Genomic DNA, 195,858 nt, shown 5'->3' with positions numbered 1-195,858 from the left:
AAGGAAAAATCATGAAAACGATYAAGGGCCCCGGTCTGTTTCTTGCGCAGTTTGCCGGGGATGCGGCGCCGTTCAACTCGTTTGCGGCGATCACCAAGTGGGCTGCCGATTGCGGCTACAAGGGCGTGCAGGTGCCGACCTGGGATACCAGGCTGATCGATTTGCAGCAGGCGGCGACGTCAAAGGCCTATTGCGACGAGCTTGCCGGCATTGCCCGCGACAACGGCGTCGAGATCACCGAGCTGTCGACCCATCTGCAGGGCCARCTGGTYGCCACCCATCCGGCCTATGACGAGGTGTTYGACGGTTTTGCCGTGCCGGAMGTGCGCGGCAATCCTGGGGCACGGCAGCAATGGGCGGTCGAGCAGGTGAAGATGGCGCTGACGGCGTCGAAGAACCTCGGGCTTAATGCGATGGCGAGCTTCTCCGGCGCGCTTGCCTGGCCGTTCGTCTATCCCTGGCCGCAGCGGCCGGCCGGCCTGGTCGAGACCGCCTTCGACGAACTGGSGCGGCGCTGGAAACCGATCCTCGACCATGCCGAGGATTGCGGCGTCGACATCTGCTACGAGATCCATCCGGGCGAGGACCTGCACGACGGCATCACCTTCGAGATGTTTTTAGAGCGCACCGGCAACCATGGCCGCGCCAACATGCTCTACGACCCCTCGCACTATGTGCTGCAGTGCCTCGACTATCTCGACAACATCGACATCTACAAGGATCGCATCCGGATGTTCCACGTCAAGGATGCCGAGTTCAACCCGACCGGGCGGCAGGGCGTCTATGGCGGCTACCAGGGCTGGGTCAACCGGGCCGGGCGTTTCCGCTCGCTCGGCGACGGCCAGGTCGATTTCGGCGCGGTGTTTTCCAAGATGGCGGCCAATGATTTTACCGGCTGGGCAGTGGTCGAATGGGAGTGCTGCCTGAAGCATCCCGAAGACGGCGCGGGCGAAGGCGCCGAGTTCGTCAAGCACCACATCATCCGGGTGACCGAAAAGGCCTTCGACGATTTTGCCGACGGCGGTACCGACGAGGCCGCCAACCGGCGCCTGCTGGGGATTTGAGGCACGGTATAGAGCCAACGGTGGCGCCTGCCSGGCGATGGCCGCAGTGCGCCCCCGGCCGTAGCCCCTCACCCTAACCCTCTCCCGCAAGCGGGGAGAGGGGACGTGCCACACGGTGCTGCCGAGCGAGAGGAAACGCCGTCGCGATCGCCCTTCTGCCAGCTGCTGGAGGAGGGGATGTGAGCTGACGCTGGCGCTGCTGTCTTGGCTGGTGGTGCGAGCGGGTGCCGCATATTCCTTCTCCCCGCCCGGCGGGGAGAAGGTGCCGGCAGGCGGATGAGGGGCAGCCGCACGACGATGACAACGAGACGATAGAGCAGGTTCAGAACAGGGAGACAAAACGATGGCAATCGAGGGAACGAGCGAGAAGCGCGAGCGGCGGATCAGGCTCGGCATGGTCGGCGGCGGTTCGGGCGCCTTCATCGGCGCGGTGCACCGCATCGCCGCCCGGCTCGACGATCACTACGAACTGGTGGCCGGCGCCCTGTCGTCGACGCCGGACAAGGCCGAAAGCTCCGGCCGCGAGCTCGGGCTTGATCCGTCGCGGGTCTATTCCGACTTCAAGCAAATGGCGATCCGCGAGGCCAAGCTGAAGGACGGCATCGAGGCGGTGGCGATCGTCACCCCCAACCATGTGCACTATGCCGCCGCCAAGGAATTCCTGAAGCGCGGTATCCATGTGATCTGCGACAAGCCGCTGACCTCGACGCTTTCGGATGCGAAGAAGCTGAAGAAGGCGGCCGACGACAGCGAGGCGCTGTTCGTGCTCACCCACAACTACACCGGCTATCCGATGGTGCGCCAGGCGCGCGCGATGGTCGAAAATGGCGACATCGGCGCTATCCGGCTGGTGCAGATGGAATATCCGCAGGAYTGGCTGACGGAGAATATCGAGCAGTCGGGCCAGAAACAGGCGGCCTGGCGCACCGATCCGGCCCGCTCCGGCGCCGGCGGCTCGACCGGCGACATCGGCACCCATGCCTATAATCTCGGCGCCTTCGTCTCCGGGCTGGAACTCGAGGAACTTGCCGCCGACCTCGACAGCTTCGTTGCCGGCCGAAAGCTCGACGACAATGCCCATGTGATGATGCGCTTCAAGAAAAAGGACGGCGAGCGCGCCAAGGGGCTGCTCTGGTGCAGCCAGGTGGCGCCCGGCCACGAGAACGGCCTGATGGTGCGGGTCTACGGCACCAAGGGTGGGCTCGAATGGACGCAGAAGGACCCGAACTATCTCTGGTACACGCCGTTCGGCGAGCCGAAGCGGCTGCTCACCCGGGCTGGTGCCGGCTCCGGCCCGGCCGCCGCTCGCGTCAGCCGCATTCCTTCTGGCCACCCYGAAGGCTATCTCGAAGGGTTTGCCAATATCTACACCGAAGCGGCCCGGGCGATCTTCGCCAAACGAAAGGGCGAGGCGATCGATGCCGCCGTCACCTATCCGACAATCGACGACGGTATGAAGGGCATGGCCTTCGTCGATGCCTGCGTGCAGTCGTCAAAACGAAACGGCGCATGGGTAAAGGTGTAGTCGGAAAGCATGCCGGGGGGCGACGGTATGAAGGGCATGGCCTTCGTCGATGCCTGCGTGCAGTCGTCAAAACGAAACGGCGCATGGGTAAAGGTGTAGTCGGAAAGCATGCCGGGGGGCAGGGCGAGGGGTGCCTCGCCCTTTTTCGCGAGTTGACTTTTGCCGGTGTCGCTTTAGGCCCGCCCGCAACAAGAATGAAAATACACAAGGTGAGCGGCCGCCCGCCGGATGCGGGCCGCTGCAAAGGACGAGACAGGCTGATGATCGAAGCAAAAACCCTTGCCCAACGTTTCCCGGGCGATTTCGTGTTCGGAGTGGCGACGGCCTCCTTCCAGATCGAGGGAGCCACCAAGATGGACGGGCGCAAGCCATCGATCTGGGATGCCTTCTCCAACATGCCGGGCCGGGTCTTCGGCCGGCACAATGGCGATATCGCCTGCGATCACTACAACAGGCTCGACGATGATCTCGATCTGATCAAGAGCCTCGGCGTCGAGGCCTACCGGTTCTCGATCGCCTGGCCGCGCATCATTCCCGAAGGCACCGGCCCGATCAACGAGAAGGGCCTCGACTTCTACGACCGTCTCGTTGACGGCCTGAAGGCGCGTAACATCAAGGCCTTCGCCACGCTTTATCACTGGGACCTGCCGCTGGCGCTGATGGGCGACGGCGGCTGGACGGCGCGCACCACGGCCTACGCCTTCCAGCGTTATGCCAAGACTGTCATCGCTCGGCTCGGCGACCGGCTCGACGCGATCGCGACCTTCAACGAGCCCTGGTGCTCGGTGTGGCTCAGCCATCTCTACGGCATTCACGCGCCGGGCGAGCGCAACATGGACGCGGCGCTGCACGCGCTGCATTTCACCAACCTGGCACATGGCCTCGGCGTCGACGCCATCCGCTCGGAGCGGCCGAACCTGCCAGCCGGCATCGTTATCAACGCTCATTCGGTCTATCCCGGCAGCGACGCTGCTGCCGACAAGGCGGCCGCTGAGCGCGCCTTCGATTTCCACAACGGCGTCTTCTTCGGTCCGATCTTCAAGGGCGAGTATCCCGAAAGCTTCATGAGCGCGCTCGGCCATCGCATGCCCGATATCGAAGACGGCGACATGGAAACGATTTCGCGGCCGCTCGATTGGTGGGGCCTTAACTACTACACGCCAATGCGCGTCAGTGATGATGCTGCCGCCGGTGCCGAATATCCCGCGACGATCAACGCCAAGCCGGTCAGCGACGTGAAGACGGATATCGGCTGGGAGGTCTATGCGCCGGCGCTCGGCCAACTGGTGGAGACGCTTAACGCCCGCTACGACCTGCCCGATTGCTACATCACCGAGAATGGCGCCTGCTACAACATGGGCGTCGAAAATGGTGCGGTCGACGACCAGCCGCGGCTCGACTACATCGCCGAGCACCTGTCGGTGACGGCAGACCTGATTTCCAAGGGCTACCCCATGCGCGGCTACTTCGCCTGGAGCCTGATGGACAATTTCGAGTGGGCCGAAGGCTACAAGATGCGCTTCGGCATCGTGCATGTGGACTATGAGACGCAAGTGCGCACGATCAAGAAGAGCGGCCACTGGTACAAGTCATTGGCCGAAGAGTTTCCCGCGGGCAACCACATCTGATGGCTGGTGCCTTGCGCGCCCGTTGAGGCGTGCAGAGCTCAGGTTGATGGCAAACCACTGCGATAGCCTGGTTGACGGGCGAAACATGCTGTTCTCCTCATCCTCGCCCTTGTAGCGGGGATCCAGCGGCCCGACGTCTGTCGGGCCAACAGATCTTTCAACCCAAGGACTTGGGCTGGCTGGATTCCTGTGACAGGCACAGGAATGAGGGCGCTTTGGGAGTCAACAAGACACGTGAATGTCGAACAGGTCATATGGATGACTTTGTCATCAGTCTTGCGCGCCCATTGAGGCGCGCAAGACGTCCTGTCAATCGAAGCGCCCTGGGGCCGCTTTGCGCACCGGCAGCACCTCGAGGCTGCCGCGGTCGAGCTGGGCCAGGACTTCCTTGAAACCGAAACGCGGCTTCCATCCGAGCGCGCCGATGGCGGCACTCGGATCGTAGATACGGTCGATCGATGCCGGCAGCGACCAGCCGCGCTCGGCAAAGGCCTGAGCAAATTTGCTCGCCCGCTCCCGCAGAACCGAGGCTGCATCGCTTGCCAGATGACGGCAATCGGTCGGCAGGAAGGCCGGCTCGCCTGAAATGACGAACCGCTGAAAGGCAGGCCCGTCATTGTCGAGCGCCGCCACATGCGCGTCCGCCACATCGCGGACGTCGATGCCGCGGTGCAGCCGATACGCCGCCATGCGGTCGGCCTGCTCCGGAAAACATCTGGACATACGCAGGACACGGATATGCAGCGCCCGGTCGGCGGCGTTTTCCAACAAAGCCTCGGCGGCAAGCTTGGTGTGATGGTAGATCGTGTGCGGTTGCGGTGGCGTTTCCTCGGTGATCCAGGTGCAGGCACCCTCTTTCACCGCATGGCCGTACAGTGCCGTCGTGCTGGTGAAGACGATACGGCGGACGCCGGTGGCTTGAGCCGCGGCAATGACGAGATGGGTGCCCATCACATTGACGCGCTCGAATTCCGCGTCCGGGATCGTATCGACGTGTGGCGCATGCAGAGCAGCCGCATGGATGACGGCATCGGCCCCCTGCATGGCGCGTTCCAGGAGGACACCGTCGACAAAGTCACCTGTGATCTCCGTCGTCGCAAAAGGCGCGCGGTCGATGCCGATCACGTCGTGATCGGGCGTCAGAGCATTGTAGATCGCCCGGCCGATGCGCCCCGAACTTCCGGTCAAAACGATGCGCATCCGCTCTCCTGCCTTTCGACTCAGTCTTGTTGTGTTTCGTATCAGAGAACTGTGCTCAGTAAACTGTGAAGTCCGCCACAATCTCTGCATAGCCGTTGAAGCAACAACGCGCTGCGCAGTGCCATCATTCCGGTGCGTATTGCGAAGCTGTCCGTCTCAACCCCTTGATCCGCCAACGCCCCTTGTTCTATGCGTTAGCGACAGCGAATAGGCGTGCGGGGCGCCTGGGGGACTATCGATCATGGAAATCTTCACCTCTGCCGGGCTGCTGGCGCTTCTGCAGGTCATCGTCATCGACCTGGTTCTGGCCGGCGACAATGCCGTCGTCATCGGCCTTGCAGCCGCCGGTCTGCCGACCGAGCAGCGCCGCAAGGCGATCCTGGTCGGCATTCTTGCCGCCACGGTCCTTCGCATCGCGCTTGCCAGCGTCACGGTACAGCTTCTCGATATCATCGGGCTGCTGCTGGCCGGTGGCCTTCTGCTTCTCTGGGTCTGCTGGAAGATGTGGCGCGAGATCCGCGCCGGCGGGGCCGAAGATTTTGAGGGCGAGGGGGCCAATTCGGCGCCGCGAAAGACCTTCCTTCAGGCAGCCATCCAGATCGTCATTGCCGACGTCTCGATGTCGCTCGACAACGTGTTGGCGGTCGCCGGCGCTGCGCGCGAGCATCCGACGATCCTCGTCTTCGGCCTCATCCTTTCGATCGCGCTGATGGGCATTGCCGCCAGCTTCATCGCCCGGCTGCTCAACCGCTATCACTGGATCGCCTATGTCGGTCTCGCCATCATCCTCTATGTGGCACTCAACATGATCTATCGCGGCTCACTCGAAGTCTGGCCGCATCTGGCGCCGGTCGCTCACGCCATCGGCGTTTGACCGTCATCGGCAGATCGTGCGCATCGGCCCGCTTATCGGGCCGGTGCGCAGCAGGCTTCTTTCAGCGCCATTTGCGAAAGAGCGGTTTTTTCCGCAAACGTGAAGCAACCCGGAAAATCATACCTGTAAAAGCCGGGATCTATTGTCCATAAGGGCCGTAGATTATGTCGCATGTTCTTCCTGCGGCAACGACGTTGAACTCACCGGTTGGCTAATGCTAGAGAAGTGCTCCCTGTTCCGAATGCGTTGTCGAATGTCGGCCTGACAAGACGCGCCTTCCATCCCGCGCCCCGAGTCCGGGATTTTGAGTTTCGAGCATCCGAGAGCACCTATGTACCCGTCCATAACGATAACGCCTCTTTCGGGGGTATCCGAACGATGAGCGTTTCCGCCTATAAAGCACCGGCGCCCGGCGATGCCGCCGTCATCTTCGACGGCGTTTCAAAGCATTTCGCAGCGTCCGGCAAGAGCGGCGGCTTTACCGCGCTCGACAACGTCTCCCTTTCGGTCGGCCGCGGCTCGATCACCGGTATCATCGGCCGCTCCGGCGCCGGCAAGTCGACGCTGATCCGCCTGGTCAACGGGCTGGAGAAGCCGACGGGCGGCAAGGTGCTCGTCGACGGCGTCGATGTCGGCGCGCTCGACGAGGCGGGTCTTCGCACGTTGCGCCGCTCGGTCGGCATGATCTTCCAGCATTTCAATCTGCTGTCGTCGCGTACCGTGTTCGGCAATGTGGCGCTGCCGCTCGAAATCGCCGGCATGGACAAGGGAGCCATCGAAAAGCGCGTGCGCCCGCTGCTCGACCTTGTCGGGCTTGCCGACAAGCATGGCCGTTACCCCTCCGAGCTTTCCGGCGGCCAGAAGCAGCGGATCGGCATCGCCCGGGCGCTTGCGACCGAGCCGAAGCTGCTTTTGTCGGACGAAGCGACATCGGCGCTCGATCCCGAGACGACGCAATCGATCCTGGAACTGCTGAAGCGCATCAATGCCGATCTCGGCCTGACCGTGCTGCTCATCACCCACGAGATGGAAGTGGTGAAGGCGGTCACCTCCGATGTCGCCGTCATCGATCACGGCCGCATTGTCGAACGCGGCCACACCTTCGATGTCTTCACCCATCCGAAGCACGAGACGACACGGGCGATGCTCTCCGGCCTGCCGGGCTCGAAGCTGCCCGACGCAGTGTCCCGCGCGCTGAAGCCGCAGGCTGCCGTCGGCGACCGCGCCGTCGTGCGCCTGACCTTCTTTGGCGCGGCGGCAGAACGGCCGCTGATTTCGCAGCTGATCAAGTCGGTCGGCGCCGAGGTCAACATCATCGCCGGAACGATCGACGAGATCGGCGGCCGGCCCTACGGCTCGCTGGTCGTCGCCTATGGCGCGGATGCGGAAACCGCAGGCCGTGCCGAACGCTTCTTCACTGAAAACGGTCTGGTCACGGAGGTGCTCGGCTATGTCGCCTGATATCCTGTTAAAGATCTGGGGTGCCACGCTCGACACGCTCTACATGGTCGCGGCCGCCGGCCTGATCGGCTCACTGATCGGCTTGCCGATCGGCATATTCCTGGCGACCAGCGGCAAGGGCGAACTCTTTCCGGCACCGACGATCAACCGCATCGTCGGGCTGATCGTCAATGCGGCGCGCTCGACCCCGTTCATCATCCTGGTCGTTGCCATCATTCCCTTCACCCGGCTTCTCACCGGAACGTCGATCGGCACCAAGGCGGCGATCGTGCCGCTGACGATCGCGACCATTCCCTTCGTTGCACGTCTGGTGGAGGCGGCGATCCGCGAGATTGACAAGGGACTGATCGAGGCGGCCCGTGCCATGGGTGCCACGCCGATGCAGATCGTCTTCAAGGTTCTGCTCGCGGAGGCCCGCCCGGCGCTGACGATGGCGCTGACCATGACAGCCGTCAGCCTCATTGGTTACTCCGCCATGGTCGGCGCGGTCGGCGGCGGCGGGCTCGGCGATCTCGGCATCCGCTACGGTTACCAGCGCTTCATGCCCGACGTGATGCTCGTCGTCGTCATCGTGCTCATCGTGCTGGTGCAGCTGGTGCAGAGTGCCGGCGACGGACTGGCACGCCACTTCGACAGGCGTAGCCGCAAGAACTGATTTCCCAGGACATTCAAATCACCAACAAGGAGATACCCATGAAGAAGCTCATCATTGCTGCGGCAATCGCAGCCCTTACGGCCGGTACCGCACTGGCCGAAACCATCAAGGTTGGCGTGACGCCGGGCGAGCACGCCCAGATCATGGAGAAGGTGAAGGAAGTCGCGGCGCCCAAGGGCCTCGACATCGAGATCCTCGAATTCTCCGATTACGTCGTTCCGAACCAGGCGCTTGCCGACGGCGACCTCAACGCAAATTCGTTCCAGCACCAGCCTTACCTCGACAACCAGATCGCCGATCGCGGTTTCGATATCGTCAGCGTCGGCACCACCATCACCACGCCGATGGGCGTCTATTCGAGCAAGGTGAAGAGCCTCGACGAGCTGAAGGATGGCGCGACGATCGGCATCCCGAACGATCCGACCAATGGTGGCCGCGCGCTGCTCGTGCTCGCGTCCAAGGGTCTCATCAAGGTCAAGCCGGAAGTCGGCCTGAAGGTGACCCCATCCGACATCACAGAAAACCCGAAGAACATCACATTTGCCGAACTGGATGCGGCCCAGCTTCCGCGCTCGCTCGCCGATGTCGACGCAGCAGTGATCAACACCAACTACGCGCTCGAGGCCGACCTGCATCCGAAGGAAGACGCCATCGCCATCGAAGGCGAGAAGTCGCCCTACGCCAACGTCATTGCCGTGCGCACCGCCGACAAGGACGCGCCCTGGGTGAAGACGCTCGTCGAAGCCTACCACGACGAAAAGGTGAAGACCTTCATCAACGAGACCTTCAAGGGCGCGCTGATCCCGAGCTGGTAATTTCCAGCCCGTAGAAACCCGATATCGAACCGCGCGCCGTACCCCGGCGCGCGGTTTTCTTTTGAATGCTGGCTGCGGCGCGCTATCTCCTCTGCAATCACAGGAGGAGGCCGGCATGAAGGGTGGATGTCACTGCGGCGCCATACGGTATGAGGCGAAGCGGTCGCCGTCCTATTCCGGCTTTTGCCATTGTCGCGATTGCCAGCGGATCACCGGTACCGGGCATTGCTGCTACATGATTTTCGATCGTTCGGATGTGATTGCGACGGGGTCTTGTCGCGGCTACCAGACCATTGCTGCGAATGGCAACATTTCCATCCGCCATTTCTGCGAGACCTGCGGCAGCCAGGTTTTTGGAAGTGGCCTGCCGGATGATGGTCGACTGACGGTCTATGCCGGCACGCTTGACGATCTCTCCGAGTTCACGCCAACGGATGCGATCTTCACGCGCAGCCGGCCCAAATGGGATCGGGCGGCGATGGCCCTGCAGGAATGCGAGGCGCTGCCGGGCTAGAGGCGAGACAGCAAGATTTGCCCCTCGCTCTAACCCTCTCGCCGCATGCGGGGAGAGGGTACGTGGCCCGGGTGCAGGGTTGCCGGCGGTTCCGTTACGGAAAATACTGACTTGATGTGAATGGGCGGTTCTTTGGGATACGGATGGCGCGGCATCTCCCTTCGCCCCGCTTGCGGGGAGAAGGTGCCGGCAGGCGGATGCGGCGCGACTTCTTCGACAGCCGCTTCAGCTTCCGAGATGTTTCTCGCCGCGCTTTTTGGCAAGCGTGATCTGGCGTTGCCGCTGGCGGTAACGCTCGCGGTCCTCGTCGGTGCGGACTTCGTGGCAATGGATGCAGGACACGCCTTCCTCGTGGTGCGGGGAGGCGAGGTCGGCCGGGGTCAGCGGCTGGCGGCAGGCGTGGCAGAGCGTGTGCTCGCCCTCTTCAAGCCCGTGCGTGACCGACACGCGGTCGTCGAAGACGAAGCAGGCGCCTTCCCAGAGGCTTTCCTCCTGCGGCACCTCTTCGAGATACTTCAGGATGCCGCCCTTGAGGTGGAAGACCTCGTCGAAGCCCTGCTCCTTCATGAAGGCGGTCGCCTTCTCGCAGCGGATGCCGCCGGTGCAATACATGGCGATCTTCGGCTTGTTGTGCAGGCCGGCATTGTTGCGCACCCAGTCTGGAAACTCGCGGAAGGTCTTGGTCTGCGGATCGACCGCGCCCTTGAATATGCCGATCGCGGTCTCGTAGTCGTTGCGCGTGTCGATGACGATCGTTTCGGGATCGGAGATCAGCGCGTTCCAATCCTTGGGATCGACATAGGTGCCGACGATCTTGTTGGGGTCGATGTTGTTGACGCCCATGGTGACGATTTCCTTTTTCAGCCGCACCTTCATGCGCAGGAACGGCATCGAGGAAGCACGGCTTTCCTTGTGCTCCAGGCCCGAAAATTCCGGCTGCGAGCGCAGATAGGAAAGCACCGCCGTGATGCCGGCGTCGGTGCCGGCGATCGTGCCGTTGATGCCCTCATGGGCGAGAAGCAGGGTTCCCTTGACGCCATTCTCGTCGCAAACGGTCTGCAGCGGTTCGCGGAATTCGGCGAAACGCGGGAAGGCGACGAAATGATAGAGCGCTGCGACCATGAACTGGCCATGCGTCTCGGGGCGCGGGGTCGTTGAAATGTCGGTCATGGGGCGTGCAAATACAGCTTTCGCGCCGCAAGTGCAATCCGGACCTCCCCTCCAGGGGCCATCTGTCGCGGCCGGCGGCTAGCGACTGGCCTCCAGCCAAAGGAGCCGGATGGTCCGGCTCTCGACATCCGGCGCATCGAGAAAGACGTTGGCTGCGCGATCCAGCGCCTCTAAGCGCAGGCTTTCCTGGCGAGCGATGACAGCGGAGATCAGATGAGCCTGATCCTGGCTGTCGCCGGCAAGGCCTGGATCCTCGTTGACGAGCGAGGTCATGACGTCGAGGTCGTTGAGGTGGCCGAGAATTTCGACCAGCGCTTTGGCATCCAGGCGTTTTGCCTGCATCGCCGAGGGCCAGGCCTCACGCATCAAGGCAAGGTGCATGCGATAATCCTGCGCGCGCTTGCGCAACTCGTGGAAGGCGGCGGCCTCGGTGCTTGCCTGGCAGGCCTCAACGGCGCGGGCAGCGCGCTTCAACGTGCGCCGCCAGCCCTTCGCCAGCCGGTCGGCCGTCTTGCGGCGACGGTCGTCGAAGGAGACATGGGCAAGCGCCGCCATGGCCTGTTCGCAATTGACGATGGTGGCTGCGATCCTGTCCTCGATATCGGTTTGGCCGGCGGCAATCCGGTCGCGTCGCTCGGCCAGTCGCGAGCAGACGCGGTCGAGCGCCTTCTCCTCGTCGTCGCTACGGGCGCCCTCATGCAGATAGCGGGCATTTTCGACGAGCGCGGCGGCGTCCCTGACAGCCGAGAGATTGCGCGCCATGTTGCGAATGCGGGCATTCTCCTGTTTTTGAAACAGCGGCGCGTCGGAGGCGATGAGCCGATAGAGTGCACGCAGGCGCTTGAAACACTTGCGGGCGTCGTGGATTGCCTCGTGCACGCCATCAGGGCGCAGCCGCAGGACCTCGATCGCCTGCTCGAATTGTTCGGCGCCGACATTTTTGAAATCGTCGGTGAAGGCCCCGCCTGGGCGGAAGGCGTAGCTCATGCTTGTTCTTCCACAGGCCCGTTGGTGGCGAGCGCCTGGTTGGAATAGCGCCGGTCCCCGGTGATCTCCGGTCCCAGCCAGTCGGGAAGTGCGGGCAGATCGGTCTCCCGCTTCATCTCGACCTCGGCGACGACGAGCCCCTCAAGTGCGCCTTCGTAGACGTCGACCTCCCACACAAAGCCCTTGTGCGGCACCCGGTAGCGCCGTTTCTCGATAACGACGCCCACTGCCTGGGTCAGCATTTCGCTGGCGTCGTCCATCGGCAGATCATATTCGTATTCATTGCGGACCAGCGCCGACTTGCCGATCTTGATTGTCAGCCGCGCCCATTTGTTGCCGTGGATCCGCACGCGCACGGACCGGTCGTCCATAGTGACGACATAGGCCTGCCGGAGCTGGGTGCCCTTGTCGGCACGCTCCCGCCAACCGTCGGAGGCCACCAGGAACTTGCGCTCTATCTCCTTCGCCATGGGTATCCCGCATTTCGAGAGGGTCGATGTCATCAAACTATCGTTTTACGGGCAAGGCTCAAGCATCTCTTTGTTGTCGAAGTTATTTTCTTTTTTGCTTATGTATGAATGGTGAACCGGCTTGGTGTTCGGCCTCGACAAGCGGCAGCAGGCGGAGTATGCGGAACGCATATTCAATCGTTTTAAAAGGACGATCTGCATGAGTGCGAAAACCGACAAGCTTCTTTCCATCCTCAAACTGCAGCCGGTCGTCCCGGTTCTGGTGATCGACGATGTGGCGACCGCCGTGCCGCTGGCGCGGGCGCTCGTCGCCGGTGGACTGAAAGCGATCGAGATCACCTTGCGCACGCCCGCGGCGCTCGAAGCGATCCGCGCCGTTGCCAACGAGGTCGAGGGTGCGGTTGCCGGTGCCGGCACCATCCTCAATGCCGCCCAGTTCGAGGCGGCGATCGAAGCCGGTTCGCAGTTCATCGTCAGCCCGGGCACGACGCAGGAGCTGATCGACGTTGCCAACGACCACGACGCCCCGTTGCTCCCGGGTGCTGCGACCGCCAGCGAAGTCATGGGCCTGCGCGAAGAAGGCTACGACGTCATGAAGTTCTTCCCGGCGGAACAGGCCGGTGGCGCTGCCTATCTCAAGTCGCTGTCGTCGCCGCTTGCCGGCACCTTCTTCTGCCCGACCGGCGGCATCTCGCTTTCGAACGCCCGCGACTACCTGTCGCTGCCGAACGTCATCTGCGTCGGCGGCTCGTGGGTGGCGCCGAAGGATCTGGTGACGAAGGGCGACTGGGCCGGCATCACCAAGCTTGCGGCCGAGGCCTTTGCGCTCAAGGGCTGAGGCTCGCCCGATCGCTTGAGAATTTCGAGGCCGGGCGTCAGTCCGGCCTTTTTCGTGTGCCCGGCCATTTTCGTGCGCAACGCGAGTTTGTATTTCCAGTGCAACGTTCCTATGTCTCAATCGGTTTGATGGAGCGGGTGCAGGCGGCGCCCTGTTCCGCATGGTTTTTAATCCGCCTGGAACCGACAAGGAGCGAAACCCCATGTTCGACGCGAAGAAATTGCTGGACCAGTTTCTCGGATCGCAGGTGCCGGGAGCGGGTGGCTCGGTGCGCGACCGCGCCGGCCAGGTTACGCAACTCGCCAAGGACAATCCGCTGGCAACCGGTGCCATCGCCGCCGTTCTGCTCGGCACCAAGTCGGGCCGGCAGCTGACCGGCAATGCGGCCGTGCTCGGAGGGCTCGCAGCCATCGCCGGCCTCGGCTATCAGGCCTACAAGAACTATCAGTCCGGCAACGCGCCGGTCACCGATCCCACCGCCCAGAAGCAGCCTGAACTCTTGCCGCCGCCGACCGATTCCGGATTTGCCGCCGAGCCGGAAAAGATCAGCCACGACTTCGCGCTTATTCTCGTGCGCGCCATGATCGCCGCCTCGCGCGCCGACGGCCATATCGACGAGGTCGAGCGCCGCCACATCATGGATAAGCTTTCGGTGTCCGGTCTGTCGGCCGATGCGTCGGCGTTCCTCGAGGGCGAGCTGGCCAATCCGGTCGATATCGACGCCATCGTCAACGCTGCGAAGACCGAGGAAGAGCGCGTCGAGGTTTATACCGCGTCGCGCCTGACGATCGAGCCGGAAAGCCGCGCCGAGCGGGGCTATCTCGATCTGCTCGCCGGTCGCCTCGGCCTTCCCGATGCGCTGGTCGATCATATCGAAGCGACCGTGTCGTCGGCCAAGGTCCCGGCCTGATCATTTCGCTCATGGATTGATCACCAGTTTGAATTTGTGTCGGCCGCTTCTCTGCCCTATGCCGAAGTCGATAGCGCCGCGCGTCTTACCAGACGCGCAAAGGTCGCTATAGCACTTTGAATTGCTGCAGCCGGAGAGGTGGCCGATGCGTGATCTGAGCAACTGGAAGGGATGCCCGGCACCGAAGCCGGTGGCGATCGAGGGTCGCTATGTCCGGCTTGAACCCTATGACCGTGCGATGCACAGGCAGGACCTCTGGGATGGGCTCGGCGGTATGGGCATCAATCCGCTGCTCAAGTATTTCGCGCAGGCCGATTTCCGCGGCATCGACGATTTCGACACCTGGCTGACCACTGCCCAGGAAAAGGGCGGCTGGGTCACGGAAGTGTTCCGCGACAAGGCGAGCGGCAAGGTCGTCGGTATGGCGAACTACATGCGCGCCGATCCTGCCAATGGCGTCGTCGAGGTCGGGTCCGTTGCGCATGGTGCGGCGATGGCCCGTTCGCCGCTGTCGACCGAGGTGCATTACCTCATGGCCAAGCATGTCTTCGAGGATCTCGGCTATCGCCGCTACGAGTGGAAGTGCAACAGCGAGAATGAGCCAAGCCGGACGACGGCACTCCGCCTCGGCTTCAGTTTTGAAGGCATTTTCCGCCAGCATATGATATCCAAGGGCGGCAACCGCGACACGGCCTGGTTCTCGATGATCGACAGCGAATGGCCGCTGCTCAATGCCGCATTCGAAAACTGGCTGTCGCCTGATAATTTCGATGCCGATGGTCGTCAGAAGCGGCGGCTGGAAGATATTCGCGCGGACCTCGCGCCAAAGGAGTGAGCGTGAACGCGCCCGAGAAGACGAGAGAAAACCAAGCCCCTAAGGAAAAGTCGCCGGCGATCGCCGCGGCCGTCATTCTGGCCGTCGTCGGCGTCGGCTTCTTCGTGCTACCGTCGATCATGCTGAGGCTTGGCGATATCTCGGTGTGGCTCGCCGGCGCCTTTGGCGTCGTCTTCGTTCTCGGCTTCTTCCTGATCTTCTGGCTGCGCGCGCGGCATCAGCGCAAGCGCGGGCTGTGATGGTAAGGTCTAGGGGCCGACGTGCAGGGAGTTGCCTCGGAAGACCCGTCCACAGCGTGCCTGGTTCCTCAATAGCGTTTTTTCTTTCGCACACGCGTGAAGCCGATTTGATCGGGCGTTAGCTCTGGGTCGTCTTCAAGACGGTAGCCGAATGAGTACCACGCGTCAGAGACATTCCGCGCGCCGGATGGCGGCGCCCAATAGTGATCGACAACCCAGAACGAGTAGCCGCCTCCAACGTCGGTCGCCGCAATCCCGTGCGTTTCGGAAAGCCAGAGCCTGAAAGCGGTGGCTTCACCGGACCAGATGTATTTGATTGCCCAGCCGGCCCGTGCGAGGTTGGCGGCGATTTCCTCGAACTCAAGCGTGTCGAAATTCATCTACCGTGTCCGTGTGGCGGCTCCACGCACGACGTACGTTGACCTCCCCCGGGGTGGGGGAAAGGGGCGGGCTTGCGGAAGCGGCGCACGTCCTGGCGAACACATAGCTGCCTTATCCTTGCAGCGCGGCGCCCAGCAAGACCAGTCCCAAGATAATCACGAGCAGGGCGCCTGCGATCTCGATGCCGTTCGAGACGCGGGCGGCCGATGCGGCGCTTGACGCGTAGCGCACGGCGAAACCCTTTGCCGTGACGGCCAGCGTCGCCAGGATCGATACCGTGATGGCGGTGCCGATCGACATGGCGAAGACCGACAGGATGCCGCCGAGATAAAGGCCGTTGAGTAAGGCGAAGGACAGCACGATCAGTGCGCCCGAGCACGGACGCAGACCGACGGCGACGATCGCCGACCAGGCCTCGCTGATGGCGAAGCGATCGCCCTTGAGCATCGACGGATCCGGCGCATGCGCATGGCCGCAGGTGGAGCAGACTTCGCCGGCGCCATGGTCGTGGTGATGATGCGTGTGGTCATGGCGATGGTGGGCATGGTCGTGATGATCGTGTTCGTGCTCGACGTGAACATGCCCGCCGCCGGCCGTTGCCATGAGAGCCGTCGGACGCATCATCGAGCGCAGTTTGCGAAACAAGAGCCAGCCGCCGAAGGCTGCGATCAGGGCGTAGCTGGCAATTTCCAGAGAGCGCGTCGCGTCAGTCATGCTGATCGAGGATCCGCGCAAAAGAAGATAAACCGCGCCGACAAGCAGGATGGCGACGACCCCCTGCAGGATCGACGACATGAAGGAGAGCAGCACGCCGCGCTTCAGCTCAGTCTCGTTGGCGATCATGTAGGAGGAGATGACCGCCTTGCCATGGCCGGGGCCGGCGGCATGGAAGACGCCATAGGCAAAGGAAAGGCCAATCAGCGACCAGAGCTGCCAGGGGTTTTCGCGCATGCCCTTCAGCGAGCCTGTCAGCGTGCGGTAGAAGCCCTGCTGCTCTGCATTCACCCAGGCAAAGAAGCCGCCGAGAAAGCCGGTGGTCTGAAACGACGGTTCGGCAGTGCCGATGCCGAGCGGCGATTGCGCCGCGGCAAGGCCGGCCGACAGAGCGGTCAACACGAGCGTCGCGGCAATCAGGCGGCCGATCCTGCGGGTGTTCAGCATGTGATCTCTATCCTGGTTGCAAAGAGCTTCGACATGTCGGTGCCGGTCGGGTCGCTCCAGAAAGCATCGGTCAGCGTGTCCTTGTTCTCGGCAAGGACTTCGTCAGGATCAGGGCGGACGACCTTGTGTTCGCAGGCGGCGATCTTGTCGCCGACCACGGTCAGGTCGTCATCGGTCGGGAAATCCATGGCCGTGTACATGGTCGGGTCGTAGACGCCGAAGGAGAGCTTGCCCTTGAGCGGCATCGGCTCGGCCGGCTTGACCGCGAAGATCATCAGCAACTGGCCGTCCTTGTAGTCGACGGTGATGTGCTCAGGTTTGCTGACCTTGATGGATTTGCCGTTTTGCAGGGCCGTCGTGTAGTAGTTGTACTCCGACAGTGACTCCAGCACGGTCTGGCCGACTTCCGCCAGTTCGTCCGGGTCGAGCGTGGCGTTCGAGTTCTTGTCGAAGTCGAGAACGACACTTGCGGAAAATAGCTCGTCGAAACGCCAGACATTTCTCAGCTCGCTCACCTCACCCTTGTCGTCGGAGGCCACTTCCAGGCGGGCCTCGGCGAAGATGTGCGGATGGGCAAAGGCCAAAGTCGGCGCAAGCAGGATGGCAAGGCCGGCCACGACGAGGCGCTTAATTCTCATGAAACGGCAATCCTTTCAGTCAGGGCGCAGCAGTGCCTTCGAATCGTTCCCGCAATGTACTGGAAATGGGACGGATTTGGGACCTTGCCGCGTCAATGCGGCTTGCGGAACCAGGCGTGCAGGTAGTCGACGAGGGTGCGCACTTTGGCCGGCAGGTAGCGGCGGTGCGGATAGATCGCATAGATGCCGCGGTCCCTGGGCAGGAAATCGTCAAAGAGCGTGACGAGTTCGCCGGTGGCAACCTTGGGCCGTGCGATGAAATCGGGAACCAGCGCCACACCGATGCCGGAGACGGCAGCGCGCACCGAGGCAAGCGGACTGTTGACCTCGATCGGGCCACTGACGGGAACGGTGAAGGAGGAACCGTCAGGCTCGATGAAGCGCCAGTTGGAATAGGACTTTCCATTGGTGTCGAGAATGCAGGGGATCTTCGAAAGGTCGGTCGGATGTGCGATCGGCCCGACCTTCTCCACGAAGTCCGGAGCGGCACAGATCAGGACCTGGAAGTCGTCGAGCTTGCGCGCGATCAGCGTCGAATCCTCAAGTCGGGTGATACGGATGGCGACATCGAAGCCCTCTTCGACGAGGTCGACGAAGCGGTCGTCCGAAACGATCTCCAGCGACAGTTCCGGATGCTGCTTGCCGAAATCGACCAGCGACTGGCCGATCTCGGCGTCGACGAAAGTGCGGGGCGCGGTGATGCGCAGCCGGCCCTTGAGGTCGGAATTGTTGGCGCGCACGAGATCGGCGAGATTGTCGATTTCCTTCAGGATTTCCGACGCGGTGCGATAATAGGTGTGGCCGGCTTCCGTCATCGAGAATTGACGTGTCGTGCGGTTAAGCAGAAGCGCGCCGAGTTCGTCCTCAAGCTCGCGCACATATTTCGACAAGAGCGCCTTCGACCTGCCGACGCGGCGGGCGGCGGCCGAAAACCCTTCGGCGTCCACGACATCGATGAAGGCGCGGATGCGGGTGAGCGTGTCCATGGCCGGTGTTTCCTTCGTCTTTCCTGGTCGCGGGAGCCTTGATTCGCCGCGAATGCTTCTTTCACGTTTCTCTGTTCGGCGGCTGTCTTTGTGGCCGGTTCGGTCCGCTCTTCGAATTTTGACGACCGGATAGGCGAGGTCTTAAAATAAATCCAGTTCTTTCAAGCGTTTGTGGCGGTCACTGCGTCGCTGTCGATTGTTCAGTAAACGTGAACACTGACAGTGTTGCCGGTCTCGAAAAAAATTCAACAGCGGCCGCGAAAAAACTCTTGATTACGACAAGGTTTTTTCTTACCTACGCCCTTGCCCAAAGTCGCACGTGCCTGTGGGTGTCCGCCGACCCTCGATTAGGTGAGGGTATCGGTAAGGTACCTGGAACTAACCCCTCCAGTCGCTATTCCGGCCAACCGGGAAATGCGAGGACATCTTGAAGCAACGACGGTGCGGGCCTTTCTGGTGTCTGCCGGCTCTCCAACAGCCGGGGTTACTGAAGAGGCACACCTTCATTGCCGGAAGTGCGGTTGGGTTATCCCCTCCAATCCATGGCAGACAAAGCCGAATTGAAGCCTAGGCGGGCTTTGATTCACCGTTCGCGCATCGAGCGCATGCTTGGTTCCGGGGTCTCCACCGGCTGGTTCCAGAGCATTCGCGCGTATGCCCTTTGTCCTCCGCGAAAGCGGAGCATTTTGGATCAGGGGAATAAGGCCATGACCACGGCACGCATCATCGACTTCATCAACACCCGACGACCCGACGGCCCTTGCCTCGTTGTCGACCTCGACGTCGTGCGCAACAATTTCAAGGCCTTCCGCCACGCGATGCCGGACAGCTCGATCTATTACGCCGTCAAGGCAAACCCGGCGCCGGAAATCCTGCGCCTGCTCGCCGGCATGGGCTCCTCCTTCGATTGCGCGTCCGTCGCTGAAATCGAAATGGCGCTCGACGCCGGTGCGACCGCCCAGCGCATTTCCTATGGCAACACCATCAAGAAGGAGCGCGACATTGCCCGCGCGCACGCTCTCGGTGTGTCGCTCTTTGCCGTCGACAGCCATGAGGAAGTCGAGAAGGTTGCACGTGCCGCCCCTGGTGCCCGCGTGTTCTGCCGCGTCCTGACCGATGGCGAAGGCGCCGAATGGCCGCTGTCGCGCAAGTTCGGCTGCGTCCCGCAGATGGCTGTCGACGTGCTCGTCTACGCCCATCAGCATGGCCTCGTTTCCTACGGCGTCTCGTTCCATGTCGGTTCGCAGATGACGAAGCTCGACGCCTGGGATTCGGCTCTTGCCGATGCCAAGCGCGTCTTTGTGCAGCTGGCCAAGCAGGGCATCGAGCTCAAGATGGTCAACATGGGCGGTGGCTTCCCGACGAAGTACCTCAAGGACGTGCCGACCGCTGAAGCCTACGGCCAGGCGATCTTCGGCGCGCTGAAGAAGCACTTCGGCAACCACATCCCGGAAACGATCATCGAGCCGGGTCGCGGCATGGTCGGCAACGCCGGCGTGATCAAGGCGGAAGTCGTTCTCGTTTCGAAGAAGTCTGATAACGACAGCCACCGCTGGGTGTTCCTCGACATCGGCAAGTTCGGCGGTCTCGCCGAAACCATGGACGAGGCGATCCGCTACCCGATCCGCACGGCCCGTGACGGCGACGAAATGGAGCCCTGCGTGCTTGCCGGCCCGACCTGCGATTCGGCCGACGTGCTGTACGAGAAGAACATGTATCCGCTGCCGATCACGCTCTCGATCGGCGACGAGGTTCTGATCGAAGGCACCGGCGCCTACACCACGACCTACTCGGCCGTCGCCTTCAACGGCTTCGAGCCCTTGAAGTCCTACGTGATCTGATCCGGTTTGCTCCCGTCCTCGGGCGGGAGCGCCATTTCACAATTTCCTTAGATGCCGCCTGAAGCGGTTTTGATGACGGGAGGCCCGGATGGCCGCTGTTGTTGATGCCCTGCGCGCGTTTTTCGCGCCGTCCACATTCGTTATCGATAACGAAAACCCGGGTGACGTCGTTGCCCGCGAAAACCTGCTCGATCGGGCGATGGGGCCGGAGCGGCGTCGCAAGTCGTCGGAAAAGCTGCGCAGCGGCCGCGTGCCTGCCGAAGGCCTCGCCTTCGTCGCCCGCGATCTCGATGGTCACGTGATCGGCACCGTTCGCCTGTGGAATGTCGAGGCCGGCGTCAGCCGCGAAGGCCACAGCATTCCAGCCCTGCTGCTCGGTCCGCTGGCAGTCGATCCCGCCCATGAAGGCAAGGGCATCGGCGGCATGCTGATGCGTGCAGCGATCGAAGAGGCCAAGAACCGCGGTCACGGCGCGATCCTGCTGGTCGGGGATGCCGCCTATTACGAGCGTTTCGGCTTCTTCGCCGCGCGCACGCAGCATTTGGTCATGCCCGGTCCGTTCGAGCGCAACCGTTTCCTGGCGCTTGAGCTTCGGGATGCCTGGCTCGAGGGCGCTGCCGGCCTCATCGTCGCCAATGGCCGCAAGTTGGCGCTGCCGCCGGTCAGGCGCGCGGCCTGATCTCTTTCCGTCTCCAACCCTGCGGGGGCGGATTTTTCGCTGCTCCCCCATCCGCCTCATGCGAGGGGTGGGGGAGCAGGTCATAAAAACCCGAGATCACGCCTCCGTGGCAGACGGTCGCGCGTCGTAGCAGACGAAGGCAAGCTTGTTGCCATCGGGATCGCGCACATAGGCGGCGTAGAAGCCGTCTCCGTATTGCGGGCGAAAGCCCGGTTCGCCCTCGACACTGCCGCCCTGTTCCATCGCCGTTGCAAACAGCCGGTCGATGATCGCAGCGCTTGGCACGAGGAACGCGGTCATGGCGCCATTGCCGATGCCGGCGGGATTTCCGTCGAAGGGATAGCCGGTGAAGAAACGCGGCGCGCGGTCATCATCCTTGCGTCCCCAGGACGCCACCTGCTCGTCGCACCAGCAGCGCTCCTGACCGATCAACGCCATCAGCGGATCGTAGAACCGTTCGGCGCGTTTGAGATCGGTCGTTCCGACCATCGTATATCCGATCATGTCTTCTCCCTTGTCTTGGCTGGCATCGCTCATACCTGGCTAAGGAAGGACCGTCCGCGCGGCGACAGCCGATAGCCGACCGTCAGGCTTTCCGTCAGCCCTAGTTCCTTCAGTTTGCGGATGCGTGGCTTGAGCTTGAGTTTATCCATGCCGACCTGTTCAGCGATCTCGGCGGCGGTAATCCCGTCGCGCGAAGCAATCAGGCGGAGTGTCGCTTCGGCCCAGATCTGACCGGCGGCCTCGTCAAAGCGGGCGAGCCTGGCGGCAATCTTGGCCCAGTCGGATTTCGCAAGCGTCGCGTCATCGCGCAAGGACAGACGCGGATCGTCGCCCGCGCGGTGGAAGGCGATGCGGTAAAGCGTGCCATCGGGCCTGCCGTCGAGTTCGGCGAGCAATGCCTCACGCGTCGGGAACCCGGCGCGACGTGCGTCCTCTATGCTGATGTCTTCGGCCTCGGTGGTCTCGATCGCGTCGATCGACAATATGCCGGCCGCTGTGCGCAGGCTGCCGCCGGCCTTGACTGTTGGCCTGGTCCAGCGCCGAAAGGCCAGTGTCACGTCGCCCTTGGCGATCTGGTAGAGAATGGCCTTGCGGAACAGCATGTCAGTTTGTGGCGCGGCGATAGAAAGCGAGGGAACCGGCAAGGGCAAGCAGGGCGCCGCCACAGATACGCTCGAGCCAGACGGCCCCGGAATGCTTGAGAAAACGAGCCGCCTGGGAGCCGAGTAGCGCGTAACCGAGCATCACGGCAAAATCGACAGCGGCGAAGACCAGGGCAAGTACTGCGTATTGCGGCGCCTGCGGCAAGGCGAGGTCAATGAACTGCGGCAGGAAGGCCGAGAAGAAGAGATAACCCTTCGGGTTGGTGACGGCGACCAGAAAGCTCTTCAGAAAAATCGCAGGCGTCGCGACGTCGGCGGCGCCTTTGTCGATGGCGACATCGAGCGTTCCCTTCGACCGCAACAGCATGACGCCGAGAAAGGCGAGATAGGCGGCGCCGAGCCATTTGACGACCGTAAACCAGAATTCCGAGGCAGCGAGTAGCGCGCCGAGACCCAGCGCCACCGCGCCGATCAGCACGAAATCCGAGAGAACGGCGCCGATCATGCCCACAAGCGCACGCTTGATGCCGTAGCGCGAACCGTTGGTCAGCGCCAACAGCACGGTCGGGCCCGGCGTGGCGATACCGATGAAAGCGACAAAGGCGAATGCGAGGATGGTTGTACCGCCCATGGGACACTCCGGTGTGCAGGGCGAATCTGTCTCACACCTTTGGCGTCGGAGCAACCGCCAGAATGCGTTCAGAAAGATCCACCGAGCGCGCGACGACGAGATCGACGCGATGGTCCTTCTCGGGATCGGTCTCGCGCTGGAGGGAGTGGGGGTAATCGACTTCGAGTTGAGGCTTCCTCTCCGGCCCGAGCAGCAGCGATGCCGTCAGCGCCTGCGTTTTGCGCGGTAGAGATAGGCGCAATAGGTGCTGCGTCTCGTCTTGAGACGATGAGCTGATGACCCCCAGACATGTTATCCGCTCTTTTTCTTCGTCGGCAAGGCAAAACGCCGGATTTGACAGTTCAGGTCGCTGGCCCTAATGGACGCGGAGGGCAAGGGCCCCTGCCGTCCGCGAGCGTCATGCTTTGGTGAAGCCCTTCTTTCAGACACGGTCAGCCGAAACGGCATGCGAACCGGTGGCAATGCGGGCTCCCATCTCTGATAATGCATGCCGCAGCAGGAGACCCTGTCATGATGCGCGGATCAAACACGCTACCATCGCTCGATGCCCTCAAGGACCAGGCGAAACGCCTGCGATCGCGGCTATCCTGCGAAGGCGAGAATATCAACCACTCCCGTTCCCTCGAACTGGTCGCCGCCCAATATGGCTACCGCGATTGGAACACGCTTCACGCTGCCGCCGGCAATCGGCCGCCGTTCAATCCCTGGATGCTCGGCTCGCGGGTGAAGGGCCTTTATCTCGGTCAGCCCTTCGAAGGCGAAATCCTTTCAGTGCAGGCGCTGACGGCCCAGCCGGGGCGCTACCGGTTGACGATGAAATTCGACGAGCCGGTCGATGTCGTTACCTTCGAGAGTTTCTCCGCGTTTCGCCAGCGGGTGACCGCGACGGTCGACGAGACCGGGCGCACGATCGAGAAGACGTCCAACGGCCGCCCACAGTTGGAGCTGGAATGGTGAGCGGCCCTTGCTGCTGCCGTGCGATCATCACGGTTGCGACTTGCCGGCTGTTGGCTTTTCAGCAGACTTCCCCGAAGCCAAGTGCTTCGGGGACTTAATCACCGTAGCTTTTCGCGCGACGATACCCCACTGATGCACCAATCCGTTCATCGCATCCGTTGGCATCATCATTAGTTGCGAATGAGTTGCATTTGCATTATCAATGTAGTTGCGAACGGTTCGCAATAAGGCGAGCCGATCAAATCGGGCCTTGTGGCATCGCCTCTGCAATCCGGAGCGGACACGTGGAGCCGTATCGGGCGAGGGGCGACTTCTATGGACAATTCGGTGAGGCAAGATCTGCTGAAACGGCGCAGCCTGCTGATGGGTGGGCTGGCGGCCGCCGGCGGCACCGCGATCTGCGCCGGCGCGGCGCCGGCGCAGATCGCGTCCCACGGTGGCGGCCACCAGATGGCCGCGCGGGCGTCCGAAGGCATGGCGGCACCGATGCCGGCGATGGGGCACGGCGCCATGATGACGGTCGGCGACGTCGATAACACCGCCAACGGTTTCGATCCGACCGACATGCTGACCGACTGGGACACCGGCACCGTCTCGGTACTGCCGGATGGGCGAACGCTCCGGACCTTCGAGATGGCTGCCGAGGATCGCGACATCGAAATCGCGCCGGGCATCACCTTTCCGGCCTGGACCTATAACGGCCGCGTGCCTGGCCCGGCGCTTCGGGCCAAGGAGGGCGAGCGCCTGCGCATCGTCTTTCGCAACTACGCCTCACACCCGCATTCGATCCACTTTCACGGCATTCACGCGGCGCGGATGGATGGCGTACCGGGGGCCGGCATGGTCGATCCCGGCGATGAGTTCGTCTATGAATTCGACGCCAAGCCTTTCGGCTGCCATCTCTATCATTGCCATGCGATGCCGCTGCGTCGGCATATCCACAAGGGCATGTACGGCGCCTTCGTCATCGACCCGGACCCGGAGCGCCATCCGGATCAGATCGACGTCGCCCGCTCGCGGCTCATCGGCACGCCGGAGAACGCCGGCTGGCAGGAACTGGTGATGGTGATGAACGCCTTCGACACCAACTTCGATGCCGAAAACGAATTTTACGCGGTCAACACCGTCGCCCATGCCTTCATGAAGCGGCCCATCCGGATCGTGAAAAGCAAGCCGGTGCGCATCTACCTCATCAATGTCATCGAGTTCGATCCGATCAATTCGTTCCATCTGCACGCGAACTTCTTCGATTATTACGACCAGGGAACGACGTTGACGCCGACGCTTAGAACTGTCGACCTCATCACCCAGTGCCAGGCACAGCGCGGCATTCTGGAGTTCACCTTCGCCGAGCATGAACCCGGCCTCTACATGTTCCATCCGCACCAGACCGAGTTTACCGAACTGGGTTGGGTCGGCATGTTCGACGTCGTGGAGGCGCTGGCATGAACGAAACCCTGCCGAGGGCCGCTATCCGTGCGGCGAAAACCAATCTGGTTTGGCTGGCGCTGCCGCTCATCGCGTTGGCCATCGCCGTCGCCTGGATCCTGTCGGCCGATCCGCTGTCGGGCTTTCGCAACGGCGCGCCGCCGGTGGAAAACCTGACCTTCGAACGAACCGTGCTCGACGACAGCGGCCTTCGCCTCTTGGTTCGCGCCGGTGGATCGGAGCCGATGACGGTGGCGCAGGTTCAGGTGGATGACGCCTACTGGCAATTCACCCAGGATCCGCCTGGTCCGATCGCGCGGGGCAAGGCGGCATGGCTGAGCCTGCCCTTCCCATGGATGCTGGGCGAGGCGCATGCGCTGAAGGTGGTGACCAACACTGGCGCCACCTTCGCCCACGACATTGCCGTTGCCGTGCCGACGCCGCAGGCGACGGCAGGTCAATTGCGACTGCAGGCGCTGGTTGGCATCATCGTCGGCATCGTGCCGGTCGCCGTCGGCCTGATGTTCTACCCGCTGCTGCGTGGCGTCGGCCAGGCGGGCATGGCGTTTCTATTGTCGCTGACGATCGGCCTGCTCGCCTTCCTGCTGATCGATGCAAGTGCGGAAGCCCTGGAACTGGCGTCGCAGGCCGCGGCAATTTTCCAGGGGCCGGTCATGGTGGTGCTTGCGGGGCTTGGCAGCTTCCTGTTGCTGATGGCGATCGGCCGGCGCGGCGGCGTGCCGACCGGGCTGGCGCTTTCCACCTATATCGCGCTTGGCATCGGGCTGCACAATCTCGGCGAGGGGCTGGCGATCGGTGCTGCCTTTGCCGCAGGATCGGCCGGGCTCGGTACCTTCCTGGTGCTCGGCTTCGCCCTGCACAATGTGACCGAAGGCATCGGCATCGCCGCGCCGATCCTGAAACAGCGGCCCTCGCTATGGGTCTTTGTCGGCCTGACGCTGCTTGCCGGCGGGCCGGCGGTGATCGGCATGTGGCTCGGCAGCCTGGCAACGTCGGCGCAATGGTCGGCGCTGGCGCTGGCGATCGGGGCCGGCGCGATCCTGCAGGTGATCGTCGAGGTCAGCGCTTACCTGATGCGCCAGAGCGGAAAGCGGATCGAGGTCCTCCTGACGCCGCCCGTCATGAGCGGGCTCGTTGCCGGCGTCGCCTTCATGTACGTGACCGCGGCAGTGGTGAAAATCTGATTGTTTGTGGATCGCTGTCATGAGCGATTTGGCAGCCCCTCATCCCGCTGCCGCGACCTTCTCCCCGCAGGCGGGGAGAAGGGACTCGTGGCGCGGTTTCGTCCGGCCAGATATTTCGGCATTCTTTGACAGAGCGTATGCCACGTCCCCTCGCCCCGCTTGCGGGGAGAGGGTTAGGGTGAGGGGCAACTGCGCTAACGCCGTCGAAGAGCGTCGAGCGAATGTTATCCGGCGATATCGACGATGCCGCAGTCGCCCTCGGCCGAGCCGAAAACGAGCTGGCGCCCGTCCTTGCTCCAGGCCATGGCGGTGACCGCACCCTTGCCGGGACGGCGCAACAGCACTTCCTTGCTGTCGGCGAAACGGGCGGCGAGGATCATGCCGTCCTGATAGCCGATGGCGACGATGTCTTCGGCCGGATGACAGGCGACGGAAGTCACCATGATGTCGGCGCGGGTGCCGAGTTCCAGCGGCGCCTTGCCCATCGGTCCGTCTTTGCCCTGGAAGGGCCAGACGATGGCGGCCGGCGCGCCCGAAGATGCGAGCCACTTGCCCTTCGCGGACCAGGAGAGCGACTTCACCTTGGCCGGGTAGCCGGTCATGCGCATGTGGCGTGCCTCGCCGCCGGGCTTTGCGTCGAGCTTCCAGCCGTGCAGGGCATTTTCCTGCATCGTGGTCACGAGGAAACGGCCGTCGGGCGAGAAGGTGACGCCGGTATGGGCGCCCTTCCAGTCGAGATCAATCGGCTGGCCCGCGGTCGCGACCCAGTGCATCGACACGCCGTTGTAGCGGGCGGCGGCAACACGCAAGCCCTTCGGCGCAAAGGCGACGCCCTCGACCGTGCGCTCCTCGGCAAATTCTTTCGTCGTGCCGTCGGCCAGCCGCACATGGGTGGTCTTGCCATAGGCATAGCCGACGGCGCCCTGCGGGCCGGCTGCGACTTGGGCGATCCACTTGCGCGGCGCTTCGGCAACCAGCGTCGCGGTGCCGTCGGCAGCCGTGCGCATCACCTTGCCGTCCTCGCCGCCGGTCAGAAGCGTTTCGTTCGCCTCGTCGAGAACCAGAGACAGCAGGCCCTCGTGGACTTCCGTCGTCTTGTGGCCGTGGTCGAGGCGGTGGATGGCGCCGGTGGCTTCGGCGAAGAAAGGTATGCCCTTGAGAAAGGCCACGCCAACGACGTGGCCTTCGAGATCGAGCGGAGCGACTGTCGGCATCAGATTGTCATGGTCCCCTGGTTCGGCATGCTGTTGGAGCATGATGCCGAAAAGGACCGACGCCATGCTCTCCTTAATTTGATCTTAGAGCCGCATCGCGGCTTCCGGAATCAGGCTGAAGCTTCGCAGGCCTTGAACGTGCGCTCCAGCTTTTCGCGGTCGAGGTCGCGGCCGATGAAGACCAGGCGGCTTTCGCGCTTTTCGCCTTCCTTCCAGGCACGCTGATGGTCGCCCTCGATGATCATGTGCACGCCCTGCACGACATAACGCTCGGCGTCGCCGGCAAAGGCGATGATGCCCTTCAGGCGCAGGATGTTCGGGCCGTCCGTCTGGGTGATCTTCTGGATCCAGGGGAAGAAGCGATCAGCGTTCATCTCGCCGCCGCGCAGCGAGATCGATTGCACCGTCACATCATGGATCGGCGAGGGGGCGTGGTCATGGTGGTGATGGTCGTGATCATGATGGTGGTGATGATCATGGTCATGATGATCGTGGTGATCGTGGCCGCAATCCGGGCCGCAGGTGTGATCGTGCTCGTGATCGTCCTGGTCGAGGAAATGCGGGTCGTTTTCCAGCGCTCTCTCAAGGTTGAACGCGCCCTGGTCGAGAACCTTGGTGAGGTCGATCTCGGAGCGCTGCGTTCTGTAGATGCGGGCCGACGGATTTATGACGCGAACCGTCGCCTCGATCCGCTCCAGCTCTTCCGGGCTGACGAGGTCGGTCTTGTTGAGGAGCACGACGTCGGCAAAGGCGATCTGGTCTTCGGCCTCGCGGCTGTCCTTCAGCCGGAGCGGCAGGTGCTTGGCGTCTACCAGCGCGACGACGGCATCAAGCTCGGTCTTGGCGCGCACATCGTCGTCCATGAAGAAGGTCTGGGCGACCGGAACCGGATCGGCAAGACCGGTGGTTTCCACGATGATCGCATCGAAGCGACCGGGCCGGCGCATCAGGCCTTCCACCACGCGGATCAGGTCGCCGCGCACGGTGCAGCAGACGCAGCCGTTGTTCATCTCGTAGATTTCCTCGTCGGATTCGACGATCAGGTCGTTGTCGATGCCGATCTCGCCGAATTCGTTGACGATGACGGCGTATTTGCGCCCGTGGTTCTCGCTGAGGATGCGGTTCAACAGCGTCGTCTTGCCGGCGCCGAGATATCCGGTGAGCACGGTGACGGGAATCGGCTTCTGCGGGGATGTTTCGGTCATGGGAACCTCTGGGATCTCGGGATGCGGGGAGCGGGCATCCATGTCGCGTTTCATATAGGAGATGCGGCGGCGATGCGCAAATGGCGAAGCCGATTTTGGCCACGCCTTTGCCGCCTCCGGGACGGGCGAACCGGGCAGCGATAACGCTCCTTTCATCAAAATCAGGGAGAGTTCGCGTCCTACCGAAGGGGTGCATGCGTGAAGACGATTTCCATCAACGGCCGGTTCCTGACTCAGCCGCTCACCGGCGTGCAGCGCTTTGCCCGCGAGATCACCCGCGCGCTCGATGCCCGCATTGCCGCGGGCGACGTGCCGCCGGCGCTGAAGGATGTGCGCTGGCGGTTGCTGGCTCCAGCGTCCGCGCCGGATGATCTGCCACTGTCGGCGATATCGATCGAGCGTTTCGGCTCAGGCCCGGGCCATCTCTGGGAGCAGGGGCCGCTCTATTGGCGGACGCGGCGCGATACGCTGGTCGGCCTCGGGGGCAGCGGACCGGTGCTGCATTCCGACCAAGTGGTGGTGATCCACGACGTCACGCTCTTCCGTCATCCGGCTTCCTTCGGGCGCGGCTACCGGCTGTTCCACGGCGCGCTCGGCTACATCCTGACGCGTCGCGCGAAGATCGGCACCGTTTCCTATTTTTCGCGCGGTGAACTGGCGGATGTCTTTCGCGTTCCAGCATCGGGTATTGACGTGATCTACAACGCCACAGATCACTTTTCCGACCTTCAGCCGGACCGGGAGATCGTTGCGAAGCTGGGGCTTGCCGAGACCCCCTTCTTCCTTCTCGTCGGCACACTGAAGCCCAACAAGAACGTCGAGTTTGCGGTGCGTGCCTTCGAAGCCCTGGGTGCTACCGGCAGCAAGCTCGTGGTCGTCGGCGGTACGGATCCCAGCGTTTTTCGCGACATCGCCCCGACGTCGCGGGGCAACCTGATCTTTCCCGGGCGGCTGACGGACGCCGAGATCGCCGGGCTGCAGCGCCACGCCACCGCCTTCCTGTTCCCGAGCCTCTATGAAGGGTTCGGTATCCCGCCGCTCGAGGCGATGACACAAGGGTGCCCGGTGCTGGCCGCTGACATACCCCCGGTCAGGGAAGCCTGCGGCGAGGCGGCTCTCTATTTCGATCCGGCGAAGGCGGAAACCCTCGTCGAGGTTATGCGGAAGATATCCGCCGATGATGCGCTTCGGCGACAGCTGGGGCGTTCGGGGCATGAAAATGCAATGCGGTTCTCATGGAACGCAAGCGCGGTCATTCTGCTCAACCTGCTGGTCGCAGGGCAGGGCTGACTAGCTTGCTTATTCGGAACTGAACGCGCGATTAGAGTTCGAGTGTGCGCAGCGGATCTATCCTGCCGCGTAGGAGATCTACGAGGGCGATAAGGTTTCCCTTAAGGCGGCCCCGTCTGTCGACAAGCCCCTGAGATTTCAGACTGCCGACGATGTTTGCGGCGATGTTGGAGCTCAAAAGCTTCAATGCCCAGCCCAGACCGACCGTGCCTTTGCGGAAAAGGTAGAGCGGGTTTGCCACCTGTGAGTAACCGAAGCGCAAACCCGAAGTACGTCCCCGTTTGTTGCCGAGATGGACGCCGCGCAGGGTGGCGCTGCGCACAATGCGGCCGTGGCGGGCGAGGCGGCGGCAGAAGTCGACATCCTCCTGCCAGCCGTAAAGCGGCAGGTTTTCGTCGAAGCGGGTGGCGTCGGCTTCAATGGCCGACACGCGAAAAACCATATTGCAGCCATAGGCGTTGTAAACGGGTTCGAGGGTGGCCTGTCTGCCCGTTGCCCGATCGCGCGCAAGGATTTCCAACCCTTCCTTGACCGGGATGCCCGGGCCATGAATGCCATCGGCCAGCACCAGGCCGGTCGCCACGGCAATGTCGGCCCTCTTCTCGAAGAGGGTTTCGACTTCAGCCAGAAAATCGCACTGGGGCAGGAAATCATCGTCGAAAAACACGATGATATCGGCGGTCCCCGTGTGGTCGAGGATGGCGTTGCGCTGCGCACAGGAGCCCTTGCTGCCCGTGACCAGGGTGATCTCCGATGCGAGCGTGCTGACAAAGTCGAGATCGACGTCCTGCGGCGACGAGGGGCAGACGAGGATCGCGTCCGCCTGGCGATCCTGCCGGCTCAGGTGCAGCAGTGTTTCGGACAGCACTTCGCGGCGACCCGCCGTGGCTATTCCGACAATGATCTTCATGGTGTTCTTCGCCTCTCGGTTTGCCCAGATCTAAACCGAAAGAGGTTCAGTTTTCCTTATCGCGCCCGGTTCACTATCGCGCCCGAGATCACGCGGCGGTTGACGCGCGCATGCCGAGCCGCAGGCGATTGAGCGCCAAGAGGCAGCAGACCCCACCAATGACAATCCCGGCGGCAGTAGCGACGGTGGCGGACCGGTAAGACAGCACGAAGGCGACAATGGTGACTCCAAGGCCGGCAGCGGCGAGGAGAACCGGCGACCAGGTGAAGTCGAAGGGCAAGGTCGCCATCAGGCGCAGGCCGATCAAGGATGCGAATATGGCGCCGAGCGCGCCGCCTGCCATCAGTGTGGCGGCGCTTGGCGCCAAAAGGAACGCGCTGGCAAGCGCGAAGAGATTGAGAAGCGCGCAGTCGATGGCCGCGAGCGCGAAGATCGCGGTCAGGCGCTGCTTCAAGTGCAGCGGTGTCGGCAGCATGATCTGGGTCAGAACGCGCGCGAGCGAAAGGATAATGACGAACGGGGCCGTCGCGAGGAAGCCGGCCTGCAGGTCAGGGCTGATGACCAGCCATGTCGCCGGCACCAGAACGGCGAAGATGCCTGCCGCCATCATCAGCGCGAAGCTGGTGAGCAGCGCGTAGTATTGTCCGAGCTCACGGCGAAGCGCCAGGGTATCGCCGCCCTTGTCGTGAGCAGCGACGATTTCGGGATACTGGATCGCCTGGAGGGCGGAGACGATCAGCACGAACGGGCGCTGCAGCAGATCGAGCGCCAGCAGCGCACCGGCAGCGCCGCCGGGGCCGAGGACCGAGGTGAATATCGCCTTCAGCGCAAGCGGTGCAAACATCGAGGCGCTGGCGGCACCCGCCGAAACGCTGCCATAGACGAGGTGCTTTCGCACGCGCGCCATGTCGAGCGAGGCGGAAGACCGCGGGCCTGATCTGCGCGAAAGTAGGGTTGCGAGCAGAGCGTAGAGAGCATAACCGCCAAGCAGGCCGGTGACCGTCGACAGGAAGGTTGGCGATACGAGCGCGCCGATCAACGTTCCCGCCGCCAGGATGGTGGCGCGAGATCCCTGGAGTACCGAGAAGGCGCGAAAATCCTGGCGGAAGCGCAGCATGGTCAGGTGCAGGTCGCTGCCGCCTTGCGCAACGGCAACGAGGCCGCCGACCAGCGCCACCAGCGGCGAGACGCCGAAGGCGAGCGACGCGGCCGCAGCGACAAGGCAGAAAAGCGCGCAGGCCGCTGCCTCCGCAACGATCGTTCGCCGCTCCGCCGCTTCGATTTCCGCCGTCTGGCCGGGATAGAAGCGCATGCAGGAGAAACGCACCCATTCGAAAGCGGCGATCGCGCCGAATTGGCTGAGCGAGATGAACAGCGAATAGGCGGCATAGTCGACTGGGGCCAGCCAGTGGGCGACGACGATCAGCAGGCCGAAGGCGATCAGGGCCTGGTAGAAATAGGCGCCGAGCGCGATGATCTTCGCCATGGGGTTCCGGCCTAGCGCCGCCTGTCGTCGTTTGCTGCTGTCCATGCTGATAGCGCAAAAGCACAAACAAAGTGTTTTGTCGGCGCGCCCTGCCGGTCCTTCAGGCGAATTCGGTCATGTCGAAGTCGGCGACATCGGTCAAAAGCTCGATCACGCCCGTAACCGCGTGGGCCAGCAACTGTTCGCCGCGCGCCGCGGTTGCCACCGAGGCATTGCCGGCAACACCGTCACGGTTGAGGTCGGACATCTTCCAGCCGAAGGCATGCGGGCCATAGGCGCGCAAATGCCGGAAGCGTCCGGCGTAGTCGCTCTGGCGCGAGGGGAAGGCGCGGGCTTTCGCCATCTCGACCTTTTCGGGATGGAGCGCCAGCATCACCGACGTCTCGATCTCGCCGCCGTGAATGTCGATCGCCTTGTCTTCGGGCGCGATCCAGCCATCTGGCTGGCCGAAACGGGTCCAGCTGGTCGCCACCGCCAGCATGCCGAAACGCACTCGCGCCTCAGTCGCAACGATCGTCATCAGCGGCGAATTGCCGCCATGGGCGTTCAGCATCACGAATTTGCTGAGGCCGAGACCGTGCAGGTTTTCGGCGATCCCAAGCCAGCGACGCACGGCTTCGTCGTAGCCGAGCGACCGGCTGCCGGCCACATCCATATGCTCGATCGAATAGCCGACGGGTTCGGTCGGCAGGAAAGTAACGGGCAAGTTCGCGGGCAGGGCGGCGATGCAGCGTTCGACAATACCCTCGGCAATCAGCGTGTCCGTATCGAAGGGCAGATGCGGTCCATGCTGCTCATGGGCGCCGAGCGGCAGCACGGCGATCCAGTCGCGGCGGGCCTGTTGCGGAAGATCGGTCGGATTGTCCTGCCATCGGGCTTGGGGCATCGACATCTCTCTTCGATCCTTCACGTCAATTGTCGTAAAAATGTTATTTGAGTCATACAGTTCGTAATCGCAAGCTGTATTGCTATAAATGTCTGAGGCGGGATTCGGCAGGAGGTCCAATGGGCAAGAAGAACAAGGCCGAAAAGAAGGGCAAGAACGGCAAGAAGAAGGACGATCTTCTCGCCGAACCGCACGATCTTGCCTCGATCCTTGTCCAGGCGGCGCGTTCGATGCGCACGGTGATGTCGCGCAATCTGCTCGAAAGCGGTCTCTATGCCGGCCAGGACGGTGTGATGCTGGCGCTTGCCGAAATGGACGGGCTGACGGCGGGCGGGCTTGCCGCCAAGCTCGGCGTCAAGGCGCCGACGATGACGCGCACGATCGGTCGCATGGAAGCGCAAGGTTTCCTCGAGCGGCGCCCTGATGATGACGATGCGCGGCTGACCAAGGTCTATCTCACCGAACCGGGGCGCAACCGGCTGCAGACGATCGCCGAGGCCGGCCAGCATTCGGAAAACCTTGCGACGCGCGGACTGACCGACAAGCAGGTGCGCACGCTGATGAAGCTTTTGCGGGCTGTCGACAGCAACCTGCAGGCGGCACGCGCAGCCGACTGAGCCTTGTTTCGCGGCATATTGCGGCGGCGATTTAAACAGTTTAAATAGGATTTAAATTTGAGGGTAGGCAACTAGGCTTAAACAGGGGGCATCGTGGCGCAAAAAGTCAAGCTTTCGACGATCGCGGAAACACTCGGTCTTTCGACGGCAACAGTATCCCTGGCATTGCGTGACAGCCCATTGGTGGCGACCCTCACACGCGATAAGATCAAGGAGCAGGCCCGCGCACTCGGTTATATCTATAACCGCCGCGCTGCCAGCCTCAGAACCTCCCGGTCCGGCATCATCGGCGTCGTCGTGCACGACATCATGAACCCGTTCTACGGGGAAATCCTGAAGGCGATCGAAGCGGAGCTCGACCGCGACAAGCAGACCTTCATCCTCTCCAACCATTACGATTCGGTCGACAAGCAGCGCGATTTTATCGAAACGCTGCTGCAGCTCGGCGGCGACGGCGTCATCATGTCGCCGGCGATCGGCACGCCGCCGGAAGATATCCAGCTTGCCGAGGACAACGGCATGCCGGCGATCCTGATCGCCCGTTCGATTGAGGGGCTCGACGTGCCGATCTTCCGCGGCGACGACGCCTATGGCATCTCGCTGGCGACCAACCATCTGATCGGCCTTGGCCATCGCTGCATCGCCATGGTCGGCGGCACCGACCAGACCTCGACCGGTCGCGACCGCTATCAGGGTTATGTCAACGCGCTGCGCAAGGCCAACATCGAGGTCGATCCGGAATTGCGCATTCCCGGCCCGCGCTCCAAGCAGGGCGGCTTCGAGGCGGCTGTGCATCTGCTGTCGCTGCCGCAGAAGCCGACCGCAGTCGTCTGCTGGAACGATCTGGTGGCGATCGGCATGATGAACGGCATCGCGCGTGCGGGCCTTGTTCCAGGCGTCGATATCTCCGTCACCGGCTATGACGACCTCGAGGAGGCCTCGATCGCGACACCGGCGCTGACCACCGTCTGGAACGGCCAGGCCGATGTCGGCCGCAGTGCGGCACGCGCACTTCTCGACAAGCTTTCCGGCAGCCACGAACCCGACGGCATCCACCTGATCAAGCCGGAAATGCGCATCCGCCAGTCGACAGGCCCGTTGCGCGTCACCGCCTGAAGAAATCCCTAATGCATGTCGCGCAAAAGTGTGCAGCGGTTTTGCGAAGGCGACATGCACAAAAGCAAGAACCTAAAGTGCGGCAAGCGAATCCTGGAGATCGCGACGCGCTTTAATACCAGGAGTGCCCATGTCCGCGAGCCTTCCCCGCATCCTCGTGCCCGGAAAAATCAACGAACAGGTGCTGCTGCGGTTGCCCGAGATGTTCGAGATCGTGCGGCTGGACCGTGCGGACCCTGACCTTGTGACGGCAGACATGGCCGATATCAGGGGTATCGCCGTCTCTGGCCGCGTTCCCGCCGGTCTGATGGATGCGCTGCCCGGTCTTGAGATCGTTGCCAATTTCGGTGTCGGTTATGACGGGGTCGACGTGAAACATGCCGCCTCCAAGGGCATCGTCGTCACCAACACGCCTGACGTTCTGAGCGAAGAGGTCGCCGATACCGCCATCGGCCTGCTCATCAACACGCTGCGCCTGCTGCCGCAGGCGGAACAGTGGCTGCGCCAGGGGCGTTGGGTGCGGGATGGCGCCTTTGCGCTTTCGCCCTTGTCATTGCGGGGTCGCACGGTCGGGCTTTACGGCCTCGGACGCATCGGGCTTGCCATTGCCAAGCGGCTCGAAGCCTTCGGCGTCTCGGTCGCCTACCATACGCGCAGCCCACGCGATGGGCTTGCCTATGCCTATCACCCGACGCTCGAACGGCTTGCCGCCGCCGTCGATACGCTTGTTGTCATTGTTCCGGGAACGGAGGCGACACGAAAGACGGTCAACGCCGCGGTGCTTTCGGCACTGGGAAGCAATGGCGTCCTGATCAATGTCGGGCGCGGCTCGACGGTTGACGAGGCAGTGCTGGTCTCAGCACTTCAGGCCGGTGTGATTGCGGGGGCGGGGCTCGACGTTTTCGACAACGAACCGCATGTGCCCGATGCGCTGCTGGGGTTGCCGAATGTTTCGCTGTTGCCGCATGTGGCGTCGGCTTCGGTTGTTACCCGCAACGCCATGGCGGATCTGGTGGTCGATAACCTCATGGCCTGGTTTTCGACCGGCAAGGCACTGACGCCAGTGCCGGAAACGCCGTTCACGCGCCGAGCCGGTTAAAGCGTTGCCGGTTCAGACGGAGGTGCAGAAACGCTCCATCTCTTTGTTTTTGCGCATTTGCTGATGGAAAACCGCTTCGCACTTTTCCTGGAAATGCCCTAGGCGGCCATGCGCCGCGCCGCGTAGGCGCGCACGGCATCGCCGAAAGCCCTGAACAGGCTCGCCGACGGTGCGTCCGTCCGCACCCAGTATTCCGGATGCCATTGCACGCCGACGGCGAACGCCTTGGCGCCAATCACCGAGACCGCCTCGATGGTGCCATCGTCGGCAACGGCTTCGACGGCGAGGCGCGGCGCCGTTGCGCCGATGGCCTGGCGATGCAGGGAATTGACGCGAACGCGACCGGCACCCAGCACCGGCGCAAGACAGCTGCCTTCCTTGACGATCACGTCCTGGCGGATGCCGTAGGCGACATCCAGCTCGGAAACGTCGGGCTTGCGGTGATCCCAGACACCCGGCTGCTCCTGGATTTCGCTTGCGAGCGTGCCACCGAGGGCAACGTTGAGCTCCTGGATGCCGCGGCAGATGGCAAACAGCGGAACGCCGCGCTCGAGCGCGCGCCGGATCAACGGCAGGCTGGTGGCATCGCGGCCAGGATCGAAGGGGCCGTCGGTGTCCTTGGCCTCGCGGCCGTAGAGCGAGGGATGAACGTTGGATCGGGCGCCGCTTGCCAGCACGCCGTCGACGCGATCGAGGATCTCGTCGATATCGTTGCCGGTCTCAAGCGCCGGAATGAGGAAGGGCATGACGCCGGCGCCTTCGACGGCGGCACGGACATACTGGTTGGCAACGACATGCCAAACATTGCCGTCGAATTCGCGGAAATCGCAGGGGATGGCAACGACAGGTTTCGACATCATCAGGCTCCGTATCTCGCTTTGCAAAGCCTTGCCGCCAGATGTGGCTGAAAGTCAACTGCGAAGCGCGCAGATGTGATGGTGATACCGGCCGCAACTAGGCTCGTATGTGCATGGCAGGAATTGATGCGTTTTCTTCAGCTTTGGGTAACCACATCCTGAGTGAATCGGTGGATATGATGTTTGCCAAGCAGAATTGCCTTAAATACAATGTCAGAAAGCAAAACGTGATTTTGTCTATGCATGGTTGTAGAAGGCATCCGCCGGCCGTTGGTTTCGCAATACTAGGTTGAGTTTGGGAAAAACTCCCATGGGGCACCGTTTGAATGTTGCAATACAAGGCTTGGAGGCGGTGTTTTCACGAAATCTTTCGTTAAATCATCGCCTCTAAAAATCCGGAAAACCGGAGCTATGGGTTCATGACGCGCAATGAACGGGGCGCTCTCCCGACGGATGTCTATCTGTCGTCCGTGAGCTCGCTCTACGAACATCGCAGGACTCTGCTGATCGGCATGCTTTCGCATGTCGTGACTTTCGTGCTCGTCTATTTCAAGACCACCGACCCGCTCTATCTCTTCTGCACGGCCGCCATCGTTGTGCTCTGGGGGCTGCGCAACCTCGACATGGCGCGCTTTGATCGCCAGGATTTCTCCAACGCCGACCGAGCGATGGTCCGGAAATGGGAGAATCGCTACATTCTCGGCGGCGTCAGCGTGACGCTCACCTGTGGTATTGCCTGCGGCTACGCGATCGCCGTCAGCCGGGATTCCTTCTCGGAACTGGCCTGCATCTCCGTCACGCTCGCGTCGATGATCTCGCTGGTCGGGCGAAACTACGGCTCCGAACGGGCGGTGCTGCTTCTGTCCTCGTCCGCCTGCCTGCCGATCGTGATCGGGCTGATCACGCTTCAGGATGGTTTCATGCTCATCCTGGCGGTTCTGATCCTGCCATTCATCTTTTCGACCTGGATGATGGCCAACAATGTGCGCGCGTTTCTCTACGAGAACGTGCTGGCCGCCCGAGAAATCGCAACGATCGCCGGCCAGTTCGACGCAGCACTCAACAACATGACGCACGGGCTGCTGATGCTCGACCGCGACAACCGGATCGTCGTTGCCAACGAGCGCGCCTGCGCGCTGCTGATGCTGGGCGACAAGGCCGACCTGAGGGATCGGCTGCTGGATGACGTCGTGCGCCGCGGCGTCCGGCGCATGTCGCTCAGTGTCGAAGAGACGCGCGCGATCTCGCGGCAGCTCGACCTTCTGATCAAGGGCAAGAAGACTCAGGTTCTGGTGCCGGTCACCGACAACCTCTTTCTCGAGTTTTCCGCTGGGCGACACGAGAACGGTGAGGTCGTGCTGATATTCGAGGACGTGACCGCACGCGTCCAGGCCGACAGACAGATCCTTCAGATGGTGCGCTTCGACACGCTGACCGGCTTGCCGAGCCGCGATTACTTCGCCGAACTTGCCCACAGCGCTGTGGCGCTCGAAGGCAAGGAGGACGTCGAGGTCGGGCTGATGGTGCTCGACGTTGCCGAGTTCAAGCATGTCAACGACATGCGCGGCCACATCGTCGGCGACAGGCTATTGCAGGCGATTGCCGGGCGGCTGAAGACACTGGTCGGCAATACGGCGATCGCCGCGCGCCTGATGGGCGACGAATTCGTCGTCTTCTTCCCCAACAGGATGCATCGGCCGGATCTCGAAGAGCAGATGCGCGCGGTTCACGCCGGGTTGCGCGGTGCCTATATGGCGAATGGCTTTACCTTCAACGTGACCATGAGCGCCGGCGTCGTTCTCGTGCCGAGCAGCGCCTTCCGGCTGGAAGAACTCCAGATCAAGGCCGATCTTGCGCTGTCGGAAACCAAGGCACGCAACAAGGGCGGCTGCACCGTATTCGAAGAAGTGATGGATGCCCGCTATCTCGACCGCCAGAAACTGAAGAGCGATCTGCGCGATGCGATCAATGCTGGTGCCCTGACGCTTTCCTACCAGCCGATGTTCACGCCGAACGGCGCGCGTCTCGAATGCTGCGAGGCTTTGGCGCGCTGGACGCATCCCGAGCGCGGCCCGGTACCGCCGAATGTCTTCATCCAGCTTGCCGAGGAACTGGGGCTCGTCACCGAGATCACCCGCTTCGTGCTGGAGCAGGCGTGCAAGGATTGCATGGGCTGGCCCGGCGAGGTTTCCGTTTCGGTCAATCTGTCGGTGCTCGACCTGCGCAGCAACGACATCGTCACGGTGGTGGCGGATACGCTGCGGGCCACCGGGCTCGATGCTTCGCGGCTGCATCTCGAAGTCACAGAGAGCTGCCTGATGGATGAGCCGGCCAAGGTGCAGGCCATTCTCGGCGAGCTGCGTGACAGCGGCATAACGATCGCCATCGACGATTTCGGCACAGGCTATTCCAGCCTCAGCTACCTGGATGCGCTGCCGGTCAACATCATCAAGATCGATCGCTCTTTCGTGCGCAACATCCGCGAGGACTCGCGCCGCTTCAAGCTGCTGCGCGGCACAGCCAACCTCGGTCGTGCTCTCGGCCTGAAGATCGTCGTCGAGGGTGTGGAGACGGCGGATCAATTGCAGCTGATCAACGACTACCACTGCGCCGATCTGATACAGGGTTTTGTGTTCGCGGCCCCGATGCCGGCGTCCGCCATCGCGGCCTTCTGCAAGAATGGTGTCCAGAAACCGGTCACCACGCCGTCAAGCAAGCGTATCGCCTGACAACTCGCCACGTCGCCCGTCATTTCCTCCGCGATCCGCGTCCTCCATCCTCTTCCTTGCTCCGCCGCTTGTCCAAGATGGTGAGGTGGCGGGCTTAACCAATCGTTAACCATAAAACTTTACGAAATATTAAGGTTAACAATAGGTTAATCGTAATGTGTGCCATTTTGTTGTTGCTGCTGTGCCGACCGTCAATAGGTTAACGATCTGTTAACCATGAGGGTCAGGAAATGGGTGAAGGTCTTCACCGGGCGGAGCCTGGGAGTTTTTCTGAGAAGCTGATGCTTCTTCTCGATCGCGTCGAATACCGGCGGGTCGAGACGGGCGAGGACATGGAGGATATCGCCCGGCTCCGCTACAAGGCCTACAAGGCCGTCAATCTGATGGAACTCACCGGCTCGACCTTGATCGACGATCTCGATTTCGACAGTCACGCCTATGTCTTCGGTATCTATCTCGACGAGAACCTGGTCAGCACGGTGCGTGTTCATCACGTGACGCCTGAGCACAGGGCGAGCACGTCTGGGCTGATCTTCGGGCCCGAGATCGACGTCTTTCTCGACGCGGGCATGGTGCTGGTCGACCCCGGCCGGTTGGCTGTCGACCCCGATGTCACCGGCGACGAGATGCGCGCGCTTCCCTACCTGACGCTGCGCCCGGTGGCGATGGCATGCGAATACTTCACCGCCGACCGGTGCCTGACCGCCTGCCGGCCGCGGCATGCGGCGTTCTACAAGCGCATTTTTGCGTCGGAGACCGTTGTCGCCAAGCGCGAGAACCTCGGCGTCTACAATGCCGACGGTGCGCTGCTGGTTGCGCAGGTGAGGGGGCAGCGGCCCTCGATCCTCGATCGCTATCCGATCTTCGATTCGGAGCCGTTCGAGCGTCGCCTGATGTTCGCGGGCCGACAGGAAGTGCCGTTCGCGCCTTTGACGATTCTGCCGACGGCGCGGATCGCACAGAACGGTTCCGGCCGTTCCTATCGCACATCCGTATTCCGCTAGAGACGCACGCGGCATATCGCCCCAGGTGACCGGGCGCAGCGGCGGGTTTTCGTTGCGCCCGGGCCTGGCATTGTGTATGGGCAGCTAAAGGGCTTCCGTGCGGTTTTCCGCCAAAGCCGTTTCGTGGATCAAGGTTGAAGGGCGGCGAGGGCCAAGGGTCGGGCCGCAGCATTCTGGGAGAATTGGACGATGGCTGAGCATCATTCTGGACCGGTCGAAATGGGCGCTCCGATGGATTATGCGGAACACGAGAAGACCTACAATTTCTTCCTCAGTGCAACGAAATACCTCACGCTGTTCTGCGTGGCTCTGCTGATCGCCATGGCTGCCGCCTTCTTCACCACGATGGGCTTCTTCAGCTCGCTGGTGCTGTTCATCCTTATCAACGTCGCTGGTTTCTTCTTCCTTCGTTAATCGGCACTACTGACACGACTTGCCAGGGACAGGCCGGGTGGAGGCTTGCCCTTGGCTGCCGGACTCAAGGTCCGGATTGAAGCCGCATGACATCGACCGGGAGCGTCGATGGTCTTGCTTCGGCTGATGAAAGTTCGCAGCGCCTTGAAGCGTTCGTTGGAGAACGCGCGGCGCTTATCCTCACTGCGTGAGGGGGAGAGTGGAGGACAGGCTGAGCCTGTCTCCAGGGGAATGTGTGCTTTGCACATGGGAGGGCGCCTGCTCGCATGAGCGGCCGCTTTGCAGTCGGACAGGATGCCCGCATTCCAGCCTTGGCTCGATTGCGGCCAGGGAGGGGACTTGTGAGCGAAATTGTCTTTATTGCCAAGGAAACGGATCCGAACGAGGGTCGCGTTGCGGCATCGCCGGATAGCGTGAAGAAACTGAAAGGGCTGGGCTTCGACGTCGTCGTCGAGACCGGCGCCGGGTTTCTGTCGCGTATTCCGGATACAGAATATGAGAAGGCTGGTGCCAGGATCGGTGCTGTTGCCGATGCGAAGACGGCGGATGTCGTCCTTCGGGTTCGCCGGCCGAACAGCGCCGAAATCGCCGGCTATAAGTCCGGCGCCATCGTCATCGCCATCATGGATCCCTACGGCAACGAGGATGCGGTCGCCGAAATGGCCAAGGCCGGCCTTAGCGCCTTTGCGATGGAGCTGATGCCGCGCATCACCCGCGCGCAGTCGATGGACGTGCTGTCGAGCCAGGCAAACCTTGCCGGCTACCAGGCGGTGATCGATGCGGCCTGCGAATATGACCGGGCGCTGCCGATGATGATGACGGCGGCCGGCACGGTTCCCGCGGCGAAGGTCTTCGTCATGGGTGCCGGCGTTGCCGGCTTGCAGGCAATCGCGACGGCCCGCCGTCTCGGCGCCATGGTTTCGGCGACCGACGTGCGTCCCGCCGCCAAGGAGCAGGTGGCCTCGCTCGGCGCCAAGTTCATCGCCGTCGAGGACGAGGAATTCAAGGCGGCCGAAACCGCCGGCGGCTACGCCAAGGAAATGTCCAAAGAGTATCAGGCGAAACAGGCGGCACTCGTCGCCGAGCACATCGCCAAGCAGGACATCGTCATCACCACGGCGCTGATCCCGGGCCGGCCGGCGCCGCGCCTCGTCACGCGCGAAATGTTGAAGGCGATGAAGCCTGGTTCCATTGCGGTCGACCTCGCTGTCGAGCGCGGCGGCAACGTCGAAGGCGCCGAGGCCGGCAGGGTCGCCGATGTCGAGGGCGTCAAGGTCATTGGCCACCTCAACGTGCCCGGTCGGATCGCCGCATCGGCTTCCGGTCTCTACGCCAAGAACCTCGTGACCTTCCTCGAGACCATGGTCTCCAAGGAAACGAAGGCGCTGGCGCTCAACATGGAGGACGAGCTCGTCAAGGCGACGGCGCTCACCCATGGCGGCGCCATCGTCAATGCGAATTTCGAGCCGAAGAAGAAGGGGGATCTTTGATGGCGAACGAAGCATTGGAAAAAGCGCTCGATGCGCTCGACAAGGCGGTTGCCGCTGTCCAGCAGGCAGCGCTGAACCTTCCCGATGCCGCGGAAGCTGCCGGCGCGCTCGCGCACGGCGCCACCGGCGGCGCAATTGATCCGTTCGTCTTCCGACTGGCGATCTTCGTCCTGTCGATTTTCGTCGGCTACTATGTCGTCTGGTCGGTGACGCCGGCCCTGCACACGCCGTTGATGGCGGTCACCAACGCGATCTCTTCGGTCATCGTCGTTGGTGCACTGCTCGCCGTCGGCATCTCGGCCTCCGGGCTTGCGACCGGTTTCGGTTTCATCGCGCTCGTGCTCGCCTCGGTCAACATCTTTGGCGGCTTCCTGGTCACCCAGCGCATGCTCGCCATGTACAAGAAAAAAGACAAGTGAGGCCGGCCGATGAACGCTAACTTCGCAGCCTTCCTCTATCTCGTCTCGGGCGTGCTCTTCATCACGGCGCTCCGCGGCCTGTCGCACCCGGCCACCAGCCGCAAGGGCAACACCTACGGCATGGTCGGCATGGGCATTGCCATCGTCACCACGCTGCTGCTGGCCAAGCCCACCTTCGGCGGCTTCCTCTTGATCGTGCTCGGCCTTGCCATCGGCGGCGGTGCCGGCGCGGTCATCGCCCGCCGCATCGCCATGACGTCGATGCCGCAGCTTGTCGCCGCCTTCCATTCGCTCGTCGGTCTGGCGGCGGTGATGGTCGCGGCCGCGGCGATGTATGCGCCCGAGAGCTTCGGCATCGGCACGCTCGGTGACATCCACGCCCAGGCGCTGGTCGAAATGTCGCTCGGTGTCGCCATCGGCGCGGTCACCTTTACCGGTTCGGTCATCGCCTTCCTCAAGCTCGACGGACGCATGTCCGGCAAGCCGATCCTGTTGACCGGCCGTCACTTCGTCAACGCTGGCCTGGCGATCGCGCTCGTCGTCCTGGTGATCATGCTGGTCTTCACCCAGAGCACGACCGTGTTCTGGCTGATCGTCGCCCTGTCGCTGGCGCTCGGCGTGCTGATCATCATCCCGATCGGCGGCGCCGACATGCCGGTGGTCGTCTCGATGCTCAACTCCTATTCGGGTTGGGCCGCGGCCGGCATCGGCTTCACGCTCGGCAACCTGGCGCTGATCATCACCGGCGCGCTCGTCGGCTCGTCGGGTGCGATCCTGTCCTATATCATGTGCAAGGGAATGAACCGCTCGTTCATCTCGGTCATCCTCGGCGGCTTCGGCGGCGAGGCGGCGGCAGCCGCTGTTGACGATGGCGTCCAGCGCACCGTCAAGCAGGGCGCGGCCGACGACGCGGCATTCCTGATGGCCAATGCCTCCAAGGTGATCATCGTCCCGGGCTACGGCATGGCCGTCGCCCAGGCGCAGCATGCGCTGCGTGAACTCGGTGATCAGCTGAAGGCGGCGGGCGTCGACGTGAAATACGCCATCCATCCGGTTGCCGGCCGCATGCCCGGTCATATGAACGTGCTGCTCGCGGAAGCAAACGTGCCCTATGACGAGGTGTTCGAGCTCGAAGACATCAACTCGGAATTCGCCCAGGCGGATGTCGCCTATGTCATCGGCGCCAACGACGTGACCAACCCGGCAGCCCGCGACGACCCGTCGTCGCCGATCTACGGCATGCCGATCCTCGACGTCGACAAGGCCAAGACCTGCCTGTTCGTCAAGCGCTCGCTCGGCTCCGGTTACGCCGGCATCGACAACACGCTGTTCTACAAGGACGGCACCATGATGCTGCTCGGCGACGCCAAGAAGGTGACGGAAGACATCGTCAAGGCCATGAACCACTGAGGTTCCTTGCCATTCGGGTGAGCGACACAAAGGCGTCTATCCGTTGGGTCAAATGTTGGAAAAGAAAACGCCCGCCACATGGCGGGCGTTTTCGTTTGATGCGTCGAACTGCCGGCGAAGGTCGTCTTGCCGACTTTTCGTCATCTCGCCTTATCAGCTAGCCGGGGCGAGCGTCAGTTCGTCGACGCCGATCGCGATGTTCAGTCCTTCCTGGACCTGCACGTTAACTGGCTGCAGCATGAAGGCCTTGTTGGTACCGCCGCCGATCACCTTGGCGCCGCCGCCAACGGCAAGGCTCGCGTCGGCGCCGATGCCGTAATATTCACCGGCAAGCGCGTATTTGGTGATCGGAGTACCTGTCTTGGCCAGGACATCCCAGACCATCGTGCTCTTGCCGGTCTTGCCGATGTCGATGCCGATCTTGCGAATGGTGCCGGCATAGCTTGCGGCCGGCGCGCCGTTGGCGGGCCTGAAGGTGCACAGCAGGTTCTTTGTCGAGGTCAGAATCTGCCCCGTGCCGCCGTCGGAGCCGCAGACAAGGCGGCCGAGCGCGACATAATTCTGCGCTGCGGACGGGCCGGCGCAAAGGGCTGCCAGGGCCAGTGTCGCGATGAAGGTTTTCTTGATCATTGGCTCAGTCTCCGTTTTTCGTTCCTGGGCAAACGGATGGTGGCCGGGAAGGTTCCGTTCGTCATTGGAGGAGCAAATGGCTAATTCCTTAAATCGACATCGATTTATGGACAAAATTACGCAGCAGGTTCAGGGCGTTACGGCGTCCTTTACGCGTCATGCCGGACGCGCGGCGCAACGACGTGACGAAAAAACGAAAACGGCCGCGAACCGGTCGCGGGCGTTGAAACGGGAGAAGTGCTTTTCTCTCCTAAGAGGCTAAGCGGCTTTCACGCGGGCGAGACCTGCGCGCGCCGGCTCGTATTTCGGGTCGAGCTGCAGTGCGTGCGAGTAGGACTTCGCTGCCTTGGCCTTGTCGCCCTTGCGCTCGTAGACCAGCGCCTGGTTTGCCCAGGATTCGGCAACCTTGCCGTCGAGCGTGATCGCGGTGTTGAAGTCGGAGAAGGCATTGTCGTCATCGCCCTGGGCGACGTAGGAGATGCCGCGGCCGTTATAGGGCTCCGGCGAGCTCGGCGACAGCGAGATCGCCGTCGAGAAGTCTTCGATCGCCTGGCCGTGCTGGTTGCGGGCCTGGTAGATCAGGCCGCGATTGTGGTAGGCGCGCGGGTCGGTGGTGTCGAGCTGGATCGCCTTGTTGAAATCGTTGAAGGCGGAATCGAGCTGGCCGGCCTGGCGATAGAGATTGCCGCGGCCGATATAGGCGACGTCGTAGTTGGGGTTCAGCTGCAGCGCCATGTTGTAGTCGGCAAGTGCGGCCTGGGTGTTGCCCATGTTGCGGTGAACGAGCGCGCGGTTGGCATATGCCTGGTAGAAGCGCGGGTTGAGCTGGATCGCCTGATCGAAATCGGCCAGGGCGCGTCGGTATTCGCCTGCACGGCCATAGGCGGAGCCGCGGACGTTATAGCCCTCGGGGTCGCTCGGGTTGGAGGCGATCACGCTCGACAGCGATGCGATATTTCCCTGGGAGCCCTGTTCGCGCTCGACCTTGGCCATCGATTCCGGCCCTTCGGTCTGGCATGCCGACAGAAGCAGAGCCGATCCGAGGAGGAACAGGGCCGCAAGCTTCGGCTTGCGCTGGTGGCGGCGGCGCGCCTCTTGGGTGGTGAAACCGGCGACGTCCGCAGTCATGGCAGCAAGTGTCAAAGGTCGATCCCTCAATGCGACTAGGTCCGAAAGCCAACGGCTTCCCGTTCAAGGAGGCCGGCGAATTTCGCGGGGCCCCACAGCCGAGGCTACCAGGGCCTGCGGCAAACCGTCCGGCGTCAAGCGCCGCGACCGGCTACCGTTGCCGGCTGCATTGTCACGCTAGCCCGACGACGGAAAAGATGTCCATACCAAAAGAAAGGCGGCGGCGATATTTCGCCCCCGCCACGACTTAGATCGAAAAGTGTCGAAAAATCGACAAATTAACGGGCCACGAGGCCTTCGCGCTGTGCACGCTTGCGCGCCAGCTTGCGAACGCGGCGAACGGCTTCAGCCTTTTCGCGGGCGCGCTTCTGGGACGGCTTTTCGTAGAAATCACGCATCTTCATTTCGCGGAAAATGCCTTCGCGCTGCATCTTCTTCTTGAGAGCGCGGAGCGCCTGGTCAACATTGTTATCGCGGACAAGTACCTGCACGTGAAATCCCGTTCCTTTGGTTGTTTCGAGTTGTTGCCTCACGTCAGGTGTCGGAGGCAAAAAAAGCTACGTTCGCTGAGCCGAAAGCTCGACGATTGAAGGTGCGGATACCAGATCGTCAGCGGAAAGTCCAGCGAGGACATGAGGCTGTGCTGAAAAATCCGCAATGACGCCACGCTATGTGTATCATCGCGCCGCAGATGGTGTGATGCAGCGATGTCGCAACTCCGCGCAAGTCCGCCCGTTTGCGTCGCAAAAGAAACGTTGCGCAGGCGTCGGATTTGCGATTTCTAACGCCAACGAGAATGATCACCGGGGTTCATGGAGTAACAGGCGGATGCGCAAATATTCAGTTTTTGCCGTGGCGCGCGAGGCTTTGCGCGGCCACAAGGGATGGGGTCCGCAATGGGCCTCGCCCGAGCCCCGCAAGGACTATGATGTGATCATCATTGGCGGTGGTGGCCATGGGCTGGGCGCTGCCTACTATCTTGCCAAGGAGCATGGCATCACCAATGTCGCGGTGCTCGAAAAGGGTTGGATCGGCGGCGGCAACACCGGCCGCAACACGACGATCATCCGGTCCAACTATCTCTATGAAGAGAGCATGGACATCTACGAGCATTCGCTGAAGCTCTGGGAAAACCTGTCGCAGGACCTCAACTACAACGTCATGTATTCGCCGCGCGGCGTCATGATGCTCTCGCACAACATCCACGACCAGCAGTCGTTCAAGCGCCATATCAACGCCAACCGCCTCTATGGCATCGACAATGAGTGGCTGACGCCGGAACAGGCCAAGGCCTACTGCCCGCCGCTCGATATCGCCAAGAACGCCCGCTACCCGATCAACGGCGCAGCGCTGCAGCGTCGCGGCGGTACGGCTCGGCATGACGCGGTTGCCTGGGGCTATGCCCGCGGCGCGTCCGACCGTGGCGTGCACATCATCCAGAATTGCGAAGTGACCGGCATCCGCCGTGACGAGAACGGCCGGGTGACCGGCGTCGACACCAGTCGCGGTTTCATCGGCGCCAAGAAGATCGGCGTTTCTGCCGCCGGCCACTCGTCGGTGCTGATGGAAATGGCCGACGTGCGCGTGCCGCTGCAGAGCCAGCCGCTGCAGGCGCTGGTCTCCGAGCCGCTGAAGCCGATGTTCCCCTGCGTCGTCATGTCGAACTCGGTGCATGCCTATATCTCGCAGTCCGACAAGGGCGAGCTCGTCATCGGCGCCGGCACCGACCAGTACAATTCCTACTCCCAGACGGGCGGCCTGCAGATCATCACCCATACGCTGGATGCGATCTGTGAACTCTTCCCGATGTTCCGCCGCGTCAAGATGATGCGGCAGTGGGGCGGCATCGTCGACGTGACACAGGACCGTTCGCCGATCCAGGGTGTCACCCCGGTTCCGGGCCTGTTCCTCAATGCCGGCTGGGGTACGGGTGGCTTCAAGGCGACGCCGGGTTCGGCCAACCTCTTTGCGCACCTCATTGCGAGGGGCGAGCCGCATCGGCTGGCTGCCGGGCTGACGCTCGACCGTTTCCGCACCGGCCGACTGATCGACGAGGCGGCAGCTGCCGCCGTTGCGCACTGATTGCCAAGGATTTCGAGATGCTTTTGATCTATTGCCCCTATTGCGAAGAAGAGCGCTCCGAGCTCGAATTCCGCAATGCCGGTGACGCCCACATCGTCCGCCCTGCCAACATTGCCGAGATCAGCGACGAGGAGTTCGAGGAATTCTTCTTCCTCCGGCAGAACCCCAAGGGCCTGATCTTCGAACGCTGGCGCCATATCCACGGCTGCGGCCGCTTCTTCAATGCCGCGCGCGATACGGTCAGCGACCGGTTCTACACCACCTACAAGGCGGGCGAACCAAAGCCCGATGTTGCCGCCATTCTGAACAGCGAGCAGGACAAGGGAGCGGCACGATGAGCGGCACCAACCGTATTGCAGGTGCCGGCCGTCTGACGCCGGCGCGTACCGCCCGCTTCACCTTCGACGGACGCACGCTGACGGCGCTCGAAGGCGATACCGTCGCCTCGGCATTGCTTGCCAACGGCATCCATCTCGTCGGCCGCTCGTTCAAGTATCACCGTCCGCGCGGCATTCTTTCCGCCGGAGCCGAGGAGCCGAACGCGCTGCTCGATATTTCGCGCGATGCGGCCCGCCGCCAGCCGAACGTGCGCGCGACGGTGCAGGAAGTCTTCGATGGCATGAAGGTGGAATCGCAGAACCGCTGGCCGTCGCTCGCCTTCGACGTCGGCGGGTTCAACGACCTGCTGTCGCCGTTCTTTGCCGCCGGCTTCTACTATAAGACCTTCATGTGGCCGAAGGCTGCCTGGCACGCGATCTACGAACCCTTCATCCGCCGTGCGGCCGGTCTCGGCGTCGCGCCGACGGAAGCCGACCCGGACCATTATGCCAGTCGCTATGCCCATTGCGACGTGCTGGTGATCGGCGCCGGTGCTGCCGGCCTCTCCGCAGCGCTTGCAGCAGCCAAGGCCGGTGCCAAGGTGATCGTCTGCGACGAGCAGCCGGAAGTCGGTGGCGCGCTGCGCTATGAAGGCGGCACGACGATCGACGGCAAGGACGGCTGGGACTGGGCGCAGGCGACAGCCAGGGCGCTTGCCGCGATGGACAACGTCACGGTGCTCACGCGCACCACCGGCTTTGGCTACTACAACCACAATTTCGTCGGCCTCGTCGAAAGGGTGACGGACCATCTGTCCGTGCTCGACAAGGCATTGCCGCGCGAGCGCCTCTGGCAGGTGCGGGCGAAGAAGGTGATCCTCGCCAACGGCTCGATCGAACGCCACATGGTGTTTGCCAACAACGACCGCCCGGGCATCATGCTCGCTTCGGCCGGACGTACCTATCTCAACCATTACGGCGTTGCCGTCGGCTCCAAGGTCGGCGTCTACACCGCGCATGATTCCGCCTATGAGGCGGCCTTCGATCTCAAGCGCGCCGGCGTTGCCGTTCCTGCCATCGTCGACTGCCGCGACAATCCCGGCGAAGCGGTGCTTGCGGAAGCCCGTCGCCTCGGTATCGAGGTGCTGACCGGCCACTTCGTCGTCAATGCCGGCGGCAAGCTGCGCGTCTCCTCGATCAGCGTTGCCCGCAATGGCGGCGGGTCGGCGCGCAAGATCGCGGTCGATGCGCTGCTGGTTTCATCCGGCTGGACGCCGTCGGTGCACCTGTTCTCGCAGTCACGCGGCAAGGTGAAGTTCGATGCGGCAACGCAGCGCTTCCTGCCGGGCACCTATCTGCAGGATTGCCTGTCGATCGGCGCCTGCAACGGCACCGACGACCTGCAGGCAACGATCGACGAGGCGTTGGCAGCCGGCGAACTGACCGCACGCGCGGCAGGCGCCGAAGGTGGCGCCCAGGTGACGCTCCACGGCGACAATGCCTTCAGCTGGACCGGCGGCATGATCGGCGCTGCCGAAGGGGCCGGACCCGACACCACCGTCAAGGCCTTCATCGACTTCCAGCATGATGTCTGCGCCAAGGATATCCGGCTTGCGGTGCGCGAAGGCATGCATTCGATCGAGCATATCAAGCGCTTCACCACCAACGGCATGGCGTCAGACCAGGGCAAGCTGTCCAACATGCATGGCCTTGCCATTGCCGCCGAAGCGCTTGGCAAGGACATTCCGCAGGTGGGTCTGACGACCTTCCGCCAGCCCTACACGCCGGTAACCTTCGGCACGATCGTCAACCATTCGCGTGGAAGCCTGTTCGATCCTGCCCGCAAGACGCCTGTTCATGCCTGGGAAGAGGCGCATGGCGCCGAGTTCGAGGATGTCGGCAACTGGAAACGTGCCTGGTTCTACCCGAAGGCGGGCGAGAGCATGCATGAGGCGGTCGCGCGCGAATGCAAGACAGTACGCGAGGTCGCCGGCCTGTTCGACGCCTCGACGCTCGGCAAGATCGAGGTGGTCGGCCCGGATGCGGCCCAGTTCCTCAACCTGATGTACACCAACGCCTGGGACACGCTGAAGCCCGGCCGCTGCCGCTACGGCATCATGCTGCGCGACGACGGCTTCGTTTATGACGACGGCGTGGTCGGCAGGCTTGCCGAGGACCGCTTCCACGTGACGACCACCACCGGCGGTGCGCCGCGGGTGATGCACCATATGGAAGACTACCTGCAGACGGAGTTCCCGCACTTGAAGGTCTGGCTGACGTCGACGACGGAACAATGGGCCGTTATCGCCGTGCAGGGTCCGAAGGCGCGCGAGATCATCGCTCCGCTCGTCGAAGGCATCGATCTTTCCAACGAGGCTTTCCCGCATATGAGCGTGACCGAGGGCAAGATCTGCGGCGTGCCGACCCGGCTGTTCCGCATGTCGTTTACCGGCGAGCTCGGCTTCGAAGTCAACGTGCCGGCCGATTATGGCCAGGCGGTCTGGGAAGCGATCTGGGAGCGGGCCGAACCCATGGGCGCCTGCGCCTACGGCACCGAGACCATGCACGTGCTGCGCGCCGAGAAAGGCTACATCATCGTCGGCCAGGATACCGACGGGACGCTGACGCCCGACGATGCTGCCCTGTCCTGGGCAGTCTCGAAGAAGAAGGCCGATTTTGTCGGCATCCGCGGTCTCAAGCGCCCTGACCTCGTCAAGGATGGTCGTAAGCAGCTGGTCGGGCTCCTGACCAAGGATCCGAAGGTGGTGCTGGAGGAGGGCGCACAGATCGTCGCCGATCCGAACCAGCCGAAGCCGATGACGATGCTTGGCCATGTGACGTCGTCCTACTGGTCGGAAAATTGCGGCCGTTCGATCGCGCTCGCCGTCGTTGCTGGTGGCCGCGCACGCCTCGGTCAGACGCTGTACGTGCCGATGGCCGACAGGACGATCGCCGTCGAGGTGAGCGACATGGTGTTCTTTGACAAGGAAGGGGGTCGCCTCCATGGCTGATCTGGCAACTGCAACCCGCAAGGCTGCTCTTACTGCCCGCGGCGGTTTCGCCGAGGTGGTCCTGACGCCGGCACCCGCCGCTTCGCGCCTGTCGCTGCGCGCCGGTGCCGATGCGCTCTCCGGTCTTTCGGCGGCACTCGGCGTGACCTTGCCGGCACGGCCGAAGACCTCGGCTTTGAGCGGCAAACGCCATGCGCTCTGGCTCGGGCCGGACGAGTGGCTGGTGATCGACGAGAGCGAAGGTGACCTGATGGCCGCGGCCGCATCGAGCGGCACGCTGCACTCGGCGGTCGATGTCTCCCATCGCAACGTCGCCGTCATCGTCAGCGGTCCGGGCGCCGAAGTCGCGATCAACAGCGGCTGCCCGCAGGACCTGTCGCTGCCGATCTTCCCGGTAGGCGCCTGCTCGCGCACCATCCTCGGAAAGGTCGAGATCGTATTGCTGCGCCTCGCCGAGGACACGTTCCGCGTCGAATGCTGGCGGTCGTTTTCCCCCTATGTCTTCGGCATGCTGTCCGAAGGAGCGGCGGACGCTGGCCACTAAAGCTTTTCCAGGAAAACTGCGAAGCGCTCTTTCGTCAGGAAATGCGTACAACAAAGAAATATAGCGTTTTCAGGCGTTAAGCTGGAAACGCTCTCGGGCCGGCAAATTGCTGCGCGATCTTCGGGATGCGCAACGCCCTGTGGCCGGGTCCGCAATCCGACCTTGCCGCCGGCCTTCTCCGGCGGCTAAGCTGCCCCCGTTTGCAAGCGGGAGGACATCTTGAAGACACGGGCAGCAGGGCAGCAGTGCTCAGGCACGCACCGGTCGAGCGGCCCTATGCCAGGTCGCGACCGCTCTCGATCGAGACCGTCGACCTCGACACACCGGGACCCGACGAACTGCTGGTTCGCATCGGCGCTGCCGGTCTCTGCCACTCCGATCTTTCGGTGATCAACGGCGACAGGCCACGGCCCGTGCCGATGGCGCTCGGGCATGAGGCGGCAGGCACGGTGGAGGCCGTCGGCAGCGCAGTGCGCGATCTCAAGCCCGGCGATCGGGTGGTGATGAGCTTCATGCCGAGCTGCGGCGACTGCCAGCCTTGTGCGGAAGGGCGTCCGGCGCTCTGCATTCCAGGTGCCGAGGCGAATGGCAGGGGAACGCTGCTTTCCGGCGAGCGCCGGATTCGTTGCGACGCTGTTCCAGTCCATCATCACCTCGGCGTTTCCGGCTTTGCCGACTATGCGGTCGTCTCGCGCCATTCGGCAGTGAAGATCGAGGCGGACCTGCCGCTGGTCGAGGCGGCACTCTTCGGCTGCGCGGTGCTGACCGGCGTCGGTGCGATCGTCAATACCTGCCGCGTCCAGGCGGGCCAGTCGGCCGCCGTCGTCGGTCTCGGTGGCGTCGGGCTTGCCGCGGTGCTCGGAGCGGTCGCGTCGGGCGCGGAGCGGGTCGTCGCGATCGATCTCTCAAAGGACAAGCTGGCGCTGGCACGCTCGCTTGGCGCGACCGACACTTTTGTCGCCACCGATCCGGATGTGGGGGATGCGATCCGCGAGGCGACGTCAGGCGGTGTCGATCATGCGCTGGAGGCGGCCGGTTCGGTCAAGGCGTTCGAGCTTGCCTATCGCATCACCCGCCGCGGCGGAGCGACCGCGTCGGCCGGCCTTGCCCATCCCTCAAGCCAGATTGCCATCCCAGCCGTCAGCCTGGTCGCCGAAGAACGCACGCTTCGCGGCAGCTACATGGGAAGCTGCGTGCCGAGCCGCGATATTCCGCGCTTCATCGGGCTTTATCGGCGTGGCAAGCTGCCGGTCGACAGGCTGCTATCGAGCACCGGTCCGCTCGAGGAGATCAACGAGGCCTTCGACCTGCTCGACCAGGGCAAGGTCATCCGGCACGTGATTGCGTTTTGATCAGAGCCGCGCCGTAGAGGGTGAGCTTGGGCTGCCATCGCAGGATTTAGGCATCGGCAGGGCGGTCCTTCGGATCGAACTGGATGATCGTCTGCCAGGTGGCCGTCAGTGCCGGTTTGCGTTCACCCTCGATTTCGACCGTGACCTCATAGGTGATCATCAACATGCTGCTGCCACGGAAGCGCGCGTCTGCGATGGTGAAGTGCCCGCGCACGCGGGTGCCGCTCTTCACCGGTGCGATGAAGCGCACCTTCTCGAAGCCGTAGTTGATGCCCATCGTCTGTTCGCGGATTTTGGGCAGGCAGCTGTAATTCATCGCCGACAACAGCGACAGCGACAGGAAGCCGTGGGCGATCGTGCCGCCGAACGGCGTCTCGGCGGCGGCGCGCACCGGGTCGACATGGATATACTGATAATCGCCGGTTGCCTCGGCGAACTTGTCGATCGTGTCCTGCGTGACCGTGATCCAGTCGGAGACGCCGATCTCGGTGCCGACCAGCGGTCTGATTTCGGAAAGTGAAATATCCTTCAGCATATGGCTGTCCTGAAAGTGGCCCCCCAACGAATCTATAGGACGGTCGGGTGAGTTCTAGCAAGTGGTGGGAATAGTTCAGAAATTTTCGACGAAGAAGGAAACGGAGCGAGGAGGGACAAAGGTGGGTGGGAGTTCTGCAGAAAGCGCATCTTGCCACTGGCCGTCGAGGCTTTCGGGCAGATGGATCGGGTGCGGCGCGTGGCTGCGATTGACGACGACGGCAAGCCGCGTCGATCGCGTCTTCTTGCCGTCGCGTGTGGCAAGCACCATCGTCAGGTTGTCCGTTGCCGGGTGCTCCCAATCGGTCACCGCCATCGGGCGACCATCGAGGCGCAGCCATTCGACATCGTCCTTGCCGGTAAAGAATGTCGTCTCGCCGAACACACCGAAGCGCTTCCTCAGCGACGAAAGCGCTGCCGTATGGGCGACCAGCGTCTCATCCATCGCGCTCCAGTCGATCCAGGTGATGGCGTTGTCCTGGCAATAGGCATTGTTGTTGCCACGTTGGCTGCGTCCGCCTTCGTCGCCGGCGGTCAGCATGATCGTGCCGCGGGACGCAAACAGGGTGCCGAGAAGCGCCGCCACGTCATGCCGGCGCGCAACCGTGATCTCGGGGTCGGTTGTCGCGCCCTCGGCGCCGTTGTTCCAGGAATGGTTCTCGTTGTGGCCGTCACGGTTCTCTTCGCCGTTGGCCTCGTTATGCTTGCCGGCATAGGCAACGATGTCGGCAAGCGCAAAACCGTCATGGGCGGCGATGAAGTTGACCGTTCGGGTGCCGGTGTCGCCCCAGCGGGAAAACGTATCCGAAGAGCCCGCAAGCGCTGTCGCAAGCGCACCGATCACGTGCCGGTCGCCGCGCCAGTAGAGCCTGACGTCGTCGCGCGCCCGGTCGTTCCATTCCAGAAACGGAGCGGGAAAATTGCCGAGCTGGTAACCGCCGGGGCCGACATCCCAGGGCTCGGCGATCAGCACGCGGTCGGCAAGCACCGGATCGGCTTGGATTGCCTCAAACAGGGGAGCGTTCCGATGGAAACCGGTCATGTCGCGGCCGAGGACAGAGGCGAGATCGAAACGGAAGCCATCGACGCCGGCGGCCAGCACGAAGTGGCGCAGGCTGTCGAGGATCAGCGCCTGGACGACAGGGTGGTCGCAGGCGATCGTGTTGCCGCAGCCGGTGTCGTTGATGAGATCGCCCGGCCTGTCGGTGACGTGGCGATAATAGGCGAGGTTGTCGAGCCCTCGCATCGACAGCGTCGTGCCGAGCCGATCGCTTTCCCCGGAATGGTTGAAGACCAGATCGAGGATGACGCCGATGCCGGCCTTGCGCAGTGCCTCGACAGTCTGGCGAAGTTCCTTCAACCCGCCCGGCACCAGCCGTGGATCGAGCGCCATCGGCGCGATCGGATTGTAGCCCCAGCCATTGCTGAGCCCCAGTAGCGGCAGGTGACGTTCGTCGATCCAGGCGACGATCGGCATCAGTTCGACGGCGGAAACGCCGAGCCGCTTCAAATGGTCGATGATGACGGGCTCGGCGAGCGCTGCGACAGTGCCGCGTTTCGCCTCGGGAATGCCTTGATGCAGCGCTGTGAAGGGTTTGACGGCGATCTCGTAGATCAACCCGCCCGCCCTGAAGATCGGCGGCTTCGGCTTGGCTGTCTTGACGTCCCTGACGATTGCCTTAGGCACCAGATCGGCGGTGTCCTCGCCGAAGATGGTGAGCCTCGGATCGTGCCGGAAAGGCCGGTCGAGTTCGATGGCGTAGGGGTCGACGAGCAGCTTCGCTGGATCGAACCAGAGGCCGTGGTCGGGCGAATAGACCCCATCAGCGCGAAAACCGTAGCGGGTTCCCTTCGGCGCATCGGCAACCATCAGGCTATGCACATCGCCGTCGCGCAACATCGGCAGCTGACGCAATGCCTTGGCGCCCGCCTTGTCGAACAGGCAGAGGTCGATGCACGCAGCATTGCGCGACCAGACGGCAAACCGTGTACCGTCAGGGGTAAGCGTGGCGCCGAGGGGTAACAATGCATCGGTCGGCATTAATCAGTCACCCCTCGGGTTTTCTTGCTATATCAGTCTCTTGCGCGCCCCTGATGGGCGCTCCGTCAGGTGATCACGCTCGGCTCGGTGCGGCCGGTGCGGGTCTTGATGCCGGCGATCTCATCGGCAACGAGGATCAGGTCGGCGAGCGCCTCCTGGGTGTCGATATCATGGCGGGCCGGATCCGGCTCGAAACGCTCGATGTAGACACGCAGCGTTGCGCCTGATGTGCCGGTGCCCGACAGGCGGAAGACGACGCGCGATCCGCCCTCGAACAGGATGCGGATACCCTGGTTCTTGCTGACGGAATGGTCGACCGGATCGTGATAGGAAAAGTCGTCTGATGTCGCGACCTTGAGCGCGCCGAAGGATTTCCCGGGCAGGGTCGCGAGCTGGTCGCGGAGCGCTGCCACTAGGCCGTTGGCGGCATCGCTGTCCACTTCTTCGTAGTCGTGGCGCGAGTAGTAGTTGCGGCCGTAGGTCGCCCAGTGCTTGCGGGCGATGTCGAGCGCGCTTTCCTTGCGCACGGCAAGGATGTTGAGCCACAGGAGGACCGCCCAGAGGCCGTCTTTTTCGCGGACGTGGTTGGAGCCGGTGCCGGCACTTTCCTCGCCGCAGATCGTTGCCATGCCTTCATCGAGAAGGTTGCCGAAGAACTTCCAGCCGGTCGGCGTTTCGTAGAGGCCGATGCCGAGTTTTTCGGCGACACGGTCGGCGGCGCCGCTTGTCGGCATCGAACGGGCGATACCGGCAAGTCCCTTGGCATAGCCCGGCGCCAGATGGGCGTTGGCGGCCAGCATCGCCAGACTGTCGGACGGGGTGATGAAGATGCCGCGGCCGATGACGAGGTTGCGGTCGCCGTCGCCGTCGGAGGCTGCGCCGAAATCGGGGGCGTTGGGCGCCATCATTGTCTCGTAGAGCGCGCGGGCGTGTACGAGGTTCGGGTCCGGGTGATGGCCGCCGAAGTCCGGCAGCGGAATGAAGTTCATGACCGAGCCCTTCGGCGCGCCCAGACGCTTCTCGATGATCTCCTTGGCGTAAGGCCCGGTGACCGCGCTCATTGCATCGAAGACGACGCGGAAGCCGCCCGAGATCAGCTTGCGGATAGCGCCGAAGTCGAACAGGCTTTCCATCAGCGCGGCGTAGTCGGCCACCGGGTCGATGACGGTCACAGTCATGCCGTCGATCTCCTGCGAGCTCTCGGCATCGAGGTTGACGTCGGCGACATCCGAGATCTTGTAGGTGTCGATCACCTGGCTGCAGGCATAGATCGCGTCGGTGACCTTCTCCGGTGCCGGACCGCCATTGCCGATATTGTACTTGATGCCGAAGTCTTCGGTCGGGCCGCCGGGGTTGTGGCTGGCGGAGAGCACGATGCCGCCGAAGGCTTCGTATTTGCGGATGACGTTGGAGGCGGCCGGCGTCGACAGAATGCCGCCGCGGCCGACGAGTACGCGGCCGAAGCCGTTGGCGGCCGCCATCTTGATGGCGATCTGAATGACTTCGCGGTTGTAGAAGCGGCCGTCGCCGCCGATCACCAGGGTCTGACCGGCAAAGCCTTCGAGCGCGTCGAAGATCGACTGGATGAAGTTCTCGGCATAGTTCTTCTGCTGGAACACCGGAACCTTCTTGCGCAGGCCCGACGTGCCGGGTTTCTGATCGCCATAGGGTGTGGTGGTGACTGTTCTTATCATTCTGACTTAGCCTTTCCCGAGAAGACCGGAATATAGTGAGACGTAACGCTCGGCACTTCTGGCCCAGGAAACGTCCGATTTCATGCCCTGGGTCTGCAGACGCGCCCAGACTTTCGGTTCGTTGTATGCACGGAAGACGCGCCGGATCGCAAGACGCAACCCGTCGGCGGTGACCGGCGTGAACTGGAATCCGGTCGCCACCTTGGCTGACAACCCGGCTTCGTTCGCGTCGATGATGGTGTCGGCGAGGCCGCCGGTACGGGCAACCACCGGCACGCAACCGTAGCGCAGGCCGTAGAGTTGGGTCAGCCCGCAGGGCTCGAAGCGCGACGGAATGAGGATTGCGTCGGATCCCGCCTGCATCAGGTGCGACAGCGGTTCGTTATAGCCGGTAACCATGCCGACATGGCCGCGATGGCGCGAGGCGGCGGCGAGAAGCGCGCCTTCGAGCGCCGTGTCACCGGAGCCGAGAACGATGAGCTTGCCGCCCATCGCGACGATCTCGTCGGTGACTTCGGCGAGAAGGTCCATACCCTTTTGCCAGGTCAGCCGGCTGATGACGCAGAAGATCGGGCCGTTACCCTGTTCGAGCCCGAAGCGTTCCTCCAGCGCCCGGCGGTTGGCGGCGCGCTGCTTCAATGTCGTCGCGCTGAAATGCTGGGCGATAAAGGGGTCGCTGGCCGGATCCCAGACGTCGGCGTCGATGCCGTTGACGATGCCGGAGAGGTCGGAAACCCTGCTCTTGAGCAGGCCTTCAAAACCCATGCCGAAGTCCGGAGTCAGGATCTCCTGCGCATAGGATGGGCTGACGGTGGTGATCGCATTTGCGGTCTGCAGGCCACCTTTGAGGAAGCCGACATCGCCGTAATATTCGACGAACTGCGTCGAGAAGGCTTCGGGCGGAAGTGCCAACTCGGCGAAGATTTCCGGCCCAAATTGCCCCTGGAAGGCGATGTTGTGGATCGTCAACACTGTCGGCGTCGAGGCGGCGCGGCCAAAGCGCATATAGACCGGCGTCAGTGCCGTCTGCCAGTCGTGCACATGGACGATATCGGGCTTCCAGCCGGACACGACATCGCCGGCGGCGATTTCGGCCGCAGCCAGCGACAGGGCGGCGAAGCGGCGAAAGTTGTCGACATAATCGCGGCCGGTGGCGTCGACATAGGGGCCGCCGTCGCGCTCGTAGAGGGCAGGCAGATCGAGCACCAGCAGGTCGAGGCCGTCAAGATCGGCCGCGAGAACCGAGGCCGGGCTGCCGAACAGATTGGCAAAACTGCCGACCTTCTTTTTCTTCTTCAGTTTCTGCAGCACCGCGGGATAGCCGGGCACCAGGGTGCGGGTGCGGATGCCGTGCGGCGACAGTGCGGCCGGCAGGGCGCCGACGACATCGGCGAGCCCCCCGGTCTTGACCAGCGGATACACTTCGGACGCAACGGAGAGGATGTTCATCAGCGGCGGACCTACATTCCCAGTTTGTCGATCATTGTCTGGGTGATCAGGCAAACGCCGTTTTCCGAACGGCGGAAGCGCTTCGCATCCAGTTCCGGGTCTTCACCGACGACGAGGCCCTCCGGAATGACCACGCGGCTGTCGATCACCACGTTGCTGAGCAGCGCGCGGCGACCGATCTTCACATCGGGCAGTATGACGGCATTTTCCAGTCGCGAATATGAATTTACTCTGACGCCGGTGAAAAGCAGGCTGCGATTGAGGGCAGCGCCCGAGATGATGCAGTCGCCCGACACCAGCGACGAGGTCGCGGAGCCGCGGCGGTTCTCGTCGTCATGCACGAACTTTGCCGGCGGCTTGATCTCGGCGAAGGTCCAGATCGGCCAGGTGCTGTCGTAGATGTCGAGTTCGGGCGTTACATGCGTCAGGTCGATATTGGCCTGCCAATAGGCATCGATCGTGCCGACGTCGCGCCAGTAGGCTTCGCGTTCGAAGTCCGAGCGCACACAGGACTGGTTGAAGCGGTGGGCGACCGCCTTACCGTTGTCGACGATATACGGGATGATGTCCTTGCCGAAGTCGCGGCTCGACTTCGGATCGGCCGCGTCGCGGCGCAACAGATCCATCAGGAACTTGGTGTGGAACACGTAGATGCCCATCGAGGCGAGCGCCATCTCGGGATTGCCGGGAATGCCCGGCGGATCGGCCGGCTTCTCGACAAAGGCGATAATGCGATCCTTGTCGTCGACATGCATCACACCGAAGCCGGTCGCTTCCATGCGCGGCACTTCGAGGCAGCCGATGGTGACGTCGGCGCCGGAATCGACGTGCTGCTGCAGCATCAGTTCGTAGTCCATCTTGTAGATGTGGTCGCCCGCCAGGATGACCATGTATTCGACGCCGTGATCCTCGATGATGTCGATGTTCTGGTAGACCGCGTCGGCGGTGCCTTCGTACCACTGCGTTTCGGAAACGCGCTGGCTTGCCGGCAGGATATCGAAACTTTCGTTTCGCTCGGGGCGGAAGAAGTTCCAGCCGCGCTGCAGGTGGCGGATCAGCGAATGGGCCTTGTACTGCGTGGCGACGCCGATGCGACGGATGCCGGAGTTGAGGGCGTTCGAGAGTGCGAAGTCGATGATGCGGGCCTTGCCGCCGAAATAGACGGCCGGCTTTGCCCGTCGGTCGGTCAATTCCTTCAGGCGGCTGCCGCGGCCGCCAGCGAGAACATAGGCCATGGCATCACGGGCCAAGGGTTGCGTACGCTTTTCCACCATTTGTCCTCCCCAAAATCATTGTTCTTCGGGATCGTCACGGCGACCTTTGGCGACGCCTTGCGGCCCTCGAAATTTCTTCTTGCACTCCCGCCGTCCGGTTCACCCCGTCGGGCTGGAACACTCTGCAGCGCCGCGCGTCTTATTAGACTTAGACGCGCAAAGGTCGCTGTAGCACTTTGAATTGCTGCATGTTTTTATCCTTAAATCGAATAGGATTTAAGGAAACATGCAGCAGCATTTCCGATTTGAACCAAGTCGAAGAAACGCTCTATCCCTTTGTTTTTGCGCATTTCCTGACGGAAAACCGCTTCGCACTTCCTGGGTGCGTTCAGATGAACGCACAAAGGACGCTCTAGCACTTTGATTCTAGAGCATCTTATCCGCTTTCAGTGATTCCACTTGAAAGCGGGATGCTCTAGTCCTGCTCCAGCATCAGCGTTGCCAAAGGCGGCAAGGTGATGGTGGCTGCTATTGCTCCTGTCTGATCCTTTTGTGCCTGAACGGCGCCGCCGTTGCCCTTGCCACTCCCCCCATAGATTTCCGCATCGGTGTTCAATATTTCCTTCCAGCGACCCGCGACCGGAAGCGGGATCGTGTAGTTTTCCCGATAGACGGGCGTGAAATTGGTGATGACGGCGACGAGCTTTTCACCCGGCGCCTTGCGCAGCCACGCAAAGACCGAGTTGTCCCGGTCGTCTGCGAGCAGCCATTCGAATCCGTCGCCTTCGCAGTCGCGCGCATGCAGCGCCGGCTTCGAGCGATAGGTGCCGTTGAGATCGCGCACCAGTCGGCGCATGCCCTCATGCAGGTGATATTCCAGCAGGTTCCAGTCGAGCGCGCGCTCCTCCGACCATTCGCGCCACTGCGCAAACTCCTGCCCCATGAACAGGAGCTTCTTGCCGGGGTAGCCCCACATGAAGCCGTAGTAGGCGCGCAGGTTGGCGAACTTCTGCCAATCGTCGCCGGTCATCTTGGCAATGAGCGAACCTTTGCCGTGCACGACCTCGTCATGGGACAGCGGCAGCACGAAGTTTTCGCTGAAGGCGTAGAGCAGCCCGAACGTCAGGTCGTTGTGGTGGTGGCGACGGTGGATCGGCTCGCGCGACATGTATTGCAGCGTGTCGTGCATGAAGCCCATGTTCCACTTGAAGCCGAAGCCGAGACCGCCGGCATGGACCGGATGGGACACCTTGGGCCAGGACGTCGATTCCTCGGCGATCGTCAGGATGCCTTTGTGGACGCCGTAGATTTCGGTGTTCATCGTCTGAAGGAAGCGGACCGCCTCCAGGTTCTCGTTGCCGCCGTATTCGTTCGGCACCCATTCGCCGTGTTTGCGCGAATAGTCGAGGTAAAGCATCGAGGCGACGGCATCGACGCGCAGCCCGTCGACGTGGAATTTCTCCGCCCAATAGAGCGCGTTGTTGACGAGGAACGACAGCACTTCCTGCCGACCGAAATTGTAGATCGCCGTATTCCAGTCGGGGTGGAAACCCTGGCGCGGATCCTCATGCTCGTAGAGCGCGGTGCCGTCGAACCAGCGCAGCCCGTGCTCGTCGGTCGGGAAATGCGCGGGCACCCAGTCGAGGATGACGCCGAGGCCGACTTTGTGGCAGCCGTTGACGAAACGCGCAAACCCTTCCGGCTCGCCGAAGCGTGCCGTCGGCGCATAGAGGCCTGTCGTCTGGTAGCCCCAGGAGGGATCGTAGGGGAATTCGGAGATCGGCAGGAATTCGATATGGGTGAAACCCATGTCGACGCAGTAGGGGATCAGCCGGTCGGCGAGCTCATCCCAGGACAGCATGTCGCCATTGTCGCGGCGCTGCCACGAGCCGGCGTGGACCTCGTAGATCGAGATCGGCTGGCGGCGGGCGTCAGTCGATGCCCAATGGGCGCGGTGCGCCTCGTCTTCCCACACCTGTGCGATCTCAGGCGTCGTCACCGAGGCGGTGTTGGGCCGAAGCTCCGAACGGCGTGCGAAGGGATCCGCCTTCAGCGGCAGCAGCGTACCTTGGCGGTCAAGGATTTCGTATTTGTAGGCAAGGCCCGCCTCGACACCGGGGATGAAGATTTCCCAGATGCCGGTGTCGGTCCGCAGCCGCATGACATGGCGCCGCCCGTCCCAGCCGTTGAACTGGCCGACCACCGACACGCGCTTGGCGTTCGGGGCCCAGACGGCGAAATGGTAGCCTTGAGCGCCTTCATGGTCGGTCGGATGGGCGCCCATCTTGTCGAACAGCCGGAGATGCGAGCCCTCGCGGATGTAGTAGTCGTCCATCGGTCCGAGTACGGGGCCGAAGCTGTAGGGATCGACGACGATCCACTCGCCGCCATCGTTGCGGGCGCGATAACGCACCGGCTGGATCTTGCGCAGCGAGACCGGTCCCTCGAAGAAGCCGGCGTCGTCGCGCCGCTCGAGGGTTCCGAGTTCCTTGCCCGCCAGCGTTTCCGCAACGACGCTAGCGGCATCCGGGATGAAGCAGCGGGCGACGTAGTTTTTTCCCGCCGGATGCACGCCAAGAACGGCAAAGGGATCGTCGTGCGTGCCCGAAAGAATGGCCGCAATGGCCGGCATTGACAGCAGGGCTGCGGCTGCGGGTTCCGGGTCCTTGCCGGCCGAAGGGGTCATCCGGCTCTCCAAATTTCCCCGGCATATTGCCGGATGGTCCGATCGGACGAGAACCAGCCCATGCGCGCGGTGTTGCGTACGGCCTGCGAATACCACGCCGACGGCGTCGTCCACAGCTGGTCGATTTCACGCTGCGCCCGGGCATAGGCTTCGAAGTCGGCCGCGACCATGAACCAGTCGTGATTGTAGAGGCCATCGACGAGGCTGGTGAAGCGGTTGCGGTCATCGGGCGAAAACACACCCGAAGCGATCGCCTGCAACGCCTGCGACAGCTCGCGCGACCCTTCGATGATGGCGCGCGGATTGTGGCCTTCGGCGCGGGCGTTGGTGACTTCCTCGGCCGTCAGGCCGAAGATCTTGATGTTTTCCTCGCCGACCCAGTCGCGCATTTCGACATTGGCGCCGTCGAGCGTGCCGATCGTCAGCGCACCGTTCAGCGCAAACTTCATGTTGCCGGTGCCGGAGGCCTCCATGCCGGCCGTCGAGATCTGCTCGGACAGGTCGGCTGCGGGGACCATGATCTCGGCCAGCGAGACGTTGTAGTTCGGTACGAAGACGATCTTCAGAAGACCGCGCACCGCCGGGTCGTTGTTGACCACGCGGGCGACGTCGTTGGCCAGTTTGATGATCAGCTTGGCGTTGTGGTAGCTCGGCGCCGCCTTGCCCGCGAACAGCTTGACGCGCGGCACCCAGTCGAGCTCGGGATGCGAGCGGATCTGGTCGTAGAGCGCCACCGCCTCGATGATATTGAGGAGCTGGCGCTTGTACTCATGGATGCGCTTGATCTGGATGTCGAACATCGCCGACGGGTCGAGCCTGAGGCCGAGGCGGCTTTGCACAAGCTGCGCCAGCTTCACCTTGTTGGCGCGCTTGACCGCGGCAAAACGCTCCTGGAAATCCGGTTTGTCGGCGAAGGCATCGAGTGCCTGCAGCGCCTCGGTATTGTCCATGAATTCGTCGCCGATCGCCTCGCGGATCAGGCTGAACAGGCCGGGATTGCACTGCATCAGCCAGCGGCGGGGGGTGATGCCGTTGGTCTTGTTGTTGATGCGATCTGGATAGAGCCTGTGCAGGTCGGCAAAGACCGTTTCCTTCATCAGCTCGGTGTGCAGCGCCGACACGCCGTTGATCGAATGGGAGCCGACAAACGCAAGGTTGCCCATGCGCACCCGGCGGTCGCCGCTTTCGTCGATCAGCGAGATGTTGCGGATTTCCTGGTCGGTGGCGCCCTTCTGCTTGCGCGCCTCGATCAGGATCTTGGCGTTGATCGCATAGACGATCTGCATGTGGCGCGGTAGCAGACGTTCGAAGAGCGGCACGGGCCAGCTTTCGAGCGCTTCGGGCAAAAGCGTGTGGTTAGTGTAGGAAATGGTCCGGCGGGTGATCTCCCAGGCCTGTTCGAAATCTAGGCCGTGCAGATCCGTCAGCAGCCGGATCAGTTCGGCAATCGAGACCGCCGGATGCGTATCGTTGAGCTGGATCGCGACGGCATCGGGCAGCGAGGTGAAGTCGGGATACTGCTGCAGGTGGCGGCGCAGGATGTCCTGCAGAGACGCGGACGAGAAGAAATATTCCTGGCGCAGGCGAAGCTCCTGGCCGGCGGGCGTCGCGTCGGCGGGGTAGAGCACGCGGGTCAGGCTTTCGGCCTTGTTGCTTTCGCGCAGCGCGCCGATGTGGTCGCCGGCATTGAAGGCATCGAGCAGGATCGGGTCGATCGGCTGCGCCGTCCAGAGCCTGAGCGTATTGACGCGCTTGGCGCGCCAGCCGACGGCAGGCGTGTCGAAAGCGGTGGCGATCACACGCTCGGCCGGCTTCCACACGAAGCGCTGGATCTCCTCGTCGACATTGGCGGTTTCGACAACGCCGCCGAAGCCGATCTCATAGGAGCTTTCGCGCCGCTCGAACTCCCAGGGATTGCCATGGGCAAGCCAGGTCTCCGGCAGCTCTACCTGCCAGCCATCGGCCATCTGCTGGCGGAACAGGCCGTGCATGTAGCGGATGCCGTAGCCATAGGCTGGAACGTCCACCGTCGCCATCGATTCCATGAAACAGGCTGCAAGACGGCCGAGACCACCATTGCCGAGTGCTGCGTCGGGCTCGAGCAGGGCGATGACATCGATATCGACACCGAGCGAGGCGAGCGCATCGCGCATCTCCTCCATCAGGCCGATATTGGTCATGGCATCGCGCATCAGGCGGCCGATAAGGAACTCCAGCGACAGATAATAGACGCGCTTGGCACCGGTCGCGTAGGTCTGGCGGGTCGAATCCATCCACTTGTCGGTGATGCGGTCGCGCACCACGAGGATAGCCGCGGTCAGCCAGTCATGCGGCTTGGCGACCTTCGGATCCTTACCGATACGATACTTCAGGCGTTCGAGAATTTCGACGGCAAGCTGATCGGGTTCGGAAGAACGAAGTGCGGGCTGCGGCAGTTCGTTGGCGGAAATCTTGTTCATCATCAGAACTGTCTTACCCTTTTGCGTTGGGAGGTCGCAGGCCGGAACCGACCGGGGATGGGCAATTTATGCATCGATCCGAAGCGCTTGCAACAGCTGTTTTTAAAAGGATTAGAATTGCCTGAATAGAAGGGATACGCGACGAAGAGCCATGGGCTTGACGATTGCGCGAACGAAAAATGCCGCCCGGCGGGACCGGGCGGCACAGTGGTGCGCGCTTTTGTTGTTTACTTGGTCAGGCGGGTCGCCATGGCCGAAGCCTTCTCGCCGATCGCCTTGAAGGCCGCGATCAGGTCGGCGGCTTCTTCCGCCTGGAAGTAGTTGGCGGTGGTGGTGGCGCAGGACTTGAGCAGTGCTTTGCCGCGGTCCGGTGCCATGAAGGCGACGGTATAGACCTGGATGTTGTTCTTGCGTGCCGTATCGCACCACGTCAGTGTCGTCGTGTCGTCGCTCGTGTTGTTGTTGTCGCCGTCGGTCATGAACACGATGTATTTTGTCGGTACCTGACCGTTCTTGGCCTTGTGCGCGGTATTTTCCGTCGCGGCAGTGACCTTGTTGTATGCGGTCTTAAAGGCATTGCCCGATGCTGTGCCGCCGGTTGCAACGAGGGCGTTGACATAGGTTGCCGTTCCCGTCGTGCCCCAATCGAGATTACCGGCCGTATCCTGCGCCGAATTGTAGGAAACGGCTGCCGTGCGGACATAGAGATCCTTCGGGTCGGCAATCTTCAACTGCGCGAGCAGATCCTTGACCGCGGTCTTGAGCGCATCGACCTTGGTGACGTAGCAGGGCTTGGTCGCCTTCAGGTTCGGATACTTGCTCCAGTTGTCCTCGGTGTAGTTGGCGCACGACGTTTTCGTCGTGTCCAACGCGTTGGTCTTCCAGGCCATCGAGCCGGAGCGATCGAGCACGAGATACATCGACAGCGCGTTCTTGGTTTCGGTTGCGCTGTCCGCGGTGGCCCGGGTTTCGAGCTGGGTCCATTTCCGCCCGAGCAGGCGGGTCATCGCGTTGAATTCGATCGTGTGCTTGTTGACGATCGAGACTTTGAAGGTCTTGCCCGTCGCGCCGTTGCTGCCCTCGATGATGTCGACGGTTGCCTCATCGACGGGCGGCTTGTCTTCTGCGGCCGGATCGGCGGCGGATTTGAACGATGCCGCAGTTCCGCCATTCTCGCCCCAGCCGTCAGTGGCACTGCCTGCGGCCGTGGACTGAGCCTTCAGGAAGTTCAATGCGATTTCCTTGGCCTCTTCCGGCGTAGGCGGAGTTTTCGACACCAGTGCAGACGCTGCGGCCAACGCTGCGGCGTCGGCCGCATCTTGCATCTGGTTCTTCATCGTCACCATGTTCGCCAGGTCGATGGCGACGCCACCGGCCGCAAGTATCAATGGCGTTGCCAAAGCCGCCATCATGCCGAAATTGCCGCCGCGGTCCTTCAGCATAGCCATGAAGGACCGGTTGATCGTGGATCGTTTTCCCATCTCTGCACACCCCAAGGAACGCGTTGCAAGCTTGAGGGGGACATTAGCGGGGGTGACTTACGATATCGTTCAGGCGATCGATTCAATTTTAGCGGAATGCAGGAAAACCAGTGGTTACAGCGGGTTCACGCGACACGGAGGCGTGCGAAAACGGGAACGTCGTGTCTCAAATCGGGTCAGGTGACCGGAATGACGTCAACGGCCTGTTCGGTCTTCTGCCCGCCATAGCTCTTCAGCACGCCGATGACGGGTGCAACGTCGCCGTAGTCGCGACCATGACCGACGACGATATGGTCGGTTCCAGCAGGGATATTGTTGGTCGGATCGAGTTCAAGCCAACCAGCGGTGGTGCCACACCAGATACGAACCCATGCGTGCATGGCGTCAGCCCCTTCCAGGCGCTCCTTGCCGGCGGGAGGAATCGTTCTCAAGAATCCGCTAACATACCCAGCGGGAATGCCGAGGCTCCTGAGCGCCACGATCATCACATGGGTGAAATCCTGGCAGACACCGCGTTTGAGTTCGAATGCTTCCGCCGGTGTGGTGCTTACCGTCGTCGCCTCGGCGTCGTAGACGAAGTCCCGGTGGATGCGGGCGCAGATTGCCGTTGCGATCTGGCGGATCGTCATCCCGGGAGTGACCACGGCTTGTGCGTAGGCCGCAATCTCCGGGACCTCCGTCAGAAGCGGACTGGGGCCGATGAAATGATGCGGCGCTTCCGGGTCGACGGACCACGAGGCGGCGAGCTCCGTCGGCAGGCGCGACAGATCGGCCGAAAAGTCGGCCGTCAGCGGCAACGGCTCCACCTGCACCCGCGCCTGCATGCGGATCACGAGGTCGTCATGGGCGGAGCGAAACAGGATCGCGGTGAAGGGATTGGCGAAGAAATCGACGCTTTCGGAGCGTTCCGCCGGCATCGGGTGACAACTGAGCGAGCCGACGACGAGCCGCTGCCGGCCGGGCAGCGTCGCCGGCATGACGCGCACGAGGTGGCGCCCGCCGGACACCGGCACTTCGTAGCCGTAGGTGATCTTCAGGCTGATATCATAGAGCATGGGTGTATCCTGCCGGTCAGCCGAGATAGGTGTTGGCGAGAATATTGGAGAGCGCTTCCAGGTCCCGCTCCAGCCTGTTGTAGACGCCGAGGTTCATCGCCTCCGGCGTCATGACCGCAAGGCCGGAATGCAGGCGCATCGCCTCGCGGTAGAAGGGCGACATCTGGCCGTTGACATAGGCGTTCGGCAGAAGCTCCACCTCGGTCTTGATCTCGTTCAGCTGGTAGAGCACCGAGCGTGGGTTGAGCGGGTCGAGCGCCAGCAGGTCGGTCACGGTGAGTGCCGCGGTGTTGACGTTGTAGCGCCGGCGGTGGGTCATGACGCTGTCGCCGATCTCAAGCAGCATGTCGTAGGCGCCATCGGGGGCGTCGGGGCCGGACATATGACCAAGCAGCCGCGTCATGTGCAGCCCACGTTCGATGTAGCGGCCGATCGACAGAAAGCGCCAGCCGGTAAAGCGATACATGTTTTCGTGCACGAGACCGGCAAACCCAGCGAGCTTGCGCAAAAGCACGGTCATGGCGCGGGTGGCATCGTCGCCCGACTGCACGGTCGCATGAAACTTTCGTGCCGTCTGCGACAGATCGTTGAGCGCCAGCCAGCCGTCCGGCGAGAAGCGGTCGCGGATGTTGCCGGCGCTGAAGAGCGCGCTTGCGATATTGGCCAGCAGGCTGTCGGGCACCGCCTGGCGGGTATCGATATCGAGGGCGGCAAGATAATCGGTGACGTCCTGAAGCAGCGGCAGGCTCGGGTCGGCAGTCTCGGCAAACCGGCCGTGCCAGGCGCGCAGGATGCGCAACGCCCCTTCCGCGCGCTCGATATAGCGGCCAAGCCAGAACAGGTTGTCGGCCGCCCGGCTCGGCAGGCTTCCCGGCATGTTGCGGGTGAAGCTTTCCTCGGCCGGCAGCAAGGTGGTGCGTTCGACCGGCCGGTCGCTGACGATCCAGACGTCGGCCGCCGTGCCGCCGGCCTGCATGGCGATCGCGGCAACATCGTCGCCGGATCCGATGCGGGCAAAGCCGCCGGGCATGATCTGCCAGCCATCGCGGGTGCGGGCGGCAAAAACGCGCAGGCTCATCGGGCGCGGCGTCAGGCGGCCGCGCACCCAGGCCGGCGTGGTCGACAGCGTGACCGCCTCCTGGCCGACAAGTTTTCCGGCCTCGGCATCGAGCCAATCGGAGATCGACGCCTTGTCCTTTTCGCCCAGTGACGCTCCGAGCACCGACTGGCCGTTGTCGTCGAAGAACGGGCGCGTCGCATAGGCCGGGCCGATGACCATGCGCTCGATATTGGCGGCGACCTGCGCACGCTCGGATGTCTGGCCGCACCACCAGGTGGCGATCGATGGCAGCTTCTGTTCCTCGCCGAGTAGATGCCGGCAGATGGCCGGCAGGAAGGCGAGGAAGGCGCGCGTTTCGACGATGCCGGAGCCGAGCGCGTTGACGATCGCGACGGAACCGGCCCGCAGAGCCTCGACGATGCCGGGGGTGCCGATGTGCGACGACTGGTTCAATTCCAGCGGATCGGCGAAGGCGGCGTCGAGGCGGCGCCAGAGCACGCCGACCGGCTTCAGCCCGGCGACCGTGCGCACCATCACCCGTCCGCCGACAACAGTCAGGTCTTCGCCTTCCAGAAGCATGAAGCCGAGATAGCGGGCGATATAGGCGTGCTCGAAATAGGTCTCGTTGGCGATCCCGGGCGAGAGCACGGCGATGCGATCGTCCGGATGCAGCTTGCGCGCCTGCAGCGTGTCGCGGAAGGCGCCGAAGAAGCCGGCGAGGCGATGCACATGCGTTTCGGCATAGAGATTGGAGAAGGCACGCGTGGTGGCGACCCGGTTTTCCAGCGCGAAGCCGGCACCGGACGGCGCCTCTGTGCGATCCGAGAGGACCCACCAGTTACCATCAGGCCCACGGCCGATCTCGAAGGAGATGAATTGCAGGAAATGGCCATCGGCCGGTTTGACGCTGACGAGCGGTCGGAGAAAATCGGGGTTGGAGGCGATCAATGCCGGCGGCAGCAGGCCTTCGCGCACCAGGCGGTTTTCGCCGTAGACGTCTGCGACGACCTTCTCCAGAAGTTCGGCACGCTGGACGAGGCCTTGCGAGACCGTCGCCCATTCGTGCTCGTCGATCAGGACCGGGATATGCGACAGCGGCCAGCTTCTCTCCGAGCTGTCCTTGCCGCCATAGACCCGATAGAAGACGCCGGCGTCGCGCAGATAGCGGTCGGCGCGTGCGAAGCGATTGACAAGGTCCGTTTCGTCGAGGCGGCCGAGCGTCGAAAGCAGCCGCTGCCAGACGGGCCGGACATTGCCGTGCGCGTCGAGCATTTCGTCGGCGATGCCTGGAAGTGCACGGTAGCCGAAGACCGGATCGTCATCGATGCCCAGCCGGCCTGCCGCTGCTGTCTGCTTCTTCGCCATTTACGCTCCTGGCGGACGCCTGAGATCAAGCGTCATCGGAAATTCCATCGACGGGCTTTCCGGATGAAGCAGGTAGCCTCCCGGGGTGTGGCCCCAGGGCTCGAACCGCGCCAGTCGCCGCGCTTCTGCCTCGTTGCCGTTGACCGGAAATGTCTCGTAACTGCGCCCGCCCGGATGGGCGACATGGTAGACGCATCCGCCAATCGCCCGATTCGACCATGTATCATAGATATCGAATGTAAGGGGAGTGTTCACGGGCAAAACCGGGTGAAGGCCAGCGGCCGGTTGCCAGGCCTTGTAGCGAACGCCGGCAACGGCGCTGCCATTGACACCCGTCTTGGCGAGAGGCACGGGACGGCCGTTGCAGGTGACGGTGTAGCGCTCGGGATTTGGCGTGTCGAGCCTGACCTGCAGCCGCTCGACGGAGCTGTCGACATAGCGCACGGTGCCGCCGATCGCCCCCTGTTCGCCCATGACATGCCAAGGCTCCAGTGCCTGACGGATTTCCAGCCTGCCGCCTTCGTATTCGACCTCTCCGCAGAAGGGGAAGCGGAATTCGAGCTGGGCCTCGAACCATTCCGGCCGAAGATCGAACCCATGGGCGCGCAGGTCGGCGAGCACTTCGAGGAAATCCTGCCAGACGTGATGCGGCAGCATGAAGCGGTCATGAAGTGCCGTGCCCCAGCGCACGAAGCGGCCGTCGAGTGGGTGCTTCCAGAAACGGGCGATGAGTGCGCGCACCAGCAGCTGCTGGGCAAGCGACATACGGGCATTGGGCGGCATCTCGAAGCCGCGGAATTCGACGAGGCCGAGGCGACCGGTCGGCCCGTCCGGCGAAAACAATTTGTCGATGCAGATTTCGGCACGGTGGGTGTTGCCGGTGACGTCTACGAGCAGGTTGCGGAACAGCCGGTCGACCAGCCAGGGCAGGGGCGGCGGTGTTGCGGAACCCGGCAGCGGGACCTGCGCGAGCGCAATCTCCAGCTCGTAGAGCTGATCGTGCCGAGCCTCGTCGATGCGCGGGGCCTGACTGGTCGGCCCAATGAACATGCCGGAGAACAGGTAGGAGAGCGACGGATGGCGCTGCCAATAGAGGACAATGCTCTTCAACAGGTCGGGCCGGCGCAGGAACGGGCTGTCATTGGGATTGGCGCCGCCGACGACGACGTGATTGCCGCCGCCAGTGCCGGTGTGGCGGCCGTCGATCATGAACTTGTCGGCGCCGAGCCGGCTTTGACGTGCCTCTTCGTAGATCGCGGTGGTGATATCGACGCACTCCTGCCAGCTGGCGGCCGGATGGATGTTGACCTCGATGACACCGGGATCGGGTGCCACGCGGATGACATTGATGCGCTCGTCGTGTGGCGGCGCGTAACCTTCTATGTGAAGCGGCAGGCCGAGTGCGGCGGCGGCCCGTTCGGTCGAAGCGATCAGGTCGAGATATTCCTCGATGCTCGTCGTCGGCGGCATGAAGACGCAGAGCCTGCCGTCGCGCGGCTCGACACTGATCGCCGTGCGCACCAGCCCGGCGATCTCGTCGCGTGGCTGGGGTTGCGGGGTTTCAGGCGCTTCCGAGGCCTGGAAGCGCGAATGCTGCGGGCGGGCGCTGGTTTCGGCGAAATCGGGCAGATCGTCGCGCGGAACGGTCGGGTCGACCGGATGGATATAGGGATAGGCGGACGGAGCGACATAGGGCAGGGCGCCGAGCGGCAGGCGATAGCCGACGGGGCTGTCGCCTGGAACGAGGAAGATGCGGCCGCGGCGGGTCTGCCACTTCTCGCTCATCCACCGCACGCCGGTGGCACGCGCATTCCAGGCCTGCACCGGCAGCACGTAGCCGGTCGGTGCCGTCAGGCCGCGCTCGAACACGCGGGCCATGCGGCTGCGTTCCTCTGGATCCTTCAGCTTGGAATTGGCCGGATCGACGTTGTCGGGAAGGTTTGCTTCCTTGAGCAGCCAATCGGCCGGGTCTTCGAAAGCCGGCACGACCATCTCAGTCGGCACGCTCAATTCGGCTGCCACCACATGCAGCAGGCGTTCGGCATCTTCTGCCGTCACGTCATGCTGGCCGTTCTCCTCGGCAATGAGATCGGCCTGACGCCAGATCGGCACGCCGTCCTTTCGCCAGTAGAGCGAGAAGGTCCAGCGCGGCAGGCTTTCGCCCGGATACCACTTGCCCTGGCCGTAATGCAGAAAACCGCCGGGCGCGAAGCGTTCGCGCAGCCGACGGATGAGGATATCCGCCTTCTCGCGCTTGGTCGGCCCGACAGCTTCGGTGTTCCATTCCTCTGCTTCGAAATCGTCGATCGATACGAAGGTCGGCTCGCCGCCCATCGTCAGGCGCACGTCGTTTTCGGACAGCACCTGGTCGACTTGCTCGCCGAGCGCGTTGAGGGCCTGCCAGCTTTCATCGGAGAACGGCTTGGTGATGCGCGGATGCTCGGCGACGCGCGAGACCTTCATGTCGAAGGCAAAGTCGGTACGAGTTTCAAGATCGCCGAAGAAGCCGCCGGAAATCGGGGCGGCGTTGCGGTAATGCGGCGTGGCGGCGAGCGGAATATGGCTTTCGCCGGTCAGAAGGCCGGAGGTCGGGTCAAGCCCGACCCAGCCGGCGCCGGGCAGATAAACCTCGGCCCAGGCATGCAGGTCGGTAAAATCGTGTTCGGTGCCGGACGGGCCGTCGAGCGCCTTGAGATCGGGCGCCAGCTGGATGAGGTAGCCCGAGACGAAGCGGGCGGCATAACCCAGATTGCGCAGGATCTGGACGAACAGCCAGCTCGAATCGCGGCACGACCCTCTGGCCGACGTCAGCGTTTCCTCCGGCGGCTGGACACCCGGCTCCATGCGGATGACGTAGCCGACGTCCTGCTGGAGCCGGGCATTGAGGCCGACGACCATGTCGATGGTCCGTTGCCTTGAGCGGTCGACGGTCGCCATGAACGCGGACACAGCCGGCCCCATCGGTTCCGGCGTCATGTAGATCTTCAGGTCGTCGATCAGGTCCTCAGGATAGGCGAAGGGCCAGTGCTCGGACTCTTCCTCGATGAAGAAGTCGAAGGGGTTGTAGACGGTCATGTCGGCGACGAGATCGACTTCGACCTTCAGTTCGGTCACCGGATCCGGAAAGACGTAACGGGCGAGATAGTTACCGTAGGGGTCCTGCTGCAGATTGACGAAGTGGTTGGCAGGCGAAACTTTCAGCGAGTGGCTGATGACCTTGGTCTTGGAGTGGGCCGCCGGTTTCAACCGGATGATCTGCGGTGAAAGCCTGATCGGGCGGTCATAGGTATAGTGGGTCAGGTGGTAGATACTTGCCTTGATCGACATACCGGATTTTGTCCCCTTGATGGCAAGTCTAGCGCCGCCATTCAAAGGAAGTTTGTGCAATGCGAAGGGAGAAAGCAAGCGCGAAAGACAGCGCCGGATTTCTCCGGCGCGTCGATCGGCGGGCGGAGGCGTTCACACTGCCGGCGGGTTCAGGCGGGCGAAGCCTTCCTGGAGGTGATAGGGGAAGTGCGGGTAGGTGGGCGTCTTCTGACTGGCCTTGTCGAGCCGTGCAATCTGGTCAGGTGTCAGCGACCAGCCGACGGCACCCAGGTTCTGGCGCAACTGCTCTTCATTGCGGGCGCCGATGATGACGCTCGACACCGTCGGGCGCTGCAGCAGCCAGTTGATGGCGATCTGCGGGATGGTCTTGCCGGTCTCAGCCGCCAGCTCGTCGAGCACGTCGACGATATCGTAGAGCTTGTCGTCATCGACCGGCGGGCCGAAGGAGGCGGTATCGTGCAGGCGGCTTCCTTCCGGCCAGGGCTGGCCACGTCTGATCTTGCCGGTCAGGCGGCCCCAACCGAGCGGGCTCCAGACGAGTGCGCCGACGCCCTGGTCGAGCCCAAGCGGCATCAGTTCCCATTCATAGTCGCGTCCGACCAGCGAGTAATAGACCTGATGGGCGACGTAGCGCGGATATCCTTGTTTTTCCGCCGCGGCGAGCGACTTCATAAGCTGCCACCCGGCGAAATTGGAAACGCCGACGTAGCGCAGCTTGCCGGCGCGCACCAAGGTATCGAGCGTCGAAAGCACCTCTTCGACCGGCGTGCCGGCATCGAAGGCGTGCAATTGCATCAGGTCGATGGTGTCGGTGCCGAGGCGGCGCAGGGCATCGTCGATCCCCTTGATCAACCGCGAGCGCGACGAACCGGCATCGTTCGGACCGTCGCCCATCGGCAGTGACATCTTGGTGGAGATCAGCACGTCGTTGCGCCGTCCCTTGATGGCTGCGCCGAGCACCTCTTCGGAGGCACCGTCGGAATAGACGTCTGCCGTGTCGAAAAGATTGACGCCGGCCTCGATGCAGATGTCGACAAGACGGCGTGCCTCGGCATTGTCGCTGTTGCCCCAGGCGCTGAAAAGCGGGCCCTTGCCGCCGAAGGTGCCGGCGCCGAAACTGAGCGCTGGAACCTTCAATCCTGATGAGCCAAGCCGTCTGTATTCCATCATTCTAACTCCTCGTTGCGTTCGTGCCTGCATTGGCAGGAGGAAGGTGGTGTCTCTGGCATTTGAGAGGTAGACCGTCTGCAGGAACATCATTTGTGAGTTGAAGTCACATGTCGCGAAATTCGATCAACCGATCCGGCGAAATGGCCGTCTTCGTCAGGGCTGTCGAGCTCGGCGGCTTCTCGGCGGCGGCACGCGAATGCTGCATGACGCCATCGGCGGTGAGCAAGCTGGTGCAGCGGCTGGAAGAAAGGCTCGGCGTTCGGCTGATCAACCGGTCGACGCGGCAACTGCAATTGACGCCGGAGGGCTGCGCCTTCCACGAGCGAGCGGCCCGCATTCTCGCCGATATCGATGACGCGGAGAGACAGGCGGCTGCTGGCGATGCACCGGCGGGCCGCGTTCGTCTCAACGCCAGCGCATCGTTTGCCACGCATGTGCTGATGCCGCTGCTGCCGGAATTTCTGAGCGCCTATCCGGAGCTTTCGGTTGACATCATCCAGACCGATGCCGTCGTCGACCTCATGGCGGAGCGCGTCGACATCGCAATCCGCGCCGGTCCGCTCAAAGCCTCGAGGCTGATTGCACGCAAGCTCGGCAGCACGTCGATGACCATCGTTGGGGCGCCGTCCTATCTCGAGCGCTGCGGCAGGCCCGAGAGCCTTGACGCGCTGATGGCGCACAATCGCCTAAGCCTCAGCTATATCAGGTCCGTCGACGGCTGGCCGCTATTGTCCAATGGCGAAGCGATATTGCTGCCGCCGAGCGAGAAGCTGCGCGTGAGCGACGGGGAGGGGTTGCGCCGGCTGGTGCTTGCCGGCGTTGGACTGGCACGGATGGCGACCTTTACCGTTAGGGATGACATCGATGCCGGCCGGCTGGTGCCGCTGGTCGAGCATCTCAATCCGGGGGACCGCGAGACCTTTCACGCCGTGTTTCAGGGCCAGGGCGGGGCGCTTCCGTCCCGCGTCAGGGTGATGCTCGATTTTCTGGCAGCGCGAGCACGGTTGTCCGGGTGACGAGGAGACGGGGTGTCCGGCTGTCGGGTCAGCCGCAGACGCGATTGCGTCCTTCGGATTTCGCGCGGTAGAGCTCGGTGTCGGCGCTTTCGATCAGGCCTTTCCAGCCCGGATTGGCGTCGGCCCCGGCGACGCCGAAGCTTGCGGTGACGTTCAGCTCCTTGCCGTCGGCAAAGGTGATTGGCGCGCGCGCAAGATTGGACCTGATGCGTTCGGCAAGGGCGCGCGCTGCCTCGAGATCGTCGCCTGGGGTAATGACGGCGAATTCCTCGCCGCCGAAACGCGCGACGAGATCGGACGAGCGCACGGAATAGCGGATGATGCGGGCGGTTTCCTTCAGCACGATGTCGCCGACAAGATGGCCGTGGGTGTCGTTGATCTGCTTGAAGTGATCGATGTCCATGAGGATCAGGCAGGCGTTCTTGTCGTTACCCGCCGCATCCTCGGCGCCGCCGATGAGTTCCAGCGCGCGACGGTTGAGCAGACCGGTCAGTTCGTCGGTCTCGGCCTGGCGTTCGAGGTGCTTCATCAGGAGCGTGCGCTCGTCGAGCCTCTGACGCAGCACGTCGATCGCATCGAACAGCCGTCCCATTTCGCCTTCGCCGCCCTTGCCGCTCAATCGGGCGATCGGGCGGTCATGGGCAAGCTCGATGATGCTGTGGCGCGCAAGCAGCAGCGGCTCGAAGACCAGCGATCGCGCGCGGCGCATGAGAACGAGAAGAACGATGAACAGGGCGAAGGTTGCGGTGGTGGCGATCGCCAGCTTGACCGAAGCCTGCGTCTTGCTGCTGGCGAGCCTCTCGACCGTGGCATCCATGAAATCGCGGCGAAGGATCTCGAGTGGCTTCATCTTCGGAACGTAGCGGTCGGTGAATTGCTCCGCTGTCATCGGGTAATGCCCGGTATGCCTGCCGACCGAAACGACGCTGTCGACGATGGCAAAACCTTCGCCGAAGAACTGGTGCTCGATCGCAGCGATATCGGCGATGTTCTTCGGCTTCAGCCCGGGCAATGCGCCCGGCTTGCCGACGACGGACCAGATTTCCTGCAGGCGACCGCGGGTTCGCTCGCTGTCGGCGATGTTCTTGGCTTCCAGCGGTCTTCCGACCGCGACCGGAGCCATGACCTGGGACGCGAGCCGACCGCCATCCTCGCGCAGATTGGCGAGCATATGGGCGGCGATGGCGATGCCCGCCAGATCAGGATCGGTGTTGGTCAAGCGCTGGATGTTCCAGTCGAAGGCGGGGCGCATTGCGTCGATCACCGCAAACATGCCTTCGATCGCCATCTGGATTTCCTTGAGGTCGCGGCGTTCCGGCGGCAGGGCGGCGATGCGATCGATCTCGGCACGGCCGAGCTGAAGGCGACGCTGGACTTCGGCAAGAATGGGAGAAAGTGCCGTCGCCGGCTCCGACCGGCTGCCATCGGTCGCGCCGGCGACGATCTCGGCAAGGGCTGCGTCGCTGCGCGCCCGAAACTCGACAAGGCGCGCCTGAACCGGAGAACCCGGGCCGACGCCGATGCCCATCACCCCATTCGACGGCCCACGCTCGGCCGAGAGATAGGTTGCCGTGTTCAGAACACGACAGAACGCGATGACTTCCGCAAGGTTGCGTCGAGCAACAACGAAGTCGGAATAGGACGCGGCGATGATTTCGGTGGCAAGCACACCCGTACAGGCGACCACGATGGCGATCAGCCACTGCAGTTTGCGGCGCAGCATCTTCGCTGAGCGAAGGTTGCGACCGTTCTCGCCGCGCTGGAGCTCATTGTTGGTGTGATTGGTCATTTGCGCGAAGTTGGTCCACCAATGCTACCGGCTATCGTGCCGGAGTCGCGACAATTTCTTGTCGCGGAGAAGGAATGCTTTCCGCGATCAGTGATACATGCCGCATGTACTATCGCATAAGGTGTTAAATATCCCTGAAATACCCTAAAATACCATGGGTTAAACCGCAACTGAGGGATGCGTGCGGCGCACGCCGGGCGCCGATTGCAGGGCGCCTGCCAGATGAGCGGTGATCATCGGCCTGCCTGGAGCCCATCGATGGACGTCAGGCAGGTCCGTTTCGATCGCGATTGCGTTCAGCCTCTCTGGCCGGCAAGAGCGAAGAGTGCGCCTTGCGGGTCGAGCGCCTGGATGATCCAGGCTCCGCCCGGTACTTCCAAGGGCTCAAGGACGATCTTGCCACCACCGGATTTGATACGCTCTATGGCCGTGTCGAGCGCTGCGACGTTGATGTAATAGAGCCAATAGGGGGACGGGATGTCCTTCGGCTTGGTCATCATGCCCCCGGCCTGCACGCCGTCGATTGCAAAGATCTGATAGGTGCCCATTTCCCCCATATCCATGGCGTGATCCTTGGTCCAGCCGAAGACCTCGGCATAGAAGGGGAAGGCCGTGTCGAGGTCGCCGGACATCAGTTCATGCCAGCCGATCTGGCCCGGCATCATTGGGTCAACGGCGGGCGGCGGGTCGCCGATGCCGGTAAACAGGGCGAAAACCGCGCCATGCGGGTCGGTGGCGATGGCGAAGCGGCCGATGCCGGGGATGTCGTCGGGCGCACGGTGGATCTTGCCGCCCTTGGCAGCAACCGTTGCCGCCGCCGCATCGACATCTTCGACACCGATATAGCCGAGCCATGCGGGGGGCACGTTCATCTCGAGCGCGCCTTCGGGCATGGTCATCAGGCCCGCGACTTGCCGCTCACCTTTCGTAAACAGGGTATAGCTGACGCCGGGCATGCCGGCGTCGCGGGCGTCCCACCCCACGACGTCCTTGTAGAAGGTTTCTGCCGCCTTGGTGTCCGTCGTCATCAGTTCGTACCAGACGAATTTGCCGTGATGGCCTGCCATCTTATGTCCTCCGGTTGCGATGTTGGAAGCCGGCGCCGAACGAGGCCGGCGAGGCCAAGCGATGTGTTTTAAATCCCCGTCAGAGGCGGCTGTACTCCGCCGTCATCAGTTCCTTCCAGGCCCCCTCAACCGTCCTGACATGGGCCGTCAACAGGCGCCGGGATTGGCCATGGTTATGGCGTCGCGATACCTGGCCTTCCTTCCTGGAGCGTCGAAGTCCGGGCCATCGCAATAGAGCGACAGCGTCAGCCCGTCAGGTTCGAGTTCGCCGTCATAGATCCACATGTGGGTCATCATCGAGCCGACCCAGGTTCCAACGAAGCGTCCGGTTTCGGGGCTGTAGCCAAGTGTCATCAAGGTCTGGCCGAAGCTGCCGTCTGGCATCGTGCCCTGGCCTTCGCAGACCGCCCAGAGCCCCTGAAGGCTGCGAACATGCTCTGTCCATGGGGTGCCTGTTTCCGGCGCGCCGGATGTGCGCACCTGCCAATCGCCGAGCAGTTGCTCGAGCCAGCGATGCGCTTCTTCCGGTTCTGCCTTCACCGAAGCTTCCTCTCCCCGGGACGCGTGAAAATCGATCAGAGATACGAGTGGATCAGAGATACAAGCGAAAAGAAACGCGCCCGGTGCCGAAAGGTTCCGTTCCGGGCGCAGTTGCCGGGAGGCTTAGCCGGCTTTGCGTCTGGGCATATCGCCATATTCGTCATGGCGGCGCACGAAACCCTGTGTGCCCTCCTCGTTTCGTCCCTTCGGCGCGCGGTCGAGAAGCATCAGCGTGCCGACCATTTCCTCAAGCCCGCGGGCATAGGTGGAATAGGTGTGGTAGACGGTGCCGTCGTCGGTCTTCTGAAAGGCGCTGAGGCCGGGCAGTTCCTCGTGTGCGTTGGCACTTTCCGTCTCGGTGAAGTTGTAGACGACCTTGCCCTGAGCGAGTTCGGCCGGCGTGAAGGCGACGTGAAAGTCGCTGTTGAAGCCGTTGCCCTCGGCCGAAGCCCAGGGGAAACGCCAGCCCATGCGTTTCTTGTAGGCTTCGAGCTTCGAGAGGGGCGCGTTGGAGACGGCGGTCAACGTCACGTCGTGGTGATTGAGGTGCGGCAGCATGCCGTCGAAATGGTCGACGAGGAACGAGCAGCCGGGGCAGCCGGCCTCCCAGGTCGGGCCGAACATGAAGTGATAGACGACGAGCTGGCTGCGCCCGTCGAAGAGTTCGGCCAGGGACTTCTGGCCATCAGGCGTGTCGAAGACGTAGGATTTTTCCATCTTCACCCAGGGCAAGGCGAGGCGTGCCGCGTTGACCTTGTCTCTGAGGTGGGTGTGTTCTTTTTCCAGATCCAGAAGCGCTTTTCGCGCTTTCAGCCATTCCTGCGACGATACGACTGCATGATCCTGTCTCATGCCCGCTCCTCCTTCCAACGTTGCACTTGACTAATTACGTTGATATCAACATTAATCAGTCATGTCAAAAGTACCCGTCATTCCGTTCGAGACCACATTGTTCGTGAAGGACACCTGCCTGTGCCTGCATGTCCAGCGCGCGGCCCGTGCGATCGCCCGCCAGTTCGACGATGCCTTGCGGCCGCTCGACATTACCAACGGCCAGTTTTCCCTGCTGATGTCGCTCAATCGTCCGGCGCCGCCGAACATGGGCGCGGTAGCGTCGCTGCTTGCCATGGATCGCACGACGCTGACGGCAGCGCTGAAGCCGCTGGAGCGGCGCAGGCTCGTCGAGATTTTCGCTGACGAAGAGGACCGACGGTCGCGTCGGCTGCGGTTGACGCCGGAGGGCGAGCGCCTGCTGGCACGGGCTGTCCCGATCTGGAAGGCGACCCACGCGATCGTGGGCGTGAGGCTCGGTGAGGGCGGGCCGGAGCGTCTGCGCTCCGATCTCCTGCAGTTTGCCTGATCGATCCTGCTTCTAGCCCGTCGCCTGGCGATCCCGCAGCAGGCCGATGGCTTCACCGATCAATGCGGTTGCTCGCTGCAACTGCTCCTCTCCGAGTTCCGCGCCAACGGCATTCGCCCAGACGGCCTGCCTGGCCTTGATTTCATCCAACACCTCCTCGCCGCGCGGCGTCGGTACCATCAGCTTTGCCCGCTGGTGTGCCGGATTGTCGCCATAGGCGATCAAGCCCTCTTCTTCGAGCAGGTCGGCGATGCGCTGTACGCCCTGTCGCGCAAGGCCAAGCGCGCGGGCGGCATCGGCAACTGACATCGGTGCGTGGCTTGCAGCCGCCAACACCTGCCAACGCGCACTGGTCTGGCCCGAGGGTTTGGCGAGCGTGTCGCCCGCCGCCGTCAACGGACCGGCCAGGCGAAGCACCGAGATGGCGAACTGGGCGAAGGCGTCGCCGGCAGGGGTGCGAACAGGGTCATTCATGTTGGAAGAGACTACCATTGCGCGATGGTGAATAATGACAGCATGTTGTCATGGAGGCGTCCTCGTCGCAAGCGTTTTGATAGTACGAAGGGAATCTTGCCTGCCCTGACGACCTCGACCCTTCGGCGCCGGCGGGGGCTCCCGTCGTCTATACGGACGGACGCAACGACAACTGGGCCAGTGCCCCTTCGGGGATCCGGCGTCTCTAAATTCGGTGCATCGTTTGAGTATCGTGCTCGGTCCGTCTGCTTTCCCTACTTTCAGCATTCCATCGTAGAGCGCAATTGACAATATGTTGTCATTGTGGGAGGGGTAAATGACAGTAAGTTGTCATGTTGGCGCCTTGAGAAGGCGCTGTTTTGGTCTGGGAGTATAGTCAATGAAAATGACCTATCGGGGAAGCTGCCATTGCGGAAAGATCCGCTATGAGGCCGACATCGATCTCGACGCCGGTACGGGCAAGTGCAACTGCTCGATCTGCTGGAAGAAGCGTTACTGGGGCGCGATCGTGAAGCCGGATGCGTTCCGGCTGCAGGCCGAAGAAGTCGATATCGCCGACTACCAGTTCGGCAGCGACAGCGTGCATCACCGCTTCTGCAAGACCTGCGGCATTGCTGCCTACGGGCATGGCTATATCGAGGAAATCGGCGGCGCCTACTATTCCGTCAATGTTGCAACGCTCGATGATCTCGATCCCGCCGTGCTTGCCGAAGCGCCGGTGAAGTACATGGACGGCCGCAACAACAACTGGTTCCACCCGCCGGCCGAGACACGCCACCTCTAGGCTGCTGCATCGGGCGTCATGCAATGCTCCTGCATCGATGGGCCCTGGTGGAACGGTCTTCAAACCTTGCGGAACTCAAGGTGATAGGTGACCTCTTCGCCGGTTGTTGGGTCGACGCCCGGCGCGCTGTGGATCACTAGCCGGTCGCCGTCCAGCATGAACGGCCGGATCAGGTCCGAAACGCCCCAGGCCGGGTTCCAGCTCGCCTCGACATGATGGATGACCTTGCCGTCCTCGAGCGTATAGGAGCCGGCATAGGCAAGCATCGAATCGAACAGTGCGACCTTTTCCTCGTCGGTGGGGGTTGCGCCGTTCGGCACGGGTCGATTGCGCTTGACCACGACCGCGGTCATGCGGCCATCCGGCTGGTAGGAGAGATAGCCGATGGGGTCCGGACCCATGGCATCGCTGATTTCGCCCGATACCACCGCCTTGCGGGTCCAGGAGAGCATTTTCCAGGTGCCGAGCAGGTTCGCCGCGTTTGTCATCGTCCACCCCTACAAAAATTAGATCAATCTAAAATAGCAGGTGAATTGTGTGCGTAACAGGCCGGCTGAGCCTGGTAGCGGCGCGTGTGGTCGCAAGGTCGCGACGCGCATGAAAAAGGCCCCCGCGAGCGGGAGCCTTCCGTCTCGTTAACCGTCGTCGGCTCAGAGATCGCCGAGGTCGCGAACAGCACCGCGGTCTGCGGAGGTGGCAAAGGCGGCGTAGGCCTTGAGGGCCGTCGTCACCTTGCGCTTGCGCACCTCGGTCGGCTTCCAGCCCTTGGCGTCCTGTTCGGCGCGGCGGCTGGCGAGTTCCGCCTCGTCGACGCGCAGGCTGATCGTGCGGTTGGGGATGTCGATGTCGATCATGTCGCCTTCGCGCACCAGGCCGATCATGCCGCCGTTCGCCGCTTCCGGCGAGACGTGGCCGATCGAAAGGCCCGAGGTGCCGCCGGAGAAGCGGCCGTCGGTGATCAGCGCGCAGGCTTTGCCAAGGCCCTTCGACTTCAGATAGCTCGTCGGATAGAGCATTTCCTGCATGCCCGGGCCGCCCTTCGGACCTTCGTAGCGGATGACGACGACGTCGCCGGCCTTGATCTCGTTGGCGAGAATGGCCTTGACCGATGCGTCCTGGCTTTCGAACACCCGTGCCGGACCGGAGAACTTCAGGATGCTCTCATCGACGCCGGCGGTCTTCACGATGCAGCCGTCGAGCGCAATGTTGCCCTTGAGCACGGCAAGGCCGCCGTCCTTGGAGAAGGGATGTTCGACCGAGCGGATGACGCCCTTTTCGCGGTCGGTGTCGAGCTCATCCCAGCGGGCTTCCTGGCTGAAGGCGACCTGGGTCGGAATGCCACCGGGGGCCGCGCGGAAGAAGTTGCGCACGGTTTCGCTCGTCGTGCGCGTGATGTCCCAGCGGTCGATGGCGTGGCCGAGGGTCTCGCTGTGCACCGTCGGGCAATCGCGGTTGATCAGCCCGCCTTTTTCTAGTTCGCCGAGGATCGACATGATGCCGCCGGCACGGTGCACGTCTTCCATGTGCACGTCGCTCTTGGCCGGAGCCACCTTGGACAGGCAGGGAACCTTGCGCGACAGCCGGTCGATGTCGGCCATGGTGAAATCGACCTCGCCTTCATGGGCGGCGGCGAGAATGTGCAGAACGGTGTTGGTCGAGCCACCCATGGCGATATCGAGCGCCATGGCGTTTTCAAAGGCCTGCTTCGAGGCGACGTTGCGCGGCAGCACACTGTCGTCATCCTGCTCGTAATGGCGGCGGGCGATGTCGACGATCAGGTGGCCAGCCTCGACGAACAGGCGCTTGCGGTCGGCATGCGTTGCGAGCGTCGAGCCGTTGCCCGGCAACGACAGGCCGAGCGCTTCCGTCAGACAGTTCATCGAATTGGCGGTGAACATGCCGGAACAGGAACCGCAGGTCGGGCAGGCCGAGCGCTCGATGACCTTGACGTCCTCGTCGGAGATGTTGTCGTCGGCGGCAGCGACCATGGCGTCGACCAGGTCGAGCGCATGCGTCTTGCCGTGCAGGACGACCTTGCCGGCCTCCATCGGGCCGCCGGACACGAAGACGGACGGGATGTTGAGGCGCAGTGCCGCCATCAGCATGCCGGGCGTGATCTTGTCGCAGTTGGAGATGCAGACCATGGCGTCGGCACAGTGGGCGTTGACCATGTATTCGACGCTGTCGGCGATGATCTCGCGCGACGGCAGCGAATAGAGCATGCCGTCATGGCCCATGGCGATGCCGTCATCGACGGCGATGGTGTTGAATTCCTTGGCGACGCCGCCGGCCGCTTCGATTTCGCGGGCGACGAGCTGGCCGAGGTCCTTGAGGTGGACGTGGCCCGGCACGAACTGCGTGAAGGAGTTGACCACCGCGATAATCGGCTTGCCGAAGTCGCCATCCTTCATGCCCGTCGCGCGCCAAAGGCCGCGGGCGCCGGCCATGTTGCGGCCGTGGGTGGTGGTGCGGGAGCGATAGGCAGGCATGGACGTTTTCCTTCAAGGACGAAATGTCATTGGCTGATGTGGCGGTCATCGACCGCCAGTGCAGGGGCTACCTAGCGCAAAATTGCGTGCACGTCATCTTTTGCGTCAGATTATTTCGACGCGACAATGCCTGCATTTCGGCCGGATATCGACCCCTTGCGCCAATCTAGCGCTGTACTCTTGCCTTGGACACCCGCCACGTGATCCCCTTATGAAAATCTTATGCCGGCCGATGCAAGTCGCAATCGAAACCGGACGCGGGGCAGGGGTAGCCTCCACTCATCGACAACGGGTGAGCATCATGACCCTTTACGATTTCAGCCTTCGCCATCGTTCCGATACGCCGGATCGCCAGCCCGGCATCAGCCCCTTTGAGGGAGCGGATCGCGCCGACGGCGGGCCGGATGCCTTGAAGCTCCTGCTTCTGCGCATCGCGGTGGTGCGCCGTCTGCGTGAACATCACGTCTGGGAGGCGGTACGGCTGCTCCGCGACAGGACTGAACTGGTCGCTGAAGACTGGCCGTCGCGCCGCTTCCGCAAACTCATGGCCGCTGATGCATTGGTCGATGCCGTGATCCAACTGACGACTTCGACCGAAGCCAAGCTCTGCCTGCGTACCCTCAGCCATGAATGCGGGGTGTGGACCTGCGCGCTTCGCTATGCGCCTGAGGGTGCCGGACGCGTGACATTCAGGGTGCGCCACGCCGATCTGGCGTCGGCGATCCTTTCGGCCTTCTTGCAATGCTGCCGCTTCCATCAGCTTTCCATCGAAGGCGACAGCACCCGCCGCGGCCATCTTCCAACCTGAAGGACATTTCCATGAGCGATCATTGGCTTCGCCTCGAAGGGGCGATCACGGCGTTGGTTACGCCATTCAAGGACGACAAGGTCGATACCGTCGGCCTGATGTCGCTGGTCGAATGGCAAATCCGCCACGGCATTTCCGGCATCGTCGCCTGCGGAACGACCGGCGAAGCGGCGACGCTTTCCCGCACTGAGCGTAGAGTAGTCATCGAACGGTGCGTCGAGGTCACTGAGCGGAAGATCCCTGTAATCGCCGGCACGGGTACGAACTCTACCGAAACGACGATCGAACTGACCGCGGAAGCTAAGGCGCTCGGCGCCGACACAGCCCTCATCGTTGCGCCCTACTATAGCAGGCCCTCCCAGGACGGGATCTATCGCCACTACGAGGCGGTGGTCCGGGCGGTCGATCTGCCTGTCATCGTCTACAACGTGCCCTCACGCACCGGCGTCGATATCGCGCCGCGCACGCTCGAGCGATTGGCGCAGTTGCCTGGGGTCGTCGGCATCAAGGACGCGACGGGAGACGTCGGCCGCTTTCTCGCATCGTCGCCATCGATCAAGGCGCAGCTCTGCCACTTCTCGGGCAACGACCAGACGGCGCTGCCGTTCAACCTTTGTGGCGGGCACGGCACGATTTCGGTGGCCGCAAATGTCGTGCCGAGGCTGATGGTGTCGTTGCATCATGCGATCACAACGGGCAACGCCCAAGCGGCTGTCGCCATCCATCAGCGGCTCCAACCTCTGTTTATCGCGCTCGAGCGCGAAACCAACCCGGGGCCGATCAAATACGCCTTGCATCTGGCACGAGGCTTAAGCCCCGACGTGCGGCTGCCGCTGACGACGGTGTCGCCGGAGACGGCAGCCGAGATCCGTTCAGCGCTCGAACCGCTGGCCGAGGTTCGCAGCGCCTCCCATGCCAGCCCGAGCTTGCCACTGGCGCTTGCGAGCTGAGGCCGCGTCGCGGCGATCAACGGACTTTTCCATATCATCGCAGATCGGACGGCTTTTGCCGCTGTGCGCGGCCGACACGGCGCGCGCTACACATCAAACACATCAAAGGAGACAGACCATGTCACGCTTTCCCCATCTTGCCGCGCAGGCGGAACAAAGACGCCGGTCGGAGGGCAGCGATAACTATGCCACCTCCAACAGTGTGGTTCGCGACGCCTTTCTCGGCATCGGCATCCGCCTCGGTATCGTGCTTGGGCTCGCCTATGCCATCCAGATGGTCATCCCCTGGTTTGTCGGCTGAGTCGCCGCACTCTTCATCAACGAGGACCATTCGATCATGGGCAGTATGCAGCAGGTACGGTGTGGCTTCCTGGCGCGCGCGCGTTTCGTCGTCGGGCGCGATAGTCATGGATGGTGGGTTGTCTCCGACCGCAAGGGACTGGTCGGAGGGCTCTTCACCAATGAGGCGGCGGCGATCCATTTCGCCATCGAAGCAAGCGATCGGCACCCCGAAGAGGTTTGCCGGGCGCCGGACGGCGCCGCCATCGATCTCGGTACCTTTGCGGGCAGGTCGTGCGTGCGCAGGCCGTCCCGCCGCCGCGCCCACCCCTGATTTCGAGGTCTTTGTTTCCGTCGGCCAAGGGCTCGCTTGGTCGACGGAGAGGAATGCAGAATGCCTCCCAAGGGCGCCATGGCGCGTCCTGTTCGTAACCTGTCAGTCTTTGAAATCTTAATTAGCGATTGCTTGCAAAGCCTTGCCGGCGGGTTCATTGTTTTGTGCACATTTTGTCCAAACGGCTCTGGATAGCATGCGGAGCACGGGGCCTCTTCGAAGGTTCGCCATTAATGAATTGTCGTGAGTGCGGTTGCGAGATCGAGGGGCGTTTTTCGTTTTGCCCGAGCTGCGGAGCCAAACAGCAGAGCCTGTGTCCGGGCTGTGGCGCGGACTGTCTGCCAGGTTTCGCCTTCTGCCCGAATTGTGGGACGCCGGTGGACAAGCCGACGGCGGCAAAGGTCCTGGCGTCCGGGCACACTGCCGTGATGCCCCAGCCTAGAGCGGTGCGGGACTCATCCCTGACGGTATCGAGCGACAACGAAAATGCCGACCGCCGCACGGCAACCATTCTTTTTGCCGATCTGTGCGGGTTTACCAGCCTTGGCGAACATATGGATCCGGAGATCCTGCAAACGTTTCAGAACGAACTTTTTGCAGAGCTCACCGAGGCGGTCGAAACCTATGGCGGCTTCGTCGACAAATTCATCGGCGATGCGCTGCTCGCGCTGTTTGGCGCCCCGGTGGCGCATGAGGATGATGCCGAGCGGGCCCTGCGTGCAGCGATCGACATGATCGCGCGCGGCAGCCTTGTCGGTGAGCGCTGGCAGGATCGCATCGGTGCGCCGGTCAGCCTGCATATCGGCTTGAATACCGGAACCGTGGTTGCCGGCGCCCTGGGCGCTGGAGACAGCAGATCCTATTCGGTCACTGGCGATGCCGTGAACACCGCGCAGCGCCTGCAGTCCATGGCAGGACCCGGCGAAATTCTCGTTGGACCGGTGACACACCGCGTGACCCGGCATGCCTTCGCCTACGAGGCGCTGGGTGCAACCGCATTGCGCGGCAAGGCCGGCATCATCGAGGTTTACCGTCTGATCAAGGTTCTTGACGCCCCTAGTGCCGCACGAGGTCTGGAGGCGTTGGGTCTGACTTCACCATTGGTCGGGCGCGATGCGGAAATGAAGCGACTGCTCGATTGCCTGGAACTCGCCTGTAACGGGGCGGCGCAACTGGTGCGTCTGTCCGGGGAGGCGGGGATGGGAAAATCGCGCCTCGTCGATACATTTCTTGCGCTGGTCGCCGTCGATCCGCGCTTCGGGCACGTTGTCGTTCGTCGCGCTAGCTCTTCTCCGCTCGGAGAACCTTCCTACGGTGTTCTGGCATCTGTTTTGCGCGGCGCCTATGGCATCTCGACCTTCGATACATTGGAGCGGACGACAGAGTTGCTCACAGCGGGGCTTGCCGAGATCGGCTTTGCGCCCGAAAAGCTTGAACAGCTCGTGCCGCTTTTCCTTCGCATCCTGGGGATGGGAACGCACGACGAAACCTTGCGCCATGTCGAGCCGGAACAGATGCGTCGCCAGCTCTTTGCGGCCGTGCGAGCCATCTTCGAGCGGCGCCTGTCGCGAACGCCGCTGCTGCTGGTGATCGAGGATCTGCATTGGGCCGATGCCGCGTCCCTCGATGCCATCGCCTTTATCCTCGACCGGATGGAGGGCAGTCCATTGATGATGCTGACGACGCAGCGCCCGGACGCGGCGGTCGATCGGCTGAAGCCTGGCCGAACGAGCCTCACGGCGTTGCGGCTCGCGCCGCTCACCGAGACCGAAGGGCGCAGGCTGCTTTCGGCCTTCTTCGGTACCGATGGCCTGCATCGGGGGCTGGCGGGCCGAATACTGGCGCGCGCCAGCGGAAATCCGCTGTTCATCGAGGAAATCGTACGTGGCCTGATCGAAGTCGATGCGCTGAAGCATTTCGGGGCCGCCTGGCGCGTGGTCGAGCGCGAGGCCACCGTCGATATTCCCGTAACCATCGAAGCCATGCTTTTGGGCAGGATCGACCGACTGCAACCGCGGTCGCGCAGACTGCTTCACCATGCGGCAGTCATCGGCCCGCGGTTTGATGTCGACTTGCTGCGTGTCGTTGCCGGCGATGAAGCCACGATCGATGCGGCGCTGGACAATCTGTGTGATGCCGAAATTATCGAGGAGACGCGGGAGGGACGCTTACAGGGCGCGCAGACCTACCGCTTCACCCAGACGCTGCTGCAGGAGGTGGTCTACAACAACCTGCTCCTGCGTCGGCGTGCGGAGATACATGCCGTTGTCGCCGACCAGCTTGAGCGCCGCTATGGAGCACAGACGACAAGGCTGGAGGAGATGGCGTTGCTTGGCCACCATTTCAGCCAGTCGGAGGATAGGTCGAAGGGCGCGCGCTATCTCATGGCGGCAGGAGAACGCGCGCAGGCGATCTATGCGAATGATGATGCCATACGGTTCTACAAGCAGGCCATGGCCGCCTGGGCGGCCGCTGGCGAGGAGGGGACCGAATGGCTTGCTGCCCGCGAGCGCGTTGCCGATCTGCTCGGCCCTTCCGGGCGGCGCGACGCGGCTGCTGGGCACTACGCTTCCCTGCTCGACGTCTATCATGCCACTGACGACCGGGTCTCAGCGGCCCGCATCCAGCGCAAGTACGGACATCTCCTGTGGGAGGCGGCCCGGCGCGACGAGGCGCTGGTGGCATTCGCGAACGCGGCCCAGCTTCTGGAAGACGCGGATGCGCCGATCGAAAGCGCCCATCTCTCCCAGGAACGGGGCCACCTTGCCTTTCGCATGGGCAACTATGCCGACGCTATCGTCTGGGCCGACGATGCCCTGAAGCGTGTCGGGGCGCTGGTGCCGCAAGCACCGGACGCTCGGCGCGAAATGGATCGGGTGACGGCGGAAGCCCTCAATACCAAAGGGGTGGCGCTGGCGCGCCTCAACCGCGGCACTGAGGCGATCGCAACGATCGAGCGCAGCGTCTCGGTCGCGGAGGCTGCCGACCTGCTCAATGCGGCCTGCCGGGGGTACACCAATCTTGCCGTCCTCTACACGATCATCGAGCCACGGCGGGCCATCGAGGTCTGCAAGTTCGGCTTCGGCATGGCCCACCGTATCGGCGACCTCAGCTTCCAGGCGCGGCTGCTTTCCAATCTGGCGGTGGCCTACTGCACCTTCACCGACCGCTGTGCTGCCGACGGCATTCCGGCTGCCGAACGGGCGATCGCGATCGACCGCGAGCTCGATCAGCGCGATCATCTGCCGGTGTCGTTGCTGGTGCTGGGACAGATCGATCAGTGCCACGGTCGCCCGGATGTCGCGCGCCGTCTGTATGAGGAGGCTCTCGAACTCGCTTTCGAAACGCGAGAGGCACAGCTGTTGTTTCCGTGCTATGATGGCTTGGCGACGCTCTGCCTTGATGCTGGTGACCTCGATGGTGCGGAAAGGCACTTCGCTTCGGCTCGCGACATATGCACACGGCACGGTCTTGATCCCGAAGCGTTGATGATACTGCCATTCCTCGACTAGGGGCGCTGCAGGGCAGGTCCGTCGAAGGTAAACACGACGATTCGGGTTCTACTGCATGTTTCCTTAGATCCTATTCGATTTAAGGATAAAAACATGCAGCCATTCAAAGTGCTACAGCGACCTTTGCGCGTCTAACAAGACGCGCGGCGCTGTAGGATTGGCCGCGAAAGGGCGCCCGAAATGTAGGCTTGTGTCGCCAAACCGGCTCTGCGTTCGACGCGATGGTCGCGTTTAGCGCACCGCGCGAGACGCGCTCCCCACATCTCCGTGACCCACGATCGGCATAAGGAGAAAAGATTATGGTTGAACAGCACAATGGACCGTTGCAACCCGGTGACCGGGCACCGAACGTGGTTCTCGACGCCATCACCCAGGACGGTCAGATTTCCATCGACGATTTTCGCGGTCGCAAGCCGGTGCTGGTCGGCCTGTTCCGCGGTCTGCACTGCCCCTTCTGCCGACGCCAGATCGCGGCGATGGCGCAGCTCGACGAGGCACTGCGCGAAAAAGGTGTCGAGAGCCTGACGGTCGTCAACACGCCGATCGACCGGGCGCGCCTTTATTTCCGCTACCATCCGCTGCCACATCTGCTGGCGGCGTCCGATCCGGAACGGGTTTCTCACCGCGCGTTCGGCTTACCCAATCTTCAGTTCACCGAGGATGAGGACGATTGGCCTCACAAACTTGCCAAGAAAACCGTCATGGCAATGCTGGTTGACATGCCGGGCGAGCTGCCGGCCGCTATGGATCCTTGGGCGGCCTCGTCGTTTCTCGACAAGGCGGACGGCTATGAAATCACACATGACGACGAACGCATGATCGCGACGGGCGAAGGGCAACTCGTCGGCGAGTTCCTGCTCGATCGGGATGGCATCGTGCGATGGAGCTTTACCGAGGCCACGGCTGACGGACACAACATGTTCGGCGTGCCTCGCCGAGAGGAGCTGATGTCGGCCGCGTCGAACGTCGCCCATTGACCGCCGCCCGTGGACGATAGACGGCGGCACGTTTGGCCGGCGCCGGTGTTCGTCCCGCGAAGACGATGCTGCCCCGAAATGAAAATGTCGTTCGGGGCAGCCGGTGGCGCGACGCCCGACGTCAGGCGAGCGAGGCGACCGCTTCTTCGATCAGAGCGACGACCTCCGGGGCACGCGAGGCCAGCGACGCGTGGCTCGCGTCAAGCGTGATCGTCTTCTTCGCCTTGATGCGCTCCGCCATCCACTGTTCGGTTTCCGGCGGAATCATGTTGTCGCGGCTCGACACCTGATACCAACTGGGCTTCACCTTCCAGGCCGGCGGGCCGGACTTGTCTTCAAAGCAGCGTCCTGCAATCGGCTTCTGCGCGACGGCCATGACCAGCGCTTCGGTCTCGCCGAGATCCTGGCCGAAGCTCTGGCGGAACGTCGCCTGGTCGAGCCAGAGGAAACCATCCTTATCAGGCCGGATACTGCCGGCACCGGAAGGGGCGTCGCGGCGGGCGAAGATGCTGCCGAGACTGTCACCTTCGTCGGGCGCGAAAGCGGCGATATAGACCAAGCCGGCAACGTTCGGCGCGTGGCCGGCGCCGGTGATCACGGCACCGCCATAGGAATGGCCGACCAGCAATGTCGGCCCGTCCTGTGCGGCCACAAGTTTCGATGTCCGGTCGATGTCGTCGGCAAGTGACGTCAGCGGGTTCTGGACCGCTGCGACATTGTAGCCCTTGGCGTGCAGCGGCGGTATCACGTGGCGCCAATGCGAGGCGTCACCCCAGGCGCCATGGACCAGGACGATGTTCTTGATGGCTGGCATTGTCCGTTCCTTTCCTTCCCACTTCAGCGCCGCGCGTCTTATTAGACGCGCAAAGGTCGCTGTAACACTTTGAATTGCTGTATGTTTTATCCTTAGATCGAATACAGTCTAACGAAACATGCGGTAGGGCTCTCGAATCCTCGGCACTTTGCCGTCGACATGGCGCGTGCCTCCTGCCGGGCGGATGCGTTCAGGTCGCGAGAGCAAAGTAGGGCGGCGAGGCTGGCCGATCCATGAGCTACCCCGAATATTCCGCGCAGTGGCGGCCGCTGCGGTCGATGCCGTCACTCGGTGGCTTGCACGGCAATGCCGTCACGGTGGGCCGGTTGATCAGATCACAGGTAGGCAGACGATCGGCTTCATCGAAGCACGATCGCCGTTCCTCTCATCTATCGATCAAGTTCTCGATCGTGCCTTACTGTTTCTTGTAGGCGCCGTCGAACGAGGCAGAGTTGCCGCAGAAAACGCGGCAATCCTTGGGAGTGACATCGATCTGGGAACCTGTGATCTTCAAGTCGACCGTGCACTGACCGTCGGCGCCGATTTCCTCAGGCGTGAAAACGTGCTGCACCGCCTCCCCTTCAAGCGGGGCACGGAAGGTTACCGAGCAGGAGTCGTAGGAGGGAGCGCCGACATCGGTCGAGATGTTGACCAAGAGGTTGCCATCGGGAAACAACACGCTGTCGAGCACGCCGCGCGCGTTCCCGTACGTGCCTGTGAGATGTTTTTGGTCATAGGCGGAGCTGAGTTCGGCATAGCGGCCACGATAGCTGTCGATCAGGCAATTCATCACCTTCTCGTCCGAACCCTTGCAATGGTCTCGCTTTGCAAGCCAGGCGCGCTGGCTCGATTCCAGTGTGGCGGCATCCGCGCCTGGCGCAGCGCGGACGGCCTTGTACAGGTCGGCCATGGTCTGATCGATCCACCCCATTCCGGAATCTCCGCCGGAGCAAAGAACTTTTTCGACCTGGCTCTTGGCCTTTGAACAATCAAAGCTCGGCTCCTCCTGCGCCTGGACCAGAGATGGTGCAGTCGACATTGAGAAAAGACCAAGACCGAAAACGAAAAATCTGTTCATTGTACCGTCTCCTCGTGTGGCGTTGGACAACCCGTGAGAACTGTGCGTGCCGTTGGTTTCACAAATTCGATGGCAAGGGTCAGGGCCTGTTAAATTCATCCACTCTGTTCAGGACCATGGGATCGGATGGAAGGAAACAGGCGCAAGGCAAGACCCGAAGGTCTTGTCGAGCACTGTTTTCGATCAGACTGCCCATAGTCCTGATCACGAAGGGCGAGGCCGATTTTGCGCGTGGCTGCGTCGGAAGGATTTGAAAATGTTGGTGTATATCCTGCCGCTGTAGTGTGTGTGCAACAACGTAACGCTGCTTGAAATTAAGTTGTATCCTATTGAATACTGCAATCTTTGCGATTTTGCGTCAAGGTAAACGAGTAGCGATTCATGCCGCTTTCCATTTAGCGCAATCCGCAGTGTGCCGATGATCCGGCACGGATCGTCCCATGCTGTTCTGATCCTCTCCAATATCGCGCTTAGGCGTCATCGGCCGCAGGTTCGATGAACCTTGGAAGCAAAACGTAAAAAGGGCTTCCGGTTTCCCGAAAGCCCTTTTTATCAGAAACTTGGATGGTGGGCGTGACAGGGATTGAACCTGTGACCCCTACGATGTCAACGTAGTGCTCTCCCGCTGAGCTACACGCCCATCCGATGAGGCGCATAGACCATAGAACCCGCTCTCGCGTCAATAGGGTTTTCGAAGGTTTTTTGACTGAAATTTTGCTGGCGGTTTTCCGTCATCGTCTGCCGCCTGTGGCGGCTTGCCGGAAGTCCGAATTTCCGGGCTTTGCGCGTAAGTCACTGAAATAAAAAGACCGCCGGAGATCCCTGTGGATCGCGGCGGTCGATCTGAAGTCTGCGCCGATCCGGTCCAAGTGTCACGGACGGCGGCGGCAGCTGTGGAAAAAATGTCTGGCCTCAGGCGGCCAGCATCTTGTTGACCTCGTCGACCAGGTCGCGAAGGTGGAAGGGCTTCGACAGGACCTTGGCGTCCTTCGGAGCTTTCGAATCCGGGTTCAGCGCGACCGCGGCAAAGCCGGTGATAAACATCACCTTGAGATCCGGATCGAGTTCGGTCGCCCGACGGGCAAGCTCGATGCCGTCCATCTCGGGCATGACGATATCGGTCAGGAGAAGCGAGAAGGGCTCTTCGCGAAGGCGGTCGTAGGCGCTGGCGCCGTTGTCATAGGACATGACCTTGTAGCCAGCCTTTTCGAGCGCCTTCACAAGGAAGCGGCGCATATCGTTGTCGTCTTCGGCAAGAAGGATTTTCACAGTCATGAACTCGGCCGTTGCTTCTCTTTATTCATTGCGTATGGATTGCGGCGTTCTATCCAAACCGCAACGGGGTAAATATCTCGTGAACGCGACGCGTCAACTCCCCAGAAACCGGAGTGGGCGCACTATGGACACAGAGCCGACCAACTGGCAACATGATGGCAACAGCAAGAACCGCACATGGTAAAAAGGGTTCCGATGGGGGAGATGACGGAGAGGGAGCTGTTTGAGGTTCTGGAACCTGCAAGTCAGCGGATTCCCTTCGTATTCAACTCGCCGCATAGCGGCCGCTCTTATCCACAGGCCTTTCTCGATCAGTCCCGCCTCGATGCGCTGGCGATCCGTCGTTCCGAAGATCACTATGTCGACGAGCTGTTCCAGAACGCGACGTTCCTCGGCGCGCCGATGCTGCTGGCGCATTTCCCGCGGGCCTTCCTCGACGTCAACCGCGAGCCTTACGAACTCGACCCGCGCATGTTCGACGGGCCGGTGCCGCCGCATGCCAATATCAGTTCGATGCGGGTGGCAGGCGGCCTTGGAACCGTGCCGCGGCTTGTCGCCGAGAACATGGAAATCTATCGCGGCCGCTTCCCCGTCGAAGACGCGCTGGCGCGCATCGAGACGATCTACAAGCCCTACCACGCCACCTTGCGCAAGCTCATCGCCCGCACGCATGTCCAGTTCGGCCTGTCGGTCTTGATCGATTGCCACTCGATGCCCGGCAATGTGCATCTGCCGGGCAGCGCCCAGCGGCCGGACTTCATCATCGGCGATCGTTACGGCACCAGTGCCGCGGCGGAACTGTCGAGGATGGCCGTCGATCTGTTGGCTGAGCTCGGCTATACCGTCGCGCGCAACAAGCCCTATGCCGGCGGTTTCATCACCGAACATTACGGCCGACCGAGCCGCGGCCTGCATGCGCTGCAGATCGAGATCAATCGCGGGCTCTATGTCGATGAGACGACGCTGGTCCGCAAGCCCGGTTTCGGCGCGCTGGTCGCCGATCTCACCAGCTTCATCGCGTCGCTCGCGCGTCATGTCGAGGATTATGGCGCCTATCTGCCGCTTGCTGCGGAGTAGCGTCGGTTCCCTATGGCATGTTCCTTAAATCCTATTCGATTTAAGGATAAAAACATGCAGCAATTCAAAGCGCTACAGCGACCTTTGCGCGTCCAATAAGCCGCGCGGCGCTGTAGTAGACCTCAAAAAGAACCGCGCCGGTGGCGCGGTTAAGTCTAGGGAGGAAACACCCAAGGAGGGTATTTACAGTCACAAGTGACTGCACAAAAACCCTAATATTGCACTGCACAATTGTCAAGTTGAGAGAGTGAAAACTTTTGCAGTGCGGCAAAGGAATTTCACCGGATCGACGGCGCTGAAACGATCGGAACGGCCCACCGTCTTGGATCGCTGACAGCCGGTCGCTTGGCCGTTTGCCTTTCTGCAGATTTCGTCTATGCAGATTGGACCTTCCTGCTTCTTTCCCTAAAGAGAGTGACATGCTGCCCGACCGCTCCTTTTTCGATCGTCTCGCCGATGCCGCCAAGGCGGAAACCTTGCCGCGCTTTCGCATCGGCACGAGCGTCGTCAACAAGCTCGAGGGCGGTTTCGATCCGGTGACCGAGGCCGATCAGTCGGCTGAGGCCGCGATCCGCGCTCTGATCGAGGAGAATTTCCCCGGTCACGGTATCCTCGGCGAGGAGCATGGCAATGTCGGGCTCGATCGCGAATATGTCTGGGTGATCGATCCGATCGATGGCACGCGCGCCTTCATCTCCGGCCTGCCGGTCTGGGGCACGCTGATCGGTCTTTATCGCAACGGCGATGCGGTGATGGGCCTGATGGATCAGCCATTTACCGGCGAACGCTTCTTTGCCGACGGCAAGCAGGCGCTCTACCGTGGACCCGACGGCGACAAGGTGCTGTCGACCCGCACTTGCGACGCGCTTTCAGATGCCGTGCTGTTTACGACCTCGCCGCATCTCTACACCGGCGACAACAAGACCCGCTTCGAGGCGCTGCAGGACAAGGTGCGGCTGTTCCGCTACGGTTGTGATTGCTATGCCTTCGCGCTGCTTGCGGCCGGTCATGTCGACCTGGTCATCGAGTGCGGGCTCAAGCCCTATGACGTCGGCGGCCTTATCCCGTTGATCGAGCAGGCTGGCGGCATCGTCACCAACTGGCAGGGCGGCCCGGCGGAAATGGGTGGCGAAGTCATCGCTGCCGGCAGCGCCGAACTGCATGCGCAGGCGCTGGAAATTCTCAAAGGCTGAATTTTCTCAAAAGACTGAATTGTCTCAGGCCGCTTCGCCTTCGTCCTTGTCGTCCTTATCGGGAATGACGAAAGCAAGAATGGCCGCCATGGCCTGGGCGCGATAACGATCGGCCTCGTGCAGCAGTTCGTGGCGCGCACCGTCGATCGGGATCATGTGGGCGGCGCGGAAATTGCGCGCCAGCCACTCGACGGCGACATGCGGCACCAGCCGGTCTGCTGTCGGCGCCAGGATGATCGTCGGCAGGGTGATGCGGGTCAGATGTTCCCGTCGGGCGACGCGGCGCATTGCACGAAACGCTTCGGTCAACCAGCGCGCCGACGGCGGCCCAAGTCGCAATTCCGGATAGGCTTCGGTCAAGGCCAGGTTGCGCGCAAAGCGCCGGCGGTCGGCGGTCAGCACGTTGTTTTCAAAGGGGCGATTGCCTTTGTCGGCATGCAATGGCAGCCGCCCGAGACCGACCCAGCGCATCACCGTTGCCATGCTGGCGATGCTGCGTTCGCCAATTATCTGGCCACCGAGGCCGACAAAGGGGGCAAGCACCACCAGGCGATCAATGCGGCTCGAAAGCATGGGCGCGAGCGACAGCGCGACCAGCGCGCCCATGGAGTGGGCGACAATCGAAAACGGCAGCCGGGTATCCGGCAGCACGATCTGTTCGAGGAAGGTGGTCAGATCGCGCTCGTAATAGGAGAAGCGCTCGACATGGCCGCGCCCGGCCTCGGGCAAGAGCCGCTCCGAGCCCGCCTGGCCGCGCCAGTCGAAGGTTGCGACCCAGAGGCCGGCGGCGTTGAGTTCGGCGATGGTCTCGAAGTATTTCTCGATCGATTCGTTGCGGCCCTGCAGCAGCACCACGGTGCCGCGCGCAACCGGCGTCCTGGTCTTGAAGATGGCGTAGCGGATCTTGCGGCCACCGGCTCCATCGAAGAAGCCCGCCACGTGATTGTCCGGTAACGGATTATCCGGTGTGGAGCGGAGGATCGTGGTCATGACGGACGAAACCAGGCTGAAGACGCGTTGATCGGTATCATCAGGGATAGGCGGCGGGCTTGGCGCCGTCAAAGAAAAAAGCCGGAAACGGTGGGTGAAATCCGGACGATCACCGTTTCCGGCCGCTGAAGGGGAAGGGACATGTCACTTCAGCCCCAGGAGATTTCCTCCCAGTGTGGCCTTTGTAACGCCCCTGATCTGAACCACGGCCGAACCTGTCATTCATCCGCCATTCACCTCTTGGGAATCTTGAGGCGGCATGCCTTGAACTGACGAAATCGCATTCCCATCTCTTGCTCACGGACGCCGATAACGGGTCCGTTCACCGGTCGCGCCGCTGCCTGGATGGGGTGGCAGACCAGACATCGCAAACAGTTGCTCCCAGGAGGACACCATGCGTCACGTTGATTTTTCCCCCCTCTATCGCTCCACCGTCGGCTTCGACCGCCTCTTCACGATGCTCGACAGCCTCGGCCAGCCTGACCAGGCTCAGACCTATCCGCCCTATAACATCGAGCGCACCGGCGAAAACGCCTACCGCATCACCATGGCGGTTGCCGGCTTCGACGAAACCGAACTGTCGATCGAAGCGCGCGAACATACGCTGACAATCAAGGGCGAAAAGAGCGAGGACAAGGCCGAAGAAAACCAGTTCCTGCATCGCGGTATTGCCAAGCGCGCCTTCGAACGTCGCTTCCAGCTTGCCGACCATGTGGAGATCAAGTCCGCTTCGCTGAAGAATGGCCTGCTGCACATCGACCTCACCCGCGAGATCCCGGAAGCAGCCAAGCCGCGCCGGATCGACATTACGTCGGTCGCATCGCAGCCGAAGCAGATCGAGGCCCAGAACCTCTAATCCCTCCCTCCCAAGCTTGAAGAGGCGGCGCCCGAAAGGACGCCGCCTTTTTTTGGGATCGTTGTTTTCGCGTCTTCCCGGACAGGTTCTAGATCATTGAAATAACGCAATGCCGGACGGAAAACCGTTTCACACTTTTCCTGGAATTGCTTTAGGGGCGGACGGGTTCGCAAGGCTCTTCTTCGAGCCGCAGAAGGTAATGGCGATCTCGTCGGCGCGGTTGAAACCGAAGAGGCGGCTGCCGAACATGGTGACGGCGAGTACCAGCGCCAGCATGACGATCTCGATCGCGACCAGCACCCCGAGATCGGCAAGCGAAAAGGTCTGCCATAGCCCCGATGTGACGGCCTGGCTGAAGGCCAGATAGACGACCATGAGGATCGAACCGCGGTCGACGGGCGCAAGCAGGCCCTTGCGCGCCCGGATCCAGCCGCCGATCCACGGCTGCAACAATTGACCGGCGATGAACGGTGCCAGCAGCTGCAGCAGGATCTGCTCAAGGGCATCCAGCGACACACCGCCATGGCCGCCGGCGGAAAATAGGAGACCGACGAGAAGCGGCGTCAGGAACATGCCGAAGATGTTGGAGGCGGACGCTGAGCAGATTGCTGCCGGGACATTGCCGCCGGCAACCGACGTGAAGGCGATCGACGATTGCACGGTCGAGGGCAGGACGCAGAGGAAGAGGATGCCGGTATAGAGCGCCGGCGGCAGGACCGATGACGGTACGAAGCCGACGACGAGGCCGATCAGCGGGAACAGCACGAAGGTCGATGCCAGGATCGCCAGATGCAGCCGCCAATGCAGGAAGCCGGCGACGACGACATCGCGCGACAATCTTGCGCCATGCAGGAAGAAGACCAGGCCGACCGCCACCTTCGTTGCCATGGCGAACCAGGCCGTCGCCTCGCCATGGATCGGCAGCATCGATGCCAGAAGCACGGTGAGAAGCAGGAGCAGGGTGAAGGTGTCGGGAAGATAGCGGCCCATGTCTGTCACTGGCTCGATTGAGAAACGTCTTGCCGAGAAATGTCATTATGAAGCAGGATGCAAGGAATAACAGTTATCGCGAAATTGGATAATGCATGCTCGACCTCGTGCAACTGCGCAGCTTCGTTGCGCTCGAACAGATGGGCAGCTTCACCCTCGCGGCCGAGAGACTGGCGCTTGGCCAGTCGACGGTCAGTCAACATATTCAAAGGCTTGAGGCGTCGCTCGGGCGCAAGCTCGTTGCCCGCGACACGCACCGGGTCTCGTTGACGACGGATGGTCAGGCCCTGCTTGCCCATGCGCGTTCGATGCTGGCGATCGACGACGAGGTCAAGGCGCTGTTTGCCGAAAGCAGTCTGCGCGGACGATTACGGCTGGGCATGTCGGAGGATTTCGTCACCAGCCGGTTGCCGGGCGTGCTCGAAGATTTCGTTCGCGCCCATCCGTCGGTGGAGCTCGAATTGACGGTAGCACTCAGCGGCGTGCTCTACCATATGCAGGATGGTGGCGAGATCGATCTGGTGCTGGCAAAGCGGCGGCTGGGCGATCCGCGCGGCGAACTGGTCTATCGCGAGCCGCTGGTCTGGTTGGCGCGTGATCCCGAGCGTGTGAAGCGTGACAGGGTGCTGCCGTTGATCGCCTTTCCGCCGCCGAGCATCACGCGCAGCGTGGCGCTCGAGGTGCTCGACCGGCATCGGCTGCCATGGCGGATCGTCTGCACCTGCGGCAGCCTCAGCGGGCTGACGGCCGCCGCCCAAGCGGGCATGGGCGTGCTCGTCCAGCCGCGCAGTATGGCGCCGCAGGGCCTGCGGGAAATACCCACCGGCACCTTGCCGCCGCTGGAGGATGTCGAGTTCGTACTGGTTCCCAGCAAGGGCGCCGACCAGAAGCTGATCGCGGCGCTCTCGACCGAGATTTTGTCGAAGGTGAGGACGTTACAGGGCCAGGCGTGAGCCACAACACCGCGCGTGGCACGCGGTATTGTGGCTCTTTGAATTTGCTGCATAATTTTCTCCTCGGATCTATCCTGATCCAAGGAATTATGCAGTCGCCTCAGCAGGCTGCGACGAAGCGATCGACGTCGTCCATCTTGGTCGCAAAGCTCGTCACCAGGCGATAGAGGCCCTCGTCGGCCGCGAGGCTTCCGGCGAGTTCGTGCGGAACCGGCCAGTCGTAGAAAACGGCGCCTTGCTCCTGCAGTTTCGTCGCCACGTCCTTTTTCAGGATGACGAAGACCTCGTTGGCTTCGACCGGCCAACCGAGCCGGCTGTTGCGCGAAGCGGCGATGCCGTTGGCAAGACGCCGGGCCATGGCGTTGGAATGCCGGGCGAGGTCGAGCCAGAGACCGCCTTCGAGGTAGGCGTCGAACTGGGCCGAGACGAAGCGCGATTTCGAGAACAACTGAGCCGAGCGCTTGCGCAGGAAATGCATCTCGTGCGCCTTCGAAAGATCAAAGAGGACAAGGGCCTCGGCGCACCAGCAGCCGTTCTTCGTGCCACCGAAGGAAACGAGATCGACGCCACGCTTCCAGGTCATCTCGGCCGGTGTGGCATCGAGGCTGACCAGCGCATTGGCAAAGCGGGCGCCGTCCATGTGCAGCGGCAGCTTGTGTGCATTGGCGACCGCGGCAATCGCCTCGATCTCATCGAGTGCGTAGACGGTGCCGCTTTCGGTCGCTTGCGTCAGCGTGACCGCCATCGGCTGACCGCCATGGACATTGTCGAGCGGGTAGCGGCGAATTTCCGCCTCAAGGCGCGATGCGTCCATCTTGCCATGTTTGCCGTCGACGGGCTTCAACCTCGATCCATGGGTGAAGAATTCCGGAGCGCCGCACTCGTCGGCCGTCACGTGCGCTTCGCGGTGGCAGAACGCGACGCCGCCGGCGCGGCTGGTGCTGGCGAGCGCCAGCGAATTGGCGGCCGTTCCCGTGCCGACGAAGAAGACTGCGACATCGCGCTCGAAAACCTCCGACAGTTTCCTCTCCACCTTCCGGTCGAGCTCACTGGTGCCGTAGGCGGAGGCGTAGCCGTCGGCATGGGTCACGAGGCTCTGGGCGATGGCAGGGTGGGCGCCAGCCCAGTTGTCAGAGGAAAAAATCATCACATATCGTCCTGTTTCACGGTCATATCGACGTCGTTCGGGCGACCATAACCCACCTGCCGGCCGGATCAATCACGGTCGCTGCTATGGAGGCCAACAGGATACCAGTTTGAAACCAAAATGAAGAAAACGTCCGTTTGTCGTAATTAAATTATAAAACCGGGAAATTTTCGGCAATGTTCGGCAAAATCCCTTCTATTATTTGCTCATATGCCCCTTGCGGAGGGGGGCGGTTTCTGGCATAGAGCGCATGAAATAGGACAGTCTTGCTGTCCTATTTCGGTCTAGGGACCGGAACAATCGCCGCAAGTGCCCAAAAAATCGGCAATCGGCGTGTGGCGCAGGGGGATCCGCCGGATTTCATCCGGTTGTTAACGCCTGCCATCAGGATGGTCACTGACATCAATGCCTGATGATGCCGTGCATTATTTGCGACCTGATCAGGATCATGAGACGATGAATGCCCCGGCTTTGGCGGCACGTGAATGCGTGCGACGAGAAGCCATGCGCGGGCGCAGGTATGCCCGGACATGCCGGGTTCAACAGGAGGGAAGACGATGACGGATCACACGCCATCACAGCAATCTGGGCTCAACCTCGCACACACTGTTGCGACGGCTGAAAAAACGCCCACATTCCCGTCCGGCCTGCCGCGAAAACAGGGTCTCTATGATCCGCGCAACGAACACGATGCCTGCGGCGTCGGCTTCGTCGCGCATCTGAAGGGTGAGAAGTCGCACCAGATCGTGCGCGACGGCCTCTTCATGCTCGAAAACCTGACGCACCGCGGTGCCGTCGGCGCCGACCCGCTGATGGGTGACGGCGCTGGCATCCTCGTGCAGATCCCCGACCGCTTCTTCCGCGAGGAAATGGCCAAGCAGGGCGTTACCCTGCCGAAGGCCGGCGAATATGGCGTCGGCTACCTCTTCATGCCGCGCGACGAAAAGCTGATTGCCCATTTCAAGGACGTGATCAGCGAAGTGGTCGCCGAGGAAGGCCAGCACGTGCTTGGCTTCCGCGACGTGCCGGTCGACAATTCGTCGCTTTCCAAGGCTCCTGATATCGCTGCGACCGAACCGCACCATGTGCAGGTGTTCATCGGTGCCGGCCGCGATGCCGCGACCAACGCCGAATTCGAGCGTCGCCTGTTCACGCTGCGCAAGGTGATCTCCAACCGCATCTATGCGGAAGCGGAAGGCGGCGATCTCGGCTTCTACGTCGTGTCGCTGTCGACGCAGACGATCGTCTACAAGGGCATGTTCCTGGCCTATCAGGTCGGCGCCTACTACAAGGACCTGGAGGACGAGCGCTTCCAGTCGGCCGTCGCCCTGGTTCACCAGCGCTTCTCGACCAACACGTTTCCGTCCTGGAAGCTCGCGCACCCCTATCGCATGGTCGCCCACAACGGCGAAATCAACACGCTGCGCGGCAACGTCAACTGGATGGCGGCGCGCCAGGCTTCCGTGTCCTCGCCGCTCTTCGGCGACGACATCTCCAAGCTCTGGCCGATCTCCTACGAGGGTCAGTCGGACACCGCCTGTTTCGACAACGCGCTCGAATTCCTGGTGCAGGGCGGTTACTCGCTTTCGCATGCGGTGATGATGCTGATCCCCGAAGCCTGGGCCGGCAACCAGCTGATGTCGCCCGAGCGCAAGGCGTTCTACGAATACCACGCAGCGCTGATGGAGCCGTGGGACGGACCGGCAGCCGTGGCCTTCACCGACGGCCGCCAGATCGGCGCGACGCTCGACCGCAACGGTCTGCGTCCGGCCCGCTATATCGTCACATCTGATGATCGCGTCATCCTCGCGTCTGAAGCCGGCGTGCTTCCGGTCGACGAAGAAAAGATCGTCAAGAAGTGGCGCCTGCAGCCGGGCAAGATGCTGCTCATCGACATGGAGCAGGGTCGCATCATCTCCGACGAGGAGGTGAAGTCTTCGCTCGCCGACAAGCATCCTTACCGCAAGTGGCTCGACGATACCCAGCTCATCCTCGAAGAGTTGAAGCCGGTCGAGCCGCGTGCGCTGCGCCGCGACGTTTCCCTGATCGACCGCCAGCAGGCCTTCGGCTACACGCTCGAAGACACCAAGATCCTGATGTCGCCAATGGCCACCACCGGCCAGGAAGCCATCGGCTCGATGGGCACCGACACGCCGATCTCGGCAATGTCCGACAAGCGCAAGCTGCTCTATACCTACTTCAAGCAGAACTTCGCGCAGGTCACCAACCCGCCGATCGACCCGATCCGCGAAGAGCTGGTGATGAGCCTCGTCTCGTTCATCGGCCCGCGCCCGAACCTGCTCGATCATGCCGGCATGGCGCATGCCAAGCGGCTGGAAGTGCGCCAGCCGATCCTGACCAACGGCGATCTGGAAAAGATCCGCTCGATCGGCCATACCGAGGACCGGTTCGACACCAAGACGCTCGACTTCACCTACGACATTTCGCGCGATGCCGAAGGCATGCCGGAAATGCTCGATCGCCTCTGCGAACGTGCGGAAGCGGCGGTCAAGGGTGGCTACAACATCATCGTGCTTTCCGACCGCCAGGTCGGTCCGGACCGCGTCGCGATCCCGGCGCTGCTGGCAACGGCCGCCGTGCACCACCACCTGATCCGCAAGGGCCTGCGCACCTCGGTCGGCATCGTGCTGGAATCCGGCGAACCGCGTGAAGTGCATCACTTCTGCCTGCTCGCCGGCTACGGCGCCGAAGCGATCAACCCGTATCTTGCCTTCGATACGCTGACCGACATGCACAAGCGCGGCGATTTCCCCAAGGAAGTCGACGGCAGCGAAGTGGTCTACCGCTATATCAAGGCGGTGGGTAAGGGCATCCTCAAGGTGATGTCCAAGATGGGCATCTCGACCTACCAGTCCTATTGCGGCGCGCAGATCTTCGATGCTGTCGGCCTGTCGTCGAAGCTGGTCGACCAGTTCTTCTTCGGGACTGCGACGACGATCGAAGGCATCGGCCTTGAAGAGATCGCGGCCGAAACCGTCGCCCGCCACAAGGCAGCCTTCGGTGCCGATCCGGTGCTTGCCAACACGCTCGATATCGGTGGCGAATATGCCTACCGCATGCGCGGCGAAAGCCACGCCTGGACGCCGGATGCGATCGCCTCGCTGCAGCATGCCGTGCGCGGCAATGCAGAGGATCGCTATCGCGAATTTGCCGAGATGGTGAACAACTCGGCGCTCAGGATGAACACGATCCGTGGCCTGTTCACCGTCAAGAGTGCGGAGGCTGCCGGCCGCAAGCCGATCTCCGTCGACGAGGTCGAGCCGGCCACCGACATCGTCAAGCGCTTCTCGACGGGCGCCATGTCCTTCGGCTCGATCAGCCGCGAGGCGCATACGACGCTGGCAATCGCCATGAACCGGATCGGCGGCAAGTCGAACACCGGCGAAGGCGGCGAGGAAAGCGACCGCTACCTGCCGCTGCCCGATGGCTCGACCAACCCGGAACGGTCGGCGATCAAGCAGATCGCCTCCGGCCGCTTCGGCGTGACCACCGAGTATCTTGTTAATGCCGACATGCTGCAGATCAAGGTGGCCCAGGGCGCCAAGCCCGGCGAGGGCGGGCAGCTGCCCGGCCATAAGGTGGATGCGACCGTCGCCAAGACCCGGCATTCGACGCCGGGCGTCGGCCTGATTTCGCCGCCGCCGCACCACGACATCTACTCGATCGAAGATCTGGCGCAGCTGATCTACGACCTGAAGAACGTCAACCCTGAAGCCGATGTTTCGGTCAAGCTGGTCTCGGAAGTGGGCGTCGGCACGGTTGCTGCCGGTGTCGCCAAGGCGCGCGCCGACCACATCACCGTTTCCGGTTTCGACGGCGGCACCGGCGCATCGCCGCTGACGTCGTTGAAACACGCCGGCAGCCCCTGGGAAATCGGCCTTGCCGAAACTCAGCAGACGCTGGTGCTGAACGGCCTTCGGTCGCGCGTTGCCCTTCAGGTCGATGGTGGCCTGAAGACCGGCCGCGACGTGATCATCGGCGCGCTTCTCGGCGCCGACGAGTTCGGTTTTGCCACCGCGCCGCTGATTGCGGCCGGCTGCATCATGATGCGCAAGTGCCACCTCAACACCTGTCCTGTCGGTGTCGCGACCCAGGATCCGGTGCTGCGCAAGCGCTTCAAGGGCACGGCCGAGCACGTCATCAACTACTTCTTCTTCGTTGCAGAGGAAGTGCGCGAGATCCTCGCCTCGCTCGGCGTGCGCAGGCTCGATGAAATCATCGGTGCTTCCGAACTCTTGGAGAAGGACGGCGCGCTCGCCCACTGGAAGGCCAACGGTCTCGATTTCTCGAAGATCTTCCACAAGGTCGACGCTCCGAAGGCGGAGACCTACTGGACCAGCCGCCAGAAGCACCCGATCGACGACGTGCTCGACCGAACGCTGATCGAGAAGGCCAAGATCGCCTTGGAAACCAAGGCGCCCGTCGCCTTCGAAGCCAAGATCAAGAACGTCGACCGGTCGGCCGGCGCCATGCTTTCGGGTGTGCTTGCCAAGCGCTGGGGCCACAAGGGCCTGAAGGACGATACGATCCACGTCACCCTCAAGGGTACGGCGGGCCAATCCTTCGCCGCCTTCCTGGCGCGCGGCATCACCTTCGACCTGGTGGGCGACGGCAACGACTATGTCGGCAAGGGGCTTTCCGGTGGCCGTATCATCGTCCGGCCGCCTGAAAACACCAAAATCGTGCCCGAAAACTCGATCATCGTCGGCAACACCGTGCTTTACGGCGCGATCTCCGGCGAATGCTACTTCAACGGTGTTGCCGGCGAACGCTTCGCCGTGCGCAATTCCGGTGCCATTGCGGTCGTCGAAGGCGTGGGCGACCACGGCTGCGAATACATGACCGGCGGTGTCGTCGTCGTTCTCGGCGCGACGGGCCGCAACTTCGCGGCCGGCATGTCCGGCGGTGTTGCCTATGTGCTGGACGAGGAAGGCGATTTCGCCCGCCGCTGCAACATGGCGATGGTCGAACTGCAGCCGGTGCCCGAAGAAGACGACATGCTCGAGAAGCTGCATCATCACGGCGGCGACATCATGCACAAGGGCATGGTCGACGTGTCCGGCGATATGACGCGCCACGACGAGGAGCGGCTCTATCAGCTGATCTCCAGCCACCTGCACCATACGGGCTCGCCCCGGGCAAAGGCGATCCTCGACCATTGGGCAGACTACCGGCCGAAATTCCGCAAGGTCATGCCGGTCGAATATCGTCGTGCGCTCGAAGACATGGAACGCATGAAAATGGCAGAGGCGGCCGAATAGAGGCCCCGGTGAAAAGGGCTCCCGGTTCCGAAAAGGGTTCGGGGGTTCATCACGCGCGCTTGTCTCAAGCGCCTGTTCAGACGCATAGCTATCAGGATGATACGATGGGTAAGGTAACTGGTTTTCTCGAGATCGACCGGCAAGTGGCAAAGTACCAGCCGGCGTCCGACCGCATCCGCCATTTCCGTGAATTCACCATTCCGATGTCGGAACCGGAGGTGCAGAAGCAGGCGGCACGCTGCATGGATTGCGGCATCCCCTACTGCCATGGGCCGACCGGGTGTCCGGTGCACAACCAGATCCCCGACTGGAACGATCTGGTCTACAACGGCAACTGGGAAGAGGCGATCCGCAACCTGCATTCGACCAACAACTTCCCGGAATTCACCGGCCGCGTCTGCCCCGCGCCGTGCGAGGAAGCGTGCACGCTGAACCTCGAGGATGCGCCGGTCGCGATCAAGACCGTCGAGCAGGCGATCGCCGACAAGGCCTATGAAATGGGTTACATCGTGCCGCAGCCGGCTGTTACCAAGACCGGCAAGAAGGTCGCCGTCATTGGTTCGGGTCCGGCCGGCATGGCCGCCGCCCAGCAGATGGCGCGCGCCGGTCACGAGGTTCACGTCTACGAGCGCGAGAGCAAGCCCGGCGGCCTGCTGCGCTACGGCATCCCCGACTTCAAGATGGAGAAGAACTTCATTGATCGCCGCGTCGAGCAGATGAAGGGCGAAGGCGTCACCTTCCATTGCGGCGTCAATGTCGGCGTCGACCTGCCGGCCGAGCAACTGATCGATCGCCACGATGCCGTGCTCTATTGCGGCGGCTCCGAAACGCCGCGCAATGCCGGCATCCCCGGTGTCGAATTCGCCGGCGTGCATGACGCCATGCCCTATCTCGTGCAGCAGAACCGCCGGGTCGGGCGTGAGAACATCGACAGCACCGGCTGGCCGTCAGCGCCTATCCTTGCCGGCGGCAAGCACATCGTCGTCGTCGGCGGTGGCGACACCGCCTCCGACTGCGTCGGCACGGCCTTCCGCCAGGGTGCCGTCAAGGTCACCCAGCTCGACATCCGCCCGCAGCCGCCGGAAAAGGAAGACAAGCTTGCCGTCTGGCCGTTCTGGGCGACCAAGATGCGCACCTCGTCCAGCCAGGCCGAAGGCGCGATCCGCGAGTTCCAGGTCGCGACGTTGGAGTTTGTCGGCGACGAGGACGGCAACCTCATCGGCGTCAAGTGCTGCCAGGTGGACGATCGCCGCAAGCCGATTGCCGGCACGGAGTTCATCATCAAGGCCGATCTCGCCTTCATCGCCATCGGCTTCAGCGGCCCGTTCACCGATAGCGTACTGAAGGATCTCGGCGACAAGCTGACGCTCAACACCGATCGTCGTGGCTCGACCAACGTCGTTGCCAACGACCGCGACTACAAGACTTCGGTCGACAAGTTCTGGACGGCCGGCGACGTTCGCCGCGGCCAGTCGCTCGTCGTCTGGGCGATCCGCGAAGGCCGCCAGGCGGCCCGCGCGATCGACGAGGCGCTGATGGGATCGTCGATCCTGCCGCGCTGACATCATTGCTCCCAAGTGCAAAAAGGGCTCCGCCGGTTCATCGTGGGGCCCCTTTTGCTTTAGGGAATTTCCAGGAAAAGTGCGAAGCGGCTTTCCGTCAGGAAATGCGTAAAAACAAAGAGATAGAGCATCTGTGCGCTTCCGTCCAAATCGGAAACGCTCTAGGCGAAGCGATCGCCGTGACGATGGTTGTCGCACGCAGCCGCTCGAAAAAGTGTTAGTTCCGGATCACCGGATTGCTGATGACCGTACTAGGCTTGGCGAGGCGGAAATCGTCGACACGGCCGGCAGGTGCCGCGGCAACATCCCCCTTGTCGACCAGTCGGTCGCGCGGGCTCTTGCCTGTGCCCTTGTTGGGTGCGGCATCGCCGAGCAGTGCTGCAGCGCCGTCGAGATCCGGATCGGTGAGGCCGATCGGCTGCGTCTTGACGATGTCCTCGTTGGCAAGCGGCGCGGTAACCACAAGGTCCTTCAGCCCATCGGCGCCCGGCACGTCCTTGTCGGTCGCCGCGGCATCCCCGAGCAGGCGGCGAATGTCCTTTTCCACGTAGAAGGCGAGCTTGCGTTTACCGGCTTTGGTCAGGTTGATCCCGTCGGCGCCGCGCAATCGAACCTGCTGGCCGTTGATGTCGGAGCCGGTCAGCACGAACTTGCCGCCTTCGTCGACGAAACCGTCCCAAATGTCGACGAACTGGCCACCGACCTTTTCGACTTCCTCGCGGTAGATGCCGTTGAACGTCACCATGTCGGCGGTCATCGCGGCGGACTGGAACGGCGGCATGCCGACCCACAGGACCGGCAGTTTTTCCTTGTGTGCCAACTCTGCTAGCGCATGGACACGTTTGCGGTATTCCTCGGTCCAAAGATCGGTGCGGTACTTTTCCTTGGTGCTGCCGATCTGCATCTGCTGACGATCGTTGGCGCCGAGGCTGATGATGATGACGGAAGGCTTGATCTCGCCCACATAGCTCGGCAGCGTCACCGGCCAGTTGAAATAGTCCTCGCGCACCAGCCCGGACGAGCCGCTTGCGCGCGTCTCGATGGTGATGCCGGGCGTCATCTCGAATGCGGTCTTCAGGCCATCGCCGAGGCTGCCGGCCATGAAGTCGCCGACGACCAGAACCTTCTTGGAGTCCGGCGCCTTTTCAACCGGCTGCGGCACCGGCGCCGCATCGGCAATGGCGGGCTTTGCCTTTTGCTGGCCCGGAGCCTTCTGTCGTTGCGGGGTTTGGCTTTGGCGGGCGCGCCTCGGGCGCGGCTGTTGCGGAAACTCGTACCGCTCGTCGATTACGCGGCGTTCGCGCGTGAGGCCGCCGAACAGCATCTGGAAGAGATTGCGTCGCTGCACCCTCTGCTGGGCTTCCGCATAACTTGCGGCAAAGCCGACGAACAGCATCGCGGCTGCGGCGATGATCATCGTCGCCGTCCTCCAGGGCATTGCGCCCCCTGTCATCCGGGCCTTGGTTTTCGCATGCATATCTGATCATCCATCGAACGGACGGCGGCCGCAAGGCCGCCGTCGCGTTTCGGGCGTGCGCGTCAGTTGCGCAGGGCGCGCAGCAGATGTTGTGTCGGCTCGCCGTCCGGCGCCAGGCCGTTCTTCGATTGGAACTCCTGGATCGCAGCCTTGGAGCCGGATCCGAAATTGCCGTCGACTTCGCCGCTGTAATAACCCAGTTCCTTCAGGCGGTTCTGCAATTCGAACTTCTCGCTGATATCGAGCGAACCGTCCGGTCGCGGCCAGCGCTGCTGCATTCCGGCATAACCGGCGATCTGGTCGGCAAGAAGACCGACGCCGAGCGCGTAACTGTCCGACGCGTTGTAGCGCTTGATGACGAAGAAGTTCTTGGTCATCAGGAAGCCTGGACCGTTACCGCCGCTCGGCAGCTTCAGTTCGGCCCGCGAATTGCCGTTGCGGAAGCCCTTGCCGTTCGGGCGGAGGAAACCGAGTGCTGCCCACTGGGCAAGCGTCTTCGTCTGTCCGGAATATTTCGCGGCGTTGGCCGGTGGTGCGACTTCGTAGCCCCAGGTCTCGCCCGCTTGCCAGCCGTTCTTCTTCAAAAGGTTGGCGGCGGTCGCAAGCGCGTCGGGCACCGAATTCCAGATGTCACGATGGCCGTTACCATCAGCGTCGACCGCGTAGAGCAGATAGCTGGTCGGGATGAATTGCGTGTGTCCCATGGCGCCGGCCCAGGAGCCGGTCAGTTCGCGCGGGGTGATGTCGCCGCTCTGCAGGATCTTGAGTGCGGCAATCAGCTGGGTCTTGGCGAATTTCGCGCGCTTGGGATCGGCATAGGCAAGGGTTGCGAGCGCCCGCGGCACGTAGTGCAGGCGGTCGTCCTTTTCGAGAACGGCGCCGTAGTTCGATTCCATCGACCAGATCGCCAGCAGGATCGTCTTGTCGACGCCGAAGTGCTTTTCGATCGAATTCAGCGTGCGGGCGTGCTTGGCGGCCATCTCCTGGCCGACGCGCTTGGTGTAGGGGTTGACGCGGGAATCGATGTATTCCCAGATCTTGTGCTTGAACTCAGGCTGGTAATTGGCCTTTTCGATCACGGTGGCGTCGGGTGTCTTCACGCCGGCAAAGGCCTTGCGATAGGTCGCCTGGGTGATGCCGCTCTTTGCAGCCGTGGCATAGAAGTTGTTGATCCAATTCTGGAATCCGGCATCGGCGCGCGCGGGGGAGGTGCCAAGCGCGACGGCGGATAGGACGAAGGCGGCTGCGATATGACGGAAAAACGTCCTGCGGTTTCTGATCATCAGCTGTCGGTTCCGTTTCTCTGCGGAGCCTCAGCCGTCATAGCCGGGACATTTCCGCATGGTGGCAGTCTGGAGCCAGCCTTGCGGTTCGGCGACCGCCGGCGGTTCCTGTTCTCGGATCCGGCCGCAGTCGATGCAGCGCCGGATTAAGGCGAATCTACAGAAACGTGGTCAACAAACCCTTTACCATGAAAAGGCCATTGCGTCTTCCGTGGAAGAAAATGCGAGTACCGTCCGTATCTGCATTTTTTTCGTCCCGGTTCAGCGTGCGTTCACATCGTTGCGTAGAGATTGCCGCCGCACTGCAAAGCGCTGCACGATTCCTTAAATTGATTTTGATTTAAGGATTTTAACAGCAACACTCAGGATTGAAATCCGAATGAAGGAGGTACCGATGACCGACAAGCGTAAAGTCCGCAAAGCCGTGTTCCCGGTCGCTGGTCTGGGCACGCGTTTCCTGCCGGCCACCAAGGCCGTGCCGAAGGAAATGCTGACGGTGGTGGACAAGCCGGTCATTCAATATGTGGTCGACGAGGCGATGGAAGCTGGTATCGAGCACCTGATCTTTGTCACCGGCCGCAGCAAGGCCGTGATCGAGGACTATTTCGATATCCAGGTCGAACTCGACCAGACCCTGCGCGAGCGCAACAAGAAGATCGAGATCGAGCTTCTCGACACCATTCTGCCGAAGGCCGGCACGACGAGCTTCACCCGCCAGCAGGCGCCGCTCGGCCTTGGCCATGCCGTGTGGTGCGCCCGCGAGCTGGTCGGCAACGAGCCTTTCGCGCTGTTGCTGCCCGACATGATCATGAAGGGCGAGAAGGGCTGCCTGAAGGGCATGGTCGAGCTCTACGAACAGAGCGGCGGCAACGTCATAGCAGTCGAGGAATGCGCACCGGACCAGGCCCACAAATACGGGATCGTCGGTGTCGGCGACAAGGTCGGCGACGGCTTCAAGATCACCAAGATGGTCGAGAAGCCCGCACCGGGAACGGCGCCGTCGAACTTCTTCATCAACGGCCGCTACATCCTGCAGCCGGAAATCTTCCCGATCCTGGAGAAACAGGAGCGTGGCGCCGGCAACGAGATCCAGTTGACCGACGGGATGCTGAAGCTTTCGGAGGTCCAGCAGTTCGCCGCCTATCATTTCCGCGGCGAGACCTACGACTGTGGCGCCAAGGATGGCTTCATCCTCGCCAACGTCGCCTTCGCGCTGGAGCGCGCCGATATCCGCCCGATCGTGGAGGGCCCGCTGAAGGCGCTTTTGAGCAGCTTGAAGTAATCCCGGTTCAACCGAAACGAAAAGGCCGCGTCCCCCACGGGCGCGGCCTTTTTCTTTGTATGGAAATGCGCATTGCCGCCCGGCCTTTATGCATGGCGGCCTCTCTGCTTTTACTCAACGCCGCAGCACAAGACCGACGCCGACGCGGGTGATGTCGGTCGTATCGCCGACGTCGGGCGTGGTGCGCTCATAGCTGACATCGCCGATTAGTGCGAGGTAACGGTTCATATCCCAGGTGAGGCCTGCGCCGGTGCGCCAGGTTGTCTCGTCGAGGGAACTGGAGTCTGACGGATATTTGCGGATGATCAGGGTGTTGGACAGTCGTGCAACCAGATCGGAGCGCATCTCGTGGGTGATGATGTTGGTCAAGGCATAGTCCATCGATCCGGAAACGCCCGCTGTCGTCGACGGGTCGAGACCGGTCGATAGCCCGAAGAGCACATCCGTACCGCGTTGCGGCGACCAGTTGAGGCGGCCGTCGACGGACAGGCCGCTGACGTCGCTGAGCCGGTCATCTTCGAAACGATAGGTCTCGTAGCCAAGGGCGATCTCGCCGTAGAGCTTCTCGCCAAGGTCGACCTCCAGACCGCCACGTGTCGCGTAGCTCTGGTAGGAGCGCTCGAAGCCGAGCGTGTCCTGGCGAAGATCGTAGATCGACCCGCCGACCGCGGCCTCGATGAACGGGATCAGTGCCGGTGACATTTCATAGCCGACGCGCGCCGTCAGGGTTCCGTTGTTGCGGTTTCGGTCTTCGACCGACATCGTCGTGCCGTTTTCCAGCTCGACGTCGCCATAGGTCTGCCGTTCGAATTCGAGCCCGACCGATCCGCGGATGAGGCCGAAGTCGCGCTCGATGGCAGCGCCGAGCCGATAGGTGTTGACGCCCGATTGTGTCTTGGCATTCGAGATCGCGTTCGGATCGTCGGCGTCCTCACGGTCGAAGCTGTAGCCTGCCCGAAGACGCGCAACGGTTTCATCTGAGAGATCGAGGCGCAGTTCCGCGTCGATGTCAGCGCGAGGCTCTTCCTCGCCCTCGCCGGAGATGTTGTTCTGCAACACGCCAGCGCCGATAACCGTCAGTTCGTGGCGGGACCAATCCGACGTCAGGGTGCCGCGGATGCCGGTTTCCAGATAACCGCGGTTCTGCTTGTTGTTGTTGCCGTTGTTGCGCCATTCATGGTTGATCGTCTCGCCGATTTCCGGCCGCAGCGTGAATGTGCCGATGCGAACGCCGGGTGCGCGGTCGTCTTCCGGCTCTATTCGCGTCCGCAATCCATCGATCGTTGGTTCGCGGCGGTTGAGACGGATGAGGTCTTCGTCCGAGGCCGGAGACAGATCGTCGGTGCTGACGGCGCCCGTCGTTTGCGGATCGGCGATCGCCGGTGCTGCGGTTGCTGTGCCGGGGGCAACGATGCCAGGGGTCGTCGGCACGGCGGCGTTCGTCACCGTTTGGGCATGCGCCGAAAGCGGAGCGGCCATCGCGGTGCCGGCCAGCAGCAACGCCACCAGCGTCAAACGCCGCGCGTCTCTTCCGATCGAGCGAGTGTTGTCTGGCACCATCTGCCGTTTGTCCGCGAGCCTGATTGCAATCCTTTCGCAATCGTAAAGCCGCGTGGTTAACCAATCGTTTCCAAACGGCAAAAACGCGTTAACGACATGCGCAAAAACAAGAGCTTAAAGCGCAGCACGCGCATCTGAACGGTCGCGGCGCTTTAGGCGCTCTCGACCGTCAGGTTGCGCCCGTGGCTGGCAACGATGCGAACGCGCGTACCGGCGGGCAGATCGGGCCCCTCGACGATCCAGATCGTATCGTCCAGACGCACGCGGCCGTGGCCCTCGGCAATCGGCTTTTCAAGCACGGCGGTTCGGCCGACGAGGCTTTGGGCCCGTTGGTTGAGCAGCGGTTCGTCCGTCTCCCTGGAAGACGAGGAGATGAAGTGCCGCCCAAGGAGAACGGCGACGATGGACAGAAGCGCGAAGACGACGAACTGAACCTGCCAGCCCCAGACGACAGTGTCCCACAGCAAGAGCGACAGAACGCCGGTGATGAGCGCGGCAATGGCGATCCAGACGAGGAAAACGCCGGGTGCGACGACTTCGGCCGCCAGCAGTGCAAGACCGAGAACCCACCAGCTCCAGGGGCCGAGTTCAAGGATGATGCGCTGGACCATCGCCTATTGTCCCTGAGGTTCAAACGGATCGGACGCCGGGCCGGTGCGCGGTGTCGTCGATTGGCGCTGCCGGGGGGCTGGCGCCTGGTTGTCGCCGAACACTTCCCTGGCAATTGCGCCAATGCCGCCGAGCGAGCCGATCAGCGCGGACGCTTCCATAGGCATCAGTATGATCTTCTGGTTGTTGGCAGTGCCGATCGCAGCAAGCGCTTCGGTGTATTTCTGGGCGACGAAGTAGTTGATCGCCTGGACGTCACCGGCAGCGATCGCCGCCGACACCATCTGTGTCGCTTTGGCCTCGGCCTCGGCCAGACGTTCGCGCGCCTCGGCGTCGCGGAAGGCGGCCTCGCGCTGGCCTTCGGCCTGCAGGATGGCCGACTGCTTGGCACCTTCGGCACGCAGGATCTGCGCGTTTCTCGACCCTTCCGCTTCCAGCACCTGGGCGCGCTTCTCGCGCTCGGCCTTCATCTGCCGAGCCATGGCGTCGACGAGATCCTTCGGCGGTGCGATGTCCTTGAGTTCGACGCGGGTGATCTTGATGCCCCAGGGGTTGGCGGCGTCATCGACCACGCGCAACAGCTTGTCGTTGATGGTGTCGCGGTTCGACAAAAGTTCGTCGAGGTCCATCGACCCCATGACCGAGCGGATGTTGGTCATGGTCAGGTTGAGAATGGCGTTTTGAAGATCGGACACCTGGTAGGCAGCCTGGGCGGCGTTGAGCACCTGGTAGAACGCGACGGCATCGGCCGACACGCTGGCGTTGTCCTTGGTGATGACTTCCTGGGTCGGAACGTCGAGGACCTGCTCCATCACGTTCATCCTGGCGCCGATCCGGTCGATGAACGGAATGATGATGTTGAGACCCGGTTCCATCGTCTTGGTGTAGCGGCCGAAGCGCTCCACCGTATAGCGATAGCCCTGCGGCACCGTCTTGACCATGGTGATGATCACAAAGATCACCAAGACCACCAATGCGATGACCGCAATATCAAATCCGCCCAAAGACACGTCCCCCATGATCACAACCCCAGTTTGAAGTGACACTCTAACCCAGACGTGGGCATCGGTCAGTCTATTTCAAGCGGTCGTCGCAGATTTCGGCTTCAAAGCCAGCCGCTTAGCTCCCGGCGGACGACATGCTCGAGAACCATCATGCCCTCGGCCCTGTCGTTGAGACAGGGGATATGTGCAAACTTCTCACCGCCATTGTGATGGAAGCTCTCGGCCGCCTGCTCGGCGATTTCCTCGAGCGTTTCCAGACAGTCGGAAACGAAGCCTGGGTTGATCACGGCGATGCGCTTGACGCCATCCTGCGCCAGCTTCTCGACCGTCTTGTCGGTATAGGGCTGCAGCCATTCTTCCGGCCCGAAGCGGGACTGGAAGGTTACCTGCAGCTTGTCCTTGGACCAGCCGAGCTTTTCGCGCAGCAGGCGCGCGGTCTTCTGGCACTGGCAATAGTAGGGGTCGCCTTTTTCGAAGTAGCTTTTCGGGATGCCGTGGAAGGAGGTCAGCACCACTTCCGGCTCCCAGTCGAGCGTCGCCAGATGCTGCGTGATCGAGGTCGCCAGCGCGTCGATATAGACGGGATCGTCATGATAGGGCGGGACGGTGCGCAGCGCCGGCTGCCAGCGCATCTTGAGCAGGGCTTCGAATGCCTTGTCGTTGACGGTGGCTGTCGTTGCCGCGGCGTATTGCGGATAGAGCGGGAATAGCAGGATGCGCTCGCATCCGGCCTTCTGCAGGGCCTCCATCCGCGAGGCGATCGACGGCTGGCCGTAGCGCATGCCCCAATCGACGACGATGTGCGGCTGCTCGGCGAAGGCTTCCGCCATCAAGGTCGCCTGGTTGCGGGTGTAGGTGCGCAGATAGCTCTCGTTCAGATCCTTGTTCCAGATCATTTCATAGGCCTTGCCGACCTTGCCGGGGCGGGTGTTGAGCACGATGCCGTAGAGGATTGGATACCAGAACAACCGCGACCATTCGATGACGCGGCGATCGCTCAGGAACTCCTTGAGATAGCGGCGCATCGAGGTGTAGTCGGTGCCATCGGGCGTGCCGAGATTGACCAGCAGAACGCCGACCTTTCCGGATTTAACGGTCGGGTGATCGCTTTGGGCGGTCGCGGCGGGCGCGTTGGTCATCTCGGTCCTCGTGGTCACGTATAAGCAGGTGCATGCACTTTTCGTCACGTCCTTCTAAGAAGAAAAGCCGGCGCGGGGAAGCCCGCGCCGGCTCTCGAAGGAGAGGCAAATTGTCTTACTTTGCCGGAATCTCCAGTTCGGTTCCGACATGCAGGTGGCGCGGAGCCGGCTTGCCGTTGGCCGCCGAGATCTTTGCCCAGAGTGCGCCATCGCCGTAGAACGCCTTGGCGAGATCCCAAAGCGTGTCGCCCTTGGCGATGACGTGCTTCTGCGGACCGGAGGCCGTCGTGCTCGCGGCGGCGTCGGCTGCAGGCTGCGTTGCCGGTTCGGCAGTCGTGGCGCCGGCGGCTGCAGCAACTTCGGTGATGCGGCCATCCGTGTAGGGTTTGAACGGCTGGTGCGCGGCGAGATAGTCGGCCAGAACGGTTTCGAGGCCCGGACCGTAGTCGTAGGCGTTCTCACCCTTGTCCTTGAAGATTGCGTAGCCGTCGCCGCCATTGCGCATGTAGTTGTTGGTGACGATCGAATAAGTCTTTGCCGGATCGAGCGGCACGAAGCCTTCGCCTTCCTTTACCTCGACCGAGACGACGCGGCTGCCCACTTCCTTCGACTTGTCGAACGAATATTTCATGCCGGCCACCTGCGGGAAACGGCCGCCGGGTTCTTCAAGCTTGCTAAGACCGTTCTCAAGCGCGGCACGGATGCCGTCACCCTTGAGCTGGAAGGTCGCAACCGTGTTCTGGAACGGCAGCACGGTGATGGCTTCGCCCATCGAAACGTCGCCGGCATCGATGGAGGCGCGCAGGCCGCCGCCATTGGTGATGGCGATCGTCACGCCCTGGCCTTTGACGCGGTCGAGCATGGCGTCGGCAACGAGGCTGCCCATTTCGCATTCCCTGGCCCGGCAATTGTCACGCGAACCGTCGATCGGGGCCTCGGTCTTGCCGATGATCTTGGAGCGCAGCTCCTCGATCGGCTTGGCGAGTTCGGCCACGCGCGTCAAAACGGACTGATCCGGCTTGATGGAAGAATCGACCAGGATCGGATCGCCCTTGGCAGCCTTCACCACGCCCTTGTCGTCGAAGGTGACGACGAGATCGCCGAGGTACTTGCTATAGGAGGCGGCCTGGACGACCGGAACCTTGTAGCCACCCGGGTTGTCGACCATCGTCGGGTAGGGGCCTTCGGCCTTTGCGTCGGTGTTCGACAGCAGGCTGTGGGAGTGGCCGCCGACGACGACGTCGACATCGGGGATCTTTGCGATCGCGGCGAGGTCACGCGGGTAGCCGACATGGGTGAGCGCGATGATCTTGTCGACGCCCTGCTTCTTCAGCTCTTCGACCGCGGCGGTCGTGGTGGCGACGTCGTCACCGATCAGGATGTCCGGGCCGGGGGAGGAGAGTTCGGGCGTGTCGTTGGCGACGGCGCCGACGATGCCGATCTTCTGGCCGCCGACTTCGAGAACGATCGACGGCTTGATGCGGTCGCCGATCTTCGACTTGTGACTGGGCAATACGTTGGCGGTGACGACGGGGAACTCGATCTTATCGAGGAAGCCGACAAGGCCATCTTCGCTCTCGTCGAATTCATGGTTGCCGACCGTCATCGCGTCGAACTTCATCAGGTTGAGGAATTCGGCTTCGGCCAGACCCTTGTAGGTGGTGAAGAACAGCGAACCCTGGAAGTTGTCGCCGGCATTCAACAGCAAGACGTTCTTGCCGGACAGATCCTGGCGTTTCTGGTCGATCAGAGACTTCAGGCGGGCGACGCCACCGAAGCACTCGTTCTTGCCTTCCTCTTCGGCCGAGCAGGTCGAATCGAACTTGTTGATCGATTCGATACGGGAGTGGAGATCGTTGATGTGCAGGATGTTCAGTTCATAATCGGCGAAGGCTGCGCCCGAGGAGAGGGCAAGAATGGACGCGGTCATCAGGCCGGTCCGTATGTGTCTGATCATGATGTTCTCCTGTTTTGCCTGTTGTTTGCCGGCCGCTTTCAGACCCGCCGAAGCGGGTCCGGTCCCCGCGGCCGGGGTGGCTTTGCCGGTGCGAATGTTTTCATCACTTCAGGGCGACTTCAAGCACTAAAACCATCCTCCGGTTGCCGGATCTGCAACCACAGCGCCGCGCGCCTTTTCAGGCGCGCAAAGGTCGCTGTAGCGCTTTGAATTGCTGCATGTTTTTCCCCCTAAATCGGCTTCGATTTAGGGAAACATGCAGTAGGGTTAAGTCATACGAATGCACAAAAAAAGCCCCCTTGCGGGAGCTTTGATCCGTGCTCGAAGCTTGTCTCAGCCGCGTCGCGCCAGCGAGAACTGGGCGCCGGCATCGGTGGTGCAATTGAGCTGGCTCTGTGTGACCAGCGCGCAATTGACCTTGGACTGGGTATTGCGCACCAGCGAGGTCATGTTGATCTCGACGAGTGTCGGGCTGAGCTTCACGTAGTTGCCGGAAGCCAGCAGCTGGTTGCTGTCGGTGGTGCGGGTCGAGAAGGTTCCGCCTGCAAAGGTCGAAACGATGCCGTTCGGATCCGTCCATGAGCCTTCGACACCCGTTGCCTGGCGAGCGGGCTGTGCCCCTCCGGCTTCCCGGGGCGACGACTGGCAGGAGGCCAGGGTCGCGGCGGTCGCGAGAAGGGTCAGAATTGCGAATGGCTTCATTGGCGATTTCCCTCGCTTTGTGCCGAGCGTCCGTTTCATTTCGCCGAACCATGCCGCGATCAAGAGTTGAAAGCAAGAGTGGTCGGGCCGGCGCGCCGGGCTTTTCCCATATGAACAAAAAAAGCCCGGGGCAGAAATGCCCCGGGCCGGATGCTTCGCAATGTCAGCGGTTTAGCGAACGAGGATGTTCTTGAACTGCCAGGGATCCTTCGTGTCGATGTCTTCCGGGAACAGGCCCGGGCGACCGTCGAGCGGGGTCCAGTCGGTGTAGTGTCCTTCGACCGGGCCGAGATAGGGCAGCTGCACTTCGAGGCAGCGCTTGTAGTCCATCTCGTCGGCTTCGACGATGCCGGCCTTCGGGTTTTCGAGCGCCCAGACCATGCCCGCGAGCACGGCAGAGGTGACCTGCATGCCGGTGGCGTTCTGGTAGGGGGCGATGCGGCGGGTCTCTTCCAGCGACAGGCGCGAACCGAACCAGTAGGCATTCTTGTCATGGCCGTAGAGCAGGACGCCCAGTTCGTCGACGCCTTCAACGAGTTCCTTCTCGTCAAGAACATGATGGACTGGCTGCGAATTGCCGCCGTTGCCGAACATTTCGTGCAGCGAAAGGACGGCGTCATTGGCCGGATGGTAGGCGTAGTGGCAGGTCGGGCGATAGGTAACTTCGCCGTCCTTGTCGCGGACGGTGAAGAAGTCGGCGATCGAGATCGACTCGTTGTGGGTGACGAGGAAGCCGTATTGCGGGCCAGGCGTCGGGCACCAGGTGCGCACGCGGGTGTTGGCACCCGGCTGCTCCAGATAGATGGCCGCCTTGCAGCCCTTCTTGTGCTTCTTGGCGTTCTTCGGCATCCAGTTCTCATGGGTGCCCCAGCCGAGTTCAGCCGGCTGCAGACCTTCGGAGATGAAACCTTCGACCGACCAGGTGTTCCAGAAGACGTTGAGCGGCTTCGGCTTCTTGGTCAGCTGGGTGTCGCGCTCGGCGATGTGCACGCCCTTGACGCCGACCTTCTTCATCAGCTTCGCCCAGCCTTCGCGGTCGTCCTGATGTGGTTCGTCGTATTTCACGCCGAGGTCGTTGGCGAGGTTGAGGAGTCCCTGCTTGACGAACCACGAGACCATGCCCGGGTTGGCGCCGCAGGTCGAAACGGCCGTGGTGCCGCCCGGGTTCTTTTCCTTTTCCTTGCGCATGGTTTCGCGCAGGGCATAGTTGGTGCGCGAGGCGTTGTCCATTTCGGCATCGAAGTAGAAGCCGAGCCACGGTTCGACGACGGTGTCGATGTAGAGAACGTCGAGCTTGCGGCACATCTTGATCAGGTCGAGCGAGCCGGTATCGACCGACAGGTTGACGCAGAAGCCCTGGCCTTCGCCTTCGGTCAGGAGCGGCTTCAGCAGCTCCTTATAGTTGTCCTTCGTCACATGGGCGCGAACGTGGCGGACGCCATGACGCTCGAAGATCTCGTTGTCGGCAGCATCCTCACGCGGCTCGACCACGATCAACCGGTTCTTGTCGTATTTGAAGTGGCGCTCGATCAACGGCAAGGTGCCGCGGCCGATCGAACCGAAGCCGATCATGACGATCGGGCCGGTGATCTCGCCGTAAACCGGATAGGTGGTGTCTGCCATTTTGGTCTTAACTCCTGAGGAAACTTTCCCAGTGACGGTGTTGAAAGTGTCTGAAAATGAGGCTCGCGCCGTGTGATAGGCCCTAGAGCATAGTTTGCTGTCACAATAAAGGGCCGCCGGGTCAACGCTGATCTGCGATATTGTTTAACCAGCGATGGAAATGAGGGCCGAATTGAGAGCGTCCCGCTTGCTGACGAGGCCCTTGTAGGCCGCCTGCGGCAGGTCGAGAGAGCGCAATTGCTCGATGAAGGAAAGGGCCAAAATCCCCGCATCCGCCCGCTGTCGCAACAGCGCCAAGGGATCGGAATAGATCCGGATGGTGAAGACGATCGCGCCGCTTCGCGGCAGCTTGCGCAACGTCTGGCGCTCGATGCGGATGAAGGTGCGCTCTTCGGTCAGCTCGATCGCGCCGGCCGACACCCCTTCCGATTTGGACTTCGGCAGATGCAGGGAGCCGTCGACATTGACGGCCCAGTTGAAGCGTTCGACGAAGCGGCCAGGCGGCAGGTTATCGAACATGCGGCTGATGAGTTCGGCGTTGCGCGTGCCGTCTCCGAAGCCGGGGACCGGGGCGTGGATCTCGTCCATCGTGCGCCCGAACTTTTCGGCGAGCGACCAGGACGAGGGGAAGGCGATGTAGGCGGCGCCAAGGCGCCAGCCGCGGTCGTCGCGCTGCATGATCGCCAGGTCGTCCTGAACGAGCGAGCCCGCTAGCACAAGCGCGTCGTCGCCGGACAAGGGTACCCGTCGCCCGCCGACCATCATTGTTTCGTCCTGCCGACTGTAGATGTCGGGATACCGTGTCGGCAGATAGTCGGAGAGGATCTGCAGCAGCTCGCTTTGCGCATCCTGCGTCCGGTCGTCGGCGGCAAAAACCACGTCGCGGGACTGTGCGAGCAACTGGGCCTTCTGGTCGAGATAGTGCTGCAGCTGGTCGTCCGGCTCGATCCAGCGATCGGGATCGAGCTGCGTGAGGCCGATGGTAAAGGGCTTGGAGGAGCCGTCGTAGGGCGTGTGTTTCATGCGGGATGACCGGATCATTCTCGCGATTTAACCATATTCCCTTTCGTTTCGCATGGGCCGAAGCTTGTCACAAGGACTTCGTGCTATAGCTTTGATACAATCATCCGCTACGCGCCATGATTGTTGTTTCCTTCCCCGACCTGGAGGCGTCGCAGACTGAACGTGACCGGCGACCATATAAAGACCTTGATGGGCCTGCAGGCCCAAACACCCGTGCTGATGGCGCTCTACGATCAGCACGACCGGCTGCAATTTGCCAATGATGCCTTTCGCGCCGCCTATTTCATCGAGTCGGACGAGGCGCCGACCTGGGCGGAAATCATGCGGCGCAACCATGCCGCCGGTCGCGGAACCGTGCTCTCGACCAGCGACATCAATGCCTGGATAGCCTCAACGATCAATCGGCGCGGCAAGATCCCGTTTCGCGCGATGGAGACCGACCTGCATGACGGCCGCTGGCTGTGGATGACGGAAACGGTCGATGCCAGGGGATGGATGCTGTGCGTCGCCGTCGACATCACCACCATTCGCGTCGAGGAGCGCGCGCTGCGGCAGGATCGCGATTTCGCGCTGCGCGCCTCGCAGGTCGATGAACTCACCAATGTGCCCAACCGGCGCTACACCATGGGGCGGCTCGGCGAATTCATCGCCAATTGCGCCCAGAACCCGCATATGTGGGGCTGTGTCGCCATCATCGACATCGACTATTTCAAGGCGATCAACGATCGCTATGGTCACCATCAGGGCGATGAGGTCCTGCTCGACTTCGCCCGCCAGATGCAGGAGTTCGTGCGTCGCTCCGATTGCTTCGGCCGCATCGGTGGCGAGGAGTTCATGCTGATCCTGCCAGACACCACGATCAGCGAAGGCAACATGATCCTCGACCGCTTGCTCGACAAGGTGCGCAGCGCCAGGCCGCTCGCGAGTATCCCGGAGTTCTACTACACCTGTTCGGTGGGGCTGGCCGAGTATCGGGAAGGCGACGGCGTCAAGGACATTTATGCCCGCGCCGACGAGGCGCTCTATCTCGCCAAGCGCGACGGGCGCGACCGGGTGAAGCGGTACACCTTGCCGGGTTCAGACCCAGAGCTTCGCCCGGATCAGGCCCCGTAGCGAATTCCCGACATAGAGCTCGCCTTTTGCCAGATCGTCGAGCGACAGGCGGGCGGCGCGCGCCCGTCGCTGGCAGATGAGTTCGGTTCGGAGCACGCCGGCCAGAAGCCCGCAGGCGATCGGCGGCGTTTTCAGCGTCCCGCTGCCATCGTCGAGGAAGATTGAGGTGATCGTTCCCTCGCAGACCTCGCCCTTTTCGTTGAGGAGAAGAACTTCGTCGACCTCGGTTGCCGGGTATTCAGCGCGTGCCGTCTCGTAGATGTCGCGCCGGGTGGTCTTCACCCGCACCAGCTTGTCTTCGGAAGAGAGCCGCGTTTCCGCAAAACGCACGCGCCAGACAGTGTCTTCTGCAAGGGGCGTGAAAGTCGCCGTGGTCACGGCGACGGCGCCGTTGCGGTCAAGCGTCAGGCGGACACGCAGCGGGCCTGTTGCACCCTGGACGGCGGCTTGCAGCTCAGCCTGCGCCCGCTCGGCGCCGGCAAATCCCAATCTTCGCGCCGATCGTTTCAACCGGGCGAGATGTAACCTCAAGCGAACGAATCCAATATCGGGTTCGTAGCGCAGGGTCTCGATCAGGGAAAAATCCGTCATCGGGCGATCTCGGCATCGCCGATGGCAAAGCGCGCCTTGAGCAGGCATTCGTCATATTCGGACTGGGCGCCGGAATCAAAGACGATGCCGCCGCCGACATTGAAGACGGCTTCGCCGTCGGCAAACAGCGAGATGGTGCGGATCGCCACGCTGAAGCGCATGATGCCGTTCGGCGCGATAAAGCCGATTGCGCCGCAATAGGCGTCGCGCGGACCGTCTTCGAGATCGTGCAGGATTTCCATCGCCCGCATCTTCGGCGCGCCGGTGATCGAGCCGCAGGGAAAGAGTGCGGCGAAAATATCGGTGATGCCGACATCCGGCCGCAGCTTGGCCCTGACATGGCTGACCATCTGGTGAACGGTCGGATAGGTCTCGATGTCGAACAGTTTCGGGACGTCGAGCGTTCCGACCTCGGTGATGCGCGAGATGTCGTTGCGCAAGAGGTCGACGATCATGCGGTTTTCGGCCTGGGTCTTCTCGTCAGTGCGCATGGCAGCAATGATCTCGGCGTCCTCCTCAGCCGACGCGCCGCGCTTTGCGGTGCCCTTCATCGGATGCGTCTCAATCCATCGGTCAGCGTCGACCCGGAAGAAGAGCTCGGGCGAGCGCGAGACGAGGAACGGACCATCCAGCGCGACGAGCGCGCCGTATTTTACCGGTTGCCGTTCGATCAGTGACCAGAAGGCGGCGCGCGGATCGCCGGTCCAGCGGGCGCGGATCGGCATTGTCAGGTTCGCCTGATAACAATCGCCCTGGCGCAGATGCTGATGCAGGCGGTCGAACCGCTCGCGATAGGTGGGAAAATCCCAGGCGGCACGCGGCTCGGCAAGGAAAGGCTCGTTCTCCATCCGACGTTGCGGCTCGCCAAGCGGATGGTCGTCGCTCGGTGCGTCGAAGATGCCGAAGGACATCAGCGGCGTTTCGCGCCCCTCCTCGGCAAAGGGGCTCAGCTTCTCTTCGAAGATATGGCCCGCCTCATATGCCATGAAGCCGGCAATCCATTTGCCGGCCGCATGTGCACGCTCAAGCTCGGCGAGGCCGCGGCGGAATTCGGCTTTGGTCCGCGCCGTGACGACGCGCTCCGGATCAGTGAAAACCGTGGTCCGATTTTCGCTGTCGTCCCGGAAAAGCACAAAAGGTGCGTTTTCGTTCATCGATGCCGCTTCGCACTTTTCCTTGAAAGTCTCTGGAGCGCGGGCTCGGCCCGCGCCGGATCACGCCTTATCAAGCGCCTCGAGTTCGTCGATCAGCCCCTCGATCATCGACAGACCCTGTGCCCAGAACGACGGATCGGTGGCATCGAGGCCGAAGGGAGTGAGCAATTCCGAATGGTGCTTGGTGCCGCCGGCTTTCAGCAGCTCGAAATACTTTGCCTGGAAGCCCTTTTCGGCGTTCTGGTAGACGGCATAGAGCGAGTTGACCAGGCAATCGCCGAAAGCATAGGCATAGACGTAGAACGGCGAGTGGATGAAGTGCGGGATATAGGCCCAGTAGGTCTCGTAGCCCTCGGAAATCCGGATCGCCGGCCCGAGGCTTTCCGCCTGCACCGAAAGCCACAGATTGCCGATATCCTCGGCGGTCAGTTCGCCTTCCTTGCGGGCCGTGTGCAGCTTGCGCTCGAATTCGTAGAAGGCGATCTGGCGCACGACCGTATTGATCATGTCCTCGACCTTCTGGGCGAGCATGGCCTTGCGCTCGCGCTTGTCTTTGGTCTGGTCGAGAAGCGCACGGAAGGTCAGCATTTCGCCGAACACCGATGCCGTCTCGGCGAGGGTCAGCGGCGTGGAAGCCATCAGCGCGCCCTGCTCGCCGGCGAGCACCTGGTGCACGCCGTGACCGAGTTCGTGGGCAAGCGTCATTACGTCGCGCGGCTTGCCCATATAATTGACGAGCACATAGGGGTGCGCGGAGGGAACGGTCGGGTGGGCGAAGGCGCCGGGGGCCTTGCCGGGGCGCACCGGCGCATCGATCCAGCGGTCATCGAAGAAGCGGCGGGCAATTGCGGCCATCTCTGGGGCGAAGGCATGGTAGGCCGAAAGCACCGTATCCTTCGCCTGGTTCCACGAGATCAGCGCATTCGGCGTTTCCGGCAGCGGCGCGTTGCGATCCCAGAACTCCATCTGTTCCATGCCGAGCCACTTCGCCTTCATGGCATAGTAGCGGTGCGAAAGGCGCGGATAAGCTGACTTCACCGCTTCCGCGAGCGCATCGACGACCTCGCGCTCGACGCGGTTGGCGAGGTGCCGGCTGTCGGCGATATCCTCGAAACCGCGCCAGCGATCCGAGATTTCCTTGTCCTTGGCGAGCGTATTGGTGATCAGCGTGAAGGTGCGGATATTGGCCCTGAAGGTTTCGGCAAGCGCCATCGCCGCCTTCTTGCGCACCTCGGTCGAGGGATCCTGCAGCAGGTTCAGGGCCATTTCGAGCGGCATCGTCTCGCCGTCGACGGTGAAGGTCAGCGACGTCATGGTCTCGTCGAACAGGCGGTTGAAGGCGGCTGGCCCGGTCATCGATTTCTCGAGGAACAGCTGCTCGAGCTTGTCATCAAGCTGGTAGGGCTTGTCCTTGCGCAGGTCGAGTAGCCAGGGCTTGTAGTGCGCCGCCAGGCCGTCGTTGGTAAGCGCTGCGTCGATCACCGCATCGTCGATGCGGTTGAGTTCGAGCGAGAAGAACAGGAGATGCGCCGACATATCGGTCAGCTTCGACTGCACGTCGCCGTAGAGCTTGCCGTTTTCCGGCTTGGAGGTGTCGGAGAAATAGGTCAGGCCGGCAAAGGACGCGATGCGCCCCATGATGTCTTCCAGCGCTTCGAATTCTTTCACGGCAGCACCGATGCCTTCGTCGCCGGCCTTCGTCGCGGCGGCGGCAAGCTTGCCTTTCCACTTGGCCTCAAACGCAATCGAATCCGCCTCGGCCTTCTTCATGTCGGAACGGAAGGCGTCAGAGGTTGCGGACGGATAGAGATCCTCCAGCCGCCAGGAGGGCAGATCGCCGAGCTCGGCCACAGCGCCTTGGGCGGGGCCGGTGGCGGCACGGACGATGGTTTTCTCGAGGGCGAAGGTGCGGAAGGTCATCGTCGGATTTCTCTCGTTCGTGGCAGGAAGAGGCAAGCGATACGGGTTCCATTGCTATCGCCGCCAATGGATAAAATGCAAGCATTTCTCAAAAGATGATGTTCAGCCCTTTATGGCACAGATGCCTGACGTGATTTGGCACATGACGTTGGCCAAAAAGTACCGCGTGTCCAAAGCAGGAGGCTTCCGTGACATCACACATTCTTGTCATCGATGACGATCCGGTGCAGCGCCGGTTGCTGACGAACATGATCGAGCGTCTCGGTCATGTCGCGCATCTCGCCGACAATGGCCGCAGTGGCCTGGAGCTGCTCGAGCGCAAGGGCGGCATCATCAACGTCATCCTTCTCGATCTGCTGATGCCCGAAATGAACGGCCACGGCTTTCTCGATGCGCTGGCGGAACGGGGCGTCGATACGCCCGTCATCGTGCAGACGGGGCAGGGCGGTATCGAAACCGTCGTCCATGCGATGCAGGCCGGTGCCTTCGACTTCCTGGTCAAGCCGGTTTCTCCGGAGCGGCTGTCGGTGGCGCTCGGCAACGCGCTGAAGATGGCGAGCCGCGACGGCAAGGTCAAAACCTCGCGCCGCCCGCGCGGCGGTGCCGTCGGTTTCGATGACGTCGTTTCGGCCAGCCCGGCGATGATCCGGGTGATCGATCTCGCTCGCCGGGCTGCGCAGTCCAACATTCCGATCGTGCTCGAGGGTGAATCCGGCGTCGGCAAGGAAATGGTGGCGCGGGCGATCCAGTCGGCCAGCGACCGTTCGGGCAAGCCGTTAATCACCGTCAACTGTGGCGCCATCCCGCACAATCTGGTCGAGAGCATTCTCTTCGGCCACGAGAAGGGCGCCTTTACCGGTGCCACCGAAAAGCACAGCGGCAAGTTCGTCGACGCCGACGGCGGCACCCTGTTCCTCGACGAGATCGGCGACCTGCCGCTCGAAGTGCAGGTGAAGCTGCTGCGTGCGGTCCAGCAGGGCGAGATCGAGACGATCGGCGCGCGCCATCCGCATCGGGTCAACGTGCGATTGATCTCGGCCACCAACAAGGACCTCATCAACGAGGTGCGCGAAGGCCGGTTCCGCGAGGATCTCTATTACCGCCTCAACGTCTTCCCGATCACCATTCCGGCGCTGCGCCGGCGCAAGGAGGACGTCCCGGTCCTGGTGCGCTCGTTCGTCGACCGGTTTGCGTCCGAGCAGAGGCTCAGCACGCCGCTCACCGTTTCGAGCGGTGCGATGGCGCTGCTCACCGCCTATGACTGGCCGGGCAACATCCGCCAGCTGGAGAACGCGATCTTTCGTGCGGTCGTTCTGGCCGACGGCAACGAGCTGACGGTCAAGGACTTCCCGCAGATCGCCACGCAGATCCCCGGCTACGTCGTTTCCGACCGCAGCGGTTTCTCCTGGGGCGATGCCGGCCCCGAGCGCACCGCCGCTGCCGATCCGGCCGCAAGCGTCTATCCCGATTTTGCCAGCACGGCGAAATCGATGGAGGCCGATGCCACGCATGATGGCCGTATGGAGAACGCAATTGCCAGCGTCGACGAGGGCGGAGACGTGCGCAAACTCGCCGAAGTCGAGGAGGAACTGATTCGTTTTGCGCTGAAATTCTATCGGGGCCAGATGAGCCAGGTGGCGCGCAAACTCGGCATTGGCCGGTCGACGCTCTACCGCAAACTCAAGGATTACGGCATAGATCCGGACAATCCCTTGCGCGAGGCGGCATAAAATCGACGCATTCACGCCTCACTAGCCGTGCGATTCCGTCACCGCCGTTTAGACCTTGTTAGTGAAGTGTTCACTATATTATAAGGGGCGGTGACGACTGTGGCATATATGCCATCCTGTCACCTTATTTGACAGTCATCTGAGACAGCGAAGCACGGTTGTCCGTCGGACGGGGATTGAATGCCAAATTTGTTCAGTTTTAAGAAGCCTCTCGGCTCCTTAGCTAGCAGACTCTGCTCGGCGATGACCCGTAAGGTGCCGCAGGTTCTGACATCCATCGCCCTTGCGGTGTCTCTGGTTACGCCTGGCATGGCACCTCCCGTCGAGGCCGCCGGCCAGACGCGTACGCTCAAGCTCTATTTCATCCACACGCAGGAAAAGGCGCAGATCACCTTCAAGCGCAACGGCCGCTATGACCCGAAGGGCCTGCAGCAGATCAACCGGTTCCTGCGCGACTGGCGTCGCAACGAGCCGACCAAGATGGATCCGCGCCTGCTCGACCTCGTGTGGGAAGTCTACACCAAGAGTGGCTCGCGCGATTATATCCACGTCGTTTCGGCCTATCGTTCGCCGGCCACCAACGGCATGCTGCGTTCGCGTTCCAAGGGCGTTGCCAAGAAGAGCCAGCACATGCTCGGCAAGGCGATGGACTTCTACATTCCCGACGTGAAGCTGAAGACGGTGCGCGAAATCGGCATGAAATTCCAGGTCGGTGGCGTCGGCTACTACCCGACCTCAGGCTCTCCGTTCGTTCACATGGATGTCGGCGGCGTTCGCGCCTGGCCGCGCATGACCCGCAACGAACTGGCCCGTCTCTTCCCCGACGGCAAGACCATGCACGTTCCGTCCGACGGCAAGCCGCTACCGGGCTATAACCAGGCTGTTGCCGACTACAAGCGTCGCGTCGGCGCCTCGGCGATCGAAGTTGCCGGTGGTGGTGCCAAGGGTGCGGGCGATGCCGAGGGCGGCAAGCGCCGCGGTAACCTGTTCGCCATGCTCTTTGGCGGTGGCGGCGACGAGGATGAAGAACCCTCGGCAATCGCGGCCGGCCCCGGCGATGAAGAAGCCGCTCCGGCAAAGGTCCAGACGGCGTCGGCTCCTGCCGCCCAGGAAGCACTTCCGGGTGTTGCCGGTTCGGTCGCAGCCGAGACCACCACAGCCGAGACCACCACAGCCGATCAGAACATCAATGCTCCGGTTCCGGCCGTTCGTCCGGCCTTCAAGGATGCGCCTGAAAATGGCGGCGTAGCCGTGGCCCTGGTCGCGCCGCAGAAGAACGCGGCCCAGGACGCGCTTGCTGCCGCCCTGCCGCAGACGCCGGAAATGCCGAGCGAATTTGCGGATCTGACCTCGGTCAAGGTGCCGGTCCCGCAGATGCTCGATCGGGGTGGCGTGAACGCTGCTGCCGGCGAGACGCTTGTGGCATCGGTCGATCCGCTGGCAACGGACATGCAGGCGCTTGGCTTCGTGCCGGTTCCGGCCATGCGCCCGGCGGGTGATGCGGCTCTTGCCGCTGTCGCGGATGCCAAGGTTGCCGTGCCTGCCTTTGCAGAGCGCCCGGTTCTGGCTTCGGCCGAGCCGCCGCGTGACACCACGGCTCAGGCATCGACACGCGTCGCGCTTGCCGCGCCGACACAGGCAGAGCGCGAGCCAGTCGCCCAGCCAGTCGAAATGGCCGCCTATGCGCCGCAGGCCTCGACGAATGGCCGCGCCAATGCCTTTGATGGCGCCTTCGACACCCAGGCCGAAGCCCCGGCAAAAGGTGGTCGTCCGAAGAAGCATGATGCCGACGCCGCGACCCGTTCGTCGGTTCGCACCGAGCCGAAGCTGACGCAGAAGATCATCTCCGAATGGGCCCTTTCTGCCGGCCGCGTCGCGACGCTTTCCAAGCCCGTGAAGGCACCGCGCTTCGTCAGCAAGACGCTGCGCACGGCCCCGACGACTGTTTATGCTGCGGGCTTCAACAGCACGGCCGGAACAACGGTCGATACGGCCCGCTTCAGCGGCAACGCCGTCAACTTCATGGAAGTGAAGAAGTTCAGCACCAACTGAGTTTCGAGCAAATAAGACTCAACACAAAAAAAGCCCGCCGGTGATACCGGCGGGCTTTTTGCTGTCTATGGCAGGAGAAATTATTCTTCTTCAGCCGCGGCCGGGATCATGCCGAGCGCCTGCAGGTAGGTGTCGAGGATCGCTTCCTGTTCCATGCGCTCATCGGCGTCCTGCTTGCGAATGGAGATGACCTTCCGCAGGATCTTGGCATCGAAGCCGGTGGACTTGGCTTCGCCGTAGACGTCCTTGATGTCGTCGGCGATGGTCTTCTTTTCTTCTTCCAGGCGCTCGATCCGTTCGATGAAAGCGCGGAGTTGGTCGCGTGCGACGCCGTGTGCATCTGACATGGTCTTCTCCTTTTGCGGGGAATGAAATTCTTGGGTGCCGTGACGTGCCGCGAACGGCGGCCAAGGTCAAGGGCCATTGCGCAACAACGCTGGCATTTCCGTGGCGGTGGCCCGGCGCAGAGGTTTATTCCTTGGGGCGGTTGGTTTCGAAGGCGGCTTTCTGCTCGCTCGAGGCTTCCCTCTGATGCAGCGCCCGCCATTCCTCATAGGGCATGCCGTAGACGATCTCGCGGGATTGCTCCTTGTCGAGTGTCATGCCGGCCTCGTTGGCCGCGTCCCGATACCAGTTGGACAGGCAGTTGCGGCAGAAGCCGGCAAGGTTCATCAGGTCGATGTTCTGCACGTCGCTGCGCTCGCGCAAGTGCGCGACCAGACGCCGGAAGGCGGCGGCCTCGAAGGCGGTCTGCTGGTCCGGGGTGAGCTCGGTCATGATCTTGTCTTTCCTGGTCTCAAATGTCGTAGGCGCCGGTGCGCGACGGGTGCTGCTCATAGCGATGCAGGTCGGGCCGGGTATTGAGATCAGCAAGGATCGGGGCGAGCCGATCGGCCCATGCGGCGACGGCCGCGTCGTCTGCGATCAGATCCTGTCGAACCTCGATCAGGGCATGGGGAATGCCCGGTGCCATGCAGTGCCGGAACATCGTATCCCCGCGCAGCGCCCCGTCATAGGGCTCGTTGTTGCCGACGACGATATCGCCCGATGCTTCGAGCTTTTCGATCAGCGGCAGCACCGCGCGCGGGTCGTTGTCCCAGAGCACGGCCGCGTGCCACGGACGGACGGCACCCTTCCAGGCGGGCGTAAAGGAATGGATGGAGATGACCAGCGGGGCGCTGCCCGTGGCCACGGCACTGCGCTCCAGTGTCTCGGCGACTGCGCGGTGATAGGGCCGATGGAAACGGTTCAGCCGGTTGTCCCATTCCTCCTCGCTGATCGGGTGGTTTCCCGGAATGATCGCGCCGTCGGAAATCTTCATGATCAGGGTCGGATCGTCCTCGCCGCGATTGGGGTCGATCAAAAGTCGCGAGAAGCACCCTAGAACTGCCGGTGCGTCGAGTGCGGCCGAGAGCCGGCGGACGAGATGTTCGACGCCGATGTCATAGGCGATGTGACGTTGAAACGCGGCTGCCGACAGGCCGAGGCTGCCATATTCTTCCGGCAGGCGGTTCATGGCGTGGTCGGCGAGTAGTACGAGGCCGGTTGTGGGGTTGGCTTCGATAATCTCATAGGGCGAATAGTGCTGCATGCCGTTCCAGTCTGCTTTTGGGGGGGGTATGCTTTTGATTGCACGCGTCGGCGACATTCACAAGAAAAACGCAACTGTTTTGCGCAATCGACACCTAATTAGCCCGATGTAATCGATTAGAGTTACGTTGACTTTCCGGGCTGGTCGTCGCAAGAAAGGCCACGCAAATCAAAACGGAGTTCCATCGGAAACCGTGTCCAGATATCCATTTTCCAAAGCGAAGCCGGGGCTGTCGACATTGGGGGGGATCCTCCTGTTTTCCCTGGCTATTTCAGGCTCATTTCTATTTGCCGGTGAGGCTCGCGCCGATTTTCGCGTCTGCAATGGCACGCAAAATCTGGTCGGCGTGGCGATCGGTTACCGCGCCAAGGAAGGCTGGGTAACCGAGGGGTGGTGGCAGGTTCCCGCGACCACCTGTGCGACCCTGATCGAGGGCGAGCTCGAATCGCGATACTATTATCTCTACGCTGAAGACGCGGCCCGGGGTGGCCGTTGGACCGGCGACGTCAACATGTGCGTCGCCGAAAACGAATTCAAGGTTTCGGGCGTGCAGGACTGCTTTGCCCGCGGCTTCCAGCGGATGGGATTCAAGGAATATGACACGGGGCGACAAGGAAGCTGGATGGTTCAGCTCTCCGATACGCCCGGCACGCAGGAAAGCCAGAATTGATGAAGCGGAACAGAAAAGTCAAAATCCTCGCCACGCTCGGACCGGCGTCTGCCGACGAGCAGATGATCCAGAAGCTGCACGAGGCGGGGGCTGATCTGTTCCGTATCAACATGAGCCACGCAAGCCACGAAGTGATGCGCACGCTGGTGCAGCGCATCCGCGCGGTCGAAGCGCGCTGTGGCCGCCCGATCGGCATTCTCGGCGACCTGCAGGGTCCGAAGCTGCGCGTCGGCAAGTTTGCCGAAGGCAAGGTCGACCTCAAGGTCGGTCAGACCTTTACCCTCGACAACAAGGACGAGCCTGGCGACAGCACCCGTGTGTTTCTGCCCCATCCGGAAATCCTCGAAGCGGTCAAGCCTGGCCATCGCCTGCTGATCGATGACGGCAAATTGCACCTGCGCGCCGAAAAGACCGACGGCAAGAGCATCGTCACAACGGTTGTTGCCGGCACGAAGATTTCCGACCGCAAGGGCGTCAGCCTGCCCGACACGCTGCTGGCCGTCGGCGTCCTGACCGACAAGGACCGCTCGGACCTCGATGCGATTCTGGCAACCGGAGAGTTCGACTGGGTGGCGCTGTCCTTCGTCCAGCGTCCCGAGGACCTGGCCGAGGTTCGCAAGATCGCCCGCGGCCGCGTCGGTCTGATGTCCAAGATCGAGAAGCCGCAGGCGCTCGAGCGCATCGACGAGATCATCGAGCTCTCCGACGCGCTGATGGTTGCACGCGGCGACCTTGGCGTCGAAATGCCGCTCGAATCTGTGCCTGGCCTGCAGAAGCAGCTGACGCGCGCCTGTCGCCGCGCCGGCAAACCGGTGGTCGTGGCCACGCAGATGCTGGAATCGATGATCTCCGCGCCGGTGCCGACGCGCGCTGAAGTCTCCGACGTGGCGACTGCCGTCTTCGAAGGCGCCGACGCCATCATGCTGTCGGCTGAATCCGCCTCCGGCGAGTATCCGGTGGAAGCCGTCTCGACCATGGCGTCGATCGCCAGCAGCGTCGAGCGCGACCCGCACTATTCCAGCATCATCTACGCGCAGCGCACGCCGCCCGAGGCGACCGGTGCCGACGCGATTTCGCTGGCCGCCCACCAGATCGCCGAGACGCTGCGGTTGTCTGCAATCGTCTGCTACACCTCGTCCGGCACAACGGGCCTTCGCGCCGCGCGCGAGCGCCCGCAGGTTCCGATCATCGCGCTGTCGCCGATCGTCCAGACGGCTCGCCGGCTTTCGGTCGTCTGGGGCCTGCATTGCGTCGTCACCGAGGATGCGACCGATCTCGACGACATGGTCAACCGTGCCTGCCGCATCGTTGCTCATGAGGGTTTCGGCAAGCCCGGCGAACGGGTCATCATCTCGGCCGGTGTGCCGCTCGGCACCCCCGGCGCCACCAACATGCTGCGCATCGCCTATATCGGCTCGGACGGCCTGAGCGGTATCTGAGGCTCGCCGCTCGTTTCAGAATGCCAGGAGGCCATGGGAGCAGTGAACCTGCTCCCGTGGCCTCTGTCTTTCTATTGGGCCAGGCCGATCTGCTTCATGAAGCCCTGAGTGTCCCAAAAGAGGTATTCCTCATCCATCACGCCTTCCTTGGTCCAGTGACCTGTTCACAGAGCCGGGCCAACTCTTCTACGAACGTGCCCGGCAGATACTCGCCGACATCAGCGAGGCCGAGGCGCTGGTGGGCGAACACGTGACCGTGCCCACCGGGCTGCTGCGCATCAGCGCGCCGCTCTCCTATGGGATCGGGCCGCTCGCCCGCGTCTTGCCGGGCTTCCGGGCGAAGCATCCCGGCCTGCGTCTCGACATCGATTTGACCGACATGCTCGTCGATCTCGCCCACTCCGGTGTCGATGTCGCCTTGCGTATTGCCCGCGCGCCCAGCGCCAGCCTTATCGCGCGTGAAATCGCACCGGTGCGGATGATCGTTTGTGCTTCGCCAGATTACCTCGCGCGCCGCGGCACGCCGCAGCAACCGTCCGATCTCGGCGGCCATGAAACGTTTAGCTATTCCTATCTCTCGCTCGGGGATAGCTGGATGTTTTCCGATGTCGAGGGGCGCGAGACGCAGGTTCGGATTCATCCGGTCGTGCATGCCACCAATGGCGATCTGCTGCGCGCGCTGGCACTCGTCGGCGGCGGGGTCATCGTACAGCCGGACTTCATCGTCGGAGACGATATCGCCTCCGGTCGGTTGGTCCCCTTGCTGGAAAGCTGGCATATGAGCGCGTTCAACCTCTATGCCGTCTACCTCAGCCGACGTCACCTTTCGCCCAAGGTTCGCGTGTTCATCGATTATCTCGTCGAGACGCTGGGAAGGCCGACGGCTCAGGTCGGTTGAGATAAAACTTCCGCTCCTATCAATGCGCCTTGCCGTCGGTGAGCCTCTCTTCGGCGAGCTTCACCGCTGCGCGGAGATCGCCGGGTTTGCCCACCAGTTTCTCCACTGCGGCGACAATCACGTCGGTGACGACATAATCGGGCTTGTGGCCGAGGTTGCCGATCCACAGCAGTTCCGATCCGGCAATGTCGCGCGCCAGGCTGCGCGAGTGAATATCGGCCAGCACGATGTCGTCGCTGTCGCCGCTGACGATGATCGTTGGTGCGGCGATCTCCTGATATCGCGGCGCGACCTCGGTGACATAGGCATGCAGATTTGCGACATCGACGGCGTTGTTGCGGAAGGCCAGCGGCCGCAGCACGAGGTGCGGCGCGGTCTTGTCGATATAGTCGGCAGGCCGCGGATTGGGATGGAAGACCGAACGCGTGCCGCTTTCGATGCGTCTCAGTCCGACCGGTGCGGCAACCGTATGCGCGAACAGCCAGCCGACATAGGGCAGGGCCGTTAGCCGATAGTACCAGTCGATGCCGCCCGGCCAGGGATGGGTCGCGGGCGCCAGCAGGATGAGGCCCGCCGTCTTCGCCGGATGGCGAAGAGCGAAGCTCGCGGCGATCGCGCCACCGAAGGAATGGCCGACGATGATCGCCCGGGTTATGCTTCTCTTCTCCATCAGCTTTGCAATCGCATCCGCCTGGCCATCGGGGCGATCATTCGCCCGCCCGCCGCGCTCGGAGTATCCGTGGCCCGGCCGGTCGACGAAAAGCATCTCTGCGCGGCCTTCGAAGACAGGAGCAAAGGCATGCATCTGATCGAGCAGGTTGCCGCTCGCACCGTGGATGAAGACGAGAGGAGCTAGGTCGGCCCCGGCTGTCGCCTGCAGGTGGACGCTGTTCATGCGGAAGCCGCCGACGTCGATCAGTTCGCCTGTGTTCGGGAACCGCGCGCTGATGTTTTGTGCGCTACGCAGGCTGTAGGCAATACCTGCGAGGGTGAGGGCAACGATCAACACGACGGCTAGAACCATTGTCTCGGCGGCTCCTCTTACTCGGCAGTGTACACGAACATCCCAGGGATAGGGTCAATGGTCTTCTGCTATTGCAGAGCCATCGTGGCCAGATTTCGTTCAGCGCGCGCTGACGGGTCAGAATGAACTCAGGCAATGCAGTGACGCGGTCGCCCTTGCCGTAGCGGCGATCGTGTCGATCGACGATGTGCACGGGCGGAGCGCCGAACTGGTCGGCCGTAATATCGACGATGACGTTGCCGCACTCGACCCGGGCGTGGCTTTGCCAGCCGGCGTCGCCAAGGAAGCCGAAATCGCCCAATTCCGGCCCGGAAGATGACAGGCGGGGCGTGCCGCTTGCCCATGAAGCCTCGAAACCTTCAGCCGCCAGGGCACGCGACAGAAACAGACTTGTGCGCCCGCATGTCCATTGAGAGGGCGTGACCGGCGCATCGCCGTTCCAGGCGCTATGCCATTCCAGCCAGATCGGCTCCATGAACTGGCGCGCTGCCGTGGCAAGGTTGCGGATAGCGGCCAGTTCCGTGGGAGGCGTCATCGCGGGGCCTGCGCTTGCTTCGGCATCCGGCCGGTTTACGTCTTGCTGCCCGCGAGCTTTTCGGTCAGCTCGCCCAGTTGCTCCTGTGCCTTGCGATCGGCTGGATAGATTGCCAGGAACTGCTCCCAGGCCCTGAGCGCCAGCTCGTCCTTGCCGGCGGAGCCGAGGATTGCGGCCATGCCGGCGAGCGCGCCGAAATGCCGAGGCTCGAGCGACAGGACATGATTGATGTCCGACATCGACTTGCGATAGTTGCCCATCGTGTAGTGCAGGGTCGCGCGGCGGTTCCAGCCTTCGACGTAGCTCGGGGCCAGCGTGATCACCTGGTCGAGGATATCGAGGGCTGCCGCCGGCTTATTGTCGGTGATGGACTTGTCGGCCCACTGCATCAGCAGGTTGACCGTCGCGCTGCCGGAATCCTGCCATTCCAGGCGGATCTGGTTGGCGAGTTCGCGCGCCTTGTCGGCGTCCCGTTCCTTCTTGAGGTCGGAGAACAGGGCGTCGAGGCGTTGCTTTGGGGTGGTGAGGCTGGCGGCCTCGGTTTCCGGTGCCGTCTCTGCGGCGAAAGTCAGGGTGCCGGCTCCAACTGAGGCGGCGAGAAGGGCGGAACACGCCAGAATCAAGGGTACAAAAACTCGCATGGCGAGCATGTTAGCTCGCCACGGAATAAGATCAAAATCAATTTTGGGACATCGCCGAAGCGAGACGCCAAACAGAAACCAGTCTGGGCCTCAGCCCTGACGTGCCTTGAAGCGCGGGTTCTGCTTATTGATGATGTAGATACGGCCCTTGCGACGAACCAGACGGTTTTCGCGATGGCGGGTCTTCAGCGACTTGAGCGAATTCTTGATCTTCATTTTCCTGATCCGCAGGTTTCGGGGAAACAAAATTCGCCCGGTATTTCTAACAATCAAAAGCGCGCCATTCAGCGCGCTCCATAAGGTGGGATGGCAAATACCGTGTCACCCCTGTTGTGTCAACCGCAAGACACCGGATTTTGGCGCCTTGCCCCGCATTTCTGTGGCTTTGAGGCTCACGTCAAGCGGGTGAGGTGACCCATCTTGCGGCCCGGTCGCGCTTCCGTCTTGCCGTAGAGATGGACGAAAACGTTATCCTTGGCAAGCCAGGCCGGCACATCGTCGATGTCGTCGCCGATCAGGTTCTGCATCACGCAGTCGGAGTGGCGAACGGGATTGCCGAGCGGCAGGCCGGCCACGGCGCGAATGTGCTGCTCGAATTGCGAGACGATGCAGGCCGCCTCCGTCCAGTGGCCGGAATTATGCACGCGCGGCGCCATTTCATTGGCGACGAGGCTACCGTCGGCAAGCACGAAGAACTCCACGCCGATGACGCCGACATAGCCGAGCGCATCGAGGATCGCCTTGGCCGCAGTGCGCGCGGTCTCGGCGGTGGCAGGGCCAATGGCGGCGGGTACGGTGGAGGTATGCAGAATGCCGTTGCGGTGAACGTTCTCTGCCGGATCGAAGCAGGCGACGGCGCCATCAACCGAGCGGGCAGCAATGATGGAGATTTCCCGTTCGAACGGCACGAAGCTTTCGAGGATCAGCGGCACGGAGCCGAGCGCCGCGAAGGCGCCTTGCGGGTTGTCCTGCCCGGAGCGGAACACGCGTTGGCCCTTGCCGTCATAGCCGAGGCGGCGGGTCTTCAGGACGCCGGAACCGCCGAAATCGGCAAGTGCTGCTTCAAGATCGGCCTGGCTGTCGACGGCATGGAAACGGGCGGTGACGATGCCGCTGTCGTTGAGGAAGCGTTTTTCGACCAGGCGGTCCTGGGCGGCTTCCAGTGCCTTCGGCGGCGGGAAGACAGGTCGGGCACGGGCGAGCCTCTCGGCGGCCGCAACCGGCACATTCTCGAATTCGTAGGTGACGATGTCGCAGGCGGCCGCCAGCGCATCGAGCGCGCGCTCATCGTCATAGGCGGCAACGATCTGTTCGTTTGCCAGCTGCGCTGCCGGACAGTCGGACTGCGGCTCGAGGATGATGGTGCGGAAGTTCAGCCGTGCAGCAGACATGGCCAGCATGCGGCCGAGCTGGCCGCCGCCAATGATGCCAATGGTTGTCATGCGTCGTCCACCGGATACTCGGCGACGGCGACGGTCTGCTGTTCGCGCCAGTCGTCGAGACGGTCGGCAAGGTCGTTGTCGCTGAGCGCCAGTACGGCTGCGGCGAGTAGTGCCGCGTTGACCGCGCCGGCGCGTCCGATCGCCAGTGTTCCGACGGGAATGCCGGCCGGCATCTGGACGATCGACAGCAGGCTGTCCTGCCCGGACAGTGCCTTCGACTGCACCGGCACGCCGAACACCGGCAACGGCGTCATCGAGGCGCACATGCCCGGCAGATGGGCGGCACCGCCGGCACCGGCGATGATGACCTTGAAGCCTTCGTCGCGCGCGCCCTTGGCGAAGCTTACCAGCCGATCAGGTGTGCGGTGTGCAGAAACGATGCGAGCCTCATAGGCAATGTCGAGCGCGTCGAGCGTATCGGCGGCGTTCTTCATCGTCTCCCAGTCGGACTGGCTTCCCATGATGATGGCGACGGGTGGGGTCGTGGTGTCGAGCACGTCTTTAAAGTTCCGCTTCAGGCGATGATGTCGGGGATGATCTGGTCTTCGAGCTTGGTGATTTTGTCCTTGATGACCAGCTTCTTCTTCTTCATGCGCTGAATTCTCAGCGCATCGCAGCCGGTCTGAATCATGGCGTTGATCGCAGCATCATAATCTTCATGTTCCTGCCTCAGCCGCGCGGCGGTCAATCTGAGTTCGGCCTGGTCCTGGTCCGGCATGCAAAGCGATCCCCATCAGCCCGGTTGCGAAGTCCTCCTCGAACCGGAATTTCATGCGCCGCTCTATCACATCTTGGGCGGTAACGGGAAGTTATCCGTCGTCATCATTTCGCCTTCGACAAATGAAAAATGGCATGGCACAGTAGTAAGGTTACAACCATGGAACATCCGGCATTTACCTGCCGGATGCAAGCAAAAGGAAGGGACTGCCAATGACCATTGAGGCTCATCTTGCAACGCTTGAGAAAAAACATGGCGCACTGGAGCAGGAGCTCCATGCAGCAATGAACCAGCCGTCCATCGAGGACGAAATGATCAGCGACATCAAGCGAAGGAAGCTGCGCATCAGGGACGAAATCGAAAGGATTCGCTCCTCGACTCACTGATTATAAACGGTATTTCCCAGTAACAACGGGAGGTGTCCTCTCCGCGGAGACGACGCAACAAGGTTCACAACCAATCCCCTCAACGGAAGATACGGATCGCTCGACCGGGTTTGAGACCCGGTCGATTTGTGTCAGGCCGCGGTTACGCTTCCGTCCGGCTGTCAGGCCCAGAATTGATCCAACCATAGGTTGAGCCTGTCGAAGCCAGGGCGGTTGATCGCATATATCCGCCGCGTACCGTTGGCCGAAACCGAAACCAGATTGCAGTCGAGCAGGGCCTTCAGGTGCTGTGATACCGCGGGCCGGCTGATCGGCAATCCTTCGGCCAGTTCGTTGACCGTTTTCGGCGCGCGCCGCAGTTCCTCCAGCAGGTAACGCCGGTTGGGATCCGCGATGGCATCGAAAGGGTCCGCAATGGTCATGACCGGACGTTAAGCGAAATCACCGCGGGCGGCAAGAAATTTGTGCGCTGCGGCATTTTCGTTTTGCTTTGCAATATGATCGATCGCTTGAATGCAGTCAGGCGCCGGCCAGCAGGCTGTTGAGGCTGTCCCACAGCAGCTTCAGCCCGGCGATGAAAGCCATGCTATACATGAACGGATAGAAGATCTGCGGCTTCATGCGGCGAACGATGAAGGCACCGCAGACGGTGGCAACGATCGCCAGCGGAAACAGCGTCGCGGAGATCTTGAGATTGCTCATGTCGAGCTGGCCAAGCGCGAAATAGGGAATGAGCTTGACGGCATTGAGGATGGCGAAGAAGCGCACGATGGTGCCGGTGTATTCGCGCGGATCGAGCTGAAGCGGCAGGGCGTAGATCTGAAAAGGCGGGCCGCCGGCGTGGGCGACAAAGCTGCCATAGCCGGCAAACGAGCCCCAGAGTGTTGCGGGACCAGCCCGCTGCTGCTTGGGCGTGATCGTTATTCCGTTGCGCATGCGCCAGACATTGTAGACATAGCGCAGGACGAACAGCACGGTGATGAGGCCGATGATCAGGCGCAGATAGTCGCGCGAGACATAGGCCGACGTCGCCCAGCCGATGAGAATGCCGGCGATGGCGCCGGGCAGGAGCATGAACAGGGTTTTGCGATCGCCGTGCTTGCGCCACATCCAGAGCGAGACGAGGTCCATCGCGATCAGGATCGGTAAAAGCAGCGCGGCCGCCTGAACCGGCGAGACGGCCATCGACAGGATCGGCACGCCCATCAACGAAAGGGCCTCGCCCATGCCGCCCTTGCTGAGGCCAACGAGAAGAACCGCCGGGATGGCGATGAGATAGAAGTCCAGGTCGGGAAGCATCGGTGGCGGTTGATCCTTTTGACGTCTCCGTCTATCGGTTTTCCCAAACGAAATCGAGCGCTGGTTTCCGCCGACATGCGGGCACAGCTAGAAATGGATGTCATGAGCAACACAATAGAACGCTGCCGCCTGGTGCTGATTGCGCCGGATATCGCTGATCCGGCGGATCGCGCCAAGGTGCTTGCCGACGCCTTGAAGGGCGGCGACGTCGCTTCGGTGATCGTGCCGCAATATGGCCTCGATGACGCCGAGTTCCAGAAACACGCCGAGCGCCTCGTGCCGATCATCCAGGAGGCTGGAGCCGCTGCGCTGATCGAGGGCGATTCCCGGGTCGCCGGACGCGCCAGGGCCGATGGCCTGCATATTTCCGGCAATGCCGAAGCACTTGGCGAGGCGGTCGAGAAGCACACGCCGAAGCTTATCGTCGGCGGCGGCAATGCGGCCGATCGCCATCACGCGCTTCAAATCGGCGAAGTGCGTCCGGACTACGTGTTCTTCGGCAAGACGGATGGCGACATCAAGCCGGATGCGCATCCGAAGAACCTGGCGCTCGCCGAATGGTGGGCCTCGATGATCGAGATCCCCTGCATCGTCATGGGTGGCACGGATCCGCAGTCCGCATTGGCGGCGGCCGAGACCGGCGCCGAATTCGTGGCGCTTCGCCTGGCCGTCTTCGGCGAGCCCGAGCAGGCGCCGTCGGTGGTCGCCGCCGTCAACGCGCTTCTTGACGAAAAAGCGCCACGGTTTGAAGCTTAAGACGTGTCGATGTTGAACCGCCTGTCGTCAAAGCTCAGTTGGGGCGTTGCCCTCCTTGCCGCCACCGCTGCCGTGGCGACGCCGGTGCGCGCGCAGGAAAAGCCGGCTCCAGTGCCGGAGCTGGGCGTCAACGCCGATGATAGTGGCGCTGCAAAGCGCGGCCGCATCACCCCCTTCAATGGCGCGGCGCTGCCTGAAGAAGGCACTGGCAAGCCTGGGGCCAAGCCGGCTCATCCGGCGGACAAGAAGAAGGCTGGTGATGGCACGGTGCCTTCGCAGGGCGTCAATGTCTTTGACCGCATGGGCGCCGAACTGCCGGCACTACCTGCGGAAAAGCCATTCGCCGGCAAGGTCGACGACGCCTACGGCGCTTTCCAGCGCGGCTATTATCTGACGGCGATGGATCTCGCACTTCCGCGCGCGCAGCTCGGCGATCCTGCCGCGCAAACGCTTGTTGCCGAAATCCTGCAGCAGGGCCTCGGCGTGGTGCGCAATGCCAAGCAGGCGGCGTTCTGGTACGGACAGGCGGCTGAAAACGGCGACCCGGCCGCCATGTTCAAATACGCGCTGATCCTGATGGAGGGGCGCTACGTCAAGCGCGACCGCAAGAAGTCCGAAGAACTGATGAAGAAGGCGGCCGATCTCGGCAATGGGTCGGCCCAGTTCAACTATGGCCAGACGCTCGTGGCCGACAGCCCCGGACCGAAGGGTCTGAAGGCCGCTATGCCCTACTACGAAAAATCGGCCGAGCAGGGGATCGCCGACGCGCAATATGCGCTGTCGCAGATCTATCTCAACGTCGATGGCATTGACGAAGGCAAGCGGGCGCGGGCCAGGGAATGGCTGCTTCGGGCGGCCCATGCCGGCTACGATACGGCGCAGCTTGATATCGCCATCTGGATGATCGAAGGCATTGCCGGCGATCGCAACCTGGAGGACGGTTTCGGCTGGATGAAGCGGGCGGCGGAAGGCGGCAATGTCGTGGCGCAGAACCGGCTGTCGCATCTCTATGTCAACGCCATCGGCACCCGGCCCAATCCGGTCGAGGCGGCGAAGTGGTATGTGCTGTCGCGCCGGGCCGGCCTCAAGGACGATGCGCTGGAAGACTTCTACCTCGGTCTCAACGAGCAGCAGCAGAAGGCGGCACTCAGCGCAGCCAACAAGTTCCGCTCGAGCTGACCGGCATTCCACTGCATGTATCCTTAAATCCTATTCGATTTAAGGATAAAAACATGCAGCAAAAATCAAAGTGCTACAGCGACCTTTGCGCGTCTAATAAGACGCGCGCCGCTGTAGGCGCCTGAATCTCGGCTGTTCGGCCGAGCCAGGCGCTATTTCTCTTGAACTTCCGGGATTTTTGTGGTCTTGAAGCCCCGGTTTTTGCCCCTGGCGCCATGGTTTTCCGGCACGCCCCGGGCGGAGTGATCTTCACTCGGTTTTTTGACGATGGGACTCGATGACAGGCATTGCCCGATCGGCAGGTGCTATCCCCGTGTTCCGTCACACAGGTTCAATGTCCGATCGAGAAGGCTCGATCGGCCTTCGCTTCACAAGGATCGCCAGATGGCCCGTTCAGCTCTCCTCAATGTCATGGTCCAGGCCGCCTTCAAGGCCGGCAAGTCGCTGGCGCGCGATTTCGGTGAAGTCCAGAACCTGCAGGTCTCGCTCAAGGGACCGGGCGACTACGTGTCCCAGGCCGACCGCAAGGCCGAAAAGCTCATCCGCGAAGAACTGCTGAAGGCGCGTCCGACCTATGGCTTCCTCGGCGAGGAAGGCGAGGAGATCATCGGCACCGATGGCGCCCATCGCTGGATCGTCGATCCGCTCGACGGCACCACCAACTTTCTGCACGGCATTCCGCATTTTGCTGTCTCGATTGCGCTAGAGCGCCAGGGCGAGATCGTCGGCGCTGTCGTGTTCAACCCGGCAACCGACGAACTGTATACCGCCGAGCGTGGTGGCGGCGCCTTCCTCAATGACCGTCGCCTGCGCGTCGCTGCGCGCAAGGCCTTATCGGATGCAGTGATCGCCACCGGCACGCCGCATCTCGGTCGTGGCAATCACGGCAAATACCTGATCGAACTGCGCCACGTGATGGGCGAAGTCGCCGGCATCCGCCGCATGGGCTCGGCGGCACTCGATCTCGCCTATGTTGCAGCCGGCCGTTTCGACGGCTACTGGGAGCGCGACTTGGCCGCCTGGGACATTGCGGCCGGTGTGCTTCTGATCCGCGAAGCCGGTGGCTGGTCGACGGATATCGATGGCGGAGCCAAGCCGGTCGACGAGGGTTCGATCGTTTGCGGCAACGAATACATCACCAAGGCGCTGCGCGACGTCGTTCACCGTCCGATCCCGTCGAAATAATCGACGGCCCGTCCGTTTCCTGCTTGCCAAGCCTCCGGCGCTCCATGTGTCGGAGGCTTTTTGTTTTTTCCTTCAATTCGGCGCAAAGCTCCACTACAGCGCCACACGTTAAACAGGACGCGCGATGGATGCTGCAGCGCGTTAACTTGCTGCATAACTTTCTCTTAAATCGATTCCGATTTGAGGAATTATGCAGTAGGCTCCGACGCGTCGCGGCACCGTTCCGCCAAATGCAACCGGGAGAATGGTATACCCATGACGAAACTGCATCTGTCCGGGTGGGACGGTCGGGAAGGGGTGGAAGCAGACTACAATCCGCATAAGCTTTCGAGCCCCATGCATTTTTTCTGGACCATGGTGATTTTCCTGATCATCGTCGGTTTCGTCGGCGCGATCCTCTTTCGGCAGGCACACAATGCCTTCCTCGCCAATCCCGGCCTGAACGGCCTGATCCTCGGGGTGCTGCTGATCGGCATCCTGCTGGCGTTCAACCATGTGCTCGGGCTTCGTCCAGAGGTGCGCTGGTTCAATTCTTTCCGCGCCGCCGGCAGCGCCGACAAGGTCGGGCGGGATCCGGTCCTGCTGTCGCCGATGCGCGCGCTGATCGGTGGCCGCCAGACGGCGATCTCGACGACGGCGCTGCGGTCGATCCTGGATTCGATTGCAACACGGCTGGATGAATCGCGCGACACGACGCGGTATCTGACCGGTCTGCTCGTCTTCCTCGGCCTGCTCGGCACCTTCTGGGGTCTGCTCGGCACGATCGGCTCCATCAACACCGTCATCCAGTCGCTGGATGCCGGTTCCGGCAGCACCGAGGACGTGCTGGGCGCTCTCAAGAACGGCCTGTCGGCGCCGCTGACCGGCATGGGAACGGCGTTCTCGACGTCGCTCTTCGGCCTTTCCGGCTCGCTGATCCTCGGCTTTCTCGATCTGCAGGCGGGTCGGGCTCAGAACCGTTTCTATACCGAGCTTGAAAACTGGCTCTCCTCCGTCACCGATGTCGGATCGGAACTCTCGATTGCCGGCGACCTGTCGACCGGCGCGCCGGTCGAGGAGCTGAAGCGCCTGACGGACCAGCTCGTCCGCCTCAACCATGAAGGCGGTTCCAACCAGCGCACGACGGCGGCAATGGCGAGCCTGGCTGAAGGTATTCAGGGTCTGGTCAAGAACATGCGCGGCGAGCAGCAGATGCTGCGCGACTGGATCGAGGCGCAGCAGGAAGAGGCGAAGGCGATGCGCAAGACGCTGGACAAGCTCACGACGCGCATCGGCCACTCCGAGCGCATTTCAGTGAACAGCGAGAAGTCCGGATCGCAGGCCAAGCTCAGCCATGCGGACGATACCGGAGGGGAATGATCCATGGCGCTTGCCCGAAAAGGCCGTTCACAGCGCACGATCGACTATTGGCCCGGTTTCGTCGACGCATTGTCGACCCTGCTCCTGTCGATCATGTTCCTGCTCAGCGTCTTCGTGCTGGCGCAGTTCCTGCTCAGCCGCGAAATCAGCGGCAAGGACGAGGTTCTGACCCGGCTGAACAGCCAGATCAACGAGCTGACACAGCTGCTCGCGCTCGAAAAGAGCGGCAAGCAGGATCTGGAGGATTCACTCGCCAATCTCCAGGCCTCCCTCTCCCAGTCGGAAGGCGAGCGTTCTCGCCTGAAAGCCTTGCTCGACCAGGGCGCCGGCAGCACGGATGCCGCCAACGAGAAGCTTGGGCGTGTCGGTGCCGAGCTTGACGCCGAACGCCAGACCAGCGCCCGTGCCATGAGCCAGATCGAGCTTCTCAACCAGCAGATCGCGGCGCTGCGCAGCCAGATCGCGGCGATCGAAGAGGCATTGCAGGCGTCGGAAGCCAAGGACCAGTCTTCGCAGACGAAGATCGCCGATCTCGGTCGCCGGCTGAATGTCGCGCTGGCGCAGCGGGTGCAGGAACTAAACCGCTATCGTTCCGATTTCTTCGGACGGCTGCGCGAAATCCTGTCCGATCGCGAAAACATCCGCATCGTCGGCGACCGCTTCGTCTTCCAGTCGGAAGTGCTTTTCCCCTCCGGCGGCAACGAACTCAATCCTGAGGGCCAGACTGAAATGGCCAAGCTCGCCTCGGCGCTGCTCGACCTTGCCAAGGAAATTCCGGCGGAGATCAACTGGGTGCTGCGCGTCGACGGGCACACGGACAATGTACAGCTTTCAGGCACCGGCCGTTTTGCCGACAACTGGGAGCTTTCGTCCGCCCGTGCCACATCCGTCGTCAAGTTCCTGATCTCCAAGGGCGTGCCGGCCGACAGGCTGGTCGCCGCCGGTTTCGGCGAGTATCAGCCGATCGCCGAGGGCGAGAGCGTCGAAGCGCGGTCGCAGAACCGTCGTATCGAGCTGAAGCTGACCGAGAAATAGGCTCAAGGATAGCCCTCGGTCCGACGCCCTTGAATTGACCTTGACGTGCGCGTAACACTTGCATCCACAACATGCAGGGGGAAGCTTGCATCTTGGCGGATGCAGGGGAGGGCGCCGTTAATGGATTGCGATGTACTGGTCGTCGGTGCTGGGCTTGCCGGTCTTGTGGCCGCGTCTGAGGCAGCAGCGCTTGGCCGCAAGGTGATCGTTCTCGATCAGGAGGGGGAGCAGAACCTCGGCGGTCAGGCCTTCTGGTCGCTAGGCGGTCTCTTTTTCGTCGACAGTCCCGAGCAGCGGCGCATGGGTATCAAGGACAGTCGCCAGCTCGCCCGCCAGGACTGGATGGGCTCGTCGCAATTCGATCGTCCCGAGGACCACTGGCCGCGATTGTGGGCCGATGCCTATCTCGATTTCGCTGCCGGCGAGAAGCGCAGCTGGCTGCATTCGCTCGGCATGCGCTGGTTCCCCGTCGTCGGCTGGGCCGAGCGCGGTGGCGGCCTTGCGCATGGGCATGGCAATTCTGTTCCGCGCTTCCACGTCACCTGGGGCACCGGCCCGGCTGTTATCGAGCCGTTCGTGCGGCTGACGCGCGAGGCGGAAAGCCGCGGCCTCGTGCGTTTTCGCTTCCGCCACCGCGTCGACGAACTGGTGACGACGGATGGGGCGGTCACCGGCGCGCGCGGTTCGGTGCTCAAGGCCGATCCGGTCGGCCGCGGCCAGCGCAGCTCGCGTGATGTCGCCGGCGATTTCGAGATTTCGGCGGGCGCGGTGATCGTGACATCGGGCGGCATCGGCGGCAACCATGAGCTGGTACGGCGCAACTGGCCACGCAAGCGGCTGGGCCAGCCGCCGGCGACGATGGTCTGCGGCGTGCCGCATCATGTCGATGGCCGCATGCTGGAGATTGCCGGCCGCGCCCGCGGCTCGGTCATCAATTCCGATCGCATGTGGCACTACACCGAAGGCCTGAAGAATTTCGATCCGATCTGGCCGGATCACGGCATCCGCATCCTGCCCGGTCCGTCGTCCTTCTGGTGCGATGCTGACGGCAATCGCTTTTCAGCGCCAGCGATGCCCGGCTTCGATACGCTCGGCACCTTGCAGGCCATCCGCGAAAGCGGCCATGACTACAGCTGGTTCATCCTGACGCGGGCGATCATCAAGAAGGAATTTGCCCTATCCGGTTCCGAACAGAACCCTGATCTGACCGGCAAAAGCATCTCTCTCCTGCTCAAGCGGCTGGGCAAGAACCCGCCCGGACCGGTGCAGGCTTTCATGGACAGGGGAGAGGATTTCATCGTTCGCGATCGGCTCGACGATCTCGTGCCGGCGATGAATGCGCTGACGGCTGAGAACCGGCTGTCGGTCGATCACCTGCGCGAGCAGATCGAGGCGCGCGACCGCGAGATCACCAATCCCTTCTCGAAGGATGCGCAGGTGACGGCGATCCGCGGGGCACGGTCCTACCGCGGTGACCGGCTGCTGCGTACCGCCAAACCGCACCGCCTGCTCGACCCCAAGGCCGGGCCGCTGATTGCCGTCAGGCTGCATATCCTGACGCGCAAGACGCTCGGCGGCCTGCAGACCAACCTGGCCGGCCAGGTGCTGGAGCAGTCGGGCGAACCGGTGCCGGGCCTTTACGCTGCAGGTGAAGTCGCAGGCTTCGGCGGCGGCGGCATGCATGGCTACAACGCGCTGGAAGGCACGTTTCTCGGCGGCTGCATCTATTCCGGCCGTGTCGCCGGGAGGCATGCGGGTGCGGTCTAAGCGGGCTGAATCGGCTATCGTTGTCCGCGTGTCGGGCCCCTCACCCTAGCCCTCTCCCCGCAAGCGGGGAGAGGGGACGCATGCTGCAGTCGGCCCAGCGCTTGTTATGGCCAGAGCTTCCCGGAAAAGTGCGAAGCGGTTTCGGCCAGGGAATGCGAAATACATGAGCGTTTTGATGGCCCCGCCTAAGACGGAGACGCTCGAGATCGGCGAGCGCGTGCCACATATCCCTTCTCCCCGCAGGCGGGGAGAAGGCGGCGGCAGCCGGATAGGGGCCGATCCGGCAGATGGGGTCAAGTAACTCTGATCAATCCATCTGGATGTTGGCGTCGCGAACGACAGGCGTCCATTTTGCGAGCTCGGCCTTCACATGCGCGGCAAGCTCCTGCGGCGTAGAGCCGACGATGGTTGCGCTGAATTCCTTCATCCGCTCGACCACGGCCGGGTCCGCAAGCGCTTTGTTGGCGGCTTCGTTCAGGCGGGCGACAACCGGCTCGGGCGTGTTGGCCGGTGCAAACAGCGCGTTCCAGGTATAGGTTTCGTAGCCCGGAATGCCTGCCTCCGCGACCGTCGGAACGTCGGGGAAGGATGGCGCGCGTTCGGCGGTCGTTACCGCAAGCGCCCGCAAGGTGCCGGCCTTGATGTGGCTGGAGGAGGACGGCAGGTTGTCGAACATGATCGGCACCTGGTTGCCGATGACGTCGTTGAGCGCCGGTCCGGCGCCCTTGTAGGGGATATGCTGCATGTTGACGCCGGCCATCTTCTTGAAGAGCTCGCCGGAGAGGTGCAGCGGCGTGCCATTGCCGGAAGAAGCGTAGGCATATTCATCGGGCTTGGCCTTGAGCAGTGCCAGAAGCTCCTCGACGGTCTTGGCCGGCAGCTCCGGATTGACCACCAGCACGTTCGGAACGACGACCAGAAGCGAGATCGGAGCGAAGTCCTTTTCCGGGTCATAGGGCTTGGTCTTGAGGATCAGCGGGTTGAGGGCGTGCGTCGCCACCGTGCCCATGAGGATCGTATAGCCGTCCGGGTCGGCGCGCGCGACATTGTCGGCACCGAGGTTGCCACCGGCGCCGGCGACATTCTGGACGATGACCTGCTGGCCGAGATCCTCCGACATCTTCTGCGCCACGATCCGCGCGACCACGTCGGTCGAGCCGCCGGCGGCAAAGGGAACGACAAGGGTGATTGCGCGATCCGGAAAGTCCTGGGCATTCGCCTGGATGCCGGAGCCGAGAACGGTGAGTGCGGTGAAGCCGAGGGCAAGCGCCGCCCGGCGGGTCAACTTCGAAAATGTCATTAGGTTCCTCCCTGAACAATCCACATCGGTCGTGGCGGCCGAAAAAAGCCGGCACCTATAGAATAGGGTCCGGCTTTCCAGCTGCAATGGCATGCCGGACATGCCGGCATGCGACTATGGTAGTGGTCGTCTTACTTCCCCGGGTTCAGGAACAGCTCCTCGGCGCCGTGGTTGAACTGCAAACGGGCCAGCTTGGCATAGAGCCCGTCCTGCCGGATCAGCGAGGCATGGGTTCCCTCTTCGACGATCCGGCCGTGTTCCATCACGAGGATGCGGTCGGCCTTCAAGACGGTTGCGAGCCGGTGGGCGATGACAACAGTCGTGCGTTCATGCAGCAAGCCTTCGAGTGCCTTCTGCACCAGTGTCTCGCTTTCGGCGTCGAGCGCCGAGGTCGCCTCGTCGAGCAAAAGGATCGGCGCGTTGCGCAGGATGGCGCGGGCAATGGCGATGCGCTGGCGCTGGCCGCCCGAGAGCGTGATGCCACGCTCGCCGACAAGCGTGTCGTAGCCCTTCTCCATCCGGCCGATGAATTCGTCGGCCTGGGCGGCGACGGCAGCGGCGCGCACCGCCTCACGGCTTGCACCCGGCAGGCCGAAGGCAATGTTGTCGTGGACGGAGGAGGCGAAGATGGTGACGTCCTGCGGCACGATCGCCAGGCGGTCGCGCAGATCCTTCGGGTCCACGGTGCGGATATCGACGCCATCGACCGTGATGGCACCCTTTGCCGGATCGTAGAACCGCAGCAGCATCGAAAAGACGGTGCTCTTGCCCGCGCCGGATGGGCCGACAATGGCGACGGTTTCACCCGGTTTGATCGCAAAGCTCAGGCCGTTCAGGCTCTTGTAATCAGGGCGCGCGGGATAGGCGAAATAGACTTCGTCGAAGCTGATGGCGCCGAGCGCCGGCGCCGGCATGGCGACGGGGGTTTCGGGCGCCTCGATTTCCGGGACTTCGGTCAAGAGCTCGTTCAACCGCTCGGCGGCACCGGCTGCCTGCGAGAGCTCGCCCCAGACCTCCGATAGCGATCCGAGGCTACCGGCGGCGAAGACCGAATAAAGCAGGAACTGGCTGAGGGTTCCGGCCGAGAGATTGTCCGCCAGCACGTCGCGCGCGCCGAACCACAGGACGGCGACAACGCTGCCAAACACCATGGTGATGGCGAAGGCTGTCAGCACCGAGCGGGCCTTGATGGCCGCGCGTGCCGCGCCGAAGGCATCTTCGACGGCGTTGCCGAAGCGGTTGTTGGCGATGTCCTCGCTGTTGAAGGCCTGAACCGTGCGCGAGGCGGCGATCGCCTCGCCGGCATAGGCCGATGCCATCGCCAGGGTGTCCTGTGCCTCGCGCGAGCGGCGGCGGACGGAGCGGCCGAAGCCGACCAGCGGAAACACGATCACCGGGATTGCCGCCAGCACCAGGCTCGACAGCTTCGGGCTGGTATAGACCATCATGCCGATGGCGCCGAGACACAGGATCAGGTTGCGAAGTGCTACCGATGCCGTCGCGCCGACGGCGGACTTCAGCTGCGTGGTATCGGCGGTCAGCCGCGAGACGATCTCGCCCGACTGGTTCACGTCGAAGAACGACGCGGAAAGGCGGGTGACGTGCTGGAAGACGTTGCGCCGGAGATCCGCGACAATGCGCTCGCCAAGGGTGATGACGAAATAGTAGCGGGCCGCACTGGCCAAAGCCAGGATGATGGCGAGCATCATCAGCATCGAGAAATAGGTATTGATGAAGCCGCTGTCGGAATTGGAGAAGCCGTTGTCGACCATGCGCCTGACGGCGAGCGGCAGCGTCAGGGTCGTCACCGCAGCGATAACGAGCGAAATCCCGGCGCCGATGACCAGATGGCGGTAGCGCTTGAGGTAGGGCAGCAGCGTGGCGAGAGGGCGAATGGATTTACGCGCTGGTGACTGGTTTGCTCGTTCGGACACATGACCCCCGTTCGCCAATCACGGAGGGGGCGGGTTTGCCCATGAGTCTTCCGCGCGGCACTTGTTATCCCGCGGACCTTGATGTATAGGCACGGCATCGAATTGGGAAGCCGTGGCCCATCAGCCGGTCCGCGGCTTCATTTACGTGTTCGGTCTCGAAGTCGCAATGCCTTGCGACAATTGGACCCTGGAACTCTAGGAAGATCGTTATGAAGGCAGACATCCATCCCGACTATCACCTGATCAAGGTGGTCATGACTGACGGCACCGAATACGAAACCCGCTCGACCTGGGGTTCGGCAGGCGCCACCATGAACCTGGAAATCGACCCGAAGTCGCACCCGGCTTGGACGGGCGGCAACCAGCAGCTCATGGACCGCGGCGGCCGCGTCTCCAAGTTCAAGAAGCGTTTCGAAGGCCTCGGCCTCTAATCGCACGCTCTCTTGGCGCGTTTTCGAAGCCCGGCTCTGCCGGGCTTTTTGTTGTGCGGATTTCCGTTCCGACTTAAGGCCGATCTTTGATCGTGCGAGCCGGCTCAAGCCGCGCATGAAAAAACCCGGCTAGAGGCCGGGTTCGTTTCGTTGGCAGCGAACTGCCGAATATCTTGAAATCAGTTGGTGCCGAAGGCCGTCTGCAAGAGCTTAATCTGCGCCTTGACGCCGTTCTGGTTATCAGGAACGAAGGTCGAGGCTTCCTGCGGACGGTAGATCTCGCGATCGAGCAGGGCGACGCGGTTCTGCAGGCGCAGTGAGCGCTCGATGAGGTCGCGGAATGCTTCCGGCAGCTCACTCCAGCCGGGCGCGCTGCGGTCGACGTTGAAGCTGTCGAGGCGAACCTTGCTCTTTTCCGACAGCACCTGGTCGCGGCTCATCTCGCCGTTGTTGACAGCGCGTTGAAGCAGGAGCCATGATGCCATCTGCATGAGACGCGTGGTCAGACGCATGGATTCTGCTGCATAGAGGACCGATGCCATGCGCGGCAGGACCTTGGAGGCCAGGCGACCGGGGCCGTCGAGATAGCTCGCGGTTTCTTCGACCAGACCCATGCCTTCCGAATAGAGCGCCTTGAACTGCGCCGACGCCGCCGCGTGTCCCGCGAAACTGACGGTATTCAATCCTCTTTCGGACATGACCTGTTTTCCCTGGTTCAAACGCATCACGACAGTCGGGTAACGGGCGGTTTTGGGAAAAGTTTCCTTGCCGCCTCTATGCCTGAAGAATGATGCCATAGCGCATTTCGCGCAAGAGCATTCTTAAGAAAGGGTTAATCTCCACAATTCTTTGCAGCGACATATATCAAAACAAAAAAAGAGCCGCGGAAAGCGGCTCTCAAGGTAAAACAGGGAGAAAAATCAGACCCATTCGCCAGTCGGAGAAATTGTCTGAGTCCGGAAAGCTCCGGATAAACAGACAATCGCAGAGAATGCTTAATATACCGTTAAGAAAGCGCCGTTTCGGGCCGTTTGTCCTTGTGCGATCGTCAGCGGAACAGGCCTTCGGCCGCAGATCGGCTTGCGGATTTGCGCTCGCGCTCCGCCTCGAGCCGGGCGATTTCCTCCTTCAGCAGCGCGATGCGCTGTGTGAGCTCGTCGACGGACAGAAGCGACAGGTCGCTGCCGATCTCATGCGCCAGCTTCTTCTTGGGTTGGTCTTCGTCAAACAGGCCCATTCGACTTCTCCTCCTGTTCGGGGTCGATATCGCCGTCGTCGTCATCATGTGTTTCATCGAACGGTGCTGCGCGCGGCGAGAGCTGCAAGCTCTCGGGCGTCATCGCCGTTCCGGCGTTGATCGGCGAGAAGGCATCGCGCTCGGCGACCGGAACCGGCGCGCGCATGCGGCTGCGGATGATGGCGTAGGCGGTGATGAGGATATGGGCGCAGGCGGTGATCATGAACAGCCCGTAGGGGCCGGTCGCAGTCATCACCGGGCCGCCGATGGTCGGGCCGATAATGGTGCCGATGCCGTAGAGCAGCAGCAATCCGCCGGAAACCTTGACGAAATCCTCTGCCGTCGCAAAGTCGTTGGCATGCGAAACGGCGATCGGGTAGAGCGCGTTGGCCGCCGCGCCATAGATCGCAATCAGGGTAAGCACGATCCAGACCTGGCTCGGTTCGACCAGAAAGATCAGGAGCCCCGCCAGCGCACCGACACCGGCAAGGGCGGCAAGCACGTAACGCCGGTCGATGCGATCGGACAGGCGCCCGGCCGGCAGCTGCATCACCGCGCCGGCAAAGATCGCCACGCTCATCATCGCCGCGACAGTGCTGTCGGAGAGGCCCGCCTGGCGGCCGAAGACGGCGCCGAGCGTGCCGAAAGCGCCGTTGGCGATGCCGACGAGCAGGATGCCGAGGAACGAGACCGGGGAATTGCGATAGAGCCCGCGCAGGTCGAGCTGGACCTGCTTCAGCGGCTGCGGCGAGGCGGCCTTCGAGAGCAGGGTCGGCAGCATAGCGACGCAATAGAGAATACCGCAGATCATGAAGAGGGTGCTGGTGGAGGTATCGCCGAACGGGATCATCATCTGGCCGCCGACGACGCCGAAGAGCGTGATGGCGATATAGAGGGAAAAGATGACGCCGCGGCTCTCATTGGTGGCGCGCTCGTTGAGCCAGCTTTCGATGATCATCGAGGTGCCGGCAGTGGAAAAACCGGTCAGCGCACGCAGGATCAGCCACCAGGTCGGGTCGATCAGGATGCCGGTCATCAACGCGACGATGGCAATCATCGAGGTAAAGACGCTGAAGGCGCGCACATGGCCGATGCGCTTGACGACATTAGGTGCAAAGAAGCAGCCAAGCACGAAGCCGGCCGCCCAGGACGTGCCGATCAGGCCAAGGATGGTGGTGGGATAGCCCTCGGCCGTGCCTCTGACCGGCAAAAGCAGGCCCTGCAGGCCGTTGCCCAGGAAGAGAAACAGCGTGCCCAGCAGGAGCGAGGCGACGGGGAGCAGGTTTTTTCTCATCATCCATCCGAAAATCGTTCTGCCGTCAGCAAGTTAGGGCGGTGTGCCCGGAATTGCCAGCCGGATTCTGTCCGGCCGGTCATTGCAAATCGGCGGCGGAAACAATAGCCCTCTAATGCATCATCCCAAGAATCGATATCGAATTTCGGGATCATAAGCAGTTGCGCGTGCTGACGGCCTGCGCTGCTACGACGACAAGGTGACGGCGGCGTGACAGTTCCGCCGAGTTGCGGGAATTTACCCGGGGATAGGCTGGATATGTCGAAGGCGCTGGCGCTCATTCTGCTTCTGGCGATGGCCATCCAGCTGATCTGGCCGATCGGCCTGCCCGGTCTGAGGCAGCGTCGCGATTTCTGGAAGATCGCAGTGTTTGCGATCGTCATGATGATGATCACGGTTCTTATTCGACCGTGATACGGCGAACGAAGTAATCCCATAGTGTTAGGATGGTGGTTTCCTTGGAAACTTCGCCATCTGGCCTAGTGTGTTATCCGGTTCTTCGGTCATTCGTCGTACCCAGAAAAGCGCGCAGGACAGATGATGAAGAACGCGCTAGATTGTATACTTCACCCAGGAGATGAAATCGGGGGTTACTTGGAACGCCGCCTTGCTGCCATCCTTGCTGCCGATGTCGTGGGCTACAGCCGCCTCATAGGCGCTGATGAGACCGGCACGCTGGCCGCCATGAAGCGGCACAAGAACGAGCTGGTCGATCCCAAGGTCAGCCGACACAAGGGTCGGATTGTCAAACTGACCGGCGACGGCATTCTGGTCGAGTTCGCGAGTGTCGTGAACGCGGTTGCTTGTGCCGTCGACATTCAGCGCGGCATGCTTATCCGCAACGAAGACGTGCCGCAGTTGAAGCGTATCGAACTGCGCATCGGCGTGCATCTGGGCGACGTGATCGTCGAGGACGGCGATATCTTCGGCGACGGCGTCAATGTCGCAGCCCGGCTCGAAGGCCTGGCCGAGCCCTCCGGCATTGCCGTCTCCGCCTCCGTTCGCGACCATGTCGGCTCGAGGCTGGATGTCGGCTTCGTCGACAAGGGACAGCACGCGCTGAAGAACATCGCAGCGGGTGTGCATGTCTATTCGGTGGCGCTGGGGGCGCCGACCAAGATCGCCAAGGTGTTGAATGGGTCCCATACGGTAACGGTGGACGATGGTTACGGGCTTTCCGTCGCCGTGCTGCCCTTCACCAATATGAGCCATGACCCGGAGCAGGAATATTTCTCCGACGGCATCACCGAAGACATCATCACCGACCTGTCGAAGATCTCGCAGTTGCACGTGGTCGCCCGCAACACGGTCTTTACCTACAAGGGACGGTCTGTCCGGGTCAAAACCGTGGCGCAGGAACTGGGCGTTCGGTTCATCCTCGAAGGCAGTGTGCGCAAGGCCGGCGCGCGGGTGCGCATCACCGGGCAGCTGATCGATGCGCTGACAGGCACGCATCTTTGGGCCGACCGCTACGACCGCGATCTCACCGATATCTTCGCCATCCAGGACGAGATCACTCACGCCATCGTCGACCAATTGCGCATCAAGCTGTTGCCTGAGGAGAAGAAGGCGATCGAGAGCGATCCGACGACGAGCGTCGAGGCCTACACTTACTATCTGCGCGGGCGGCGATTCTCGCACGCCTGGACCCGTTCCTATCTGCTGCTCGCCCGACGGATGTTCCTGAAGGCCGTCGAGCTCGACCCGAATTTTGCCCGCGCCTATGCCGGCATCGCCGATTGCGAATCCGCTCTTCGCGACTGGCACGAGCACGAATTCCCGCTCGAGAGCATTCTGAGCACGAGCGAGCGGGCGCTGGCGCTCGATCCGAACCTGGCGGAAGCGCACGCTTCCCGGGGATTGGTCCTGCACCAGGACGGGCAAAGCGAAGAGGCCGTTGCCGAGTTTGAGCGCGCCTTGACGCTTGATCCGCAGCTCTACGAGGCAAACTTTCACTATGGCCGCTTTCTCTTCATGCGCGGCGAGTTCGAGACGGCGATCCAGTTCTTCAAGCGGGCCGCGGAAATCAGCCCGGATGACTATCTCTCGCCGATCCACCTGATGAGCGCCTACAAGTCGCTGGGCCAGGAAACCGAGCGGGGACACTGGGCGAAGATTGGTATTTCCCGGGCCGAGCGGGCGCTGGAGCTGCATCCGGAGAATTCCGGTCCGGCCCATCGCGGCGCCCTGGCGCTGGCCCATATGGGCGAAGCAGAGCGCGCGCGTGAATGGGCGGCGTGTGCGATCGCCATCGATCCGGATGATGTTGTCGCACGCTACAACACGGCCTGCGTCCATTCGATCCTCGGCGATGTCGACACGGCGCTCGACATGCTCGAGAGCCTGTTGCCGCAAAGTTCCTGTTACCAGCTGCTTTGGTTCAAGCAGGACTCCGACCTGGACGCCGTTCGCCACCATGTGCGTTTCGAGGCGATGGTGGCAGCGATCGCCCAGTGCGAGGCAGCAAAGCACTGACCACCTGAAATCAGTGCGCCCGGTAGGACCCGACCGGCGCGACTGCACGTTTCCTTAAATCGCATTCGATTTAAGGATAAAGACATGCAGCAATTCAAAGTGCTACGGCGAACTTTGCGCGTCTAATAAGAAGCGCGGCGTTGTAGGCGATTGCCGCGCGTAAACCACCAGATGCCGGCGCCGGTGGCAAACAGGAGGCCTGTTGCCAAAAGGACGACGGCGACGAACGCCTTCTCGAAGGCCGCTTTGGCGAGTGCCACTAGATTTTCGGCATCATTCGACGACAGTTTTTCCGCCAATATCAACGCCTCGTCCAGGCTGTCGCGTGCGATTGCCGATATGCCCGCCCCTTCCGGCAGCATGACGAAGGCGGTGTAGACCGCCGACATCACGCTGCCGAGCACGGCGATGCCGATGGCGCCGCCAAGTTCGAAGGAAACCTCCTCGATGGAGGCGGCCATGCCGGCGCGTTCCGGCGCGGCGTTGGACATGATGGCGCTGGAGGCTGCCGTCATCGAAGCGCCAATGCCAAGGCCGAGCACGATGAGGCTGACGATCTGAGCGAGCACGCCGGCTTCGTGCACGGCAAGAAACGCGCCGAGGCCGGCGGCTGCGGTGATAAGGCCGGTGCGCAGCACCATCTCGGCGCCGAGGCGCGGCAGCATCATGCCGGTAAGCGGACCGGCGACGAAGGCCGCAAGCGGGATCGGCAGGATGAAAATGCCGGCGTCAAGCGGCGAATACCCGGCGACAAGCTGCAGCCGCTGGCTGAGCACGAGCTCGGCGCCGACGATGGCCGCGGATGCGACAAGGGCTGCGGCGACGCCCGAGGAGAAGGCGGCGTTGCGGAACAGGCCGAAGTCGATCATCGGGTGCGGGCTGCGCCTCTGTCTGCGCACAAAGAGGAGAAGCGCTACGACGCCGATGGCGGCGGCGATGAGCCCGGCTTCAGCCGAGGGTTCGCGCTTGCTCATCTCCTTGATGGCATAGGCAAGCCCGACCAGGCCGACCATGATCTGGACGGAGCCGAGCGGATCCCACGGGTGATCCTTGTTGCCCTTGCTGTCGGGAAGCACGACAACGCCGAGCAGCAAGGCCACGGCGACGATCGGCACGTTGATGAGAAAGACCGAGCCCCACCAGAAGTATTCGAGCAGGAACCCGCCGAGCACCGGGCCGATCGCCGCGCCACCCGAGGCGATGGCAGCCCAGACGCCGATCGCCAGCGCCCGCTCACGTTCGTCGGTGAAGGTCAGCCGGATGATCGAAAGCGTTGCCGGCATCATCAGCGCGGCGCCGACGGCAAGAAGCACGCGGCCGGTAATCAGGATCGACGGGTTCGAGGCATAGGCCGCCAGCAGTGAAGCGAGGCCGAAGACGGCAAGACCGGCAATGAACGGCCGCTTGTGGCCGAGCCGGTCGCCGAGCGTGCCGAGCCCCGGCAGCAGGCCGGCAACGACCAGCGCATAGGCATTGACGATCCAGAGCTTTTCCGACGCGGACGCGCCAAGATCGTGGGTCAGCCGGGGCAGCGCCGTGTAAAGCACGGTCATATCGACAACGATCAGCAGCAGCGCGCTCGACACGATGGCAAGAATGAGCCAGCGATTATGCGGGGACATGGTACACCTCTGTGGCCGACCCTGCCTGCGGGACCTTTGGCCTTGTTGACGTCAGAGCGATTATATAAATACATACGTATGGAATTGAAAGTGGGAATCTGAAATGGGACGACGCCGGACGATCGATCGCGACAAGGTGCTGGATGCGGCGGAGGCGACCGTCAGCGCCATCGGTGCTGCCGGTCTGACGATCGACGCGGTGGCCAAGGCGGCGGGCATCACCAAGGGCGGGGTTCAATATTGCTTCGGTAACAAGGACGGCCTGATCGACGCGATGATGGAACGCTGGTTCAACGAGTTCGACAGCGCGGTCGCCGCCGAAGTCGGAGACGAGACGGATCCGGTAACGGCGATGCGTGCGCACGCGGAGGTGACAGCGCGCATGAACACGGCGGAGAATGCCCGCACGTCCGGGATGATGGCAGCGCTCCTGCAGCGCGAAGACCATATGGAAAAGAACCGGGCCTGGTATCGCGGGCGCCTCGACAGCCTCGATCTGTCGACCGAGGAGGGGCGCCGGGCGCGTCTTGCCTTTCTCGCAACGGAAGGCGCCTTCCTGCTGCGCAGTTTCGGTTTTGCCGAAATGGACGATACCGAATGGCAGGATATTTTTGCCGATATCGTTGCCCTGGTGCCGAAAGAAAACGCCTGACTGCGACCCCTCGACCGCCGGGCACGATCCGGCAAGCGACAGGGCTTCGAGCAAAGGGAAGAGCATGCCGACGCTGGTCGAAGTCATCGCCTACGACGATGCGTGGCCGCAGGCGTTTGCGGAGATGTCGAAGCATCTGGCGAGCCTGCTTGGCTCCGCCACGATCGCAATCGACCATATCGGCAGCACTGCAGTTCCCGGGCTCATCGCCAAGCCGATCATCGATATCGATGTGACGCTGTGCAGGCCGGAAGCGATTGCCGCCGGCGGCGCGGCGCTCGTCGCCGACGGCTTTATGTCACGGGGGAACAGATATGACGATGGTGTCTGGGCATTCGCCAAGCAGGGATCGCCGGGACAGCGCGTCTATCTCTGTCCGCCACACAACGACACCCATCGCCGTCGCCTGATCTTTCGTGATCAGCTTCGTCAAAGCCGCGAGACGGTCGACGCCTACGCAGCGCTGAAGCGAAGCCTTGCCGCGACATTTGCCTTCGATGGCGACGGCTATACCGCGGCCAAGACGCAGTTTATCGAGCAGGTGGTCGAGTGCGCCGGCCGGAGTTGAACGGCCCTCTCCCCCTCGCGTGGCGTCAGCTACGGGCTGCCGCCAGTTGGGCAAGGTGGCCGGGCAGGTCGGTCCCGCGACCGGCGGCGTTGATCGTTTCGAAATAGTCGTGCCAGCCGGCCGCCGCGATGCCCGAGACCAGGGCATCAAGCGCTGCTTCATCGGGGAAGCGTCAGATGGCGAAATAGGACTGCGATGCGGCATGAAGCTTGCCGGCATCCACCTCGCCAAAGGCGATAGGCTCGACCCCGAGATCCGATAACTTGGCCATGCCATGGCCGACGGTCTCGAAAAACTGCTGCCGCGCGACGGCGTCAAGCGACAGCCATGTTCGCTTCGAGGTATAGAGTTCGCTCAGATAGTGGGGCATGCATTCTCTTTTCAGGATCAATCGATGGACCGAAGTGCGCGCTTGCAGATCCGGGCGGTGGCGGCGCTGTCTTGCTTGCGTTGCCAGGAGGCGCAGAGATCGCGAACCCAGTCGGGCCGGTCCTTGGCCGCGTCGTTCAGCCAGTTGCCGACGGAGTCCTGAACGTAGCGCGAGGGGTCGGCGTTCAACGGTTCGAGGATGATTAGTGCCATTTCCGGATTGTCTTTGAGCGTCGGGATATGGCTGCACCAGACCCCGCGGGGGCGCGTCGCTTCGCTTGCAAACCGGCGCAGACGGTCGGAGCGGGAGGCGGTCCAGCGGCCAAGAAGCGTTATCGCCGCTTTGAGATCGGCGGCGAGATGCGGCCGCACGGCCATCCAGGCCCATTCACGCACGCCGAAGTGCGGGTCGTCGGCAAGCGGCCGGATCGCTTCGAGGCGTTGTTCAAGCGTGAGCGCTGGATTTGCGCCGATCACGAAGCACGCCCAGCCCCTGACCGTGTCGGACTGGTGTTGCTGCAGCCTTGTCACTGCGCCATCGCCAAGCCGGCCGCGGATCAATCCTGCTGCGAGCGCCATGCGTTTGGAAATGCCGGTGCCGGCTATGGCGCCGATGCTGGCGAGTGCATCGTCGCCGACTTCCGGTACGGCCGACCGCATCAGCGCCGCGAAATCGACCGCGAGGCATTGGGTCAGCGTCGAGGTTTGCGCCGCTCCCGCATTCAACAGCGCGAGCCGTTGCGGGTCGATATCCTGCACGCGCCGTGGGGCAGGGCTCACGGCTCGATCTCGCTTCCAGCCGTCGTCAATACGGCCTTTCGGCCGGCGTCGGTGTTGCGCCACGCGCGCTGGATGAGCGTACTTAGCGTCTGTCGGTCGCGCTCGTCGAAACCGGCAAACAGCGATGCAATCCAGCGCGTGTGCGTGTCGAACAGCTCGCGCGCTGCATGCTCGCCCTTCGGCGACAACTGCACCAGCACCTTTCGGCGATCGTCCTTGCTCTGCTGCCTCGCGAGAAAGCCGTCCCGCTCCAGCCCGTCCAGAAGTCCGGTAACGGTTGCGCGTGTGACGCCGGCCCGATCGGCAAGCTCATATGGTGACAATCCCTGCGGCAGCTGGTGCAGCAGGAAAAGCAGAACGAACTTTCCCTCTGAGAGATTGTGTGGCGCGAGGCGCGCAGCACAGTCGCGATCGATGGCGGCGGCAAGTGCCATGACTTCGAAGCACAGACGCAGGTTGGCGGTTGGTAGGTGTCCGCGCTGTTCGGCTTCGGTGATCAGGGCGAGGTGCTTTTGCTCAAGTATATCCATAAGGCGCCATATAGTATGGCGCCAAATTAAGAGTCAATGGGTTCGCCGAAGGCACGCATGCGGGTTCGCTCGCGCCGCCGGTCAGCGTCTTGCGGGTGTTTAGAGCGCGATGGAACCGCGCATCGCAGTCATGCAGGCGCCGGCAATGCTGGTTTTGCCTACGGTGCCGCGTTGCTTGCTGACGCTGACCTCGATGATGCTTCGGCGCCCCATCTCGAAGCCTTGCTCGATCGTCAGATCGACGTCGATGGTCTCCTCGGGCAGAAGCGAGACGAGATAGGCGCCAAGGGCGGCTGAGGCGCTGCCGGTCGCCGGGTCCTCAATGACGTTGTCGAGCGGCGCAAACATGCGGGCGCGCAGCTGCCATGGATTTTCGGCCGAGCGGGCATAGAGGAACAGGCTGAAGCTGTCTTCGTCTGGCTTGTAGCGCCGATTGGCGGCCTCGAAGGCGGTGACGTTGGGACGCGCCGCCGACAGCGCGGCTACGTCTTTCAGTTCCGCGACCGCGAAGGGCAGGCCAACGGAAACGCGCACCGGTGCATGGTTGGCGGTGCTGACGACATCGGGTGCGACCATGGCGCAGGCGGCGATCGTCTCGACATCGATGCTGGGTCCGATGCTCAAGGCGCGCGGCACGACGATACGCGCCTCCTTCACCGCGCCATCGGCGCGCGACAGGGCGACCTCGACCAGGCCGGCGAGCTCTTCAAACCGCAGGTGATCGCCGGGCGCCCGGCCGAAAATCTCCGCCTGCTGGCCGAGCACGAAGGCGGTGCCGACATTCGGGTGTCCGGCGAAGGGGATCTCCATCGTCGGCGTGAAAATGCGCACCCGCGCGCTGTTGGCAGGATCCTCCGGCGGCAGCACGAAGGTGACTTCGGAATAGCCGAACTCGGTTGCGATCGCCTGCATCTGCGCATCGTTTAAACCCCGTGCGTCCGGGATGACGGCAAGCTGGTTGCCGGCGAAACGATTTTCAGTGAAGACGTCGACGGTGATGTAGTCGACGGAGTGCACGGGGGCAAAAGAAGTCATGAACGCTCGCTTCCGCTGGATGCGGCGGCGATCAGCGCCGCCTGATGGCCTGGATCGAAAGGCTTAAGGCAGGCGGCGAAACCGGCAAAGACACCAACTTGTCTTGGTGACAAGATCGGCATTTACACTCTACGGCGAGCGGCAAACCATGCGGGGGCCGCACGAAAAGGGGCCAATAAATGGCCCCTTGCGTCGTCTTCGACTTGGCTGACGGCGGCGCTCAGGCGGCCTTCTCCAGGTCCTTCTTCCAGCTGCCCTTGGCGGCCAGGCTGCACATTTCGGCGCGGTGCGAGAAGGCCCGCTGGCCGGCAGCGACGTTCTCGGCCTTGCCGTTCCAGGCGGACAGCGCTTCCTGCTGCAGGGCGCGGCCGTAGGAGAAGGTGAGCTTCCAGGGCAGATTGTGGGTCGCATTCATGGCCGAGAGATGGGCCGTCGCCTCCTCGGTCGTCTGGCCACCGGAAAGGAAGGCGATGCCGGGAACGGCTGATGGCACCGTGCGTCGCAGCACCTTGATCGTGCGTTCGGCGACTTCGGCGACGGACGCCTTGCGCGCCTTCTTGCCATCGATGACCATGCTCGGCTTCAGGATCATGCCTTCGAGCTTTACACGCATCTCGGCGAGCGCCTCGAAAGTGACGCGCAGCGTCCATTCGGTGACCTCCTGCGACCGGTCGATCGAGTGATCGCCCGGCGCGCCATCCATCAGCACCTCCGGCTCGACGATCGGAACGATGCCGGCTTCCTGGCAAAGGGCGGCGTAGCGCGCGAGCGCATGGGCGTTAGCCCTGACGGCACCTGGGCTCGGCAACGTGTCCGAAATGGCAATCACGCCACGCCATTTGGCAAAGCGGGCACCGGCCTCGTAATATTTCGTCAGGCGTTGTGCGAGCCCGTCGAGACCTTCGGTGATCGTTTCCGCCGGAAAATTGGTCATCGGCTTGGCACCGGCATCGACCTTGATGCCCGGGATCGACCCGGCGGCGCGGATGACGTCCACCAGCGGCGTGCCGTCGGCCGCCTTCTGGAACAGTGTCTCTTCGTAGAGAATGACGCCGGAAATGTACTTGCGCATCGCCTCGTCGGCGCGAACGAGCATTTCGCGATAGTCGCGCCGCGATGTCTCGGTCGATTCCAGACCGATGCCGTCGAAGCGCTTCTTGATCGTCGCCGTGGACTCGTCGGCGGCAAGCAGACCCCGGCCGTTTGCGACCATGGCAACTGCGATGTCTTCCAGTCTTTCGCTCATGTTTTTCTCCCTAGGTCACGATGATTTGGGCCGGGCCGGACCAAATCATAACCGTGATCGTTCCCAATAAGTAGAGCGGGATACGGACGGAAAAAGCAGGCGTTTTCCTCATCCCGCTCAGCGCCGATCAGCAAGGATCAGGCAACCACTGAAACCGTTTCGGGGCAATCGGTGCGCACGTGACCGCCACGCCCCCAAACAGGGCGTGAGTAACAGGGGAAATTGTCCGGGAAAAAGGCAGGAAAAGCGACTGAAACGATTTAAATAATTTTAATCGTTTGAATTATCTTGGTTTTTTCTGTGTCTCAGGCGCGCGGGTAACCCGCGCGCCTGAGCGCCTGACTTACTTCTGCTGCTTGAGGATGTCGACGCCCGGCAGCGGCTTGCCTTCCATCCACTCGAGGAAGGCGCCGCCGGCGGTCGAGACATAGCTGAAATCGTCCGTGACTTCGGCGTGGTTGAGGGCTGCAACCGTATCGCCGCCGCCGGCGACCGACACGAGCGATCCCTGGCGGGTGCGGGCAGCCGCATGCTTGGCAACGGCGACCGTCGCCTTGTCGAAGGGGGCGATTTCGAAGGCGCCGAGCGGACCGTTCCAGACCAGTGTCTCGGCCTTGGAGATCCAGTCGTTGACCGCAGCGATCGACTTCGGACCGACGTCCAGCATCATCGCATCCGCCGGGATGGCGTTGATCTCCACCACTTCATTGTCGGCGCCGGCCTTGAATTCGCGGGCGACAACGCCGTCTTCCGGCAGGACGATGGCGCAACCGGCTTCAGCCGCTGCAGTGATGATCGCCTTGGCGGTATCGGCGAGATCGTGCTCGCAGAGCGACTTGCCAACATTGACGCCCTTTGCGGCGATGAAGGTATTGGCCATGCCGCCACCGATGACGAGGGCGTCGACCTTCTTCACGAGGTTCTGCAGCAGATCGATCTTGGTCGAGACCTTGGCGCCGCCGACGATGGCAACGACCGGGCGCTTCGGCTGGCCGAGACCCTTTTCAAGTGCCTCGAGCTCGGCCTGCATCGTGCGGCCGGCATAGGCCGGCAGGTGGTGGGCAAGGCCCTCGGTCGAGGCGTGGGCGCGGTGCGCGGCCGAGAAGGCATCGTTGACATAGATGTCGCCGTTGGTGGCGAGTGCCTTGACGAAGTCTGGTTCGTTCTTCTCTTCGCCCTTGTGGAAGCGGGTGTTTTCGAGCAGCAGCACGTCGCCGTCGTTCATCTCGGCAATGGCGTTTGCGGCCTTGTCGCCGATGCAGTCGGCGGCAAAGTGAACGCGCTGGTCGAGGATGTCTTCCACTGCCGGTGCAATGGTCTTCAGCGACATTTCGGCGACCGGCTCACCCTTCGGGCGGCCGAAATGCGCCAGCAGAATGACCTTGGCGCCCTTTTCCGACAGTTCGCGGATAGTCGGCGCGACGCGTTCGATGCGGGTTGCGTCGGTGACCACGCCGTCCTTGACCGGCACGTTGAGGTCGACACGCACAAGCACGCGCTTGCCGGCAATGTCGGTCAGGTCGTCGAGGGTCTTGAAAGTCATCAGATTGTCTCCGGTGATAGTCTCTGGAAAAGGGTGGGGTAGTCGATGACGAGGCCGTCCTCGTCCACGGGCAGGTCTGCGGCAAAGCTGCGGTCCTCGGCCTCGTAGCGATAGAGCCTGCCATCATCGAAGCAGGTATAGTGCTGGCCGTCGACCACCGGTTCAAAGGTGTCGAACGGCACGTACAGCATTTTCAGCCGCGCCTTGCCGGCCTTGCAATCAAGGCCGAGACGGCGGATCGGCAGGGTGTTGGTGAAGGGCGTGCCGGCAAGGTCGATGTCGATGCATCCGTCGAATTCGGGCAGCGCCGTGCCTCCCGACGTCGCCCATTGGCCCGGAGCATCCGAGCGCAGATGAAGGCTCCGGCCATCGGTCGTATCGACCATGAGCTTTCGAACCAGCCATCCGGCATCGCAATCGATCCGGTAGCGCACACCGTAGGGCGTGCCGCCGCGGTTGCCGATCAGAACGCCAACGGCGCGGATGACCGCGCCGTTGGCTGTGTCGATTTGCGTCAGCGTCAGATGTTCGAGCCCTTCCCCCTCCAGCGGACGCCAGCGGACCGTCGTTTGGGAAAGGGCGCGAAACATCGGAGTTAGATGAGCTTGCTGAGCGCAACCGCAGTGTCGGACATGCGGTTGGAGAAGCCCCACTCGTTGTCGTACCAGGTCAGGATCGACACGAACTTGCCTTCCATCACCTTGGTCTGGTCCATGTGGAAGACCGAGGAATGCGGGTCGTGGTTGAAGTCGATCGAGACGTTCGGAGCGAGCGTGTAGCCGAGGATGCCCTTGAGCGGGCCGTCAGCAGCTGCCTTGATCGCAGCGTTGATCTCTTCCTTGGTGGTTTCGCGCTTGGCGACGAACTTGAGGTCGACGACCGAGACGTTCGGGGTCGGAACGCGCATGGCGAAGCCGTCGAGCTTGCCCTTCAGTTCCGGCAGAACCAGGCCAACGGCCTTGGCAGCACCGGTCGAGGTCGGGATCATCGACAGGGCTGCAGCGCGAGCGCGGTACAGATCCTTGTGCATCTGGTCGAGCGACGGCTGGTCGTTGGTGTAGGAGTGGATCGTCGTCATCATGCCGTGGTCGATGCCGATGACGTCGTTCAGGACCTTGGCGACCGGTGCAAGGCAGTTGGTCGTGCACGATGCGTTGGAGATGACGAGGTGATCCTTCGTCAGCTTGTCGTGGTTGACGCCGTAAACGACGGTGAGATCGGCGCCCTCGGCCGGAGCCGAAACGATGACGCGCTTGGCGCCGGCTTCCAGGTGTGCGGCTGCCTTGTCGCGGGCGGTGAAGATGCCGGTGCATTCCATCGCGACGTCGACGCCGAGTTCCTTGTGCGGCAGTTCGGCCGGGTTGCGGATCGCGGTGACCTTGATCGGCTTGCCGCCGTTGATGATGATCGCATCGCCTTCGACCTTCACATCAGCCGGGAAACGGCCGTGGATGGAATCGAAACGCAGCAGGTGTGCGTTGGTCTCGACCGGGCCGAGGTCGTTGATGGCAACGACTTCAATATCCTTGCGGCCGGATTCAACGATGGCGCGCAGCACGTTGCGGCCGATGCGGCCAAAACCGTTAATGGCGACTTTCACTGTCATATCGGGTCTCTCCCTGTCTGAATGGCATGGTCGGAAAAAAGCGGGGCGCGCTTTCACGCGCGCCCCGCGGCTTGATCAGGAAAGCTTGGCTTCCGCAGCGGCGACGACCGCCTCAGGCGTGATGCCGAAGTGCTTGTAGAGTTCCTTGTAGGGACCGGAAGCACCGAAGGACGACATGCCGATGAAGGCACCGTCGCTGCCGATGAAATGATCCCAACCCTGGCGGATGCCGGCTTCGACGGCGATCTTGACCGGCGAGTTGCCGATGATCGCCTGCTGGTAGTCTTCGCTCTGCTCGGCAAAGAGTTCGAAGCAGGGGACCGAGACGACGCGGGTCGCGATGCCCTTGGCGGTCAGCGCCTGGCAGGCCTTGACGGCGATTTCGACTTCCGAACCAGTGGCGAAGATCGTCACCTTGGCGTCGCTTGCCGAGATCAGGTCGTAGGCGCCGCGAGCGCAGAGGTTCTCTTCCTCATACTCGGTGCGCACGGCCATCAGGTTCTGGCGGGTGAGCGCGATGCCGGACGGACGGTTGTGGCTTTCAAGCGCCAGCTGCCAGCACTCGGCCGTTTCCGTGGCGTCGGCCGGGCGGAACATCAGGAGGTTCGGGATGGCGCGCAGCGCCGCCATGTGCTCGACCGGCTGATGCGTCGGGCCGTCTTCGCCAAGGCCGATGGAATCATGCGTCAGCACGTGGATGACGCGGATGCCCATCAGGGCGGCCAGGCGGATCGACGGACGGCAGTAGTCCGAGAAGATCAGGAAGCCGCCGGAGTAGGGGATGATGCCGCCATGCAGTGCCATGCCGTTCATCGCTGCCGCCATGCCGTGCTCGCGCACGCCGTAGTGGATGTAGCGGCCGGAGAAATCGTCCGGGGTGATCGACTTGGTCTGGCTGGTCTTGGTGTTGTTGGAGCCGGTCAGGTCGGCCGAGCCGCCGATCGTTTCGGCCAGAACGCCGTTGATGACTTCGAGCGCGTCTTCGGAAGCCTTGCGGGTTGCCGGCGACGGCTTGGTCTCGGCCAGCTTGCGCTTGTAGTCGTCGATGGCCGACGACAGGCGGCCTTCGAGTTCGCCGGAGAAGCGGCGAACGAACTGTGCCTTCTTCTCGGCGTCGCTCTTGTCGAGGCGCTCTTCCCAGTCCTTGCGGGTCTTGGTCGAACGCAGGCCGGCCAGGCGCCAGGCGTCGAGCACGTCGGACGGAACGACGAAGGCTTCGGATTCCCAGTTCAGTGCCTTGCGGGTGGCGGCGATTTCCTCGGCGCCGAGCGGCGAACCGTGAACCTTGTGGGTGCCGGCCTTGTTCGGCGCGCCGAAACCGATCGTCGTCTTGCACGCGATCATGGTCGGCTTGTCGGACTTCTGCGCCTGTTCGATCGCAGCGGCAATGGCTTCCGGATCATGGCCGTCGACGGCAATGGTGTTCCAGTTCGAGGCGCGGAAGCGGGCGTGCTGGTCGGTCGAGTCGGCGATCGAGATCGGGCCGTCGATCGAAATGTTGTTGTCGTCCCAGAAGACGATCAGCTTGTTGAGCTTGAGGTGGCCGGCAAGCGAAATCGCTTCCTGGCTGATGCCTTCCATGAGGCAGCCGTCGCCCGCGAGCGCATAGGTGTAGTGCTCCATCAGGTCGGCGCCGAACTCGTCGCGCAGCTTGCGCTCGGCGATCGCCATGCCGACGGCATTGGCAATGCCCTGGCCGAGCGGGCCGGTGGTCGTCTCGATGCCGGCGGCGTGGCCATATTCCGGGTGACCGGCGGTGCGGGCGCCGAGTTGGCGGAAATTCTTGATCTCTTCGATGGAGATGTCTTCGTAGCCCGTCAAATAGAGCAGCGAATAAAGCAGCATCGAGCCGTGACCGGCCGACAGCACGAAGCGGTCGCGGTTCGGCCAGGAGGGGTTTTTGGGATCGAAGCTGAGGAAGCGCGTGAAGAGGACTGTCGCTATGTCAGCCGCACCCATGGGCAGGCCGGGGTGACCTGAATTTGCCTTCTCGACGGCGTCCATGGAGAGGAAACGGATCGCATTCGCCATCCGGTCGTGTTTTTCGCGAGAGATCATGACTGTTCCGTTTTGAGTTCGGTGGTCAGGGGACGGTCTCTATCCTCCAAAGACCGTGCAAGAAGCGGCAGACAAATAGCATCTGCGCCGCGCGAGTCAACAAATACAGGCCTTTTGCGGCCATTGGCAGCATGGTTTTCAAGGGGTGATATCGCGTCGCAGCAGAGTTTTTGCGCTGCGGCCGGATGAGCCGGCTATACAAACCATCCACAGCTTCCGTAATGCTTTGCTACAGTTGGCATTGTTGAGATTTGCGTAATAGGTTTAAAAAGGAGTGAGCCGAAGCGGCGGACGGGATGCTGGCGATTCGGCCTCACGGGCGAGGTATCGAAAAACATGCCGGCAAAGACGGTCAAAGCGGCGATCGACGAACTGAAGAACGCGGTTCAGTCCCTGGAAAACGCGATCGACAGCCGTTTTGACAGGGAACGCGATCTCGGCGAGTTCGAGGGCGAGGTCCGGCGGGTCAATTCGGACCGGTCGCGACTGGCACAGGAACTCGACCAATCCCAATTCCGGGCAAACCGACTTGAAGAGGTCAACCGCGAGGTTTCCCGACGCCTCGTGACGGCGATGGAAACCATTCGAGCGGTGCTCGACCGCTGAGGTTTAAGCGACATGGCGCAGGTGACAGTATCGATCGACGGCAAGGCCTATCGCATGGCCTGCGAAGAGGGACAGGAAGATCATCTGATCGAACTGGCCACCAACTTCGATCAGTATGTCGGTCATTTGAAGACGCAGTTCGGCGAGATCGGCGATCTGCGGCTGACGGTCATGGCCGGCATCATGGTCATGGACGAACTCAGCGAAGTGAACCGCCGGCTGAAGGCGCTCGAAGCGGAAGTCGACACCCTCAAGCGGGGGCGCGACAGTACCCTCACCGACCAGGCAAGAAGCGAGGAGCTCCTGGCCTCGGCGCTGAGCGAAGTCACCTCGCAAATCCACACCATTGCCGCCAAGCTCAATGGCCGGGCAACGTCTTCGACAAACTGAGCTCTTTCGTCGGGCTGCCACTGGCGCGAAGCAGGGATAGGCTCTATATGTCGGATGCGGTCTGCGCTTCCCGACAGGATCCACAATCCCCGGGGCCTTACTCGATCTCAAGGGAGCTGTCCCTGGCCGGGCTTGTGGGCTCGGACATATGGCGCCCACCTACTTTGTAGGCACCCGGGATCGTAAAATATCCATCGGTTGGGTGGATCGCACCTCTTCCCTCTTCTCCATCAGTCTTAACCGGCGGCAAAAGCGCTGCGGATGGCGTCGGCCATCGCGTCGACGGTCTGCGAGCGCTTGCCGGGTCGGGTGCGCAGTACGACGTTGGAAAAATCGATGACGCTGAAGCCGTCTTCTTCGGTCAGTTCGCGGCAACCGGCCGGTATGGCGCTGCGCGACAACGGCGCAATGGCAAGCCCCGAGATCACGGCGGCGATCAGGCCGTTGCTGGTCCGGCTCGCATAGGCGACGCGGCTTTCGTGCCCACGATTCCACAGGCTCTTCATCGCAAGGTCATCGCACCACCCTCCTGCCAGATAGGTATAGGTGGCGATCGGCAGGGGCTGGCGTTCATGGGCCGCGTGCTGGTCCGAGGTCACCCATACAGTGGGATCGATCATGAGGACTTCGTTTTTCGTCGGTCCGCCAGGCTCGAAAACCACGGCGATGTCGATTTCGCCGGCAGCAAGGGCGTTGACGTTCGACATCGACACACCCTGCTGTACCGTCACCTCCACGCCGGGATGAACGGCGGCGAAGGCGCCCAAGGCTTTCGGAAGCGTGGAGTTGATGTATTCCTCGGAGATGCCAATCCTGACCGTTCCGTCGAGCGCCGGCTGGCGCATCGATGCCGCGGTATCGTCGAGCAGAGCCACGATCCGCCGGGCGTTGTCGACGAGACGCAAGCCCTGCGCCGTCGGCACCACGCCGCGCGAATGACGCTCGAACAGCGGGTCGCCGAGCATGTCCTCGAGTTTCTTGAGTTGCATGCTGACGGCGGACTGTGTGCGGCCGATGCTGTCGGCGGCGCGTGTCAGATTGCCGGCGTCGGCAACGGCGAGAAAGGTTCTGAGCAGATCGCTGTCGAGGGGGACGGACATTGTCTCTACCATCAGAGTTTCTGATGGCAGTCATGCTTGCAATTCGTTTGTCAGATGTCAACGAGGCGAGGACAATTAGCCGGTCCTATAGACATCAAGGCTGTCCCCGATGAGCGTTCTTGCTCTTGTCTTCTTCTCCGATCTTCACACCACCATCCGTGCCCGGCTCGTGTCATCAAGTCGCTGGATGCTAATAGCCGCTTCCGTGGAGCCGCGGCCTGCGATCCCACGCGACAAGCCGCATCTGCTGCACGATGCAGGGCGCCGTGAGCTGCGGTTCGACGACCGCTGGCGGGAGGGTTTGGGCAGGGATGCGGTCTATCGGTCGCTCTGGATGTTATGAAATAATATCGAGACGGGCGGCGCGGAAAATCGCTTCTGCAAGATTGCCCGCCTGCAGCTTGCGCATGGCGTCCTGCAAGGCCCTGTCGATGCGGTCGAGGGGAATGTCGGTCTCGCGCATCATGTCCTGACGGGTGCGGCCGCGGGCGGCCAGCGTCAGGCAACGCAATTCCAACGGATCGAGTTCGATCATCTGGTCCTTCATGGACGTCGGCTTTTCCACTGCTGCCTGCAGGAGCGCGTCCATACATCGAACGCGGGCATTAGTTCCTGCTAATTATTTGAAATCACGACTGTATTTGCACGCGGCCCCACTCATGAGAAAGCGGAACCGTTGTCCATGATGAACGGAACGCTAACTCTGTGCCGTTGCGGGAATGCGCTGTTCGACTGTCGCAAACTGTTGCAAAACCGGCGGTGACGTGGTTCGAGCTAAAGGCCGCAACGCGCTATGCCACAGGCGTCGAGGCGGGAAATCGATCGGTCCACGATGTTCTGTTTCATTTTGGGAAAAGAATGTGCGGGCGGTCGAATATTTGCGCGCAGTCTGTCGGAGGGGAATGATGTCACCAAAGGATCTGAAGGCCGCTCTGCGCAAGGAGAAGCTGGCGCTTCGCGACGCGATGGCGCCGGAGAGCCGCATCGAGGCAAGCCTGACCATGGCCGATCACGCTGGCGACGTCATTGCGCTCGATCCCGGCCATATCGTTGCCGGCTTTTGGCCGATCCGTTCCGAGATGGACATCCGGCCGCTGATGGCGCGCCTTCGGGATCGCGGCGCGCGGCTCTGCCTGCCCGTAATCATCGACAAGAAGACGATCGTGTTCCGCGAATTGCTCAATGGCGCTTCCGTCATCGAGACCGGTTTCGGCACGACGGGGCCTGGCCCGGATGCGCCGGAACTCGACCCCGATATCATGCTCGTGCCACTGTCGGCCTTCGATGCGACCGGTCATCGCATCGGCTACGGCGCCGGATATTACGACCGCGCCATCGACAAACTGCGCAACAAAGGGCATCTGCCGAAGCTGATCGGGATTGCATTTGACTGCCAGGAAGTGGCATCAGTGCCCGCTGAACCGCACGACGTCGCGCTGGACGCCGTCCTCACGGAGAGCGGATTTCGACATTTCTAGAGGGTTTCAGGCAATCTACGGATTCGTGGAAACGCTCTATCTCTTTGTTGTTTTACGCAGTTCCGGACGCAAAACCTCCTGGAACTGCTCTGGTGGGATTGAACGGGCATGAGGCTTTTGTTTCTGGGAGATATGGTTGGCAAGACGGGCCGCACGGCGGTCTGGGAGCGTCTTCCGGGGCTGGTCGGTGACCTCAAGCTGGACTTCGTCATCGTCAACGGCGAGAACGCCGCCGGCGGCTTCGGCATCACCGAAGATATCTTTCTCGAGACGATCAATGCCGGTGCCGATGTCGTCACCACAGGCAACCATGTCTGGGACCAGAAGGAGGCGGTCGTCTTCTGCGAGCGGCATGACCAGTTTTTACGGCCGGCCAACTATCCGGCGGGCACGCCCGGGCGCGGATCGAACCTGTTCTTTGCCCGCAACGGCGCACGCGTGCTGGTTGCCAATGTCATGGGTCGCGTCTTCATGCACCCCGAACTCGACGATCCCTTCAAATCGGCCGAAGCGATCCTCGATGCCTGCCCGCTCGGCGAGCAGGCGGATGCCATCGTCTTCGACTTTCATGCCGAGGCGACGAGCGAGAAGCAGTGTTTCGGCCATTTCGTCGACGGACGGGCAAGCCTCGTCGTCGGCACCCACACCCATGTACCGACGGCCGATCATCAGATCCTCAACGGCGGCACCGCCTATATGAGTGACGCCGGCATGTGCGGCGACTATGATTCCTCGCTCGGCATGGACAAGGAAGAACCGCTGAACCGGTTTATTTCGAAGATGCCGAAGGGGCGTTTCGAGGCGGCATCGGGGCCGGCGACCATCTGCGGCCTCGGCGTCGAGATTTCCGACCGCACCGGCCTTGCCGAAAAGATCGCGCCGCTGCGCCTCGGTCCGAGATTGACCGAAACGATCCCGGATTTCTGGGCCTGAGCCATCCTCAGGTTGACGATTTTTGGTTGCCTGATCGTCTCGCCCGCGCCTGACCAAGGCGCGGGTTTGCACACGTATCACCTTCCCGGAATTGATTTTTTTCAAGGTGACAAGCCGGCGAAATGATGGCAGGGTAACGCCACGTCAGCGCCGTTCGGACACGGCTGACGCTCGCAAGTCTTCCATACTGAGTACCATCCGCAGCACAGGATTGCGGGTTCGAAATGTCGCCGCAGGTACTCGGACGACCAATGTCCCGTGCCGGGCGTTCTCGATTTTACTGCATAATTCCTTGGATCGGCGTCGATTTGAGGAGCAAATTATGCGGCGAGTTTCAAGCGTGACAGCGTCCTTTTGCGCTTCATATATGACGCGCGGCGCTGTCGGTGCATTCGGAGAGCGTGCATGTATTCAAGATGGCATTTGCCGATGATTTTCGGCGTTTCGATTTCCCTTTTCTCTGCAGCCAACGTCGTCGCGCAGGATGCGCAGCTTCCCACCGTCACTGCCGCCAAGCCGGTCGTTCGCGATGTGATCGACAGCGACGAGTTCATCGGTCGCTTCGAGGCAGTCGATGAAGTTTCCGTCCGCGCCCGCGTCGGGGGCTATCTCGACGAGGTCAACTTCACCGACGGTGCCCTGGTGAAGAAGGGCGACAAGCTCTTCGTCATTGACCAACGCCCCTATCGCACCGCGCTATCGCAGGCGGAGGCGACGCTCGAGTCGACGCGTTCGTCTCTCGCCTTTGCCGAGACACAGTTCAAGCGCACGGAATCCCTGACTGGAACCGGCACGCTCTCCGTCTCGACGCTCGATGACCACCGCCGGGAATTGCTTTCGGCGCAAGCCGCCGTGCGCGGAGCGGAAGCCGCGGCCGAGCGCGCCAAGCTCGATCTCGACTATACGACGATCATCGCACCGCTGACCGGCCGCGTCGATCGCCGCCTGATCTCGACCGGCAACCTCGTTCAAGCGGACCAGACCGTGCTGACGACGATCGTTTCGCTCGATCCGATCGACTTCTATTTCGACGTCGATGAGCGTCGCCTGCTTTCCTATGCGCGTGTTGCTCGCGAACGCGGCAGCGCACTTCAGGAGGGCGGCGGCGCGCTCGATGTCATGGTCACCATCGCTGATTCCAACGAGGCGCCGTTCAAGGGCAAGCTCGATTTCGCCGAGAACCGGCTGGACCAGGCAAGCGGCACGATGCGGGTGCGTGCGCGCTTCGACAATCCCAACTACGTGCTGCAGCCGGGTCTCTTCGGTCGCGCCGAACTCGAGGGCTCGAACACCTACAAGGCTGTGCTCATTCCCGATGAAGCGATCGGCGCCGACCAGAACGAACGCATCGTTTATGAGGTGCGCGAAGACGGCACCGTTGCGACCAAGCCGGTGCGGCTCGGACCGAAGCTTCATGGCTATCGTGTCATCCGCAGCGGCATGACCGGCGACGAAACCATCGTGGTCAACGGCTTGATGCGGGCACGTCCGGGCACGAAGGTGAAGCCCGAGATCGTTGAACTGCCTCCTGAAGCTCAAGCGGCGGGGAGCGCTCAATGAGGTTTGCCCATTTCTTCGTAGACCGCCCGATCTTCGCATCGGTGCTTTCGATCGTGTTGCTGATCGTCGGCAGCATCGCCTACTTCCAGCTGCCGGTGGCGCAGTATCCGGAAATCGCACCGCCGACCATCGTCGTTCGCGCCGCCTATCCGGGCGCTGATGCCGAAACCATCGCCAACACGGTGGCAACGCCACTGGAACAGGAAATCAACGGCGTCGAGAACATGCTCTACATGTCCTCCTATTCGACCGCCGACGGTTCGATGGCGCTGACCATCACCTTCAAGCTCGGAACGGACCTCGATCAGGCCCAGGTTCTCGTGCAGAACCGCGTGTCCATCGCCGAACCGCGCCTGCCCGAAGATGTCCGGCGCATCGGCATCACTACGGCGAAAAGTTCACCCGACCTGATGATGGTCGTGCATCTGCTGTCGCCGAACGAACGTTACGACCAGCTCTACGTCTCGAACTATGCCCGCACCCGCATCCGCGACCTGCTGGTCCGTCTCGACGGCGTCGGTGACGTCATCCTGTTCGGCGAGCGTGAATATGCGCTGCGCGTCTGGCTCGATCCGGAAAAGCTCTCGGCCTACGGAATGACGGCAGGCGACGTCGTGCAGGCGCTGCGCGAGCAGAACGTGCAGGTCTCGGGCGGTTCGATCGGCGCACCGCCGACACCGGGCGACAGCGCGTTCCAATATACTGTTACCACCGACGGCCGCTTCAGCGATGCCCGCCAGTTCCGCTACGTCATCGTCAAGGCGACGGAGAGCGGACGGCTGGTGCAGCTGCAGGACGTGGCGCGCATCGAACTCGGCGCCCGCGAATACGTCAACAACAGCTATCTGGACGGCAGCCCGGCCGTGGCGCTCGGCATCTTCTCGCGGCCGGGTACCAACGCGCTCGACGCGGCCGACGCGATCCAGAAGGTGATGACGGACGTTTCGAAGGACTTTCCGGAGGGCCTCGAATACCGGATCGTCTACAATCCGACCGAGTTCATCTCCGAATCGATCAACGAGGTCTACAAGACGATCGGCGAAGCCGCCATTCTGGTGGCGCTCGTGGTTCTCATCTTCCTGCAATCCTGGCGCACGGCGATCATCCCGATCGTGGCGATCCCGGTGTCGCTTGTCGGCACCTTCGCATTCCTTTACGCCTTCGGCTTCTCGCTCAACATGCTGACACTGTTCGGCCTGGTGCTGGCGATCGGCATCGTCGTCGACGATGCCATCGTCGTGGTCGAGAACGTCGAACGAAACCTGGCGCGCGGCATGACCCCGCGCGAGGCGTCGCACGTGACCATGGACGAAGTGGGGGCAGCGGTCATCGCGATCTCGCTGGTGCTGACCGCCGTCTTCATCCCGACGGCCTTCATCCCGGGTATTGCCGGCCAGTTCTATCTGCAGTTCGCCGTCACGATTTCAGTGGCGACGGTGATTTCCGCCTTCAATTCGCTGACGCTGTCGCCGGCGCTCGCGGCAATCCTGTTGAAACCGCACGAGAACAATCACCACGAAAGCGGCAACCCGCTCACCCGGTTTGGTCGGTCGCTGGCAAACGGCTTCAACAACGGTTTCGACCGCATGGCTGAAGGCTACGCCTGGATCGTGCGCAAGCTGATTTCGACAAAAACGGCGCTCGCTGCGGCGCTCGTCGTCTTCGTCGGCCTGCTTGGCGCCACCTGGTACATGGCGCAGATCGTGCCGAGCGGCTTCGTACCGACCATGGACCAGGGTTATGCCATCGTCGTCATCCAGCTTCCCGACGGCGCGTCGCTCGATCGGACCGATGCGGTGGTCAAGCGCGCTTCGAAGATCATCCAGGAAGTGCCCGGCGTGAAAAACGCCGTCGCCTTCGCCGGTTTCAACGGCGCGACCTTCACCAATGCGTCCAATGCCGGTGTCATCTTCGCGTCCTTCAAGAGCTTCGAGGAGCGGCTCAAGCACGGCGAGAGCGCCAACCAGATCATCGGCCAACTCTATGGCAGCCTGCAAAGTATCCAGGAGGCCTTCATCATCGCCGTTCCCCCGCCGTCGGTGCGTGGCATCGGCAACTCCGGCGGCTTCAAAATGCAGATTGTCGACCGGCAGAGTGCCGACATGCGCCGCGTGCTGGGGCTGGCCTACCAGATGATGGGTGCTGCCAACCAGACCGAGGGGCTGACCGGCGTCTTCACGACGTTCTCGGCGTCGAGCCCGCAATACTTCCTGGCGATCGATCGCGACAAGGCGAGGACCTTGAACGTGCCGATCCCGAATATCTTCGAGGCACTGTCGATCAATCTCGGCACGTCCTATGTCAACGACTTCAATGCCTTTGGCCGCGTCTATCAGGTGCGGGCACAGGCCGACCAGCAGTACCGTCTGGAGCGCGACGACATCCTGGCGCTGAAGGTCCGCTCTGCCACCGGCGCACTGGTGCCCATGGGCACGCTGGTCGAGATTCGCGACACTGCGGGTCCCGCCCTGGTGCAGCGATACAATATGTATGTCTCGGTACCGTTGCAGGGCAACCCGGCGCCGGGTGTCTCGACCGGCACGAGCCTCGACAAGATGGAGGTGCTTGCGGCCCAGATGCTGCCACAAGGCACATCGTTCGAGTGGACGGAACTCGCCTTCCAGGAGCGCCAGACGGGCAACACCGCGGTCTTCATCTTCGCGCTGTCGGTCGTCTTTGTGTTCCTGGCGCTGGCAGCGCAGTATGAAAGCTGGGTCCTGCCGCTGGCGATCATCCTGATCGTGCCGCTCGGTGTGCTCTCGGCACTCATCGGCGTTTTCCTACGGGGGCTCGACAACAACGTGCTGACCCAGATCGGGTTGATCGTGCTGATCGGGCTTGCGGCGAAGAACGCGATCCTGATTGTCGAGTTCGCCCGCCAGGGCGAGGATGAGGGGAAAACACCGATCGAAGCGGCGGTCGAGGCCAGCCAGTTGCGTCTGCGGCCGATCCTGATGACTGCCTTCGCCTTCATCCTCGGCGTCGTGCCGCTGATGATCGCCACGGGACCCGGTGCCGAAATGCGCCAGTCGCTCGGAACGGCGGTGTTCTCCGGCATGCTCGGCGTGACCTTCCTTGGCCTGTTCCTGACGCCGGTCTTCTACGTTACGCTGCGTTCGTTCCGCCGGCGCAAGCCGGTTGCGGCGACCGAGCCGATGGCGACGCCGGCCGAGTAACACGAGCGCTGTTGCTTGTGATCCAACGCCCCGGTGGCAGCGCCGGGGCGTTTCGCTGTGAACAGGACGCGCGACGCTGTTCGCAATGCCAGCACAATGACGCAAACGTGAGTGCTTGACGCAGCTTTGTCGCTGGACGTTACGGCGCGCTTGCACAATCCTCCTTTCGCCCGTGACGGCAGCGTTTCTCGAATTGACGTGTTCGCTGCCGATACTCTCAAACGGCCGCATGACCTGTACCCAAGCCGAATGGGCTTGAGCACAGGTCATGCGTGCGCGGTGTGAAAGGTGATGGATGATGCTCCGCTACCTTGCCTACACTTTTGCCGCCATCTGGCTTCTGCATGCCTTCTGGCCGTCGGCCGCGCATGCACAGGCAGCGCCCGCACAAGTGAGCCAATGCCAGGCGATCGCCGAGGCGTTGCCTCAGACCGCGTTCGCCAGTTTTACACCGGCCGCCGCAACGAAGGGGCAGACGGCCGCTGGTGAAGTGACGATCAGCTATCTCGGCCACTCGACCTTTCTGATCGAGACGCCGGGCGGCGTGTCGATCGCCACGGACTATAATGGCTGGTTCCGTCCGTCGGCGCCGCCGACCGTGGTGACGATGAACAAGGCGCATTCCAGCCACTACACATTGACGCCGGATCCGGCGATCCGCACGGTGCTGCATGGTTGGGGTGAAGACGGCGAGCCGGCGCGGCACGACCTCGTCGTCGGCGATGCCTATATCCGCAATGTCACCACGGACATCCGCTCCGGCGCCGTGACGATGGAGCATGATGGCAATTCCATCTTCATCTTCGAGGTGGCGGGTCTGTGCATCGGCCATCTCGGCCATCTGCACCACGAGCTCGATGACAGCCACTACCGGCAGATCGGCAGGCTCGATGTGCTGATGGTGCCGGTCGATGGCGGGCTGACGATGGGGGCCGAAAGCATGAGCCGCGTCGTTTCGCGGCTGCGCGCGGCGCTTATCCTGCCGATGCATCGGCGCGGTCCCCCGATCGACGCCTTCCTCGACATGTTCGGCGACGATTTCGACAAGAGCTTCGCGACCGGAGCGAGCGTCAAAGTCTCGCTGCGTTCCTTGCCAAGCAAACCGCTGATTTATATCCTCCAGGGCGTCTGAACATCGGGATTGCCCAATGAGATCGTTTGCAGCCGGCGTCGTTGCGTTTCTGTCCTTTTCAACAATGGTTTTGGTAACGGCGGCTCTGGCTGGAGGCGCGCCTGCGCCGCGCATGCCGCCTCCCGACACCCAGCACCCGCAAGCTGTTCCCCAGGCGACTGTCGCGCCCGTTGCCGAGCAGGAAGAGTTCGTGATGCCATCGGGCAATATCGGCTGCATCTACACACCCCCGGGCGGCACGCCGACCTATCAGCCTGCCGACGGCGGGCCGGAGCTCGCCTGCGATATCATCGCGCCGCGTTACGTCAGGGCAACGCTCGGACGGGCCGGCGCGGCAACGATCAATCGCGAGGTCGGAGATCCGAGCTGCTGTTCGGCCGGGCCGATCCTCGAATATAGGGCGACATGGCAGGGCGGGCCCTTTTCCTGCATCTCGGAACGAACGGGCCTTTCCTGCCGCCGCGAGGACGGCCATGCCTTCGTTCTCAGTCGCGGGCGCATCTCCGCCAACTGAAAAGAAACGCCCCCTGCTGGACGGAAAGCGGCAATAAAACTATAAGGCGCCCCATTCCATTCAAATTCATGCATGCAGAGGGTGCCATGGCTGGCCATTCACAGTTCAAGAACATCATGCACCGCAAGGGCCGTCAGGATGCGGTGCGCTCGAAAATGTTTTCCAAGCTCGCGCGCGAAATCACGGTTGCGGCGAAGACCGGCATGCCCGATCCGTCGATGAACGCGCGCCTGCGTCTGGCGATCCAGAACGCCAAGGCGCAATCGATGCCGAAGGACAACATCGAACGTGCGATCAAGAAGGCCTCCGGCGGCGACGCGGAGAACTACGAAGAAGTCCGTTACGAAGGTTATGGCCCGGGCGGCGTCGCTGTTATCGTCGAGGCGTTGACCGACAACCGCAACCGTACCGCCTCCAACGTCCGCTCGACCTTCACCAAGGCCGGTGGCGCGCTTGGTGAAACCGGTTCGGTTTCCTTCTCCTTCGACCGTGTCGGCGAGATCACCTACAAGCTTTCGGTCGGCGACGCCGACAAGGTGATGGAAGCGGCGATCGAAGCCGGTGCCGACGACGTGACCACCGACGAGGACGGCCACACGATCATCTGCGGCTTCGAAGCGATCGGCGAAGTCTCCAAGGCTCTGGAAGACACGCTCGGCGAAGCCGAAACCGTCAATGCGATCTGGAAAGCCCAGAACACCGTGCCTGTTGACGAGGAGAAGGCGCAGTCGCTGATGAAGCTCATCGACATTCTTGAAGACGACGACGACGTGCAGAACGTCTATTCGAACTTCGAAGTGTCCGATGAGGTCATGGCGAAGCTTTCGGCCTGATCCGGATTTTTTCAGGCCTACTGCATGTCTCCTTAAGTCCCATCCGATTTAGGGACAAAAACATGCAGCAATTCAAAGTGCTACAGCGACCTTTGCGCGTCCAATCGGACGCACTGCGCTGTAGACGTCTTGATCTACCCGTGTCCTAAAGGGCACGGGTTTTTCTTTGGGCGTCACCGATGGGATGTGACTGATGACGTATGAGTTCGCGATCTTCGACTTCGACGGTACACTCGCCGATACGGCGGAGCTGTTCATGGCGGCGAGCAACCTTGCCGCCGCGCGCTTTGGGTTTCGCCAGCTCACGGTCGAGGAGTTCAAGGGGCTGCGCGCCATGGGCAGTCGCGAGATCATCGCGCATCTCGGCGTACCGATGTGGAAACTGCCGCAGATCGCCACTTTCATGCGGCAGGAAATGGCCGCCCAGGCTCGGGCCATTCAGCTTTTCCCCGGCGTTTCGGGCATGCTGACGGCGCTGAAGTCGGCTGGCATCGGCATCGCGGTCGTCAGTTCGAATGGCGAAGCGGCCGTTCGCAAGGCGCTGGGCGAGACCGCTGGCGCTATCGACCTGTTCGAATGCGGCGCCACACTGTTCGGCAAGGCGCAGCATTTCAAGAGGGTCGTCAAGTTTGCCGGCATCGATCCTTCGCGGATGCTTGCGATCGGCGACGAGGCTCGCGACATCGAGGCAGCCCGCAAAGTACGCATTGCGGCGGGCGCCGTCGGCTGGGGCTACGCCGATCCGGCGTTCCTGAAATCGCTCGGGCCGGATCGTTTCTTCGATCGCATCGACGAGATCCTGCCGGCCTTTCGGGTCGCGGGGCGGGGCTGACCAACTGATCAGGCCGCCTTGGCAAGCTCCTGCTGCGCCTCGGCGAAAAGCCGAAGCGACTTGAGCCGGGCATCCATGTCGAAGATCGGCATCGAGATGATCAGTTCGTCCGCCTTCGTTTGGTCAAGGAACGTTTCGATCTTTCTGCGGATGGTCTCCGGTCCACCGACGATGGCATAGGACATCGCGTGATCGACAAAGATCTTCTCATCCGAACTCCATAGCCCATCCATGGACGCCACCGGCGCCGGGAACCGGCCGCGGGCGTTGCGCCGCAGGGCGACGAAGGATTGCTGCATCGACGTGAAGAGGTAGTTCGCCTCCTCGTCGGTGGCAGCTGCCACGCCCATGACGCCGACCATCACGTGCGGCTTGTTGAGCGTCTGCGAAGGCGTGAAGCGCTCGCGATAGATCTCAAGCGCCGACAGCAGCATGTCGGGCGCGAAATGCGAGGCAAAGGCAAAGGGCAAACCGAGCATGCCGGCGAGATGGGCGCTGTAGTGGCTCGATCCGAGCAGCCAGATCGGCACATTGGTGTCGGAACCCGGAACCGCGATGATCTTCTGATCCTCGGCGACGGGGCCGAGCAGTGCCTGCAGTTCGACGACGTCATTGGGGAAGTTGTTGGCGCTCGCCTCCATATTGCGGCGAAGCGCCTGGGCGGTGCGCATGTCGGTGCCCGGCGCGCGGCCGAGCCCGAGATCGATGCGGCCGGGATAGAGGGCGGCAAGTGTGCCGAACTGCTCGGCAATCACCAGCGGCGAATGGTTCGGTAGCATGATACCGCCGGAGCCGACGCGGATCGTCTTCGTTCCTGCGGCGACGTGGGAAATGACGATCGAGGTCGCCGCGCTGGCAATGCCCTTCATGCCGTGATGTTCGGCCAGCCAGAAGCGCTTGTAGCCGTTTTCTTCGGCCGCCTGCGCCAAGAGCCTCGAGTTTTCGAGCGATTGGGCGACACTGCCGCCTTCGGTGATCGGGGAGAGATCGAGGACGGAGAAAGTCGCCATGAGCCAGGCCTTTATTGAGCGAAATTGATTGAATGGCTATGTAAGGTCAAAATTCCTCAATCCAAGGGTAGCGCTTGAGATTTCCGACAGCCGCGCTTGCCTCATGTGGATGTTTTTGTTTTGTTCACTTTTTGCTGGCAGCGTCCGGACACGCAGCATAGGGTGAAATTCATGCAAACCACGATTCGCATCATCGGCATCGATCCGGGCCTCCGCCGTACCGGCTGGGGCATCATCGAAACGCTTGGCAATTCGCTGCGTTTCGTCGCCTCCGGCACGGTGACATCCGATGGCGACATGGATCTCGCTTCGCGGCTCTGCCAGCTGCATGATGGCCTGGCGGAAGTCGTGCACAGTTATCAGCCAGACGAGGCCGCGGTGGAGCAGACCTTCGTCAACAAGGATGCAACGGCGACGCTGAAGCTCGGGCAGGCGCGCGGCATCGCCATGCTGGTGCCGGCGCGCGCGGGCTTGAGGGTTGCCGAATATGCGCCGAACGCGGTCAAGAAGGCCGTCATCGGTGTCGGCCACGGTGAAAAGCAGCAAATCCACATGATGCTGAAAGTCCTGATGCCGAAGGCCGAGTTCAAGGGCAACGATGCTGCCGACGCGCTCGCGATTGCCATTTGCCACGCGCACAACCGCCTGTCGGTGACCAGCCGGCTTGCGGCCCTGATGGGGTAGTTGCGCTGGTGCCGTTAATTTCCGATGGTCGGTCCGATCATCCCGCAATCCATCCATGAGAGACGACGCCACATGATCGGCAAATTGAAGGGTACTATCGACGAAATCGGCGAGGATCATGTCGTTCTCGACGTGCATGGCGTCGGCTATGTCGCCCATTGTTCGGCGCGCACATTGTCGAAGCTCGGTTCGGCGGGAGAGGCGGCGGTGCTGTTTATCGAGACCTATGTGCGCGAGGACCAGTTGAAGCTGTTCGGCTTCCTGACGGCGCTGGAGCGCGAGTGGTTCCGGCTGTTGCAGAGCGTCCAGGGGGTGGGCTCCAAGGTGGCGCTCGCTCTTTTGTCGACGCTGACGCCGGGCGAGCTTGCAAACGCGATTGCGCTACAGGACAAGACCTCGGTGTCGCGCGCGCCGGGTGTCGGCCCGAAGGTGGCGGTGCGCATCGTCACCGAACTGAAAAACAAGGCACCGGCGTTTGCCGGCGAAATGTCCGGCACGATCGGCCTCAAGCAGGAGCTTGGCGAGGGTGTTGCCTCGGCGCCGGTTTCAGACGCGGTGTCGGCGTTGACCAACCTCGGCTATTCCCGCGACCAGGCTGCAAATGCGGTTGCCGCGGCGCTGAAGAACGGCGGCGAGGACGCCGACAGCGCCAAGCTGATCCGGCTTGGCCTCAAGGAGCTGGCGCGATGATTCCTTGCGTTGTCGTGCCGGCCGATGCAAAACGGGCATTCTCTTTAACACCACGCGCAAGAATGCCCGATCGATTGGAACGGATGGATGACTGAAGCCGCACGCCTGATAACGCCGGAAAAGCGCGGCGAAGATCTCGATGCGACGATGCGTCCGCAGTCTCTGGACGAATTCACCGGCCAGGCGGAAGCCCGCGCCAACCTGAAGATCTTCATCGAAGCGGCGAAGAACCGCGGCGAAGCGCTCGATCACGTGCTGTTCGTCGGGCCGCCCGGTCTCGGCAAGACGACGCTGGCGCAGATCATGGCCAAGGAGCTGGGCGTCAACTTCCGCTCGACCTCCGGGCCTGTTATCGCCAAGGCGGGCGATCTGGCAGCGCTCCTGACCAATCTCGAAGAGCGCGACGTTCTGTTCATCGACGAAATCCACCGGCTCAACCCGGCGGTCGAGGAAATCCTCTATCCGGCGATGGAAGACTTCCAGCTCGATCTGATCATCGGCGAGGGACCGGCGGCGCGATCGGTGAAGATCGATCTGTCGAAGTTCACGCTGGTCGCTGCAACCACCCGTCTCGGCCTGCTGACGACGCCGCTGCGCGACCGCTTCGGTATTCCGGTGCGGCTCAATTTCTATACGGTCGAGGAACTGGAATCGATCGTGCGCCGCGGCTCCCGGCTGATGGGGCTCGGCATGACCGACGACGGCGCACGCGAGATTGCGCGGCGCGCACGGGGAACGCCGCGGATCGCCGGCCGCCTGCTGCGTCGCGTGCGTGATTTTGCCGAAGTGGCCCGGGCCGAAGCGGTGACCAAGCAGATCGCCGACGAGGCGCTGACGCGGCTTCTCGTCGACAATATGGGGCTCGACCAGCTCGACCGGCGCTATCTCTTCATGATCGCCCAGAATTTCGCTGGCGGGCCTGTCGGCATCGAGACCATTGCCGCCGGGCTTTCCGAACCGCGCGATGCGATCGAAGACATCATCGAACCCTATCTGATCCAGCAGGGTTTCATCCAGCGCACGCCGCGCGGCCGCATATTGACCGCCAATGCCTGGAAACATATCGGCCTCAATCCGCCAAAAGAGGTCGAGGCGACCCAGTTTCGATTGACGCTCGAGGACGAGTAAATGATCACGAGCCGTGGGCTTCTGAAGTTTCTCGGCGGCGGGATTGCCAGCATGGCGGCGCTTGGCGGCTATGCCTTTGCCATCGAGCCGCTCGCCCGGCTGAGCGTGACGCGTTATGCGCTGACGCCGCCGGGCTGGTCGCCGGGCTTGAAGCTGCGGGTGGTGGCACTTGCGGACATCCACGCCTGTGAGCCATGGATGTCCGCCAACCGCATCGCCTCGATCTGCCGGCAGGCCAATGCGCTTGGTGGCGATATCACCGTCCTTCTCGGCGACTATGCCGCCGGCATGAACCTGGTGACACGCTATGTGCATTCCAGCGAATGGTCGAAGGCGCTCGCGACGCTTGAGGCGCCGCTCGGCGTGCATGCGATCATGGGCAATCACGACTGGTGGGAGGACAGGACCGCGCAGAAGAACAGCGGCGGCCTCACCTTCGGTCACAAGGCGCTCGCCGACGTCGGCATCAACGTCTACAGCAATCGCGCCATCCGCCTGGAAAAGGATGGCCTCGGCTTCTGGCTCGCCGGCCTCGAAGACCAACTCGCGTTGGTGCCGGGCAAGAAATGGATGCGCAAGCATATGCAGGGCCTCGACGCTCTCGATGGCACGCTGGCACAAGTAGAAGACGACGCGCCGGTGATCCTGCTTGCCCATGAGCCCGACATTTTTCCGAAAGTGCCTTCGCGCGTTGCCTTGACGCTCTCGGGCCACACCCATGGTGGGCAGGTCCGGTTTCTCGGTCATGCTCCCGTCTTACCCTCGCGCTTCGGCGATCGGTATGCGTATGGTCATATGGTTGAAGACGATCGCAGCCTGATCGTTTCCGGCGGGCTCGGCTGCTCGATCGCGCCGGTCCGCTTCGGCGTGCCGCCGGAGATCGTCGTCATCGACCTCGGCTGAGGGGATTCCGGCCGCATGGCTTAGGCGCGCGGCCAAATGGCGTATTTCGGCGTGGCGGCGGGCTCGCTATGATCCGCGACAGCGCCACGCGTCTCATGAGACGCGCAGAGGTCGCTGTAGCACTTTGAATTGCTGCATGTTTCCTTGAACCGGATACGATTTAAGGAAACATGCAGTAGGGAAAGAGCCGGCCGTCGACGTTGGACGAGCGCTTTCCATTACCTGCATCGCCTCGATGAAGGTGGCAGGCGGCTTGGCGTCCATCCATTGAAGGGAAGAGTGAATGCTGGCGCGGCGCGGGTTCCTCAAGCTTCTCGGCGGGCTGGTGATGGCTGGGTTTGGCACCAGCGCCTATGCGGTGGGGGTCGAGCCGTTGCAGCGGCCGCTGGTGACGTCCTACGCTTTGCGGCCTGCCAACTGGCCGCCAGGCCTCAAGCTCAGGGTCGTCGTCCTGGCCGATATCCACGCCTGCGAACCCTGGATGCCTGTGCACCGGATTGCCGGCATCTGCGATCAGGCCAGTGCGCTTGGTGGCGACATCATCCTCCTTCTCGGCGACTATATGAGCAGCCTGCGCCTGACCGGTTTCATCGAACCCGCCCGTTGGGCCGAGGCATTGGCGCGGCTGAAAGCGCCTCTCGGGGTCCACGCGATCATAGGCAATCACGACTGGCTCAACGATCCGGTCGCCCGTCTGGCCGGGCATGGTCCGACGCTAGCCCACAGGGCGCTTGCCGGCGTTGGCATCCCGGTCTACGACAATCGTGCGCTGCGGCTCGAAAAGGACGGACGATCCTTCTGGCTCGCCGGTCTGGCCGATCAACTCGAGCCAACCTACCTGGCTCCCGACGGCTCAGGCATGATCCCCGGGCTCGATGACCTGCCCGGCACGATGGCCGGCATGGATGGTGACGATCCGATCATCCTGATGGCCCACGAGCCGGACATCTTTGTCGACGTGCCCCGGCGTGTATCGTTGACACTCGCCGGCCATACCCATGGCGGGCAGGTCAGGATTCTCGGCTATGCGCCGCTTGTCCCGTCGCGATACGGCAACCGCTATGCCTACGGCCACGTCGTCGAGGACGGTCGTCACATGATCGTCTCCGGTGGATTGGGTCTTTCGAATTTGCCGATCCGGATCGGATCGCCGCCGGAAATCGTTGCCATCGATATCGGCTAATGACAGCGTCGACTCAAGCAACGGGCTCGGTGATCTTGCCGAAGGTGAAGATGCAGATCGGCCGCTTGCTGATGGAAGGCATGTCGACCAAGCAGCGCAGCACCTTCCTCGTCTCCGGTGTAATATCGGCAACCTCCTGGTGCGTGCCGTTGATGCTCGGCGCATTGCCACAGCTCAATTTCGTCGTTCCGATGATGGTGATCCTGATGGCCTATGGCCTGCTGCTTGCCGCCGCGATCGTTGTCTCGCACAGCCTTCTCTTCGTGCTTCCGGCGGATAAAACCGGCAAATTCGATGAAAGCGCGGATCGAGCCGATGATGGGCCTGCTGTCGGTGGCTTGAGTTGGGGGATCACGGGTCTGGTTTGACCCGTGATCAGAAGGAAAGGCCCGTGACCTGAGACCCTGAACTTCCTCCAAATTTTGGTAGAGTCCGTCACATTGAGGAGACGGACGGAATGAAGCGTGCACGGTTCACGGAACAGCAGATCATCGGGATACTGAACGAGCAGGAGAGTGGCCAGAAGACGGCCGATGTCTGCCGCAGGCATGGGATATCGGAGGCAACCTTTTACAAATACAAGGCGAAGTATGGCGGCATGGATGTTTCCGACGCCAGGAAGCTAAAGGCTTTGGAAGATGAGAATGCCAAGCTGAAGAAACTGCTCGCCGAAGCAATGCTGGACAACGCGATCCTGAAGGACGTCGCATCAAAAAAATGGTGACGCCCGATGTGAAGCGAGATGCGGTGGCTCATGTCTGCAAGGAGCATGGTGTGAGCCAGCGTCGGGCGTGCGAGGTTTTGTCCATTGACCGGTCGAGCATGCGATATCGCAGTATTCGGCCTGATGACGCCCATATCCGGGATGCCATGAAGAAGGTAGCGTCAGAGCGCCGCCGTTTCGGCTATCGGCGCATCCACGTGATGTTGGATCGGCAGGGTATCGTCATGAACCTGAAGAAGCTCAGGCGGCTCTATCGGGAAGAGAAGCTGACCGTCCGCAAACGCGGCGGGCGCAAGCGTGCCCTGGGAACCAGGCGGTCGTTGGCATTGCCATCGCGTCCCAATGAGCGCTGGAGCCTGGACTTCGTTAGCGACGCCTTCACCGATGGTCGCCGCTTCCGCGTCCTGGCCGTTGTCGACGACTTCACCCGTGAGTGCTTGGCGCTAGTCGCCGACACGTCACTCTCAGGGCTGCGGCTTGCTCGGGAGTTGGATACGATCATCGCACGGCGCGGAAAGCCAAGGACCATTGTCTCTGACAATGGCACGGAAATGACCAGCATGGCCGTTCTCAAGTGGTGCCAGGGCACACACGTCGAATGGCATTACATCGCACCTGGCAAGCCGATGCAGAACGGTTTCGTTGAAAGCTTCAATGGCAGCTTCCGCGACGAATGCCTCAACGAAACCCTCTTCTCATCGCTGACACAGGCGCGGACGGACATCACAGCGTGGAAGGAGGACTACAACCGAAACAGACCACACTCATCGCTCGGAAATATCACACCCAGCGAATTCGCAATGAAAATGGCTATGGAAAAACAGGCCGCTTGAAGTCAGATTGAAACCAACGACTCTCCTGAAAAATGGAGGGAAGATGGGTCTCAGGTCACCCGGCGTCGAGCGCGACGCCGGGCCTTTCTGTTTATGGGTGTTGAGCAAACCGCGTCAGGCGGCCTTGCCGAAGAGATTTTGTAGAGCGCTACGCAAGCCGGGTACGACTTCATAGGTGTCGGTTACCAGAAGCAAACCATCCGCGCACTCGAACCAATCTCCTGCCATCCCCGCGATCCCTTTGATTGATGTGCTGAGCTTGGCAACCTCGATCGAGTTGGGCGGGGTGCTGATGACCCGCTCTGCAATCCAGGCGTCAAGCCAGCTTTGGTTCGCGGGTGAGACAGCCTCCAGCGCGGTTTGTGGGTGTTTGTCGAAATAGTCCTGAATAGCGATATTGGTCGGTGCGATGACGATCTGGTCGAGATTGCTGTCCCCGAAGGCATCGATGACGCGTGAGCGTTCAAGCGCCATCAGGAAGGTATCGGTCTTGCCGTCCCGGCCGGTTGTCGCCGCGAGAGAGCGTAGCGTCTCCAGTATCGTCGGAAGCTGTTGTTCCTGTTGCGCGTCGTCGGCGCCGGTCTTGATGAGGGACTGATAAACGAGGTCGATGCCGGGGGTGAACGACCGCTTGCGGATGCCGCGTGTCCAATTGTATTCGAAATCCACTTCGAAGCGACCTTTGAGATTGGGCACTGCGCCCTGCGGCACCTCGATGATCACGGCTGGGTTCCAGATATAGCCGGCATAGGATGGGCGGCCGGGATTTGCCGGCATTCCCGACGACACCCAGCCGACATGCGGCAAGCTGGTGTGCCACTCGATTGATCGCGATTCCGGGCGGGCCGCGAACGAGACCTCGGAAGCGGTGAAGCTGACGCCGACATTGGCGCTGAGCGAAGCGCCCGCCTTCGGGCCTTCCGAACTATACTCGGCGCTCAGTTCGCCGCCGATCGAGAAGCTGATGGTTGCCTGCTCGACCGTGCTGTTCGGCCCGAACGTCAAGAGACGTGCCTGTGCCGAGGTCGTTTCAATGCGCAGATTCATGTGGTTGGCATAAAAGCCGACCGAGACCCAATTGGACGACGGCTTGGACGGCGAGCCCTGAATGCCGTGGTAGACATCGCCGGCAACGAGATAATAGTCGCGCGTCAGATTCTGATCGCCGTGTATCAGCTTGTAGACCGATAGCAAGGCGTTCGCGGTCAGGGTTTGCGATGAGGTTTTGACCGTACCCCATCCAAAATCCTTACCGCCGTTCGTTCTCCATTCACCGTTCAAAGTGCCGACAAGCTTCCAGACTTCAGGATTCAACGTCTCGATAGGCATCGTTTTGTTTCCTTCGAAGCGCCGTCGATCGACGGGAGGTTGAGCTGTGGAGCGAGACCGGAACCGGCCCGCGCAGCCACCTTAACGCAGATATTCGAAGACAACCTAAGGTAATTATTTGTGCATTAAAGCTCTTTAAACGAGTCCTAAAATTAGACAAGCAGGACTCTGGTCCTATGCGCTTGCGGCGTCAGGCAAGCAGCGTTCTGACCGTTGCCCGCAATCGCTCCAGCCCACCCGGCTGCCAGCCAAGTGCCCGGATCTTCTCGCTATTCATGGCGTTGAAGGCAGTCAGGGTGGCCGGGCGCGGAAGGGCGTGCTTGGATCCGGTGATCTGCTGAACGATTGCCAGAATGGCACGGTTGTCGACGAGGACATCGGAGATATTGAACACGCGGCTCGTCAGGCGGTCGAGCGGTGCTTCGAGGGTGAGGCGAACGGCGGCGGCCACATCATCGCCATGAACTTCCGTGCCGGCGCGTGGCGCAATCTCTCGGCCCGCGAGATAGTCATCGAAAAGCGGCTGCCATTTGTGAGCGGCACCTGTGCCGGACCGTCCGTAGACGCCGGTCACACGCAGGCTCACCGCCTTGAATGCGTTCGTGCCTAGTGCGGCCAGTGCATTTTCGGCTTCCAGCTTGAGGCTGCCATAGAGGCTTTCGGGATGGCAGGGCGTATCTTCAAACAGTTCTACGCCCGGCAGTTCGTCGCCATAGACGGCGCGGCTCGACAGGAAGACGCAACGCTTCACGCCGTGGTCGCGGGCGGTTCGAAACAGGCGGACGGAGCCGTCCAGATTGCTGCGGCGGAACCCTTCCGGGTCATCGCCTTCGCCGCCCCGATAACGCCCGGCGACATGCTGGAAGGCGGCATGGACGAAGTGGTCGACGTCACGGAAGGCGACGCTCTGATCGATATCCGGGTCGAGAGCGAGCGGAACGAAAGCGACAGGCTTCGAGAAGAAGGCGGGAGCGGGCGGAGTGCGGCCGCCGGCAACAACGTCATACCCGGCGGCCATCAGATGTTCGACGATGAAGCGGCCGACGAAACCGGTGCCACCGGAGACGAGCACGCGCGTCATGACTGAGCCGGATTCGCAAGGGTTGCTATGTCTGGAATATTCTCGCCGGTTAGGTAGGCGGACCAGAGGTCGATCAACGGACGAAGCTGCTTGGTGCGGGGATGGTCCTTCTCCCACGGCTTTTCGTACTGGTAGTGCAACACGCCGATCGACGACCAGTCCCAGAGTTCTGGCAAATTGAACCAGACATATTGCAGCATGTTCATGGTCACCGGCAGGCCATGCCATTCGGGAAAAAAGCTCTGCAGGAAGGTCTGGTCGGTGCGGGGCCAGAAGGCTTCGGGCGCGTCGAGCCTTTCGACCATGGCGCGGAACGTCGCGATGGATGGCTCGGCAACGAAGACGCCGGAATTCAAACGGTGAAAATCGGCAAGACCTTCATAGACATTCGGCGCGGCGGAAAACTCCGGATAGCCAAACAGCCGGTCGATGTTTCTGAGAACGATCGCATCGGCGTCGATGAACACGCAGCGGCGATATTCTGTCAGCTGCCAGAGCCGCAGCTTGCAGAAATTGTCGAGCGGCGAATGAAAAGCCGGCTTGCGCCCCTTGGTGAAGGGCGCTTTGTCGTGGACGTTGCGCTTGCCGTGGCGCTCGTTGAAGGCTTCCGAGAGCGGCAGCAGCTCCGTTTCGATGAGGCGGCAGCCGAAGGTTGAGATTGGCGCAAGGACGTCGGCGGCAACACCGCCGGTGTGGAGAACGACGATATCGGCCAGGGTGTTCGTCAGGCGGATCGAGCGGACGAGCGCGCGGGCGCCGAGCGCATAGTCGGCATTGGTCACGAGCGTCACGAATGCATGATCGGACGAGGCAGGGGAGGAGGGGCGGAGCCCCTCCGGGTGATCGTCAAGTGATGTCATGAAACGGATTTCAGCCGCTTGCCCTCAGGGTCGTGGTTGATGCGCATCGCGATATCCTTGGTCCAGGCGGAGACGGCCGGAACGCGCGAGCGATCGACGCGATAGGCAAATTTCCTGGCGACATCGACGATTTCGGAAAGCAGACCATCTCTGAGACGGATCGGATCGAGGCCGAGCCCCAGGAACTTTTCGTTGTGCACAACGAGTTCATTTTCCGCCGCTTCCTTGCGCGGGTTGGGCAGCCAGGCAATCTGCGAACCGGAGATCGTGGCGATCATTTCGGCGAGGTCCCGCACCCGGTGGGTTTCCGTCATCTGGTTAAAAATTTCGACGCGGCTGCCACGGGCCGGCGGGTTCTTCAGCGCCAGTTCGATGCAGCGCACGGAATCCTGGATATGGATGAAGGCGCGTGTCTGGCCGCCGGTACCATGCACGGTCAGCGGATAGCCGATCGCCGCCTGGATGAGGAAACGGTTCAGCACGGTGCCATAGTCGCCGTCATAGTCGAAACGGTTGATCAACTGAGCGTGCCTGCGGGTCTGCTCCGTGTGGGTGCCCCAGACGATGCCCTGGTGCAGGTCGGTGATCCTGAGGCCATCGTTCTTGGCGTAGAACTGGAAAAGCAGCTGATCCAGGCACTTGGTCATGTGGTAGATCGAGCCGGGATTCGAGGGATAGAGGATGTCCTGGGTCACGGTTTTGCCCGCCATCGTCTCGATGCCAACAGGCAAATAGCCCTCGGGGATCGCCGCGCCGACGGTGGAATAGCCATAGACGCCCATGGTGCCGAGATGCACCAGATGTGCATCGAGTTCGAGTTCGACGAGGGCGTTCAGCAGATTATGCGTGGCATTGACGTTGTTGTTGACGGTGTAGTTCTTGTGCCGGTCGCTCTTCATCGAATAGGGCGCTGCGCGCTGTTCGGCGAAATGCACGATCGCGTCGGGGCGGTGTTCCGTAAGCCAGTTCTTCAAAAGCTCGTAGTCGCGGGCAAGATCGATCAGGTTGAAATGAATGCGACGGCCGGTTTCGGCATGCCAGATGCGGGTACGCTCCTGGATCGAATCCATCGGGGTCAGAGACTGCACGCCGAGCTCGGTATCAATCCAGCGGCGTGAGAGATTGTCGAGAATATGGATGTCATGACCGGCGTCGGACAGGTGAAGGGCCGTTGGCCAGCCGATGAAACCATCACCGCCGAGGATCGCAATCTTCATGCACGGTTCTCCTGATCAGGAAGGAAAGCTGTGTCACGTGTAGGATAGGTTTGTGACAAAGCTGCAATGCTTGCAAATGCCTTTTTGTTCCTGCACAGGATTTGGGAAATTCTTGTCGGAGAGAAGCATGTCCCTGATCTCGATTGCAGGCGAACTGACCGAAGGCGGCCATCGACTGGTCCAGCGCGTTTATTACGAAGACACCGATTTTTCCGGCGTCGTTTATCACGCCCGCTACTTGCATTTCATGGAGCGCGCCCGCACGGATTTCCTGCGGCTGCTCGGCGTCGAGCAGGCGACGCTGGCGATCGAGGGGGACAGCGAGGGTCTCGTCTTTGTCGTGCATCGCATGGAGATCGACTTCAAGGCGCCGGCGCGCATGGACGACATCCTGACGATCGGCACGGTGACGGAGAAAGCGGGCGGTGCCAAGATGGTGCTGCTGCAGGAGATCCGCCGTGATGGGCAATTGCTGATCGCCGCCAAGGTGATTATCGCGGTGATCAACGGCCAGGGCCGTCCCCGCCGCCTGCCCGAAGCGCTGGCGACGAAATTCACACAGGCAAGGCAAAGCGTGGGTTAAGCCGGCACGTGCTGTTGCATGCATCGAAGCGTCCTTTCTGAAGGGCGCTTTTTTCGTTGCCAGGAGGTTAGTTGCAACCCGTACCGCTTGTGCAGCTGACGATCATGCGGACGTACGTATGGATCGAGGGCCTGCGGCAGGTGGCGGCCTAGCCGCCCCGCTTATTCGGCCAGCGTATCCAGTATCTTCTTGGTCAGGGACTGCCTTGTATCGCCAAGCTCAGACCAGGGTTCCATTCCATTTTCGATGCGCTGGAGGATATCGGCGATATGGAAACCGTTGGCTGCGTCGAGGTTGGAAAGCTCGCTCCAGCTGACGGGCGTTGCCACCGGTCCACCTGCGCGGGCTCGGGTGGAATAGGGAGCGATCGCTGTCGCGCCGCGTTCGTTCCTCAGCCAGTCGATGAAGATCCTGCCCTGGCGCTTTGCCTTCGACATGGTGGCAATGAAATTATCCGGATCGCGGTCGGCAAAGCCCTGCGCGAACGACTTGGCGAAGCGTTTCGCGTCCTCCCATGGTGCGCGTGGCGCCAGCGGAACGATGACATGCACGCCCTTGCCGCCGGTAACCATGGGAACCGATTGGAGGCCGATGTCGTCGAGCGCGTCTCGAAGGCGGAGTGCGGCGTCCTTGACGGTTGAAAAATCGACGCTTGGGTCGGGGTCGAGGTCGAACACCAATCGGTCCGGCGTCTCGATCTTGTCGACCGGCGATCCCCAGATGTGAAATTCCAGCGTTCCCATCTGGACCGCCGCAACAAGACCCTTGGCATCACGCACATACATGTAGTTCTCGGTGTCGCCGGAGGATTCCTTCACCGGTGTATCGCGGATCTCGGCCGGAAAACCCTCGCTGGCATGCTTCTGGTAAAAGCATTGGCCGCGTCCGCCCTGCGGGCACCGCATCAGCGACAGCAGGTGACCGCTGGCAAAGGGCAGCATCTTGTCCGCCACGACGGCGTAGTAGCGGGCGAGATCGAGCTTGGTGATGCGCTCTCCCTCGAACAGCTCGCGCTCCGGATGGGTGATGCGAACGCCGAGAACGGTGTCGTCCGTAACCGAATTCGCCGCGCTCGGCGTTTCGCGCGAGGCACGCTTCGCGTTGCCCTGCGCACGCACTGCTTGGTTCGGCGCACGTTTCGCATCGGGTTCGGGCTCCTTCGTCATCTTCGGTCTTTCCTGTGTCACGGCCTTGGCCTCCTTGTCGCGGCGCAGCCCTTCGAAGCGCCGTGGCGAATGTGTCCATCGTCAGAGAACTCGGCTAAGTCGAACTAGGCCACCAGATCCGGCGTGTGCCGGCGGGGCCCATGCCGTCGAGCAATGCTTGCAGCTCGTGCCGTCGCTTGATGAGCGGGTTCTTGCGCAGGTCAGCGTTCTCCGTTCAGCGGTTTGGTGCCTGACGCGCGGACTGCGTCTTGGGCGAGGGCCTGCTCGATGCCCGCGATATCTTCGCTGGTGATGGCAGGGATCGGATCGGAGATGATTGCCTGAAGCACCTCGCTGGATAGGACGCCGTTGGCGAGTGCCTCTTCCAGCGCGGCGCGGGTTTCCCGCTCGGCCTTCAACTGCGCGTAGAGTGCCAGGATCAAGCGATCGCGCTGATCGAAGTGCTGCGGGGTGGACCGCCGGTCGCGATGTCGTGTCGTTTGCGTGGTCATGGCGAGAAAACGCCCGCCGACGAGGGAAGTTCCGTGATGGGCGCTTGGCCTCAAGGTGCG

Annotated in this window: 175 protein-coding genes, 1 tRNA gene, 1 other RNA gene and 5 pseudogenes; 87 read left to right on the top strand and 95 right to left on the bottom strand. The window is 62.4% G+C overall.

Translation table 11 applies throughout. From position 1 onward, the window contains the following. The first annotated feature begins 11 nt into the window (after nucleotides 1-11). From ASD03_RS31130 to ASD03_RS31120, 3 genes are all read left to right on the top strand, one after another. Nucleotides 12-1,064, top strand: coding sequence for a sugar phosphate isomerase/epimerase (locus tag ASD03_RS31130; protein WP_063997118.1), 1,053 nt, complete (start codon nucleotides 12-14; stop codon nucleotides 1,062-1,064). Nucleotides 1,065-1,407: 343 nt separating this feature from the next. Further along, nucleotides 1,408-2,589 (top strand): Gfo/Idh/MocA family oxidoreductase, encoded by a 1,182-nt coding sequence (locus ASD03_RS31125; RefSeq protein WP_025424903.1) that lies wholly within the window; start codon nucleotides 1,408-1,410, stop codon nucleotides 2,587-2,589. A gap of 260 nt (nucleotides 2,590-2,849) precedes the next feature. Further along, nucleotides 2,850-4,217: a GH1 family beta-glucosidase gene (locus tag ASD03_RS31120; protein WP_038576503.1), complete on the top strand. Its 1,368-nt coding sequence runs from the start codon at nucleotides 2,850-2,852 to the stop codon at nucleotides 4,215-4,217. 309 nt (nucleotides 4,218-4,526) lie between these two features. On the opposite strand, the gene ASD03_RS31115 is transcribed toward ASD03_RS31120, so the two are convergent. After that, the gene (locus tag ASD03_RS31115; protein ID WP_025424901.1) at nucleotides 4,527-5,417 is read right to left on the bottom strand and encodes an NAD(P)-dependent oxidoreductase; all 891 of its coding nucleotides are present in this window, start codon (nucleotides 5,415-5,417) and stop codon (nucleotides 4,527-4,529) included. Between the two features lie 241 nt (nucleotides 5,418-5,658). On the opposite strand from ASD03_RS31115, the gene ASD03_RS31110 reads away from it, so the two are divergent. The 5 genes from ASD03_RS31110 to ASD03_RS31090 all read left to right on the top strand — a co-directional run bounded on the left by ASD03_RS31110 (nucleotide 5,659) and on the right by ASD03_RS31090 (nucleotide 9,736). Next, nucleotides 5,659-6,291: a TerC family protein gene (locus ASD03_RS31110; RefSeq protein WP_025424900.1), complete on the top strand. Its 633-nt coding sequence runs from the start codon at nucleotides 5,659-5,661 to the stop codon at nucleotides 6,289-6,291. 378 nt (nucleotides 6,292-6,669) lie between these two features. Continuing rightward, the gene (locus ASD03_RS31105; protein ID WP_025424899.1) at nucleotides 6,670-7,752 is read left to right on the top strand and encodes a methionine ABC transporter ATP-binding protein; all 1,083 of its coding nucleotides are present in this window, start codon (nucleotides 6,670-6,672) and stop codon (nucleotides 7,750-7,752) included. Beyond that, the gene (locus ASD03_RS31100) at nucleotides 7,742-8,407 is read left to right on the top strand and encodes a methionine ABC transporter permease (protein WP_025424898.1); all 666 of its coding nucleotides are present in this window, start codon (nucleotides 7,742-7,744) and stop codon (nucleotides 8,405-8,407) included. Before ASD03_RS31105 ends, ASD03_RS31100 begins: the two co-directional genes overlap by 11 nt. Nucleotides 8,408-8,445: 38 nt before the next feature. Continuing rightward, complete coding sequence (locus ASD03_RS31095; protein ID WP_025424897.1) at nucleotides 8,446-9,222, top strand: MetQ/NlpA family ABC transporter substrate-binding protein; 777 nt, start codon at nucleotides 8,446-8,448, stop codon at nucleotides 9,220-9,222. 115 nt (nucleotides 9,223-9,337) lie between these two features. After that, nucleotides 9,338-9,736, top strand: a complete 399-nt coding sequence (locus tag ASD03_RS31090) for a GFA family protein (RefSeq protein WP_025424896.1) — start codon at nucleotides 9,338-9,340, stop codon at nucleotides 9,734-9,736. Nucleotides 9,737-9,961: 225 nt separating this feature from the next. On the opposite strand, the gene ASD03_RS31085 is transcribed toward ASD03_RS31090, so the two are convergent. The 3 genes from ASD03_RS31085 to ASD03_RS31075 form a co-directional block, all read right to left on the bottom strand. After that, nucleotides 9,962-10,906, bottom strand: a complete 945-nt coding sequence (locus ASD03_RS31085) for a rhodanese-related sulfurtransferase (protein ID WP_025424895.1) — start codon at nucleotides 10,904-10,906, stop codon at nucleotides 9,962-9,964. Between the two features lie 78 nt (nucleotides 10,907-10,984). Beyond that, entirely contained in the window at nucleotides 10,985-11,893 is a 909-nt protein-coding gene (locus tag ASD03_RS31080; RefSeq protein ID WP_025424894.1) for a CHAD domain-containing protein, read from the bottom strand. After that, the gene (locus tag ASD03_RS31075) at nucleotides 11,890-12,363 is read right to left on the bottom strand and encodes a CYTH domain-containing protein (protein ID WP_025424893.1); all 474 of its coding nucleotides are present in this window, start codon (nucleotides 12,361-12,363) and stop codon (nucleotides 11,890-11,892) included. The genes ASD03_RS31080 and ASD03_RS31075 overlap by 4 nt, the downstream gene beginning before the upstream one ends. Before the next feature lie 199 nt (nucleotides 12,364-12,562). Between ASD03_RS31075 and ASD03_RS31070 the strand changes: the two genes are divergently transcribed. The 4 genes from ASD03_RS31070 (at nucleotide 12,563) to ASD03_RS31055 (ending at nucleotide 15,185) form a co-directional block, all read left to right on the top strand. Then, nucleotides 12,563-13,201, top strand: a complete 639-nt coding sequence (locus tag ASD03_RS31070; protein WP_025424892.1) for a 2-dehydro-3-deoxy-phosphogluconate aldolase — start codon at nucleotides 12,563-12,565, stop codon at nucleotides 13,199-13,201. A gap of 202 nt (nucleotides 13,202-13,403) precedes the next feature. Then, on the top strand, nucleotides 13,404-14,111 hold the full coding sequence (locus ASD03_RS31065; protein WP_025424891.1) for a tellurite resistance TerB family protein: 708 nt from the start codon (nucleotides 13,404-13,406) through the stop codon (nucleotides 14,109-14,111). Between the two features lie 145 nt (nucleotides 14,112-14,256). Further along, nucleotides 14,257-14,946, top strand: coding sequence for a GNAT family protein (locus ASD03_RS31060; protein ID WP_038575716.1), 690 nt, complete (start codon nucleotides 14,257-14,259; stop codon nucleotides 14,944-14,946). A 2-nt stretch (nucleotides 14,947-14,948) separates the two neighbouring features. Next, nucleotides 14,949-15,185, top strand: a complete 237-nt coding sequence (locus ASD03_RS31055; RefSeq protein ID WP_057207582.1) for a hypothetical protein — start codon at nucleotides 14,949-14,951, stop codon at nucleotides 15,183-15,185. Between the two features lie 68 nt (nucleotides 15,186-15,253). Here ASD03_RS31055 and ASD03_RS31050 read toward each other — a convergent pair whose 3' ends face one another. From ASD03_RS31050 to ASD03_RS31035, 4 genes are all read right to left on the bottom strand, one after another. Next, nucleotides 15,254-15,565, bottom strand: a complete 312-nt coding sequence (locus ASD03_RS31050; RefSeq protein ID WP_025424889.1) for a hypothetical protein — start codon at nucleotides 15,563-15,565, stop codon at nucleotides 15,254-15,256. Between the two features lie 112 nt (nucleotides 15,566-15,677). Then, nucleotides 15,678-16,727, bottom strand: coding sequence for a nickel/cobalt transporter (locus tag ASD03_RS31045; protein ID WP_025424888.1), 1,050 nt, complete (start codon nucleotides 16,725-16,727; stop codon nucleotides 15,678-15,680). Further along, the gene (locus tag ASD03_RS31040) at nucleotides 16,721-17,365 is read right to left on the bottom strand and encodes a DUF1007 family protein (protein WP_057217971.1); all 645 of its coding nucleotides are present in this window, start codon (nucleotides 17,363-17,365) and stop codon (nucleotides 16,721-16,723) included. The genes ASD03_RS31045 and ASD03_RS31040 overlap by 7 nt, the downstream gene beginning before the upstream one ends. Nucleotides 17,366-17,457: 92 nt before the next feature. After that, entirely contained in the window at nucleotides 17,458-18,351 is an 894-nt protein-coding gene (locus tag ASD03_RS31035; protein ID WP_025424886.1) for a LysR family transcriptional regulator, read from the bottom strand. Nucleotides 18,352-19,058: 707 nt separating this feature from the next. Between ASD03_RS31035 and odc2 the strand changes: the two genes are divergently transcribed. Both odc2 and ASD03_RS31025 read left to right on the top strand, forming a co-directional pair. After that, on the top strand, nucleotides 19,059-20,192 hold the full coding sequence (odc2, locus tag ASD03_RS31030; protein ID WP_025424885.1) for an ornithine/lysine decarboxylase: 1,134 nt from the start codon (nucleotides 19,059-19,061) through the stop codon (nucleotides 20,190-20,192). A gap of 88 nt (nucleotides 20,193-20,280) precedes the next feature. Further along, nucleotides 20,281-20,871, top strand: coding sequence for an N-acetyltransferase (locus tag ASD03_RS31025; protein ID WP_025424884.1), 591 nt, complete (start codon nucleotides 20,281-20,283; stop codon nucleotides 20,869-20,871). Between the two features lie 96 nt (nucleotides 20,872-20,967). On the opposite strand, the gene ASD03_RS31020 is transcribed toward ASD03_RS31025, so the two are convergent. Genes ASD03_RS31020 through ASD03_RS31005 form a run of 4 tightly spaced genes read right to left on the bottom strand, consistent with a single transcriptional unit; the run spans nucleotide 20,968 to nucleotide 22,849 of the window. Further along, nucleotides 20,968-21,375, bottom strand: coding sequence for a VOC family protein (locus tag ASD03_RS31020; RefSeq protein ID WP_025424883.1), 408 nt, complete (start codon nucleotides 21,373-21,375; stop codon nucleotides 20,968-20,970). Nucleotides 21,376-21,404: 29 nt separating this feature from the next. Beyond that, the gene (locus ASD03_RS31015; RefSeq protein WP_025424882.1) at nucleotides 21,405-21,977 is read right to left on the bottom strand and encodes a hypothetical protein; all 573 of its coding nucleotides are present in this window, start codon (nucleotides 21,975-21,977) and stop codon (nucleotides 21,405-21,407) included. Nucleotide 21,978: 1 nt separating this feature from the next. After that, nucleotides 21,979-22,608, bottom strand: coding sequence for a LysE family translocator (locus ASD03_RS31010; protein ID WP_025424881.1), 630 nt, complete (start codon nucleotides 22,606-22,608; stop codon nucleotides 21,979-21,981). Nucleotides 22,609-22,639: 31 nt separating this feature from the next. Next, the gene (locus ASD03_RS31005) at nucleotides 22,640-22,849 is read right to left on the bottom strand and encodes a hypothetical protein (RefSeq protein WP_038575712.1); all 210 of its coding nucleotides are present in this window, start codon (nucleotides 22,847-22,849) and stop codon (nucleotides 22,640-22,642) included. A 269-nt stretch (nucleotides 22,850-23,118) separates the two neighbouring features. Between ASD03_RS31005 and ASD03_RS31000 the strand changes: the two genes are divergently transcribed. The 3 genes from ASD03_RS31000 to ASD03_RS30990 all read left to right on the top strand — a co-directional run bounded on the left by ASD03_RS31000 (nucleotide 23,119) and on the right by ASD03_RS30990 (nucleotide 26,198). After that, nucleotides 23,119-23,565, top strand: a complete 447-nt coding sequence (locus ASD03_RS31000; RefSeq protein WP_082523599.1) for a glyoxalase superfamily protein — start codon at nucleotides 23,119-23,121, stop codon at nucleotides 23,563-23,565. Between the two features lie 315 nt (nucleotides 23,566-23,880). Beyond that, nucleotides 23,881-25,014: a multicopper oxidase domain-containing protein gene (locus ASD03_RS30995; protein WP_025424878.1), complete on the top strand. Its 1,134-nt coding sequence runs from the start codon at nucleotides 23,881-23,883 to the stop codon at nucleotides 25,012-25,014. Then, nucleotides 25,011-26,198 carry a metal transporter gene (locus ASD03_RS30990; RefSeq protein WP_025424877.1) on the top strand — a complete coding sequence of 396 codons (1,188 nt, stop codon included), beginning with the start codon at nucleotides 25,011-25,013 and terminating at the stop codon, nucleotides 26,196-26,198. The genes ASD03_RS30995 and ASD03_RS30990 overlap by 4 nt, the downstream gene beginning before the upstream one ends. Nucleotides 26,199-26,422: 224 nt before the next feature. On the opposite strand, the gene ASD03_RS30985 is transcribed toward ASD03_RS30990, so the two are convergent. After that, nucleotides 26,423-27,412: a WD40 repeat domain-containing protein gene (locus tag ASD03_RS30985; protein WP_025424876.1), complete on the bottom strand. Its 990-nt coding sequence runs from the start codon at nucleotides 27,410-27,412 to the stop codon at nucleotides 26,423-26,425. A 110-nt stretch (nucleotides 27,413-27,522) separates the two neighbouring features. Further along, a complete protein-coding gene (locus tag ASD03_RS30980) occupies nucleotides 27,523-28,617 on the bottom strand; it encodes a GTP-binding protein (RefSeq protein ID WP_025424875.1) in 1,095 nt (364 codons plus the stop codon). Nucleotides 28,618-28,815: 198 nt separating this feature from the next. Between ASD03_RS30980 and ASD03_RS30975 the strand changes: the two genes are divergently transcribed. After that, a complete protein-coding gene (locus ASD03_RS30975) occupies nucleotides 28,816-29,907 on the top strand; it encodes a glycosyltransferase family 1 protein (protein WP_025424874.1) in 1,092 nt (363 codons plus the stop codon). Nucleotides 29,908-29,938: 31 nt separating this feature from the next. On the opposite strand, the gene ASD03_RS30970 is transcribed toward ASD03_RS30975, so the two are convergent. The 3 genes from ASD03_RS30970 to ASD03_RS30960 form a co-directional block, all read right to left on the bottom strand. Then, a complete protein-coding gene (locus ASD03_RS30970) occupies nucleotides 29,939-30,817 on the bottom strand; it encodes a glycosyltransferase (RefSeq protein WP_025424873.1) in 879 nt (292 codons plus the stop codon). Between the two features lie 88 nt (nucleotides 30,818-30,905). Beyond that, nucleotides 30,906-32,303: a hypothetical protein gene (locus ASD03_RS30965; protein WP_025424872.1), complete on the bottom strand. Its 1,398-nt coding sequence runs from the start codon at nucleotides 32,301-32,303 to the stop codon at nucleotides 30,906-30,908. 100 nt (nucleotides 32,304-32,403) lie between these two features. Beyond that, nucleotides 32,404-33,195, bottom strand: a complete 792-nt coding sequence (locus ASD03_RS30960) for a creatininase family protein (RefSeq protein ID WP_025424871.1) — start codon at nucleotides 33,193-33,195, stop codon at nucleotides 32,404-32,406. Between the two features lie 113 nt (nucleotides 33,196-33,308). Between ASD03_RS30960 and ASD03_RS30955 the strand changes: the two genes are divergently transcribed. From ASD03_RS30955 to ASD03_RS30945, 3 genes are all read left to right on the top strand, one after another. After that, nucleotides 33,309-33,806, top strand: a complete 498-nt coding sequence (locus ASD03_RS30955) for a MarR family transcriptional regulator (RefSeq protein ID WP_025424870.1) — start codon at nucleotides 33,309-33,311, stop codon at nucleotides 33,804-33,806. Nucleotides 33,807-33,899: 93 nt separating this feature from the next. Then, nucleotides 33,900-34,922: a LacI family DNA-binding transcriptional regulator gene (locus ASD03_RS30950; protein ID WP_025424869.1), complete on the top strand. Its 1,023-nt coding sequence runs from the start codon at nucleotides 33,900-33,902 to the stop codon at nucleotides 34,920-34,922. A 130-nt stretch (nucleotides 34,923-35,052) separates the two neighbouring features. Continuing rightward, on the top strand, nucleotides 35,053-36,021 hold the full coding sequence (locus tag ASD03_RS30945) for a 2-hydroxyacid dehydrogenase (RefSeq protein WP_025424868.1): 969 nt from the start codon (nucleotides 35,053-35,055) through the stop codon (nucleotides 36,019-36,021). 98 nt (nucleotides 36,022-36,119) lie between these two features. Here ASD03_RS30945 and ASD03_RS30940 read toward each other — a convergent pair whose 3' ends face one another. Then, the gene (locus ASD03_RS30940; RefSeq protein ID WP_025424867.1) at nucleotides 36,120-36,878 is read right to left on the bottom strand and encodes a gamma-glutamyl-gamma-aminobutyrate hydrolase family protein; all 759 of its coding nucleotides are present in this window, start codon (nucleotides 36,876-36,878) and stop codon (nucleotides 36,120-36,122) included. Between the two features lie 419 nt (nucleotides 36,879-37,297). Here ASD03_RS30940 and ASD03_RS30935 point away from each other — a divergent pair, with 419 nt between their 5' ends. The 6 genes from ASD03_RS30935 to ASD03_RS30910 all read left to right on the top strand — a co-directional run bounded on the left by ASD03_RS30935 (nucleotide 37,298) and on the right by ASD03_RS30910 (nucleotide 44,344). Then, nucleotides 37,298-39,607, top strand: a complete 2,310-nt coding sequence (locus ASD03_RS30935) for an EAL domain-containing protein (RefSeq protein WP_057217970.1) — start codon at nucleotides 37,298-37,300, stop codon at nucleotides 39,605-39,607. Between the two features lie 281 nt (nucleotides 39,608-39,888). Then, nucleotides 39,889-40,611, top strand: a complete 723-nt coding sequence (locus ASD03_RS30930) for a hypothetical protein (protein WP_234907904.1) — start codon at nucleotides 39,889-39,891, stop codon at nucleotides 40,609-40,611. Nucleotides 40,612-40,800: 189 nt separating this feature from the next. Next, complete coding sequence (locus tag ASD03_RS30925; protein WP_025424863.1) at nucleotides 40,801-41,025, top strand: aa3-type cytochrome c oxidase subunit IV; 225 nt, start codon at nucleotides 40,801-40,803, stop codon at nucleotides 41,023-41,025. A 341-nt stretch (nucleotides 41,026-41,366) separates the two neighbouring features. Further along, complete coding sequence (locus ASD03_RS30920) at nucleotides 41,367-42,515, top strand: Re/Si-specific NAD(P)(+) transhydrogenase subunit alpha (protein ID WP_025424862.1); 1,149 nt, start codon at nucleotides 41,367-41,369, stop codon at nucleotides 42,513-42,515. Continuing rightward, nucleotides 42,515-42,934, top strand: coding sequence for a proton-translocating transhydrogenase family protein (locus ASD03_RS30915; RefSeq protein WP_025424861.1), 420 nt, complete (start codon nucleotides 42,515-42,517; stop codon nucleotides 42,932-42,934). The genes ASD03_RS30920 and ASD03_RS30915 overlap by 1 nt, the downstream gene beginning before the upstream one ends. Nucleotides 42,935-42,943: 9 nt before the next feature. Further along, nucleotides 42,944-44,344 carry an NAD(P)(+) transhydrogenase (Re/Si-specific) subunit beta gene (locus ASD03_RS30910; RefSeq protein WP_025424860.1) on the top strand — a complete coding sequence of 467 codons (1,401 nt, stop codon included), beginning with the start codon at nucleotides 42,944-42,946 and terminating at the stop codon, nucleotides 44,342-44,344. A gap of 153 nt (nucleotides 44,345-44,497) precedes the next feature. Here the strand turns inward: ASD03_RS30910 and ASD03_RS30905 are convergent, their stop codons facing one another. From ASD03_RS30905 to rpsU, 3 genes are all read right to left on the bottom strand, one after another. Continuing rightward, the gene (locus ASD03_RS30905; protein WP_025424859.1) at nucleotides 44,498-44,974 is read right to left on the bottom strand and encodes a DUF992 domain-containing protein; all 477 of its coding nucleotides are present in this window, start codon (nucleotides 44,972-44,974) and stop codon (nucleotides 44,498-44,500) included. Between the two features lie 258 nt (nucleotides 44,975-45,232). After that, on the bottom strand, nucleotides 45,233-46,117 hold the full coding sequence (locus ASD03_RS30900; RefSeq protein WP_038575705.1) for a tetratricopeptide repeat protein: 885 nt from the start codon (nucleotides 46,115-46,117) through the stop codon (nucleotides 45,233-45,235). A gap of 263 nt (nucleotides 46,118-46,380) precedes the next feature. Then, the gene (gene rpsU / locus ASD03_RS30895; RefSeq protein WP_025424858.1) at nucleotides 46,381-46,593 is read right to left on the bottom strand and encodes a 30S ribosomal protein S21; all 213 of its coding nucleotides are present in this window, start codon (nucleotides 46,591-46,593) and stop codon (nucleotides 46,381-46,383) included. Nucleotides 46,594-46,930: 337 nt separating this feature from the next. Here rpsU and ASD03_RS30890 point away from each other — a divergent pair, with 337 nt between their 5' ends. From ASD03_RS30890 to ASD03_RS30870, 5 genes are all read left to right on the top strand, one after another. Beyond that, entirely contained in the window at nucleotides 46,931-48,184 is a 1,254-nt protein-coding gene (locus tag ASD03_RS30890) for a sarcosine oxidase subunit beta family protein (RefSeq protein WP_025424857.1), read from the top strand. 17 nt (nucleotides 48,185-48,201) lie between these two features. Continuing rightward, nucleotides 48,202-48,522, top strand: coding sequence for a sarcosine oxidase subunit delta (locus tag ASD03_RS30885; protein ID WP_025424856.1), 321 nt, complete (start codon nucleotides 48,202-48,204; stop codon nucleotides 48,520-48,522). Continuing rightward, nucleotides 48,519-51,512, top strand: coding sequence for a sarcosine oxidase subunit alpha (locus tag ASD03_RS30880; protein ID WP_025424855.1), 2,994 nt, complete (start codon nucleotides 48,519-48,521; stop codon nucleotides 51,510-51,512). Before ASD03_RS30885 ends, ASD03_RS30880 begins: the two co-directional genes overlap by 4 nt. Beyond that, a complete protein-coding gene (locus ASD03_RS30875) occupies nucleotides 51,505-52,056 on the top strand; it encodes a sarcosine oxidase subunit gamma (protein ID WP_025424854.1) in 552 nt (183 codons plus the stop codon). Before ASD03_RS30880 ends, ASD03_RS30875 begins: the two co-directional genes overlap by 8 nt. A gap of 200 nt (nucleotides 52,057-52,256) precedes the next feature. After that, the gene (locus tag ASD03_RS30870; RefSeq protein WP_051509185.1) at nucleotides 52,257-53,408 is read left to right on the top strand and encodes a zinc-dependent alcohol dehydrogenase family protein; all 1,152 of its coding nucleotides are present in this window, start codon (nucleotides 52,257-52,259) and stop codon (nucleotides 53,406-53,408) included. 46 nt (nucleotides 53,409-53,454) lie between these two features. Here the strand turns inward: ASD03_RS30870 and ASD03_RS30865 are convergent, their stop codons facing one another. The 12 genes from ASD03_RS30865 to ASD03_RS30810 all read right to left on the bottom strand — a co-directional run bounded on the left by ASD03_RS30865 (nucleotide 53,455) and on the right by ASD03_RS30810 (nucleotide 74,940). Beyond that, nucleotides 53,455-53,943 (bottom strand): MaoC family dehydratase, encoded by a 489-nt coding sequence (locus ASD03_RS30865; protein ID WP_025424852.1) that lies wholly within the window; start codon nucleotides 53,941-53,943, stop codon nucleotides 53,455-53,457. Nucleotides 53,944-54,018: 75 nt separating this feature from the next. Further along, complete coding sequence (glgX, locus tag ASD03_RS30860) at nucleotides 54,019-55,983, bottom strand: glycogen debranching protein GlgX (RefSeq protein WP_025424851.1); 1,965 nt, start codon at nucleotides 55,981-55,983, stop codon at nucleotides 54,019-54,021. A gap of 65 nt (nucleotides 55,984-56,048) precedes the next feature. Then, entirely contained in the window at nucleotides 56,049-57,677 is a 1,629-nt protein-coding gene (locus tag ASD03_RS30855; RefSeq protein ID WP_057205618.1) for an alpha-D-glucose phosphate-specific phosphoglucomutase, read from the bottom strand. Nucleotides 57,678-57,683: 6 nt separating this feature from the next. Then, nucleotides 57,684-59,126, bottom strand: coding sequence for a glycogen synthase GlgA (glgA, locus tag ASD03_RS30850; protein ID WP_025424849.1), 1,443 nt, complete (start codon nucleotides 59,124-59,126; stop codon nucleotides 57,684-57,686). Nucleotides 59,127-59,137: 11 nt separating this feature from the next. Beyond that, nucleotides 59,138-60,400, bottom strand: coding sequence for a glucose-1-phosphate adenylyltransferase (gene glgC / locus ASD03_RS30845; protein WP_025424848.1), 1,263 nt, complete (start codon nucleotides 60,398-60,400; stop codon nucleotides 59,138-59,140). A 415-nt stretch (nucleotides 60,401-60,815) separates the two neighbouring features. Further along, a complete protein-coding gene (gene glgB / locus ASD03_RS30840) occupies nucleotides 60,816-63,026 on the bottom strand; it encodes a 1,4-alpha-glucan branching protein GlgB (protein WP_057217968.1) in 2,211 nt (736 codons plus the stop codon). Then, a complete protein-coding gene (locus ASD03_RS30835) occupies nucleotides 63,023-65,485 on the bottom strand; it encodes a glycogen/starch/alpha-glucan phosphorylase (RefSeq protein ID WP_025424846.1) in 2,463 nt (820 codons plus the stop codon). The genes glgB and ASD03_RS30835 overlap by 4 nt, the downstream gene beginning before the upstream one ends. Nucleotides 65,486-65,712: 227 nt before the next feature. Continuing rightward, a complete protein-coding gene (locus ASD03_RS30830; protein ID WP_081788819.1) occupies nucleotides 65,713-66,966 on the bottom strand; it encodes a TadE/TadG family type IV pilus assembly protein in 1,254 nt (417 codons plus the stop codon). A 176-nt stretch (nucleotides 66,967-67,142) separates the two neighbouring features. Next, a complete protein-coding gene (locus ASD03_RS30825; protein WP_025424844.1) occupies nucleotides 67,143-68,021 on the bottom strand; it encodes a transglutaminase family protein in 879 nt (292 codons plus the stop codon). A 16-nt stretch (nucleotides 68,022-68,037) separates the two neighbouring features. After that, nucleotides 68,038-70,446 (bottom strand): circularly permuted type 2 ATP-grasp protein, encoded by a 2,409-nt coding sequence (locus tag ASD03_RS30820; RefSeq protein ID WP_057217966.1) that lies wholly within the window; start codon nucleotides 70,444-70,446, stop codon nucleotides 68,038-68,040. Next, nucleotides 70,447-73,773 (bottom strand): transglutaminase family protein, encoded by a 3,327-nt coding sequence (locus tag ASD03_RS30815; RefSeq protein WP_057217964.1) that lies wholly within the window; start codon nucleotides 73,771-73,773, stop codon nucleotides 70,447-70,449. It abuts the gene before it with no gap. A 132-nt stretch (nucleotides 73,774-73,905) separates the two neighbouring features. Further along, nucleotides 73,906-74,940 carry an aldo/keto reductase gene (locus tag ASD03_RS30810; RefSeq protein WP_025424841.1) on the bottom strand — a complete coding sequence of 345 codons (1,035 nt, stop codon included), beginning with the start codon at nucleotides 74,938-74,940 and terminating at the stop codon, nucleotides 73,906-73,908. A gap of 110 nt (nucleotides 74,941-75,050) precedes the next feature. On the opposite strand from ASD03_RS30810, the gene ASD03_RS30805 reads away from it, so the two are divergent. Beyond that, a complete protein-coding gene (locus ASD03_RS30805; RefSeq protein ID WP_025424840.1) occupies nucleotides 75,051-75,959 on the top strand; it encodes a LysR family transcriptional regulator in 909 nt (302 codons plus the stop codon). Between the two features lie 28 nt (nucleotides 75,960-75,987). Here the strand turns inward: ASD03_RS30805 and ASD03_RS30800 are convergent, their stop codons facing one another. The 4 genes and pseudogenes from ASD03_RS30800 to ASD03_RS30785 all read right to left on the bottom strand — a co-directional run bounded on the left by ASD03_RS30800 (nucleotide 75,988) and on the right by ASD03_RS30785 (nucleotide 80,207). Further along, a complete protein-coding gene (locus tag ASD03_RS30800; RefSeq protein WP_025424839.1) occupies nucleotides 75,988-77,748 on the bottom strand; it encodes a GGDEF domain-containing protein in 1,761 nt (586 codons plus the stop codon). A gap of 296 nt (nucleotides 77,749-78,044) precedes the next feature. Next, nucleotides 78,045-78,815, bottom strand: coding sequence for a VOC family protein (locus ASD03_RS30795; protein WP_025424838.1), 771 nt, complete (start codon nucleotides 78,813-78,815; stop codon nucleotides 78,045-78,047). A 79-nt stretch (nucleotides 78,816-78,894) separates the two neighbouring features. After that, nucleotides 78,895-79,355: pseudogene (locus ASD03_RS30790) on the bottom strand (DUF1579 domain-containing protein). Between the two features lie 123 nt (nucleotides 79,356-79,478). Next, nucleotides 79,479-80,207, bottom strand: a complete 729-nt coding sequence (locus ASD03_RS30785) for a thioredoxin family protein (RefSeq protein ID WP_025424837.1) — start codon at nucleotides 80,205-80,207, stop codon at nucleotides 79,479-79,481. Nucleotides 80,208-80,268: 61 nt separating this feature from the next. On the opposite strand from ASD03_RS30785, the gene ASD03_RS30780 reads away from it, so the two are divergent. Next, nucleotides 80,269-80,715: a MarR family transcriptional regulator gene (locus ASD03_RS30780; protein ID WP_025424836.1), complete on the top strand. Its 447-nt coding sequence runs from the start codon at nucleotides 80,269-80,271 to the stop codon at nucleotides 80,713-80,715. A gap of 12 nt (nucleotides 80,716-80,727) precedes the next feature. On the opposite strand, the gene ASD03_RS30775 is transcribed toward ASD03_RS30780, so the two are convergent. Further along, nucleotides 80,728-81,189, bottom strand: a complete 462-nt coding sequence (locus ASD03_RS30775) for a MarR family winged helix-turn-helix transcriptional regulator (protein ID WP_025424835.1) — start codon at nucleotides 81,187-81,189, stop codon at nucleotides 80,728-80,730. Between the two features lie 379 nt (nucleotides 81,190-81,568). Here ASD03_RS30775 and ASD03_RS30770 point away from each other — a divergent pair, with 379 nt between their 5' ends. Further along, nucleotides 81,569-81,973: a GFA family protein gene (locus ASD03_RS30770; RefSeq protein WP_025424834.1), complete on the top strand. Its 405-nt coding sequence runs from the start codon at nucleotides 81,569-81,571 to the stop codon at nucleotides 81,971-81,973. Nucleotides 81,974-82,032: 59 nt separating this feature from the next. Here ASD03_RS30770 and ASD03_RS30765 read toward each other — a convergent pair whose 3' ends face one another. Beyond that, nucleotides 82,033-82,461: a lipocalin-like domain-containing protein gene (locus ASD03_RS30765; protein WP_025424833.1), complete on the bottom strand. Its 429-nt coding sequence runs from the start codon at nucleotides 82,459-82,461 to the stop codon at nucleotides 82,033-82,035. Nucleotides 82,462-82,623: 162 nt separating this feature from the next. Next, a complete protein-coding gene (gene ilvD / locus ASD03_RS30760; protein WP_057217962.1) occupies nucleotides 82,624-84,462 on the bottom strand; it encodes a dihydroxy-acid dehydratase in 1,839 nt (612 codons plus the stop codon). Between the two features lie 301 nt (nucleotides 84,463-84,763). Between ilvD and ASD03_RS30755 the strand changes: the two genes are divergently transcribed. The 6 genes from ASD03_RS30755 (at nucleotide 84,764) to ASD03_RS30730 (ending at nucleotide 91,322) form a co-directional block, all read left to right on the top strand. Then, nucleotides 84,764-85,270: a hypothetical protein gene (locus ASD03_RS30755; protein ID WP_057217960.1), complete on the top strand. Its 507-nt coding sequence runs from the start codon at nucleotides 84,764-84,766 to the stop codon at nucleotides 85,268-85,270. Nucleotides 85,271-85,281: 11 nt separating this feature from the next. Next, nucleotides 85,282-86,220 carry a 4-hydroxy-tetrahydrodipicolinate synthase gene (gene dapA / locus ASD03_RS30750; protein WP_057217958.1) on the top strand — a complete coding sequence of 313 codons (939 nt, stop codon included), beginning with the start codon at nucleotides 85,282-85,284 and terminating at the stop codon, nucleotides 86,218-86,220. Between the two features lie 118 nt (nucleotides 86,221-86,338). Next, nucleotides 86,339-86,521 (top strand): hypothetical protein, encoded by a 183-nt coding sequence (locus ASD03_RS30745; RefSeq protein ID WP_025424829.1) that lies wholly within the window; start codon nucleotides 86,339-86,341, stop codon nucleotides 86,519-86,521. Nucleotides 86,522-86,557: 36 nt separating this feature from the next. Then, on the top strand, nucleotides 86,558-86,833 hold the full coding sequence (locus ASD03_RS30740; protein WP_057217956.1) for a hypothetical protein: 276 nt from the start codon (nucleotides 86,558-86,560) through the stop codon (nucleotides 86,831-86,833). Between the two features lie 233 nt (nucleotides 86,834-87,066). Next, a complete protein-coding gene (locus tag ASD03_RS30735; protein WP_057217954.1) occupies nucleotides 87,067-90,345 on the top strand; it encodes an adenylate/guanylate cyclase domain-containing protein in 3,279 nt (1,092 codons plus the stop codon). 299 nt (nucleotides 90,346-90,644) lie between these two features. Then, on the top strand, nucleotides 90,645-91,322 hold the full coding sequence (locus ASD03_RS30730) for a peroxiredoxin-like family protein (protein ID WP_025424826.1): 678 nt from the start codon (nucleotides 90,645-90,647) through the stop codon (nucleotides 91,320-91,322). A gap of 121 nt (nucleotides 91,323-91,443) precedes the next feature. On the opposite strand, the gene ASD03_RS30725 is transcribed toward ASD03_RS30730, so the two are convergent. From ASD03_RS30725 to cpdR1, 4 genes are all read right to left on the bottom strand, one after another. Then, nucleotides 91,444-92,136, bottom strand: a complete 693-nt coding sequence (locus ASD03_RS30725) for an alpha/beta hydrolase (RefSeq protein WP_057205636.1) — start codon at nucleotides 92,134-92,136, stop codon at nucleotides 91,444-91,446. 415 nt (nucleotides 92,137-92,551) lie between these two features. After that, entirely contained in the window at nucleotides 92,552-93,214 is a 663-nt protein-coding gene (locus ASD03_RS30720) for a lysozyme inhibitor LprI family protein (protein WP_057205638.1), read from the bottom strand. Between the two features lie 565 nt (nucleotides 93,215-93,779). Further along, nucleotides 93,780-93,854: transfer RNA gene (locus ASD03_RS30715), tRNA-Val, on the bottom strand. A gap of 272 nt (nucleotides 93,855-94,126) precedes the next feature. Beyond that, the gene (cpdR1, locus tag ASD03_RS30710) at nucleotides 94,127-94,489 is read right to left on the bottom strand and encodes a response regulator CpdR1 (RefSeq protein WP_025424823.1); all 363 of its coding nucleotides are present in this window, start codon (nucleotides 94,487-94,489) and stop codon (nucleotides 94,127-94,129) included. A gap of 195 nt (nucleotides 94,490-94,684) precedes the next feature. Here cpdR1 and ASD03_RS30705 point away from each other — a divergent pair, with 195 nt between their 5' ends. Further along, nucleotides 94,685-95,566, top strand: coding sequence for an N-formylglutamate amidohydrolase (locus ASD03_RS30705; protein ID WP_025424822.1), 882 nt, complete (start codon nucleotides 94,685-94,687; stop codon nucleotides 95,564-95,566). A 419-nt stretch (nucleotides 95,567-95,985) separates the two neighbouring features. Further along, nucleotides 95,986-96,759, top strand: coding sequence for a histidinol-phosphatase (gene hisN / locus ASD03_RS30700; protein WP_057205640.1), 774 nt, complete (start codon nucleotides 95,986-95,988; stop codon nucleotides 96,757-96,759). Between the two features lie 24 nt (nucleotides 96,760-96,783). Here the strand turns inward: hisN and ASD03_RS30695 are convergent, their stop codons facing one another. Then, nucleotides 96,784-97,749: an alpha/beta hydrolase gene (locus ASD03_RS30695; protein WP_057217952.1), complete on the bottom strand. Its 966-nt coding sequence runs from the start codon at nucleotides 97,747-97,749 to the stop codon at nucleotides 96,784-96,786. A 394-nt stretch (nucleotides 97,750-98,143) separates the two neighbouring features. Between ASD03_RS30695 and ASD03_RS30690 the strand changes: the two genes are divergently transcribed. Then, nucleotides 98,144-98,605 carry an Hsp20 family protein gene (locus ASD03_RS30690; protein ID WP_025424819.1) on the top strand — a complete coding sequence of 154 codons (462 nt, stop codon included), beginning with the start codon at nucleotides 98,144-98,146 and terminating at the stop codon, nucleotides 98,603-98,605. Between the two features lie 165 nt (nucleotides 98,606-98,770). Here ASD03_RS30690 and ASD03_RS30685 read toward each other — a convergent pair. Beyond that, a pseudogene (locus tag ASD03_RS30685) lies at nucleotides 98,771-99,595 on the bottom strand (bile acid:sodium symporter family protein); the annotation flags it as partial. Between the two features lie 95 nt (nucleotides 99,596-99,690). Between ASD03_RS30685 and ASD03_RS30680 the strand changes: the two are divergent. After that, on the top strand, nucleotides 99,691-100,548 hold the full coding sequence (locus ASD03_RS30680) for a LysR substrate-binding domain-containing protein (RefSeq protein WP_057217950.1): 858 nt from the start codon (nucleotides 99,691-99,693) through the stop codon (nucleotides 100,546-100,548). Nucleotides 100,549-100,648: 100 nt separating this feature from the next. Here ASD03_RS30680 and ASD03_RS30675 read toward each other — a convergent pair whose 3' ends face one another. After that, entirely contained in the window at nucleotides 100,649-101,695 is a 1,047-nt protein-coding gene (locus tag ASD03_RS30675; protein WP_057205649.1) for a low specificity L-threonine aldolase, read from the bottom strand. Nucleotides 101,696-102,252: 557 nt separating this feature from the next. On the opposite strand from ASD03_RS30675, the gene gltB reads away from it, so the two are divergent. Beyond that, the gene (gltB, locus tag ASD03_RS30670; RefSeq protein WP_025424815.1) at nucleotides 102,253-106,977 is read left to right on the top strand and encodes a glutamate synthase large subunit; all 4,725 of its coding nucleotides are present in this window, start codon (nucleotides 102,253-102,255) and stop codon (nucleotides 106,975-106,977) included. Nucleotides 106,978-107,081: 104 nt separating this feature from the next. After that, complete coding sequence (locus ASD03_RS30665) at nucleotides 107,082-108,539, top strand: glutamate synthase subunit beta (protein WP_025424814.1); 1,458 nt, start codon at nucleotides 107,082-107,084, stop codon at nucleotides 108,537-108,539. A gap of 217 nt (nucleotides 108,540-108,756) precedes the next feature. Here the strand turns inward: ASD03_RS30665 and ASD03_RS30660 are convergent, their stop codons facing one another. Then, the gene (locus ASD03_RS30660; protein WP_234907903.1) at nucleotides 108,757-109,977 is read right to left on the bottom strand and encodes a DUF459 domain-containing protein; all 1,221 of its coding nucleotides are present in this window, start codon (nucleotides 109,975-109,977) and stop codon (nucleotides 108,757-108,759) included. Between the two features lie 101 nt (nucleotides 109,978-110,078). Next, complete coding sequence (locus ASD03_RS30655; RefSeq protein WP_025424812.1) at nucleotides 110,079-111,299, bottom strand: lytic murein transglycosylase; 1,221 nt, start codon at nucleotides 111,297-111,299, stop codon at nucleotides 110,079-110,081. 394 nt (nucleotides 111,300-111,693) lie between these two features. On the opposite strand from ASD03_RS30655, the gene galU reads away from it, so the two are divergent. Next, nucleotides 111,694-112,581 (top strand): UTP--glucose-1-phosphate uridylyltransferase GalU, encoded by an 888-nt coding sequence (gene galU / locus ASD03_RS30650; protein WP_025424811.1) that lies wholly within the window; start codon nucleotides 111,694-111,696, stop codon nucleotides 112,579-112,581. 114 nt (nucleotides 112,582-112,695) lie between these two features. Here galU and ASD03_RS30645 read toward each other — a convergent pair whose 3' ends face one another. The 8 genes from ASD03_RS30645 to ASD03_RS30610 all read right to left on the bottom strand — a co-directional run bounded on the left by ASD03_RS30645 (nucleotide 112,696) and on the right by ASD03_RS30610 (nucleotide 122,216). Beyond that, nucleotides 112,696-114,141, bottom strand: a complete 1,446-nt coding sequence (locus ASD03_RS30645; protein ID WP_025424810.1) for an outer membrane beta-barrel protein — start codon at nucleotides 114,139-114,141, stop codon at nucleotides 112,696-112,698. A gap of 152 nt (nucleotides 114,142-114,293) precedes the next feature. Next, a complete protein-coding gene (locus ASD03_RS30640; RefSeq protein ID WP_025424809.1) occupies nucleotides 114,294-114,752 on the bottom strand; it encodes an NfeD family protein in 459 nt (152 codons plus the stop codon). A gap of 3 nt (nucleotides 114,753-114,755) precedes the next feature. Continuing rightward, a complete protein-coding gene (locus ASD03_RS30635) occupies nucleotides 114,756-115,754 on the bottom strand; it encodes an SPFH domain-containing protein (protein WP_025424808.1) in 999 nt (332 codons plus the stop codon). 101 nt (nucleotides 115,755-115,855) lie between these two features. Next, nucleotides 115,856-116,893 (bottom strand): ferrochelatase, encoded by a 1,038-nt coding sequence (gene hemH / locus ASD03_RS30630; protein WP_057217947.1) that lies wholly within the window; start codon nucleotides 116,891-116,893, stop codon nucleotides 115,856-115,858. A gap of 115 nt (nucleotides 116,894-117,008) precedes the next feature. Beyond that, nucleotides 117,009-118,850 (bottom strand): bifunctional UDP-sugar hydrolase/5'-nucleotidase, encoded by a 1,842-nt coding sequence (locus tag ASD03_RS30625; RefSeq protein WP_057217945.1) that lies wholly within the window; start codon nucleotides 118,848-118,850, stop codon nucleotides 117,009-117,011. 333 nt (nucleotides 118,851-119,183) lie between these two features. After that, a complete protein-coding gene (gene omp10, locus ASD03_RS30620) occupies nucleotides 119,184-119,552 on the bottom strand; it encodes an outer membrane lipoprotein Omp10 (RefSeq protein WP_057217943.1) in 369 nt (122 codons plus the stop codon). Nucleotides 119,553-119,723: 171 nt separating this feature from the next. Next, complete coding sequence (locus ASD03_RS30615) at nucleotides 119,724-121,175, bottom strand: homospermidine synthase (protein ID WP_025424804.1); 1,452 nt, start codon at nucleotides 121,173-121,175, stop codon at nucleotides 119,724-119,726. Nucleotides 121,176-121,319: 144 nt separating this feature from the next. Further along, entirely contained in the window at nucleotides 121,320-122,216 is an 897-nt protein-coding gene (locus ASD03_RS30610) for a DUF3445 domain-containing protein (protein WP_057217941.1), read from the bottom strand. A gap of 144 nt (nucleotides 122,217-122,360) precedes the next feature. Between ASD03_RS30610 and ASD03_RS30605 the strand changes: the two genes are divergently transcribed. Further along, nucleotides 122,361-123,311: a GGDEF domain-containing protein gene (locus ASD03_RS30605; protein WP_082557447.1), complete on the top strand. Its 951-nt coding sequence runs from the start codon at nucleotides 122,361-122,363 to the stop codon at nucleotides 123,309-123,311. On the opposite strand, the gene ASD03_RS30600 is transcribed toward ASD03_RS30605, so the two are convergent. Genes ASD03_RS30600 through ASD03_RS30590 form a run of 3 tightly spaced genes read right to left on the bottom strand, consistent with a single transcriptional unit; the run spans nucleotide 123,276 to nucleotide 126,976 of the window. Then, a complete protein-coding gene (locus ASD03_RS30600) occupies nucleotides 123,276-123,902 on the bottom strand; it encodes an aminotransferase class IV family protein (RefSeq protein ID WP_057217940.1) in 627 nt (208 codons plus the stop codon). The two genes, ASD03_RS30605 and ASD03_RS30600, sit on opposite strands and share 36 nt — an antisense overlap. Next, complete coding sequence (locus ASD03_RS30595; RefSeq protein ID WP_057217939.1) at nucleotides 123,899-125,056, bottom strand: aminodeoxychorismate synthase component I; 1,158 nt, start codon at nucleotides 125,054-125,056, stop codon at nucleotides 123,899-123,901. Before ASD03_RS30595 ends, ASD03_RS30600 begins: the two co-directional genes overlap by 4 nt. Before the next feature lie 60 nt (nucleotides 125,057-125,116). Next, the gene (locus ASD03_RS30590) at nucleotides 125,117-126,976 is read right to left on the bottom strand and encodes a M3 family oligoendopeptidase (RefSeq protein WP_057217938.1); all 1,860 of its coding nucleotides are present in this window, start codon (nucleotides 126,974-126,976) and stop codon (nucleotides 125,117-125,119) included. A 188-nt stretch (nucleotides 126,977-127,164) separates the two neighbouring features. On the opposite strand from ASD03_RS30590, the gene ASD03_RS30585 reads away from it, so the two are divergent. Together ASD03_RS30585 and ASD03_RS30580 are read left to right on the top strand one after the other, a co-directional pair. Further along, a complete protein-coding gene (locus ASD03_RS30585; protein WP_057217937.1) occupies nucleotides 127,165-128,706 on the top strand; it encodes a sigma-54 dependent transcriptional regulator in 1,542 nt (513 codons plus the stop codon). A 180-nt stretch (nucleotides 128,707-128,886) separates the two neighbouring features. After that, nucleotides 128,887-130,758, top strand: coding sequence for a DUF882 domain-containing protein (locus ASD03_RS30580; protein ID WP_057205658.1), 1,872 nt, complete (start codon nucleotides 128,887-128,889; stop codon nucleotides 130,756-130,758). 80 nt (nucleotides 130,759-130,838) lie between these two features. Here ASD03_RS30580 and ASD03_RS30575 read toward each other — a convergent pair whose 3' ends face one another. The 3 genes from ASD03_RS30575 to ASD03_RS30565 all read right to left on the bottom strand — a co-directional run bounded on the left by ASD03_RS30575 (nucleotide 130,839) and on the right by ASD03_RS30565 (nucleotide 132,349). Continuing rightward, a complete protein-coding gene (locus tag ASD03_RS30575) occupies nucleotides 130,839-131,105 on the bottom strand; it encodes a DUF2312 domain-containing protein (protein ID WP_025424796.1) in 267 nt (88 codons plus the stop codon). A 124-nt stretch (nucleotides 131,106-131,229) separates the two neighbouring features. Further along, nucleotides 131,230-131,535 (bottom strand): DUF1244 domain-containing protein, encoded by a 306-nt coding sequence (locus tag ASD03_RS30570; protein ID WP_057217936.1) that lies wholly within the window; start codon nucleotides 131,533-131,535, stop codon nucleotides 131,230-131,232. Between the two features lie 19 nt (nucleotides 131,536-131,554). After that, entirely contained in the window at nucleotides 131,555-132,349 is a 795-nt protein-coding gene (locus tag ASD03_RS30565; RefSeq protein WP_057217935.1) for an N-formylglutamate amidohydrolase, read from the bottom strand. Nucleotides 132,350-132,647: 298 nt separating this feature from the next. Between ASD03_RS30565 and ASD03_RS30560 the strand changes: the two are divergent. From ASD03_RS30560 to ASD03_RS30550, 3 genes and pseudogenes are all read left to right on the top strand, one after another. Continuing rightward, nucleotides 132,648-133,019, top strand: a pseudogene (locus tag ASD03_RS30560) (DUF1036 domain-containing protein); the annotation flags it as partial. Next, nucleotides 133,019-134,458 (top strand): pyruvate kinase, encoded by a 1,440-nt coding sequence (gene pyk, locus ASD03_RS30555; RefSeq protein ID WP_057217934.1) that lies wholly within the window; start codon nucleotides 133,019-133,021, stop codon nucleotides 134,456-134,458. The pseudogene ASD03_RS30560 and the gene pyk, both read left to right, overlap by 1 nt. 250 nt (nucleotides 134,459-134,708) lie before the next feature. Beyond that, nucleotides 134,709-135,356: a substrate binding domain-containing protein gene (locus ASD03_RS30550; RefSeq protein WP_192434034.1), complete on the top strand. Its 648-nt coding sequence runs from the start codon at nucleotides 134,709-134,711 to the stop codon at nucleotides 135,354-135,356. Nucleotides 135,357-135,375: 19 nt separating this feature from the next. Here ASD03_RS30550 and ASD03_RS30545 read toward each other — a convergent pair whose 3' ends face one another. Beyond that, nucleotides 135,376-136,380 carry an alpha/beta hydrolase gene (locus ASD03_RS30545; protein ID WP_057217932.1) on the bottom strand — a complete coding sequence of 335 codons (1,005 nt, stop codon included), beginning with the start codon at nucleotides 136,378-136,380 and terminating at the stop codon, nucleotides 135,376-135,378. Nucleotides 136,381-136,552: 172 nt separating this feature from the next. On the opposite strand from ASD03_RS30545, the gene ASD03_RS40205 reads away from it, so the two are divergent. Continuing rightward, on the top strand, nucleotides 136,553-136,699 hold the full coding sequence (locus tag ASD03_RS40205) for a hypothetical protein (RefSeq protein ID WP_171520440.1): 147 nt from the start codon (nucleotides 136,553-136,555) through the stop codon (nucleotides 136,697-136,699). A gap of 251 nt (nucleotides 136,700-136,950) precedes the next feature. Here the strand turns inward: ASD03_RS40205 and ASD03_RS30540 are convergent, their stop codons facing one another. From ASD03_RS30540 to ASD03_RS30520, 5 genes are all read right to left on the bottom strand, one after another. After that, nucleotides 136,951-137,565 (bottom strand): hypothetical protein, encoded by a 615-nt coding sequence (locus tag ASD03_RS30540; RefSeq protein ID WP_025424788.1) that lies wholly within the window; start codon nucleotides 137,563-137,565, stop codon nucleotides 136,951-136,953. A gap of 81 nt (nucleotides 137,566-137,646) precedes the next feature. After that, on the bottom strand, nucleotides 137,647-137,772 hold the full coding sequence (ykgO, locus tag ASD03_RS30535) for a type B 50S ribosomal protein L36 (RefSeq protein WP_025424787.1): 126 nt from the start codon (nucleotides 137,770-137,772) through the stop codon (nucleotides 137,647-137,649). Nucleotides 137,773-137,948: 176 nt separating this feature from the next. Beyond that, nucleotides 137,949-138,998 (bottom strand): 5-(carboxyamino)imidazole ribonucleotide synthase, encoded by a 1,050-nt coding sequence (locus tag ASD03_RS30530; RefSeq protein WP_057217931.1) that lies wholly within the window; start codon nucleotides 138,996-138,998, stop codon nucleotides 137,949-137,951. Next, entirely contained in the window at nucleotides 138,995-139,459 is a 465-nt protein-coding gene (gene purE / locus ASD03_RS30525; RefSeq protein WP_038576471.1) for a 5-(carboxyamino)imidazole ribonucleotide mutase, read from the bottom strand. Before purE ends, ASD03_RS30530 begins: the two co-directional genes overlap by 4 nt. A gap of 53 nt (nucleotides 139,460-139,512) precedes the next feature. Further along, a complete protein-coding gene (locus ASD03_RS30520) occupies nucleotides 139,513-139,716 on the bottom strand; it encodes a YdcH family protein (protein ID WP_025424784.1) in 204 nt (67 codons plus the stop codon). Nucleotides 139,717-139,928: 212 nt separating this feature from the next. On the opposite strand from ASD03_RS30520, the gene ASD03_RS38370 reads away from it, so the two are divergent. Then, nucleotides 139,929-140,102: a DUF465 domain-containing protein gene (locus ASD03_RS38370; protein ID WP_082557445.1), complete on the top strand. Its 174-nt coding sequence runs from the start codon at nucleotides 139,929-139,931 to the stop codon at nucleotides 140,100-140,102. Nucleotides 140,103-140,263: 161 nt separating this feature from the next. On the opposite strand, the gene ASD03_RS30515 is transcribed toward ASD03_RS38370, so the two are convergent. Next, the gene (locus ASD03_RS30515) at nucleotides 140,264-140,524 is read right to left on the bottom strand and encodes a metalloregulator ArsR/SmtB family transcription factor (protein WP_025424783.1); all 261 of its coding nucleotides are present in this window, start codon (nucleotides 140,522-140,524) and stop codon (nucleotides 140,264-140,266) included. Between the two features lie 97 nt (nucleotides 140,525-140,621). Beyond that, nucleotides 140,622-141,401, bottom strand: coding sequence for a sulfite exporter TauE/SafE family protein (locus ASD03_RS30510; protein ID WP_057217929.1), 780 nt, complete (start codon nucleotides 141,399-141,401; stop codon nucleotides 140,622-140,624). 102 nt (nucleotides 141,402-141,503) lie between these two features. Here ASD03_RS30510 and ASD03_RS30505 point away from each other — a divergent pair, with 102 nt between their 5' ends. The 6 genes from ASD03_RS30505 to ASD03_RS30480 all read left to right on the top strand — a co-directional run bounded on the left by ASD03_RS30505 (nucleotide 141,504) and on the right by ASD03_RS30480 (nucleotide 148,682). Next, entirely contained in the window at nucleotides 141,504-142,157 is a 654-nt protein-coding gene (locus ASD03_RS30505; protein ID WP_057217986.1) for a thiamine phosphate synthase, read from the top strand. Nucleotides 142,158-142,166: 9 nt separating this feature from the next. Continuing rightward, entirely contained in the window at nucleotides 142,167-143,336 is a 1,170-nt protein-coding gene (locus ASD03_RS30500) for a tetratricopeptide repeat protein (protein WP_057217928.1), read from the top strand. A gap of 384 nt (nucleotides 143,337-143,720) precedes the next feature. Continuing rightward, a complete protein-coding gene (locus ASD03_RS30495; RefSeq protein ID WP_057217926.1) occupies nucleotides 143,721-144,521 on the top strand; it encodes an inositol monophosphatase family protein in 801 nt (266 codons plus the stop codon). A gap of 255 nt (nucleotides 144,522-144,776) precedes the next feature. Further along, complete coding sequence (locus ASD03_RS30490) at nucleotides 144,777-145,880, top strand: MotA/TolQ/ExbB proton channel family protein (protein ID WP_025424778.1); 1,104 nt, start codon at nucleotides 144,777-144,779, stop codon at nucleotides 145,878-145,880. Nucleotides 145,881-145,883: 3 nt separating this feature from the next. Then, nucleotides 145,884-146,915, top strand: coding sequence for a peptidoglycan -binding protein (locus ASD03_RS30485; RefSeq protein WP_057205664.1), 1,032 nt, complete (start codon nucleotides 145,884-145,886; stop codon nucleotides 146,913-146,915). A gap of 120 nt (nucleotides 146,916-147,035) precedes the next feature. Next, a complete protein-coding gene (locus ASD03_RS30480) occupies nucleotides 147,036-148,682 on the top strand; it encodes an FAD-binding dehydrogenase (RefSeq protein ID WP_057205666.1) in 1,647 nt (548 codons plus the stop codon). Between the two features lie 307 nt (nucleotides 148,683-148,989). Here the strand turns inward: ASD03_RS30480 and ASD03_RS30475 are convergent, their stop codons facing one another. Both ASD03_RS30475 and ASD03_RS30470 read right to left on the bottom strand, forming a co-directional pair. Further along, nucleotides 148,990-149,982, bottom strand: coding sequence for a tripartite tricarboxylate transporter substrate binding protein (locus ASD03_RS30475; RefSeq protein ID WP_025424775.1), 993 nt, complete (start codon nucleotides 149,980-149,982; stop codon nucleotides 148,990-148,992). A gap of 131 nt (nucleotides 149,983-150,113) precedes the next feature. Next, nucleotides 150,114-151,916 carry an ABC transporter transmembrane domain-containing protein gene (locus tag ASD03_RS30470; RefSeq protein WP_082523471.1) on the bottom strand — a complete coding sequence of 601 codons (1,803 nt, stop codon included), beginning with the start codon at nucleotides 151,914-151,916 and terminating at the stop codon, nucleotides 150,114-150,116. A gap of 209 nt (nucleotides 151,917-152,125) precedes the next feature. Here ASD03_RS30470 and rpmE point away from each other — a divergent pair, with 209 nt between their 5' ends. Further along, nucleotides 152,126-152,347: a 50S ribosomal protein L31 gene (rpmE, locus tag ASD03_RS30465; RefSeq protein WP_025424773.1), complete on the top strand. Its 222-nt coding sequence runs from the start codon at nucleotides 152,126-152,128 to the stop codon at nucleotides 152,345-152,347. Between the two features lie 179 nt (nucleotides 152,348-152,526). Here the strand turns inward: rpmE and ASD03_RS30460 are convergent, their stop codons facing one another. The 3 genes from ASD03_RS30460 to ASD03_RS30450 form a co-directional block, all read right to left on the bottom strand. Beyond that, complete coding sequence (locus ASD03_RS30460) at nucleotides 152,527-153,045, bottom strand: DUF1465 family protein (RefSeq protein ID WP_025424772.1); 519 nt, start codon at nucleotides 153,043-153,045, stop codon at nucleotides 152,527-152,529. A 350-nt stretch (nucleotides 153,046-153,395) separates the two neighbouring features. After that, nucleotides 153,396-153,584, bottom strand: a complete 189-nt coding sequence (locus ASD03_RS30455; protein ID WP_057205668.1) for a DUF1192 domain-containing protein — start codon at nucleotides 153,582-153,584, stop codon at nucleotides 153,396-153,398. Beyond that, nucleotides 153,571-154,878, bottom strand: a complete 1,308-nt coding sequence (locus tag ASD03_RS30450; protein WP_025424770.1) for an MFS transporter — start codon at nucleotides 154,876-154,878, stop codon at nucleotides 153,571-153,573. Before ASD03_RS30450 ends, ASD03_RS30455 begins: the two co-directional genes overlap by 14 nt. Nucleotides 154,879-155,136: 258 nt before the next feature. Here ASD03_RS30450 and ASD03_RS40080 point away from each other — a divergent pair, with 258 nt between their 5' ends. Beyond that, nucleotides 155,137-155,292 carry a hypothetical protein gene (locus tag ASD03_RS40080; RefSeq protein WP_107027707.1) on the top strand — a complete coding sequence of 52 codons (156 nt, stop codon included), beginning with the start codon at nucleotides 155,137-155,139 and terminating at the stop codon, nucleotides 155,290-155,292. A 126-nt stretch (nucleotides 155,293-155,418) separates the two neighbouring features. Further along, nucleotides 155,419-157,353 (top strand): tetratricopeptide repeat protein, encoded by a 1,935-nt coding sequence (locus tag ASD03_RS30445; RefSeq protein ID WP_107027713.1) that lies wholly within the window; start codon nucleotides 155,419-155,421, stop codon nucleotides 157,351-157,353. Nucleotides 157,354-157,475: 122 nt separating this feature from the next. Here ASD03_RS30445 and ASD03_RS30440 read toward each other — a convergent pair whose 3' ends face one another. Further along, the gene (locus tag ASD03_RS30440) at nucleotides 157,476-158,975 is read right to left on the bottom strand and encodes an MFS transporter (RefSeq protein WP_057205672.1); all 1,500 of its coding nucleotides are present in this window, start codon (nucleotides 158,973-158,975) and stop codon (nucleotides 157,476-157,478) included. 103 nt (nucleotides 158,976-159,078) lie between these two features. On the opposite strand from ASD03_RS30440, the gene ASD03_RS30435 reads away from it, so the two are divergent. Together ASD03_RS30435 and ASD03_RS30430 are read left to right on the top strand one after the other, a co-directional pair. Then, nucleotides 159,079-159,627 carry a TetR/AcrR family transcriptional regulator gene (locus ASD03_RS30435; RefSeq protein ID WP_057205674.1) on the top strand — a complete coding sequence of 183 codons (549 nt, stop codon included), beginning with the start codon at nucleotides 159,079-159,081 and terminating at the stop codon, nucleotides 159,625-159,627. 64 nt (nucleotides 159,628-159,691) lie between these two features. Continuing rightward, nucleotides 159,692-160,195 (top strand): GrpB family protein, encoded by a 504-nt coding sequence (locus ASD03_RS30430; protein WP_057205676.1) that lies wholly within the window; start codon nucleotides 159,692-159,694, stop codon nucleotides 160,193-160,195. Between the two features lie 25 nt (nucleotides 160,196-160,220). On the opposite strand, the pseudogene ASD03_RS30425 reads toward ASD03_RS30430, so the two are convergent. From ASD03_RS30425 to tkt, 9 genes and pseudogenes are all read right to left on the bottom strand, one after another. Further along, a pseudogene (locus tag ASD03_RS30425) lies at nucleotides 160,221-160,565 on the bottom strand (DUF6616 family protein). A gap of 17 nt (nucleotides 160,566-160,582) precedes the next feature. Continuing rightward, entirely contained in the window at nucleotides 160,583-161,344 is a 762-nt protein-coding gene (locus ASD03_RS30420) for a DNA alkylation repair protein (RefSeq protein WP_107027708.1), read from the bottom strand. Beyond that, nucleotides 161,341-161,874 (bottom strand): MarR family transcriptional regulator, encoded by a 534-nt coding sequence (locus tag ASD03_RS30415; protein WP_057205682.1) that lies wholly within the window; start codon nucleotides 161,872-161,874, stop codon nucleotides 161,341-161,343. The genes ASD03_RS30420 and ASD03_RS30415 overlap by 4 nt, the downstream gene beginning before the upstream one ends. A 99-nt stretch (nucleotides 161,875-161,973) precedes the next feature. After that, the gene (locus ASD03_RS30410) at nucleotides 161,974-162,891 is read right to left on the bottom strand and encodes a PhzF family phenazine biosynthesis protein (RefSeq protein ID WP_057217982.1); all 918 of its coding nucleotides are present in this window, start codon (nucleotides 162,889-162,891) and stop codon (nucleotides 161,974-161,976) included. Between the two features lie 238 nt (nucleotides 162,892-163,129). Further along, the gene (locus ASD03_RS30405) at nucleotides 163,130-164,155 is read right to left on the bottom strand and encodes a class I fructose-bisphosphate aldolase (RefSeq protein WP_057205684.1); all 1,026 of its coding nucleotides are present in this window, start codon (nucleotides 164,153-164,155) and stop codon (nucleotides 163,130-163,132) included. Between the two features lie 343 nt (nucleotides 164,156-164,498). Further along, on the bottom strand, nucleotides 164,499-165,698 hold the full coding sequence (locus tag ASD03_RS30400; protein WP_057205686.1) for a phosphoglycerate kinase: 1,200 nt from the start codon (nucleotides 165,696-165,698) through the stop codon (nucleotides 164,499-164,501). After that, nucleotides 165,698-166,288 (bottom strand): putative glycolipid-binding domain-containing protein, encoded by a 591-nt coding sequence (locus ASD03_RS30395; RefSeq protein ID WP_057205688.1) that lies wholly within the window; start codon nucleotides 166,286-166,288, stop codon nucleotides 165,698-165,700. The genes ASD03_RS30400 and ASD03_RS30395 overlap by 1 nt, the downstream gene beginning before the upstream one ends. A gap of 5 nt (nucleotides 166,289-166,293) precedes the next feature. Then, complete coding sequence (gene gap, locus ASD03_RS30390) at nucleotides 166,294-167,304, bottom strand: type I glyceraldehyde-3-phosphate dehydrogenase (protein ID WP_057205689.1); 1,011 nt, start codon at nucleotides 167,302-167,304, stop codon at nucleotides 166,294-166,296. Between the two features lie 75 nt (nucleotides 167,305-167,379). Continuing rightward, nucleotides 167,380-169,362, bottom strand: coding sequence for a transketolase (tkt, locus tag ASD03_RS30385; protein ID WP_057205691.1), 1,983 nt, complete (start codon nucleotides 169,360-169,362; stop codon nucleotides 167,380-167,382). A gap of 336 nt (nucleotides 169,363-169,698) precedes the next feature. Between tkt and ASD03_RS30380 the strand changes: the two genes are divergently transcribed. The 3 genes from ASD03_RS30380 (at nucleotide 169,699) to ssrS (ending at nucleotide 170,571) form a co-directional block, all read left to right on the top strand. Further along, nucleotides 169,699-169,968, top strand: coding sequence for a DUF4164 domain-containing protein (locus tag ASD03_RS30380; RefSeq protein ID WP_025424756.1), 270 nt, complete (start codon nucleotides 169,699-169,701; stop codon nucleotides 169,966-169,968). Between the two features lie 12 nt (nucleotides 169,969-169,980). Beyond that, nucleotides 169,981-170,358 carry a cell division protein ZapA gene (locus tag ASD03_RS30375; protein ID WP_025424755.1) on the top strand — a complete coding sequence of 126 codons (378 nt, stop codon included), beginning with the start codon at nucleotides 169,981-169,983 and terminating at the stop codon, nucleotides 170,356-170,358. Between the two features lie 55 nt (nucleotides 170,359-170,413). Then, a non-coding RNA gene (gene ssrS / locus ASD03_RS37240) (6S RNA) lies at nucleotides 170,414-170,571 on the top strand. 23 nt (nucleotides 170,572-170,594) lie between these two features. Here the strand turns inward: ssrS and ASD03_RS30370 are convergent. Beyond that, on the bottom strand, nucleotides 170,595-171,458 hold the full coding sequence (locus ASD03_RS30370) for a LysR family transcriptional regulator (RefSeq protein WP_063963232.1): 864 nt from the start codon (nucleotides 171,456-171,458) through the stop codon (nucleotides 170,595-170,597). Between the two features lie 109 nt (nucleotides 171,459-171,567). Between ASD03_RS30370 and ASD03_RS30365 the strand changes: the two genes are divergently transcribed. Continuing rightward, complete coding sequence (locus tag ASD03_RS30365) at nucleotides 171,568-171,801, top strand: hypothetical protein (protein WP_057205693.1); 234 nt, start codon at nucleotides 171,568-171,570, stop codon at nucleotides 171,799-171,801. On the opposite strand, the gene ASD03_RS30360 is transcribed toward ASD03_RS30365, so the two are convergent. Then, nucleotides 171,796-171,993 (bottom strand): transcriptional regulator, encoded by a 198-nt coding sequence (locus ASD03_RS30360; RefSeq protein WP_234907902.1) that lies wholly within the window; start codon nucleotides 171,991-171,993, stop codon nucleotides 171,796-171,798. The genes ASD03_RS30365 and ASD03_RS30360 overlap by 6 nt on opposite strands. A gap of 370 nt (nucleotides 171,994-172,363) precedes the next feature. Here ASD03_RS30360 and ASD03_RS30355 point away from each other — a divergent pair, with 370 nt between their 5' ends. The 8 genes from ASD03_RS30355 to ASD03_RS30320 all read left to right on the top strand — a co-directional run bounded on the left by ASD03_RS30355 (nucleotide 172,364) and on the right by ASD03_RS30320 (nucleotide 181,916). Next, a complete protein-coding gene (locus ASD03_RS30355) occupies nucleotides 172,364-172,936 on the top strand; it encodes a 5-formyltetrahydrofolate cyclo-ligase (protein WP_057205722.1) in 573 nt (190 codons plus the stop codon). A 108-nt stretch (nucleotides 172,937-173,044) separates the two neighbouring features. Then, nucleotides 173,045-173,869, top strand: coding sequence for a YmdB family metallophosphoesterase (locus tag ASD03_RS30350; RefSeq protein ID WP_053249648.1), 825 nt, complete (start codon nucleotides 173,045-173,047; stop codon nucleotides 173,867-173,869). 405 nt (nucleotides 173,870-174,274) lie between these two features. Further along, the gene (locus tag ASD03_RS30345) at nucleotides 174,275-175,429 is read left to right on the top strand and encodes an efflux RND transporter periplasmic adaptor subunit (protein WP_057205695.1); all 1,155 of its coding nucleotides are present in this window, start codon (nucleotides 174,275-174,277) and stop codon (nucleotides 175,427-175,429) included. Then, complete coding sequence (locus ASD03_RS30340; RefSeq protein ID WP_057205697.1) at nucleotides 175,426-178,605, top strand: multidrug efflux RND transporter permease subunit; 3,180 nt, start codon at nucleotides 175,426-175,428, stop codon at nucleotides 178,603-178,605. Before ASD03_RS30345 ends, ASD03_RS30340 begins: the two co-directional genes overlap by 4 nt. Nucleotides 178,606-178,900: 295 nt before the next feature. Further along, nucleotides 178,901-179,737 (top strand): MBL fold metallo-hydrolase, encoded by an 837-nt coding sequence (locus ASD03_RS30335; protein ID WP_057205699.1) that lies wholly within the window; start codon nucleotides 178,901-178,903, stop codon nucleotides 179,735-179,737. A 16-nt stretch (nucleotides 179,738-179,753) separates the two neighbouring features. Further along, nucleotides 179,754-180,251: a hypothetical protein gene (locus tag ASD03_RS30330; RefSeq protein WP_057217925.1), complete on the top strand. Its 498-nt coding sequence runs from the start codon at nucleotides 179,754-179,756 to the stop codon at nucleotides 180,249-180,251. Between the two features lie 86 nt (nucleotides 180,252-180,337). Continuing rightward, the gene (locus ASD03_RS30325; protein ID WP_025424746.1) at nucleotides 180,338-181,084 is read left to right on the top strand and encodes a YebC/PmpR family DNA-binding transcriptional regulator; all 747 of its coding nucleotides are present in this window, start codon (nucleotides 180,338-180,340) and stop codon (nucleotides 181,082-181,084) included. Nucleotides 181,085-181,277: 193 nt separating this feature from the next. Continuing rightward, nucleotides 181,278-181,916 carry an HAD hydrolase-like protein gene (locus ASD03_RS30320; protein ID WP_057205703.1) on the top strand — a complete coding sequence of 213 codons (639 nt, stop codon included), beginning with the start codon at nucleotides 181,278-181,280 and terminating at the stop codon, nucleotides 181,914-181,916. Between the two features lie 8 nt (nucleotides 181,917-181,924). Here the strand turns inward: ASD03_RS30320 and ASD03_RS30315 are convergent, their stop codons facing one another. Beyond that, the gene (locus ASD03_RS30315) at nucleotides 181,925-182,926 is read right to left on the bottom strand and encodes an LLM class flavin-dependent oxidoreductase (protein ID WP_057205705.1); all 1,002 of its coding nucleotides are present in this window, start codon (nucleotides 182,924-182,926) and stop codon (nucleotides 181,925-181,927) included. 171 nt (nucleotides 182,927-183,097) lie between these two features. Here ASD03_RS30315 and ruvC point away from each other — a divergent pair, with 171 nt between their 5' ends. The 7 genes from ruvC (at nucleotide 183,098) to ASD03_RS30275 (ending at nucleotide 189,071) form a co-directional block, all read left to right on the top strand. After that, complete coding sequence (gene ruvC, locus ASD03_RS30310) at nucleotides 183,098-183,610, top strand: crossover junction endodeoxyribonuclease RuvC (protein WP_025424743.1); 513 nt, start codon at nucleotides 183,098-183,100, stop codon at nucleotides 183,608-183,610. 72 nt (nucleotides 183,611-183,682) lie between these two features. Continuing rightward, nucleotides 183,683-184,300, top strand: a complete 618-nt coding sequence (gene ruvA, locus ASD03_RS30305) for a Holliday junction branch migration protein RuvA (protein WP_025424742.1) — start codon at nucleotides 183,683-183,685, stop codon at nucleotides 184,298-184,300. A gap of 87 nt (nucleotides 184,301-184,387) precedes the next feature. Beyond that, nucleotides 184,388-185,428: a Holliday junction branch migration DNA helicase RuvB gene (gene ruvB, locus ASD03_RS30300; RefSeq protein WP_057205706.1), complete on the top strand. Its 1,041-nt coding sequence runs from the start codon at nucleotides 184,388-184,390 to the stop codon at nucleotides 185,426-185,428. Beyond that, a complete protein-coding gene (locus ASD03_RS30295) occupies nucleotides 185,429-186,331 on the top strand; it encodes a metallophosphoesterase (RefSeq protein WP_057217924.1) in 903 nt (300 codons plus the stop codon). Between the two features lie 283 nt (nucleotides 186,332-186,614). Then, nucleotides 186,615-187,514, top strand: a complete 900-nt coding sequence (locus ASD03_RS30290; RefSeq protein WP_057205711.1) for a metallophosphoesterase — start codon at nucleotides 186,615-186,617, stop codon at nucleotides 187,512-187,514. Beyond that, entirely contained in the window at nucleotides 187,514-187,882 is a 369-nt protein-coding gene (locus tag ASD03_RS30285; RefSeq protein ID WP_057205713.1) for a hypothetical protein, read from the top strand. The genes ASD03_RS30290 and ASD03_RS30285 overlap by 1 nt, the downstream gene beginning before the upstream one ends. Nucleotides 187,883-187,971: 89 nt before the next feature. Then, nucleotides 187,972-189,071 (top strand): IS3 family transposase gene (locus tag ASD03_RS30275; protein ID WP_244494716.1). Its coding sequence is split into 2 segments (ribosomal slippage): nucleotides 187,972-188,233 and nucleotides 188,233-189,071, totalling 1,101 coding nucleotides; the frame shifts between segments, so codons are not numbered across the junction. Between the two features lie 114 nt (nucleotides 189,072-189,185). Here the strand turns inward: ASD03_RS30275 and ASD03_RS30270 are convergent. The 4 genes from ASD03_RS30270 to ASD03_RS30255 all read right to left on the bottom strand — a co-directional run bounded on the left by ASD03_RS30270 (nucleotide 189,186) and on the right by ASD03_RS30255 (nucleotide 193,558). Continuing rightward, nucleotides 189,186-190,400: a hypothetical protein gene (locus ASD03_RS30270; RefSeq protein WP_057206614.1), complete on the bottom strand. Its 1,215-nt coding sequence runs from the start codon at nucleotides 190,398-190,400 to the stop codon at nucleotides 189,186-189,188. Nucleotides 190,401-190,590: 190 nt separating this feature from the next. Then, entirely contained in the window at nucleotides 190,591-191,481 is an 891-nt protein-coding gene (locus tag ASD03_RS30265; RefSeq protein WP_057206611.1) for an NAD(P)-dependent oxidoreductase, read from the bottom strand. After that, nucleotides 191,478-192,341 carry a glycosyltransferase gene (locus tag ASD03_RS30260; protein WP_057217920.1) on the bottom strand — a complete coding sequence of 288 codons (864 nt, stop codon included), beginning with the start codon at nucleotides 192,339-192,341 and terminating at the stop codon, nucleotides 191,478-191,480. The genes ASD03_RS30265 and ASD03_RS30260 overlap by 4 nt, the downstream gene beginning before the upstream one ends. Continuing rightward, complete coding sequence (locus ASD03_RS30255; protein ID WP_057206608.1) at nucleotides 192,338-193,558, bottom strand: NAD-dependent epimerase/dehydratase family protein; 1,221 nt, start codon at nucleotides 193,556-193,558, stop codon at nucleotides 192,338-192,340. The genes ASD03_RS30260 and ASD03_RS30255 overlap by 4 nt, the downstream gene beginning before the upstream one ends. Before the next feature lie 127 nt (nucleotides 193,559-193,685). Here ASD03_RS30255 and ybgC point away from each other — a divergent pair, with 127 nt between their 5' ends. Beyond that, entirely contained in the window at nucleotides 193,686-194,141 is a 456-nt protein-coding gene (ybgC, locus tag ASD03_RS30250) for a tol-pal system-associated acyl-CoA thioesterase (protein ID WP_025424733.1), read from the top strand. 161 nt (nucleotides 194,142-194,302) lie between these two features. On the opposite strand, the pseudogene ligD reads toward ybgC, so the two are convergent. Together ligD and ASD03_RS30240 are read right to left on the bottom strand one after the other, a co-directional pair. Continuing rightward, nucleotides 194,303-195,429: pseudogene (gene ligD, locus ASD03_RS30245) on the bottom strand (non-homologous end-joining DNA ligase); the annotation flags it as partial. Between the two features lie 78 nt (nucleotides 195,430-195,507). Beyond that, nucleotides 195,508-195,798, bottom strand: a complete 291-nt coding sequence (locus tag ASD03_RS30240; protein ID WP_025424732.1) for a hypothetical protein — start codon at nucleotides 195,796-195,798, stop codon at nucleotides 195,508-195,510. Between the last annotated feature and the right edge of the window lie 60 nt (nucleotides 195,799-195,858).

Source organism: Ensifer sp. Root127 (genome assembly GCF_001425225.1).
Lineage (GTDB): Bacteria > Pseudomonadota > Alphaproteobacteria > Rhizobiales > Rhizobiaceae > Ensifer > Ensifer canadensis.
This window is presented reverse-complemented; position numbering and strand designations above follow the sequence as displayed.

What these genes read in the sequence shown, in the direction of transcription:
- ASD03_RS30255 (WP_057206608.1), bottom strand. Translation starts at nt 193,558, where the DNA reads ATGAAGATTGCGATCCTCGGCGGTGATGGTTTCATCGGCTGGCCAACG.
- ASD03_RS30805 (WP_025424840.1), top strand. Translation starts at nt 75,051, where the DNA reads ATGTCGCGAAATTCGATCAACCGATCCGGCGAAATGGCCGTCTTCGTC.
- ASD03_RS30680 (WP_057217950.1), top strand. Translation starts at nt 99,691, where the DNA reads ATGCTCGACCTCGTGCAACTGCGCAGCTTCGTTGCGCTCGAACAGATG.
- ASD03_RS30320 (WP_057205703.1), top strand. Translation starts at nt 181,278, where the DNA reads ATGACGTATGAGTTCGCGATCTTCGACTTCGACGGTACACTCGCCGAT.
- ASD03_RS31105 (WP_025424899.1), top strand. Translation starts at nt 6,670, where the DNA reads ATGAGCGTTTCCGCCTATAAAGCACCGGCGCCCGGCGATGCCGCCGTC.
- hisN (WP_057205640.1), top strand. Translation starts at nt 95,986, where the DNA reads ATGCTGCCCGACCGCTCCTTTTTCGATCGTCTCGCCGATGCCGCCAAG.
- ASD03_RS30625 (WP_057217945.1), bottom strand. Translation starts at nt 118,850, where the DNA reads ATGATCAGACACATACGGACCGGCCTGATGACCGCGTCCATTCTTGCC.
- ASD03_RS30530 (WP_057217931.1), bottom strand. Translation starts at nt 138,998, where the DNA reads ATGACAACCATTGGCATCATTGGCGGCGGCCAGCTCGGCCGCATGCTG.
- ASD03_RS31000 (WP_082523599.1), top strand. Translation starts at nt 23,119, where the DNA reads ATGATGCGCGGATCAAACACGCTACCATCGCTCGATGCCCTCAAGGAC.
- ASD03_RS30590 (WP_057217938.1), bottom strand. Translation starts at nt 126,976, where the DNA reads ATGACCTTCCGCACCTTCGCCCTCGAGAAAACCATCGTCCGTGCCGCC.
- ASD03_RS30945 (WP_025424868.1), top strand. Translation starts at nt 35,053, where the DNA reads ATGTCCGCGAGCCTTCCCCGCATCCTCGTGCCCGGAAAAATCAACGAA.
- ASD03_RS30335 (WP_057205699.1), top strand. Translation starts at nt 178,901, where the DNA reads ATGATGCTCCGCTACCTTGCCTACACTTTTGCCGCCATCTGGCTTCTG.
- ASD03_RS30400 (WP_057205686.1), bottom strand. Translation starts at nt 165,698, where the DNA reads ATGACTTTCAAGACCCTCGACGACCTGACCGACATTGCCGGCAAGCGC.
- dapA (WP_057217958.1), top strand. Translation starts at nt 85,282, where the DNA reads ATGAGCGATCATTGGCTTCGCCTCGAAGGGGCGATCACGGCGTTGGTT.
- ASD03_RS30260 (WP_057217920.1), bottom strand. Translation starts at nt 192,341, where the DNA reads ATGACATCACTTGACGATCACCCGGAGGGGCTCCGCCCCTCCTCCCCT.
- ASD03_RS31035 (WP_025424886.1), bottom strand. Translation starts at nt 18,351, where the DNA reads ATGGACACGCTCACCCGCATCCGCGCCTTCATCGATGTCGTGGACGCC.
- ASD03_RS30370 (WP_063963232.1), bottom strand. Translation starts at nt 171,458, where the DNA reads ATGTCCGTCCCCCTCGACAGCGATCTGCTCAGAACCTTTCTCGCCGTT.
- ybgC (WP_025424733.1), top strand. Translation starts at nt 193,686, where the DNA reads ATGTCCCTGATCTCGATTGCAGGCGAACTGACCGAAGGCGGCCATCGA.
- ASD03_RS30435 (WP_057205674.1), top strand. Translation starts at nt 159,079, where the DNA reads ATGGGACGACGCCGGACGATCGATCGCGACAAGGTGCTGGATGCGGCG.
- ilvD (WP_057217962.1), bottom strand. Translation starts at nt 84,462, where the DNA reads ATGCCTGCCTATCGCTCCCGCACCACCACCCACGGCCGCAACATGGCC.
- ASD03_RS31020 (WP_025424883.1), bottom strand. Translation starts at nt 21,375, where the DNA reads ATGATCGGATATACGATGGTCGGAACGACCGATCTCAAACGCGCCGAA.
- ASD03_RS30910 (WP_025424860.1), top strand. Translation starts at nt 42,944, where the DNA reads ATGAACGCTAACTTCGCAGCCTTCCTCTATCTCGTCTCGGGCGTGCTC.
- ruvC (WP_025424743.1), top strand. Translation starts at nt 183,098, where the DNA reads ATGCAAACCACGATTCGCATCATCGGCATCGATCCGGGCCTCCGCCGT.
- ASD03_RS30875 (WP_025424854.1), top strand. Translation starts at nt 51,505, where the DNA reads ATGGCTGATCTGGCAACTGCAACCCGCAAGGCTGCTCTTACTGCCCGC.
- ASD03_RS30930 (WP_234907904.1), top strand. Translation starts at nt 39,889, where the DNA reads ATGCTTCTTCTCGATCGCGTCGAATACCGGCGGGTCGAGACGGGCGAG.
- ASD03_RS30330 (WP_057217925.1), top strand. Translation starts at nt 179,754, where the DNA reads ATGAGATCGTTTGCAGCCGGCGTCGTTGCGTTTCTGTCCTTTTCAACA.
- gap (WP_057205689.1), bottom strand. Translation starts at nt 167,304, where the DNA reads ATGACAGTGAAAGTCGCCATTAACGGTTTTGGCCGCATCGGCCGCAAC.
- ASD03_RS30740 (WP_057217956.1), top strand. Translation starts at nt 86,558, where the DNA reads ATGGGCAGTATGCAGCAGGTACGGTGTGGCTTCCTGGCGCGCGCGCGT.
- ASD03_RS30775 (WP_025424835.1), bottom strand. Translation starts at nt 81,189, where the DNA reads ATGAATGACCCTGTTCGCACCCCTGCCGGCGACGCCTTCGCCCAGTTC.
- ASD03_RS30980 (WP_025424875.1), bottom strand. Translation starts at nt 28,617, where the DNA reads ATGACCGAAACATCCCCGCAGAAGCCGATTCCCGTCACCGTGCTCACC.
- ASD03_RS30295 (WP_057217924.1), top strand. Translation starts at nt 185,429, where the DNA reads ATGATCACGAGCCGTGGGCTTCTGAAGTTTCTCGGCGGCGGGATTGCC.
- ASD03_RS30885 (WP_025424856.1), top strand. Translation starts at nt 48,202, where the DNA reads ATGCTTTTGATCTATTGCCCCTATTGCGAAGAAGAGCGCTCCGAGCTC.
- pyk (WP_057217934.1), top strand. Translation starts at nt 133,019, where the DNA reads ATGAAGCGGAACAGAAAAGTCAAAATCCTCGCCACGCTCGGACCGGCG.
- ASD03_RS31115 (WP_025424901.1), bottom strand. Translation starts at nt 5,417, where the DNA reads ATGCGCATCGTTTTGACCGGAAGTTCGGGGCGCATCGGCCGGGCGATC.
- ASD03_RS31095 (WP_025424897.1), top strand. Translation starts at nt 8,446, where the DNA reads ATGAAGAAGCTCATCATTGCTGCGGCAATCGCAGCCCTTACGGCCGGT.
- ASD03_RS30940 (WP_025424867.1), bottom strand. Translation starts at nt 36,878, where the DNA reads ATGTCGAAACCTGTCGTTGCCATCCCCTGCGATTTCCGCGAATTCGAC.
- ASD03_RS30240 (WP_025424732.1), bottom strand. Translation starts at nt 195,798, where the DNA reads ATGACCACGCAAACGACACGACATCGCGACCGGCGGTCCACCCCGCAG.
- ASD03_RS30810 (WP_025424841.1), bottom strand. Translation starts at nt 74,940, where the DNA reads ATGGAATACAGACGGCTTGGCTCATCAGGATTGAAGGTTCCAGCGCTC.
- ASD03_RS30835 (WP_025424846.1), bottom strand. Translation starts at nt 65,485, where the DNA reads ATGAACAAGATTTCCGCCAACGAACTGCCGCAGCCCGCACTTCGTTCT.
- ASD03_RS30995 (WP_025424878.1), top strand. Translation starts at nt 23,881, where the DNA reads ATGGACAATTCGGTGAGGCAAGATCTGCTGAAACGGCGCAGCCTGCTG.
- ASD03_RS30460 (WP_025424772.1), bottom strand. Translation starts at nt 153,045, where the DNA reads ATGTCCGAAAGAGGATTGAATACCGTCAGTTTCGCGGGACACGCGGCG.
- ASD03_RS30970 (WP_025424873.1), bottom strand. Translation starts at nt 30,817, where the DNA reads ATGAAGATCATTGTCGGAATAGCCACGGCGGGTCGCCGCGAAGTGCTG.
- ASD03_RS31075 (WP_025424893.1), bottom strand. Translation starts at nt 12,363, where the DNA reads ATGGCGAAGGAGATAGAGCGCAAGTTCCTGGTGGCCTCCGACGGTTGG.
- ASD03_RS30505 (WP_057217986.1), top strand. Translation starts at nt 141,504, where the DNA reads ATGAGCAACACAATAGAACGCTGCCGCCTGGTGCTGATTGCGCCGGAT.
- ASD03_RS30675 (WP_057205649.1), bottom strand. Translation starts at nt 101,695, where the DNA reads ATGATTTTTTCCTCTGACAACTGGGCTGGCGCCCACCCTGCCATCGCC.
- ASD03_RS30830 (WP_081788819.1), bottom strand. Translation starts at nt 66,966, where the DNA reads ATGGGAAAACGATCCACGATCAACCGGTCCTTCATGGCTATGCTGAAG.
- ASD03_RS30880 (WP_025424855.1), top strand. Translation starts at nt 48,519, where the DNA reads ATGAGCGGCACCAACCGTATTGCAGGTGCCGGCCGTCTGACGCCGGCG.
- glgB (WP_057217968.1), bottom strand. Translation starts at nt 63,026, where the DNA reads ATGACCCCTTCGGCCGGCAAGGACCCGGAACCCGCAGCCGCAGCCCTG.
- ruvA (WP_025424742.1), top strand. Translation starts at nt 183,683, where the DNA reads ATGATCGGCAAATTGAAGGGTACTATCGACGAAATCGGCGAGGATCAT.
- ASD03_RS30360 (WP_234907902.1), bottom strand. Translation starts at nt 171,993, where the DNA reads ATGATCGAACTCGATCCGTTGGAATTGCGTTGCCTGACGCTGGCCGCC.
- ASD03_RS30780 (WP_025424836.1), top strand. Translation starts at nt 80,269, where the DNA reads ATGTCAAAAGTACCCGTCATTCCGTTCGAGACCACATTGTTCGTGAAG.
- ASD03_RS30825 (WP_025424844.1), bottom strand. Translation starts at nt 68,021, where the DNA reads ATGCTCTATGATATCAGCCTGAAGATCACCTACGGCTACGAAGTGCCG.
- ASD03_RS31110 (WP_025424900.1), top strand. Translation starts at nt 5,659, where the DNA reads ATGGAAATCTTCACCTCTGCCGGGCTGCTGGCGCTTCTGCAGGTCATC.
- ASD03_RS30285 (WP_057205713.1), top strand. Translation starts at nt 187,514, where the DNA reads ATGACAGCGTCGACTCAAGCAACGGGCTCGGTGATCTTGCCGAAGGTG.
- tkt (WP_057205691.1), bottom strand. Translation starts at nt 169,362, where the DNA reads ATGATCTCTCGCGAAAAACACGACCGGATGGCGAATGCGATCCGTTTC.
- gltB (WP_025424815.1), top strand. Translation starts at nt 102,253, where the DNA reads ATGACGGATCACACGCCATCACAGCAATCTGGGCTCAACCTCGCACAC.
- hemH (WP_057217947.1), bottom strand. Translation starts at nt 116,893, where the DNA reads ATGACCAACGCGCCCGCCGCGACCGCCCAAAGCGATCACCCGACCGTT.
- ASD03_RS30380 (WP_025424756.1), top strand. Translation starts at nt 169,699, where the DNA reads ATGCCGGCAAAGACGGTCAAAGCGGCGATCGACGAACTGAAGAACGCG.
- ASD03_RS30890 (WP_025424857.1), top strand. Translation starts at nt 46,931, where the DNA reads ATGCGCAAATATTCAGTTTTTGCCGTGGCGCGCGAGGCTTTGCGCGGC.
- ASD03_RS30665 (WP_025424814.1), top strand. Translation starts at nt 107,082, where the DNA reads ATGGGTAAGGTAACTGGTTTTCTCGAGATCGACCGGCAAGTGGCAAAG.
- ASD03_RS30955 (WP_025424870.1), top strand. Translation starts at nt 33,309, where the DNA reads ATGGGCAAGAAGAACAAGGCCGAAAAGAAGGGCAAGAACGGCAAGAAG.
- ASD03_RS31025 (WP_025424884.1), top strand. Translation starts at nt 20,281, where the DNA reads ATGGCCGCTGTTGTTGATGCCCTGCGCGCGTTTTTCGCGCCGTCCACA.
- ASD03_RS30820 (WP_057217966.1), bottom strand. Translation starts at nt 70,446, where the DNA reads ATGGCGAAGAAGCAGACAGCAGCGGCAGGCCGGCTGGGCATCGATGAC.
- odc2 (WP_025424885.1), top strand. Translation starts at nt 19,059, where the DNA reads ATGACCACGGCACGCATCATCGACTTCATCAACACCCGACGACCCGAC.
- ASD03_RS30765 (WP_025424833.1), bottom strand. Translation starts at nt 82,461, where the DNA reads ATGACAAACGCGGCGAACCTGCTCGGCACCTGGAAAATGCTCTCCTGG.
- ASD03_RS30365 (WP_057205693.1), top strand. Translation starts at nt 171,568, where the DNA reads ATGAGCGTTCTTGCTCTTGTCTTCTTCTCCGATCTTCACACCACCATC.
- ASD03_RS30745 (WP_025424829.1), top strand. Translation starts at nt 86,339, where the DNA reads ATGTCACGCTTTCCCCATCTTGCCGCGCAGGCGGAACAAAGACGCCGG.
- ASD03_RS30565 (WP_057217935.1), bottom strand. Translation starts at nt 132,349, where the DNA reads ATGCAGCACTATTCGCCCTATGAGATTATCGAAGCCAACCCCACAACC.
- ASD03_RS30785 (WP_025424837.1), bottom strand. Translation starts at nt 80,207, where the DNA reads ATGAGACAGGATCATGCAGTCGTATCGTCGCAGGAATGGCTGAAAGCG.
- ASD03_RS30645 (WP_025424810.1), bottom strand. Translation starts at nt 114,141, where the DNA reads ATGGTGCCAGACAACACTCGCTCGATCGGAAGAGACGCGCGGCGTTTG.
- ASD03_RS30500 (WP_057217928.1), top strand. Translation starts at nt 142,167, where the DNA reads ATGTTGAACCGCCTGTCGTCAAAGCTCAGTTGGGGCGTTGCCCTCCTT.
- ASD03_RS30490 (WP_025424778.1), top strand. Translation starts at nt 144,777, where the DNA reads ATGACGAAACTGCATCTGTCCGGGTGGGACGGTCGGGAAGGGGTGGAA.
- ASD03_RS30570 (WP_057217936.1), bottom strand. Translation starts at nt 131,535, where the DNA reads ATGACCGAGCTCACCCCGGACCAGCAGACCGCCTTCGAGGCCGCCGCC.
- ASD03_RS30610 (WP_057217941.1), bottom strand. Translation starts at nt 122,216, where the DNA reads ATGATCCGGTCATCCCGCATGAAACACACGCCCTACGACGGCTCCTCC.
- ASD03_RS30540 (WP_025424788.1), bottom strand. Translation starts at nt 137,565, where the DNA reads ATGCTCGCCATGCGAGTTTTTGTACCCTTGATTCTGGCGTGTTCCGCC.
- ASD03_RS30345 (WP_057205695.1), top strand. Translation starts at nt 174,275, where the DNA reads ATGTATTCAAGATGGCATTTGCCGATGATTTTCGGCGTTTCGATTTCC.
- ASD03_RS30755 (WP_057217960.1), top strand. Translation starts at nt 84,764, where the DNA reads ATGACCCTTTACGATTTCAGCCTTCGCCATCGTTCCGATACGCCGGAT.
- ASD03_RS30445 (WP_107027713.1), top strand. Translation starts at nt 155,419, where the DNA reads ATGAAGAACGCGCTAGATTGTATACTTCACCCAGGAGATGAAATCGGG.
- cpdR1 (WP_025424823.1), bottom strand. Translation starts at nt 94,489, where the DNA reads ATGACTGTGAAAATCCTTCTTGCCGAAGACGACAACGATATGCGCCGC.
- ASD03_RS31100 (WP_025424898.1), top strand. Translation starts at nt 7,742, where the DNA reads ATGTCGCCTGATATCCTGTTAAAGATCTGGGGTGCCACGCTCGACACG.
- ASD03_RS30705 (WP_025424822.1), top strand. Translation starts at nt 94,685, where the DNA reads ATGGGGGAGATGACGGAGAGGGAGCTGTTTGAGGTTCTGGAACCTGCA.
- ASD03_RS30690 (WP_025424819.1), top strand. Translation starts at nt 98,144, where the DNA reads ATGCGTCACGTTGATTTTTCCCCCCTCTATCGCTCCACCGTCGGCTTC.
- ASD03_RS30430 (WP_057205676.1), top strand. Translation starts at nt 159,692, where the DNA reads ATGCCGACGCTGGTCGAAGTCATCGCCTACGACGATGCGTGGCCGCAG.
- ASD03_RS30325 (WP_025424746.1), top strand. Translation starts at nt 180,338, where the DNA reads ATGGCTGGCCATTCACAGTTCAAGAACATCATGCACCGCAAGGGCCGT.
- ASD03_RS30655 (WP_025424812.1), bottom strand. Translation starts at nt 111,299, where the DNA reads ATGATCAGAAACCGCAGGACGTTTTTCCGTCATATCGCAGCCGCCTTC.
- ASD03_RS30545 (WP_057217932.1), bottom strand. Translation starts at nt 136,380, where the DNA reads ATGGTTCTAGCCGTCGTGTTGATCGTTGCCCTCACCCTCGCAGGTATT.
- ASD03_RS30575 (WP_025424796.1), bottom strand. Translation starts at nt 131,105, where the DNA reads ATGTCAGATGCACACGGCGTCGCACGCGACCAACTCCGCGCTTTCATC.
- ASD03_RS30315 (WP_057205705.1), bottom strand. Translation starts at nt 182,926, where the DNA reads ATGGCGACTTTCTCCGTCCTCGATCTCTCCCCGATCACCGAAGGCGGC.
- ASD03_RS31090 (WP_025424896.1), top strand. Translation starts at nt 9,338, where the DNA reads ATGAAGGGTGGATGTCACTGCGGCGCCATACGGTATGAGGCGAAGCGG.
- ASD03_RS30270 (WP_057206614.1), bottom strand. Translation starts at nt 190,400, where the DNA reads ATGCCTATCGAGACGTTGAATCCTGAAGTCTGGAAGCTTGTCGGCACT.
- ASD03_RS30265 (WP_057206611.1), bottom strand. Translation starts at nt 191,481, where the DNA reads ATGACGCGCGTGCTCGTCTCCGGTGGCACCGGTTTCGTCGGCCGCTTC.
- ASD03_RS30935 (WP_057217970.1), top strand. Translation starts at nt 37,298, where the DNA reads ATGACGCGCAATGAACGGGGCGCTCTCCCGACGGATGTCTATCTGTCG.
- ASD03_RS30695 (WP_057217952.1), bottom strand. Translation starts at nt 97,749, where the DNA reads ATGACCACGATCCTCCGCTCCACACCGGATAATCCGTTACCGGACAAT.
- ASD03_RS30600 (WP_057217940.1), bottom strand. Translation starts at nt 123,902, where the DNA reads ATGACGGATTTTTCCCTGATCGAGACCCTGCGCTACGAACCCGATATT.
- ASD03_RS30395 (WP_057205688.1), bottom strand. Translation starts at nt 166,288, where the DNA reads ATGTTTCGCGCCCTTTCCCAAACGACGGTCCGCTGGCGTCCGCTGGAG.
- ASD03_RS30580 (WP_057205658.1), top strand. Translation starts at nt 128,887, where the DNA reads ATGCCAAATTTGTTCAGTTTTAAGAAGCCTCTCGGCTCCTTAGCTAGC.
- ASD03_RS31085 (WP_025424895.1), bottom strand. Translation starts at nt 10,906, where the DNA reads ATGACCGACATTTCAACGACCCCGCGCCCCGAGACGCATGGCCAGTTC.
- ASD03_RS40080 (WP_107027707.1), top strand. Translation starts at nt 155,137, where the DNA reads ATGTCGAAGGCGCTGGCGCTCATTCTGCTTCTGGCGATGGCCATCCAG.
- ASD03_RS30450 (WP_025424770.1), bottom strand. Translation starts at nt 154,878, where the DNA reads ATGAGAAAAAACCTGCTCCCCGTCGCCTCGCTCCTGCTGGGCACGCTG.
- glgA (WP_025424849.1), bottom strand. Translation starts at nt 59,126, where the DNA reads ATGAACATCCTCTCCGTTGCGTCCGAAGTGTATCCGCTGGTCAAGACC.
- ASD03_RS30510 (WP_057217929.1), bottom strand. Translation starts at nt 141,401, where the DNA reads ATGCTTCCCGACCTGGACTTCTATCTCATCGCCATCCCGGCGGTTCTT.
- ASD03_RS30340 (WP_057205697.1), top strand. Translation starts at nt 175,426, where the DNA reads ATGAGGTTTGCCCATTTCTTCGTAGACCGCCCGATCTTCGCATCGGTG.
- ASD03_RS31065 (WP_025424891.1), top strand. Translation starts at nt 13,404, where the DNA reads ATGTTCGACGCGAAGAAATTGCTGGACCAGTTTCTCGGATCGCAGGTG.
- ASD03_RS30865 (WP_025424852.1), bottom strand. Translation starts at nt 53,943, where the DNA reads ATGCTGAAGGATATTTCACTTTCCGAAATCAGACCGCTGGTCGGCACC.
- ASD03_RS30725 (WP_057205636.1), bottom strand. Translation starts at nt 92,136, where the DNA reads ATGCCAGCCATCAAGAACATCGTCCTGGTCCATGGCGCCTGGGGTGAC.
- galU (WP_025424811.1), top strand. Translation starts at nt 111,694, where the DNA reads ATGACCGACAAGCGTAAAGTCCGCAAAGCCGTGTTCCCGGTCGCTGGT.
- ASD03_RS30415 (WP_057205682.1), bottom strand. Translation starts at nt 161,874, where the DNA reads ATGGATATACTTGAGCAAAAGCACCTCGCCCTGATCACCGAAGCCGAA.
- ASD03_RS30515 (WP_025424783.1), bottom strand. Translation starts at nt 140,524, where the DNA reads ATGACCATTGCGGACCCTTTCGATGCCATCGCGGATCCCAACCGGCGT.
- ASD03_RS30960 (WP_025424871.1), bottom strand. Translation starts at nt 33,195, where the DNA reads ATGTCGATGCCCCAAGCCCGATGGCAGGACAATCCGACCGATCTTCCG.
- ASD03_RS31120 (WP_038576503.1), top strand. Translation starts at nt 2,850, where the DNA reads ATGATCGAAGCAAAAACCCTTGCCCAACGTTTCCCGGGCGATTTCGTG.
- ASD03_RS30615 (WP_025424804.1), bottom strand. Translation starts at nt 121,175, where the DNA reads ATGGCAGACACCACCTATCCGGTTTACGGCGAGATCACCGGCCCGATC.
- ASD03_RS30640 (WP_025424809.1), bottom strand. Translation starts at nt 114,752, where the DNA reads ATGGTCCAGCGCATCATCCTTGAACTCGGCCCCTGGAGCTGGTGGGTT.
- ASD03_RS30595 (WP_057217939.1), bottom strand. Translation starts at nt 125,056, where the DNA reads ATGAACGAAAACGCACCTTTTGTGCTTTTCCGGGACGACAGCGAAAAT.
- ASD03_RS30795 (WP_025424838.1), bottom strand. Translation starts at nt 78,815, where the DNA reads ATGGCAGGCCATCACGGCAAATTCGTCTGGTACGAACTGATGACGACG.
- ASD03_RS30770 (WP_025424834.1), top strand. Translation starts at nt 81,569, where the DNA reads ATGAAAATGACCTATCGGGGAAGCTGCCATTGCGGAAAGATCCGCTAT.
- ASD03_RS30405 (WP_057205684.1), bottom strand. Translation starts at nt 164,155, where the DNA reads ATGAGCGAAAGACTGGAAGACATCGCAGTTGCCATGGTCGCAAACGGC.
- ASD03_RS31010 (WP_025424881.1), bottom strand. Translation starts at nt 22,608, where the DNA reads ATGGGCGGTACAACCATCCTCGCATTCGCCTTTGTCGCTTTCATCGGT.
- ASD03_RS30495 (WP_057217926.1), top strand. Translation starts at nt 143,721, where the DNA reads ATGGCCCGTTCAGCTCTCCTCAATGTCATGGTCCAGGCCGCCTTCAAG.
- ASD03_RS30915 (WP_025424861.1), top strand. Translation starts at nt 42,515, where the DNA reads ATGGCGAACGAAGCATTGGAAAAAGCGCTCGATGCGCTCGACAAGGCG.
- ASD03_RS30475 (WP_025424775.1), bottom strand. Translation starts at nt 149,982, where the DNA reads ATGACATTTTCGAAGTTGACCCGCCGGGCGGCGCTTGCCCTCGGCTTC.
- ASD03_RS30730 (WP_025424826.1), top strand. Translation starts at nt 90,645, where the DNA reads ATGGTTGAACAGCACAATGGACCGTTGCAACCCGGTGACCGGGCACCG.
- ykgO (WP_025424787.1), bottom strand. Translation starts at nt 137,772, where the DNA reads ATGAAGATCAAGAATTCGCTCAAGTCGCTGAAGACCCGCCATCGCGAA.
- ASD03_RS30485 (WP_057205664.1), top strand. Translation starts at nt 145,884, where the DNA reads ATGGCGCTTGCCCGAAAAGGCCGTTCACAGCGCACGATCGACTATTGG.
- ASD03_RS30855 (WP_057205618.1), bottom strand. Translation starts at nt 57,677, where the DNA reads ATGATAAGAACAGTCACCACCACACCCTATGGCGATCAGAAACCCGGC.
- rpmE (WP_025424773.1), top strand. Translation starts at nt 152,126, where the DNA reads ATGAAGGCAGACATCCATCCCGACTATCACCTGATCAAGGTGGTCATG.
- ASD03_RS38370 (WP_082557445.1), top strand. Translation starts at nt 139,929, where the DNA reads ATGACCATTGAGGCTCATCTTGCAACGCTTGAGAAAAAACATGGCGCA.
- ASD03_RS30720 (WP_057205638.1), bottom strand. Translation starts at nt 93,214, where the DNA reads ATGAACAGATTTTTCGTTTTCGGTCTTGGTCTTTTCTCAATGTCGACT.
- ASD03_RS31040 (WP_057217971.1), bottom strand. Translation starts at nt 17,365, where the DNA reads ATGAGAATTAAGCGCCTCGTCGTGGCCGGCCTTGCCATCCTGCTTGCG.
- ASD03_RS30985 (WP_025424876.1), bottom strand. Translation starts at nt 27,412, where the DNA reads ATGCCGACAGTCGCTCCGCTCGATCTCGAAGGCCACGTCGTTGGCGTG.
- glgC (WP_025424848.1), bottom strand. Translation starts at nt 60,400, where the DNA reads ATGGTGGAAAAGCGTACGCAACCCTTGGCCCGTGATGCCATGGCCTAT.
- ASD03_RS31050 (WP_025424889.1), bottom strand. Translation starts at nt 15,565, where the DNA reads ATGAATTTCGACACGCTTGAGTTCGAGGAAATCGCCGCCAACCTCGCA.
- ASD03_RS30905 (WP_025424859.1), bottom strand. Translation starts at nt 44,974, where the DNA reads ATGATCAAGAAAACCTTCATCGCGACACTGGCCCTGGCAGCCCTTTGC.
- ASD03_RS30815 (WP_057217964.1), bottom strand. Translation starts at nt 73,773, where the DNA reads ATGTCGATCAAGGCAAGTATCTACCACCTGACCCACTATACCTATGAC.
- purE (WP_038576471.1), bottom strand. Translation starts at nt 139,459, where the DNA reads ATGGGAAGCCAGTCCGACTGGGAGACGATGAAGAACGCCGCCGATACG.
- ASD03_RS30440 (WP_057205672.1), bottom strand. Translation starts at nt 158,975, where the DNA reads ATGTCCCCGCATAATCGCTGGCTCATTCTTGCCATCGTGTCGAGCGCG.
- ASD03_RS30965 (WP_025424872.1), bottom strand. Translation starts at nt 32,303, where the DNA reads ATGGCGAAGATCATCGCGCTCGGCGCCTATTTCTACCAGGCCCTGATC.
- ASD03_RS31060 (WP_038575716.1), top strand. Translation starts at nt 14,257, where the DNA reads ATGCGTGATCTGAGCAACTGGAAGGGATGCCCGGCACCGAAGCCGGTG.
- ASD03_RS31045 (WP_025424888.1), bottom strand. Translation starts at nt 16,727, where the DNA reads ATGCTGAACACCCGCAGGATCGGCCGCCTGATTGCCGCGACGCTCGTG.
- glgX (WP_025424851.1), bottom strand. Translation starts at nt 55,983, where the DNA reads ATGCCGACCGATGCATTGTTACCCCTCGGCGCCACGCTTACCCCTGAC.
- ASD03_RS31015 (WP_025424882.1), bottom strand. Translation starts at nt 21,977, where the DNA reads ATGCTGTTCCGCAAGGCCATTCTCTACCAGATCGCCAAGGGCGACGTG.
- ASD03_RS30520 (WP_025424784.1), bottom strand. Translation starts at nt 139,716, where the DNA reads ATGCCGGACCAGGACCAGGCCGAACTCAGATTGACCGCCGCGCGGCTG.
- ASD03_RS31070 (WP_025424892.1), top strand. Translation starts at nt 12,563, where the DNA reads ATGAGTGCGAAAACCGACAAGCTTCTTTCCATCCTCAAACTGCAGCCG.
- ASD03_RS30735 (WP_057217954.1), top strand. Translation starts at nt 87,067, where the DNA reads ATGAATTGTCGTGAGTGCGGTTGCGAGATCGAGGGGCGTTTTTCGTTT.
- omp10 (WP_057217943.1), bottom strand. Translation starts at nt 119,552, where the DNA reads ATGAAGCCATTCGCAATTCTGACCCTTCTCGCGACCGCCGCGACCCTG.
- ASD03_RS30375 (WP_025424755.1), top strand. Translation starts at nt 169,981, where the DNA reads ATGGCGCAGGTGACAGTATCGATCGACGGCAAGGCCTATCGCATGGCC.
- ASD03_RS30660 (WP_234907903.1), bottom strand. Translation starts at nt 109,977, where the DNA reads ATGCCCTGGAGGACGGCGACGATGATCATCGCCGCAGCCGCGATGCTG.
- ASD03_RS30925 (WP_025424863.1), top strand. Translation starts at nt 40,801, where the DNA reads ATGGCTGAGCATCATTCTGGACCGGTCGAAATGGGCGCTCCGATGGAT.
- ASD03_RS30800 (WP_025424839.1), bottom strand. Translation starts at nt 77,748, where the DNA reads ATGACCAATCACACCAACAATGAGCTCCAGCGCGGCGAGAACGGTCGC.
- ASD03_RS30355 (WP_057205722.1), top strand. Translation starts at nt 172,364, where the DNA reads ATGTCACCAAAGGATCTGAAGGCCGCTCTGCGCAAGGAGAAGCTGGCG.
- ASD03_RS30480 (WP_057205666.1), top strand. Translation starts at nt 147,036, where the DNA reads ATGGATTGCGATGTACTGGTCGTCGGTGCTGGGCTTGCCGGTCTTGTG.
- ASD03_RS30455 (WP_057205668.1), bottom strand. Translation starts at nt 153,584, where the DNA reads ATGGGCCTGTTTGACGAAGACCAACCCAAGAAGAAGCTGGCGCATGAG.
- ASD03_RS30350 (WP_053249648.1), top strand. Translation starts at nt 173,045, where the DNA reads ATGAGGCTTTTGTTTCTGGGAGATATGGTTGGCAAGACGGGCCGCACG.
- ASD03_RS30990 (WP_025424877.1), top strand. Translation starts at nt 25,011, where the DNA reads ATGAACGAAACCCTGCCGAGGGCCGCTATCCGTGCGGCGAAAACCAAT.
- ASD03_RS30290 (WP_057205711.1), top strand. Translation starts at nt 186,615, where the DNA reads ATGCTGGCGCGGCGCGGGTTCCTCAAGCTTCTCGGCGGGCTGGTGATG.
- ruvB (WP_057205706.1), top strand. Translation starts at nt 184,388, where the DNA reads ATGACTGAAGCCGCACGCCTGATAACGCCGGAAAAGCGCGGCGAAGAT.
- ASD03_RS31080 (WP_025424894.1), bottom strand. Translation starts at nt 11,893, where the DNA reads ATGAGCTACGCCTTCCGCCCAGGCGGGGCCTTCACCGACGATTTCAAA.